At 40.8% G+C, this 189,426-nt stretch carries 177 protein-coding genes, 2 tRNA genes and 1 pseudogene (1 of these 180 only partly in view); 89 read left to right on the top strand and 91 right to left on the bottom strand.

Annotated features, from left to right (window positions below; all coding sequences use genetic code 11):
• Positions 1–1,430: pseudogene (locus tag E4635_RS09815) on the bottom strand (hypothetical protein); the annotation flags it as partial.
• 449 nt (positions 1,431–1,879) lie between these two features.
• On the opposite strand from E4635_RS09815, the gene folE reads away from it, so the two are divergent.
• The 4 genes from folE to lgt all read left to right on the top strand — a co-directional run bounded on the left by folE (position 1,880) and on the right by lgt (position 5,313).
• On the top strand, positions 1,880–2,551 hold the full coding sequence (gene folE, locus E4635_RS09810; protein WP_135526458.1) for a GTP cyclohydrolase I FolE: 672 nt from the start codon (positions 1,880–1,882) through the stop codon (positions 2,549–2,551).
• A 64-nt stretch (positions 2,552–2,615) separates the two neighbouring features.
• Entirely contained in the window at positions 2,616–4,109 is a 1,494-nt protein-coding gene (gene cysS, locus E4635_RS09805; RefSeq protein ID WP_135526457.1) for a cysteine--tRNA ligase, read from the top strand.
• Positions 4,110–4,113: 4 nt separating this feature from the next.
• Positions 4,114–4,341: a membrane protein insertion efficiency factor YidD gene (gene yidD / locus E4635_RS09800; protein WP_135526456.1), complete on the top strand. Its 228-nt coding sequence runs from the start codon at positions 4,114–4,116 to the stop codon at positions 4,339–4,341.
• Between the two features lie 33 nt (positions 4,342–4,374).
• A complete protein-coding gene (gene lgt / locus E4635_RS09795; RefSeq protein ID WP_135526455.1) occupies positions 4,375–5,313 on the top strand; it encodes a prolipoprotein diacylglyceryl transferase in 939 nt (312 codons plus the stop codon).
• A gap of 80 nt (positions 5,314–5,393) precedes the next feature.
• On the opposite strand, the gene E4635_RS09790 is transcribed toward lgt, so the two are convergent.
• The 7 genes from E4635_RS09790 to rsfS all read right to left on the bottom strand — a co-directional run bounded on the left by E4635_RS09790 (position 5,394) and on the right by rsfS (position 11,006).
• On the bottom strand, positions 5,394–6,272 hold the full coding sequence (locus tag E4635_RS09790; RefSeq protein ID WP_135526454.1) for a superoxide dismutase: 879 nt from the start codon (positions 6,270–6,272) through the stop codon (positions 5,394–5,396).
• On the bottom strand, positions 6,269–6,544 hold the full coding sequence (locus E4635_RS09785) for an acyl-CoA-binding protein (RefSeq protein ID WP_135526453.1): 276 nt from the start codon (positions 6,542–6,544) through the stop codon (positions 6,269–6,271). The genes E4635_RS09790 and E4635_RS09785 overlap by 4 nt, the downstream gene beginning before the upstream one ends.
• Positions 6,544–7,194, bottom strand: a complete 651-nt coding sequence (locus E4635_RS09780; RefSeq protein ID WP_135526452.1) for a phosphatidylserine decarboxylase family protein — start codon at positions 7,192–7,194, stop codon at positions 6,544–6,546. Before E4635_RS09780 ends, E4635_RS09785 begins: the two co-directional genes overlap by 1 nt.
• Positions 7,184–7,990 carry a phosphatidate cytidylyltransferase gene (locus E4635_RS09775; protein ID WP_135526451.1) on the bottom strand — a complete coding sequence of 269 codons (807 nt, stop codon included), beginning with the start codon at positions 7,988–7,990 and terminating at the stop codon, positions 7,184–7,186. Before E4635_RS09775 ends, E4635_RS09780 begins: the two co-directional genes overlap by 11 nt.
• 1 nt (position 7,991) lies before the next feature.
• Positions 7,992–8,597 carry a lactate utilization protein B/C gene (locus E4635_RS09770; RefSeq protein ID WP_135526450.1) on the bottom strand — a complete coding sequence of 202 codons (606 nt, stop codon included), beginning with the start codon at positions 8,595–8,597 and terminating at the stop codon, positions 7,992–7,994.
• A gap of 109 nt (positions 8,598–8,706) precedes the next feature.
• A complete protein-coding gene (ftsH, locus tag E4635_RS09765; RefSeq protein WP_135526449.1) occupies positions 8,707–10,623 on the bottom strand; it encodes an ATP-dependent zinc metalloprotease FtsH in 1,917 nt (638 codons plus the stop codon).
• Between the two features lie 11 nt (positions 10,624–10,634).
• A complete protein-coding gene (rsfS, locus tag E4635_RS09760; RefSeq protein WP_135526448.1) occupies positions 10,635–11,006 on the bottom strand; it encodes a ribosome silencing factor in 372 nt (123 codons plus the stop codon).
• Between the two features lie 98 nt (positions 11,007–11,104).
• Here rsfS and E4635_RS09755 point away from each other — a divergent pair, with 98 nt between their 5' ends.
• On the top strand, positions 11,105–11,836 hold the full coding sequence (locus E4635_RS09755; RefSeq protein ID WP_135526447.1) for a biotin--[acetyl-CoA-carboxylase] ligase: 732 nt from the start codon (positions 11,105–11,107) through the stop codon (positions 11,834–11,836).
• A gap of 54 nt (positions 11,837–11,890) precedes the next feature.
• Here E4635_RS09755 and E4635_RS09750 read toward each other — a convergent pair whose 3' ends face one another.
• Complete coding sequence (locus tag E4635_RS09750; RefSeq protein ID WP_135526446.1) at positions 11,891–12,283, bottom strand: SRPBCC family protein; 393 nt, start codon at positions 12,281–12,283, stop codon at positions 11,891–11,893.
• Positions 12,284–12,325: 42 nt separating this feature from the next.
• Positions 12,326–12,973 (bottom strand): orotate phosphoribosyltransferase, encoded by a 648-nt coding sequence (gene pyrE / locus E4635_RS09745; protein ID WP_135526445.1) that lies wholly within the window; start codon positions 12,971–12,973, stop codon positions 12,326–12,328.
• Between the two features lie 7 nt (positions 12,974–12,980).
• On the opposite strand from pyrE, the gene E4635_RS09740 reads away from it, so the two are divergent.
• Positions 12,981–13,610, top strand: a complete 630-nt coding sequence (locus E4635_RS09740; RefSeq protein ID WP_135526444.1) for an NUDIX hydrolase — start codon at positions 12,981–12,983, stop codon at positions 13,608–13,610.
• Positions 13,611–13,616: 6 nt separating this feature from the next.
• On the opposite strand, the gene E4635_RS09735 is transcribed toward E4635_RS09740, so the two are convergent.
• Positions 13,617–15,347 carry a M14 family metallopeptidase gene (locus E4635_RS09735; protein ID WP_135526443.1) on the bottom strand — a complete coding sequence of 577 codons (1,731 nt, stop codon included), beginning with the start codon at positions 15,345–15,347 and terminating at the stop codon, positions 13,617–13,619.
• A 126-nt stretch (positions 15,348–15,473) separates the two neighbouring features.
• On the opposite strand from E4635_RS09735, the gene E4635_RS09730 reads away from it, so the two are divergent.
• Positions 15,474–16,823, top strand: a complete 1,350-nt coding sequence (locus E4635_RS09730) for a DEAD/DEAH box helicase (RefSeq protein WP_135526442.1) — start codon at positions 15,474–15,476, stop codon at positions 16,821–16,823.
• A gap of 25 nt (positions 16,824–16,848) precedes the next feature.
• Here the strand turns inward: E4635_RS09730 and coaD are convergent, their stop codons facing one another.
• Together coaD and E4635_RS09720 are read right to left on the bottom strand one after the other, a co-directional pair.
• On the bottom strand, positions 16,849–17,304 hold the full coding sequence (coaD, locus tag E4635_RS09725) for a pantetheine-phosphate adenylyltransferase (RefSeq protein ID WP_135526441.1): 456 nt from the start codon (positions 17,302–17,304) through the stop codon (positions 16,849–16,851).
• On the bottom strand, positions 17,301–18,281 hold the full coding sequence (locus tag E4635_RS09720; protein WP_135526440.1) for a D-alanine--D-alanine ligase: 981 nt from the start codon (positions 18,279–18,281) through the stop codon (positions 17,301–17,303). Before E4635_RS09720 ends, coaD begins: the two co-directional genes overlap by 4 nt.
• A 197-nt stretch (positions 18,282–18,478) precedes the next feature.
• On the opposite strand from E4635_RS09720, the gene E4635_RS09715 reads away from it, so the two are divergent.
• The 4 genes from E4635_RS09715 (at position 18,479) to E4635_RS09700 (ending at position 21,993) form a co-directional block, all read left to right on the top strand.
• The gene (locus E4635_RS09715) at positions 18,479–19,090 is read left to right on the top strand and encodes a PASTA domain-containing protein (protein WP_135526439.1); all 612 of its coding nucleotides are present in this window, start codon (positions 18,479–18,481) and stop codon (positions 19,088–19,090) included.
• 4 nt (positions 19,091–19,094) lie between these two features.
• Positions 19,095–20,138, top strand: coding sequence for an RluA family pseudouridine synthase (locus E4635_RS09710; protein WP_135526438.1), 1,044 nt, complete (start codon positions 19,095–19,097; stop codon positions 20,136–20,138).
• A gap of 112 nt (positions 20,139–20,250) precedes the next feature.
• Complete coding sequence (locus E4635_RS09705) at positions 20,251–21,279, top strand: M28 family metallopeptidase (protein ID WP_135526437.1); 1,029 nt, start codon at positions 20,251–20,253, stop codon at positions 21,277–21,279.
• 105 nt (positions 21,280–21,384) lie between these two features.
• The gene (locus E4635_RS09700) at positions 21,385–21,993 is read left to right on the top strand and encodes a hypothetical protein (protein WP_135526436.1); all 609 of its coding nucleotides are present in this window, start codon (positions 21,385–21,387) and stop codon (positions 21,991–21,993) included.
• 43 nt (positions 21,994–22,036) lie between these two features.
• On the opposite strand, the gene E4635_RS09695 is transcribed toward E4635_RS09700, so the two are convergent.
• The 5 genes from E4635_RS09695 to E4635_RS09675 all read right to left on the bottom strand — a co-directional run bounded on the left by E4635_RS09695 (position 22,037) and on the right by E4635_RS09675 (position 26,060).
• Positions 22,037–23,542, bottom strand: a complete 1,506-nt coding sequence (locus tag E4635_RS09695; RefSeq protein ID WP_135526435.1) for a S8 family peptidase — start codon at positions 23,540–23,542, stop codon at positions 22,037–22,039.
• Positions 23,543–23,716: 174 nt separating this feature from the next.
• A tRNA-His gene (locus tag E4635_RS09690) sits at positions 23,717–23,790 on the bottom strand.
• 64 nt (positions 23,791–23,854) lie between these two features.
• Complete coding sequence (bshB1, locus tag E4635_RS09685) at positions 23,855–24,571, bottom strand: bacillithiol biosynthesis deacetylase BshB1 (RefSeq protein ID WP_135526473.1); 717 nt, start codon at positions 24,569–24,571, stop codon at positions 23,855–23,857.
• Positions 24,572–24,573: 2 nt separating this feature from the next.
• Complete coding sequence (locus E4635_RS09680; protein ID WP_135526434.1) at positions 24,574–25,632, bottom strand: isochorismate synthase; 1,059 nt, start codon at positions 25,630–25,632, stop codon at positions 24,574–24,576.
• 2 nt (positions 25,633–25,634) lie between these two features.
• The gene (locus E4635_RS09675) at positions 25,635–26,060 is read right to left on the bottom strand and encodes a hotdog fold thioesterase (RefSeq protein ID WP_135526433.1); all 426 of its coding nucleotides are present in this window, start codon (positions 26,058–26,060) and stop codon (positions 25,635–25,637) included.
• 121 nt (positions 26,061–26,181) lie between these two features.
• Here E4635_RS09675 and E4635_RS09670 point away from each other — a divergent pair, with 121 nt between their 5' ends.
• Complete coding sequence (locus E4635_RS09670) at positions 26,182–27,771, top strand: choice-of-anchor Q domain-containing protein (RefSeq protein ID WP_135526432.1); 1,590 nt, start codon at positions 26,182–26,184, stop codon at positions 27,769–27,771.
• 1,357 nt (positions 27,772–29,128) lie between these two features.
• Here the strand turns inward: E4635_RS09670 and E4635_RS09665 are convergent.
• The 4 genes from E4635_RS09665 to E4635_RS09655 all read right to left on the bottom strand — a co-directional run bounded on the left by E4635_RS09665 (position 29,129) and on the right by E4635_RS09655 (position 34,377).
• The gene (locus tag E4635_RS09665) at positions 29,129–30,250 is read right to left on the bottom strand and encodes an AI-2E family transporter (protein ID WP_135526431.1); all 1,122 of its coding nucleotides are present in this window, start codon (positions 30,248–30,250) and stop codon (positions 29,129–29,131) included.
• 1,353 nt (positions 30,251–31,603) lie between these two features.
• Positions 31,604–31,768, bottom strand: coding sequence for a hypothetical protein (locus E4635_RS15740; protein ID WP_169630236.1), 165 nt, complete (start codon positions 31,766–31,768; stop codon positions 31,604–31,606).
• Between the two features lie 20 nt (positions 31,769–31,788).
• Positions 31,789–32,514 carry an imm11 family protein gene (locus E4635_RS09660; RefSeq protein WP_135526430.1) on the bottom strand — a complete coding sequence of 242 codons (726 nt, stop codon included), beginning with the start codon at positions 32,512–32,514 and terminating at the stop codon, positions 31,789–31,791.
• A 3-nt stretch (positions 32,515–32,517) separates the two neighbouring features.
• Entirely contained in the window at positions 32,518–34,377 is a 1,860-nt protein-coding gene (locus E4635_RS09655) for an AHH domain-containing protein (protein ID WP_135526429.1), read from the bottom strand.
• Positions 34,378–34,901: 524 nt separating this feature from the next.
• Between E4635_RS09655 and E4635_RS09650 the strand changes: the two genes are divergently transcribed.
• Complete coding sequence (locus tag E4635_RS09650; protein ID WP_135526428.1) at positions 34,902–35,123, top strand: helix-turn-helix domain-containing protein; 222 nt, start codon at positions 34,902–34,904, stop codon at positions 35,121–35,123.
• Positions 35,124–35,355: 232 nt separating this feature from the next.
• Here the strand turns inward: E4635_RS09650 and E4635_RS09645 are convergent, their stop codons facing one another.
• The 12 genes from E4635_RS09645 to E4635_RS09590 form a co-directional block, all read right to left on the bottom strand.
• On the bottom strand, positions 35,356–35,898 hold the full coding sequence (locus E4635_RS09645; protein ID WP_135526427.1) for a hypothetical protein: 543 nt from the start codon (positions 35,896–35,898) through the stop codon (positions 35,356–35,358).
• A gap of 948 nt (positions 35,899–36,846) precedes the next feature.
• Entirely contained in the window at positions 36,847–37,821 is a 975-nt protein-coding gene (locus tag E4635_RS09640) for a hypothetical protein (protein WP_135526426.1), read from the bottom strand.
• A gap of 162 nt (positions 37,822–37,983) precedes the next feature.
• Positions 37,984–38,628, bottom strand: coding sequence for a hypothetical protein (locus tag E4635_RS09635; RefSeq protein ID WP_135526425.1), 645 nt, complete (start codon positions 38,626–38,628; stop codon positions 37,984–37,986).
• A gap of 202 nt (positions 38,629–38,830) precedes the next feature.
• Entirely contained in the window at positions 38,831–39,508 is a 678-nt protein-coding gene (locus E4635_RS09630) for a hypothetical protein (RefSeq protein ID WP_169630235.1), read from the bottom strand.
• 256 nt (positions 39,509–39,764) lie between these two features.
• Positions 39,765–39,849, bottom strand: a tRNA-Phe gene (locus E4635_RS09625).
• 183 nt (positions 39,850–40,032) lie between these two features.
• Positions 40,033–40,680, bottom strand: coding sequence for a hypothetical protein (locus tag E4635_RS09620; RefSeq protein ID WP_135526424.1), 648 nt, complete (start codon positions 40,678–40,680; stop codon positions 40,033–40,035).
• Positions 40,681–40,838: 158 nt separating this feature from the next.
• Positions 40,839–41,540 carry an FRG domain-containing protein gene (locus E4635_RS09615; protein WP_135526423.1) on the bottom strand — a complete coding sequence of 234 codons (702 nt, stop codon included), beginning with the start codon at positions 41,538–41,540 and terminating at the stop codon, positions 40,839–40,841.
• Positions 41,541–41,955: 415 nt separating this feature from the next.
• Positions 41,956–43,482, bottom strand: coding sequence for an ATP-dependent nuclease (locus E4635_RS09610; protein ID WP_135526422.1), 1,527 nt, complete (start codon positions 43,480–43,482; stop codon positions 41,956–41,958).
• 284 nt (positions 43,483–43,766) lie between these two features.
• On the bottom strand, positions 43,767–43,961 hold the full coding sequence (locus tag E4635_RS09605) for a hypothetical protein (RefSeq protein WP_135526421.1): 195 nt from the start codon (positions 43,959–43,961) through the stop codon (positions 43,767–43,769).
• Between the two features lie 991 nt (positions 43,962–44,952).
• Positions 44,953–45,612 carry a response regulator transcription factor gene (locus tag E4635_RS09600; RefSeq protein WP_135526420.1) on the bottom strand — a complete coding sequence of 220 codons (660 nt, stop codon included), beginning with the start codon at positions 45,610–45,612 and terminating at the stop codon, positions 44,953–44,955.
• Positions 45,613–45,614: 2 nt separating this feature from the next.
• Complete coding sequence (locus tag E4635_RS09595; protein WP_135526419.1) at positions 45,615–46,436, bottom strand: sensor histidine kinase; 822 nt, start codon at positions 46,434–46,436, stop codon at positions 45,615–45,617.
• A 615-nt stretch (positions 46,437–47,051) separates the two neighbouring features.
• Entirely contained in the window at positions 47,052–47,360 is a 309-nt protein-coding gene (locus E4635_RS09590; protein WP_135526418.1) for a hypothetical protein, read from the bottom strand.
• Between the two features lie 356 nt (positions 47,361–47,716).
• Here E4635_RS09590 and E4635_RS09585 point away from each other — a divergent pair, with 356 nt between their 5' ends.
• From E4635_RS09585 to E4635_RS09555, 7 genes are all read left to right on the top strand, one after another.
• Entirely contained in the window at positions 47,717–48,079 is a 363-nt protein-coding gene (locus E4635_RS09585; protein WP_135526417.1) for a DoxX family protein, read from the top strand.
• A gap of 5 nt (positions 48,080–48,084) precedes the next feature.
• Entirely contained in the window at positions 48,085–48,303 is a 219-nt protein-coding gene (locus tag E4635_RS09580; RefSeq protein WP_135526416.1) for a DUF4287 domain-containing protein, read from the top strand.
• A gap of 173 nt (positions 48,304–48,476) precedes the next feature.
• The gene (locus tag E4635_RS09575) at positions 48,477–49,058 is read left to right on the top strand and encodes a YdeI/OmpD-associated family protein (protein WP_211518750.1); all 582 of its coding nucleotides are present in this window, start codon (positions 48,477–48,479) and stop codon (positions 49,056–49,058) included.
• Positions 49,059–49,094: 36 nt separating this feature from the next.
• Entirely contained in the window at positions 49,095–49,661 is a 567-nt protein-coding gene (locus tag E4635_RS09570) for a DUF4256 domain-containing protein (protein ID WP_135526414.1), read from the top strand.
• 114 nt (positions 49,662–49,775) lie between these two features.
• A complete protein-coding gene (locus E4635_RS09565; protein ID WP_135526413.1) occupies positions 49,776–50,330 on the top strand; it encodes a carboxymuconolactone decarboxylase family protein in 555 nt (184 codons plus the stop codon).
• Between the two features lie 54 nt (positions 50,331–50,384).
• Positions 50,385–50,798 carry a nuclear transport factor 2 family protein gene (locus E4635_RS09560; RefSeq protein WP_135526412.1) on the top strand — a complete coding sequence of 138 codons (414 nt, stop codon included), beginning with the start codon at positions 50,385–50,387 and terminating at the stop codon, positions 50,796–50,798.
• Positions 50,799–50,810: 12 nt separating this feature from the next.
• A complete protein-coding gene (locus E4635_RS09555; RefSeq protein WP_135526411.1) occupies positions 50,811–51,692 on the top strand; it encodes a helix-turn-helix domain-containing protein in 882 nt (293 codons plus the stop codon).
• Between the two features lie 30 nt (positions 51,693–51,722).
• Here the strand turns inward: E4635_RS09555 and E4635_RS09550 are convergent, their stop codons facing one another.
• The 3 genes from E4635_RS09550 to glyA all read right to left on the bottom strand — a co-directional run bounded on the left by E4635_RS09550 (position 51,723) and on the right by glyA (position 54,588).
• A complete protein-coding gene (locus tag E4635_RS09550) occupies positions 51,723–52,703 on the bottom strand; it encodes a WD40 repeat domain-containing protein (RefSeq protein ID WP_135526410.1) in 981 nt (326 codons plus the stop codon).
• Positions 52,687–53,199 (bottom strand): hypothetical protein, encoded by a 513-nt coding sequence (locus tag E4635_RS09545; RefSeq protein WP_135526409.1) that lies wholly within the window; start codon positions 53,197–53,199, stop codon positions 52,687–52,689. Before E4635_RS09545 ends, E4635_RS09550 begins: the two co-directional genes overlap by 17 nt.
• 114 nt (positions 53,200–53,313) lie before the next feature.
• The gene (gene glyA / locus E4635_RS09540) at positions 53,314–54,588 is read right to left on the bottom strand and encodes a serine hydroxymethyltransferase (protein ID WP_135526471.1); all 1,275 of its coding nucleotides are present in this window, start codon (positions 54,586–54,588) and stop codon (positions 53,314–53,316) included.
• 111 nt (positions 54,589–54,699) lie between these two features.
• Between glyA and fahA the strand changes: the two genes are divergently transcribed.
• From fahA to argH, 11 genes are all read left to right on the top strand, one after another.
• Positions 54,700–55,983: a fumarylacetoacetase gene (gene fahA, locus E4635_RS09535; protein ID WP_135526408.1), complete on the top strand. Its 1,284-nt coding sequence runs from the start codon at positions 54,700–54,702 to the stop codon at positions 55,981–55,983.
• Positions 55,984–56,065: 82 nt separating this feature from the next.
• Positions 56,066–56,587: a hypothetical protein gene (locus E4635_RS09530; RefSeq protein ID WP_135526407.1), complete on the top strand. Its 522-nt coding sequence runs from the start codon at positions 56,066–56,068 to the stop codon at positions 56,585–56,587.
• A 180-nt stretch (positions 56,588–56,767) separates the two neighbouring features.
• Complete coding sequence (locus E4635_RS09525; RefSeq protein WP_135526406.1) at positions 56,768–57,952, top strand: hypothetical protein; 1,185 nt, start codon at positions 56,768–56,770, stop codon at positions 57,950–57,952.
• Between the two features lie 446 nt (positions 57,953–58,398).
• Positions 58,399–59,034: a GNAT family N-acetyltransferase gene (locus E4635_RS09520; protein ID WP_135526405.1), complete on the top strand. Its 636-nt coding sequence runs from the start codon at positions 58,399–58,401 to the stop codon at positions 59,032–59,034.
• Positions 59,021–60,229, top strand: a complete 1,209-nt coding sequence (locus tag E4635_RS09515) for an argininosuccinate synthase (RefSeq protein ID WP_135526404.1) — start codon at positions 59,021–59,023, stop codon at positions 60,227–60,229. The genes E4635_RS09520 and E4635_RS09515 overlap by 14 nt, the downstream gene beginning before the upstream one ends.
• Positions 60,222–61,199 (top strand): N-acetyl-gamma-glutamyl-phosphate reductase, encoded by a 978-nt coding sequence (gene argC, locus E4635_RS09510; RefSeq protein ID WP_135526403.1) that lies wholly within the window; start codon positions 60,222–60,224, stop codon positions 61,197–61,199. Before E4635_RS09515 ends, argC begins: the two co-directional genes overlap by 8 nt.
• 57 nt (positions 61,200–61,256) lie before the next feature.
• Positions 61,257–62,393, top strand: a complete 1,137-nt coding sequence (locus tag E4635_RS09505; RefSeq protein WP_135526402.1) for an aspartate aminotransferase family protein — start codon at positions 61,257–61,259, stop codon at positions 62,391–62,393.
• A gap of 6 nt (positions 62,394–62,399) precedes the next feature.
• A complete protein-coding gene (locus tag E4635_RS09500; RefSeq protein WP_135526401.1) occupies positions 62,400–63,353 on the top strand; it encodes an N-acetylornithine carbamoyltransferase in 954 nt (317 codons plus the stop codon).
• Positions 63,340–64,125, top strand: coding sequence for an acetylglutamate kinase (argB, locus tag E4635_RS09495; protein ID WP_135526400.1), 786 nt, complete (start codon positions 63,340–63,342; stop codon positions 64,123–64,125). The genes E4635_RS09500 and argB overlap by 14 nt, the downstream gene beginning before the upstream one ends.
• A complete protein-coding gene (locus E4635_RS09490) occupies positions 64,122–65,195 on the top strand; it encodes a M20 family metallo-hydrolase (protein ID WP_135526399.1) in 1,074 nt (357 codons plus the stop codon). Before argB ends, E4635_RS09490 begins: the two co-directional genes overlap by 4 nt.
• Positions 65,196–65,242: 47 nt before the next feature.
• Entirely contained in the window at positions 65,243–66,523 is a 1,281-nt protein-coding gene (argH, locus tag E4635_RS09485; RefSeq protein WP_135526398.1) for an argininosuccinate lyase, read from the top strand.
• Positions 66,524–66,571: 48 nt separating this feature from the next.
• Here the strand turns inward: argH and ytxJ are convergent, their stop codons facing one another.
• Entirely contained in the window at positions 66,572–66,958 is a 387-nt protein-coding gene (gene ytxJ / locus E4635_RS09480) for a bacillithiol system redox-active protein YtxJ (RefSeq protein ID WP_135526397.1), read from the bottom strand.
• 197 nt (positions 66,959–67,155) lie between these two features.
• Here ytxJ and clpB point away from each other — a divergent pair, with 197 nt between their 5' ends.
• From clpB to E4635_RS09460, 4 genes are all read left to right on the top strand, one after another.
• Positions 67,156–69,774, top strand: coding sequence for an ATP-dependent chaperone ClpB (clpB, locus tag E4635_RS09475; protein WP_135526396.1), 2,619 nt, complete (start codon positions 67,156–67,158; stop codon positions 69,772–69,774).
• Between the two features lie 395 nt (positions 69,775–70,169).
• Positions 70,170–71,309: an ABC transporter ATP-binding protein gene (locus E4635_RS09470; RefSeq protein ID WP_135526395.1), complete on the top strand. Its 1,140-nt coding sequence runs from the start codon at positions 70,170–70,172 to the stop codon at positions 71,307–71,309.
• A 9-nt stretch (positions 71,310–71,318) separates the two neighbouring features.
• Positions 71,319–72,818, top strand: coding sequence for a hypothetical protein (locus E4635_RS09465; protein ID WP_135526394.1), 1,500 nt, complete (start codon positions 71,319–71,321; stop codon positions 72,816–72,818).
• 271 nt (positions 72,819–73,089) lie between these two features.
• Complete coding sequence (locus tag E4635_RS09460; protein WP_135526393.1) at positions 73,090–74,334, top strand: MFS transporter; 1,245 nt, start codon at positions 73,090–73,092, stop codon at positions 74,332–74,334.
• A gap of 31 nt (positions 74,335–74,365) precedes the next feature.
• Here the strand turns inward: E4635_RS09460 and E4635_RS09455 are convergent, their stop codons facing one another.
• The 3 genes from E4635_RS09455 to E4635_RS09445 all read right to left on the bottom strand — a co-directional run bounded on the left by E4635_RS09455 (position 74,366) and on the right by E4635_RS09445 (position 77,907).
• Positions 74,366–74,896 carry a hypothetical protein gene (locus E4635_RS09455; RefSeq protein ID WP_135526392.1) on the bottom strand — a complete coding sequence of 177 codons (531 nt, stop codon included), beginning with the start codon at positions 74,894–74,896 and terminating at the stop codon, positions 74,366–74,368.
• Positions 74,897–75,239: 343 nt separating this feature from the next.
• Positions 75,240–77,492 carry a M1 family metallopeptidase gene (locus E4635_RS09450; protein WP_135526391.1) on the bottom strand — a complete coding sequence of 751 codons (2,253 nt, stop codon included), beginning with the start codon at positions 77,490–77,492 and terminating at the stop codon, positions 75,240–75,242.
• Positions 77,493–77,625: 133 nt separating this feature from the next.
• Positions 77,626–77,907: a hypothetical protein gene (locus tag E4635_RS09445; RefSeq protein WP_135526390.1), complete on the bottom strand. Its 282-nt coding sequence runs from the start codon at positions 77,905–77,907 to the stop codon at positions 77,626–77,628.
• Between the two features lie 193 nt (positions 77,908–78,100).
• On the opposite strand from E4635_RS09445, the gene E4635_RS09440 reads away from it, so the two are divergent.
• The 3 genes from E4635_RS09440 to E4635_RS09430 are packed head-to-tail and all read left to right on the top strand — an operon-like array spanning position 78,101 to position 80,081.
• Complete coding sequence (locus E4635_RS09440) at positions 78,101–78,949, top strand: aldose 1-epimerase family protein (RefSeq protein WP_135526389.1); 849 nt, start codon at positions 78,101–78,103, stop codon at positions 78,947–78,949.
• A 3-nt stretch (positions 78,950–78,952) separates the two neighbouring features.
• Positions 78,953–79,510 (top strand): GNAT family N-acetyltransferase, encoded by a 558-nt coding sequence (locus tag E4635_RS09435; RefSeq protein ID WP_135526388.1) that lies wholly within the window; start codon positions 78,953–78,955, stop codon positions 79,508–79,510.
• Positions 79,476–80,081 (top strand): DUF3575 domain-containing protein, encoded by a 606-nt coding sequence (locus tag E4635_RS09430; protein ID WP_246020739.1) that lies wholly within the window; start codon positions 79,476–79,478, stop codon positions 80,079–80,081. Before E4635_RS09435 ends, E4635_RS09430 begins: the two co-directional genes overlap by 35 nt.
• Here E4635_RS09430 and E4635_RS09425 read toward each other — a convergent pair.
• On the bottom strand, positions 80,078–80,302 hold the full coding sequence (locus E4635_RS09425) for a VF530 family protein (protein ID WP_135526470.1): 225 nt from the start codon (positions 80,300–80,302) through the stop codon (positions 80,078–80,080). The two genes, E4635_RS09430 and E4635_RS09425, sit on opposite strands and share 4 nt — an antisense overlap.
• Positions 80,303–80,358: 56 nt before the next feature.
• Here E4635_RS09425 and E4635_RS09420 point away from each other — a divergent pair, with 56 nt between their 5' ends.
• Positions 80,359–80,844, top strand: a complete 486-nt coding sequence (locus E4635_RS09420; protein WP_135526386.1) for a SixA phosphatase family protein — start codon at positions 80,359–80,361, stop codon at positions 80,842–80,844.
• A 43-nt stretch (positions 80,845–80,887) separates the two neighbouring features.
• Positions 80,888–81,343 (top strand): SsrA-binding protein SmpB, encoded by a 456-nt coding sequence (smpB, locus tag E4635_RS09415; RefSeq protein WP_135526385.1) that lies wholly within the window; start codon positions 80,888–80,890, stop codon positions 81,341–81,343.
• A gap of 30 nt (positions 81,344–81,373) precedes the next feature.
• Here smpB and E4635_RS09410 read toward each other — a convergent pair whose 3' ends face one another.
• On the bottom strand, positions 81,374–85,123 hold the full coding sequence (locus E4635_RS09410) for a transglutaminase domain-containing protein (protein WP_135526384.1): 3,750 nt from the start codon (positions 85,121–85,123) through the stop codon (positions 81,374–81,376).
• 191 nt (positions 85,124–85,314) lie between these two features.
• A complete protein-coding gene (locus E4635_RS09405) occupies positions 85,315–85,956 on the bottom strand; it encodes a protein-L-isoaspartate(D-aspartate) O-methyltransferase (protein WP_135526383.1) in 642 nt (213 codons plus the stop codon).
• A gap of 165 nt (positions 85,957–86,121) precedes the next feature.
• Here E4635_RS09405 and E4635_RS09400 point away from each other — a divergent pair, with 165 nt between their 5' ends.
• The 7 genes from E4635_RS09400 to E4635_RS09370 all read left to right on the top strand — a co-directional run bounded on the left by E4635_RS09400 (position 86,122) and on the right by E4635_RS09370 (position 93,305).
• Positions 86,122–87,090 (top strand): Gfo/Idh/MocA family protein, encoded by a 969-nt coding sequence (locus E4635_RS09400; protein WP_135526382.1) that lies wholly within the window; start codon positions 86,122–86,124, stop codon positions 87,088–87,090.
• A 53-nt stretch (positions 87,091–87,143) separates the two neighbouring features.
• Complete coding sequence (locus E4635_RS09395; RefSeq protein ID WP_135526381.1) at positions 87,144–88,034, top strand: 3-hydroxyacyl-CoA dehydrogenase family protein; 891 nt, start codon at positions 87,144–87,146, stop codon at positions 88,032–88,034.
• 69 nt (positions 88,035–88,103) lie between these two features.
• A complete protein-coding gene (locus tag E4635_RS09390; RefSeq protein ID WP_135526380.1) occupies positions 88,104–89,324 on the top strand; it encodes a DUF1015 domain-containing protein in 1,221 nt (406 codons plus the stop codon).
• 36 nt (positions 89,325–89,360) lie between these two features.
• Positions 89,361–90,023 carry a YggS family pyridoxal phosphate-dependent enzyme gene (locus E4635_RS09385; RefSeq protein WP_135526379.1) on the top strand — a complete coding sequence of 221 codons (663 nt, stop codon included), beginning with the start codon at positions 89,361–89,363 and terminating at the stop codon, positions 90,021–90,023.
• A gap of 101 nt (positions 90,024–90,124) precedes the next feature.
• Positions 90,125–91,486, top strand: coding sequence for an exonuclease domain-containing protein (locus E4635_RS09380; protein WP_135526378.1), 1,362 nt, complete (start codon positions 90,125–90,127; stop codon positions 91,484–91,486).
• A 123-nt stretch (positions 91,487–91,609) separates the two neighbouring features.
• Positions 91,610–92,545, top strand: a complete 936-nt coding sequence (gene miaA, locus E4635_RS09375; RefSeq protein WP_135526377.1) for a tRNA (adenosine(37)-N6)-dimethylallyltransferase MiaA — start codon at positions 91,610–91,612, stop codon at positions 92,543–92,545.
• Positions 92,546–92,564: 19 nt separating this feature from the next.
• Positions 92,565–93,305 (top strand): acyl-[acyl-carrier-protein] thioesterase, encoded by a 741-nt coding sequence (locus tag E4635_RS09370; protein WP_135526376.1) that lies wholly within the window; start codon positions 92,565–92,567, stop codon positions 93,303–93,305.
• Between the two features lie 38 nt (positions 93,306–93,343).
• Here E4635_RS09370 and E4635_RS09365 read toward each other — a convergent pair whose 3' ends face one another.
• The 16 genes from E4635_RS09365 to E4635_RS09290 form a co-directional block, all read right to left on the bottom strand.
• Positions 93,344–94,054 (bottom strand): response regulator transcription factor, encoded by a 711-nt coding sequence (locus E4635_RS09365; protein ID WP_135526375.1) that lies wholly within the window; start codon positions 94,052–94,054, stop codon positions 93,344–93,346.
• A gap of 3 nt (positions 94,055–94,057) precedes the next feature.
• Entirely contained in the window at positions 94,058–95,641 is a 1,584-nt protein-coding gene (locus tag E4635_RS09360; RefSeq protein WP_135526374.1) for a sensor histidine kinase, read from the bottom strand.
• A gap of 68 nt (positions 95,642–95,709) precedes the next feature.
• On the bottom strand, positions 95,710–96,297 hold the full coding sequence (gene coaE / locus E4635_RS09355) for a dephospho-CoA kinase (protein ID WP_135526373.1): 588 nt from the start codon (positions 96,295–96,297) through the stop codon (positions 95,710–95,712).
• A gap of 1 nt (position 96,298) precedes the next feature.
• Positions 96,299–97,297: a glycosyltransferase gene (locus E4635_RS09350; protein ID WP_135526372.1), complete on the bottom strand. Its 999-nt coding sequence runs from the start codon at positions 97,295–97,297 to the stop codon at positions 96,299–96,301.
• 87 nt (positions 97,298–97,384) lie between these two features.
• Positions 97,385–99,571: a T9SS-dependent choice-of-anchor J family protein gene (locus E4635_RS09345; protein WP_135526371.1), complete on the bottom strand. Its 2,187-nt coding sequence runs from the start codon at positions 99,569–99,571 to the stop codon at positions 97,385–97,387.
• A gap of 117 nt (positions 99,572–99,688) precedes the next feature.
• On the bottom strand, positions 99,689–101,488 hold the full coding sequence (locus E4635_RS09340; protein ID WP_135526370.1) for a T9SS type A sorting domain-containing protein: 1,800 nt from the start codon (positions 101,486–101,488) through the stop codon (positions 99,689–99,691).
• Between the two features lie 80 nt (positions 101,489–101,568).
• Positions 101,569–103,464: a T9SS-dependent choice-of-anchor J family protein gene (locus tag E4635_RS09335; RefSeq protein WP_135526369.1), complete on the bottom strand. Its 1,896-nt coding sequence runs from the start codon at positions 103,462–103,464 to the stop codon at positions 101,569–101,571.
• A 152-nt stretch (positions 103,465–103,616) separates the two neighbouring features.
• Positions 103,617–106,058: a T9SS type A sorting domain-containing protein gene (locus E4635_RS09330; protein WP_135526368.1), complete on the bottom strand. Its 2,442-nt coding sequence runs from the start codon at positions 106,056–106,058 to the stop codon at positions 103,617–103,619.
• A gap of 144 nt (positions 106,059–106,202) precedes the next feature.
• Positions 106,203–107,393, bottom strand: a complete 1,191-nt coding sequence (gene fabV / locus E4635_RS09325) for an enoyl-ACP reductase FabV (RefSeq protein ID WP_135526367.1) — start codon at positions 107,391–107,393, stop codon at positions 106,203–106,205.
• A gap of 55 nt (positions 107,394–107,448) precedes the next feature.
• Positions 107,449–109,101: a DNA repair protein RecN gene (recN, locus tag E4635_RS09320; protein ID WP_135526366.1), complete on the bottom strand. Its 1,653-nt coding sequence runs from the start codon at positions 109,099–109,101 to the stop codon at positions 107,449–107,451.
• A gap of 9 nt (positions 109,102–109,110) precedes the next feature.
• Positions 109,111–109,995: a type IX secretion system protein PorD gene (porD, locus tag E4635_RS09315; RefSeq protein ID WP_135526365.1), complete on the bottom strand. Its 885-nt coding sequence runs from the start codon at positions 109,993–109,995 to the stop codon at positions 109,111–109,113.
• A complete protein-coding gene (gene coaBC / locus E4635_RS09310; RefSeq protein WP_135526364.1) occupies positions 109,988–111,196 on the bottom strand; it encodes a bifunctional phosphopantothenoylcysteine decarboxylase/phosphopantothenate--cysteine ligase CoaBC in 1,209 nt (402 codons plus the stop codon). Before coaBC ends, porD begins: the two co-directional genes overlap by 8 nt.
• A gap of 8 nt (positions 111,197–111,204) precedes the next feature.
• Positions 111,205–111,519, bottom strand: coding sequence for a DNA-directed RNA polymerase subunit omega (locus E4635_RS09305; RefSeq protein ID WP_135526363.1), 315 nt, complete (start codon positions 111,517–111,519; stop codon positions 111,205–111,207).
• 10 nt (positions 111,520–111,529) lie between these two features.
• Positions 111,530–112,324: an outer membrane protein assembly factor BamD gene (locus tag E4635_RS09300; RefSeq protein ID WP_135526362.1), complete on the bottom strand. Its 795-nt coding sequence runs from the start codon at positions 112,322–112,324 to the stop codon at positions 111,530–111,532.
• 103 nt (positions 112,325–112,427) lie between these two features.
• On the bottom strand, positions 112,428–113,309 hold the full coding sequence (gene dapA, locus E4635_RS09295; RefSeq protein WP_135526361.1) for a 4-hydroxy-tetrahydrodipicolinate synthase: 882 nt from the start codon (positions 113,307–113,309) through the stop codon (positions 112,428–112,430).
• Between the two features lie 3 nt (positions 113,310–113,312).
• Positions 113,313–113,831, bottom strand: coding sequence for a DUF6913 domain-containing protein (locus E4635_RS09290; RefSeq protein ID WP_135526360.1), 519 nt, complete (start codon positions 113,829–113,831; stop codon positions 113,313–113,315).
• A gap of 149 nt (positions 113,832–113,980) precedes the next feature.
• On the opposite strand from E4635_RS09290, the gene E4635_RS09285 reads away from it, so the two are divergent.
• The gene (locus E4635_RS09285; protein WP_317133527.1) at positions 113,981–114,670 is read left to right on the top strand and encodes a 5'-nucleotidase; all 690 of its coding nucleotides are present in this window, start codon (positions 113,981–113,983) and stop codon (positions 114,668–114,670) included.
• Positions 114,671–114,675: 5 nt separating this feature from the next.
• Complete coding sequence (locus E4635_RS09280; RefSeq protein WP_135526358.1) at positions 114,676–115,590, top strand: bifunctional metallophosphatase/5'-nucleotidase; 915 nt, start codon at positions 114,676–114,678, stop codon at positions 115,588–115,590.
• Here E4635_RS09280 and E4635_RS09275 read toward each other — a convergent pair.
• From E4635_RS09275 to rpsF, 7 genes are all read right to left on the bottom strand, one after another.
• The gene (locus tag E4635_RS09275) at positions 115,583–116,269 is read right to left on the bottom strand and encodes a lysoplasmalogenase family protein (RefSeq protein WP_135526357.1); all 687 of its coding nucleotides are present in this window, start codon (positions 116,267–116,269) and stop codon (positions 115,583–115,585) included. The genes E4635_RS09280 and E4635_RS09275 overlap by 8 nt on opposite strands.
• Before the next feature lie 10 nt (positions 116,270–116,279).
• Positions 116,280–116,954 carry a hypothetical protein gene (locus E4635_RS09270; RefSeq protein ID WP_135526356.1) on the bottom strand — a complete coding sequence of 225 codons (675 nt, stop codon included), beginning with the start codon at positions 116,952–116,954 and terminating at the stop codon, positions 116,280–116,282.
• Positions 116,944–118,947 (bottom strand): NAD-dependent DNA ligase LigA, encoded by a 2,004-nt coding sequence (ligA, locus tag E4635_RS09265; protein ID WP_135526355.1) that lies wholly within the window; start codon positions 118,945–118,947, stop codon positions 116,944–116,946. The genes E4635_RS09270 and ligA overlap by 11 nt, the downstream gene beginning before the upstream one ends.
• 71 nt (positions 118,948–119,018) lie before the next feature.
• Positions 119,019–119,492: a DUF6495 family protein gene (locus tag E4635_RS09260; protein ID WP_135526354.1), complete on the bottom strand. Its 474-nt coding sequence runs from the start codon at positions 119,490–119,492 to the stop codon at positions 119,019–119,021.
• Positions 119,493–119,597: 105 nt separating this feature from the next.
• Complete coding sequence (gene rplI / locus E4635_RS09255; RefSeq protein WP_135526353.1) at positions 119,598–120,041, bottom strand: 50S ribosomal protein L9; 444 nt, start codon at positions 120,039–120,041, stop codon at positions 119,598–119,600.
• A gap of 69 nt (positions 120,042–120,110) precedes the next feature.
• Positions 120,111–120,407, bottom strand: a complete 297-nt coding sequence (gene rpsR / locus E4635_RS09250; RefSeq protein WP_135526352.1) for a 30S ribosomal protein S18 — start codon at positions 120,405–120,407, stop codon at positions 120,111–120,113.
• A gap of 5 nt (positions 120,408–120,412) precedes the next feature.
• Positions 120,413–120,754 (bottom strand): 30S ribosomal protein S6, encoded by a 342-nt coding sequence (gene rpsF, locus E4635_RS09245; RefSeq protein WP_135526351.1) that lies wholly within the window; start codon positions 120,752–120,754, stop codon positions 120,413–120,415.
• Between the two features lie 170 nt (positions 120,755–120,924).
• Between rpsF and E4635_RS09240 the strand changes: the two genes are divergently transcribed.
• Complete coding sequence (locus E4635_RS09240; protein WP_135526350.1) at positions 120,925–121,617, top strand: LytR/AlgR family response regulator transcription factor; 693 nt, start codon at positions 120,925–120,927, stop codon at positions 121,615–121,617.
• Here the strand turns inward: E4635_RS09240 and priA are convergent.
• The 4 genes from priA to nadC all read right to left on the bottom strand — a co-directional run bounded on the left by priA (position 121,614) and on the right by nadC (position 126,458).
• The gene (priA, locus tag E4635_RS09235) at positions 121,614–124,064 is read right to left on the bottom strand and encodes a replication restart helicase PriA (RefSeq protein ID WP_135526349.1); all 2,451 of its coding nucleotides are present in this window, start codon (positions 124,062–124,064) and stop codon (positions 121,614–121,616) included. The genes E4635_RS09240 and priA overlap by 4 nt on opposite strands.
• Before the next feature lie 12 nt (positions 124,065–124,076).
• Positions 124,077–124,499 carry a DUF2147 domain-containing protein gene (locus E4635_RS09230; RefSeq protein ID WP_135526348.1) on the bottom strand — a complete coding sequence of 141 codons (423 nt, stop codon included), beginning with the start codon at positions 124,497–124,499 and terminating at the stop codon, positions 124,077–124,079.
• A 3-nt stretch (positions 124,500–124,502) separates the two neighbouring features.
• Positions 124,503–125,450, bottom strand: a complete 948-nt coding sequence (locus E4635_RS09225; RefSeq protein WP_135526347.1) for a YihY/virulence factor BrkB family protein — start codon at positions 125,448–125,450, stop codon at positions 124,503–124,505.
• 150 nt (positions 125,451–125,600) lie between these two features.
• Positions 125,601–126,458 (bottom strand): carboxylating nicotinate-nucleotide diphosphorylase, encoded by an 858-nt coding sequence (gene nadC, locus E4635_RS09220; protein ID WP_135526346.1) that lies wholly within the window; start codon positions 126,456–126,458, stop codon positions 125,601–125,603.
• A 1,128-nt stretch (positions 126,459–127,586) separates the two neighbouring features.
• On the opposite strand from nadC, the gene E4635_RS09215 reads away from it, so the two are divergent.
• The 4 genes from E4635_RS09215 to E4635_RS09200 all read left to right on the top strand — a co-directional run bounded on the left by E4635_RS09215 (position 127,587) and on the right by E4635_RS09200 (position 130,822).
• Positions 127,587–128,150 carry a GNAT family N-acetyltransferase gene (locus E4635_RS09215; protein WP_135526345.1) on the top strand — a complete coding sequence of 188 codons (564 nt, stop codon included), beginning with the start codon at positions 127,587–127,589 and terminating at the stop codon, positions 128,148–128,150.
• Between the two features lie 83 nt (positions 128,151–128,233).
• Entirely contained in the window at positions 128,234–129,097 is an 864-nt protein-coding gene (locus E4635_RS09210) for an AraC family transcriptional regulator (protein WP_135526344.1), read from the top strand.
• Between the two features lie 83 nt (positions 129,098–129,180).
• Positions 129,181–129,777: a short chain dehydrogenase gene (locus E4635_RS09205; RefSeq protein ID WP_135526343.1), complete on the top strand. Its 597-nt coding sequence runs from the start codon at positions 129,181–129,183 to the stop codon at positions 129,775–129,777.
• Positions 129,778–129,790: 13 nt separating this feature from the next.
• The gene (locus E4635_RS09200; RefSeq protein WP_135526342.1) at positions 129,791–130,822 is read left to right on the top strand and encodes an NAD(P)/FAD-dependent oxidoreductase; all 1,032 of its coding nucleotides are present in this window, start codon (positions 129,791–129,793) and stop codon (positions 130,820–130,822) included.
• 348 nt (positions 130,823–131,170) lie between these two features.
• Here E4635_RS09200 and E4635_RS09195 read toward each other — a convergent pair whose 3' ends face one another.
• The gene (locus E4635_RS09195) at positions 131,171–132,154 is read right to left on the bottom strand and encodes a GlxA family transcriptional regulator (protein ID WP_135526341.1); all 984 of its coding nucleotides are present in this window, start codon (positions 132,152–132,154) and stop codon (positions 131,171–131,173) included.
• 140 nt (positions 132,155–132,294) lie between these two features.
• On the opposite strand from E4635_RS09195, the gene E4635_RS09190 reads away from it, so the two are divergent.
• On the top strand, positions 132,295–132,774 hold the full coding sequence (locus E4635_RS09190; protein WP_135526340.1) for a DinB family protein: 480 nt from the start codon (positions 132,295–132,297) through the stop codon (positions 132,772–132,774).
• A gap of 17 nt (positions 132,775–132,791) precedes the next feature.
• Complete coding sequence (locus tag E4635_RS09185) at positions 132,792–133,277, top strand: SRPBCC family protein (RefSeq protein WP_135526339.1); 486 nt, start codon at positions 132,792–132,794, stop codon at positions 133,275–133,277.
• A gap of 71 nt (positions 133,278–133,348) precedes the next feature.
• On the opposite strand, the gene E4635_RS09180 is transcribed toward E4635_RS09185, so the two are convergent.
• The gene (locus E4635_RS09180) at positions 133,349–134,407 is read right to left on the bottom strand and encodes an NAD(P)-dependent alcohol dehydrogenase (protein WP_135526338.1); all 1,059 of its coding nucleotides are present in this window, start codon (positions 134,405–134,407) and stop codon (positions 133,349–133,351) included.
• 165 nt (positions 134,408–134,572) lie between these two features.
• Between E4635_RS09180 and E4635_RS09175 the strand changes: the two genes are divergently transcribed.
• From E4635_RS09175 to E4635_RS09155, 5 genes are all read left to right on the top strand, one after another.
• The gene (locus tag E4635_RS09175) at positions 134,573–135,082 is read left to right on the top strand and encodes a hypothetical protein (RefSeq protein ID WP_135526337.1); all 510 of its coding nucleotides are present in this window, start codon (positions 134,573–134,575) and stop codon (positions 135,080–135,082) included.
• 66 nt (positions 135,083–135,148) lie between these two features.
• On the top strand, positions 135,149–135,472 hold the full coding sequence (locus E4635_RS09170; RefSeq protein WP_246020737.1) for a DUF4180 domain-containing protein: 324 nt from the start codon (positions 135,149–135,151) through the stop codon (positions 135,470–135,472).
• 74 nt (positions 135,473–135,546) lie between these two features.
• Positions 135,547–136,020 carry a 23S rRNA (pseudouridine(1915)-N(3))-methyltransferase RlmH gene (rlmH, locus tag E4635_RS09165; protein ID WP_135526335.1) on the top strand — a complete coding sequence of 158 codons (474 nt, stop codon included), beginning with the start codon at positions 135,547–135,549 and terminating at the stop codon, positions 136,018–136,020.
• 32 nt (positions 136,021–136,052) lie between these two features.
• Complete coding sequence (locus tag E4635_RS09160) at positions 136,053–136,943, top strand: glycosyltransferase family 2 protein (protein ID WP_135526334.1); 891 nt, start codon at positions 136,053–136,055, stop codon at positions 136,941–136,943.
• Complete coding sequence (locus tag E4635_RS09155) at positions 136,944–137,888, top strand: glycosyltransferase family 2 protein (protein WP_135526333.1); 945 nt, start codon at positions 136,944–136,946, stop codon at positions 137,886–137,888. It begins immediately after the preceding gene.
• Here E4635_RS09155 and E4635_RS09150 read toward each other — a convergent pair.
• Entirely contained in the window at positions 137,885–138,277 is a 393-nt protein-coding gene (locus tag E4635_RS09150; RefSeq protein ID WP_135526332.1) for a sugar 3,4-ketoisomerase, read from the bottom strand. The two genes, E4635_RS09155 and E4635_RS09150, sit on opposite strands and share 4 nt — an antisense overlap.
• A gap of 4 nt (positions 138,278–138,281) precedes the next feature.
• Positions 138,282–139,355 carry a glycosyltransferase gene (locus tag E4635_RS09145; RefSeq protein WP_169630233.1) on the bottom strand — a complete coding sequence of 358 codons (1,074 nt, stop codon included), beginning with the start codon at positions 139,353–139,355 and terminating at the stop codon, positions 138,282–138,284.
• A 67-nt stretch (positions 139,356–139,422) separates the two neighbouring features.
• On the opposite strand from E4635_RS09145, the gene E4635_RS09140 reads away from it, so the two are divergent.
• Positions 139,423–140,562: a glycosyltransferase gene (locus E4635_RS09140; RefSeq protein WP_135526330.1), complete on the top strand. Its 1,140-nt coding sequence runs from the start codon at positions 139,423–139,425 to the stop codon at positions 140,560–140,562.
• Here E4635_RS09140 and E4635_RS09135 read toward each other — a convergent pair.
• Genes E4635_RS09135 through E4635_RS09125 form a run of 3 tightly spaced genes read right to left on the bottom strand, consistent with a single transcriptional unit; the run spans position 140,555 to position 143,904 of the window.
• The gene (locus E4635_RS09135) at positions 140,555–141,832 is read right to left on the bottom strand and encodes an O-antigen translocase (protein ID WP_135526329.1); all 1,278 of its coding nucleotides are present in this window, start codon (positions 141,830–141,832) and stop codon (positions 140,555–140,557) included. The genes E4635_RS09140 and E4635_RS09135 overlap by 8 nt on opposite strands.
• Positions 141,833–142,930: a DegT/DnrJ/EryC1/StrS family aminotransferase gene (locus E4635_RS09130; RefSeq protein WP_135526328.1), complete on the bottom strand. Its 1,098-nt coding sequence runs from the start codon at positions 142,928–142,930 to the stop codon at positions 141,833–141,835.
• Positions 142,927–143,904 (bottom strand): GNAT family N-acetyltransferase, encoded by a 978-nt coding sequence (locus tag E4635_RS09125; RefSeq protein WP_135526327.1) that lies wholly within the window; start codon positions 143,902–143,904, stop codon positions 142,927–142,929. The genes E4635_RS09130 and E4635_RS09125 overlap by 4 nt, the downstream gene beginning before the upstream one ends.
• A 109-nt stretch (positions 143,905–144,013) precedes the next feature.
• Here E4635_RS09125 and E4635_RS09120 point away from each other — a divergent pair, with 109 nt between their 5' ends.
• Positions 144,014–145,804: a T9SS type B sorting domain-containing protein gene (locus E4635_RS09120; RefSeq protein WP_135526326.1), complete on the top strand. Its 1,791-nt coding sequence runs from the start codon at positions 144,014–144,016 to the stop codon at positions 145,802–145,804.
• Between the two features lie 3 nt (positions 145,805–145,807).
• On the opposite strand, the gene E4635_RS09115 is transcribed toward E4635_RS09120, so the two are convergent.
• Entirely contained in the window at positions 145,808–146,410 is a 603-nt protein-coding gene (locus tag E4635_RS09115) for a trimeric intracellular cation channel family protein (RefSeq protein ID WP_135526325.1), read from the bottom strand.
• A gap of 41 nt (positions 146,411–146,451) precedes the next feature.
• Positions 146,452–147,195 (bottom strand): RDD family protein, encoded by a 744-nt coding sequence (locus E4635_RS09110; RefSeq protein ID WP_135526324.1) that lies wholly within the window; start codon positions 147,193–147,195, stop codon positions 146,452–146,454.
• A 20-nt stretch (positions 147,196–147,215) separates the two neighbouring features.
• Between E4635_RS09110 and E4635_RS09105 the strand changes: the two genes are divergently transcribed.
• The 11 genes from E4635_RS09105 (at position 147,216) to E4635_RS09055 (ending at position 160,989) form a co-directional block, all read left to right on the top strand.
• Complete coding sequence (locus tag E4635_RS09105) at positions 147,216–148,178, top strand: stage II sporulation protein M (protein WP_135526323.1); 963 nt, start codon at positions 147,216–147,218, stop codon at positions 148,176–148,178.
• Between the two features lies 1 nt (position 148,179).
• Positions 148,180–148,989 (top strand): DUF4129 domain-containing protein, encoded by an 810-nt coding sequence (locus E4635_RS09100; protein ID WP_135526322.1) that lies wholly within the window; start codon positions 148,180–148,182, stop codon positions 148,987–148,989.
• A gap of 2 nt (positions 148,990–148,991) precedes the next feature.
• Positions 148,992–150,209, top strand: coding sequence for a DUF4350 domain-containing protein (locus E4635_RS09095; protein ID WP_135526321.1), 1,218 nt, complete (start codon positions 148,992–148,994; stop codon positions 150,207–150,209).
• 27 nt (positions 150,210–150,236) lie between these two features.
• Positions 150,237–151,244 carry an AAA family ATPase gene (locus E4635_RS09090; protein WP_135526320.1) on the top strand — a complete coding sequence of 336 codons (1,008 nt, stop codon included), beginning with the start codon at positions 150,237–150,239 and terminating at the stop codon, positions 151,242–151,244.
• Between the two features lie 17 nt (positions 151,245–151,261).
• The gene (locus tag E4635_RS09085) at positions 151,262–152,593 is read left to right on the top strand and encodes a DUF58 domain-containing protein (protein WP_135526319.1); all 1,332 of its coding nucleotides are present in this window, start codon (positions 151,262–151,264) and stop codon (positions 152,591–152,593) included.
• 10 nt (positions 152,594–152,603) lie between these two features.
• The gene (locus E4635_RS09080; RefSeq protein ID WP_135526318.1) at positions 152,604–153,395 is read left to right on the top strand and encodes a TrmH family RNA methyltransferase; all 792 of its coding nucleotides are present in this window, start codon (positions 152,604–152,606) and stop codon (positions 153,393–153,395) included.
• 70 nt (positions 153,396–153,465) lie between these two features.
• A complete protein-coding gene (locus E4635_RS09075) occupies positions 153,466–155,685 on the top strand; it encodes a RelA/SpoT family protein (RefSeq protein ID WP_135526317.1) in 2,220 nt (739 codons plus the stop codon).
• 198 nt (positions 155,686–155,883) lie between these two features.
• Positions 155,884–156,354 carry a DUF6790 family protein gene (locus E4635_RS09070; protein ID WP_135526316.1) on the top strand — a complete coding sequence of 157 codons (471 nt, stop codon included), beginning with the start codon at positions 155,884–155,886 and terminating at the stop codon, positions 156,352–156,354.
• Between the two features lie 104 nt (positions 156,355–156,458).
• Positions 156,459–158,969, top strand: a complete 2,511-nt coding sequence (locus E4635_RS09065; protein ID WP_135526315.1) for a T9SS type A sorting domain-containing protein — start codon at positions 156,459–156,461, stop codon at positions 158,967–158,969.
• A 63-nt stretch (positions 158,970–159,032) separates the two neighbouring features.
• On the top strand, positions 159,033–159,569 hold the full coding sequence (locus tag E4635_RS09060) for an SRPBCC family protein (protein WP_135526314.1): 537 nt from the start codon (positions 159,033–159,035) through the stop codon (positions 159,567–159,569).
• 67 nt (positions 159,570–159,636) lie between these two features.
• The gene (locus E4635_RS09055) at positions 159,637–160,989 is read left to right on the top strand and encodes a hypothetical protein (RefSeq protein WP_135526313.1); all 1,353 of its coding nucleotides are present in this window, start codon (positions 159,637–159,639) and stop codon (positions 160,987–160,989) included.
• Between the two features lie 10 nt (positions 160,990–160,999).
• Here the strand turns inward: E4635_RS09055 and E4635_RS09050 are convergent, their stop codons facing one another.
• Positions 161,000–161,761 (bottom strand): oxygenase MpaB family protein, encoded by a 762-nt coding sequence (locus E4635_RS09050; RefSeq protein WP_135526312.1) that lies wholly within the window; start codon positions 161,759–161,761, stop codon positions 161,000–161,002.
• 143 nt (positions 161,762–161,904) lie between these two features.
• Between E4635_RS09050 and E4635_RS09045 the strand changes: the two genes are divergently transcribed.
• A complete protein-coding gene (locus tag E4635_RS09045; RefSeq protein ID WP_135526311.1) occupies positions 161,905–162,189 on the top strand; it encodes a hypothetical protein in 285 nt (94 codons plus the stop codon).
• Positions 162,190–162,228: 39 nt separating this feature from the next.
• The gene (locus tag E4635_RS09040) at positions 162,229–162,612 is read left to right on the top strand and encodes a hypothetical protein (RefSeq protein ID WP_135526310.1); all 384 of its coding nucleotides are present in this window, start codon (positions 162,229–162,231) and stop codon (positions 162,610–162,612) included.
• Between the two features lie 98 nt (positions 162,613–162,710).
• On the opposite strand, the gene E4635_RS09035 is transcribed toward E4635_RS09040, so the two are convergent.
• Positions 162,711–163,394, bottom strand: coding sequence for a hypothetical protein (locus tag E4635_RS09035; protein ID WP_135526309.1), 684 nt, complete (start codon positions 163,392–163,394; stop codon positions 162,711–162,713).
• 616 nt (positions 163,395–164,010) lie between these two features.
• Between E4635_RS09035 and E4635_RS09030 the strand changes: the two genes are divergently transcribed.
• The 8 genes from E4635_RS09030 to E4635_RS08995 all read left to right on the top strand — a co-directional run bounded on the left by E4635_RS09030 (position 164,011) and on the right by E4635_RS08995 (position 175,057).
• A complete protein-coding gene (locus E4635_RS09030) occupies positions 164,011–164,463 on the top strand; it encodes a Fur family transcriptional regulator (RefSeq protein WP_135526308.1) in 453 nt (150 codons plus the stop codon).
• A gap of 30 nt (positions 164,464–164,493) precedes the next feature.
• The gene (locus E4635_RS09025) at positions 164,494–165,765 is read left to right on the top strand and encodes an adenylosuccinate synthase (protein ID WP_135526307.1); all 1,272 of its coding nucleotides are present in this window, start codon (positions 164,494–164,496) and stop codon (positions 165,763–165,765) included.
• 81 nt (positions 165,766–165,846) lie between these two features.
• The gene (locus E4635_RS09020; RefSeq protein ID WP_135526306.1) at positions 165,847–167,664 is read left to right on the top strand and encodes a chloride channel protein; all 1,818 of its coding nucleotides are present in this window, start codon (positions 165,847–165,849) and stop codon (positions 167,662–167,664) included.
• A 77-nt stretch (positions 167,665–167,741) separates the two neighbouring features.
• Entirely contained in the window at positions 167,742–169,400 is a 1,659-nt protein-coding gene (locus E4635_RS09015; RefSeq protein ID WP_135526305.1) for an OstA-like protein, read from the top strand.
• A gap of 43 nt (positions 169,401–169,443) precedes the next feature.
• A complete protein-coding gene (locus tag E4635_RS09010) occupies positions 169,444–170,631 on the top strand; it encodes an aspartate aminotransferase family protein (RefSeq protein ID WP_135526304.1) in 1,188 nt (395 codons plus the stop codon).
• Between the two features lie 197 nt (positions 170,632–170,828).
• Complete coding sequence (locus E4635_RS09005) at positions 170,829–172,223, top strand: tetratricopeptide repeat protein (protein ID WP_135526303.1); 1,395 nt, start codon at positions 170,829–170,831, stop codon at positions 172,221–172,223.
• A 6-nt stretch (positions 172,224–172,229) separates the two neighbouring features.
• A complete protein-coding gene (locus E4635_RS09000; protein WP_135526302.1) occupies positions 172,230–172,970 on the top strand; it encodes a shikimate dehydrogenase family protein in 741 nt (246 codons plus the stop codon).
• Positions 172,971–173,188: 218 nt separating this feature from the next.
• The gene (locus tag E4635_RS08995; RefSeq protein ID WP_135526301.1) at positions 173,189–175,057 is read left to right on the top strand and encodes a DUF349 domain-containing protein; all 1,869 of its coding nucleotides are present in this window, start codon (positions 173,189–173,191) and stop codon (positions 175,055–175,057) included.
• A gap of 31 nt (positions 175,058–175,088) precedes the next feature.
• Here the strand turns inward: E4635_RS08995 and E4635_RS08990 are convergent, their stop codons facing one another.
• The 6 genes from E4635_RS08990 to def form a co-directional block, all read right to left on the bottom strand.
• Positions 175,089–175,736: a LamG domain-containing protein gene (locus E4635_RS08990; RefSeq protein WP_135526300.1), complete on the bottom strand. Its 648-nt coding sequence runs from the start codon at positions 175,734–175,736 to the stop codon at positions 175,089–175,091.
• Between the two features lie 19 nt (positions 175,737–175,755).
• Positions 175,756–176,061, bottom strand: a complete 306-nt coding sequence (locus E4635_RS08985; protein WP_135526299.1) for an antibiotic biosynthesis monooxygenase family protein — start codon at positions 176,059–176,061, stop codon at positions 175,756–175,758.
• Between the two features lie 12 nt (positions 176,062–176,073).
• Positions 176,074–176,871 carry an alpha/beta hydrolase gene (locus E4635_RS08980; protein ID WP_135526298.1) on the bottom strand — a complete coding sequence of 266 codons (798 nt, stop codon included), beginning with the start codon at positions 176,869–176,871 and terminating at the stop codon, positions 176,074–176,076.
• A 325-nt stretch (positions 176,872–177,196) separates the two neighbouring features.
• A complete protein-coding gene (gene mazG / locus E4635_RS08975; protein WP_135526297.1) occupies positions 177,197–177,973 on the bottom strand; it encodes a nucleoside triphosphate pyrophosphohydrolase in 777 nt (258 codons plus the stop codon).
• Positions 177,974–178,055: 82 nt separating this feature from the next.
• Positions 178,056–178,601, bottom strand: coding sequence for a DUF5606 family protein (locus E4635_RS08970; RefSeq protein ID WP_135526296.1), 546 nt, complete (start codon positions 178,599–178,601; stop codon positions 178,056–178,058).
• 59 nt (positions 178,602–178,660) lie between these two features.
• The gene (def, locus tag E4635_RS08965; protein WP_135526295.1) at positions 178,661–179,245 is read right to left on the bottom strand and encodes a peptide deformylase; all 585 of its coding nucleotides are present in this window, start codon (positions 179,243–179,245) and stop codon (positions 178,661–178,663) included.
• A gap of 158 nt (positions 179,246–179,403) precedes the next feature.
• On the opposite strand from def, the gene E4635_RS08960 reads away from it, so the two are divergent.
• Positions 179,404–181,611, top strand: a complete 2,208-nt coding sequence (locus tag E4635_RS08960; protein ID WP_135526294.1) for an FUSC family protein — start codon at positions 179,404–179,406, stop codon at positions 181,609–181,611.
• 46 nt (positions 181,612–181,657) lie between these two features.
• On the opposite strand, the gene E4635_RS08955 is transcribed toward E4635_RS08960, so the two are convergent.
• Together E4635_RS08955 and ruvX are read right to left on the bottom strand one after the other, a co-directional pair.
• Positions 181,658–183,166, bottom strand: coding sequence for a malate:quinone oxidoreductase (locus E4635_RS08955; protein ID WP_135526293.1), 1,509 nt, complete (start codon positions 183,164–183,166; stop codon positions 181,658–181,660).
• 105 nt (positions 183,167–183,271) lie between these two features.
• The gene (ruvX, locus tag E4635_RS08950) at positions 183,272–183,688 is read right to left on the bottom strand and encodes a Holliday junction resolvase RuvX (protein WP_135526292.1); all 417 of its coding nucleotides are present in this window, start codon (positions 183,686–183,688) and stop codon (positions 183,272–183,274) included.
• Between the two features lie 945 nt (positions 183,689–184,633).
• Between ruvX and E4635_RS08945 the strand changes: the two genes are divergently transcribed.
• The 3 genes from E4635_RS08945 (at position 184,634) to E4635_RS08935 (ending at position 188,217) form a co-directional block, all read left to right on the top strand.
• Positions 184,634–185,044, top strand: coding sequence for a hypothetical protein (locus E4635_RS08945; RefSeq protein ID WP_135526291.1), 411 nt, complete (start codon positions 184,634–184,636; stop codon positions 185,042–185,044).
• A 207-nt stretch (positions 185,045–185,251) separates the two neighbouring features.
• Entirely contained in the window at positions 185,252–186,436 is a 1,185-nt protein-coding gene (locus E4635_RS08940; RefSeq protein ID WP_135526290.1) for an FAD-dependent oxidoreductase, read from the top strand.
• A 17-nt stretch (positions 186,437–186,453) separates the two neighbouring features.
• Positions 186,454–188,217 carry a flavin monoamine oxidase family protein gene (locus tag E4635_RS08935; protein ID WP_135526289.1) on the top strand — a complete coding sequence of 588 codons (1,764 nt, stop codon included), beginning with the start codon at positions 186,454–186,456 and terminating at the stop codon, positions 188,215–188,217.
• A 111-nt stretch (positions 188,218–188,328) separates the two neighbouring features.
• Here the strand turns inward: E4635_RS08935 and E4635_RS08930 are convergent, their stop codons facing one another.
• Positions 188,329–189,066: a class I SAM-dependent methyltransferase gene (locus tag E4635_RS08930; protein ID WP_135526288.1), complete on the bottom strand. Its 738-nt coding sequence runs from the start codon at positions 189,064–189,066 to the stop codon at positions 188,329–188,331.
• Between the two features lie 108 nt (positions 189,067–189,174).
• On the opposite strand from E4635_RS08930, the gene E4635_RS08925 reads away from it, so the two are divergent.
• On the top strand, positions 189,175–189,426 hold the 5' end (the start) of the coding sequence (locus tag E4635_RS08925; protein ID WP_135526287.1) for a helix-turn-helix domain-containing protein. Its footprint extends 900 nt past the window's final position; only the first 252 of its 1,152 coding nucleotides appear in the window; it begins with the start codon at positions 189,175–189,177; its stop codon lies off the right edge, out of view.

Here is a 189,426-nt window from a genome sequence, read left to right as displayed (position 1 = left end):
GTACCCCCGGAAGTCAATCCCGATAAAGTCGGAAGCTGAGGCGTTGTCACATCAGAACAGTAAGGACTGCCAGTATAAGAAAACGTGCCCGAAGGAGTCGAAACAGCATTTAATGGGAAGCTTTTGGATTTTATACATCCTGTATTGAATACTTCCACAACAACCCAAATCAATTCTCCTGCTCCTGCACTCAGATAAGAGCTTAAATTAGCCGCAGGGATAACCGTACCGGTTTCAGACCCCGCATGGTAAACAATGCTATAATCCGAAGCAGGTAGGCCATTGAGCATATAAGCTGTTTGGTCGATATTAAAAGGATAAGGCCCCGCTCCTGTAACGCATATCGTTTTCGGTACCGGCTCGCGGAGCGGGAAATCTTCAATTTTTACTGTTTCGGTATCTTGAATCGTAACCGTACTCCCATCGCACTCTGTATAGGTTACAATAGCGGTATATGTTGTTGGATTGACAGTAGGGCAAACATTAAGCGGGTTAACGTTAGTAGTGCTTGCGGCCATAGGAGTTCCGTTTTCCAGCCATGTCAGTGTTGCATTGGAAGGTCCAGCCTGAGAAGGTGTAAAACGCCAAGCTTCATTACTGGCAGTCCAAGCATCGTTTGTATTTCTTCCAGGAGGAACTGTTCCTAATGTACCTGCCTGATTCATAACCCCTATTACCCCAACTCCATTCTGCCATCCGGTACATCTGGTCCTACTAGTAACAATAACATCTATAACGTTTGTTGTTTCATACATAACGATATAGCTTGTTTGTGAATCACCACCACAACTATAATGAGGTATCTTGCTATAATGAACAATAAATCGCCTGTTTGGTGCAGTACCTTCTACATAATACTTAATATATTGTGTGAATATATCGACTATTCCCGTAGGAGCGGTATTGATTGTTTGAGTAGGACCATAACGTCTGTACTCCGTATCCTGGTAAACCCCGTAAATGGCATTTGCCGTATGGAATCCAGGAGAAGGCAGGTTTTGGTTGAAACCCCAATTACAACCGCCATCAACGTAAGGTTCTTCAACCCCTCCAGGAATCCCTCCCGGGTAAGCCGGATCAATATTAAAAGTAACAACCCCATTGGTTCCTACTAATATACGATCATATTTTTGGCCATAAAAACAAAAATTGAAAGGCAATGGCACAATTCCTCCCCAGATATCATCCCTATGGTCATTTTCATCAATTGCCAATTCGGTACCGATAGTCGTAATTGCCGGCACTGTATGCAAAATTGGGGCAACGGTATAAGTCCCAGTTGGTTTTGTGGCTAGATAATTCACCTGTAAATCGGTACAATCACCAGGATTACAAACCGGTAAAGGAGTATCAATACTAATGGGCAAACTTTGTGATTTAGCACTAAAGCACCCTAAAAGTATTAGGATTAGAAGTATTTTTCTTTTCATTTTTATTTTCGGTTAGGTTTAAAAACGCCGAAATTTACATAAATTTAAGAATACTTTAATATTAATTTAGTTGTTTTTTTTAAATTTTAACAAAATACGAATTATTTAAAATTACCATTTTATTCCTGATAATCTTTAATATAAAAGAATTAAAAATAAGATTATCTTAAAATAAATTCTGTTTTTTTAAGAAAATACTTGTTTTTTTTACTATCTTTTTTCTATAGTGGATTTTGACAAAAATGCATCATTATCAGTTATTTGTTGCGAATATCCCTTTTGAAGAATGGGTTTAAATCGTTGTCTGAAACATAGTACCGCTATTTACCATTTCTACCATTAATTTCCACAAAACCGGACGGCTATTCCCTGCTTTTTAATTAAAATTTATCAATTATTATTATTTATATTTGCAGTAATTCTATAATTTAGCACTAAAACCTTATTTAATGGCTCATAACGACGATTTTCAAGACGAAATTGGAAACAATCATATCGCAACTAATGCAAAAAACCCTTTACGTAAAGATGCTTTCGATTTATCTGATGAAAGCAAAATAGAATCCATCAAAAAAGATGTCGAAAATATCTTGACAACCCTTGGGATGGACTTAACGGACGACAGTTTAAGCGGCACCCCTAACCGTGTGGCAAAAATGTTCGTGAAAGAAATTTTCGGAGGATTAAACCCCAATAAAAAACCCAAGAATTCCACTTTTGCCAATAACTACAAATACGGCGAAATGCTTGTGGAAAAAAACATCACCGTATATTCTACCTGCGAGCACCACCTTCTGCCTATTGTAGGCCGTGCGCATGTAGCTTATATTTCCAACGGGACGGTAATAGGTTTGTCCAAAATGAACCGTATCGTAGAATATTATGCCAAAAGGCCTCAAGTACAGGAGCGCTTAACGATGCAAATCGTACAAGAATTGCAAATCGCTTTAGGCACCCAGGATGTGGCCTGCGTAATTGATGCCAAGCACCTTTGTGTAAATTCCCGCGGGATAAAAGACATAGAAAGCAGCACCGTTACTTCGGAATTTGGCGGAAAGTTCAAAGATGAACACACTAGAAGGGAATTCCTGGATTATATCAAATTAGATACAAAATTTTAAATTAGCTTATAAATAGCCACTCGTCTTTTGAGACGGGACAGGAATAGCTTCAAAAAACAATAAGATGCCGTTATATAAGAATCAGAACATAAAAATATACAATTCCCTTACGGGGGAAAAGGAAAATTTCACACCCATCCATGAAGGAAATATCGGCATGTATGTTTGCGGACCAACCGTTTACAGCAATGTGCATTTGGGGAATGTGAGGACTTTTATGTCTTTTGATGTCATTTACAGGTATCTGCTGCATATGGGCTATAAAGTCCGTTATGTCAGGAATATAACCGATGCAGGGCATTTGACCGATGACGGCGATGTTGAAAACGATCGTTTTGTGAAACAGTCAAAACTGGAAAAGCTGGAGCCGATGGAAATCGTCCAGAAATATTCGGTTGATTTCCATAAGGTTTTGGATGCTTTCAATTTCCTTCCTCCTACTATCGAACCAACCGCGACAGGCCATATTATCGAACAGATTGAACTTACACAAAAACTGATCGACCTCGGATTTGCTTATGAAAGCAATGGTTCGGTATATTTTGATGTACTTGCTTACAATGAAAAGGGACTGAATTACGGCGAATTGAGCAACCGGAACGTCGAAGAGCTTTTTGCCAATACAAGAGACCTTGACGGGCAAAGCGAAAAGAAAAACCCACAGGATTTTGCCCTTTGGAAAAGCGCTTCACCGGCCCACATCATGCGATGGAATTCTCCTTGGGGAGATGGTTTTCCGGGATGGCACCTAGAATGTACCGCCATGAGTACCAAGTATTTAGGAGAAACCTTCGACATACACGGAGGCGGAATGGATTTGAAATTCCCACACCATGAATGCGAAATTGCACAAGGAAAAGCTTGCAACAATGCGGCACCGGTAAACTACTGGATGCATACGAACATGCTCACCATGAACGGGTTGCGAATGAGCAAATCTACCGGTAATTATATTTTACCAATGGAACTTATCGAAGGCAACAACAGTTTTTTCGAAAAACAATTTGAACCTAATATTGTCCGTTTTTGCTTTCTCCAGGCACATTACAGAAGTGTTTTGGACATTTCCAATGATGCCATGGTTTCAAGCGAGAAAGGATACAACAGGTTATTGGAATCTTATAAACTGATTGCTTCGCTTAAACCCCATTCGGCTTCTTCATTGGATATTACAGCCTGGAAACAAAGCTGTTACGATGTTATGAACGATGACTTCAACACTCCGATTTTAATCGCGCAGTTGTTTGAAGGCGCCCGCTTTGTCAATTTGGTAAATGACGGAAAGGAAACCTTAACCGCCGAAGATATCCAGCTTTTGGAAACCACTTTTTCAAGTTTCTTATTCGATGTCCTTGGAATCAACAATGAAGCTTCCTCAAGTTTGGGGATCGCTACCCTTTCGGAAAAATTAAGAGGGACCGTCGAAATGCTTATCGGAATGAGGAATGAAGCACGGGCCAATAAAAACTGGCAGTTATCCGATGACATACGCGATCAGTTATTGGCTATTGGAATACAGCTGAAAGACGGAAAAGAAGGTACAACATTTTCAATTTAATAATGTGAGCCCACAAAAAATACTCATATGGCCATTCGTATTTTTGGTGAGGCTGTATCAAACCGTACTGTCGCCTTTAATGCCCGCTGCCTGCCGGTACACGCCTACGTGTTCGCAATATACCATTGAAGCCTTGCAAAAACACGGCTTGCTTTATGGAGGTTATTTGGGCGCCAAAAGGATCTTAAGCTGCCATCCGTGGGGCAAAAGCGGTTACGACCCTGTACCATAAAACATTAATTTCAAGAATTTATACATACAACAAATGACACATTTTTTAAGCATTATCTGGAATCCTTCCGAAGGAATACAAATAGGTTCCTTCACCCTTCATTTTTACAGCCTGATGTTTGTGGTGGCCTTTACTTTGGGCTGGCTTTTGATGAAGCCGATCTTTACAAGAGAAGGCGAACCTATCGAAAAACTGGATAGCTTATTTATTTATATGGTAGTCTCGATTTTGGCGGGAGCCAGGTTAGGCCATGTGATATTTTACCAGCCGGAACTATTCTTACAGGATCCTTTGAGTGTTTTTTTACCGTTTCGATTCAATCCGGAATTCAAATTTACAGGTTTTCAGGGATTAGCCAGTCACGGAGCGGCCATATTGGTGATTGTAGCTATGTATTTCTATAAAACCAAAATACTCAAAAGATCCTACTTATGGATTTTGGACCGAGTTGTAATTCCTGTGGCGAGCGGCGCGATTTTTGTCCGTTTGGGTAATTTTTTCAATTCCGAAATTTACGGGCCAATCACTTCCGGAGATAAATTTTATGCTGTCAAATTTGTGCGGGAAGATGATTTCTGGGCAGATAAGAATATCCTGCAGATGACGCAGACCAATAACGAAAACCAGGCTTTTAAACTCATCGAAACTGATCCGAAATACATCGATGTCCTAAACCAGATCCCTTTTAGGCACCCGGCACAGCTTTATGAAGCTTTTGGTTATATATTCGTATTTGCCTTATTGTATTTTTTATATTGGAAAACCAATGCACGCCAGAAGGAAGGCTATATTTTCGGGATGTTTTTAGTGACTTTATTTTCCATCAGGATTTTGGTGGAATCCGTAAAGGAAAGCCAGGGCGGTTTTGAAAGCGTTTTGGGACTGTTGACAACCGGACAATGGTTGAGTATCCCTTTTGTATTGGCAGGGCTTTATTTTATCTTCAAGGCCAAAAAAACGGAAGGAGCATAACACACTTCAAACTACATACAACCAATAAAAAAACCCATTCAAAACGAATGGGTTTTTATTTTATATTTTCAGGTAAATAATTATTCTCCTGTTTTTTCTTCTGGTTTTGGTGTGACAACCGGCTGTGCCTGAACTGGCGTTTCGGTTCCGGGAGCTTCCACAGCAGTTTCTGTTGGTACGGAAGAGCGGGCTGCTTTAGGAAACGCATCGTATCTCTTCTCTATTTTCTCCCAATTGACAACACTGAAAAAAGTATTGACATATTCCCTTTTCCTGTTCTGGAATTTGAGGTAATACGCATGCTCCCATAAATCCAAATTCAGGATTGGAACACTGGTAATACCTAAATTCTTCATGAGCGGATTATCATTGTTTGCCGTATTGACTATCTTCAATTTTCCTGTCTTATCGGAAACGAGCCAAGTCCAGCCCGAGCCTATGAATCGTAATGATGCTTCCGTAAATTGATTCCTGAATTCTTCAAAAGAACCGAAATCCTTATTGATAGATTCCATCAAAGCTCCTTCAGGCTCTTTCCCTGTTGCCGGCCCAAGGCCTTCCAAAAAGAAATTATGATTGTAGACTCCTCCTGCATTATTCCTGACCACCGCATCCGAAGCGTTCAGGTTTTTTAATATCGCATCAAGCTCCAGTGTTTCGTATTTTGTCCCCACAATGGATTTATTGAGGCTGTTTACGTAACCCAAAAGATGTTTCGAATAATGTATTTCAGTTGTTAAAGCATCAAAATGCGGTTCCAGAGCGGTATAACCATAAGGCAATTCTAAGATTTGAAATGCTCCTTCCGCCGCTTTCACATCAGTAGGCTTCCCTCCTTTTTGCTTCACGGCCACGATAGGCGTGGCAGGGACATCAACCACTTCATGAAGCGTGTCTTTCTTACATGAAACTACAGTAGCGGCCGTCACGGCAATAACAAACAACTGAGTGGATTTCATAACTTATTGTTTAGTATTTCGTTTATTAAATCGATATAATGGCGTTTTGCCTCATCCTCGGTTATATGGCTTACCTGGAGCCATGCATTATTCTTGAAAGCGTCCCTTACATCCTGGTTGGCATAATTGATACTGCTTAAAGAACCGAAAGTAGCCTGTTTGTAGTACGCATAAATACGCAACATGACATCTTGGGGCAACGAATCCTGCTCCATATTAGAAGCCTTTTCAAACGCTTCTTTAAATAATGTATCTAAATCTTTTTCAGACATTACTTCACAGCAATAACGGTTTTATTCCCTATTGCTTTTTCATTTAAATTTACATTTACCTTGGTTCCAAGCGGCAGGTACAAATCTACCCTGGACCCGAATTTTATAAACCCTGCATCTGTTCCCTGAACGACCTGAGTCCCTTCTTCGGCATAATTTACAATACGTTTGGCCAATGCGCCCGCAATTTGACGGTACATGATTTCTCCAAAAACACTGTTTTCGATCACAACGGTCGTACGTTCGTTTTCGGTACTTGCTTTAGGATGCCACGCCACCAGGTATTTTCCAGGATGGTATTTACTGAATTTCACCAATCCCGAAACAGCATAACGAGTAACATGAACATTAATCGGCGACATGAAAATGGAAACCTGCAAACGTTTGTCTTTAAAATATTCGGCTTCAAAAACTTCTTCGATAACCACCACTTTCCCGTCAACAGGAGCGACAATAGTATTGTTATCTACCGCAATGGTACGGTTGGGATTTCTGAAAAACTGCAAAATCATCACATAAAAAAACAGTGCCAAAAGCTGCAAAGCAATTCTTAACCAGGCAAGAGTAACAAATTCCCCAGCTAAAACAATCCCTGCAACAAACAGTATACTGGCTATTAAAATAATTTTCGATCCTTCTTTATGAAACATAAACTAAAATTTTATAAAATAAAAATAAAAACGGTGCTACAAATATAATACTATCCAATCGATCCAGCATGCCACCATGGCCAGGCATGATATTCCCGCTGTCCTTCACGTTGGCGGCCCTTTTGAATTTCGATTCGACCAAATCCCCGATAGTGCCCAGGAAACTAACACAAATAGCGGTTATCACCCAAACATAAACCGGTTCCTGAACATAAAATAACGCAATTAAAACACCTGCCAAAAGGGCAAATGCCAATCCTCCCAGGAATCCTTCAATGGTTTTTTTGGGAGAAATGCGTTCCAGCAATTTATTTTTCCCGATAGATTTCCCAACAACATAAGCAAAAGTGTCATTCGTCCAAATCAGTATAAAGATACCAATTATTATTGAAGGAACGTAATCAGTAGTCAACATTGGGATTTTGACGATAAGGATGAAAGGCAGTATGATGTATCCGATGAGCCTAACCCATTTGGCCTGCCTGTCATTTCCGGTGTTCTTATTTGAAAACAACCAGAAAATCAACCTTGTAAGCACTACCAAAGAGGCAAAAACCAATCCGAAATCAATAAAATCACTTGAAGTTGGAAATACCGCAAACAACACATAAAGCACTCCTGAAACAAGCAATGCCGGAAGTTTGGGCAATTGGATCAAATCACAAAATTCGCGTGCCGTCTGAAGCAGGCACAATCCGAAAAGCAGTAAATACGATTCGGGGGAGAAAAGCGTGGCAAACAGCAAAACTGATATAAATACTAAACCAGATAATGAACGTATCAGAGTTTCATTCATTTTACAAATCTTCTAATAGCAGTAAATACAGGTTTTTCTGAGAACTTCCGTAGTGCAAGAAATCTTCTTCTTTTACTTTTTCGAAGTATTTGATAGTCGTTATATTGGTAGGGTAATCAGTGGTATAACGTTTTTTTATTTCCCTCAAACCATCACTTTTGCTCAGGATAATCTGGCTGGTCGTCGCAACAAGGACAATACTGTCCGGCAGTTCGTTCGGTTTGTTCTGTTTGATCTGGTTGGATGAAAACAAGACTGAACCTTCATCTGCAACTAGGTTTTCGCAGCTTGCCAAAAGGAATTTAGGATTGGTGGGTTTGTCAAAAGAGATGTTGTTTTCCTGGAGCATTTTGAACAATCTCGGCTCGAGGCACAAGGCTTCGGATTCGAACCAGTCATTTTCTTCCAGGATATTCTCAAATTGCTCATTTAGTTCCGCTACATTTTCACAATATAAAAACTTTCCTCCGTTTTTTTTGAAATTATGAGTAAACTGCTCATCGATAGGGAGTTGAGAATGTAAATCATGAAATGGGCTGTATTCACTTTCGCCAGCATCATTTGACGCATCGCTACTTGAACCAAATATTTTTTTGAAAATACTCATAGACAGTAGTAAACTATAGGGTAATTACTCTTTACCTATCAAAGGTAAAAAAATCTTAACCTAAATTGCCATTCAGATTAAGATTTTTATGTATTTTATTAACTAAGTTTTAAACAATTTCAGCCGATGGCACTTGGTCAAACGGGCGTTTACCAAAGATCGTTTCCAAATCATCCTTAAAGATAACTTCTTTTTCGATCAGGATATCGGCCAGCTTGTTCAGCTTGTCTTTATTCTCCTTAAGGATCATAATCGCCCTTTGGTACTGGGATTCAATCAAAATAGAGATTTCTTCATCAATTGTCCTGGCAGTTTCCTCAGAATACGGTTTTGAGAAATTATAATCCGTCTGGCCTGAAGAATCGTAATAGGTGATATTCCCAAGCTTATCGTTCAAACCGTAAACCGTAACCATGGCACGGGCCTGTTTGGTCACTTTTTCCAGGTCACTTAACGCTCCTGTTGAAATATTATCGAAAATAACCTTTTCTGCAGCACGTCCGCCCATAGTGGCACACATTTCATCCAGCATTTGGTTCGGGCGTACGATCTGGCGTTCTTCCGGCAAATACCAGGCAGCTCCCAAACTTTGTCCTCGCGGCACAATAGTTACTTTAATAAGCGGTGCGGCGTGTTCCAGCATCCAGCTTACCGTAGCGTGGCCGGCTTCGTGAATCGCGATGGCTTTCTTTTCTTCCGGTGTGATGATCTTGTTTTTCTTTTCCAATCCGCCTACAATCCTGTCCACGGCATCCAGGAAATCCTGTTTGTCTACTGCTTCCTTATTGTTTCGGGCGGCAATCAAAGCGGCTTCATTACAAACATTGGCAATATCCGCACCTGAAAACCCTGGCGTCTGTTTGGCCAGGAAATCTGTATCGAGGTTTTCCACTTTTTTAAGCGGCCCAAGATGTACTTCAAAAATAGCCTTACGCTCCCTGATGTCCGGTAAATCCACATAAATCTGACGGTCAAAACGGCCTGCTCTCATCAATGCCTTGTCCAGCACATCTGCCCTGTTGGTAGCTGCCAAAACAATTACATTCGAATTTGTACCGAATCCGTCCATTTCCGTCAGCAACTGGTTCAATGTGTTTTCACGTTCGTCATTAGAACCTGAAAAATTATTTTTGCCACGGGCACGTCCTACCGCGTCGATTTCATCAATGAAAATAATAGCGGGTGATTTTTCTTTTGCCTGTTTGAACAAATCTCGCACACGCGAAGCTCCTACTCCTACAAACATTTCAACGAAATCCGATCCTGAAAGAGAAAAGAAAGGCACCTGGGCTTCACCGGCAACGGCTTTTGCCAATAATGTTTTTCCTGTTCCCGGAGGCCCTACAAGCAAAGCTCCTTTAGGGATCTTACCTCCAAGGTTCGTATATTTTTGTGGGTTTTTAAGGAATTCAACTATTTCCTGGATTTCTTCTTTGGCACCTTCCAAACCGGCAACGTCCTTGAATGTGGTCTTGACATCTGTTTTTTCATCAAACAATTTTGCCTTCGATTTCCCTATACTGAAAATCTGTCCGCCTCCGCCACCGTTTCCACTGGACATACGGCGCATCATAAAGAACCAGAAGCCCAGCAAAAGTATGATGGGAAGGAAACCGATCAAATCAGTCCAGTCGCTTGATGTTTTGTAATCGTAAGAAACGAGTTTTTTATTTCTTTTGGCTTCATCCAATTTATTTTGGAAAATCTCGTCATTCCCTATTTCTAATGTATAATGAGGCCCAAGGTTAGGGTTTTTCAGTAAATCCTCTTTAGGGATATCTTTATGTGATTTTAGCTTTAAAGCTGCTTTTTTCAAAAAGACCTCAGCTGTTTTTTTATTGTAAACCACCACCTTCTCCACTTGGCTAGAGTCCAGGTATTCATAAAATTTAGATACGGTGGTTTTGGTCGGCTCCACCCAACGGGACTGGCCTGAAATCCACATGGCTAGGAAAATTGCTGCAATGATGCCGTAAATCCACCACGGATTAAATTTAAAATTATTCTGTTTGGTCTCTTGTGACATAGATATTTTATTTAATATTTGTTTTCAATAGATGTGATTTTTGCGTCACCCCAAAGACTTTCAATGTTATAATATTCACGAATGTGTTTTTGAAAAACATGCACAACAATATGAACATAATCCATTAAAACCCAGTCAGCAACATCTGACCCCTCTACATGCCAAGGTTTGTCTTTAAGTTCTTTTGAAACTACTTTTTGAACCGAATTCACGATTGCGTTAACCTGTGTATTTGAATTTCCATTACAAATTACAAAATAGTCGCATACCGTATTCTCCAATTCCCTTAAATCCAGAATATCTATATCGTTACCTTTTACTTCTTCAATTCCTTTGATGATATTTGCTAACAAAATATCATTGCTTATTGCTTTTTTCGCCATTTATTTCTTAAAAAATATTTTTTACAAAGTTATTGTTTTTTGTCTTTATTTTGAAGATAAAATTAAGATACTTCAGTTATAGTTACAAAATCCGACATATGAAAGTAATCAAACTCGATGCCATAGATTCCACCAACGATTTTTTAAAAGGATTATCACAAACACAAAACGTCGAAAACTTCACTGCCGTAACTGCCAAAACACAGACAAAAGGCAAAGGACAAATGGGATCAAAATGGCTGTCAGAAAGCAATAAGAACCTAATAACCAGTATATTAATACGCGACACCTTAACTTCTATTGAAGATATATTTATCCTAAACATGACAGTTGCTTTAGCCATTGTTGAAGCCCTGAAAAAATATAAAATCCCGGCTGTATCCATCAAATGGCCTAACGACATTATGGCAGAAAACAAAAAAATAGCTGGCATACTGATCGAAAACAGCATCAAAGAAAACGGCAAAATCGATTCGATAGTGGGCATCGGGCTTAATGTAAACCAGACAGATTTTGAAAACCTGCCAAAAGCATCGTCGCTAAAAATATATATGGGGCTGGATTTTGATACCGAGAACCTTCTGGAAAGCATTGTGGATGAAATGCAAACCTATACCACAAAAATCAAAAACGGGGAAACTGACAGCCTATGGCAGGAATATACTCAAAACCTGTTCAGGAAAGATATCCCGACGGTTTTTGAAGATAACAAAGGGCTTAAATTCATGGGGCTTATCCAGGGAATAAACCCCAACGGGAAACTTGAGGTTTTACTCGAAGATGACAGCGTGAAGCAATTCGGGATCAAGGAAATCACAATGGTATATTAAAAAACCTCCCCGGGAATCAGGAAGGTTTCAAAAATTATAAAATGCTGTTTAATATTACAGCTTATGCATATTTTCTGCCAAAGTCTCAATAAATTTACTGATAGGGCCTTTGATCATCATAGCCATCATGGCATTGAATTCACCGTCAAAAAACAATTGGACATCTGTAGATGCAGCACCGGTTTCCTGGATATTCGCCGTTAAGGTAAATGGCAGTTTATCGGAAGCCGCCCCAAGTACGATTTTAGACGTTGGCACCTTTTCTTTCATTTTCAATTTGATTTCCGGCATTCCTTTCAAACCGAAAATAAAAGCATTTTCATCAAGTACTTCAAATTTCGCAATAGTATCCGGCATTAATTTTTCAAAATTCTTAACCTGCGATAATTCATTAAAAATATATTCGGCCGATTTCTGAACGGTAACTTTTTGACTTTCTAAATTCATTTGTATGTAAAATAATAGATTTAAGATGATAGGTAACGGGCACTAAACCTCAACATTCCATTCGGACGGGCTTTTTTTCCATTGCTGCAGCAATTCCTGTTCCGTTTCGGTTATGTATTCTTTGGCTACGGCCAATTCCAAAAGGTTTTCGTAATTACTCAAGGTAAAGAGGTCCACTTTGGCCTGGGCAAAATTATCTTCTGCCACCTGAAACCCATAGGTAAAAACAGCTGCCATTCCTTTTATGTTGGCACCCTCGTTACGCAAAGCCTCAACTGCAAGCAAACTGCTGTTCCCGGTGCTGATAAGATCTTCCACCACAACCACATTTTGCCCTTTTTGCAAGAATCCTTCCACCTGGTTCAAGCGGCCGTGTTTTTTGGCCTCAGGCCTTACATACACAAAAGGAAGCCCCAATGATTCCGCCACAAGTATACCTATACCGATAGCTCCGGTGGCAACACCTGCTATAACATCCGGTTTCCCGAATTGCTTTTCGATATTCTTGGCAAATTCGTCGCGAATGTAATTTCTGATGGCTGGAAATGAGAGAATTATCCTATTATCACAATAAATGGGGGATTTCCATCCGGAAGCCCATGTAAAAGGATTTTTAGAATTCAATTTAATTGCATTTATTTGTAAAAGCAATTCGGCAGTTTGACTAGCTGTATCTTTATTAAAAATCATAGTACAAATGTATAAAGTTTTTGTGAACGACAAGCCACTTTTCCTGACAAATGAAATCAAAAAAGAAACTGATTTCAAATTTTTCCTGTTGGAAAGTGCCGATATCAAACAGTTAATAATTAATTTCTTTCAGAATAAAATACAGAAAGCGTATTTGTACCATCCTGACGAGAAAGAGATTATGAAAACGCTCAAGGCCAAAATCCCTGTCAGCAAGGCCGGCGGCGGATTGGTATACAACAAAAACGGGGAAGTCCTTTTTATTTTCAGGAACGGAAAATGGGATTTACCCAAAGGCGGCACCGAAAAAGGGGAAGAAATCGAAGATACGGCCATACGGGAAGTCGAGGAAGAAACCGGCGTCAACAAACTTACCATTACCGACAAGCTGCAAAAAACCTATCATGTATTCAAGCGCAACGGCGTGTACAAACTCAAAGTGACGCATTGGTTCGAAATGCACACCAAATTCGAAGGGACACCAAAAGGGCAAATCGAAGAAGGAATCGAAAAAGTGGCCTGGCTCAATCCTGAACAGGTTACCGAAGCCCTCAAGAATTCCTACGAGAACATCAAATTATTATTCCAGGAAGAAAAAGTCCAGGCACGGGTGCAGCGAACCGACGCCGGAAAATAAATATTTTTAGCGTACCAGGCGGTACACCGGATAATTCAGGTGCGCTTTTTCGTAATAAGGCGAATTCTTATACACCCAGTCCAGTTGCGCCGCAGGGTTTTGGGAAAAAGCGGCATCGTTTTTTTTCTTTTCCTCCAATTGTAACCGCACGGAAGGGTTTTCCTTTAAAAATTTGGCCGCCAGGTCTTCAAAAACATAGTCCGAATAGCCTTCCTTCTGTTGTAGGATCGTATCGAAAAAATTCCAGTTAAAGAAAGAATCAATGGCTTCAGGTTCTAATGTTTCGAGTAAATATTTTACGGCATCCTGTGTTGTCAAAAAAACGTAATCCCCTTTGTGGAAAAGGATTTTTTTAACCGATTTCGAAACTTTGGTATTCCTGTGCAAATAATGGCCTTCGTATGCATTGGAACCCGTTTTGTAATCTTCAATCCTGTAGGTTTCCACTGCTATTAACGTGTCTTTTTCCAAAACGGAAGAAGTACAGCCGTTCCATTGCAGCAAATCAATGACTTCCCATTGCGATTTTGGGATGATATAGGCTTCAGGAATAACCACTTCCTGCACCGGTTTGTAATCAGGGTAAAAACTGATGGCTTTATTGTACGGTTTTGTTTCATCATAAAACAGCCTGTTTCCCGAAGTCACATCGCTCTGCTTATACCCGCCTTCATATCCTAAAAAAGCCATTTTGGTTACTTTTGCCGAATCCAGCTCCCATGCTATTGGGTAACGGTCTTTTGGTTTGAATTGATGGGTGTTTTTCTCTTTTATGCTCTTTAATAATCCGGCGTTTGCATCCACATAATTCATTGTGCTGACCATAAATTCGTAGGTGGCGCGCACTCTTTTGGAATAATCCTTGAGCATATGTGTTTCCACAACATAGCCGGCCGTATTGAACAGAGACGTATAGCCTGTGGCATATCTTGGCGAATCCACAAACTGCGGAAAGCCTTTTTCCGGCGTACCGTCCCAGACATTTACATACGGTGTCGACTCGATTTTCTTCTTTTTCAGGTCGGCAACAATGGCAGGTGTCATCTTTTCATTTAAAAAAGCACCCAAAGAAGCACCCAATTTATTATGCTGTGTTTGGATATAAGTTAAAGAATACTGATAATCGGCGCCGTTGCTGACATGGTTGTCAATAAAAACATCCGGATGCAGTTTGTGGAAAATGGCAGCAAAACTTTTGGTATTCCGGGTATCGCTTTTGATAAAATCCCGGTTCAGGTCAAAATTCCTTCCGTTGCCACGGAAACCATATTCTTCGGGCCCATTTTGGTTGACACGCGAAGTCGAATTCCTGTTTAAAGCACCTCCAATATTATATACCGGGATAGTTACGATTACTGTATTTTTAGGGATTTTTATTTTGGCTGTAGCCAAATCCCGGAAAAATGACATCGTGGCATCAATCCCATCGGGTTCCCCGGCATGGATTCCGTTATTGATCAGGATGACCGCTTTATCCTTCTGCAGTGTATTGAAATTAAAGTTCTGATCGGCACTGAAAATCACGATATGCAATGGTTCCCCGCTATCGGTAAGCCCCATCTGTTCCATTTTTACAGAAGTAAAATCCTTATCGAGCATCTCATAATACAAAATAACTTCTTTGTAAGTGGCTGACTGGTTGCCGTTTCCTTTTTCAAAGAAAGTAGCATATTTGGACTGGGTCTGTGCTACAACAGCAGCGGAAAGGAATACGAATACAACACTGAAAAATCTCATGGTAGAAGCTTGAAAAATAGAAACCCAAATATAATTATTTTGAACCTCCCGGCCTTGTTTTGGAATTGATTTTCTAAAAACGCTTCATTCCTGCCGGATAAACCCAAATTCATTTACCTTTGCCGCATGAATAACAATCACCATTCCAACAACATTTTGCTCAATTTAGGGATTGAAAGCTTAAATGAAATGCAGGAAACTGCTCAAAACAGCATCTTAAACGAACCGAATATCTTATTGCTTTCGCCAACGGGTTCCGGAAAAACACTGGCGTTCCTGCTGCCCGTTTTCGAGATACTGCAAGAAGAAATCAATACGGTACAGTGTTTGATTTTAGTGCCATCACGAGAATTGGGGCTGCAGATTGAGCAGGTTTGGAAAAAAATGGGGACTTCCTACAAAATAAATGTATGCTACGGCGGGCATTCCATCGAAACGGAAATCAAAAACCTGAGCAACCCACCGGCTGTCCTGATTGGAACTCCTGGAAGGATTGCCGATCATATGGATAGGGGCACTTTCAAAACCGATACTATTACAACCTTAGTCCTTGACGAATTTGACAAATCATTGCAATTGGGTTTCCACGAGCAAATGTCTTTTATAATGGGCCGTTTGACAAAATTACGCAAGCGTGTCCTGGTCTCTGCCACATCCGATATCAAAATTCCTAAATATACCGGAGCCTCCGACCCAACCGTTTTGGATTTTATCCCTACGGAAGAAGGAGAAAAGGCCAATCTTTCGATGAAAATGATCGTTTCAGAAGAAAAAGACAAAATCAAAAGCCTGTTTCACCTGATTTGTTCTCTCCAATCAGAAGCTGCTATTATTTTTTGCAATCATCGGGATGCGGCCGAAAGGATTAGCGACGAATTGATTCAAAGAGGCATTTATGCCACCTATTATCATGGAGGAATGGACCAGGAAGAACGGGAACGCGCCCTGATCCAGTTCAGGAACGGAAGCATCAGTTACCTGGTTACTACCGATTTGGCTGCCAGGGGATTGGACATACCTGAAATGAAACATGTCATCCATTACCATTTGCCTTCAAAAGAAGACGAATTTACGCACCGCAACGGAAGGACTGCCCGAATGCAGGCTTCGGGAACGGCTTATATTATTGTTCACGAGAGTGAAAAAAAATTAGACTACATCAATTACGGAATGGCTGTCTTGAAAGTAGATGAAGCCTCTACCCTACCCAAACCGCCAGAATTCCAGACCATATATATCAGCGGCGGCAAGAAAAACAAACTCAATAAAATCGATATTGTCGGTTTCTTTTCCCAAAAAGGGAAACTGGAAAAAACCGATCTGGGATTAATTGAAGTAAAAGATTTCATATCCTTTGCCGCGGTAAAATCCAAAAAGGTCAAGGATCTTCTCCAAAACATCCGCAACGAAAAAATGAAAGGCAAAAAATTCAAGATTGAAGTGGCCCGGAAAGTAGTCAAAAAAACGGAAGAATGATTTTTATGTAAAAATGCAGCTGCTTTTATTTTGTCCTGACGGCCTCAGGTACCAAAACTTTATAATCCCCGCCATTACGGATCACATCCCGGACGATACTGGAACTTATATACGAAGTATCGGCTGCCGTGAGCAGGAAAATGGTTTCTATCTTAGACAATCTCCTGTTGGTATGTGCAATAGCTTTTTCAAACTCAAAATCGGCTGGATTGCGAAGGCCCCGCAAGATAAATCCGGCATTTAGTTTTTGGCACAATTCAATGGTAAGGCCTTCATAGGTAATAACCGAAACGGAAGGTTCGTCTTTGAATGTTTCTTCTATAAACCGTTTGCGCTCCTCGAGTGAAAACATATATTTTTTTTCGGCATTGACGCCAATGGCAACGACGATTTCGTCAAAAAGAGGAATGCTCCTTTTGATAATGTCCAGATGGCCTAAAGTGATAGGATCGAACGACCCCGGAAATATAGCTTTTCTCATAATGGCGAGTTAAGGGCTAATTCGATAGCGTTGGTAAACAAATCCGTTAACGGGATCCCGGCTTCGCGGGCCTGCTGCGGAATAAGGCTTTCAGTAGTAAGCCCCGGAATGGTATTCATTTCCAGCATGTGCGGTTCTTCGTTTACGATTATGAACTCACTTCTGGAAAATCCTTTCATTTTAAGGACTTCATAGGCTTTTTTGGCAATAGCACCCACTTTTTGGGTCATTTCCGCTGAAATCCTGGCTGGCGTGATTTCCTGCGATTTCCCTAAATATTTGGCTTCGTAATCGAAGAAATCATTCTCGGAAACAATTTCAGTGATGGGCAGCACAACCACTTCCCCTTTATAATTGATTACACCTACCGAAACTTCTGTCCCGTCAAGGAAACTTTCTATAATGATCTCATTGTCTTCTTTATAGGCAACTTCAATGGCAGGAAGGAATTCTTCCTTTGTATGTACTTTGGAAATCCCGAAACTCGAACCCGATTTGTTCGGTTTTACAAAACAAGGCAAACCTACTTTATTTAAAATCGCTTCCTGGTTGATGGCATCTCCCTGGTTCAGGTAGAAAGAAGTGGCCGTTTTGATCCCGTAAGGTTTCAGCACCGAAAGCAGGTCCCGTTTGTTGAAGGTCAGGGCTGCCTGGTAATAATCGCAGGATGTCTGTTTAAGACCGATAAGCTCAAAATAGGCTTGCATAAGGCCGTCTTCCCCGGGAGTGCCGTGTATGGCATTGAAAACTGCGTCGAAAACAATTTTAGTACCATTTACCGTAACGGAAAAATCGTTTTTATCAATAGGGAATTCTGCCTCATTGTCATCTACATATACCCATTTTTCCTTAAAGATATGGATGCGGTACCCTTTGTATTTTGCTTTATCTAAGTTTTGATACACTACGTTTCCGCTGGTCAATGAGATTTTATATTCACTGGAGTAGCCTCCCATGATAATGGCGATGTTTTTCATAAAGGTATTTTGGTTTCGTATTCTAAAATTAGCCCTGATGGAAGTGGAAATCCTTTTGCTTTTTCCTTTAAAAAGCGAAAGATTGGAACGAACAGCAGGAAATAGCTCCTAAAAAAGCTTTTGTCAAACAAAATTATCATTTTTTTTCAAATGAAACCACATTACAATTTTTATATCTTTGCAATAAATGATATTTTATGAGTTTACAAAAGTTCCTACTTAGTTTTACGTTTGTCAAGCAACTGGCTTTGGCTTTGCTTATTGTATTTGCGTCACTTTTCCTGTTTATGTATTGGATTGGTTTTACCACTAACCACGGCCAGGAAATTACTGTGCCCAACTTAAGCAAAATGACGCTTGAACAGGCGGAAGATAAACTCGACGAACTGGATTTGGATTACGAATTGCTGGATACCGTAGATTACAACGCCGCTTTCCCGAAACTGTCAATTGTCCAGCAAGACCCGAACCCGGGCGCCAAAGTGAAAAAAAACAGGGTCATTTATGTCAAGATAAATTCAACCGGATATGCCAAAGTGCGCATTCCTGACCTGATCCAGAAAACATACCGCCAGGCTGTGCCTACCCTGACCGCTTTGGGCCTTGAGGTTGGCGATACAAGCTATGTGCCTAATTTGGCCAAAGACATGGTACTGGAAATGAAACTCAACGGAAAACCTATAAAACCTGGCCAGCAGGTACTGAAAATGTCTAAAGTGGATTTGATTTTAGGAGACGGAAAAGTAGGCTTTAATGACGAAGACCTTGATGAGATGAACAACGAACCTGCAGATTCAACCAGCAATTAAAAGAATGAATACCCAAAATCCAGAACACGACCTAGACGAAGAATTATTTGAACATTATCGTTTTGTAGCGGCAAAAGGGCAATCTATTTTGCGTGTGGATAAATTTTTGATGCAACTCGTCGAAAATGCCACCCGGAACAAGATCCAGCAAGCCGCCGAAAAAGGGAATATTTTTGCCAACGGCGTCCCTGTAAAATCAAATTACAAGGTAAAGCCTTTTGATGAGATAAAAGTCATGCTCTCCCATCCGCCTTTTGAAAACAGGGTAGATCCCGAAAATATCCCACTGGACATTGTGTATGAAGACGATGCCTTATTGCTGATAAACAAACCGGCAGGATTGGTCGTGCATCCGGGGCATGGAAATTATACCGGGACATTGGTCAATGCACTGGCGTACCATTTTGAGAGTTTGCCGATGAACAGCAGCGAGCGTCCGGGCTTGGTACACCGGATAGACAAGGATACTACCGGGCTTTTGGTAATTGCCAAAACCGAACAGGCGATGACCCATCTGGCAAAACAGTTTGAAGAAAAAACGTCCGAAAGGGAATATGTTGCCATTGTTTGGGGGAATATCCAGCAAGATGAAGGCACCATTGAAGGAAATCTGGCCCGGCACCTGAAAGACAGGATGCAAATGGCCGTTTTTGCCGATCCTGAAATAGGGAAACCTGCCGTTACGCATTATAAGGTACTGGAGCGTTTTGGTTACATCACAGTCGTTTCGTGCATCCTTGAAACCGGAAGGACACACCAGATCAGGGCACATATGAAACATATCGGTCATCCGTTGTTCAATGACGAGCGTTACGGAGGCCATTTGATCCTGAAAGGAACCACTTTTACAAAATACAAACAATTTATAGAGAATTGCTTCAAAATATTGCCACGCCAGGCGCTCCATGCCAAAACATTAGGATTCGAACATCCCGTAACCAAGGAATTCATGCGTTTTGATACTGAATTGCCGCAGGATATGAAAGAATGTATCGATAAATGGCGGGCCTATTCCAAATCGAATTCATTAGAAGAAGAGGAAGATTAAAATACCCTAAGGAAGCCTGTTTACTGACAACGGGATTGTAAATGTTAATTTAATCCTATAAAATTTGGATATAAACCAGTATTGGTTATATTCGTTCTACAATACCTATTCTATGAAAAGTAAAATTATTTTATCCGCAATTGCCGCGCTTACCCTGAACAGTTGTTCGAGCAAAAAAGATACGGTTGCAAAAACCCCTGCTGACATTACAAAATACATGAATACCATTTCTGCCGAAGAATTGAAAGCACACCTGACTGTTGTTGCTTCCGATGAGATGGAAGGCCGTGAAACAGGTTCAAAAGGGCAAAAAAAAGCAGGCCAGTACCTGATCGAAACCTATAAAAACAATGGTATTTCTTTTCCGAAGGGAGCCACGAATTATTATCAGAAAGTCCCGGCGGAATACATGAATAAGGTAAACAGTGAGAAACTGGAAGATTCTGAAAATATTTGGGCTTTTATTGAAGGTTCTGAAAAACCGGAAGAAATCTTGGTTGTTTCGGCGCATTACGACCACGTAGGAATGAAAAACGGCGAAATCTACAATGGTGCTGATGATGACGGTTCCGGGACTGTTGCGCTGCTGGAAATTGCCCAGGCTTTTCAACAAGCTAAAAATGAAGGTTTCGGCCCGAAACGTTCCATCCTTTTCCTGCATGTCACCGGAGAAGAACATGGCCTGCACGGTTCCCGTTATTATACGGAACATCCTTTGTTCCCGCTTTCAAAAACAATTGCCGATGTGAATATCGACATGATTGGCAGACGCGACGAGCTTCATAAAGACTCCAATAATTATGTGTACATCATTGGTTCCGATTACCTTTCCACAGATTTGTACAAAGCTTGTGAGGAGGCTAATAAGAAATTCGTCAATATCAACCTGGATTACAAATACAATGACCATAATGACCCGAATCGTTTCTATTACCGTTCCGATCATTATAATTTCGCAAAACACAACATCCCATCGGTATTTTTATTCAATGGCGTTCATGCGGATTACCACCAACCTTCGGATGAAGTCGATAAAATAGAATTTGGTGCTTTGGCCAAAAGATCAAAACTCGCCTTTGTCATTGCCTGGGAACTGGCCAACCGAAAAGACAGGCCTGTTGTGGATAAATCAGGAAATTAAACGCTTAATAATCTATCAAAATTCTCAGATTCTTGTATTCTAACCTTTAATATAAAAGAGCTATAAGAGTTTAAAAAAACGTTAAAACTCAAATGTGTTGAAATTATGCAAACATTAAAGCAAAAGAAAATTTTTCATGAAAGGGAATTTAAAATTTTAGGCTCAAAATTACTCTATAAAGAAAAAATAATTGGGAAAAGCGATTTTGAAGCTATAATTTCTTTTGAAGACTTATCGATTTATAAAGCTTCACATGAAAATTCAAGTATGTTTTTTGCTATTGCTTCCTGTATTAGTATGTTTTTAGCTTTCATAGGTTTTCTTTCGAGAAATGATAAAGATACTGATCCTGATGTTTGGATTGTTTTTACTGCTATAGGGATAATTTTGTTACTTATTTTTCTCTTTAAAAAAGAAAAATCATGGAGAATAGGATTACTTAGTAATAATACTAATGTATTCATCTATAAAAAAATTCCAAATGAAGAAATCGTCAATAATTTTATCGAAAATATATTTTCTGCCAGAAATAAATATCTAAGGGAAAATTATTATATGATTTTGGATAAAAACCTTAATTATGAAGATCAATTTAAAAATTTAAAATGGTTAAAGCACATTGAAGCCATTTCCAAAGAAGAGTTTGATGAAAAATATAAGGAATTGAAGACAATCTTTAATTACGATAAAAAATCAATAGGCTTTGAAAGATAAAGTAAAAGGGAAATCAGATTTTGATTTCCCTTTTTCATTTTGATTATTGAACCGCTAAAAAAGCATTGACATTTCCATAACCGTATTCCGAATTCCTGTTAGGATACAAACTTGCCGATTGCCGCATTTTTGTGAGCACCTGTTCCCTTGTCCAGGTAGGGTTTTTGGCCCAAACCAAGGCCGCAATACCGGCTGATGTTGCCGTCGCGACTGATGAACCGCCTACATAATCGGTTTGGCTGTCGCTGTAATTATTCACCGGAACGGTATTTCCTGATGAAGCCCTTTGCATGACAACCGTAAATTCAATCTTGCTTCCGGAATGGCAAACGTCGCATTTCTGCATTGCCCCTTCCTTTACTCCCGTTACCGCAACTGTTTCTGCCATCCAGGCCGGGAAAATCACTCCTACGAAATTAGTAAAACTAGTCGAGGTCCCTCCGGCACAAAAAATCAGTTTTCCTTTGCTGTAAGCGTATTTGATTCCGTCTTCTATTTTACCAACAGAAAAAATATGCCCCATAGACATGGAAATGATTTTTACATCACTCCTATTTCCCAAAGCCGTAAAAGCGTTTTTCACACCATTCTGTTCGTGATAGCCTTCCACCACCACATTGGCAGCCGCCCGGTAGGTAACCACATTGGCGTTATAGGCAACCCCGACAGGCATTCCGTTATCATTCCTTGGTGCCGATGCTACCGAAGCCATGCTGGTCCCGTGGCCGCACTGATCATTCGGGCCATCCGTTGAAGTGCTCCAAGGCCAGATAGAATCAACGTACGTTCCATATTTCTGGATTGTCCTTCCGGTAGAAACACCATCATTGAAATTAGCACCCAAAAGCGTTTGATTCGGTGAAACGCCCGTATCTACAATTCCGATGGTAATCCCTCTTCCTGTACTGTAATTCCATGCCGATGGGATGTTATGCTGGTAAAAAGCCCAGGGAACTTTCGCATTTGGCGTTACTGTTGTGTAATCGGCTGCGTTCAATGCTTCCGGGTCGTAACCGCAGCCGGAACTGGAGCTGGAATCCGATCTTTCATTGGAAGAAGCATTGGCCATATACCGGTAATTGGCCGGCTCGATGTAGCGGATATACTTGCTTCGCCTCAAGGCAATTACGGTCTCTTGCTTTTTTATGACAACATCGATCAGGTTCAAATAGGCATCGGAGGAAATGAGTATTTTATCAAGGCTTACTCCTTCATACTGCATTAAGATGGCTGTCAGTTCTTTTTGGATCTTTTGATTGTTGGCAGAGCGGCTTCTGTCGTAATCGTTTTTGGATTCCCCGAAACCTATGGTAGCAATGTCTTCTCCCTGGACAATAGCACTCCAAATCAAGTGGTTGGAAGATGCTGCCCAATTGAATGATCCCTTTGAATGTAGGGCCTCATTTATTCTCCCGTTGATTTCCTGGGGCGTTAATGGTTTTTCCTGACTAGGATCAATAGTGATTTCCTGGTCAACTGCAGTGTCTTTAGAACATGAAGTAATAAACAACAAAGCAAAAATCGATAATTTAAAAAGTTTTTTGGTCATGGTTAATTATTTTTTAAGGTTATTCCTACTAATTTATAAAAAATAATTAATACCATGCTGATTTTAAGCAATTTAAATAAATCGAATTTATATTAAATCTGCAGAATCTTAAAAACGGAAAGTATACAAACAAAAAAAAGCCCCGAATTACTTCGGAGCTTTTACCCTATTAAGGGTGGCTGACCGGGTTCGAACCGGCGACCCGCGGCACCACAAACCGCTACTCTAACCAGCTGAGCTACAACCACCATTTATTTAACGAGTGCAAATATATTGCAAAAGTTCAGTTCTGCAAAGAAAAAAAGAAAAAAATTATATCAAATCATCTAAACTATTGACTGCCAAATACCTTTCGGCAGTAAATCCTTCCGCATATTCAACCCCTATCAACCGGCCTAAATCCTGAGCCCTGTATTTTACGCTGTCCAGGAAGTTTTTCGAAGTTATGGGTGTCTCGGGTTCGTTGGTTTTCGGGTTGTAAAATTGAGAATCGTAGGCCATGATCGCTTTCGTTTTGATATCCATAAAACCGGTTACGTCTACGACAAAATCGGGCTCGATATTTTTCCATTGGATATAATGGTATACCAATTTGGGCCTCCACGGATCCTGAATGTTTCCGTTTAGGCTGGTTTCGATTTTCAGCAACCCGGAAAGGAAACAGGCATCGGAAACCAATTTACTTCCTTTGCCGTGATCGATATGCCGGTCGTCAATGGCATTGCAAAGGACGATTTCGGGTTTGTATTTCCGGATCATCCTGATGACTTCCAGCTGGTGCTTTTCATTGTTTTTAAAGAACCCATCCCTGAAGTTCAGGTTTTCCCTGACAGCTATGTTTAGGATTTTGGCAGCATTCCCGGATTCGGTATCCCGGATTTCAGCGGAACCGCGTGTTCCCAATTCTCCTCTTGTCAGGTCAATGATCCCAACGGATTTCCCCAGTGAAACCTCTTTGGCAATAGTACCGGCACAGCCCAATTCAACATCATCGGGATGCGCCCCAAAGGCAAGTATGTCTAATTTTATCATTATAGTATTCGTTTCATTGTTTTTGATTTGTTGACCGTTTCCTCCCATTCTGCTTCAGGGTGGCTGTTTTTGGTAATGCCGCAGCCCATGTAGAGATGCGCTTTGTCTTTTTCGAGTTTCATGCACCGAAGGTTGACATAAAAATCCGAAGCCATTTCATTTGTATTGAAATCATGGTTGAGTTCGCCTAGGAAACCCGTGTAATATTCCCGGTCATAGCCTTCGTTTTCCAAAATGAAGCTTTGGGCCACCAGTTTGGGCAGGCCGCAGACCGCAGGCGTCGGATGCAGGATATCAATTACTTTCTTCAGATTGGAATGGGTATTGAGGACCCCTTCGATATCTGTCTTAAGATGCAACAGGTTCCCGGCCCTTGTGGTATACGGGCTGGAAAAAGTCATTTCCGAAGTAATGTCCTTGAGGTTTTCTGAAATAAAATGAGTCACGAATTCCTGTTCTTCCCTTTCCTTGTTTTGCCAAAAGACTACATCATTGCCCTGGAAAGGCTGTGTCCCGGCCAAAGCCATCGTATTGAATTTATTTTCTTTGGCATATAATAATTTTTCGGGAGTGGCACCCATCCACATGCCTACTTTGGGATGGAACCAACAGTAACAGAATGCTGTGGAATATTGTTGGAGCATCCTTTCAAAAACCGCTTCCAGGTCGAATTCAGGCAAAGCTATGGCTTCGGACCTGGAAAGGACTACTTTACTGAAAAGTCCCTGATCAATAGCATCGATACCCTTTTGGACCAATGCCATAAAGTGTTCCTTGTCATGGGAATCAGGCTGGATTCCGGCAAAATCCTCATCGCTTGCACTGGCCAAGTGGGGCGCGGCAAATTTTACCGACGAGAGTTCCAAAGGAAAGACAATCACGTCCCCATTGCGGAAAGGAGCAAAAACAAAACCCTTTTCATGGAAATCTTTAGAAAAATACAAATGGTCGTTCTCCTGAAAAAGGCCGATGACCGTTTTGGAATTCGGTTTCCGGTACAAAACAAAAGGCAAATGCTGCTTCCTGTGCTGGTTTACTTTATCAAACAGAGAGTTCATAACTATTTTTTTAGAGGTAAAACAATATTGGTCAGCTTGCAGATTGAGATCATCAAGTCTTGCTCGTCTACGATTTTAATTTCCCATAAATGGACCAAACGCCCTTTATGGATCATTTTGGCGGTAGCAAAGACCTCACCTGCCCTTTTGCTTTTGACATGGTTGGCTGAAATCTCGATACCCCGGACTTCTTCGGTTTCACGGTTGACGAACAGCATGGAAGCCGCGCTGCCTACACTCTCGGCCAAGGCTACCGTAGCACCGCCATGCAACAATCCCATGGGTTGGTGGACCGTTGGGTTGACCGGCATTTTAGCTACCAGGAAATCAGGGCCGACGTCTATAAATTCTATTTGGAGGGTTTGCATCAGGGTATTTTGACACATGGTATTAAACTGGCTTAAAACCTCTTCTTTATTCCAAGTCATAATTCGTTTTTTGTCTTCCAAATTTACAAAAATTAGGTTTACTTCTTTTTGAATTGCAGAATAAAAAACAAATTAGCCCGTTAATACATTTTTCCTTATTTTTATCCAAAAAAACAACCAAATGCGCCATACCTTCCTATTCTTTCTTATTATTACCTTATCGCTGGTTTCCTGCCGTAAAGATTTTGATACCATTCCTAGCAAAGGACAGCTGGAGTTTTCCAAATCGACGGTGTACCTGGATACCGTATTTACCAACGTGGGTTCGAGTACCTATATGCTGAAAGTATACAACCGCAGTAGTGATGATATTACGATCCCTAGTATTGCTTTGGGGAAAGGGGCCAATTCCAAATACAGGCTGATGGTAGATGGCATGACGGGACAAGACGGAAATGACCCGGATAATATTGGCGATGGTAAATTCTTTGAGAATGTAGAATTATTGGCCCATGACAGTTTGTTTGTCTTTATTGAGGAAACAGCTGATATTGCCGATGCCAACCCGGCAGATATGCTCTATACCGACCAGATCCTTTTTGACAGTGGTTCGCTGCAGCAGAAAGTGGATTTGGTGACCCTGATCCAGGATGCTGTTTTCCTATACCCGGAAAGGACTCCTGACGGGAACGGCGGTTATATTTATGAGCATTTGCAGATAGGGTCTGACCCGGGCAATACCATTTACGGTTTTTTCCTGAGCCATACAGACCCGATTAATGGGGATGAACTTCATTTTACAAAGGACAAACCTTATGTCATATACGGATATGCGGCGGTCCCTCCCAACGAGACCCTTATTATAGACAAAGGGGCCAGGATCCATTTTCATGACCAGGCCGGGATTATTGTGGCCAATACCGGAAGCATACAGGTAAATGGCGAGGCGTCGGCTACGGATGCTTTGGAAAACGAAGTTATCTTTGAAGGAGACCGGTTGGAACCGGGCTTTTCGGATACACCCGGACAATGGGGGACTATCTTATTGACGCAGGGAAGCACCAACAATATTTTCAACCATGCTACTATAAAAAATTCTTCGGTAGGGATATTTATACAGGGACAGGACGCAACAACGGTACAAATCAAGAATACGAAAATCTATAACTCTGCAAATGTGGGGATTTTGGCACGGACCGGGAAAGTAAGCGGTGAGAATATCGTAATCAATAAAGCGGGACAATTTGCCCTGGCCTGTACGTTGGGCGGAAGCTATGACTTCAAACATTGCACTTTTACCAATTACTGGACAGGAAGCTCCAGGCAATCGCCGGCGGTTTTGCTGGACAATACTTTTAATGACGGCACAACGCTGTTTGTGGCAGACCTGGTTCAGGCCAATTTTGCGAACTGTATTATATTTGGTTCCAACAATATAGAAATCGGGTTGAATAAAAATGCATTGGAGGATTTCAACTATAACATCCACCATTGCCTGATCCGTTTTAATGATTCGGGCAACCAGTTCAGCAGTAATCCGTTGTATGATTTTGCCGATACACCTGCCAATCCGAACAATAACGTAATTAGTTATTACCTTACTTTTAATGATCCGAAATTTAAGAATACGGCAAAAAATGACCTGCATATCCAAACGGGATCTGCCGCTATTGGCAAAGGAGATACTGCAATTGTTGTCCCGACTGATGCTGACGGCAAGCCAAGAACCGCTTCACCGCCGGATGTGGGGGCTTATATCGTGACTCCGTAGTACTTCTTTTTTAGCTTATACAGCAGCGCAATGGCATTCTAAACGGATGGTGTTGCGCTGTTTTTGTTGGAGGTATTATGAGGTTTCCTGAAGGTGTGCTGCAATGGTACTGTACTCTAGCTGCACTCTAACTGCACTTTAAGTGCAAGTAGTAGAAATGGGAAATTGGGGTTTATTAGGTTATGCACCCTATCGCAAAACTTCTTTTTTCTTGTACTTTGTCTTGATACAAACCGAAGTATGAGGTTCAGCGAACACAAATGAAAATGAATGTTTAGTGAGCTAAAGTACCAAAAATCAAGCCTGCAAAAACAAAAGCGCAAAAACTACCTTGAAGCTCCGCTCCGCGTCCCGAGCCGCTCGTCGTGACCTCCTCGGCTTCGCGGAACGCTGCCACTTTGCTTCTTCGTTGTTTTTTATGCTTTTCTTTTTAAGGGCGTAGTGGAGGGCTTGGAAAGATTGGGGAGATTATTCCTTGATCGGGATGACAAGTTTAAGGCGAAAGATTGTGTATAAAGTAAAGCTATTCGTAATCTTGTCATGTTGACGAAGGAAACATCTCTGCAAACCTCTTTTCTCTTGTACTTTGTCTTGATGCAAAGTACCAAAAATCAAACCTGGTTGTTTTTTACTTAAAATCTACGGAAGGATTTTCCTATCGGGAACCTGGCCGCTCGTCGTTACCTCCTCGCTTTTTGGTTCCCTCCCTTCTGCCAGCGCGTAAATACTTCCTTGATTTTTTGCGTAAAAAACAAAAGGGCGTAGTGGAGGGCTTGGAAAGATTGGGGAGATCCCTCCTTCGTCGGGATGACAAGTCTGGGGTAAAATTTATGCGTAAACTAAAGCTATTCGTAATCTTGTCATGCTGACGAAGGAAACATCTTCGTTAGCTTTTCTTTTTCCTTGTACTTTGTCTTGATACAAAGTACCAAAAATCAAACCTGATTGTTTTTTACTTAAAATCTACGGAAGGATTTTCCTATCGGGAACCGGGCCGCTCGTCATGCTTCCTCGCTTTTTGGTTCCCTCCCTTCTGCCAGCGCGCAAATACTTCCTTGATTTTTTTGCGTAAAAAACAAAAGGGCGTGGTGGAGGGCTTGGTAAGATTGTGGAGATCCCTCCTTTGTCGGGATGACAACTTTGAGAATAATTTACTAACACAGTTTTTACCGCAACGTTTGTCATGTTGACGAAGGAAACATCTCTGCTTGATTTTATACAAAAGGCGGGGTGGAACTTGGAAAGATTGTGTTTTAGTTTGCGGATTAACCAATTAGCTAATTAAGACATTGGCTAATCCGCTTATTTAGATCATCAATCCCATTATAACTTTCTTGACTCTTGCTTCTATATTTATTCACTTTCCTACATCTTTTTCGGCAATTGCCTTAACTCCTCTTCTTTTCCACTGGAAGGATTTAGGCAGGTCGTCGCCTAAAAGGTAACCCCACGCCTGCAGGCCTTCTACCCTGTCGAAAATTACTTTCAGGATAGCCATTAAAGGTATGGCAAGGAACATGCCCGGTATTCCGGCAATGGCACCGCTTATGATGATCCCCACTATTGTGGCAAGCGAATTTATTTCTACTTTGGAACTGACCACCAAAGGCACCAAAAGGTTGTTGTCTATGAATTGCACCAACAGGTTAACGACTATGATGCCAATGATGATGGAAAGGTCGGAAGAGCCTGTAAGCGAAGCGATGATACTGAGCAATCCGGCGATGAATATGCCCAGGTATGGAATCAGGTTTAAAAGCCCTGTGATAACCCCTAATAATATGGCATATCTGACTCCGATTACCCAAAGGCCTAATGTTGTAAGGCCGGAAACAATCAATAATTCGAGCATTAATCCTAAAATATAGCTTTGGACCGAAATTTTTATGGTATTGATGATATCCTGGAGTTTTGCATGGTGCTTTTCGGCAAATAACTTGCAGGCGAATACTTTAAAGTGGTTCCTGTATAATAATATCAAAAACATATAAACGGGAACAATTATCATACTCATCAGCAGATCGGTCATGGAAAGCAGCGTAGTCCCGATGATTTGTTTACCGGCTCCTTCCGGAGAGCTTGTGGCATCCCGCATTAGTTTATTTTGCTCTTTCGTGCTTAAATTGAAGGTGTCGCTCACATACGACTGGATATGGTGGTAATGCTCGTTGAGATTGTGTTTTATCTGATCCCAGTCTTCTGCCATGACGGCAATTTGTGTAGAGATGAAATAAAAGATCCCTACAAAAAGCAGTGCAAACAACAGTACGCTAAAAAGGCAGGCGGCGACATTTGGCACGTGCAGCCTCCTGGCCAGAAAGGCTACCACAGGCCGCAACAATATGGCAAATAACAACGCGATAAGCAATGGGGAAATAATACTTTGGCCTATAAAAAAAAGGTATCCCAGCCCAATGATTATAATCAGCAGGCAGGCAAATTTGGTTATAAAGGATACGTTTTGGTTTAGTATTGCCATACATGTTCTTTATGTGGGTTGTTATTGCTAATGTAAGGTCTTTGAAGGGGAAAGGGGTTATAAGATTTTGGGGGATTTTTATAAGATTTGAGGGGTGTTTTATTTTTCTTTTGATACAAACTTCTTGTACTTTGCCTTGATTCTTATCTCTTTTCTTTTGCCTTGATGCAAAAGAAACAAAAAATCAAGTCTTGCATTCTCGGCGGTCAGATACGTCTTGCATCCTAAAAGAAATGAACTCGCTTCGCTCAGACAACATTTCTTTTTACGGACACTTCGACTTTCTGACGCTCGCCTGCGAATACTAGGACGAAAGAAGGGCTTGGAAAGATTGCGCAACGTTTGTCATTCCGACAAAGGAGGAATCTATGCAAACTGATTTCTTGATTCTTTCTTTTGCCTTGATGCAAACCGAAGTATGAGGTTCAACCTGATATTCATTTGTGGCAAAATTTTTTGAAATTATTTTTTTGCCACAAAAGTTGTGGCAATTTTTTCTGTTGTATTTTTTTTGCCACAGTTTTTGTGGCAAAATTATTTGGGATTATTTTTTTGCCACAAAGAAAATACTAACAGTAGTTTTACTTGAAAAGATTCCTCCTTTGTTGGGATGGAAAATGTTGCGCAATCTTGTCATGTTGACGAAGGAAACATCTCTGCAAACCTCTTTTCTTCTTGTACTTTGTCTTGATACAAAGTACCAAAGATCAAGCCTGCACAGCACAATCCTGAAAACTACCGCGCCATTCCGCTCCGCGTCCCGAACCGCTCGTCGTTCCGACTCGACTATGCGGAACGCTGCCGCTTCATGACTTGTTGTTTTCTACGGATTATGCTGTGAGGGCGAAGTGGAGGGCGTGGAAAGATTGGGGAGATCCCTCCTTCGTCGGGATGACACTTTGAGAATAATTTATTAACACAGTTTTTACCGCAACGTTTGTCATTCCGACGAAGGAGGAATCTTTTAAAACTTATTGTTTCTATTCTCTCTTTTCTTTTGTCTTGATGCAAAGTACTAAAAATCAAGCCTGCACAGCACAATCCTGAAAACTACCGCGTCATTCCGCTCCGCGTCCCGAACCGCTCGTCGTTCCGACTCGACTATACGGAACGCTGCCGCTTCATGACTTGTTGTTTTCTACGGATTATGCTGTGAGGGCGCGATGGATTGTGGGAAAGATAACGTGGAAAGATTGGGGAAGCTTACCTCTTTGTTCTTTGTTCTTTGTTCTTGACTCTTTGTTCTTTGCTCTTTGCTCTTTTGTCTATTTTCTTTGTTCTATTCTATTACGATTATATAAAAAAACTCCAAATGAATTTCATTTGGAGTTTTTAAATAATCTCCTTACTTAACTAGTAAGTGCTATTGCCTTCGATCAGTTTGATGATTTTCCGGTACAGGTGGATGAAGATAAAAATCATGACCACAATTAAACTAATACCCAATAAATCAAAAAGTGTATTGGTAATAAAAGTGATATCATTGACAGTTGCCCTGCTTATTAAATTTTCTTGCATGATATTGTAGTATTACAATTTTAAATTTTGCCATATATTTTTTCTCTTTCGCCGTTTTTACCTAGCCATTCATTAATAGACAATCCCACAGGTTGGAATTCAATTCCAGTGCAATTGGCATCCTCAATTTCTTTTTTCAGCTTTTCAGAAACAATATACTTAATTCCTCCTTCAACATTACTCAATATAAAAAAATCATCCTCTATATCATTATTTAAATAAACATTATTTATTGTAATTATTCCCCCCTTTTCTTTATAAAAATTTAGTGAGTTCATAAAATCATCTAACGAGTTAATTTCTAATGTTTTTCTTTCTGTTCCTCCTCCCTCTTTTTGAATACGAGCGCTTATTGTACTTTTATCAAAATCAATGAACCCCATATTAAAAGCATATGGATGTATTATCCAATATTTTTGGATTTTCTCATTTTTATAGATTACTGGAGATTCAAAAAATTGGCATTTACCATGAGAATACTTTTCAAGTATGTGCATTAACTTATCGCTAGTGAGTAATTTCAAACTAAACCCTACACAACTAGCGTTTATTAGGTCTGTTAATTTTGCTTTCTTCTCTAATATTGCATTCGAAGTTATCGGCTCAAAATCAATCTTTACAAAATCAATTCTATCTATGAATTTTGGATTTTCCCAAATATCGCAATTATGAACTGCATTTATTACTTGATTGTAATCACCTACAATTTTATTGTCAAGAGAATTATTTATACTATAAAAGTTCATTACTTAAAAAATTAATTGATTAATTGGTGTATTAGGATTATTCAAAATGGCTGTTCTAATATCATGGATTAAATTTGACAAACCATTATATGCTTGCTGTGGAGTCATATTTGCTCCGTATTGATTCCTTATTTCCATCAACCTATCTACAACTCTTTGGTCATAAACTGCATGACTTCCATTATGAACTGCATTACTTAATGGTATCCCATTTAAAGCTTCGTTCATATGAAAACCATATTTAGCTGCTTTCTGTACTACTTCGTTTGTTTGTTTTGCCCATGGTATCAGATGATGCGCCTGCCTAGGGTCCACACTTGAAGCGGCCATTCCCAATACTTTCCGCAACTGCTCACGCTGACCAAATGTAAGAAATCCATTCTTTATTTTCCATGTCAGTTTTACTTTTGTAGCTACGGCATACACAGTCGGAACGGTTGAGCTTACCTTAAGAGCAGATTTTGTACCCGTTGCTACCCATCCTGTAATGGGAATTGCACCGGCATAACTTAAAACAGCATTTAAATGATCCCCTTCAACGGTATAAATAACGCCATTGATTAAATCAGCAGGTTCCCCAATAACCGGCGCCAATCCGAAGAGATCGAGAACCGCATGCCCTAAATCTCGGAAGGTTTCCTTAAATAATTTCGCTTCGCTCCATTCTGGATATATCGATTTTAAAACATGGTATTTTACTATTAAGTCGGTTACCAAAGGATCGTGAATATCTTCATTTGACAAATCCAAATCAACATACGGGTCTATCCTATTGAGGAAATTAGCATCTAACGAATAGGTTTCATACTGCCCTCTTTCCAGTATTAGAGAAATTTTTAAAAGATTCTTGCCATCAGCCTGGTTGGCTTCTTCCATGGCCAGGTCAATGGCATCTTTGGCAAATGCTTTTTTACTCCCGGCATAATTGGTAAGCCATAAATAATTGGATATTTCCTGTGCTGCATCGGCATTTGCTATAAGCCATTGTTTTTGCTGGGCGGATAACAGGTTATAAAAAGCATTGTATTTTACCATGGCTTCTTCTTCCGACAGGTACACTATGGAAGTATATATCGGGCTACCGCCAGTATTCGTATTCACACCACCAGTGCCACCGGGATTTCCTGTGCTTGTACCGGGATAACTCCCACCGCTGCCATTACCACTACAAAAGGTTACTACAAATGTTTGTGTGCAATTCTCTCCAGCGGCATGTATTGAGACACCAAAATCACACATCCAAACCGAATTACACATTACTTCAGCATCATCCTGGGTTTCAAAAATGGAGGAATCAAAAATGATTTCCCTGGTTTTGGTCGTACCGCTAAAACTAAAAGAATGGTGTTGCTTGTTGTAAATAGTTTCTCTATCGGGAAAATACTGGGTGATATAGGCATTAATAGAATCGTTGCCGTTTACTTTGACAATCAGGTTTTCAAAGTAACCTTCAGTATCATACCGCCTAACGATTCCCATGGTATACGTAGTAACATTACCAACTGTAATTTCCTTGATTGTTGTGGAATCTATCGCAAAATCATCATCCTTAACCGGAGCATTTCTATTCTTAAAGGCTTTACGTTTCTTTACTTTATCTGTAAACGAATGATACGCTTTGTTGAATTTCGGCTGTTTGATGATTTCGTTAAAGGAATATTCCTTTACGGACTTGTTGGGAGGAGAGATTTCCTCATCATTTTTCTCGCAACTAAAAAATGTAATGGTTATAGCTAATAGGACAAAAAGGCGGTACAGCTTTCTTGATTTGGAAGCTGTTTTAAGGTGAAAAACGGCTGATAAGCCTGTTACTAAGGTATGACAAAAAGCCTTACCGGTTTTGAATACTGAATTTTTATTCATAGTATTGGGTTGGTTAAATGAAACAATCGTTTTGTTTTGCTTGGGCTTCCTAACGAGTTTGGCGACGAGGTAGGAAGTCTTTTTTTAAATTTGTCGTTGCCAGGAGGCACGACGAGCAATCTCTTATATAAGAGTGGCGTTGAGACTTTACTTTACTGTTTATAGCATAGGCATTTCGGTTTAAGGGTTAAACATTGTGTACTGCGAAACCCAAACGTGAAGTATGCTTTGAAGTAAGGAAGTATATCGCATAAAAAAGGCGCGGAACCCATCTTACTGCCTTAGAGGTACTGGTATACCATTGCAACAATAAGTGAGCCCACGCCCTAAAGCGTGAGCATCGTACTTATCATCCCGTTGCAAAAATTACCAGTTTCCTAAGGCGAGATTCAAAGCGAATGCTTCAATATTGTTTTTGAAGAATCGCAAAAATATATATTTTGAGGTAAATATAGGAAAATATTTATTATTGCGGATTTCAATCCGAATTATTTTTTTTATTTAAGAGTTCATTTGCATTAACTATGATAGAAGCAAATCGTAAAATAGTTAATTATATAGCAAATGAATGGATTAGCCAGGCTAAGTCCCAAAGGTCTTTTGCATTGGATCACGGAATAGATGAAAAAACGGTCCGCAGTATCAAAAATGACGAAAATTATAAAATAAGCTTAGATACGATTATAAAGATTTGTGAAGCTAGGAATATTAGGCTGTCGGAGTTTTTTAGATTATTGGGTTTATAGAGAAGCTGGGAGCATCTTTTTGCTTTAAGGTATTTATACACAAAAAACTCAGATAACTTCTTTAATATCTATTACCAGAATGGATTAAATTCAATGTATATCATAACGTGGCTCGGTGACAATAGCGGTAAATTAAGAAAAAATATTACGCTGAAAAAGCTTCATCAAACCATTAAGTCTCCGGCACAGGAAATAATGGCTATTCCCAAAAAATGCTGTTACAGCTAGCGGGTTATTCTAAATCTAACTCTTTTTTTATAGTCTGACTTTCATTTTTTCTGTCTGATTTTCTTCTTTCAGATTTTTGTTTCTGTATATACTTATTGATGTTTCCAATACACATTTCATATTCTGCAAAATATGAACCTTGTTTAATCATTATACCATTCATAGGACAGGTTTCATAACCACAATTGTGTTTTGAGTATTCTCCAAAATTTTTATGCCTGATTCTTTTTTGGCGCAATATTTTTTCTTGATTTTCTCTTATTTTTCGCCACATTTCTTCTTTGTCCCCGTTTGTTAGTTCTAATCCTAAATTTTGAACTTTTATATAAGTCCAAGGATCTTTTATTTGAAGAAAATCGAATGTTTTTTGAAACCAACGATTGGCAAAATCCCGAACTTGAATTTTTTCCTCTAAAGTTATTTTTTCATTCTCAATGAGAGAACGATAAAGACCTAAAGTATTGAAATCGGTATAGTTTTTATGATTTTCAATATAAAAGATGTATTCTTTAAGATTCAGACTATTAAATTGTTTTCCGATTTCCATAGTGTTCTTTTTAAGATAAACGTAATTTTCGTTTTGCTGGTAACTTTCCTAGACTTGATACAGTAGTGAAGCTAGCAAACGGATTATTTCTGTTAAAGATAAAATTTTCGTGAAGAAAAACGTCAAGTCGATTAAGCCATTTCACCAAACAGTTTCCATAAATAGTAATATTAATTCAAATCATCATGTTGAAGTATATTTTTAGAGTCCACATTAGCTAAGAATTCGGCATTAAATCATTTGACTATTACTGAGTTTAATAATTTAAATGATGGACTAACTCATGAATCTTTTTAAAAGAAAATTTTTTGTGGCAAAATTTTTTGAAATTATTTTTTTGCCACAAAAGTTGTGGCAATTTTTTCGCGTTGAACTTTTTTGCCACAAAAGTTGTGGCAAAATTATTTGGGTTTGTTTTTTTGCCACAAAAACAAGCAACACAACTTTAGATATCAAGGTTAAAACCAGTATAAATACGTAATAGTATTTTATAAAATAATTGTTTATTTGAATAGAGATATTATCTTTCTACCGACAAGGATGTAGAAATCAAATTGTATATCTATTCCATATATCAAACGATAACAGCTGGTGGAATTGTGACAGTCATTAATAATGCAAGACAAATTTTTGATGCCGGCAATGGAATAGGGAATTACAACTTTTCAGCTAATCCGAATAAAATTATAAATGCCGGCGAAGTTTTAGCCATTAGTATTAAATCAAAAATAGTACGCCTAGAAAAGTAATTTTAGAGGGAACTTTGACTTATTTGGCTATTTAAAAAACCTTGTCATAATCAGGGTTTATGAGGGTTTATTTTATAAGTCTATATCTATTTGGTGTCATCTAGCATAAATTAAGTTATCATATATATGCTAGATGACACCCCTTTAAATTTAGCCTAAATTCTCAATTTCTTAAAACGGCTGTTAGCAGTAGTATTTTTTATTGTTTTTCAAATTCAAATTTATGGTCTTTGTCCAAGTAATCTTTAAAATCCTCTCTGAAATATGTTTGATATTTTATATCATCAGGCTTAAGCTTTCTCCAGAAAAGCTGATTTTTGATAACATCTCCATATTCAAAAAAAGTTATATTGAACTTACCTGTTTCTATGTTGTAACTATTCAGCTCAACAATGTAACAACGTTGTAATTGTAAATGATTATCAACGAAATTTGGATTGATAGCTAAATTTACACCTTTCATATTTGATTGAACGCTCGGGTATAACAATATGTCAGTATTATAATTATGTTTTGCAAAGATTTGTCTATGAGCTAGCGCAGCAGAAAATGAATAGTTATTATCGCTAATGAATTGAGTGTCGAGAAACTTCATAAATTCAGCAATTCCATCTTTCTGCGTTTTACTGATTTTTACTCCACTTGTTTTGAATGGTTCATGGATTTTATTAATTTTTGCTTTAGCAAGAACAGCGAAATTATTTTCTGCATGTAAATCACTTTGAAGGAAATTTTCAAATATTAATCCTTCTTCAGGATTATTAATTTTCCACGAAGAAATACAAAATCGTTTACCTGAGAAATTACCATTTCTGATTACCTCTATTAATGCTGTAATTGGATTGTTTGAGCCATAAAAAACAGGGTGTTTAGGGAAATTGCATCTGCCAAATTTTGTAATTGAAGGTGGTGGATATGAGTGTTCAGTAAATAAATTTATATTATTAAATGAATCGACTTCACGAACCCTAAATATTCCGAATGAAAACTCTTTATGTTTCAACGGCATTAAATAATTAAGGATAAGACCAAGTTCGGAAGTAACAATTTTATCAAACTCTTCAACGAATTTGTTTATCTCTTGACCTTCTTCATATTCTGGCCATTTCAACTGCTCGAATTTTTTTATTGCCTTACGAACTTTTGATAAGTTAGGAAAATCAGATTGTTCCATTTAAAGATTGGGTCTTAATATTACTGCTAACGTCACGTCGGCTTTTCGAGGTTGCGAACTTCGTAACCGAGTCCTTTCGGCTAAGATAAAATTTCTTGCGAAAGATAAACCTGAATTTACCATATAATTCGCAATCTCGCAAAACCGCTGTTATATGCAAGTTTAATTTATATTATATTTTAATTTTAACCTTTCATCTAACCTTTTCATAAGCCCAAAAACAAATTTAAAATATTCAAAAGCATTTTCTTTCGCAAACGCGTCCATTTGCATATCTTGGAATATTGGAATTGATTTATAATTCAAATAAATTTCTTTTATATCACTTGGATTTGAGAAAGTCGCCTGAAAAACTTGAGTTTTATCGGGCAAATTTTTTAAAATTTTACTTGGGTCAGAGTGTGAAAATCCATTTCTCATAAGCTCTCTGATTGTATCAAATAAGATATTCTTTTCATCTTCAGTAATCAAGTTTTCTTTTTTACACAATTCTATTGAATTTCCTAATTGTTTAGTACCATATTTTTCATTTGGTCCCGAGAAAATATCGCTCCAATTTTCAATAGGTATTTGTCCAAGTCCAGCTTCATTATAAATTAATGCAAGTTTTAAAACTCTTTCTAGAACGTTATTTGTCAAAGTTATAGATGCTCTATAGAAGCCAAGAATAAGACATTTGTTGATTTCGAAAATTGAAGTTCCTAATTCAGGATAAGTGTAAAAATTAAAATCGAAGAACTCGGCATGAGTTTCAAAGTTTTTATTCAAACTTTCTATAAAGGCTTTCTCAAAGATTTCTTTTTCCATAATCTAGGTTGAAAACTTGCATATAACGTCTCGCCGGCTTTATCAAGTGATGGATTTTTTATTATTGATGTTTACAAATATACCGAAAAGTTAGAAAGAAAAAACCTCACTTCGAAGAAGAACATTCACTCATTCCTCTAATTAAACATCAGCTCCAGCCATTTTATAAAATCGCTGTTAGAGGCAGGTTTTTATTTGATGATTAAAGACCTTCTCCGTTTGCTCTGTTATATTGATGGTCATAGTACATTGAAATGGAATATTTTCCATTATGTTCACTAATCATAAACCAAACTACCTTATTGAAGTTACTCTCATCAACCTTTTTTTTCATTATCACACTCAAACGCTCCTTATCTTCCTCATTAAATGTCTCTTTTTTTAAAAGGTTACTCATTTCGATTTCTAAAGAGTCGTAATCTGCTGTCTTTTGATAAAAAATAGCTTCATAACGTTTATTCTTGACTGATAATTCATAAGAAATATCTTCGCCTTCTGGTATAATGTATTTTGAAATAGTGGAGTCTGGCAGTGAAAGATATTTTTTATTATTTTGGAATTGTTGTAGGAGCGTGTTGAACCTTATTCTAATGTCCGTTTCCTCTAGTGTGTTGGCATCGGCAACCATAATTCGGCATACTTTATTGTTGTTTGTCACAATATATATATTGACGTCTATTCCATTGAATTCACCTACTAAAACATCTTTTTTATATGGACTAATTGTATATCCTTTAGTCTTTAACTTTTGTATCATTTCAGACTTGCTTCCATCGACAGGAATACCGAGAAATTGTGTTACATCTTTTTGAGCATACAATGCTATTGGTAAGATGAGTAACATAAAGAACCACATTGTTTTTTTTATTTTTTTGCTCATTACTTTTTATATTTTTATTTGAACTTATTCTTTTTTTATATTGAGTTATTTTTCTAATATCTATTATAAGTAATGTCATAAAAAGAGTGATTTTCATCTTTTATTTTTTGGAACATGAATTTTGGAACTATATGAGCCTCTATTAATTTTTTCTCTTTTTGACAAAGTTTGCAAATTCCCATAGGTAGTTTTTAAAATTAATTGAAGTTGTCTAAAATCCCAAATGGCTCCCTCGGGAGCCATAACTAAAATTTAGCGGAGAGAACGGGATTCGAACCCGTGGGAAGAATAAACGTCCACTTGTGTTTCAGACAAGCGCAATAAACCACTCTGCCATCTCCGGATAAATTCTTATTTAAACTTACTCGGAAATAGTTAATTGTAAATTTATAATTTCTTTTTTATGTTTCCCAATTTATGTTCTTAATTTTCTTTCTGCCCAATAATTACTGTCAACGTGCCGGGGTTTTGCTAGGCTGGAGTCTTTGGAGCAGAGTATTCTCTCTACAATTAGCTAATATTAACTATTGAAATATTAATTCAACTATCTTTTTTCCGTAGATATTAATTTCAAATTCATTTTTAGTATTAGGAACTTTGTCATCCTGATCATGTAAAAATATGTCACCACTAATTCCAAGATTTGTCAGAACGCCGATACTGTATAATTCATCTAATTCATCGTATTCGTATAATGTAATTCCATTATTATAAATTGAAACTAACACTTTTAAGTCTTCAAAATAAGCTCTGTCGATTATATGTGACAATTTTGAAAACATTTTATAATCAATTTCTCCTTTAATAGCAGCGGCAAATAGCTTTCCTAACATTTCCGCCTTATTGTAGTCATTAAATTTGTCAAGTATTAGCAAGAGACTTTCGCTAACTTTTTTTTTATAATTGTTATCTGTATCTATTTTATGGATGAACTGATTTTTATCTAAATCTGAAATTTCCTTAAGTTCAAACAGAAATAAGCATATCTTCTTAAGTAAGATTTGATCTTTGATGCTATATCCAACTTTAGCTAAACTAAATATCGAACCGACAATAGGTATATCTTTTAAGGCTCCGTCTTTAATTAGTGAATCGATTCCTATCTCTAAAAAGTCTTTTGAAACTTCTCCAAGTTCATTTAAAATTATTGAGTTGTTTTCGTCAAGTTTCATTTTTACGATTATGTTTGTTTCAATAGCAGTTAACGTTCCGCGGCTTGGCGAGGTTAGGGACTTTGTAGCAGAGTATTTTCTACCGAAACGAATATATGAAATAAAACGGTAATTCCACTAAACCCCTAATCTTGCGAAACCGCTGTTAGCAGTAGCTTTTAGTCTAAACCATCTTCATCAAATGTATTATTCCAAAAATTGTTGTTTTCTGCAAACCAACTCAAATGTTTTGATAAACCCTCTAAGTCAGGGAATAAAGTTAAATAGTTTATGCCGTACTGATTAAGCATATGTGTTATTTCTTTTTTTAGTTCTGATGGAATAATAAGTTTTTCTAAATGACCATCCTTTGTATCATCATTTAGTGCATTTTTAGGGTCTAAATGTATAGTGAAATAGCCGAATTGATTTGCAATTCTGTTTGAAGAAACATTAGGCTGAAAAAAAGCAATTGGAATGGTTAGTTCAAAGGGACCATATTTTTCATGTAGTACACGATGATTTGCCTTATAAATATAAACGGCTCCATCTTTTTCATAATTTTCCGATGCTGCGAAAAAAAATGCAACTAGTGGATTGTGAGTCCAATCTAATAGCCTTGTTGGAAGCCCAGTATGTTGAGCAATTGATAGCAACTCCCATTCATTATAATTTTCTCTTTCTAGGTAGTATGGTGCTCGTCTTTTCCAATGTTCAAATATGGTAATATCTCTTACTTTTTTAAACTCTTGTCTTCCAGCTTTTGGGGTTAATTCCCAATATTTATCACTTTGACCTCTAAATTTAAAATGACTTGCTTTTCGGAATCGCTCCAAAAATTTATGCAATTGATCAATTGATTTTAGAGTTGTTTCTTTCATCGTTTTAAACTTCGTTTAAAGTTACTGCTAACTCATAAATATACGCAAGTACTCTTTAACTTTTCCAAAAAAAGCACTCAATATCTTTTTCTTTCCTACTCCAAAGTATGATACAAGACTAATTCAATCCCAATTACCATAATTACAATACCTAAAATATCTTTATAGTTTACAATGTTTGTTTCCTTATAGGACGAAGCAAACTTTCTTATATCTCGTACAAGTAAAATAACGAATAATAAAATGGGTAGAAATTTCATATTTCAAATCAGTTGTTATTTTTCTTTTTACTCATTTCTTTTGCCATTAACAAAGCGTTATAAGCATTCACAACTTTTCCCGATTTAGAAAGTTCAGAGAAAGGTTTTAAAGTAGCTTCTTTCTTGCCTGGTACTCTATTGCTATGCGAATGTGCTTATACGAAAATAGGATTTAATAGTCCTTGTAAAAGACCAACATTATTTATTCCATAATATATAGAATAATATTGCGTCAGCATAATTTTTATTCTAGGCTCATCTAAATTTGTAGCATTTTTTATTCTCTCAATATAATATTGTATTCTAACCTTTGCAGCATCTCTTGGGTTTGCAGAATAGACTAGTCCACGATTATTTTCATCAACAATAATTTGAGAAATGTCGAAAACTTCGTTAAATAAGTTTTGTAGTGGAATTATATGTGTTGTAGGATTATTATTTAAGTGAGTAACAATTCCTAGCTCAGGTGTAATTGGTAAATATTTAATTATTTGGTTATTTGCATTAAATACATTTAATAATTCTTGTTCGCTAATTGTTCTGTTCACTTTTACAGCCAATGTATTTATGGTTAATTGCACATCTTGATCAAGAAAACTATAGACTTTAGTATTTGATGGTATTAAATAAGACATTGATGAAACCATGAAGTATACAGTTTGTTTATATCCAGCAACAGGAAGTATTTTCATTATTGGTCTTCGTGTTGTATTTATATGTGTTAGATAGTAATTTATAAGTTCTTGCAATAGATATTTAGCTGAAATATCTTCAACAAAAAAAACAATATCCGGTTGTACTTCTTCGGTTATTGCAACATTTTGTAATGCTATTGCGGGATAGCAATCATATTCTACTTCAACATTCCCATTTGAATTTCTTGATAGAAAAATAAGCCTAGGAGCTGCTTTTATTAAACTAGATGAATGTGTCGATAAAATAACAGTTAGGTTTTTATTATTGGCAATTCTTTTTAAGAAATTTAAAAAAAGGATTTGGACTTTAGGATGTAATGCTAGCTCAATTTCGTCGATTAAAACTAAACCATTATTTACAGCATTACTTAATTCACTTAATGCATTCAATATAAGAACTTCGCCTAAACTAAAATTCTTTTCAGAAAAATACCTGTTCTGACCTCCAACTGTTCCTAGGGGTAAAACATATCCGAAATTTCGTCTAACATTACCTAAACCTTTTCCAATCAATTTAATTCTACGTAAATCTGTAAATTTAGTTGTTTGAAAAATTTCATTCATCCCATCTTTTATAAATTGAGAAGCTGCTGAAATGTTCGCTGTATTTAATTCTTGATTTTGTATATAAAACCTTTCATCGCTAGAAGTTAAATAAATTACCTGACTAAAACCCAAATGTAATAGAAGATTGGAATTTTTCCTTGGAGCTGGTACCCACCGCGTATTTTTATATCTGTATGTGACAGAAGTAGTGGCATTTCTAATATATGTTATTCTTGCATTCCTATAATTATCAAATTGATCATTATTAGAAGTCTTGAAATGCCTTTGAAATGCATAACTATTTATTATTCTTTCTAGGCATGTAAGTAGAGTTGTTTTTCCCGATCCATTAACACTCGTTAAAACATGTACTCCTCCATTTGGAATCTCAAAGTTTAGCAGCCTGATATTCTTTAGATTTTCAATTATAATTGAAGGCATAATATGAATGTTTGGTTAATTTGCAGCCGCATAACGTTCCGACGCTTGGCAAGTCTACAAAGTTTAGAACTGATTATTTTCGGTTAAGATAAAATTTCTTGCGAAACGTAAACATTTATTTTCTACAAAATTCGCGATCGCACCAACCCGATAGCGCGGATTTGCAATCTGTGCCAGTTCCAATTATTACAAATCTAATATAAGATTCAACTTTTTAAAGCTTTTGCTCTTTATTTTCTTTGTGAGCACGGGTTGCAAATCCGTGCTATCGGGTTTATTGTCTATTATTTACCTATAACATAAACAGCACTAAATGAAAATAAAGAATCTGACGGTGCTACAAACTCTACACTTCTAATCACCCAGCCTTCCTCTAAGTATTGATTTAATTGCGTCGGTTCAAATTCAAGAAAATGAATATTTTCTTTTAATTTTTCCTTCAGTTCAGAGTTAATATTTACGATTATAACTTTTGTCATGATTACTATAGTTTAAGATTTCTATACAAGGCAATTTATACATATTTTGACCTTCAAGCAATACGTATAAACACTTACTTTTCCATCCTTATAACTCATCATAGTATTGTTATATTCAAACATTGTCTTTCTTATCTATTTAATGACTTTCCTGTTAAGATAAATCTAAAATTTCCCCTCATGCAATAAAGTATGTATCAATATCATCTGAATATTCTCAACAGCAATTATCCAAAAGCAAATAGTCCGAATTTTTGTTTCAGGCATTCTTACAAAATTTGTGGCAATTTTTCTTCAAATTATTTTTTTGCCACAAAAGTTGTGGCAATTTTTTCTGTTGTATTTTTTTTGCCACAGTTTTTGTGGCAAAATTATTTGGGATTGTTTTTTTGCCACAAAGAAAATACTAACAGCAGTTTTACTTGAAAAGATTCCTCCTTTGTCGGAATGACAAGATTGCGCAACGTTTGTCATTCCGACGAAAGAGGACACGAGTGTAGCGAACTGACGAAGTAATCTCTGTAAACTGATTTCTTGTTTCTTTTTCTTTTGCCTTGATACAAACCGAAGTATGAGGTTCAGTGAACACCGATGAAAATAAATTTACGGTGAACTAAAAGAAACAAAAAATCAAGCCTGATTGTTTTTTACTTAAAATCTACGGATTTTCTTATCGGGAATCAGGCCGCTCTTCGTTCCTCCTCGCTTTTTGGTTCCCTCCTTTCTGCCAACGCTAAAATACTTCCTTGATTTTTTGCGTAAAAAACAAAAGGGCGTGGTGTAGGGCGTGGAAAGATTGGGGAGATCCCTCCTTCGTCGGGATGACAAACGTTAAGATAAAACATCATGCATAGGCTAAAGCTTGCGTGATCTTGTCATTCCGGCAAAGGAGTGCACGAGTGAAGCGGACTGACAAAGTAAATCTCAACAAAACTATTTCTTTGCTCTTGGTTCTTGCTTCTTTGTTCTTAATAAAAAACAACCCTATCCCTCACACCTCCTCCAACAACAATAACCCATGCCGTAAGGCAAACAGCACCACTCCTATGAAGTTTTTAGAGTTGGTTTTTTCCATGATCCGTTTGCGGTGGGTTTCGACGGTACGCACATTGATGCAAAGCTTGTCGGCAATTTCGTAGCTGCTCATTTCTTTGCAGGCTAATCGTATGACATCCATTTCACGGCGGGTAATCGGTACTGGGGAAGCCAAAAGATTAAGTGGCAGGCGTTTTTCCCATAGTATGGCTTCACGGATTACAGAAGCCAGGTCGTCGTCGAAAAAATAATCTTTTGTTTTAATGCCCAAGATGGCTTTTTCGAGTTTTTCGGGTTCGGCATCCTTGGAGAAAAACCCATTGGCGCCCAATTCCATGACTTTGTGAATACTTTCTTTGGTAGTGAGCTGGGAAATGATCAGGATTTTGATCTCCGGGTATCGTTTACGCAGTTGCTTGCAGGTTTCATAACCGTCCATTCCAGGCATTTGGATATCGAGCAAGACCAAATCAATCGGGACAGACTCCAGTTGTTCTAAAAATTCGTTCCCATCGCCGGCCTGTAAAGCCACTTCGGCACCATCGATGGCGGCAATTAAAAGCGCCAGGCTCTTTCTAAAAAGACGATGATCATCAACCAAGCCTATTTGCAGCATATTTATTTTTTTAATGTAATTGTGAAATGATTCCCTTTTGGCGCTTCCTTTTGTTCCATCCGTGCTCCTATGACCTTCAACCTGGAACTGATATTCTTGAGGCCGCTTCCTGTGGCAACTGCCAATTGTCCTTTAAAATCAAAGGGTGTCCCGTCATCGGTAATCTCAAGACGGTATTCTTCATTAGAGGAAGATATAGCCACATGGCAATGGGTAATGGCACCGTGTTTGATCATATTGGTTGTAAGTTCCTGGACAATACGCAAGAGTTCGTAACCGGTTTGTTGGAAAATCTCAGGAGCATCTGTCGTACAGTTCACTTCGAATTGAATCTTGGAATTCAGTGTGAGCCGTTCGAAATAATCCTGCAATGCTGCTGTAAATCCTGCCAGTTCCAATAAGGGCGGCATAAGTTTGTAGGATACTTGCCGGGTGTTTTCCAGAGCGGCTTCCACCCCACTTTTGATTTCGGCAAAAAGCGCTTTCTTTTCAGTATCCTGCTCGTTGCGCTGTAAAATGGACAGGTAATTCCGAATGGCATTCAGGTCGCCGGAAACGCCATCATGAAGGTCTGCAGCAATACGCACCCGTTCCTGCTTTTCGCTTTCCAGGGAGGCTTTCAATAAGAGTTCGGCTTCCCTGCGTTTCATTTTGATGAAATAATTCTGGTAAAATAAAACAAGGAACAATATGCCAAAGGCAAACAGCAGCATAACCGCCGTCCCTATCCAAAGCGTTGAAGCTATTTCACTTTTCCCTTCCAAATTCCAAAAATTAATAAGGTCCTGAAAATAAAATTCAGCATTGTCATGATAAGCGTCCATAAGTTAGCAAAATCTGTAGGGGCTTGCTTATAAAGCGCATCACTCAGCAGGTATAAAAAGACGCTGCCGGCGTAAAATAAAAGTAAACCGGAGACAAAGTAAAATGCAGGGTTCCTGAGTAATGAATCAAAATAAAGTTCTAGGAACAAATTCCTAAACCATAAGATAGCAAAAAGCAAAACCACTACCAACTGAAAAATGGTAAGATACGAATTCGTTAACAGGTTATCAGAGGATTTCCAAAAAAAATATAGGAGCCAAAAATAAAAGAAACAGTAAACAGCTGAAAATAAGATATAGAAAAGCGTATACCGTTTGCGTAAAAGATGGTAAAAAAAATAGGCAATCAATGCAAAAGCAGCTATTTTATTGAATCGCAGCCAGTAATCGCTGTTTACCTTCAATAGTATGGTAAAAATGAATTCATAAAGACTGCCTAAAGCTACAAACCATATAAAGGGTTCAAGGTAAATTACTTCTTTGCTCACTTTCCGCTTAAGTACCAATAGCAGGACCAGCGGTAGCAAGCCATATAGAATAACGGTATTGCGTAATAGTTCTATCATGTAGCGGGAAACCTAGAAGATACAGGTCTCCCGCCAAAATTAGAAAAATTTAATCTAATATACTATTAATTGGACAATAAGGAGGGCAAACCGCCATATCATCCATGATGAGATCCCGCATATCGTTTTCCTGTGGATCAACTCCTACCAGCACCTGATTCATTTTCTCTTGCTTTACATCGTATCCGTTATAAATCCGGATGCCGATACAGTCATTCTGGACCAAAAGGCTGTTTACGTTATTTGCGCCAATAAAAGAGGCTTTGATCTCATTCGGATACCTTCTCTGGAATTCGGAAATATACTCCTGCGCTGTGGTTAAACTAATTGCCCCACCTGTGTTTGCATCTAATGCCATTTTGTATTTTTTTAAAGTTAGTGGGACGAATGTAGAATCGCGCTAAACCCTTTAAAATACCGGCAAACACCGCTTTTGATAGGTAGTAATACGTAGAAAAACGGCTTTTAAAAAAAAGGGACGTCAGGGTATCTTCCTTACAGAAAAAAAAAGTGGTAAAAAACGATATGAATACCCTGTTCTTTTTACGTATTACTATGTCATTTTCAAGGAGCTGTTTTCGATTGGGCAAAAACACCCAAACACTAATCACCCTTTGTCGCAAACCACCCTTTTATTGTCTTTTTTGCACATTATAGGTTTGCGTAACCTGCCGCATCTTTGTGGTATCCATTAACACTTAAAAAATCAATATCATGAAAAAAGACAAAATCATTTTCTGGACCACGACTAGTATTATTTTTATTATGGAAGGGCTGATTCCTGCCTTTACTTCACAAACGGAACTGGCCAAGGAAGGCATCCGGCATTTGCAGTATCCGGTTTATTTTGGCAATGCGCTGGTAGTATTCAAAATTTTGGGAGCACTGGCCCTGATTTTTCCACAGGCTCCTAAACTTGCCAAAGAATGGGCGTATGCCGGCTTCAGTTTTGTATTGCTGTTTGCATCGATCAGTCATTTTGCCATTGACGGCTTTGGGTTTGGTGTTTTGCTTCCTTTGATTTTCTTGGGCATCTTACTAGTCTCTTATCGATTTTACCACAAACTAAATTCTTAACAGCCATGTCATTTCAAGCGTATATCAATAACATCAAGGCCAAAACGGGCAAAAGCCCAGAAGATTTTAAAAAACTGGCCGAAGAAAAAGGATTCCTGGAAGCCGGAGAAGTCAAACCGACTGTAAAAGCTACCCAAATTACCAATTGGCTCAAAGAGGATTTTGACTTGGGCCACGGGCATGCCATGGCTATTTATGCCTCTTTTAAAGGAAAGACAGAATAATATCCAATGGCAAAAACTGCTGCAAATGCCCCTATTATGCGGGCATTTTGTGTTTATGATACTTTTGATTTGCTATCCTGAAAACGAAAATAGTCAGAAAATTTGTATATTTATCGATTGAAGAACAAACCAATTCCCAGCTATTAAAATACCATACCATGACAAGAAGCAGCATGAACCCTAACGTTGATTTTTATTTTGATACCGCCGAACAATGGCAGCCCGCTATCGAAAAATTAAGGACCATTGCCCTGGATTGCCAGCTTACCGAAGAATTGAAATGGGGCTCTCCCTGTTACACATTCCGGGAGAACAACATCGTCCTGATCCACACCTTTAAGGACTACTGCGCTTTTTTGTTTTTTAAAGGTGCCCTGTTGCAGGATACCCATGGCATTTTGGTACGGCAGGCAGAAAATGTGCAGGCGGCACGGCAGGTACGGTTTACAAATCTGGAGCAGATAAAAGAATTGGAACCTGTGCTAAAAGCCCATATTTATGAAGCCATAGAAGTGGAACGAGCCGGCTTGGGGGTTGTTTTCAAAAAAACGGACGAATTTGCGGTTCCCGAAGAATTCCAGGTAAAACTGGCGGAAAACCCAGATTTCAAAAAAGCATTCGAAGCCCTGACACCCGGGCGGCAAAGAGGGTACTTATTACACTTTTCGGCACCGAAACAATCCAAAACAAGGGTATCGAGGATTGAAAAATGCATGGATCAGATTTTCGATGGAAAAGGATTGAATGACCTGTAAAGCATTGCTTTCCCTAAAAACAAAAAACAGAAACCTATGAGCAATACTGCAAAAGAATTGACGGCGGAGCAAAAAACATCCCTGCTTGCCACGTTGAAAACACGCTTTGAGAAAAACAGCCATCGCCATAAAGGCCTTACCTGGCCTGATATTGAAGCCAAACTCGAATCTGAGGCTGCTAAAACCTGGTCGCTCCATCAAATGGAAATGACCGGTGGTGAACCTGATGTTATTGGCTATGATGAAAAAACGGGCGAATATTTGTTTTGCGATTGTGCTGCGGAAAGCCCTAAAGGCCGCCGGAGCTTTTGTTACGACCGCGAAGCACTGCTTTCCAGGAAAGAGCACAAACCGGCTCATAATGCCCTGGACATGGCTGCCGAGATGGGCATTTCCCTACTAACCGAAATACAATACAAAGAATTGCAGCAACTTGAGAATTTCGATGCGAAAACATCCAGCTGGATCCAAACCCCGGCTGCCATCCGTAAATTAGGCGGCGCCCTTTTTTGTGATTTTCGGTACGGGACTGTCTTTTTGTACCATAATGGTGCTGAATCGTATTATGCGGCAAGGGGTTTCAGGGGAATGTTGCGGGTGTAATCATCTTTCCTAAAAAATCATCCATTAACAAGCATTATTTGTCCATTTTAAAACGTTGCCCGCTGTTTGATCTTTGTACTGTCAATAATGACAATCAATTTAAAAGACAAAGACATGCAACGAATCAACGCACTCGATCCTGAAACGGTTTCAGGAAAAACAAAAGAACTTTTCAATGCCGTACAGGGAAAATTAGGCATGGTGCCCAACATGATGCGGACTATGGGGAATTCCCCGGCGGCCCTTAACGGTTATTTATCTTTCAGCGGAGCTTTGGGCGAAAGTGCCATCGGGCCAAAATTAGGGGAACTGATTGCGCTAACAGTAGCCAATGCCAACAGCTGTGACTATTGCAATGCAGCCCACACCTATATTGGCGGGAATTTACTGAAAATAGATTCGGATTCGATTGATTTGGCCAAGGAAGGAAAGTCAAAAGACCCGCAGACAGAAGCCGCTCTTGCTTTTTCCAGAACCCTGATTGCTAAAAAAGGGAATGTAAGCGCCCAGGATATCGATTCCTTGAAAAACGCAGGATTTACCGAAGGCATGATTACTGAAATCATTGCCCATACAGGATTGAACATCTTTACCAACTACTTTAACAATGCGGTTGGCATCGCTTTGGATTTTCCGGAAGCCGCTTTAATTGAAGCCGTAGCCATTTGATTTTAACCCCGGCAACCGGTTGAAATGCCGGTTGCCTTTTTTACACGACAACTTATGGAACAAAAACACCCTTTGCCACCGTTTACCCTCGAAACTGCTTTGGAAAAAGTAAGATTAGCCGAAGAGGCCTGGAACTCAAAGGATCCCGAAAGGGTCAGCCTGGCCTATTCTGAAGACACACAATGGCGGAACCGTACACAATTTATTAATGGCCGCAACGAAGTGAAAGCTTTTTTGAAATCCAAGTGGGAAACAGAACTGGATTATACCCTGAAAAAAGAATTATGGGGTTTCCGGGGGAACAGGATGGCCGTGTTGTTTGAATACGAATACCATAACAAGGAAGGGCAATGGTTCAGGGCCTATGGCAATGAAAATTGGGAATTTGACGACAACGGCCTGATGTGCAAACGGTATGCGAGCATCAATGATTTGCCTATCGCTGCATCGGAAAGAAAACTAAAATAGTATTTTTGCATCATGACAGCACAACACGCTTTTACTTTGGTGAATTCCCGCAACGGAAGCCTTTTCTTTAAAGTCCTTTCTTTTGAGGATTATTCGCATTTTGACCATCTGCAACGGCTCAATTATTATGCTATCATCCTCATTACGGCAGGCAGCGGGAAACTCAACGCGGATTTTGCCGAATACGATATCCGGGCCAATGACGTGCTTTTCTTTGCACCGTACCAGCCTTTTATGATTACCGGCAGCTGTCCGATAGAAGGGATTATCCTTTATTTCCATTCCGATTTCTATTGTATCCATAACCATCAGAAGGAAGTGGCCTGCAACGGGATCTTATTCAATAATATTTACGAATCGCCGGTGTTGGGTTTGGATGACAGGGAACTGGAACGCTTCCTGTCCAATATCGATCTGATAAAAGAAGAAATGAAAGCCGCGGAACTGGCACAACACGAATCGCTCATTTCCTACCTGAAAATCATCCTGATTAACCTGACCAGGATCAAAGTCCGGCAGGCGGCGGAACGGAAAATTTCCTTTTCCAATGAAAAAGAGCCTTTTATATTACAACACCTGAAAGATGCCATCGAGCAGCATTACAAAACAAAGCATTCCGCCAGTGAATATGCCGAATTATTGAACATCGCACCCAATTCGTTGGCAAAAATCACCAAAACACACCTGAACAAAACCCTGACGTATTTAATTTCCGAGCGCATTGTGATAGAAGCCAAAAGGGAACTGTACCTAACCTCGAAACCGGTTAAGGAGATTGCGTATGAACTGGGATTTAATGACGAATATTATTTCAGCCGTTTCTTTAAGACAAATGCAGATGTCTCGCCGCAATTGTTCCGGGAAAATGTAGGTTTTGCCAAAGGAGAAGCATAAAAAAATCCCTCAAACGAGGGATTTTATATTTTAGTCGAGGTCCCAAAAAAAGATCCCGCCTTTCAGGTCAATGGAAACCATTTGTTTTTCGCCCTTTGCTATCCGGAGTTTATGTACGGTGGCTTTATGGTCTGACAGGGTTTTCAAAAGTTCCCCGGTTGCCTTGTCCCATACGCGTATTGAGCGGTCAATACTCGCAGTATACATCTTATTGCGCGCAAACTTTGCGGTTGTCAGGTTCATGCTGTAATTGTCTTCATAAACTTTACTGTAATCCTCAACATCATGAGTAATCCAGTTGGGATGCTTGACTTTGAATGCTACCGTGTGCGAATTGCTGTTATATTTGGTACATTCATTATAATTCAGGGACAGGAAATTGCCTTCCGTATCCATATCGGCAAACTTCTTCAAATCTACAGTAACCTCTTTTTGTACAGTATTATTGTTTCTATCCCAATATGTCACTTTATTAGGACTGACAACGGTGGCTATGTTTTGCGTATTGATGGCTATAATGGTTCCTTTTGGGAAATCAGCCGGCAACGGCAATACCTGGTAATTTTTGGACGCGTCCCATATGTATTGGTTTCCTTTCTGGTCCTGGGTAACCAGGTATTTACAATCTTCGGAAAAGAAAACAGCAATGGACCACGTGGTTTTCAAAGGCAGGCTTTTAATGGTTTTTCCGGTAACGGCATTGATAATAAGGATGCCGTGTTCCAAAGTGGCTGCCGCAATTTCCTTTCGTTTGGGATGATAGGCTAAGGAAAAGACTTCATCCTGGATTTTTGCCACAGGGATTTCTTTCGGGTTTCCCTTTATCCTTTTGGCGATGCGCCCGCTATAAGTACCCACAAGTACGGTGTCTTTACTGCCGATATAGGTTACATCAGTGTACGATACCGGGTTTATATTGGTCATTTTAGGAATGAAAATATCCTGGGCCTTTCCGCTTATGGTGAAAAGGAAAAGCACTGCGAAGAGCATCGTATTATTTTTCATTTTCATATAAGGGTATGTTTTTATCGTTTTTTTTCACTTTTATGCCCGCATCTTCATCATTGGTTGATAATGTCACTACATTTTTCCTATCGGCACTGTTGAGTATGACGCTTGCAGCACCTTGAGGTTCGGATAATAGCAATAATTGCATGCTTGTTTTGGAATCCAGTGTCAGGAAGGCGTTCCCGAAATTGTCATCGGTCACGTAGCCTCCTCTTTCCTGTCCTTCCGCATCATAGAGCATCACGCCCGAAACCCCGTTTTTACCTCTTGAATTTGCCCTGCTCCCGTATCCGTTCTTACCAAAATTAGGTTCCGGCAAATGCGAACCCATAATAACCCGTTCAATCCCGAGGGAATCTACAATGACAACACCTCTTACCTTGATGATCTTGTCCTGGAAATCAAGAGTGGTTGTCGTTTTGTTAGTGAAAGAAAAAAGATAGAAACTAAAGGCCAGCAGGTTGCCGATGCTTAATGCGTAAAAGATTTTTGACTTCATTAGTAGTTATTTTAGTACTATTTTGACGGTTTATTTGAGAAAAGTTACAGCCTTTAGGGCATAAAAAAATCCCTCAAACGAGGGATTTTTCTTATATGTATGTATTTGAGGATATTAGAAAACAAAAATAGCTCTCTCGCCCATCATTTCATTTACCTGGTCGGCCACTTCTTCCAAAACAGCTTCGTCAGTATGGTTCATGATTACCTTATCGATGAAAGAAACGATTGTTTCCATATCTGCCTCAACCAAACCACGTGTTGTGATGGCCGGTGTCCCTACACGGATCCCAGAAGTCACAAACGGTGATTTGTCATCAAACGGCACCATATTCTTATTGACTGTGATTTCCGCTTTTACCAAAGCATTTTCCGCTTCCTTACCGGAAATATTCTTATTCCTAAGATCGATCAGCATCATGTGGTTGTCTGTTCCGCCGGAAATGATGTTATAGCCTCTTTTTACGAAAGCTTCTGCCATCGCTTTGGCGTTTTTCTGCACCTGCATGGCGTAGGTAAAGAACTCATCTGTAAGGGCTTCACCGAAAGCTACTGCTTTGGCTGCAATGATATGCTCCAAAGGCCCTCCCTGGTTGCCCGGGAAAACAGACATGTCCAAAACGTGTGACATCATACGGATTTCTCCTTTAGGCGTGGTCAATCCCCAAGGGTTCTCAAAATCCTTACCCATCATGATCATACCGCCACGTGGCCCGCGCAATGTTTTGTGCGTTGTTGTGGTTACGATATGGCAATGAGGGATTGGGTCGTTCATCAAACCTTTGGCAATCAAGCCTGCAGGGTGGGAAATATCGGCCATTAAAATTGCTCCTACTGAATCTGCAATTTCACGGAAACGTTTGAAATCCATGTCGCGGGAATATGCTGAAGCACCTGCAATGATTAATTTCGGCTGTTCTTTGGTAGCCGCTTCCTGGATTTTATCGTAATTCAGCATTCCTGTTTCCGGTTCTACCCCATAAAAGGAAGGATTGTACAGTTTCCCCGAAAAGTTAACCGGCGAACCGTGTGTAAGGTGCCCGCCATGAGACAAATCAAAGCCTAAAATCTTATCGCCGGGCTTAAGACAGGCTGCAAAAACGGCTGTATTGGCCTGGGAACCGGAATGCGGCTGCACATTTACGTATTCGGCACCGAAAAGCGCTTTAGCCCTGTCAATGGCAATCTGCTCGATTACATCGACTACTTCACAGCCACCGTAATATCTTTTTCCAGGATACCCTTCGGCATATTTATTGGTTAAAACGGAACCGGCAGCTTCCATTACCTGATCACTTACAAAGTTCTCTGATGCAATAAGTTCCAGTCCGTGGATTTGTCTGTCTTGTTCCTCAAGAATAAGGTCAAAAATTTGTTCGTCGCGTTGCATTTTATAGAATTTCATTAATTTGAGTTCAAAAATACAAAAAAACGTTGGCTAAAACCTCATATTATGATATATTTGGGTCAAGATTTTTCAACATATAAAACACACCACCTTATGCCCATTACAGCTAACGATCCCAGTAGAAAATCATGGTTAGACATAGCTACTGACAGCGATTTCCCCATCCAGAACATCCCTTTTGGCGTATTTTTAACCAAAGAGAACATTGTAACCGTAGGGACGCGTATTGGAGATTTTGCGATAGATCTAGGCGCTTTGCAGCAATTAAATTATTTTGAAGGAATAGATTTGACAGACGATGTCTTCATGCAGGACACTTTGAATGACTTTATTTCCGACGGAAAAAAAACATGGCGATTGGTCCGAAACCGTATTGCCGATATTTTCGATGAGACGAATCCAATCTTGCGGGACAACAAAAAACACCGCGATGTTGTGATTTTCAGGATGAAGGATATCGAGATGCAATTGCCGGTTTTTATAGGCGATTATACTGATTTCTATTCCAGTAAAGAACATGCGACCAACGTAGGGAAAATGTTCCGTGACCCGGAAAATGCCCTGTTGCCTAACTGGCTCCACATTCCTGTTGGCTACCACGGAAGAAGCTCTACCATTGTCCCTTCCGGGATTCCGGTACACCGCCCGATGGGGCAGACATTGCCAAATGGCGAAACGCAGCCGGTTTTCGGTGCTTCCAAATTAGTCGATTTCGAACTGGAAACCGCTTTTATTACGACAGATGCCAATATCATGGGCGAGAACATCCCTGTAAACGAGGCGGAAGAATACATCTTCGGGATGGTCCTGCTCAATGACTGGAGTGCCCGTGACATCCAAAAATGGGAATATGTGCCTCTTGGGCCTTTCCTGGCTAAAAACTTTGCCTCTTCTATCTCTCCATGGATCGTGACTATGGATGCTTTAGAGCCTTTCAGGACGGCAAGCCCGAAACAGGAGCCGGCTCCATTCCCGTATTTGCAGCAGGAAGGCGACCATGCTTTCGACATCAACCTTGAAGTAGGGATTACTCCTGAAAAAGGGGAAGAAACCATTGTATGCCAATCCAACCTTAAATATTTATACTGGACCATGAGCCAGCAATTGGCCCACCATACTATTAACGGATGCCGCATCAATTCTGGCGACATGATGGGTTCGGGCACTATTTCCGGACCAACGGAGGACAGCTTCGGTTCTATGCTGGAATTGACCTGGGGCGGAAAAAACCCTATCCAGATGAAAGACGGCAGCGAACGTAAATTCATCAATGATGGAGACACCGTTACCATGAGGGGTTTTTGCAAAAATGACGCTGTAAGGATTGGTTTCGGAGAGGTTTCAAGCAAACTTTTGCCTCCGATACCTACCAAATAATCAGCAATTTACATTTTCATTAACATACAAATAAGAGCAATTCCCGTACATTGCTCTTATTTTTTTACCTAAAAAGGACTATATGAAAAAAATTACGCTACTCTCATGCTTGTTTTTAATAAGCACTTTTTCATGGGCCCAAAAACCCTGCGATACAGATCCCGTATACCGTCAATTTGATTTTTGGATTGGAGAATGGGATGCCTTTGCCGCAAACGGGAAACTGGCGGGCCACAGCAAAATAAGCAAGATCCTGGACAATTGCTGTGTCTTGGAAGAATGGACTTCTGCCGGGGCACAACAAGGATTGGTTTTTAGCGGGAAAAGCTTCAACACTTACAATTCGGCTACCGGCCAATGGCAGCAAAATTGGGTTGACAACACGGGCGGAAGCACCGAATACCTGACCGGCCATTTCGAGAACGACGCCATGCATTTTGTAAGCCGCCCCTTTAAAAACCAGAATGGCATTACCTGCATCAGGAAGCTTACCTTCTTCAAACTAAAAGAAGGGAAAGTCCGTCAGTTTGGGGAAATTTCCAATGATGACGGAAAAACCTGGACCGCAGAATACGACCTCGAATACCGGCCTAAAAAAAACTAAACTCCTACAACGGGAGTTTTTTTTATGCCTTTACAATTGCAAACCAGCAGAATAGGTTTTTTTTCGGAACAGCACAAAAAAACGGCATCTTTTTTGGTACAGAAAAAGTAGTACAAAAAGATACCGGGGACGGCCGGATAGCTTCTCAAAAAAAATTATATTTGTCAAAATTCTGTTCTTATGAAGAAAATTACCTATTTACTATCACTTTTCATTATCGTATCCGCTTGCGGTGTCAAACAAACCCAGACCATGCTGAGCGATGGCGATTATGACGGTGCCATCAACAGGGCTGCCGATGCGCTGAAAACCAACAAAAATGCCAAAGGAAAGCAAGATTACGTGTATTTGATCGAAGAAGCTTTCGCCAAAGCCAAAGAACGTGACCTACGCAATATCGATATGTTTGCCAAAGACGCCAATCCGGCCAACCTGGAAAAAATCTACAATACTTACCTTCAACTGAACAGCCGCCAGGAAAAAATCCGTCCGTTGTTGCCTTTGCCATTAATCAAAGAAGGGCGCAATGCCATTTTCCCTTTCGATAATTATTCAGACCAGATCATCAGCAGTAAAAATGCCCTGTCCAAATTTTTATACGACAACTCTAAATTATTGCTAAAAACTACTGATAAGATGAGTTTTAGAAGGGCTTACGATGATTTTGCCTACCTGGAAAGCATCAATCCCGGCTATAAAGACGTAAAACAACTCATGGAAGAAGCCCAGTTTAAAGGCACCGATTTTGTAAGCGTGTATACCAAAAACGAAACCAATATGGTCATTCCGGGGCGTTTGCAGAATGATTTGCTGGATTTCAGTACTTTCGGCCTGAACGACAAATGGACCGTTTACCACAGCAACCGCCAAAAAGGAATCAATTATGATTATGGACTGATTGTAAACTTCCGCCAGATTGCCATTTCGCCGGAACAAGTAAAAGAAAAAGAATTCATCAAGGAAAAACAGGTCAAAGACGGATACAAACTGCTTTTGGACCCGAGAGGAAACCCCGTTAAAGACAGTTTGGGCAATCCGATCAAGGTGGATAATTTAAAAACCATCCGTATCAATATTTATGAATTCAGGCAATTTAAAGAGTGTAAAGTTACTGCCAAAGTTGATTATATCGATTTCAGGACCAACCAGTTAATTGAAGCTTTTCCGTTGTCTAGCGAGTTTGTTTTTGAAAACATCTACTCCAATTACAATGGCGACCGAAATGCCTGTGATGAAAGTTACCTGCCGTACTTCAGCCGTAAAGCGGTGCAATTCCCAAGCAACGAGCAAATGGTTTACGATACCGGGGAAGACCTGAAGGCAAAACTCAAGAACATCATCAGCAGAAACAAATTCAGGAGGTAAAATCCTCTTCCATACCAAAAAGCACTCTCATCCGGGAGTGCTTTTTTTATATAAACATCTGCAAAACAGATAATTGTAATACTTTTTTAAAATTTTATTTTTTGTATTGAAAAATATTTTACATTTGCCCCAATGAAAACAACAAAGTTACATAGTAACCTTTCTTCACGGAAAACCCTGATCCCCACTTCACGGACAGAGCGGACGCAATTCTAGTACCCGAGTTTTTCTTATTGTTATTCATTTCTTATTTTCCCTTATTTTGGAAACATTTGGTTTAGTAAGCCCGAAAGGACTTCACCACATATCATTTATTTTTTCTTTCCCCGCTGTACCAGCTACAGTCCGGCCGTAAGGTCTGTTATTCTTCCCTGAAACAAGTGCGCCTTGTTTCTAACTCCCGTCCGTATTTTATTTTCAATTAATCTTTTTTACTCATTATTAAAATGAATGTAATCATTGTTATTGCCCAAAAGGAGCACTATCATTATGCACAGGAAATTTGTGATACCATCCAGGCATCTGCACTTCAAAGAGGGACCGGCATCGCCAAAAGGACTCCGGAATACATCCGAAAAAAAATAGACAACCAGGAAGCGGTGATTGCCCTGGAAGGCGAAAAGTTTGCCGGGTTCTGCTATATCGAAAGCTGGCAGCACGGAAAATTCGTAGCACATTCGGGGCTTATTGTCCATCCCGGCTACAGGCATTTGGGTTTGGCAAAAAAAATAAAAACCTATGTGTTCAACTATTCTCAAAAAAAGTACCCTGAGGCTAAAATATTCGGGATTACAACAGGGCTGGCCGTGATGAAGATCAATTCCGACCTGGGTTACCGCCCTGTTCCTTTTTCGGAACTCACTGCCGATCCGAGCTTCTGGGCAGGCTGCAAAACCTGTACCAATTTTGAAATCCTGCAAAGCAAAGATTTTAAAATGTGCCTGTGCACCGGAATGTTGTTCGATCCTCAGGAAAAAAAATCACAAAAAACAGCTTATACCATTAACACAAAAGTCCTGGCCAGGCTCAAAAGCATCAAACAGGCACTTTTCTTAAAAAACAAATACCATGACATCAAATAAAGAACCCAAAAAAGTAGTATTGGCCTATAGCGGTGGTTTAGACACTTCCTATTGCCTCAAGTACCTGATTCTCCAAGGATTTGAAGTCCATACCGTTTTAGTCAATACCGGTGGTTTTACCCAGGCCGAATTGGAAGCAACAGCCCAAAGAGCTTACCAGTTGGGAAGCACGCAACATACCAACCTGGATATTATTGAAAAATACTACCAAAAAGCCATCAAATTCTTAATCTTCGGGAATGTGCTTAAAAACAATACGTACCCGCTTTCCGTGAGTGCCGAAAGAGTTTTCCAGGCCCTGGAAGTCATCCAGTATGCCAAAGCCATCGGCGCTTCGTCCATAGCACACGGAAGCACCGGTGCCGGAAACGACCAGATCCGTTTCGACCTCATCTTCCAAACTATAGCTCCTGAAATTGAAATCATCACGCCTATCAGGGACCTAAAACTTTCCAGACAGGAAGAAGTAACCTTTTTGCAGCAAAACGGTGTTCCCTATTCGTGGGAAAAAGCCCAATATTCCATCAATAAAGGCATTTGGGGTACCAGCGTGGGCGGGAAAGAAACCCTAACCTCCCATTTGCCCCTGCCGGAAGAAGCCTTCCCATCGCAATTGCAAAAAGAAGCACCCGAAAAAGTAATCCTGGAATTCGAAAAAGGAGAACTCATCGGCCTCAACAACCACAAAGACACCCCGGCCAACAACATCCTCCAACTGGAAAAAATAGCCGGCGCGTTTGCCATAGGCAGGGACATCCATGTGGGTGACACCATCATCGGGATCAAAGGAAGAGTAGGATTCGAAGCCGCTGCACCGCTCATCATCATCAAAGCGCACCACCTGCTGGAAAAACACGTGCTTACCAAATGGCAGCAATACTGGAAAGAACAATTGGGCAACTGGTACGGGATGCTCTTCCACGAAGGCCAGTTCCTGGATCCGGTCATGAGGAATATTGAAGCTTTCCTGGCAGATACCCAACAAACCGTAACAGGAAAAGTGGCCGTTACTTTACAGCCCTACCATTTCTCGTTAGATGGCATCGAATCTCCCCACGACCTGATGAATACGACCTTTGGGCAGTACGGAGAGATCAACAATGCCTGGTCCGCAGAAGACGCCAAAGGCTTTATCAAAATTTTAGGCAATGCCCAAACTATTTATTCACACGTAAATGCACTACACCATGATTAAGGCAGGAATTATCGGAGGCTCAGGCTATACCGCCGGGGAATTGTTGCGTTTGTTGCAAAACCACCCCTGCGCAATAGTAGATTTCGCGTACAGCACCACCCATGCCGGGAAACCGGTATCCCACATCCATCAGGATTTACTGGGCGACACTAACCTGGTATTCACCAATACTATCAATCCGGAAGTCAATGTGGTCTTTTTATGCCTGGGGCACGGCCAGTCGAAAGCTTTCCTGGATAGCCATCCTTTCGCTTCCCACACAAGGATTATCGACCTGGGCAATGATTTCCGTTTGGAAAAAACAGCCTGTTTTAACGAAATCCCTTTTGTTTACGGTTTGCCCGAATGGCAGAAGGCCGAAATCAAAAAAGCAAAATACATTGCCAATCCCGGTTGTTTTGCCACGGCTATCCAATTGGCTTTGTTGCCATTGGCAAAGCAGCATTGGCTTCAGGACAGCATCCATATCAATGCCACAACTGGAAGTACGGGTGCCGGAGTGCAGCCTTCGGGGACTTCGCACCACGGCTGGAGGAACAACAATATGTCGCATTACAAAGCCTTCGAGCACCAGCATTTGGACGAAATAAACCAAAGCCTGAAGCAAGCGCAAAACGGCTTTGACCAGGAACTGCTGTTCATTCCCAACCGCGGCGATTTCACAAGAGGCATTTTTGCCACCTTGTATACCAAGACCGAAGCCTCATTGGAAACCATCGTAGAGCAGTTTACCCGTTTTTATGCCGATGCGCCTTTTGTGGTCGTTACCACAGAAGACATCCATCTCAAGCAGGTCGTGCAAACCAACAAATGCATCATCAGCCTAGCCAAAAAAGGCGGTTACCTACTGCTTACCTCGGTCATAGACAACCTCATCAAAGGCGCGTCAGGGCAGGCTATCCAGAATATGAACCTCATGTTTGGTTTGGATGAGAAAACAGGACTGCAATTAAAATCAGGTGCTTTTTAAAAATGTACGGTAGAAAGAATTATAACACAGAAATTACAACATCATAATACAACAAAAATGAATTTATTCAACGTTTACCCTCTATACAACATCACTCCGGTAAAGGCCTTAGGGCATACCATCTGGGACGAAAACCACCAACAATACCTGGACTTCTACGGAGGCCACGGCGTGATTTCCATCGGGCATTCACACCCCGCATACGTAAAGTCCATTACGGAACAGCTTCAGAAAATCGGTTTCTATTCCAATTCTATCCAAAATCCTATCCAGGAAGCTTTGGCGAAGAAACTGGCAGCTGTTTCGGGTTATTCTGATTATTCGCTTTTTTTATGCAATTCAGGCGCGGAGGCCAATGAAAATGCATTAAAACTGGCTTCATTCCACACCGGGAAATCAAAAGTGATCGCTTTCGCCAAAGCTTTTCACGGAAGGACCTCGGCAGCAGTTTCCGTTACCGACAACCCATCCATCCAGGCCCCTCTTAACCTCCACCACGAAGTAGTCTTCCTGCCGCTAAACGATATTGCCCTAGTAGAAAATGAAATCAGCAAAGGAGATGTTTGTGCCGTAATCATTGAAGGTATCCAGGGTGTTGGCGGCCTCGAAGAAGGTTCCACCGGTTTCTTTCAGGCCTTGGAAAAAATATGCCACATCCACAATGTCATCCTGATCCTGGATGAGATCCAAAGCGGCTATGGCCGTTCCGGGAAATTCTTTGCGCACCAGCATCATAACATCCAGCCGGACATCATTTCCATGGCCAAAGGAATGGGCAATGGCTTTCCTATCGGCGGTATTTTAATCAGCCCGAAATTCAAAGCTTCCTATGGTTTACTGGGGACTACCTTCGGAGGGAATCACCTGGCCTGTGCCGCAGCCTTATCGGTTCTGGAAGTCCTGGAAAAAGAACTTTTAATGCAAAATGCAACGCTTCTGAGCAGCTATTTCATCGATCAAATGGAACAAATCCCCGCTGTCAAAAAAATCAAGGGCAGAGGCCTGATGCTAGGACTGGAATTTGATTTTGAAGTGAGTGCCTTGCGCGAAAAACTGATCCGTGAGGAATACATTTTTACCGGAAACGCTTCGCAAAAGAACCTGCTGCGCATCCTCCCTCCCTTAAACATTACAAAAGAAGCCATAGATTTTTTTGTGAAAGGCTTACAAAACGCATTAGCAACCTTACCTTAATTACACATGAAACATTTTACATCCGTACACCATATAGAAGACCTGGACGAATTGCTGTTGCTGGCAAAAAACATCAAATCCGATCCTTACGCCAACAAATCCCTGGGAGAAAACAAGACGTTGGGGCTGCTGTTTTTCAATCCCAGCTTAAGAACCAGGCTGAGCACCCAAAAAGCCGCGGCCAATTTAGGAATGAACTGCATTACCATGAACCTGAACAATGAAGGCTGGAGCCTCGAATTTGAAGAAGGTGCCGTAATGAATGGCGACAAGGCCGAACATATCAAAGAAGCTGCGCAGGTCATTTCGCAATACTGCGATATTATCGCCGTGAGAAGCTTCCCTACCCTGACCGATAAAAAGAAAGATGAAGAAGAACAGGTTATCCAATCGTTTGTCAAATATGCCACGGTTCCCGTTATCAGCCTGGAAGGCGCAACCGAACATCCGCTGCAGGCACTCGCCGACATCCTGACCATCCAGGAATATAAAACGAAAAGCAAACCCAAGGTTGTACTCACCTGGGCACCTCATCCTAAAGCATTGCCGCATGCCGTCCCCAATTCTTTTGTAAAAATGATGCAGATGGCCCATGTCGATTTTGTTATTGCACATCCCCACGGGTATGAGCTCGATCCTGAGGTAACAAAAGGTAGTATAATCGTCCACAATCAGGAAGAAGCCTTTGCCGGTGCCGATTTCATTTATGCCAAAAATTGGAGCAATTACAACGATTACGGAAAAATCCTTTCCCAGGATGCCTCTTGGACGGTAACCCCCGAAAAAATGGAACTGACCAACCGCGCCAAATTCATGCATTGCCTGCCCGTGAGGAGGAACCAGATTGTAAGCGATGCTGTCCTGGACAGCGAGGCTTCTATTGTCATCCCGCAGGCCAACAACAGGACTTATGCCACTCAAGCCATACTAACGCAACTGCTCAACCATGAAAACAAATAAAGAAGTAACACTCGTCAAGATTGGAGGGAATGTCATTGATGACGCAGAAGCGTTAACCAATACACTAATGGCTTTTGCCAACATAAAAGGCCCCAAAATACTGGTACACGGCGGTGGTAAAGAAGCCAGCCGCATGGCCCAAAAACTAGGTATCCAGCCCCAAATGATAGACGGAAGGAGAATTACCGATGCCCCAATGCTCGATGTGGCCGTGATGACCTATGCCGGATTACTGAACAAGAAAATCGTGGCACAACTCCAGGCTTTGGGAACGTCATCCATTGGTTTTTCAGGTGCTGACGGAAACCTCATCCTTTCGGAAAAAAGAAAAAACACCACCACAGATTTCGGGTTTGTGGGCGATGTCGTTTCCGTAAACGATCAAATGCTTTCTATGTTCCTGGAAGAAGGCATAGTGCCGGTTTTCTGTGCCATTACCCATGACGGTGCCGGGCAATTGCTGAACACTAATGCCGATACGATCACTTCTGCCTTGGGAGTTGCCCTGTCTGGGAAATATTCGGTAAAAATCACCTATTGTTTTGAAAAGAAAGGTGTTTTGATTAATACCGAAGATGACAATTCGGTCATTTCCACCATCACACAGTCAAAATACAATGACCTGATTGCTATTGGCGCCATTCATTCCGGGATGATCCCAAAACTGGATAATTGCTTTTATGCCCTTTCCAAAGGTGTCCAGCAGATCATCATCGGCCATCATTCTGTTATTGGAGAATCCAACGCACTTTATACCACCATTCAATTATGAAAGCAATCACTGCCTTAACATCACAGGCCATCACATTATTAAAAAAACTGATCGAAACACCTTCTTTTTCAGGTGAAGAAGACAAAACCGCGCTTTTAATAGCAAGTTGGTTTGATCAGAACGATATTCCATTCCAAAGGGAAAAGCATAATATCTGGGCCTATAATCATTATTTTGATGCCGCAAAACCTACATTGTTACTCAATTCCCATCATGATACGGTCAAACCCAACCAGGGATATACTTTGGATCCTTTTACTGCAATTGAAAAAGAGGACAAACTCTTTGGGTTGGGAAGCAATGATGCGGGAGGCTGCCTGGTTTCCTTACTGGCAGCATTTACGTATTTGCACAAACAGGAAAACCTGTCGCATAATATTGTGATGGTGGCTTCCGCCGAAGAAGAAAGCAGCGGCCCAAACGGCCTGAACAGCGTATTAAACCATTTGCCTGAGCTGGATTGCGCCATCGTGGGAGAGCCTACGGAAATGCAATTGGCCATTGCCGAAAAAGGATTGTTGGTCCTGGATGTTATCGTTCCCGGAACAGCCAGCCACGCAGCGCACAACAATCCTGACAATCCCATCTATAATAGCCTGGAAGTCCTGCAATGGTTTAAAACCTACAAATTCGAGAAAGTTTCGGAAGTACTCGGCCCGGTAAAAATGACGGTGACCCAGATCAATGCCGGGAAGCAGCATAACGTAGTCCCTTCCGAATGCCACCTGGTTGTGGATATCCGTGTCAACGACTGTTATACCAATGAAGAAATACTAGGCCTGGTAACCCATCATATACAAGCTGCTGTACATCCGCGATCCATGCATTTGCGCTCTTCTTCCATTAGTAAAACGCATCTGCTGGTGCAGTCCGGTATCGCTTTAGGCCGAACTACTTATGGTTCGCCGACGCTTTCGGACCAATCAGTCCTGAACTGCCAGTCCTTAAAGTTGGGGCCGGGAAATTCCTTGCGTTCGCATACCGCTGATGAATTTATTTACACCAAGGAAATTGAAGAAGGAATCGCCTTGTATATCCAGATACTCCAGGGCTTTTTAAAACAAAAATAACACGTTGTGGAATCAATAGGGTTTCCCGACACAATACAGAATTACATATGAAACTATGGGAAAAAGGAATACCAACGGACCAGAAAATAGAACAATTTACTGTTGGCAATGACAGGGAACTAGATGCCGTACTGGCAAAATACGATGTACTGGGCTCTCTCGGCCATGCCAAAATGCTGGCCAAAACAGGTTTGATTACCCAAGAGGAAGCTATCGAATTATCAACGGCTTTGGAAACGATCCTCGCCACGATTGAAGCCGGGGCATTCCGTATTGAAGATACTTTTGAAGACGTGCACTCTCAAATCGAATACCTGCTCATTGAAAAACTCGGTGCGGCCGGAAAGAAAATCCATACCGCCCGTTCCAGGAACGATCAGGTGTTGGTCGACATCCATTTGTATCTGAAAGATGAAATCAGTACCATTAAAACATTGGTGAAAAATCTTTTTGAACTCCTGATGCACCTTGCGGAGAAAAACCAACACGTCTTATTGCCGGGTTATACCCATTTACAGGTGGCTATGCCTTCGTCATTCGGGTTATGGTTTTCCGCTTACGCTGAAAGTTTTATAGACGATATTACCCTTCTAAACGCCACCTTGCAGATAATAGACCAGAATCCGTTGGGATCTGCTGCCGGTTATGGGAGCTCCTTCCCTATTGACAGGGCCTATACAACCGAAGCCTTGGGTTTTTCGACGTTAAAATACAATGTTGTTGCTGCCCAGATGAGCCGTGGAAAATCGGAAAAAACGATGGCTTTTGCCATGAGCAGTGTGGCCGGGACGTTATCAAAACTGGCTATGGATGTATGCCTGTATTTGAGCCAGAATTTCAATTTTATCGAATTACCGGCCCATTTAACAACGGGTTCCAGTATTATGCCTCATAAGAAAAACCCCGATATTTTCGAACTTATCCGAGGAAAATGCAATAAGATCCAAAGCCTTCCCTATGAATTGACTTTGCTTACAAACAACCTGCCAAGCGGTTACCACAGGGATTTCCAATTATTGAAAGAAGGGCTGTTCCCGGCTGTTGAAAGTTTAAAATCCTGCCTGGAAATGGCACATTATGCCCTAAAAGGAATTGTCGTTAAAGAAGGTATTTTTGAGGATCCCAAATACCAATATTCCTTTACCGTCGATGCCATCAATGAAATGGTCGTAAACGGCATCCCGTTTAGGGACGCGTACAAAATCGTAGCGGAACAAATCGAAAACGGCACTCTCATTATTCCTGGAAATACGAAACATACCCATCAAGGAAGCATCAATAATTTATGCCTTGAAGAAATCAGGCAGAAAATGAACGGATCATATTGATTGAAAAAGGCTGGTATTAACCGGCCTTTTCTATTTCTGTGTGGTGCTTTATACAAATTGCTTCAATTCTTCCGCCGCAATATCGCCATGGGAAGCATCGTAAACCGAAATCCCGTTCTTAACGACAATCAGTTGAGGCGATTGGTGTACAACCCCAAAACGTTCGGCTATTGCATTCGAAATAGAACGATAGGCCAACAAATCCAGAAAATACAATTCCATTTTATCTGTGGCAATAGCATATTCATTCTCAAATTGTTTCAAAGCCATCTTACTGATCCCGCAACGGGTGCTGTGCTTGAAGAGCACCACAGGTTTTTCAAATGAAATGGTTACGATTTCATCTAATGGAGTTTCTTCCAAATACTGCCAATGTATTTTAGGCAGCTTTTCCGTTTGGTCTCCTTCTCCGAATATTTTATGTAAAAAACTCATTTTTATAGATTAAATTAATGCAATTGAACTTTCCAAAATTACCCGTTTCGTCTTGTTTTGTGACATTTTGTCTTCATTAAAACTCGAATTTACACAAAAAACAGTCATTTTGACCGAAAAATCCAATTGGAATACAAATTGTTTATTTCACTGCAAAGTAACAAATACTATTTACAATTCTCAAAAGCATTAACAATATGAACATAAATAATTTAACAATCAAATCTCAGGAGGCTTTACAAAAGGCCCAGCAGATCACGCAAGGCTTCGGCCAGCAGCAGATAGAAAACGAGCACGTCTTTAAAGGAATATTGGAAGTGGATGAAAACGTAGCGCCTTTTATCCTTAAAAAACTGAATATCAACGTAGAGTTGTTCAAACAGATATTGGACAGCACCATCCAGAATTTCCCTAAAGTTTCGGGGGGCGAGTTGGTATTGTCCCGCGACGCTTCGACGATGCTCAATGAAGCCAACAACATCGCCAAGAAAATGAACGATGAGTATGTTTCCATAGAACATTTAATCCTGGCCATATTCAAGTCAAAAAGCAAGGTAGCGCAGATTTTAAAAGACCAAAGCGTTACCGAAAAAGGGTTGCAGGCCGCCATAAATGAAATCCGCAGGGGCGAAAGGGTGACTTCCGCTTCCGCAGAAGAGACTTACAATGCCTTAAACAAATATGCCAAAAACCTTAACGAATTAGCCAAAAACGGCAAACTCGATCCAGTAATCGGGCGTGATGAAGAAATCCGCCGTGTATTGCAGATCTTAACCCGCAGAACCAAAAACAACCCAATGCTCGTGGGAGAACCCGGCGTAGGGAAAACAGCGATCGCGGAAGGCCTTGCGCACCGAATCGTAGATGGTGACGTACCGGAAAACCTAAAGGACAAAGTTGTGTATTCCCTTGATATGGGAGCCTTGATTGCCGGGGCAAAATACAAAGGGGAGTTTGAAGAACGCCTTAAATCGGTTGTAAAAGAAGTAACTTCAGCCGAAGGAGATATCGTGCTTTTCATTGACGAAATCCACACGCTTGTAGGTGCCGGAGGTGGCGAAGGTGCGATGGATGCCGCAAACATCCTAAAACCGGCCCTGGCCCGAGGCGAATTGAGAGCCATAGGCGCAACCACGCTGGACGAATACCAGAAATATTTCGAAAAAGACAAAGCCCTGGAACGTCGTTTCCAAAAAGTAAATGTAGACGAGCCAGATACCGAAAGTGCTATTTCCATCCTCAGGGGAATTAAGGAAAAGTACGAAACGCACCATAAAGTAAGGATTAAAGACGACGCGATTATTGCCGCGGTCGAATTATCGCAACGTTATATCACCAATCGTTTCCTGCCGGACAAAGCCATCGATTTAATGGATGAGGCGGCGTCCAAATTACGAATGGAAATCAACTCCAAACCGGAAGAACTAGATGTGCTGGACAGGAAAATCATGCAATTGGAAATTGAAATTGAAGCCATCAAGCGGGAAAACGACGAAACGAAATTAAAAGCCCTCGGCCTGGATTTAGCCAACTTAAAAGAAGAACGCAATGAAATCTATGCCCGCTGGAAATCGGAAAAAGACCTGGTAGACAGCATCCAATCGGTAAAACACGACATTGAAGAATTCAAACTCGATGCCGAAAGGGCCGAACGCGAAGGCGATTATGGAAAAGTGGCCGAAATCCGTTACGGAAAAATCAAAGAAGCCCAAACCACATTGGACACTTTGCAACAACAGCTCCAGGAAAACCAATCCGGAAGTTCCTTAATCAAAGAAGAAGTGACCCGTGAAGACATCGCGGAGGTCGTGGCCAAATGGACCGGTGTCCCTGTCATGAAAATGCTTCAGGGGGAAAGGGAAAAACTGTTGCGCCTGGAAGACGAGCTCCATCACAGGGTCGTAGGCCAGGAAGAAGCCATTGAAGCCATCAGTGATGCCGTGCGCCGCAGCCGGGCAGGATTGCAGGATTCGAAAAAACCTATCGGTACTTTCCTTTTCCTGGGAACTACCGGTGTGGGGAAAACCGAATTGGCCAAAGCCCTGGCGGAATATTTATTTGATGATGAAAACGCCCTGACCCGTATAGATATGAGCGAGTACCAGGAACGCCACAGCGTAAGCCGCTTGGTGGGAGCTCCTCCGGGTTATGTAGGGTATGACGAAGGCGGGCAACTCACCGAAGCCGTAAGGAGAAAACCCTACTCGGTGGTGTTGCTGGACGAAATAGAAAAGGCGCATCCGGACACTTTCAATATCTTATTGCAGGTGTTGGATGAAGGACGGTTAACCGATAACAAAGGCCGCCTTGCCGATTTCAAAAACACGATCATCATCATGACCTCTAACATGGGAAGCAATATCATCCAGGAGAAGTTTGAAAACCTCAAAGGAAGTGCCGATGCCGCCATTGAAGCCGCCAAAATTGAAGTCCTGGGCTTATTGAAGCAAACCGTCCGCCCGGAATTCATCAACCGTATCGATGAGATTGTGATGTTTACACCGTTAAGCAACGATAACATCAAAAAGATTGTAGGCCTGCAGCTGAAAAGCGTCATCAAGATGCTCGCCCTGCAAAACATTTCAATGGATGCCACGCCTGAAGCCATCGAATACCTTACGGAAAAAGGTTACGATCCGCAATTTGGGGCAAGGCCGGTAAAAAGGGTCATCCAAAGAGAGGTCCTGAACCAGCTTTCCAAAGAAATCCTTTCCGGAAAAGTCACCACAGACAGTATTATTTTACTGGACAGTTTTGACGGCCACCTGGTTTTCAGGAACCAGACAAACCTGGCACCGGAGAAGGAAATTAAATAAAATATAGTTTTTTTCATATTTTTGTTTTGGTTAGTCCCTGGCAGTTTTTTTAGCAAGCTGCCAGGGATTTTTTTTGGAAAGTATAGTGTTCGGTTTTGAGTCGCAGTTTTGAGTCGCAGTTTCAGTTTTCAGTTATGGAAGTGAAATGAATGATGTGAGAAGCGAAATAAGTAGCGTGAGAAGTGAAATGAAGAGCGTGAGAAGCAAAGTAAGCCGTGTGAGAAAGAAGTAGGCATTCACAGAAATAAAACAGGTAAATGCTACTGCGTCCTACAACTGAAAACTGAAACTGCGACTAAATCCTACGACTGAATACTGAATTATTTTACTACTTTAGCCGAAATCACAAAAACAAACAAGAACAGTACCGTACCAAAAATGCCGGCATAAAACCTATGAGCTTATTTGAAAAACAATACCAGGAAGTAACAGAATTACTTCAATTTGACGATTATTCCCAGGTGATCAAACGTATCATCGATTTTACTTTAGATACGGAAGATATCGTCTTCTACAAAAAAACCAATGATTTCCTTAATTGGCACGACACTCATACCGAAGCAGCCCCTGTCAAAGAGCGCCTGGCTATCCTGCTGCAAGAGCTGCATGCCGTATTGAGCCAGAAAAAAACCAAACCCCACCAGACGATTATTTCCATAGAAAACCTAAAGAAAACATACCATTCCAAATTTGCCCTAGGGCCTATTTCTTTGGATATAAAATCTGGGGAAATTATTGGTTTGGTAGGCGAAAACGGGAACGGGAAGACCACTTTACTGCGAAGCATCTGCGGCGAACTGCATCCTACCGAAGGCCAGGTAAAATACCATTTCCCATACAATGACCCGTACGATTTGCGTACCAAACTGGTGTACATACCGCAGCGGACGGAAACCTGGCGGGGATCTATGTACAAAAACCTGGAATTTTCAGCGAGCTGCTACGGATATTCCGCCCAGGAAAACAATTTGGTTGTGGATTTGATTATTACTCGTTTGGGCCTTCGGAAATTCAGGAATTATAACTGGAACGGACTGTCTTCCGGGTACAAAATGCGTTTCGAACTGGCCAGGATGCTGCTTAGGAAACCGCAGATTTTATTAATTGACGAACCTTTGGCGAATTTGGATATCCTCGCCCAGCAAACCATACTGGATGATTTCAGGAATATTGCCAATTCGGCTTTCAGGCCTATTGCCATCGTATTGAGCTCGCAACAATTGTATGAAGTTGAAAAAACATCCAATCAGGTTGTGTTCCTGAAACAGGGAGCCCAGCGCAATTTAAAATCGGAAGAATCCCAGGAGCATAATTTTATCGTAGAATTTGAAACCTCGGAAACCATTAGTGCCCTGACCCAAAAATTAAGCAAGCTCGAATTGATTTCCCTGGAACAGAACGGAGGTACGCTGATTGCCGTTTTCCCTCTGGAAGTTACCATTTCCGACTTCATGAAAACATTGATCGAGGAGCAGATCCCTGTCAATTACCTAAGAAACATTACCCACTCCACCCGAAGATTTTTCGTTAAATAAAACAAGATTATGTTCAAAAATATACAAAAACAATTATTGTTAAAATATCCTTTGCTCTGGAACACCCGTTTTATCCCGATGGTTTGCATCGGTTTTTTGAGTAACCTGCTCTACTTTTTTGTAGGCTATGCCGACGGGGCCATTACTTTTAAGCAGCGGTATTATTCCAACCTCGATTTTACTTTTTTCAGTTTTTGCTTCCTGATTTCATTAATCATACTCATAGTGTGGCTGGTAACATATTTCAAGAACAATTCCTTCAAATCCTTTTATCCCAAAAGCAGGAATGCTCTTTTTTTCGAGTGGGTCCAGATCCTGGGGATTGTCTTTTTGTTATGCCTTTTTTATTTTCCTTTCGAATATGGAAGGCAACTCCACAAAAGGAATTATATGGATGAGGAAACGGCCCGCAAAAGATGCGAAACCATCTCGAAAGCGGATTTTTTTATCGATGGCGGGTTTGATGAAGCCGAAATCGATACTGTAAAATCAGTCTTTAGAGATACTGTCATTAACGGGACACCGGTGTATACCAATACTGTATATAAAGATTATGTGACGATTTTTGGTAAAAAATATTCGCCAACGGCTTTAATCAACAGGAATACAAACAGTTTCAGCTTTTCCACCCACGAGCAGGATTCCTTGCGTGTTTTAGCAGTGCGGAAGGTTTTGGCCGAAAACAAATCGGAGGAAGTTAAAAAAATCATGCAGGACTACCTTGCAATCATTAAAGAGCACGGATTGGAAACCAACCTGACCTGGGACAAATGGTTCGAGATTACTTACAACTATCCGGAATTCAGCCAATATGAATTGATTGCCCGAAACAGCCCAACCGATAAAGATGCCAACCAGTATCCTTCTTATTATGATGAAGGAGATGAGTATGCAACCATGGTGGCCGTAGCGGATACCACCGCAAAGGATTACTCCAAATATTTTATCGAAAGGAACACGCTTGTCCATAATTATGAAGAAGTTGCGAATGCTTTTACCAAATCCGTTTTTAAGGAAGAAACTGTTTTAGCTTTATTTTATGTCGCTTTTGGCTTGTCATTGCTCATTATTTCCTTTAGGGTAACTTCCGGGAAAAGCTGGCTGATTGCTGTTGTAGGATTGGGGATCCTGAATATTATCTTCGGGATAATGTCTGCCTCGACTAACGAGTCTTTAGTGTACTGCATCCTGATGATTTTGAGTATCATCGCCTTCTTTATTTATTTTGCTTCCATTAGCATGCGAAAGTCCGGGAAAAAACATTCCATGATTGTATTGAATCTTATTTTGTGGCTGTTCGGTTCTTTGATCCCGCTCTGCTATTTTACTTACATGGAATTGTATACAGCCTCGATACGCCATCTCGAGAATTACTATTACGACATTCATTACCAATTCCTGAACGACAATATCACGACGATGCTTTCCATCAACCTTATGACCGTTTTCATTACGATGTTTTTCCTGACCAGGCATATTAGGAACTGGAAAGGCCTTGCGGAGGAATAGTTTTCAGTTTTCAGTCGCAGTGTCAGTCGCAGTTTTCGGTCTCAGTTTTCGGTCTCAGTGGTGATATTCGGTTGTAGTAATCAGTTGCGGAAGTGAAATGAGGGGTGTGAGAAGTGAAATAAATAGCGTGAGAAGCGAAATAAACATCCACAGAAATAAAACAAATAACTGTTTCCTGAGACCGAAAACTGAAACTGCCATTGCAGCTCAAAACTGCCACTGAAAACTGAATTATTTCCCTATTTTTGAAATCCAAACCAAAAAACCAAAAATGGAAACTTTTACCACCGACCAGAAATTAAAGCACCTGTTGTCTTTTCCTGTTATCGTAGCAGCTTTAGGTTATTTTGTAGATATTTATGATTTGCTGCTCTTCGGGATTGTGCGTGTGCCCAGCTTAAAAGACCTGCACCTTGATGCGGATACTGCCGGGACCCTGATCCTGAATTCCCAAATGATCGGCCTGCTTATTGGTGGGATCCTTTGGGGGATTTTAGGCGATAAAAAAGGAAGGCTATCGGTATTGTTCGGTTCTATCTTAGTGTATTCGTTAGCTAATATTGCCTGTGGTTTTTTGCCGCAATTCCCTTTTGAGGACAAGACATTGGTGTATGCCGTTTTACGATTCGTAGCCGGAATAGGCCTTGCCGGCGAATTAGGGGCCGGGATTACTTTGGTTTCCGAATCATTGCCTAAAGAACTGCGCGCCATTGGTACTTCTATTGTGGCTGGTTTCGGATTGTTAGGGGCCGTTGTGGCACAGCTTACCGTAGAATTGGCCGGTGACTGGACCATTGCTTATTTTATTGGCGGCGGATTGGGGCTGTTATTGCTTTTGCTCCGGGTAAGTGTCTCCGAATCGGGGATCTACAAAAACATTGAGCATTCTGAAGCGATTGAAAAAGGCAATTTCCTGTCTTTCTTTACGCATAAAGACCGTTTTATCAAATATATGAAATGCATCGCCATTGGCCTGCCTACCTGGTACTGCATCGGGATCCTGGCGGTAATGGCCAACCAGTTTGCACCGGTGATGGGCATTGCTTCCATTACACCCGGAAAAGCCATTATGTGGGCTTATGTGGGTATTTCCATAGGTGATTTTGCCAGCGGGTTTATTTCGCACTGGCTGCATTCGAGGAAAAAAGCTATTTTGTACATGATGCTTTTCACCTTGGTGGGAATCCTGCTGATGCTGTACGGCGGGACAAAATCTGAAGGGATGTATTATTTTTATTGTGGATGGCTCGGTTTGGGCACCGGATATTGGGCTATGTTCGTGACCGTTGGCGCTGAACAGTTCGGGACAAACATCAGGAGCACGGCAACCACTACTATTCCTAATATGGTCCGTGGTTTGGTGCCTGCCATGCTGTACGCTTTTGACACTCTTAAGGTTGGCAATGGTGTAATCATAGCGGCTTCAATTGTAGGTTTTATCGCTTTTTCGTTGGGGATTTATTCGACCCTGACCATTTCCGAAACCCACGGCAAGGACCTGGAATATACAGAATAAAAAAAGCTTCCGGTAATGGAAGCTTTTCTTTTTAGCTTTTCAAGATCTCCCCGTTGGGGTTGACCACCAGCTTTTTGGTTTCTTTGTCCTTTTTAATCTTGAGGGTATATTCTTTTTTGGTAACATCGCCATCTTCTTGTGTGTACAAAAATTTATCGTTTATGATTTCCCAGCCCGGAAAAGCTTTATAAACAGAATAAATAACAGCACTTGGCAATTTTACATTTTTATAAACTTCTACGACACTGATGAGTTTGCCGTTTTCATTGTAGGTTGCTGCTAAAGAACCTTTTTCAAGTTGCATGGTAACCAGGTACAATTCATAACCTTCATAATCCTTGCCCAGATCATAGGCGATAAAATTATCCTGGAGTTTCCTAACGCTGGAATCCGGGTTCCGGTCCGGTAAATAGACGGAGAAATCCTTGCCTGCGCTTTTAATAACTACTGCCGGCAATTCGTCTACATCGACATTGCCATTCGAACTACTGTTCATTTTAGATTGAGAATAAGAAAATGTATTTACAACTAAAAAAAACAAAATAATACTAATTAATCTCATAATATTTGTTTTTAGATTACTATTAAACATTTTACTTTTTTTGGCTCTAAAAATCTGTTGAAGGCATATGGTTTCTTCCCCTTTTGTTATTTAGATTTTTAAAAAAAACAACTAGTCGGCAAAATTTCAGGTAGTAGTATTGGGGGTATTCCTAAAGAATTCTTAAGTACTTGTGTAAAAGTAGTTTATATAATTTATGCTGTATGTTAATTCTTTCTATATCAAACGTTAATTAAAAACACAGGAATTAGTAAGAATCGGGGAGCGGGAATTACAAAAAAAAACTTAATAAAAACAAAAAATCCAGCCTTTAGAGCTGGATTTCATTGCATTGTAAGAGGTATTATCCTTTTGTAAAATCAAAGTTCTGGCTTCCCATTGAAAGTTTGAAACCTGTTTTCTGGTCGTTGAATTGTATGCTTACTCCTTCCGCATCTAAGGCAAACTTACCGTTTCCTTTGTCTGCAAAAGGTGCAGTTCCCTGTCCTTCGGCATGAACCATCAAATCATCATCTTCCTGTGTGATATGGATTTTAAAAGGAACCTGTTTGCTGGAATAATCGCCCAAATAAGCATCGTAAAGAATTGTCTTTTCAACACCGTTCTTCGCATTGGTCCATACATTGTTATCCGAATTCATATCCGGCAGCGCATGGTCAGGGTCTAAAGTGATGCTATCCAGTTCTTCGGTCGAATTGTATTTGAATGTCCAGGAAGTATTGCGCTCCCAGATTTCAACAGGAAGTACCGTCCTGGTTACCGATCCGCTTTTGGTTTTAACCTCAACCGTTACCGGCATAGGCATTTTCTGCAGGTTTTCGATACTGATCACGGCTCCTGATTTAGGATCGTTTTTTACATATTTTACTTTGGTTATCGCCTGGTCCAGTTTCCAGTTATTGATAAACCAGCTTCTCCAAAACCAGTTCAGGTCTTCCCCGGAAACGTTTTCCATGGTCCTGAAAAAATCATCCGGAGTCGGGTGTTTGAAAGCCCATCTGGCCACATACGTCCTGAATGCCTTGTCAAATCTTTCCTTGCCCAGCACCTGTTCGCGCAACATCGTCAGCCCGGATCCCGGTTTTTCGTATCCTAAAATGCCTAAATGAGCTTCTTTGAGCCCGTCCGGAGCGGTAAAAACAGGCTCCATTTCCGGATCCGTAAGCACTTCGGACATCCTGTGCATGTTTTTTGGGCCTTGCTTGTATTCTCCTTTGTTGAAGTCCTGTGAACTCAACGAATTGATAAACGTATTGAACCCTTCATCCATCCAGGCGAAAAGCCTTTCATTCGAACCTACGATCATCGGGAACCAGATATGCCCGAATTCGTGATCGGTCACGCCCCATAAATTATCGTTTTTGTCAGACCAGTTACAGAATACGATTCCCGGGTATTCCATCCCGCCAACATTCCCCGCCACATTGGTAGCGGCCGGATAAGGATATTCGAACCAGCGTTTGGAATAATTTTCAATGGACGATTTCGTATATTCGGTTGAACGTCCCCAGGCATCATTTCCGTTACTCTCTACCGGATAAGCAGAGATTGCCAATGATTTTTTGCCGCTTGGCAGATTGATTTTCGCCGCATCAATGATAAATGCCGCTGAAGACGCCCAGGAAGCATCACGGGAATTCTTGATTTTGAATTTCCAGGTCAATGCCGTTTTTCCAGCCGGACGCGAAGCTGTATTTCCTATTTCTTCCGCAGAACGGATCATAACGGTCTTATCGCTTTGTTTTGCCTGCTCCCAGCGTTTTTGCTGTTCGGCCGTATATACTTCGGCAGGGTTTTGCAATTCGCCCGAACAAACCACTATATGATTGGCTGGAGCTGTTATGGCTACGTCAAAATCACCATATTCGAGGTAGAATTCACCTGCGCCAAGATACGGCAGCGTATTCCATCCTTTTACATCATCGTACACACACATTCTCGGGTACCATTGCGCTACGGTAAAAACCTTTCCGTTTTTGGTATCCAGGACACCCATCCTGTCGGAACCGTATACCGGTGAGATAAAGGTAAAATCGATCTTGAATTTCACGCTGGCACCGTTCGCTTTGAGTTCTTCAGGTAAATCAACCTGCATGCGGGTATCGGTAATGGTGAATTTAGCTTCTTTTTCAATTGATTTCCCATTGGATGAAGAAACAATTGTAACGGATTTAATCGTAAAACCACCGTCAAGATCTTGTCCTTTGGCACCATTCCTGCTGCCTTTTACCGGAATGATCGCATTTCCCCTGGAATCTTTTTTGAATAAATTCTGATCCAGCTGCATCCAGACAAAGCCTAATTTATCCGGGCTGTTGTTCGTGTACGTGATAAGGGCCGAACCTGAAATTTCATTTTTAGCTTCGTTCAAAACGGCTGTCAGGTTGTAATCGGCGCGGTTTTGCCAGTATTTTGGCCCGGGCTGGCCGCTTGCCGAACGTGTCTCGGAAGCATTTTTGGTGTAAAAACCAGGCGCAAAAGCGTCGTGGTAATTGTAAACTGAAGTAGTCGTGCTACCTTGGTTTTGCTGGGCATTTATCGAATAAGCCCCAAGCAAAAGTGCTCCGAGGAACACTTTGGATAATTTTGATTTCATAGTTTTTTGATTAATTGATTGATGAATCAATTAGAATAGGGATTAACTTTTTTGTTACAATTTTTCTGTAAAAATCAAACATAAAAAAACACCGACAATATCGGTGTTTTATAACTAAATTCAAATATAATAATTAAATAGATTTATAGATCCTGTTAATAGGTATCACCACACCTTGTTTTAAGATTATTTTCTCGTCCGTGACTCCCCAGATGGTCGTTTCCACCACCCGCTTTGAAGAATCGTCCTCAAAGAAAATCTTGGTTTTGGAATGTTCTAAATTCCCTAATAATAGAGCCCTGTCCAAATCGACATGTCTTTGTTCGATTTCTTCTTTGTCATCTAACACATCATTTCCTGGAAAATGCAAACTGGTGATTGCTTCTTTTTCGATTGTTTCAAAATCAATGTTCATAATATTTGCGTTAAAGTTTTAATAATAAATTTGAGGAGTGATAAATTTAATAAAAATTCAATAACAACAATATCATTTTATGATTTTATATGCTTTTAAAATGTTAAATTTTTATATTTTACAAAAAACAAAGGTAAATACTTCATAAAAAAGCATAAAGTAATACCTTGCAGTTTCAAAAAGAAAATGTTTGATGAAAATCGAAATCCAAAATCAGGGCTTTTCAGCAGAAATCAATTCGCTGGGTGCCGAATTGACACGCCTTGATCAAAACAACTTCAATTATATCTGGACCGTTGACAAGGCATTTTGGGACAAGACCTCCCCTGTCCTCTTTCCGGTTGTAGGCAAGCTTAAAAACGATTCTTATACCATAGACGATGGGTTATTTTCGCTATCCAGGCATGGGTTTGCCAGGGATTTTGATTTTGAAGTACATCAGAAAACAGAAAATTCCGTAACCTTTTCATTGCGGGAAAACCCACAGACTTTATTGCACTACCCTTTTGCATTCGAACTGCAAATCGGGTATACGCTCCTGCAAAATACATTGGTTATCGAGTATTTCATCACGAATAATGCTGCGGGGAAAATGCCTTTTTCGATAGGCGCGCATCCTGCTTTTACCATTGATGGCGCTTTTGAAGACTATGCCCTGGTATTTGAAAACGATCAGGAACTGCTTCGGCACGAACTGGAAAATGGGTTGTTTTCAGGTAAAACATCGGCCATTCTGCTCCAGGATAAGACATTACCTTTGCATTATTCATTATTTGAAAAAGATGCTTTGGTTTTTAAAAAACTAAAATCAAAATATTTAACGATTCTTAAAAACAATAATCCATTTTTAAAAGTTACTTTTGGGAACTTTCCTTCCCTTGGGATCTGGACAAAACCGGACGCGCCTTTTCTGTGTATCGAACCCTGGCAGGGTTATGCAGATGCGGCAGATGCTAACGGGGCCATTTTTGAAAAAGAAGGAATATTGGTTTTAGACCAAGGCCAGACGTATAAAGCTTCATTTGCAATAGAAATGCTATAAATCATGAGTACTATTTCCTTTCCTGCCTTTACAACAATTACCACCGAAAGGCTGGTCCTTCGCCAAATTACTGTTGATGACGCGAACGAAATGTTCGCCCTTCGTTCCAATCCCGAGATTATGAAATACATTCCCCGGGAAATGCCCAAAACCGTTGAGGATGCGATAAAACATATTGCGTTTATGGAAGACCTGTACCAGAAAAACGAGTGCATGAACTGGGCGATTTGCCTAAAAGAGGACAATGTGCTTATTGGGAATATCGGTTATTTCCGAATGCAGGCTGAAAACCACCGGGCCGAAATCGGTTATATGCTTTCTACTGATTTCCATGGAAAAGGGATCATGCAGGAAGCCTTGTCTGCGGTATTAAAATTTGGGTTTGACGAAATAAAGCTGCATTCTATTGAAGCGGTTACCGATCCTGAAAATTTTTCATCCTGGATGCTTCTGGAAAAAAACGGGTTTATCAGGGAAGGCCATTTTAAGGAAGATACTTTTTGGCAGGGAGAATACCTGGACAGTTATGTGTATTCGCTTTTACAACCTAAACAATCCTAACGCACCGATATTTATCATGTTTCAGAAAAAAATACTCTTTTTCTTGTTGTTGGTTTCAGGAATAACCCAGGGCCAGACCTATATTAAAGCCAATGCCGTAACTACTTTGGCACTTATCCCTAATTTTGGTATTGAGACCCCGATTGCAGAAAAATTCACTTTTCAGGCGGACGTAACGGCTTCTTTCTGGAAATCCATAAAAAACGGGCCATTCCAGTTTGTGTTGGTCATCCCTGAAGTCCGGTACCATTTCAACAGCAATACAAATGGGTTTTACGTAGGCGGCCACATCGGCGGCGGGACTTTTAAACTCCAGAAATGGGACTATACCAATACTTTATACTACCAAAAAGGGATTAATTATGTCGTGGGCGGAACCATTGGGTACCAAAAAGAAATTTCCAAAAAATTGGCGCTTGATATCTTTATCGGAGGCGGATCGCAGCAGGCTTTTTACCATGGCTATTACCTGGATACCAACCAGCGGTACGAAGGTGCCCAAAAATACAACAAAAGCGGCGAATGGCTGCCTTACCGCGGCGGCATCATGCTTTGCTACAAACTCGATTAAAACCGGGATGCTGTCCTGATGTATAATTCTTCTACTTTTTTTCGGGCCCAATCGGTCTTCCGCAAAAAAGCAAGGCTGGATTTGATGCTTGGATTGTGGGTAAAACACCTGATTTTTATCAATTCCCCTAAAGTATCGAAACCGTAATAAGCAACCAGTTTTTCCAAAACCTGTTGTAAAGTTATGCCGTGTAACGGGTCTTTTGAAATCTTGTTTTCCATGGCATAAAGGTACGAAATCAAAAAATAGTGTACTTTTATACTAAAAAATAATTCCCATGAAAATAGCCCTGGCCACTTTTGCCTTGTTCCTTACCCAACTTGTATTCGCCCAAAATAAAACGACTACGTATTATCTGATCCGTCATGCGGAAAAAGCGGACAATTCCAGGAATCCCGATTTGTCAGCAGCCGGAACGGAAAGAGCTGTAAACTGGAACCGTATTTTTGCAGCGATTCCCTTTGATGCCATTTATAGTACCGATTACAAAAGAACCTTGCAGACCGCAACGCCTACAGCCGAAAAAAACAAGGCGCAGATTATTCTTTACAACCCTCAAGTCCTCTCATTCCCTGATTTCAAAAAAAGCACTTCGGGCAAAACCGTTTTAATTGTAGGCCACAGCAATACGATTCCTGCTTTTGCCAACCAGCTTATCGGCAAAACAATATATAACGACATAGAAGACACTGTTTTCGGGAATTTATACATTATTACGGTCAATGGTGATTCGGTTACGCATCAATTATTGAAATTGCCTTAATTCTGTTGTTCTTTCTTCAATTTGTTTATACATTTGCAATCCCATGCTAAAAACAGTCAACATACTTAATAAAAGAGCCCGATTCGAGTACGAGATCATCGATCGGTACACGGCCGGGATTGTCCTGACCGGGACAGAAATAAAATCGATCCGGTTAGGGAAAGCGGGAATCGCCGAAAGTTTTTGCGAATTCCAGAACAATGAGCTTTTTGTCATTAATTCCACTATTGAAGAATACCATTTTGGGAACCAGTTCAACCACAGGCCTAAAAGCGAACGCAAACTATTGCTGAACAAACGCGAACTGAAAGGTCTTTTCAAAGATGTGCAGAACAAAGGTTTGACCATTATCCCCTTGCGATTGTTTACCAACGAAAAAGGGATGGCCAAACTGGACATTGCGCTTTGCCGCGGAAAGAAAAACTTCGACAAGCGGGAAACCATAAAAGACCGTGACAACAAACGCGATTTGGACCGGATCAAAAAAGAATACAAATAAAAAAGCCCACCATAACGGTGGGCTTTCGTTTTATTTGAATCCTACGATCTGCTCTTCGGTTTCAATAACATTCTCCACGAATTTCTTATAATTCGAGTAATCTGCCGTTGGGATATTATCCCATGGAATAGAAACTTTACGGGTTACTTTCAACGAATTTTTATTGATCAGCTCAAAAGCGATGGAATAATTATGATCTTTGAAATTCAGCGTTTTGTTCTCCGGGATTTCAGAGAAAGTCTTATCTGCCGGGATATTCAGGATGACTTCCGAATCGTATTCGTTATTGTTTTCGTACCCTAAATAATTGATGTCAAAATGCCTTGTTTCTGTCGAAATGATATCTCTGGTATACGCATTGTCGATAAACGGGATTTCAGTGATCTTAAGGCTTCCCACCTTCTGAAGGCTTTCCGAAATAGAAAATTTGGATTCATAGGCGATTTCTTTATCGAATACTTCGTTCGAAAGCAATTTGATGGATTGCAATGAAACCACTTTTTTAAGCCTGGTATTATAATTACTCTCCAATTCCTTCTTACGGACATCTTCAGTCGTGGACGTTGAGAACAATTCGTTATAGTACGATTTGGTCGCGCCTTGGATGAAGTGTTTGTTCACAAAGGTTTTCGATTTATCGTCAATGGTTACCACAGAATTGGTCCTGGCCACATTATGAAGTGCATTGACAAACGGGATATTGATCAGTTTCGAATTTTCGTTTATCGATTTATCGAAAGAAATAACCAGGGCATTGGCCTTGTACAACGATACCGGCAAAGCTTTGAAAGGCAGGTATTTGTCTGTAAGTTCCAAAAACACTTCCTTATTATCAATGGTAGTCCTTACGATGCAATGATTGAAATCCCTGGACGGAAGCTTCATCGAATTAAAACCGTTGTCATTGGTAAGCACCAAAACCAGGTTTGATTGTAAGCCCGCCAGTTCCGACAAGGCTACAAACAAAGTGGAAACGTCTTTGCAATCACCTAATTTAGTGGTAATCGTTTTGGAAGGTTTTTGCGGCACATATCCGCTTTGCCTGAAATCAAGCGAACTGTATTTGATGTTCGTCCCGATGTAGGTATAGATTTTCTTGGCAATTTCTTCCTGCGGCATTCCCTGCACTCCTTTTGGGAAAATCTCTGCAAAGGCCGTTTTGGTTATCTTATCCGTTTTCAGGTTCTTTTTTACCAGGTCTGCATACCAATTCGATATTTCCTTCCATGACTTGATGGTTCCTACACGGACAATGTTTGTCAGGTCGTTAAAATTCGGGGAATAGCTTTCCTGCAAGGCAATGGCTTCAATATTGGTACGTTTCCAGACGGTACAGGTCTTATTGTTTATTTTTTTGGTGGTAAACGGAATCGGTCCGTTGGAAAAATCAGTAATATATTTCAGGTCTGAAGGATGGATCAATGTGAAAGAAGCTTCCATTGATGGGTAAGTACTGTTAAAGTAGCACGAAATATTGAAATCCTTATAAAAACGCCCTGAGGAATTTTCATAACGCTCATACTCCACATGCACGATATCCCCGATTTTCAGGTTTGGGAAAACCAGCATGTTATCTCCTTTTTCGGCAGGAATGATAGAACCGTCCGGCTTGATGATCTCTGATTTGAGGATTGTATTGTTCATGTCAAGGGAATATTCCTTCATTTCTTCGATACCGCTTTCGGCAGTAATCTCATACAGATAGGTTACTTTTGATTTCCTTCCGCCTTCGGGTAAAACATTTACGATGTATTCATCCAGCAAGGTAACTACCCCGTAATCGCTTTTCAGCTTCGAATTCCTTCTGGCTGCGGCTACTTTGTAGATATCCTTTGTGGCAACCTGCTCGATTTCATCCGGTGTTTTGGTGATGTCGTACAATTGCTTTCTCAAAGCGCTGTTGCCTGAATTGTGCACCAAGGATTTACGGATGTATTTTTCCGCTTCCTTATCGTTTTTCATCAGGCTGTAAATGTTGGCTTTTCTTTCAAAATTCACAAAAGAATACGGGAAATAAGCCAAATTCTCATCAATCAGTGCCAATGCTTTTTCGTATTGGTTTTCATTGATAAGCATCCCGATATAATCGTCCCTGAAACTATTGATGTAAGGGTAACCGTTAATTCTGTCGGTAATGATTTTCTTCACATCCTCTTTCCTGTTCAGGTCATTGTAGTGGCCCATCAGCAAATTGTTTACCTCATAAATATCCTTGTCTTTGGCCATACCTTCCAAAATGGAAATGGCTTTAGTCTTGTCATCCTTCAGTTTGATGTAAAGGTTGGCTATCAGGATCTGGAACTTTTCATTATTGAAAGAATTCTTGTTGATTTCTTCAATATAACGGAGCATTCCGTCAATATCTGCTTTTCTGGAAGCCAGCATAAATTCGAACATCAACTGATAGTACTGCTGTTTGTATTGCTTGGAACGGTCCCTGTATTTTTCCAGTTCCTGGACAGAAGTTGAAGTAAGCCATTCGCTGTCCAGCAATTTATAAAGCGTATTGTAATGGTACTCTTCGTCTTTGCTTTCCATGTTTTTCATGATCTCCTGGATCTTTTGCCTTTCGTCACCCAACATATCATAATAACGGATAAAATACGTCCCGATAAAAGAACTGTTTGGGTATTTCTGCTCCAGCCCTTCAATAGCTTCAAAAGCTTTTGTTTTTTTGAAATTGGATTCGTAAACCGTAAACTGGTATAGCTTATACAACACATTACCCGGGTTTTTCGCTACTAAATCATCGAAGTATTTTTCGTAATCCAACGGAATTTCCTCCGCTTCATAAGTATCAGTTGTAGCCACCGCATAAGGTTGGTACGTATTGCTGAATTTCAGGTCTTTGGCCAGTGTAAAATCTGTATTTTTAACCTGCGCCGAAAAATAATCGCTTCCGGATCCTACTTCAATCTTGAACAAAAGCCTGTTGTTGCCTTTTTCCAATGGAATCTTAATACTGTAAGCATCCAGGTTTGTTCTTTTTATGTCCTGGTTTACGTATATTTCCTTATCGTTCAGGAATATTTTCAGGCCTTGGTTGGCACCAAAGCTCAAAATGTAGTTTTTCTTTTCCGCCGATTGGATAAAAGTCTGGGCATAGATGACACCGTTGCCGTATTCTCCTTCATTTTCAAAAAAGTGGTACGGATCGTCCTGTGTTTTTTTAGGGATATACCACCCTACAAACCCATTGCTGTTAGCGTCGAACAACTTATCGCTTTTAGGGTATAATTCCGGCTCATAATCAATGTCCAGGCCACTTCCGTTAAGGTTTTCAAATACGCCGCAAAACTGCCATTGGTCTATGCATCCCAGTTCTTTGAATGACTGCAATGATTTTTCGTATTGCTTTCTCCTTCTTTCAAAAACAGCCTTACGGTATTTTACGATAGGTAGATCTTTGAATTTTGGCGAAGAAGACAAAAAGTCGATTTTCGCATAAGTCAGATCGTTATAGGTATCTTCTTTTACATCACTTAAAACCATGCTCCTGTTAATAAACGGAGCGATATAATATTGGGAATTAGGCAATTTTTCCAGGTTCCTGATAAGGGTGTCGTCAAAATCAATCTTTCCGGATTCCTGGTCGATAAGAGCATCCAGGAAAAGCAAATCGATCGAACCAGTCTTGGTTTTCTCAAACTGCTTGTCAAACAGTTTCCTGGCTTCCTGTCTTTGGTTGTTGATCAGCAGCGTCAGGACATTGGAATAATCTGCCTGGGAATAAATGAAATTAGTGCAAAATAATAAAACAAAAAGAGTAATTTTTTTCATGCTTGAATGTTAATAATAATGCCGCAAATATGATGATTTAATTTCTATTTTCAGAATACTGCCCGGAATTAACAGCCTCTTTCGCAAAACGTTCGGGTCCGGGCGAAAGAAAATAGGGAATCTGCCGCTTAAATGAAAGAATTTACCTATACCCTCTCAATCAAGCCACTTAATAACAAAAAAGAATACTTTTAGTTTTTATCTTCCAGCAAAGGCACAAACCTGAAATCACCAAACTCGTGTTTCTCAAATTGTGTTTCACTTTTCCGGATCAGCAAAGTCATCACCTGGATGTCTTCCCCGACAGGGATAACAAGCCTTCCGCCAATTTTGAGCTGTGCCATCAGCGGCTGCGGGATAATGGGTGCGCCTGCCGTTACAATAATGCTGTCAAAAGGAGCGTAATTAGGTAATCCTTTGTAGCCGTCCCCAAAAACCAGGTGTTTTGGCCGTATGCCCAATTTAGGCAAAAGCAATGAAGTTTTCTTGAATAATTCGTTTTGGCGTTCCACAGAAAAGACTTTCGCCCCCAAAAGGCATAAAACTGCTGTCTGATAACCGGATCCCGTCCCGATTTCCAAAATCTTGTCCTCTTTTTTCACCTGGAGCAATTCGGTCTGGAAAGCTACGGTATACGGCTGGGAAATAGTCTGGCCTGCACCAATGGGAAACGGCTTGTCCTGATAGGCAAAATCCTCGAAACTCGAATTCAGGAACAAATGCCTCGGGATTTTCCTGATGGCTTCCAGTATGTTTTTATCCGTAATGCCTTTGGCTTGCAAAACGGTTACTAATTGATTTCGAAGTCCTTGATGTTTGGCTGAGTCTTTCACTATTTTGGCGAATTATTTTGTGTAAAATTAGAAAACAAATTGGCAATTATCAATGATAACGGAAGCATTTTTTTTACGAACTGGCCAAGCAATTATTAATTAATTCCTATTTTTGTTCACTCGAGGCTGTAAGCCGAACTGTTATGAAATAAAAAATACATTTTTATGTTAAAAATTGGCGTGTTAGGTGCCGGCCACCTCGGAAAAATACATTTACGGTTGCTCAATCAATCTGAAAAATATGAACTGGTAGGGTTTTATGATGAAAATCAGGAATATGCCGAAAAAATCGCTGCCGAATTCGGATACAAACGATTCGATACCATCGCCAAACTGATCCATGCCGTTGATGTCATCGATATTGTGACACCAACCCTTTCCCACTACAAATGCGCTAAGGTTTCCATCAAATCCGGCAAGCATGTTTTTATCGAAAAACCCATTTCAACCACTGTGGAAGAAGCGGAGGAAATTATCGCGTTAGCCAACGAATTCAAGGTAAAAGGACAAGTAGGCCATGTAGAGCGTTTCAATCCTGCATTTAAGGCTGTCAAGGATAAAATCGAAAACCCGATGTTTATCGAAACGCACCGCCTGGCGGAATTTAACCCTCGCGGCACGGACGTTCCGGTAGTTTTGGATTTGATGATCCACGACATTGATGCTATTTTAAGCGTAGTCGATTCCAAAGTGAAAAATGTCAGTGCCAGTGGTGTTTCAGTAATAAGCGATTCCCCGGATATTGCCAATGCCCGCATCGAATTTGAGAACGGCTGTGTGGCGAATATAACATCCAGCAGGATTTCTATGAAAAACATGCGTAAATCCCGTTTTTTCCAGAAAGATGCTTATATCTCTGTTGATTACCTGGACAAAATCTGCGAAGTGGTCAAAATGAAAGACGCTCCGGAAGTCCCGGGTGATTTCGATATGATCCTGCAAAATGCCGAAGGCGTAAAAAAACAAATCTATTACGATAATCCAACTGTAGAACCCAACAACGCGATCCTGGACGAACTGGAAACCTTTGCCGATGCCATCAACAATGATACTACACCGGTGGTTACTTTAGAACAGGCAACTGAAGCGCTTCGGGTCGCCTACCAGATAATCGACTGTTCCAACAAAAGCTAAAAACAGGAAAGAACAACTCACAAAATAAAACACAAAACAATAACTAATACAAAATGAAAAACATAGCTGTAATTGGCTCAGGAACGATGGGCAACGGAATCGCGCATACTTTTGCCCAATCGGGTTTTACCGTAAAATTGATCGATATTTCAGAAAAAGCACTGGAAAAAGGAATGGCGACCATTGCTGCCAATTTAGACCGAATGGTAGCCAAAGGGACGATTTCGGAAGAAGACAAACACAAAACCATTGGGAACATTATAACCTATACCGATATTAAAGACGGTGTGGTAGGTTGTGATTTGGTAGTGGAAGCTGCCACTGAAAATGTAACCTTAAAACTGAATATCTTCAAACAATTAAGCGATGTTTGCGACCATAATGTCATTTTGGCCTCGAATACTTCTTCCATTTCCATTACACAGATTGCAGCACAGGTAACACATCCTGAAAGAGTTATAGGAATGCACTTCATGAATCCGGTGCCTATCATGAAATTAGTGGAAATCATCCGTGGTTACAATACTTCCGATGAAGTGACCAAAACCATCATGGACCTTTCTGTAAAATTAGGAAAAACACCAACAGAAGTAAACGATTATCCGGGATTCGTAGCCAACCGTATCCTAATGCCGATGATCAACGAATCTATTGAAACATTATATAACGGAGTAGCCGGCGTTTCAGAAATCGACACGGTAATGAGATTAGGAATGGCGCATCCTATGGGGCCTTTGCAATTGGCAGATTTTATCGGCCTTGATGTTTGCCTGTCTATTTTGAATGTCATGTACGATGGTTTCAAAAACCCTAAATATGCCCCATGCCCGTTATTGGTAAATATGGTTACAGCCGGTAAATTAGGTGTAAAATCAGGAGAAGGTTTCTACGATTATTCCGAGAGCAAAAAAGCTGAAAAAGTATCTAAACAATTTTCAAAATAATAAAGTCCCAGTTTCCAGTCGCAGTTTTCAGAATGCTGCACACTGCGACTGGGGCTGAAAACCAATAAAATGGCCAGAATAACCCCTTTTAAAGCAATCCGTCCTACGGCCGATAAAGTCAGCTTGGTAACCTCGCGTTCCTATGACGATTACGGCGCTGCGGAACTGGCTGCTTACCTTGAATTCAACCCTTTTTCCTTTTTGCATGTCCTGAATCCCGCTTATGTGAACCAACAAAAGCTGGGCTGGGAAAAGCGCTTCAAAATGGTAGAGCACAAATACCAGGATTTTAAAAAAGAAGGCATTTTGGTTCAGGAAGACAAGGCGGTTTTTTATATCTATGAGATCCATTCGAAGAACCATACTTTTACAGGAATCCTGGCCGGGACTTCCATAGCCGATTACCAGGCCAATGTCATCAAGAAACACGAAGACACCTTACAATACCGGGTAGACCTGTTTAAGGATTACCTGCACCAGACCGGCTTCAATACCGAACCGGTCCTGATGACCTACCAGGACAATCCCGAAATAAACGAGTGGGTTACCCGAAAAAAACTGGAGGTTCCGTTATACGAATTCTCCACCACCAATAAAGAAAAGCATACGCTTTGGAAAATTGACGCCGAAACCGAAATCAACTGGCTGCAGGAGCAATTCCGGGAAATTGGCAATTTATATATCGCCGACGGCCACCACCGCTCTGCTTCTGCCGAATTGTTATACGAACAGGACAAAGGTTCCGGTAATGAAACCCTAAATCATTTCATGAGTTTCCTCATTGCGGATTCTAATGTGAAGATATACGAATTCAACCGTATCATCCGTGATTTAAATGGAAATTCAAAAGAGGAATTCATCAAAAAGATAGCTGAAAATTTTGTCATCAAAAGCAAAAAACAGGAATTGTGGAAACCCAAACATAAATTCGAATTCGGAATGTACTTCGACGGAGAATTTTATGCCCTGCGCCTGAAGGAGGAAAAATTCACATTCGGAAACACCCTGGAACAATTGGATGCCCAAATACTTTACAACACTGTTTTGAACCCTATCCTGGGCCTTGGTGACCTGCGCACAGACGAACGCATCGAGTACATCCCGGGCACAAGGTCTATCACATCGATTAAGGATATGGTAGACAATGGCGAATTTGAAGTCGGTTTTATGCTCTATCCGATCAATATTTCCGAAATCAAAGCCATCGCAGACCTGGATTTGATCATGCCTCCGAAAAGCACTTACATCGAACCGAAATTCCGTAGCGGATTGGTGGTGTATGAACTTTAGGTTTTATAGCAATTTTAATTTCAGAAAGATTTCATAATGTCAATACAATCCAACCTTCAACATATCAAATCCACCATTCCGCCACATGTTACCCTGGTTGCGGTTTCCAAAACCAAGCCAGTAAGTGATTTAATGGAAGCCTACGATGTGGGCCAGCGTATTTTCGGGGAGAACAAAATCCAGGAAATGACCGAAAAGTACGAATCGATGCCCAAAGACATCCAATGGCATATGATTGGGCACGTACAGACCAATAAAGTCAAATATATGGCCGGATATGTTAATCTGATCCATGGTGTGGACAGCTTGAAATTATTGGCAGAAATCAATAAACAGGCAAAAAAACACAATCGTACCATCAATTGCCTGCTTCAGGTGTATATTGCCGAGGAAGAAAGCAAATTCGGGCTGGACGAAAATGAACTGTTGGAGCTATTGGGCTCGGCTGAATTCCGGTTATTGGAAAATATAAAAGTTACCGGCTTAATGGGCATGGCTACTTTCACGGAGGATCAAACCCAAATCCAAAAAGAATTTACACATCTGAAAACCATTTTTGACAAGCACAAAACACTGAAAACTGAAAACTGTGACCTGCAGATTATCTCCATGGGGATGAGCGGTGATTACCAGCTTGCCATCGAATGCGGCAGCACCATGGTCAGGATTGGAAGCAGTATATTTGGCGGAAGGAATTAAAGTTCTTACTTTCGTATTTGTAATCAAAAGCCTGCTTATGTCGGAAACACCGGAAAAAAGAGAAAGGCCAAAGACAGCATTTTAACTATTTAACTACGGATTTGTACGCAATACTAGACATAGAAACCACGGGAGGCCAATATAATGAAGAGGGAATCACTGAAATTGCCATCTATAAATTCGATGGGCAGGAAGTTGTGGATCAATTTATTAGTTTAGTCAATCCTGAAATCCCTATCCAACCGTTTGTGGTCAAATTAACGGGAATCAACAATGCCATGCTCCGATCGGCGCCCAAATTTTACGAAGTGGCCAAACGCATCATTGAAATTACCCAGGACTGTATTATTGTGGCACACAACGCCTCTTTTGATTACCGCATCCTTCGTACCGAATTCCGCCGTTTGGGATATGATTTTGAAAAACCGACGCTTTGCACTGTCGAATTGTCTAAAAAACTCATTCCGGGGCACCAGTCCTATAGTTTGGGCAAATTGGTGCGCGAACTCGGCATCCCGATGGCAGACAGGCACCGCGCCACCGGAGACGCCATGGCTACAGTAAAGCTATTCAAAATGCTTTTGGCCCAGGACCTTGAAAAAGAAATCGTAAAAAGCTACATCAAAACCGAGGTCAAATCCGGGATTTCCCCAAAACTTTTGGATATCGTCGAAGCACTTCCCTCAAGGACGGGCATCTACTATATCCATCGGGAAGACGGGACCATTATTTATATCGGCAAGAGCAAAAACATCAAAAAAAGGGTCAATCAGCATTTTACCACTACTTCGCGAAAAGCCAAGAAAATGCAGCTGGAGGTTTTTGCCGTTACTTTCGAAGAAACCGGGAGCGAGCTCATTGCACTTCTTAAAGAAAGCGAAGAAGTGAAGATAAACAAGCCTGTTTATAACCGTTCACAAAAGAAAACCATCTTCCCTTTTGCCCTATACGCCGAAAAAAACAAGGACGGTTACCTGGCCTTAACAGTTAAGAAAGCAGATGGCCGTAAAAAGGAAATCACTTCTTTCTCAACACTTTTGGAAGGTAAAACAATGCTGCATAAAATCACGGCGGAACAACAGTTCTGCCAAAAAGTAAACGGCTTGTATGACACTAAAAAAGAATGCTTCCAATACGACATGAAAGAATGCAAAGGAGCGTGCATCGGCAAGGAAACACCTGAAGATTACAATGCTCGCATCAATTACTTCCTGGAAAACAACCACTTACAGAACAAAAGCATGGTCGTTATTGACCGGGGAAGGAACATCAACGAGCGCAGCGCGGTCCTTATCGAGGACGGCGTGTACAAAGGCTATTGCTTTTACGACCTGAACCATCAGGTCAACAACATCGAAATCCTGAAAAACATCATCATCCCTATGGAAAACAACCGGGATTCCAGAAGCATCATCCAGAGTTATATCAAAAAAAGAAGAGTTTCAAAAATCATTACATTTTAGGAGCTATTTCCTGTTTTCGGCTTTATCTTTTTACGCCAGGCTATTTGGTTCCTAAAATAAGGCTACCTGCAAAAACGTAAAAAGGATACCGCCTCTACCAGGGCTAAAAAACACCGCTATCGCATGAATTACTTACTTACCGTCATCGGGCCCACAGCCATAGGAAAAACAGCCTTGAGCATTGCTTTGGCACGTCATTTTGGCTGCGATATCCTTTCCTGCGACAGCCGGCAGTTTTTTAAGGAAATGAAAATCGGGACAGCAGTTCCCAATGACGAAGAATTGGCCCAGGCAAACCATCATTTTATACAAAACAAATCTATTTTTGAAGAGTATACCGTTGGTGATTTTGAGCGGGAAGCCTTATTGGAACTGAACAACTTGTTTCAAAAAAACAAAATACAGATTATGGTTGGCGGCTCCGGTTTGTATGTTGACGCCGTACTTAAAGGTTTTGATTCTTTTCCCGATATCGACCCCGAAATACGCGAAAAAGTAAGGCATGATTACGAAACAAAAGGGATTACTTCCCTACAAGAGCAATTGCAGGAACTCGACCCGGATTATTTTGCCTCTCTGACTGCTGAAAACCCGCAAACATTACAAAATCCGAACCGGATGATGCGTTTTACAGAAGTGTGTTTAAGCACCGGGAAGCCCTATTCGTCCTTCCTCAACAAAGAAAAAAAGCCACGGGATTTTACCCCAATCATCATCGGTCTGGAAGCCGAACGTGAAAAAATGTACGAAAGGATCAATCTCCGCGTAGACATAATGATGCAGCAAGGCTTGCTTGATGAGGCCAAAATCCTATACCCAAACAAGGCTTTAAATGCGCTGCAAACGGTAGGCTATCGTGAATTGTTCGATTACCTGGACGGAAAAATATCCCTTGATTTTGCCGTGGAGGAAATCAAGAAAAACACCAGGCGCTTTGCCAAACGCCAGATGACCTGGTTCAAAAGGACCGAAAACGCACAATGGTTTGATTTTAAGACACCACCGGAAGATATCATCCAGCACATCGATGCGATTATTAAAAAGAATAACATTTCATAACTTATAACTTATAATTTTAATGAACATCTCTCCTGATTTCACTTCCTTATATTCCCACGATTGGGACATTAATTTTACGCAATGCGGCCCGAACAGTTATCTGAAATACGTTGATTTATGCAACCTGTTACAGCTTACCGCTGCTGAGCACTCCATCCTTGGCGGATTGAGTTTCAATGACATGCAGGAACACCACCAGGCATGGGTATTGAGCCGGATCCGTATTGAGATTGACGCGCTTCCCAAATGGCAGGATAAAGTTACCGTATTGACCTGGGTGGAAAACCTGGAAGGTTCACGCTCTATCCGGAATATCGAAATGTACCTTGACGGAAAAAAAATTGCAGGTGCCACGACATATTGGGCGGTTTTCAATACGCAATTGCGCAAAGCCGAAGCATTGGCACTACCCCATGAACATTTTGAAAAATACCCGGAACGCAAAGCAACCTCTGAAAGTTTCTCGAGGATCAATATCCTGCAGGAAACCGAAAAAGTAACGGCAAAAACTGTTGTCTTGTCTGACCTTGATATTGTCAACCATGTCAATAATGTCAAATACCTGGAATGGTGCCTGGATACCATAAATCCAAAGCTGATACTCAAACAGCAAATCAAGACTCTGGAAATGAATTTCCTACGGGAACTGAACCTGGGCGATCCAATTGAAATCAACCGTTCGGAAGAAAACAACCAACATTATTATTCGGTTACAAAAGAAGGAAAAGTCTGTTTCGCTTTGGTACTGGACCTGAAATAAAACAAAAAAGCTTCGGTTTCCCGAAGCTTTTAGTATGCTTATGCTGCTGGATTCTTAATCACCAGCCTGAATCCTTCTCCATGGATGTTCAGGATTTCCACACTCTCGTCTGCCTTAAGGTATTTGCGGAGTTTGGCAATATACACATCCATGCTTCTTGAGGTAAAATAGTTGTCATCCCTCCATATTTTGGTAAGGGCCAATTCTCTCGGCATCAAATCATTTTCGTGCAACGCCAGCATTTTCAGCAATTCGTTTTCTTTTGGCGACAGCTTAATTGGTTCATCTCCCGGATACGTCAGGAACCTTAATTTAGAATTCAGGTCAAATTTCCCGATTTTAAACTCAAATTTAGCCACGTCTGTTTTTGTTTCCGAAGCTTTACGCTGGATAATGGCTTTGATTTTCATAAGCAGGACTTCAGAATCGAACGGTTTGTTCAGGTAATCATCTGCTCCCACTTTATAGCCTTTCAGCACATCTTCCTTCATCGATTTTGCGGTCAGGAAGATCAAAGGCACATCTTTATTTTTTTCGCGGATTTCTTTCGCTAACGTATAACCGTCTTTATATGGCATCATGACATCCAGGATGCACAGATCGTAGTTGTCTTTCTTGAATTTTTCAAAACCTTCCATTCCGTTCTTGGCCAATGTAACCTCGAAATCGTTCATTGAAAGGTAATCGCGTAGTATTGACCCAAAATTTGGATCGTCTTCCACTAGTAATATTTTTTTGTTTGTTTCCATAATTTAATAAATTAATGGTAGTTTGATTATAAATGTACTTCCTTTTCCTTTTTCACTTTCGACCATTACTTCCCCGTGATGGTCGTCGACGATTCTTTTTACGTAGGCCAAACCTAAACCGTGGCCTTTTACGTTGTGGATATCGCCGGTATGTTCCCGATAGAACTTATCGAATATTTTTTTCTGTGATACTTTGCTGATTCCTAATCCCTGGTCTTTTATTTTTATGATAATAAAATTCTTGATATTCTCCGAAGTTACCGTTATAACCGGTTTATCCGGCGAATATTTTATAGCATTTTCCAAAATGTTGACCAATACATTCGTAAAATGGACATCATTGAGCAGGACGGTGGTTTTAGTGGCTTTCAGGTTCACTTTTATGGTCCCTTCCCTATCTTCAATAATCAGGCCTACATGCTCTACTGCTTCTTCAACGATATCATGCATATCGTGCGATTCCTTTTTGATGTCAAGTTCCTTTTTTTCCAGTTTGGAAATGCGGAGTACGTTTTCCACCTGGGCATGCATCCGCTTGTTTTCATCCTTGATCATTTGAAGGTAACGGAAAACTTTTTCTTTATCTTCAATGATTTTCGGGTTTTTAATGGCATCTAAGGCTAAATTTATAGTAGCGATAGGCGTTTTGAACTCATGCGTCATATTGTTGATGAAATCGGTCTTGATTTGCGAAATATGACGTTGTTTGTTGAGTTGGTTCAGTGCACTGTAATAAGCCACGATAATAATCGCCGTAAAAAGGAACGCCAGTAAGGCAATCCCGATCAGGTCCGAAACCAAAAACAGTTTTTGCTGCGGGAAACTCACCAGCAACTGGTATTTGCTTACCCCGTCGTTATCTGTAAAAACAGGCGTATCGTACGTGTACCTTTTATCGTACTTAAACTTTTCCGACTTTACTTTTGTGGCCAGCCCATTGCTGTAAATCCCGAATTCAAATGGCGTTTTAATACCGTATCCCCTTAATTCCTGAGCCAATAAATCATGCAACTGTTCGTTGGAAACCCGTTGTGTGATTGATCTTGTGGCGGCAATATCCTTAAAATAAATCTCGTACTGCACTTTATCAAGAATATCCATCCGGCCAGATTTCTCGATCTTTTCAGAAGGCTGGACTTCATTATGGAGATCCGAATTATCCAGCGTATTTTCGTTATAAACCTCTGTAACCCGTTTGGAAACGAAACTTTTCAGTTTTGTGGAATCATTTTTTTTATCAAAGAACGATGATGAAACCGAATAATCTTCGGGTATTATGCTATTGGAATAAATGATGGTTTCATTTGTAATCGCATTTTTCTCAACATAAAAAAATTTTAACAGTTCGCTTTGTTGAGGAATCTTCCCAATACTATCTTTAAGTTGGTTGAATCGGCTAAGGAAAACATATGTTTCCTGTTCCTGGAGTTTTTTGGAAACATTTCCTATGACCTGTTTGACTTGGTATTTGAACTGTTCGTCCTTATTTTTAAAAGAAGCGTTTATCAAATAACCCTGAACCACAATTATTCCTAACAGGGAAAGTGTCATTAAAAAAACTACAAAACGGAACAATGCTTTATTCATTGAAGCAAAATTAGCTTTTTAACATTTACAACTTAAAAAGATTAACCAAAGATTAACAATTGATAAATTTAGTGAAGATTTTTTAATTTTTTAAGAATTTCTTGAAATTGAATTTTAGTCTCTTCTAAATTTTCATTGTTTATAACATAATCGCTTTTGGCAATTTTCTCACTATCAGGCCACTGATTTTTAATTCTGTCCAAAACTTCTTGTTCTGTCACATGATCTCTTTCTATCACCCGCCTGATTCTTGTTTGCTCAGAAGCTGTAACTGTAATAATTTTATTACAAAATTTATAACTCCCCGACTCAAAAAGGATGGCCGCTTCTTTAATTACGAACGGAAACGACTTATTTTCGGCAACCCATTGGTCAAAATGCTGCCGGACCAAAGGATGTACAATTGCATTCAGGGCCTTGAGCTTGTCTGGATTATTAAAAACGACAGATGACAAGGCTTTCGTATTAATCCGGTCATTTTTTAGGACTTCTTCCCCAAAAACGCTAGCGACTTTCCGGACAGTTTCGGGAAATTCCATTATTTTTTTGGCTTGATCATCGGCAATATATACCGGTATGCCTTCAGACATAAAAAGCTTTGCAACAGTAGTTTTACCACTTCCGATTCCTCCTGTAAGCCCTATTACTTTTGTCATATTATAACTTGAAAAAAAGTTCCGGGAAAGCTTCCTGTGGTTTCTTCTTCAGGATGTTGATCTTAAAAAAAGACTGGATAAACCCTAAACCGTAGCCGAAGAATTGTCTCCACACAGCAATTATAGAAAGGTATCCGACATAAATGTTCTTATTCTGAAATGAGGAAACCAGGAATATCAATACCGTATAAGCAAAATATATTTTTAAGATCCAGTCGAAATTAAACACTTCCGAGATAACTCCGGTGATAAACCCAAGGACAAACAACGACGGCAAAAAGAAAGCCGGTTTTGCATATTCCGGGTACCAATGGTTTAAAATTGGCCTCGCTTTTCCAAATTTATTCACCTGGATGTAGAATTTTTCCCAATCGATCCTTCTTTTATGGTATACAAATGCGGAAGGGATCAATTTGGTCTCAAAACCTAATTTCCAAAGCCGTATGCTGAGATCTGGATCTTCTCCGGGGTGGATATTTGAAAAACCTTTGGAGGCTTCGAATGCTTTTTTAGAAATCCCCATGTTGAAACTCCTGGGCTGGAATTTCCCAATTTTTTCCGAAGCTCCCCTCACTCCTCCTGTTGTCATAAACGAAGTCATCGCAAAATTGATGGCTTTCTGTACCGGCGAAAAACTAGGCAACATGGCATCTGGCCCTCCGTAGCAATCTACATATTTCTGGGTCAGGCTTTTGGAAACTTCCGTTAGATAATCTTCAGGAATGATACAATCGGAATCCAATATGATAAAATAATCCCCTTTCGATTGCGTCATCCCGAAATTACGGGAATCTCCCGGGCCGGAATTGTATTTCAGGTAATAGGTAATGGTTAGTTTTTGTTGGTATTTCTCAACTATATGCTCGCATGGAATTGTCGAACCATCTTCGACAATAATAATTTCGAACGGCTGTTTATAGGTTTGTTTGGTCAAACTTTCTAAAAGCTCCTCAATTTCATCAGGACGATTATAAACGGGAATAATAAACGAAAATTTCATTCACAAAAATTTTGACAAAGGTACATTTTTAACAAAAAAAAGCCACCCCGAGAGGTGACTTTTTTAATAGTATTGCAATTCATTCAATTATTGCTTTACAATTTTAATGGTTTGCACTAAATTATCAACAGTAACTTTAACCAAATAAGTACCGCTTGATAAAGCAGACAAATCAATTCTTGATTGTGTCGCATTGACTGGTTTAGACATGATTTGCTGGCCTAATAAATTATGTACTGATACATTTGAAATCTCTTTTGTGTAAGATAAGTTCAGGACATCTTTTACAGGGTTAGGATACGCAGAGAAGCCGTTCATATCAAATGAAGCCGTCCCTAAGGATGCATCATAAGCAGATACTCTCACCTGTCCGAATGCATTGTTTCCATATTCCCAAACTCTGTAGTACAATACTTCTCCCGGAGTTCTTCCAGTTACTTCCATCATTGGATGGTCATCAGGATCAGAGCTGCTTGAATCATCGCAATCAACTAATACCAATGCCCCACATGTTCCACTGTACACAGCAGCAGCAGAATCTGTAATTCCACCTGTTTCCGTGTTATTTTCAAATGTTAAAGATCCAGAAGCAGGAACCACTACTGAATACCAAACATCTCCACCTGAATAAGAAGCACAACCTGGCGCTGTTTCTCCTGCAGAAGCAGTAGCTCCTACATTTGTTGCCACTACTGAATGAGCAGCAAAATTACCACCTGGCGTTAAAACAATCGCAGTAGCGCAATCATCATTTGCCGGAGGACAAGTATAAGCGAAAGAACCTAAATTAACATTGCAAATAGCTGAAGAACCGTGGTTAAGTGTCAAAGAAGCATTGCTTCCTGAAGCATAAGGACCCATTTGGTAATCTCCTGTTGCCGGTACCGGAATAGTCGTTGTACCATCTGTTATTGTTGGTGTACCGCTTCCTAAAGAAGCAACATTTATAGCAATGAAAAATTGATTATTGCCACAATCCGGAGAAACAGAAGCCGATCCAACCGGAGGAACGCAAGATGCAGCAATAACATTTACAGTATAATCTTCAAAAGTACCGTAAGTACCTGTGTAACACGCAAGAACAGGACCGTTATCCTGGCCGCCAATTCTCATTCTGTGGTTTCCTAAAGAAGCCGTGCCCGGAACCGTAAATGTTCCTGACAATGTAGTTGGATTGGCATTGGTTGATGTTCCAGTATATACATCTTCTCCAGCATCGTTAAAATCAGAATCATTATTCCAATCTACCCAAATAGCTGTCTCGTAAGTATATCCTGTCTCGTAAGTTATCGAAAACGGTACTGATAATCCTTGAGGAACATCGGTAGTCTGAACGCTGTAATCACCATAATGGCCTGCTTCATCTCCTGAAGTATTATTAATCGTTCCAATGGTTACATTCGTTATTCCAATATTATCTACACTTGAAGGAGCCGGTGTGCAGTAACAAGGAGTTGCAGCGGTTGTAAAAGTATTTTCAGTACAAGCTGTAGCATCACCAACACCATTATATGGAGTCACTTTCCAGTAGTAAGCCGTGTTTGCCGTTCCTGCAAAAGTATAAGAAGTGGCAAGAGCAACATTCTGGTTGTTCAGCACATCTGTTCCACCAGGAGTTGTCCCGATTGACAATTTGTATCCTGTTGCGCTAGTAACAGCATTCCAGGAAAGGGCATTATTAAAATTCCCGCAAGTTGCATGTGGAGTACTTACAATGCCTGTAGCACAGTTAGGCACAGTCACAGGCGGCGCATCATTTACAAAATCATCTACATACAGGTACAATCTGTCCGTATCTGTAGCCACAATAGCGATATATACGTTTTGCCCGTTATAGTTAGACAAATCATAAGTGTATTGTGTATAATTATTGGCACTAGCAGCTGTTGTAGCTGTTTCGCTTCCTAAAACGACATTAAAATCGGCAGCTGCCGTTCCGGTAGTGGAAAGCTTCACCTGGAATGTTTCTGTCCAGAAAGTCCCGTCAATTCCCGCCCAAAACGAAACCCTGTTGGTAGAACCGTTAGTAACTAAAAAACTCGGAGAAATCAAATAGTCTTCATGAGCAGCAGATTCATAAGTAATCCTTACATTTCCGGCTCCGGAATGCGTATTGGAACCGTAGGCTACCCAGGTATTGCTACCTCCGTCCTGGTTGTTGACTGTCCAAGTTGCCGGAATCCCTGAATCGAAACTCTCCGCAAATTGTGCATTTGCAATACCTGAAGCAAGCATCGTGCAAATGAATAGTAAATTTAAAGTAATTTTTTTCATAGTTGGGTTTAATAAATTTTCACGAAAGTAAAGAAATATGTGATAAATCCATTAACTATTTAACATAAAAAAGCCATGAAGTTTACTCCATGGCTTTTTTATTGAATATTTAAAATTTTACTCTTTTATGATTTTCACTGTTTTAATTGCATTTCCAACTGTGATCTTAACTAGGTAAGTCCCTCGTTCAAAGGCTGATAAGTCCAATTGCGTATTTGGCTTATGGATTGTTTTAGTCATTACGACCTGTCCTAGCAGATTTTCAACCGTTATGGCAGAAATTTCTTTTTCGTAAGAATTTGCGTAAGAAATATTTAGAATGTCCTTTACAGGATTAGGGAAAATCCTAAAATCAGACATTTCAAATCCAGGATTGCTCAGCGCATTGTATACCGAAACAGCAAGCCTGCCCGGATTGGACTTTCCGCTCAGGCAACCCGAATCACTTGTAGCTGCATAATAGGTTGTCCCGTCCACCAATGCTGTGGTATTAGGAAGGCTCATACCGCCATTTTCCTGAGAAAACCATACGATATTACCTCCGGTCAATTCAATATCCGCAAGGGTTTCTCCTGGAACAAAATATTGAAGCGTATTTCCTGTTGGAGGAGCCGGTATCGTATTTACAATCAAATCAAATGTTTTTATAACAGAACAACCCGTTTCTTCGGCAATAATCTCAACACCTATTGTTTGACCGGAACTTACAAACGATGTAGCTTCGGCATTGGAAATGTAGGTAGTAAGAGACGGTGAACTATAATATTTAATTTCATAATCTAACGGGTTTTGCCCATTTAAAATTACAGCTGTATTTTGAGTCAAATCAAAAGTCGCGGGCTGGGAACCTACAGCACATGCAGTAATATCCAAAGGATTTGCGACCAAGGATATTGCGGTCTCTATATTTACGGTGATATCATCATAAAGCACAGTTTGTTCCCCCTGGCAATCTGCATAACTCACAAAAGCTTGGTAAGTATTCATTTCTGTTGGGCAAACCGTAAGTGGATTGGCACTCGTATTTAAAGACACACCATTCAGGCTCCAGCTAAGTGTCGTCGTTGAATTTCCATCTGGGATAAACCTCCATGCTTCATTCGTTGCAGACCATGCGCCTGTATTCCTGCCTGGCGGAATGGTAGCAAGTGTTCCGCTTTGATTTTGGATACCCACCACTCCTGCACCACCTTGCCAGCTAGCACATGGTGTTCTTTTACTAATAAGGATATCAATAACATTGGTCGTTTCATATAAAAGGACCTGGCTTGTTTGCAATTGGGAAGCTCCGCATTGATACGCCGGCAGTTGATTGAAATTTGCTACAAAAATCCTGTTGGGAGCTGTTCCGGTAATATAATAATTAACATTTTGTATCGAAGGATTAGTTACCGCTCCACCACCCGCTCCGGAATTTCTAATATCAGTATCCTGATAAACTCCGTAAATGGCATTGGCTGTGTGAAAACCGGCACTTGGCAAACTTTGGTTAAAATTCCAATTACAAAAACCCGGGCTAAATGGAGTTAAGGGTATTTCAACCCCGCCAGGAATACCACCGGGAACTGAAGGCGCAATATTAAAAGTTATCACTCCGTTGGAACCCACCATAACCTGCGTGTATTTTTGCCCGTAAAAGCAAAATGGAAAAGGAAGCTGAAAAACCGGGGACCATACATCATCATTCGAGGCATCCAGTACAGTACCTCCGTTAAAAGGATATATTGGGGCGAATCCAATAGATTGAACCTGGTAAGAAGTTGTCTCTTTAAGATCTCTATACTCTGCCATTAAATTAACACAATCACCAGGGCTGCATACCGGTAGCGGATTTTGAATATTTACGGTCAGAGGCAAATCAGCCTGCCCAAAAGAAAGCACCGAAAAAAGCAATCCTAAATAGTAAATTTTCCTCATATCTATTTTATTTTGAGTTGCAAAGATATAAAAAAAGCCATCCGTAAATGAATGGCTTTTAATATAGTAAATAAAGAAACTTATTCTTTTACAATTTTAATTGTTTTAACCATGTTGTCAATCGTAGTAACCTTAACTAGATAAGTACCACTTGACAAACCGGATAAGTCTAATTGTGATTGAGCAGCGTGAAGCTCTTTGGCCATTACTGTTTGCCCTAATAAATTGTGAACGGATACACTTGAAATCTCTTTTGAGTAAGATAAATTAAAAATGTCTTTCACAGGATTAGGATACGCAGAAAAACCGCTCATATCGAATGTAGGATTGCTTAACGAAGCATCATAAGCAGAGATCGTAAACTGGCTTGTTGCGGCAGATGGCAGAACAGTCGTGTCATATTTCCAAAGACCTATGTACAATGTTTCGCCAGGAGTTCTTCCCGTTAAAGACAAGATAGACATTAGGTTATTTGGTCCTGTAGGTCCGCTATCATCATCACAACCTATCTGTGTCAATGTTCCGCAAGCTCCTGTAAAGGCAGCTAAAACCGAATCCGTCATAGTATTTGATGCCCCAACCTGAGATTCAATTGTTATAGTCCCTGATGCAGGAACCACTACGGTATACCAAACATCTGCATTAAAACTCGCCTGGCAGCTAGGTGTTATCCCGGCCGTTTTTGTCGCTCCCATAATAGAACCAGCCACATCCTGGTCTCCAAAAGCACCTCCTGGAGTTAAAGCAATCGCACCGGCGCAAGTATCATTTGCAGGAGGTGTCAAAGTTGCCAAAGTATAAATATTCGTACCTGTAGTTACATTAAAATAATAGTCGTAAGGACCTGCACCGCAACGTAAATATTCATATACTTTTACATAATAAGTAGAAGAAGGATTCAATGCCGTAACTGTTGCAGTTGTTCCTGTTCCGTCATAAATAAGTTGTTGTCCCGTACCGGCATATACTGTATTGGCAACCAAAGCCGCCGCATTTCCGTTAACAGGATCTGTAAACGTAGCTGAATCGCTTATATAAACAGCTCTTCTGCTTCCATTTCCTACAGTCCAGTTCAAAGCAGAAGAATCAGAATAAGGAGTACCTGTCAAAGCAGTTGCCTGTGTTGCTGGATTCCCCGGAGGAGATACCGCTACTGAAGCAGTTTGTGAAGATGCTGCAGAATTAGTACAAGTAACCTTCAATCTGTAATAAATTGTCGTTCCAGCGAAAGCCGGAGGAGTATACGTTGATGTAGTGGCTCCGCTACCGCCAACAGCATTCGCCCAGGCATCAGCACCACCGTTATCGTCAGATTCTTCCCATTGGAATGTCAGTCCGGTAACTCCAGAGCTAAATCCTGTAGCTACAAGATTTGCAGGGGTAGATCCCGAACAAAGGTTTTGCAACGCCGGGCTAACAGTTCCTGCCGTTGGAGTTCCGGTACATGGAATAGGTGCAGTATCTACTACGATATCGTCTAAATAAAGTTCCCATTGGTCTGTTGTAGTAGAGTGGAATGCCACATATACGGTTTGACCCACATAAGGAGTCAGGTTGTACGTAACCTGTTGCCAGGCTGTCGTAGGAGTTACCGTAGCCGCCAGAACAGTTGTAAAATCTGTTGTAGCCGTTCCTGTATTGGATAACAAAACACTAAACACTTCAGGAAAAGTATTGGAACGGTGTTTGTACCATAATGATATCTGATCACTGGTTCCCGCCGTAACGGTAAATTGCTGTGTAACCAAATAATCGTCATGTGCCGCGGCCGAGTAAACCAATTTCGCAACATTGGTCCCCGTGTGTGCTGCCCCTGTGCCCGGTGTTGTTGCTGTAAATGTATTGGCGTCTCCACCGTTGATTACCGTCCAGGTCCCCGGAATACCAGTTTCAAACCCTTGTGAAAATTGTGCGTTCATAATACCAGACACAAGCAATGTGAAAAGCATCATCAATCTAAATGTAATTTTTTTCATAGTTTTATTTGTTTTATAAGTTTAGATTAAAGTTAAGTAAAAACAAATTAAATATTGAATAAAAATCACAATTATTATTGAAAATAATAATCAATTAACAAAAAAACCCATGAAATACGATTCCATGGGTTTTCAATTTTAGTAAAAATGTATTATTCTTTTACAATCTTGATTGTTTTAACCAAATTATCAACAGTTACTTTAACCAAATAAGTTCCTGATGCTAAATTTGACATATCAATTTTGGATTGTGTCCCGATATTATTTTTGGATATTACAGTCTGACCTAATAAATTATGCACGGATACGTTTGAAATACCTTTAGTATAAGAAAGGTTCAACACGTCTTTTACAGGATTTGGATATACCATGAAACCTGTCGTATCAAATGATTCATTATTCAATGCCGTATCTGTTAATTTTAATGTGAATGTTCCTTGCTCGGCAGCGTTGCTCCAAACCTGAACATAATAGGTATTGCCCACAGTAAGACCTGTTAACGCTTCTGTAGTTGGAGCTGTTAAATTGGAATTACAAGTACCGCCTACTTCTGTCAATCCTGCACAAGTACCGGAGTAAACAGCAAAATTTGAAGAAGTCATCGTACCATTGGTAATCAAACAATTTACAGCACCTGAAGACGGCGCAACAAATGAGAACCAAACATCCTGGATGCTACCAAATGTATCACATGATGGCTGAACAGGGTTGATTGTCCCGTATGAATTATCTGAAAGCGTATCAGTACCGTCAACATTTACAGCCAAAGCCGTTGCGCATGTTTGATTTGGTACCGCCGGAGGATTGATTACCGCACAAGTAACATCCATATTATAAGCACCGTAAGAACCTGTATTAAATCCTTCAATGGCTATATAGTAAGTAGTTGTCCCGTTAGAATTAAAGCTCACTCTAGAACGTGTGTTTAAAGGACTGGCTCCACAAGTGGCATCATCATCATTTCCGGCAATAAGTGTCAGGTTTCCTGAAGTCCCGGTGTAAACCAAAACAGAAGAGTCGTACGCAGATCCGCAAAGATTAAGGGTTACCGTTTGTGGCGCTCCTGTACCTGTAAAAGAATACCAAACGTTACGGGCATCCATATCAGCTCCAAAACCATCCGGCGCGTTGTCTTCATCTAAAGAAGCGTTTGTAGTATCTCCTGTATAGATATTACCGCACGCAATAGCACTCGCACTTGCAAAATTGTCATTTGCAGGAGGAGTTGCTGTAGCAACAGTTAAAGCATTTGTTCCAGTGGAAACATTATAGTAAAAATCATAAGGACCGCTACCACATCTTAAGTATTCATATACTTTTACATAATAAGTAGTCCCAGGTGTTAATCCTGTTACAGTAACACTGGTTCCCGTACCATCGTAAACGATTTGCTGTCCTGAACCTGTGTAAGCTGCCGCTGCAGTCAATGCCGGGCCGTTCCCATTTACCGGATCTGTAACAGCCGAATTACTAAAATAAACAACTCTTCTTCCACCGTTACCGGCTACCCAGCTAAGCGGGATTGTTGTAAGGGTTGCTGTTCCCGATGCCAAAGTAGTTGCCTGGACAGCAGGGTTCGAAGGATTAACAATAGTACAAACCGAAGAATATCCGATTAATCCTGAATTGGAACAGGTAATTTTCAGCCTGTATTGTTTAGGCGTACCATTGTAAGCCGGAGGTGTGTAAATGGCAGTTGTCGCACCAGAACCACCAACAGCGTTTACCGGCGTTACAAAATTATCCGTAGATTCTTCCCATTGGAAATTCAATCCTGAAACTCCTGTTGAAAACCCGGAAGCTACTATATTTCCTGGCAAAGATCCGTTACACAACGCTAAATTAGCCGGTGCAACTGTTCCTGCTGACGGTGTACCTGTACAAGGAACCGGAGACGAAAAGGTATAGGTAGTTCCTGCAGGAATTGCCGCTGTATTTCCCGTAACAAAAGTAGAAGTTGTGTTAGTATTAGAAGCAACAGTTACCGTATTGAAAACTGCTGTAGCAGTACATAACCCTATGGAAGCTCCTGCATTTGCAGTATTGACAACCATACCACTACCATAAACAAAAGTTATCGTATTTGTAGTTTCTTCTAAAACACATTGAAATTTCGCATTTGCAGCTGTTGCAGTCCCTCTGGGAACCGTCACAAACCACTCAATGATTAATTTCTGATTTGGAGCTGTACCGGTCAATATAGAATGGACTTTACCACCTCCCGCTGCAGACCCTGTTGCTAAATCATCCCAATAAGGCATGATAACCGGGGCATTTGTATTGGCATTAGCCGCTGAATTTGTATAATTTGCTGTACCCGAAGCTACAGCCGCTACTGATCCTAATCTGATAAGACCATTGGCACTTACTGAAAACTGGGTATAATCAGTACCTCCATAATTAAATGTAAACCCTATGTTGGTAACAGCTGAAACAGTATCATCCGATCCTGATGCTACCAATTGCGTTGATCCGGCCATTGGATCCAAAACTCCTGAAGTTCCTGCAGCAAAACTATAAGTCGCTACAGATTGTGCATAACTTCCCGTGACAATGACCGTCAGGAAAGCAATCAATAATGTAATTTTTTTCATTTAAATAATTTGTTAGTTTTAACCAGCCAAACTACAAATTATAAAACCGATTGTTTTTTATTTTTAAAAAAGCTCGACGAAATGCATAAAAAAACCACGAAATGCATCGTGGTTGTTTAAATTTCTTACATTTTATATTTTTTCTTAACTAATACTTGGCACATTTACCATCTCGTTTGTATCGGCATTGTAATCAACCCCTTCAAACCCGAAACCGAATAAGTTTAAGAAATCTTGTTTGTATCCTGGCAAATCACCTATTTCAGAAAGGTTTTCGGTAGTGGCATCCTGCCAAAGTTTGGCAATTTTATCCTGTATGTCAGTGCGCATTTCCCAGTCATCAATCCTGATTCTTCCCTTGTCATCCGTAGGAACTTCGCTTCCGTTAAACAACCTTTGCGAATATAATCTTTGCATTTGTTCGATACATCCTTCATGGATACCTTCTGCCTTCATTGTTTTATATAAAAGCGAAATATACAGTGGAATCACCGGAATGGCGGAACTTGCCTGTGTTACCAATGCTTTGTTTACTGACACATATGCTTTTCCGTTAATCGATGCTAAGCTATCCGTAATAGAAAAGGCTGTCGCCTCAAGATGGTCTTTGGCACGGCCGATGGTCCCTTTTCTGTATACCGGCTCGGTTACTTCAGGCCCGATATAAGAGTACGCTACTGTCGTAGCCCCGTTTGCAAGTACACCTGCATTTTTCAAAGCATCCATCCACATGGTCCAGTCTTCTCCACCCATAACCACTACGGTATTATCGATATCTTCCTGGTTTGCAGGCTCAATGCTTATCTGTGAAACAACTCCGGTATGGAAATCAACGGTTTTATTGGTAAAGGTACCTCCGATAGGTTTTAGGGACGAACGATGCAAAACGCCAGTTACCGGATGCATACGTACCGGGGAAGCCAAACTGTAAATAACCAGGTCAACCTGCCCTAAATCGGCTTTGATCATATCGATGGTTTGCTGTTTTACTTCGTTTGAAAAAGCATCTCCATTGATGCTCTTGGCATACAATCCGGCTTTTTTTGCTTCATTTTCAAAAGCAGCAGAATTATACCAGCCCGGAGAAGCGGTTTTCCCTTCTACCGGCGGTTTTTCGAAAAAGACACCAATAGTGGCGGCATCAGAACCAAAAGCGCTTGTAATCCTTGAAGCCAATCCGAAACCGGTTGACGCCCCAATTACCAAAACTTTCTTTGCTCCATCAATTTTTCCTTTTGATTTTACATATTCAATTTGATTTTTTACGTTTTGCTCACACCCTTTTGGATGTGCTGTCAAACAGATAAATCCTCGCATTCTTGGTTCTATAATCATAATAGTATTATTTTGTCGTTATCGTTTTTGTAAGAACAAATTTAATTTAAAAAAATTAGTTCAACAAAGCTTTTGCATGATTAAGCGCCGAATCAGAAATATCTTTGCCCGAAAGCATTTCCGCTATTTCCACAACGCGCTCATTTTGAGATAGTAATTTTAATTCTGAAACGGTAGTTTCTCCTTGTATCGATTTGAAAACCTTATAATGCTGATGGCCTTTAGCGGCAATCTGCGGCAGGTGCGTTATGGCAAAAACCTGCATCTGGCCGCTCATCTGTTTCATGATATCACCCATTTTATGGGCAATTTCCCCTGAAACACCGGTATCGATTTCATCAAAAATAATAGTTGGCAGTTTCGAATAATTTGCCAAAACAGCTTTGACAGCCAACATAATCCGTGACATTTCCCCACCGGAAGCCACTTTTTTAAGCAATCCGAAATCGGTCCCTTTATTGGCCGAAAACAACAATTGGATTTCATCCTTGCCTGTTGGCGTATAATTTTCCAAAGGCTTGATTTCAAATTGGAAACGCGCATTCGGCATGCCCAGTTGGGATAAAATCTCCGTGATTTTACCTATAAGTACCGGAACCGCCTTGTTCCTGTTTTGTGTTATTTCAGCCGCAATTGCATCTAATTTCCCTGTGTTTTCTGAAATTTGGCCTTCCAGTCTTTGGATATGGCTTTCCAGGTCACCGGCCAATACCAGCTTGCCATCGAGGTCATTTTGAATCTCCAGCAACTCTTCAACAGAATCGACCTGGTGCTTTTTCTGAAGGGAATAAATAACCTGCAGTTTCTGATTGACCAATTCTAATTTTTCAGGGTCGTTAACCAATTTTTCGGCTTGCTGCTGAAGCTCATTCGAAATATCGTCAAACTCTATCAGGACACTTGACACCCTTTCAAACAATCCGTTGAAATCAGGCGATATATTTGCTATTTTCTGAAGGGACGCTTTTACTTCTTTCAGGTTTTGGATAATTCCCATTTGCTCTTCATTGGAAATTGCCAGTGATTTGTCTAGGTTTTCCTTGATGAATTCGACATTGTTCAGCTTTTCAAAAACACTTTCCAATTCGGATTGCTCACCCGGTTTCAAATGCGCCGAAAGTAATTCTTCCAGCAAAAAAGAATTGTAATCCTGCTCTTTGGCCAGGCTTTCCTTTTCTGCCAGCAGTTTTTTCAATTCGCTTTTGGCGGATTTATAATGGGACAATTGTAACTCGTAGGCATCCAGGTTATCCTGGTGACCGGCCACAGCATCAAGGATCCGGATTTGGTATTCTTCATTGGACAATTCCTGCGTTTGGTGCTGCGAATGAATGTCTAACAAAAAATCACTTAAATCCTGTAATTCCGTAAGGTTTACCGGGCTATCATTTACAAAAGCCCTGGATTTCCCCGAAGGCAGGATTTCCCTCCTAATGATCGTTGTATCTTCATAATCGAGGTCATTATCCTCAAAAAAAGCCTGTAAATTATATTTATTTATCTGAAAATGTGCTTCGATGACACATTTCTGTTCTTTATCTTTTAGCGAAGTCAAATCGGCGCGTTTTCCCAGCACCAATCCCAGGGCACCAAGCAAAATGGATTTTCCGGCTCCGGTTTCCCCGGTAATAATAGACAATTGGTCGGAAAAATTCATTTCCAACTGCTCGATCAAAGCGAAATTTTTTATAGATAATGAAATAAGCATAATGAGAATTTAATAACTAATCCGTCCCCACTTGCTTGAATTTGTTGGAGATAATCTGTTCAGGTTGTCAATTACATCTGTAATTTCAACTTTCGGGCCATCGGTAAAAATACTTACGATCTCATCGGCTTTGGCATCAAAAAAAACTCTTGTCAGGTACGCATTGGGCCTTACATTGGAAACTTCCACCAATGTTTTCAAAGCGTTTTTCACACCTTCTTTTCCTTCTTTTTGGCTCTCACTCATCTTGTCCAATGCCTTGAAATGGTATTCGTACATGGCTTTTCTAAAAGGGGCGAATGTTGGCGAAAGCATGTCATTTACCAAATAAAACCTGTTTTGGTTCCCGGCTGAAGTCCAGGCTTTTTCCTGTGTTTGCTGTGCCATATTAACAATATTCTGAGCGCTTTCAAGGGATTTTGAACCGCCTTCAAGCGAAAAAGTATCCGCATCGACGGCTACAATCATGTTTGCATAAAACGCCACGATGGAAAGCAAATTGGAATCGAAAGAGTTAGGATTGAACGTTAAATTCTGGAATTCTGTATACGTGAAATTAACTTCTTTGTCGTTTATATTTAAAATCGGTGTAGCATACGTGGAATTGAATACCGGCCTGTTTGCCTGCACCTGCAGCGATCCTGTAAACTGGTCGGCGCTGTAAGAGGTAATGTTGAAAAAAAAGGAACATTCTATTTTCTCAACACCGCTATAGGTTTGCTGCGACCATTTGGTATTGTTGATAAATTCGGTCAGCGCTTTTTGAAGTGTCTTGAATATTTGCTGGTTAGTGGCTGCCACCTGGTCGGTATTGAATGCTACGGAACAATTAAGCTCCTGGGCTTGTGCAAACCCAAAAAACAACAGAAAACAACCAACTACTATTTTACGCATAATGAGAAATAATTTTATTTACAATATCTATCGCAACTTCTTCTTTAGATTTCAGTTCCTGGGGTTCGATTTTGAAATCCTTATCGATAAAGGTAACCTTATTTGTCGGTTTTCCAAAACCTGCCCCTGTATCATTTAAAGAATTAAGAACAATCAAATCTAGGTTTTTTTTCTGGATTTTCAACTTGGCATGCTCAATTTCATTTTCGGTTTCAAGCGCAAAACCAATTAAAAACTGATTTTTTTTGATCTGGCCCAATGATGCCAGGATGTCTTTTGTCTTTTCCAGTTCAATAGAAAACGTAGTGTCGTTCTTTTTTATTTTCTGCGAAGCCACATTTTTAGGTTTGTAATCCGCTACGGCTGCGGCAGCAATGGCCACATCGACATCATTGAAATAAAGATGGCAGGCAGTATACATTTCTTCGGCAGAAGTCACTTTCACCAAATGTATCGAAGGATTTTTGGTCTGCAGATGTGTCGGTCCCGATACCAAAACGACTTCCGCTCCCAAATTGGCGGCGGCGGCGGCGATATCAAAACCCATTTTCCCTGAAGAATGGTTCCCTATGAACCGCACAGGATCGATAGCTTCAAAAGTAGGCCCGGCCGTAACCAGGACCTTTTTGCCTTTGAGCGGCAATTTGCTTTCAATATCCTTTTCAAGGAAAGCGATGATATTCTCGGGTTCAGCCATTCGGCCTTCTCCGGAAAGCCCACTAGCCAGTTCGCCTTTTTCGGCCGGGATAATGGTATTCCCGAATTTCCGGAAAGCTTCAAAGCTAGCTGTTGTAGAAGGATGTTTGTACATATCCAGGTCCATTGCCGGAGCGATATAAACCGGGCATTTTGCCGATAAATAAATAGCTATCAGCAAATTATCGCAATTCCCATTAACCATTTTGGACATGGTATTGGCTGTGGCCGGCGCAATAACGATGTAATCGGCCCAAAGAGCCAAATCTACATGGTTGTTCCATACGGCATTTGCATCCTCCTCATTAAAAAAACTGGAATGGACAGGATTTTTGGATAGTGTGGAAAGTGTTAACGGCGTTACAAAATCCTTAGAAGCAGGAGTCATTATCACTTGGACATGTGCTCCTGCTTTTATAAAAAGTCTAACCAATGACGCAGATTTATAAGCGGCAATTCCACCAGAAACGCCCAGTATTATCTTCTTACCGCTTAAAACAGACATCGGTTGTTTTATTTTGTAGATTTATAGTAGATTTTATTCTCTAACCATTCCTGAACTGCCAACGCATGCGGTTTTGGCAATTTTTCATAAAATTTTGAAACTTCGATTTGCTCTTTATTTTCAAAAACTTCTTCTAAACTATCATTGTAAGTAGCAAACTCCTCCAATTTTTCAATTAACTCTTTTTTAATTTCAGAGTTGATCTGATTGGCTCTCCTTGCTATTATGGTAATCGCTTCATAAACATTTCCCGTAGGTTCTTCAATAACATTTTTGTTGTATGTTATCGTGTTTACGGGAGCTGTAGTCTTTTTTAAATCCATGACTTTTACTTTATTTAGAAAATTGTTGTAAATCTTTATCAATCCTGGCCAACATATCGTCAGCTATTTTTTTGTATTCCGTATTGGCATTGAATTTCATCAAAGAGGCATACGCCAATTTAGCGGCATTCAGCCTTTCTTCCATTTTAGCCGGGACACTGTTGATGGCCAAGTTATAGCAAGAATCCAATTTGTAATATAAGGCTTTTTCCTTAAATGGTGTTCCAGGATAATCTGAAATGAAATTATCCAATGCCTTGATCGCGGTTTTATAATCCGAAATGGTATTGTACTGTTTTGCGATCTCGAAGGCTTTCTTCTCCAGTTTCTCCCGTAGGTTTTTTACCAATTCGTTCGCTTCAGGCATGTAAGAAGAGTTCGGGTAATTGTTGATAAAAGCCTGCAATTTTGTGATGGCTTTATCTGTATCCGCCTGATCCAAAGAATATACCGGAGATAATTGGGCGTAAGATTTCGCAGATAAAAAAGCCGCTTCTTCCGCCTTTTCGCTTTTTGGATAAAGCGCTGCAAAACTTTCAAACTGATACCCTGACAAATAATACTGTTTTGTCTTATAATACGACTGCGCGAACATATAAAACATTTTTTCCGCCTGAGGTTTTCCTCTGTAGGCAGGGGCAATCTGTTCGAACAAACGGATCGCTTTTTCGTATTTTCCGGCTTCGTATTTTTTTGTCGCTACGTCAAACTTTACACCTACATCTTCAGACTTAATTGCTCTTTGGTATTCGTTACAAGACGAAAATAACACCGTAAGCAGGAACACATATATTATTTTATTCATATTTTTTCTATAAAACAGTCGAATTTGTCAGCCTTTAGGTTTCCACAAAACGAACCGCAAATTTAATTAATTATTCTTATATACAAAACTTTATTTTTCACTGTTATTTAGACAGTTGTTTTGTAAACGAATCAAGTCTTCCGGCCAGGTTCGCATCTACATTTACCAGCGGCAAACGAACAGTATTTTCAGATAGTCCCAACGATTTGAAAATTTCTTTCACTCCGCCAGGGTTTCCTTGCTCAAAAATCATATCGATGCTGTCCATCAATTTATAGTGCAGCGCATACGCCTCGTCCACTTTTCGCTGAAGCCCCAAGCGGATCATTTCTGAAAATTCTTTCGGATAGCCTTCCCCAATTACAGAGATAACACCGGATCCGCCGGCCAAAACCATTGGAAGCGCCACCATATCATCCCCGGAAATTACCAGGAAGTCTTTCGGTTTGTGCTGGATTAACTTCATTGCCTGGACAATATCGCCGGCAGCTTCCTTGATCCCGATAATATTCTTAAACTCTTTTGCCAGCCTTAAAACTGTTTCCGGCAGCATATTGCTTGCAGTCCTTCCCGGTACATTATATAGGATTACTGGAATAGGCGATGTTTCGGCAATCATTTTAAAATGCTGGTAAATCCCTTCCTGTGTTGGCTTGTTGTAATAAGGCGACACGGAAAGTATGGCCTGGAACCTCGACAAATCCTTGTTTTCCAATTCCGCAACGACTTTATGCGTGTTGTTCCCGCCAACGCCCAGAACAAGCGGCAATCTTCCGTTATTTGCCTCAACTATGGTAGAAATCACTAATTCCTGCTCTTCCTCGCTTAAGGTCGCCGGTTCGCCTGTTGTCCCTAGAACGACCAGGTATTCAACCCCTCCGTCAATTACGTAATTAACGATTTTCTTTAAAGCGTCGGTATCGACAGAAAAATCTTTTTTAAAAGGGGTCACAAGTGCCACTCCAGTACCAATAAATGCTTGCATGTTTTATATTTTGTTTAAAATTTTTAAATACCTGAACAACTCGTGCACGAAAACCTTGTAATTTTCGGCATTTGTATTGATCATCAAATGATTGAGCCTTTTGTCTACTGTGGAAAAACCGGCCTTAAACAAGGCTTTTGAATGATGTGTTATAAGCAATAACGGTGCTTTTTCCGTATCATAATAGCTAATGAGCATGTCAAACGGGGTTTCTATGAATTCCGTAATCGAATCAAGCGTCAAATCTCCTTTCCAACCCATATTCTTATTACTGAACGCAGGATAGGCGAACGTTTCGTTTTTCTTTATTTTATCCTTAAAAACAATCATTTTGATATCGTCTTTTCGGATTCCGTTGGCGGCAATTTCCTCTATAAGTTGCTCTTTATCCATAAAATAGCTTTCATCCACTAATATTCCTATGGTTTTGATGGGCGATGTAAGAGAACTTGGCGTAACATTATGCAGATTACTTTTTAATATTTTTTTTACGGATAATTCTTTTATATACTTTATAAACATAGTACTTTTGCATATTAATCTTGAAAACAAAATTAATCAATTAAGATTCAATTGCCATGGTAAATGTAAAAAAGAGTGTAACAGTTTTAAAGCATTTTGTTTTAATTTTAACGTTACTTGTTTCCGGAAATTATTGTGCTGCACAATTAGTGGTTACAAAAATTGAAGGGAAGCAAATCAATATCAATGAAAAAGCGGCTACTGTTCAAAAATACGACGATTTTATTGCCCCATACCGTACCCGGATCGATGCTGACCTGGACAATGTACTGGCAACTTGCCCTGAAACTTTAGACAAAAGCACCGGCCAGTGGCAAACCCCGATCGGAGATCTTTTAGCCAATGTCACTTTAGCCAAAACCACTCCGGTTTTCAGAAAAAGAGAAGGAAAAGAAATCGATATCTGCATTTTGAACCATGGTGGGATCCGTGCCATTCTTCCTAAAGGAAATGTTACCACAAGGACCGCTTTTGAAATCATGCCTTTCGAAAACACGACCGTTGTCGTTGCCCTTAAGGGAGAAAAAATCGTGGAGCTTACCAATTATTTTGTGAAAGAGAAAAAACCGCATCCTTTGGCAGGCATCACTTTTACCATTACCGCCGCCAATGAAGTCAAAGACATCAGGGTCAAAAACCAGCCGTTAATCCTGGATAAGACTTATTATGTTGTTACCTCCGATTATTTATCCAACGGTGGCGACAATATGACCTTTTTCAAAGATTCGATAAAAGTATATGACCTGGAATACAAACTCAGAAACGTATTAATCGATTATTTCAAAGATGTTGACACCATCCCGGTAGTTCAGGAAGTTAAAGTAACCCAAGAAAAATAAGAACCATGAAAAGAAGATACTTTATACAAAAAACGGCAGCCAGCTCCACCTTATTAACTCTTGGGGGATTATCTTTAAGCAGTTTTACCACTGAAGAAGTACGAAAAGTGACCATTCTGCATACGAATGACGTCCATAGCCATATTGACCCTTTTCCTGCAACCGATCCGAAAAACCCTAATCAGGGAGGTGTTGCACGCCGTGCCGCCATTATTGAGCAGATCCGTAAAGAAGAAGCCAATGTCCTGCTTTTGGATGCCGGTGATATTTTTCAGGGAACGCCTTATTTCAATTACTATGGTGGCGAATTGGAAATGAAACTGATGAGCATGATGAAGTATGACCTGGCCACTATCGGGAACCACGATTTCGACAATGGTGTTGAAGGTTTGCTGGCACAGATGCCACACGCCAATTTTGAGTTCGTCAATGCGAATTATAACTTTATGAATACGGTGCTGTACACGCATGTGGAGCCTTATAAAATTTTCAACAAAGGCGGCATCAAAATAGGTGTTTTCGGGTTGGGAATTGAACTTCAAGGACTTGTGGACAAAAAATTATACCGGGAGACCAAATACAATGACCCGATCGAGATTGCGCAAGACATGTCCCGCATCTTGAAAGAGGAGAAAAAATGTGATATTGTCATTTGTTTGTCACACTTGGGTTTCAATTATAAAAATGATCCTGACAAAGTTTCGGATATCAATGTAGCCCGAAAAACAAAAAATATCGATTTGATTATCGGTGGCCACACACATACCTTTCTGGACAAGCCGGTTATTGAGAAAAACATCGATGGCAATGAAGTGTTGGTAAACCAGGTAGGTTGTTACGGTATAAACATGGGCCGAATCGATTTTTACCTTGACAGCAAAAACAACGTGACTTCAGGCGGGAAAAAAATCATCATTTAACCCCTTCTTCGGAAAGAATCATAAATTTATACAAGGCATATTGCCCGAAAATATACAAAACCATAGCCATTGGCTGGAAGATGTATACGGAAATGTAATAAATTTTGAGGATCAGTATGATCTGTATGATAGAGAACAGCAAACTGCTCAAGAAAAGCCAAAAGTTTGTCCTGCTGTCATCGATCATATAATTCGCTACTGAAAATCCGCCTAAAAAGCTCATAATCAGAACCTGTATGATGTAAATGAATAATGCATTCCCCAATTCATCCATGGTCAGGCATCCGATATACGAAAAAACGGTCAGGAAGGGAATGCTTCCCAAAAAAACAGGCAGGTAATTCCCTATTCCTATCATCCTAACAACCAGGTAAATAACCAAAATCCTGTACAGCAGGTAAAAAAAGGCACCCGCCATAATCGAGTTGAAGTCTGTCCGGACAAAAAAGATATTAGCCAAAAAGGCAAAAAATAGGGCTACTAGGAAATAGTAGCTCTTTTGTTTTGATTTTTTCCAGTAAATGGCCGCCAATGTTGGGATAATCAGCGGTTTTAATAAATAAACGAATGTTTTGTTTACAAATAATTCGGCAATCACCTCTGCTAACCCTATTGTGAAAAATAATATGAGCAGAATCTTGACATCATCCATTCTTTTATCGGGTTTATTATTTTCCATTGTTTTGGTTTTAATGTGAAACAGGTTGGCTTGTAAAGTACTTTACCATATAAAAATAAGAGGCGAATTGCGCTGTAACATTAAGCAGGATAAAAATATCCATCTGCAGGTAAAAGTTATAAATGGCAAAAAAAACATCCGAGACCACGAAGCAAATACCCATGATTAACGCATAAAATGTCCGGATATTATGGGTATTTATATGATTGAACCCAATAATAGCCGATAAAAAACTCAAAACGGCTCCATAAAAAACAAAGAGATTGAATCGTTGCGCATCCAAACCCGTCATTAAATTGAGGACAACCGCCAAAACCCCGAAACATCCTAAAAAAACAAGTATAAAATAAAAGACCTTTCGCCCGATCGCCCTTTCATCTTCCATATCCTTGATTACAAAGTAACTGAAAATCAAATACATGACAATATTGAAAAATGCAATTGGGATATCTCCTTCCGGCATTTGGAACACCACAATCATATCGGCAATAAAACTACTCAATACCGCTATGAAAAAAAGCCAGTTAACCCGGGCCTTTTTGATTTGCAGGTAATGAAAGAAAATCGCCGGGGCAATTACCGGTTTTGCCAGCAGGACTAAAAATTCGCTCCCAAATACTATACCGGCCACTGCAAAAACAGATGCAAGGAAATACAATACAAGTGCCGGGGAATTAATTTTCATTCAATAAATTTACAAAATCATCTTCATTTATAATCGGGATATTCAACTGGTTCGCTTTTTCTAATTTGGCAGGGCCCATATTATCTCCGGCAACAACATAGTGAGTTTTGGCCGAAATGGAGCTTCCTACTTTTCCTCCGTTATCTTCAATGGCTTTCTTAAGGTCATCTCTTGAAAATTTTGAAAAAACACCTGAAACAACAAATATTTTACCCGAAAGCTTATTCGAAACCGAAGTATCGCTTGATGCTGAAACTTCCATTTGGATTTGAAAAGCCTTTAATCGTTCAATAATAATCCTATTTTCTTGATTTTCAAAAAATTCGACAACACTTTGTGCAATTTTTTCGCCAATTTCATCAACCAGGACCAAATCAGTCACAGACGCATTGGCAATCGCATCGATTGATTTGTAGTGTTTTGCCAGTTTTTTGGCCACTGTTTCCCCAACATAGCGGATCCCTAAGGCAAACAGCACGCGTTCGAAGGGTATTTCTGAAGATTTTTCGATTCCGTTAATTAAGTTATCTGCAGATTTTTCCGCCATCCGTTCCAACGGGATGATCTGTTCTTTCTTCAATTCGTACAAATCGGCATAATTTTTAACCAACCCGTTATTAAAGAGCAAAGCCACCGTTTCTCCTCCCAAACCTTCAATATCCATGGCTTTTCGGGAAATATAATGCTGGATCCTACCGATAATCTGGGGTGGGCATCCGTAAAAATTAGGGCAATAATGATTTGCTTCACCGGCTTTTCTTTCCAGTTCTGCCTGGCATTCAGGGCAATGGGTTATGTAAACCGTAGGTTGTGAATCGTTTGGCCTTTTTTCAAAATCCACCCCGATGATTTTAGGGATGATTTCCCCTCCTTTTTCGACAAAAACTTCATCACCTATCCGTATATCCAGTTTTTCTATCTGGTCCGCGTTGTGCAAAGAAGCCCTTTTTACTACCGTTCCCGCCAATTGCACCGGTTTGAGGTTAGCCACCGGCGTAATGGAACCGGTTCTTCCTACCTGATAGGAAATCGAATTCAATTTTGTAGAAACCTGCTCTGCCTTGAACTTATACGCTATTGCCCAGCGTGGGGATTTGGCCGTATAGCCCAATTCGTCCTGCATGTGCAGATCGTTTACCTTTACCACTACCCCATCGGTTTCATAAGGCAAATCATGCCGATGAGTGTCCCAATGTGCAATAAAATCCAGGACTTCTTCCATGTTTTTGGCCAAATGGCTTTGTTTTGGCACTTTAAAACCCCAATTCCTTGCCTTTTCCAAACCTTCAAATTGTGTTTTAAAAGGCAAATCAGGCCCGATGAGCGTATACAACAAGCAATCCAGGGGGCGCTTGGCTACTTCGGCGCTATCCTGCAGTTTTAGGCTGCCAGAAGCCGTATTCCTTGGGTTGGCATACGGTGTTTCGCCAATTTCGATCAGGTCCTGGTTCATTTTTTCGAAACCGGCCAAGGGCAAAATGATTTCACCACGAATATCGAATTTGTCCGGGAAATCCCCTTTGAGCCGGATGGGAACCGCTTTTATCGTTTTAATATTATTGGTTACGTCATCACCCTGAAAACCATCGCCTCGGGTCACAGCTCGTTTCAGCTGTCCTTTTTCGTAGGAAATGCTGATGGAAGCACCATCATATTTCAATTCGCAGGTATATTCCAAAGGAACATCTCCCAAGACTTTCTGCGCCCTTTTTTCCCAATCCAGCAAATCTTCCCGGGAATACGAATTATCAAGGGAATACATCCTGTACTCATGGAAAACGGTATTGAAATTTTTAGTAATGGAACCGCCAACACGCTGTGTAGGGGAATTTTCGTCAAAATATTCCGGGTGTTTGCTTTCCAAATCCTGAAGTTCAGCCAGTTTTATATCAAATTCATAATCGGAAATCGTGGGATTGTCCAATACATAATAATTGTGGTTATGTTGGTTTAGTTCTTCCCGTAAGGCTTGGATTTTTTGTAGTATTTCCATAAAAATAAAAATTGGCTATTCTAGATTTTGAGTACTAAAATAACCAATTTAATTGAATTTTATATCCTAAATTATCGTTGAATCACCCCATTTATCTGAATATACAACTGTCCGTCGCTTAAAATGGAACCTTGCGTGATCAAATCGAAAATAGCCGTGTTCCGCTCCTCTTCATATTCCTTTTTACCCAAATGTATTTCCACATTGTCCGTAAACATATTATCGCTTAACCATTGCAGCCCTTCAACCGTCATCAGGTCAATTTCGGCAAGCAGGGATTTCAGCACGATGGATTGTATCATTTTCTCCTGAGTATGAAACAGGAAAATATGGTTTTTGGAGAAATGCTCTAAAAACTGGGTGTTATTCAAAACGCCTTCCCATATCAAATCTGAAAAAACATCAAGTTCCTGTTCCGCAACCTCAGGCTTGTTGGCCTTGATTTCGTCCCATTCTTTTTTATCGATAGACTGCGTAGCTAAAAAATTAGCAAACTCTTCATTCAAAGATTCGAATTGTTCTTTTGTAAGTCTTTTGTATTTCATATCCAATGAGTTCCCGGGCATTATCCGGAGGAAAAAGCCATCCTGGTTTACTTTAAAAAAAAAGCCCTCTCTTTAGGAGAAGGCCTTTTGTATACTTGTTGAAAATTATGCTTGCTCAGCAACGATTTCGTAAGGTAAGTCTACAATTACATCACGGTGCAAACGAACAGAAGCAGAATATTTTCCAGTTCTTTTCACGATACCTGAAGTGATGAATTTTTTGTCGATAGCCTGACCGTTTTTCTCTAAAACTTCAGCGATATCAGCATTTGTTACAGAACCAAATAGTTTTTCACCACCTGCTTTTGCAGTAATTTTGATATCCAACGCTTTTAAAGCTTCTGCTACCGCTTTTGCATCAGCAACTACTTTAGCTTCTTTGTGCGCTTTTTGTTTTAAGTTTTCAGCTAAAACTTTTTTAGCAGATGGAGTAGCCAAAATAGCAAATCCCTGAGGAATTAAGAAGTTACGACCGTAACCTGGTTTAACAGATACCACATCGTCTTTAAATCCTAAATTTTGAACGTCTTGTTTTAAAATAAGTTCCATGTTGTTGTCCTTTGTATTTTTTAGAAGTTAGCTCCGACGTTAACGAAGCAACAACTGTTATTTAATAAATTATTTTAGTAAATCCGCCACATATGGCATTAAAGCTAAGTGACGAGCTCTTTTTACAGCTACAGACACTTTTCTTTGGTATTTCAAAGATGTACCCGTTAAACGACGAGGTAAGATTTTACCTTGCTCATTTACGAATTTCAATAAGAAATCAGCATCTTTATAATCGATATATTTGATACCTGATTTTTTAAAACGGCAATATTTTTTCGTTTTGTTAGTATCAATGTTCAAAGGCGTTAAATATCTGATATCCCCGTCTTTTTTTCCTGAAGCAGATTGTTGTAATGTTGACATGATGATTACGCTTTAGTTGCTTTTAATTTTGTTCTTCTTCTTTCAGCCCAAGAGATAGCATGTTTGTCTAAACTTACAGTCAAGAAACGCATTACACGCTCGTCACGTCTAAATTCAGTTTCAAAACCAATTAACACTTCACCTGGAACGGTAAATTCAAATAAATGGTAAAAACCACTTTTCTTGTTTTGAATTTCGTAAGCCATTTTTTTCAAGCCCCAATCCTCTTTGGATACCATCGTAGCACCTTTTGAAGTTAAGTAATCTTCAAATTTGCTTACTGTTTCCTTTACCTGTTGTTCAGATAAAACGGGATTCAAGATGAAAACAGTTTCATAATGATTCATAATAATAAATTTTATTTGTTAAAAATATGGGTGCAAAAGTAATCCTTTTATTTGAATACACAAACTCAAATACTAATTAATCGATGAAATTTAATATTTTGGCAAAAAAAATTTGGTACTTAAATAAAAAAAAGTTATTTTTATCACACCAATCTATTAAATTGACGCTTATGAAGTTGAACTGTATCGTTGTTGATGATAGCTCTATCCAAAGAATTTTGGTAACAAAATTAGTAGATGCTCATCCCAACCTATCTTTAGTCGGCGAATTTTCAAATGCCGTTGAGACTAAAAATTGTTTAGCCACGAAACAAGTTGATTTGTTATTTTTAGACATCGAAATGCCTGTAATTAACGGATTTAACCTACTTGACGGACTAAAAGACAAACCCCAAATCATTTTCATCACCGCAAAAGCCGAATATGCCGTAAAAGCTTTTGACTATGATGCCACTGATTACCTGCAAAAACCTATTACAAAAGAGCGTTTTACTGCAGCGATAAAGCGCGCCATGGATATGTACCAGCTTCGCAAAGACAACCTGGAGGAAGAAGGAGAACATATCTTCATTAAAAGCAACCTGAAAAAACTTAAGATTTATACCTCAAAAATAAAATGGATCGAAGCCTATGGCGACTATGTAAAAATCGTTACGGAAGATGACAGTCATTTAGTGCTTTCCACCATGAAGTCATTTGAAAAAGACCTGTCAAAGGAAAAATTCATCCGTGTCCATAAGTCATTCATTATCAATATAGATAAGATTGAGAAGTTTAACAGTAAATTTGCTGAAATCGGCGTTACCAAAATCCCGTTGAGCCGCAACAAAAAAGAAGATTTGGTCAAAGCTCTGGATTCTTAATAAAAATCAACATTCACCGCCACCTTAACGGCCCTGAATTGTGAAACAGCCTCAAAACTATTCAATATCTTTTGGATAGTTTTTTTTGTGCCCGCCAATGACTTTTCCTGCGGGATTTTTATCAGTATGGTCCTGATGAATTCGTTTCGTATGCGGCCTACCGGAGGTTCTTCCGGGCCTAAAACGGGAATGTCGAATTGCTGTTTCAATACCTGGTACAACCATTGGGAACTTTCTTTTAATTTCTCAAAGTCCTTATGCTTCAGCGTTAGCTTAATCAATTTATAATAAGGAGGATAGAAATATATTTTCCGTTCGTACAACTGCTCCTTATACATCGACTGGTAATCATTATTGGTTACCTGCTGGATGGTATTGTGATCCGGGTTATACGTCTGGATAATTACTTTTCCTTTCCTGTCCGAACGTCCTGCCCGACCGGAAACCTGTGTCATCATCTGGTAACTGCGTTCAAAAGCGCGGAAATCCGGAAAATAAAGCATGGAATCAGCATTGAGGATCCCTACTAGGGAAACATTATCAAAGTCCAATCCTTTAGCCAGCATCTGGGTTCCTACCAATATATCTATCTCCCGGTTCTTGAAACTGTCAATTAGTTTCTCGAAAGCATATTTGCCTCGGGTCGTATCCTGGTCCATACGGGCTATTTCTTTTTCCGGAAAAAGTGCTTTGAGTTCCAATTCGATTTGCTCGGTGCCGAAGCCTTTTGACGTAAGGTCGATACTGGAGCAGGCATGGCAACTGTTTGGTTTTGCCATACTATACCCGCAATAATGGCAACGCAGCTGGTTTTTGTATTTATGGTACGTGAGGCTCACATCGCATTGCGCGCATTGGGGAACGTGCCCGCAAGTCATGCATTCGATAACGGGCGAATAACCCCGCCTGTTTTGAAATAAAATAACCTGTTCGCCATTGGACAAGGCTTCGGCGATAGCTTCAATTAAGGACAGGCTAAAGTGGCCGTTCATCTTTTTACGGAAATAACTATCCTTCAGGTCAACAAGTTGGATGTCTGGAAGGACGGCATTCCCAAAACGGCGGTGCAGTTCTACCAACCCATATTTTCCACTGCAAGCATTAAAATAGGTTTCAATACTTGGGGTGGCCGAGCCTAATAAAACCTTCGCTTTATGGAAATTAGCCAGCACAATAGCCGCATCCCGGGCATGGTAGCGCGGTGCAGGATCTGTTTGCTTGAAGGTGGCTTCGTGTTCTTCATCAATAACAATGAAACTCAGGCTCCGGAAAGGCAAAAACAATGCCGAGCGTGCGCCGATCACAATCTGGGCCTTTTCGGAACAGTTCAAGACCTGGTTCCAGACCTCAACGCGTTCGTTATTGTTGTATTTAGAATGGAAGACAGCAACTTTATTACCAAAATATTGTGTCAGCCGTGATACCAGTTGCGTAGTCAGGGCAATTTCAGGCAAAAGGTACAGGATTTGCTTTTCTTGCTTTAGGAAATCTTCAATAAGCCGAATATAGACTTCTGTTTTTCCCGAAGCCGTGACACCGTGCAGCAGGCATACTTCCTTTTGCGTGAAAACCGACTCTATTTCCTGGAAAGCCTGGGTTTGGGATTCATTAAGCCGTACCGCTTCTTTTTCGGAATCAGCAAAAGAAACCCGGTCTTCCTGGATATAATATTCTTCAAATATTTCTTTGTCTATCAAGGCTTTGATAACTGCAGGCGTAGTTCCTGAAAATTCCGAGAGCTTTTTTACCGAGACCGGTTTTCTTTCGGAAGCCTGCAATTGGAAATAAGCCAAAACCACTTCCTTTTGCTTTTGGGCATTTTTAAGGATCAGGAGCAATTCTTCCAGTTTTTCATTGGAATTGAATTCCGGGAACAACCGGATGTAGCGCACCAGTTTGGGTTTATACTCCTCTACCATTTCCTCCTGGAGCGAAATCGCATTCTTTGCCAATAAGGACTGGATTACCTGGAACACATTCTTCTTGCCTAAAATGACAGCTACTTCCTGCATTTTGAGGGAGCTCTGCTGGCTGAGTGCTTCGAGGATCAGGTATTCATCATCCGAAAGCGATGCTTCACCAACTATATAAGACTTGACGGCGGAAATGACTGTTTCGCTCTCCAGCATCAGGGCTGAAGGCAAAGCGCTCCGGAAGACTTCTCCTATGGTACACATATAATAGGAAGCGATCCATTCCCAGTGCCGGAGCTGGATTTCGGTTACAATGGGCTTTTCATCAATGATCTGATGGATTTCCCTTGCTTCGTATAAGGAAGGTTCGTTGTGGTGCAATTGGGCGGCCAGCCCTGTGTAGAATTTACTTTTGCCAAAAGGAACCGCAATCCTCATCCCGGGTTTCAGGTAGTGGAATTCAGCTTCGGAAACCCTGTATGTAAAGGTTTGAGGTAAAGCGATGGGCAAAATGACTTCTACAAAGAACGGCATCAGGAATCCTTATTATTTAACGCGCAACCATGTCTGGGAACGGCCAATTAAGGAAAAACCAACATAACCGCGAACCTCAAGCTTGTCTTTTCCGTTCAACTTGATGATGCATTTGTATAGCGTCCCGGATTCCGGGTCCAATATCTTACCGCCGTTGTATTCGTCGTCGTCTTTAGAAAGTCCTTTGATGATTGTCAGGCCTAAAATAGGTTTGTTCTTATCTTCTCCTGTACATTTTAAACAGGTACTGTTGCGTTTGGCCGGATTGAGGAGTTCTACGATCTTACCATAGATCTTACCATCTTTTTCATAAATCTCAATAATGGATTTAGGTTGTCCGGTAGCATCATCAATGGTTTTCCATTTGCCTAAAACAGTTTGGGCGTTGAGTTGGATGCTTCCCAAAAAAAGCATCAGTAAAACAAGTTTCTTCATAAATTATAGATGAGGGTTTTTAGTAGGATGGTGCTTGAGCCTGTAGATTGAAGCATCAAGTTCGAAACCCAGCAGCAGCACCATACAATTGATCCAAAGATAGAACATAACAATCAATAAAGTTCCTATCGAACCGTACAATTCGTTGTATTTTGAGAACTTCACAACCCAAATACCAAAGAAATAGGAAGATACGATAATCAGGATTGTGGTAAAAACCGTCCCGACGGAAATAAAAGCACGCTTTTTCGTTTGCCGTATCCCGAATTTGAATAGGATGGCCGTGGATAACAGGATCATGATGACCAGGAAAATATACCTGCCGAACTCAATTAGGGAAATCTTGTCCGAAATACGGCTGGAAAGCACATCCTGTATGATTGTCTTTTGGATGAATACTTCAAATACAACGATGGTTGCTACGGTAATAAGCAAGTTGAAGGTAAGCAGCAGCGAAATGAAAAGCGCTACGAAATACTGCCTGAAATAGGCCCTCTTCTCTACGATATGATGGGAGGTTTCAAAGCCGCTCATAACCGCATTTACGCCGTTTGTCATTAAAAAAACGGAAAGGATGACCCCTGTAGACAATAAGCCTGAGTGACTATTGTGCAGGATATCATTGATAATGTTCGCTATGGCATCAAAAGTGGTGGGCGGTACGTTTTCCTGGACAAAACCGAGGAAGTCTTCCTGGAAATTCTCAATAGGGATATATGGGATAAGGTTTAAGATGAACAGTGCAAAAGGGAACAATGCCATAAAGAAACTAAAGGCAATGGCAGCTGCCCTGTAGGCTATGGCACCACGGACTATCCCATCGATATAAAACTCGATCAGGTCGTACAAAGAGACTCCGGCAAGCCTGGGCAACTTGATATTCTGCAGGATAACCACCAGCTGTCGTACCAATGGGATTTTTCTTAGTATATCCTCTATTTCTTTACTCATATTCAGTTTCAGTTTTCAATTTTCAGGTTACGGATTTCAGATGATGGGTTTTAGATTGCAGAGGACAGGTTTGATGGTATCTATTTCTTGAATCTGAAATTCTGAAATTTGTAAGCTGTCATCTGGAGCCTGCCATCTGTAGCCTGTTGCCTAAAATGCTTTCAAACTCAGGTCCATATTGTATACGGAGTGGGTCAAGGCGCCGGAAGAGATGTAGTCAACTCCGCATTGCGCATAATCCCTTATGGTTTTCTCATTGATATTGCCTGAAGATTCCGTAAGGCACCGGGTACCGATCATGGCTACGGCCTTGCGGGTATCCTCGAAATTGAAATTATCGATCAGGATGCGGTAAACGCCTTCGGATTGCAGGATTTCCTCAATCTCGGCAAGGTTCCTGGCTTCTACAATAATCTTTAAATCCAGGTTGTGCGCGGCCAGGTATTGTTTTGTTTTGGCTATAGCCAAAGTGATGCCTCCTGCAAAATCGATATGGTTGTCTTTGAGCATTACCATATCGTACAGGGCAAAACGGTGGTTTTCGCCTCCACCTATCTTTACTGCCCATTTTTCGGCAGCACGGAAGCCGGGAGTTGTTTTGCGGGTATCGAGCACTTTGGTATGGGTGCCTTCAAGCAAATCGACATAATGCCTGGTTTTAGTCGCAATGGCGCTCATGCGCTGCATAGAATTAAGCACAAGGCGCTCTGCCTTAAGGATGGACTGTGAACTGCCCGACACGTGGAATACGACATCTCCGTGACGGACTTTTTCCCCGTCCCGGATGAAGGTTTCCACCTTTAAACCGGGATCAACTTCCTGGAAAACCATAGCGGCAAAGGCCACACCGGCAATGATGCCTTCGTCTTTGACCAAAAGTTTGGCCCTTCCCTGCTCTGTATCCGGGATGCAGGCCAGTGAGCTGTAATCACCGGGACCGATGTCTTCCCGAATGCCATTTTGTATAATAGAACGTAATTCCTCCTGAAATTGTGCTTCTGAAATCATGCTGTTAATTTATAATGCTAAAATAAGATATATTTTGGAATCGGGGCATATTGTTAAAATGATAATGGGAGTATTTTAACATTTTTTAGCGGGAAGCCAGGTCAATTGGGCGATTGAGTAGGATATGCCGCAATGGCACAGAAGGTGTTTTGGGAGTGGGTTGCAGGGATGTTGCACTCTAGCTGCACTCTAACTGCACTCTGACTGCACTCTAAGTGCACTCTAGAGAAATGGGATTTGGGGTGATTTTTACTTTTGTCTTGATGAAAATCAAGCCTGTAAAAACTATCCATAATCTTGTCATGTTGACGAAGGAAACATCTTCGTTATATTTTCTTCTTTTGTCTTGACACAAACCGAAGCATGAGGTTCAGTGAACACCGATGAAAAATAAATTTACAGTGAACTAAAAGAAAAAAAAGGTCAAGTCTTACATTCTCGGCGGTCAGATACGTCTTGCATCCTAAAAGAAATGAACTCGCTTCGCTCAGACAGCATCTCTTTTTACGGATACTTCGACTTTCTGACACTCGCCTGCGAATGCTAGGACGATAAGGAGGACTTGGAAAGATTGTAGATTCCTCCTGAGTTGGAATGACAAACGTTCGGATGAAATATTGCGCATAAAGTAAATCCGTAATCTTGTCATGTTGACGAAGGAAACATCTTCGTCAGATTTTCTTCTTTTGCCTTGACACAAACCGAAGCATGAGGTTCAACCTGATATTCGTTTCATTTGTGGCAAAAATGATTTAAATTATTTTTTTGTCACAAAAGTTGTGGCAATTTTTTCGTGTTGAATTATTTTGCCACAAAAACTGTGGCAAAATTATTTGGGATTGTTTTTTTGCCACAAAAAAATACTAACAGTAGTTTTACTTGAAAAGATTCCGACGAAGGAGGGCACGAGGGTTTACCCGAACAGGCGAAGCAATGACAAAGGTTGCGCAATCTTGTCATTCCGACGCAGGAGGGCACGAGCATAGCGAACTGACGAAGTAAATCTCTGCTTTATGCCTTCTTTACAATATCTTGTTTTCTCTTTGTTCTTTGCTCTTTGCTCTTGTTTCTTTCCTCTTAAAAAACAACTCCTTTTCGTATATTTGAACATCCAACAAAACCCAACCCATGAACCTGATACACATTGAAACTCCCAGGCTGCGGCTCACGGGTATTTCCCATGAGGAGATGGCGTATATCTTTGAGAACTTCCCAAAACCGGAAATCAAAAAGATATTGGGGCATCGTTCTGAAGAGGAATACCAAAAAGAGGAAACCAAGCACAAAAACGGATATTCCAGCTATAACAGGCGCTTTAAGATGTTTTTGCTTGCGGATAAAGAGACTGGCACAATTATCGGGCGCTGCGGGCTCCATAACTGGAATCCGGACCACAGCCGTGCGGAAATAGGGTATATCATGGAAGACGAAGCCTATAAAGGAAAAGGGTTAATGACCGAAGCACTTGGCGCGGTACTGGAATATGGCTTCAATACCCTAAACCTGAACCGGATCGAGGCGCTTGTGGGCAGCAACAATACTCCTTCCCTGAAACTGATGGAGAAATACGGTTTTACAAAGGAAGGTGTTATGAAACAGCATTATTACATTGGTGGCCAATATGAGGATTCTGTCGTGTTTGCGAAGCTTTATGAAGAGTATGCTAAAGAGGATAACGGCATACTGCAATAATAGCTATTTTAGTATTATTTTAATACCGCCGGCGGAGTCTTCTTTTGTATATTTGATCCTATAAAAAACAGGCCAAAGTCATCATGAAACACATTCCCGTACGGCACATGCATTCCGACCAAAAAGAACCTCATCTTCTGGAAAGTTTCAGCATCCGGGATATTGGAACCTTGCTCGGCGGGAAAAATATGGTCCAGGAACTGCACAGGCATGATTATTTTTATGTGCTGGTACTGCAAAAAGGGGCAGGTTTCCATGAAATTGATTTCGTCCCTTATAAAATCTGCGATAATTCTGTTTTTTTCATGCGGCCAGGACATGTCCACCAGCTTTCCCTTGAAGCAGGGAGCCAGGGATTCCTCCTGCAGTTCAAGGCTGATTTTTATTATCCGAATGACAAAACATCGGCCCAATTGCTCAGGAAGGCAAGCCATAAAAACTTCTGCCGTATTGAAGCCGGGATATTCAACAGGCTATCCGGCCAGCTGCAGGCTATTTTTAAAGAATACACAGGCCGCCTGGAAGGATACCAGGAAGTCATCAAAGCGAACCTAAGTATTTTTTTCATCGAGCTTGTGCGTGGCAGGCAATACCAGCAAGGCTCCCCGCAGGAAACCAACAGCTATACTGAAGAACGTTTTGACGAATTTGCAGCACTTTTGGAAACCCATATCGCCACCCACAAACAAGTATCGCAATATGCCGAGATGCTGCACCTTTCGGTCTACCAGCTCAATGCCATTACTAAAAACACTGTGGGCAAAACCTGTTCGGAACTCATTACAGAAGCCATCATCCTTGAGTCCAAAAGATACCTTCTGGCTACTTCAAACCAGGTAAACCAAATAGCCTGGCACCTGGGTTACGAGGATGTTTCTTACTATATCCGCTTCTTCAAAAAACATACCGGGCATTCTCCCGAGGCTTTCAGGCATAATTTCAAATAAGTCCTATTCAATTCCGTTTTTGTCCTATCCTTTGCTTTTGGCCCGGGCGTATTTTTGCCCTATCATTTTAAATTATCCAACACATGAAAATAATTATCGTAGGAGCAACAGGAACCATGGGGAAATATTTGGCCAACGCATGGGAAAAAGAACACGAAGTCATAAGAGTGGGTTCAAGCAGTGGAGATTTCCAGGTAGATACAACTTCTTCGGAATCTATAGAAAAACTATTCAACCAGGTGGGTCCCTTTGATGCTTTAGTATGTACCGCAGGCCCAACACATGTCGGCCCCTGGAAAACAATGACCGGCAAAGAATTCAAAAAAGGCCTTGAAGGGAAGCTGATGGGACAAGTCAATTTAGTGCTCATTGGGCAGCATTACATCAACCCTAAAGGTTCGTTTACACTAATCACGGGCGCTTTGGCACAGGAACCCGTGTTAAACTTCGCCAATGCCTCTGCTGCCAACGGAGCTGTGGAATCCTTTGTACGGGCGGCTGCCATCGAACTGGGAAATGGCATCAGGATTAATGCCGTAAGCCCTACCGTTATTGAAGATTCTCCCCAATATTTCCCTTTCTTCCCAGGAGATATCCCCGTAACGATGCAACAGTTGGAATATGGCTTCCGCAAAAGCGTATTCGGGGCAAATACCGGAAAAGTCATCAAACCCTATTGATCTTCAAAGGTCAATGAAAATACCTGATCGGATCACCGTATCCTCCAGGCGCAGGTTTATCAGGCAAAGCGGTGCATTGTTCGCTGCTTTTGCTTTCCCTTTCCGCCTCATCGAATATTTAAAATCCAATCCTATGGAAACACACACGCATTTTGACATCATCATTGTTGGCGGGAGCTACTCAGGGCTTGCGGCCGGAATGGCTTTGGGCAGGTCCTTACGGAAAGTCCTTATTATAGACAGCAACAAACCCTGCAACAGGCAAACTCCTTATTCTCATAACTTTATCACTCAGGATGGGAAACCGCCCGCGGAAATTGCAGCAACAGCCAGGCAGCAGGTAGAAAAATACGATACGGTCCATTTTTTCAGCGGGCTGGCCACCAGCGGTTCCAAAACCAGCGACGGGTTTGAGATCGGGGTGGCATCGGGGGAAACATTCCACGCCAAAAAAGTAATTTTCGCCACAGGGATACACGATATCATGCCGGATATTGAAGGCTATGCTGAGTGTTGGGGAATATCTGTGCTGCACTGCCCCTATTGCCACGGTTATGAAGTCCGGAATGAAAAAACAGGCATTCTGGCCAACGGGGACCAAGGGTTCGAATTCACCGCCCTGATTTCAAACTGGACCAAAGACCTTACCCTTTTTACCAACGGAAAATCTACCTTAACAAAACAGCAGGCCGCTACCCTTGCCAAGCGCAACATCCGTGTAAACGAGGACATTATAGACCGGCTGGAACACAACAACGGGCATCTTACACACATCGTTTTCAAAAGCGGCACAATTGCCCCCATGACAGCACTCTACGCCCACAGTACTTTCGAGCAGCATTGCCATATCCCTGAAACGTTGGGATGCGAGATCACAAGCGAAGGGTATATCAAAACCGACCCTCTCCAAAAAACCAGCATCCCCGGAATTTATGCCTGCGGTGACAACACCACAAAACTTCGTACCGTGTCTAACGCCGTAGCTATGGGCACCTTTGCCGGCATGGTAGCCAATAAAGAAATGGTACTGGAAGGATTTAAATAGAAAAAATACCCGGTAGTTACAGCTATCGGGTTTACAAACTACTCACTGATGTAAATGCTTATTACGCTGATGTAATTGTATTTTTCATGATGTAATTGTCTATTACACTGATGTAAATGCCTATTATGCTGATGTAATTGATTATTACACTGATGTAAATGCTTATTGCACTGATGTAATTGCTTATTACACTGATGTAATTACCTATTTTGCTGATGTAATTGTTTATTGCACTTCTGTGAAAGCACATTTCCCTTCTCGCATTGCTTATTTTCCTTCTCACATCCCCTATTGCACCTAACACCTGAGACTGAAAACTGAAACTGAAAACTGAAACTGAAACTGAAACTACACCACCGCCTCCTTATTGTATTTCCCTTTATATTCAATGGGCGACATCCCGGTAATTTTCCGGAATACCTCCCGGAACGCCTTCACATCCGAATAACCTACCTCATACATCACCTCGTTAATGGTTTTGCGGCTGGTTTCCAGGGCTTTTTTAGCCGATTCGATTTTGACCCGCTGCGAGTACTCCACCGGTGTATTCCCTGTAGCTTTGATGAACCGCCTGTCAAAATTCCGCCGGCCCACCGCAAATTTATCCGCCAGGTACTCTATGGATATCTTTTCCTGCAGGTTACTTTCAATATACGACTGCGCCTGCTGCACCATTTCGTCCCCGTGTTGTTTCTGCCCCGTAAATATCACATAAGGCGACTGGCTGTTCCGGTCCATTTCGATCTGGAAGATTTTAGAACAGTAAATGGCCGTTTGCCTGTCGTAATATTTCTCGATCAGGTACAGGATCAGGTTCAAAAATGAAAAGGCCCCGCCATTGGTATAGATGCCATTCTCATCGGTAATCAGCAAATCGGTTTGTAATTTCACATTCGGGAACATACTCCTGAAGGTCTCTGCCGCCGCCCAGTGTGTCGAGCAATGCTTTCCATCCAACAACCCCGAAGAAGCCAGCAGGAATGTCCCCGTGCACATGGTAGCCACCTCGGCACCCAGCTTATATTGCCTGGCGATCCAGTCTGTCATAGGTTTGTTCAGGCGCAGGGATTCCTCATAATTGTGGTTGTTCAGTGCCGAAACAATAATAAGGTCGGTTCTCCCGATTGCGGCAATATCCGTGTGGGGTTTAACGGTAAAGAGGCCTTCATAAAACGCCACTTCTTTTGAAATGCCCGCCAGCTGGATCTGGAAGAGGTCTTTCCCATGGATTTCTTTCCAATAGGCATTGGCTTTGATAAAAACCTTATACGTGCAGATAATGCTGCTCAGTTTGCTTTGTCCGTCGGGAACTAATATCGTAAGGTGTTGCATGGTGTTTGTTTTTACCAAAGATACGAAGTCCTCCTGTCTAAATCAACCCGCTAGAATGTCTTTTTAACACCCTCTTAGTTGCTGTTAAAAAAAGTAAATTTGTATAGTATCAAAAACATTTCACTTAAAACAACTTAACAATGAATGCAAATCAAACAATGGTTAAAATGATATTGGACAGGTGGCACGCCATGCTGGGACAATTTGAAACAGCCCTTAATTCCTTAAGCGATGAACAATTGCAACATGAGATTTCCCCGGGGAAAAACAGAGGCATTTACCTTCTGGGGCACCTTATTGCCGTGCATGACGACATGATTGCAAAGCTCGATTTCGGAAAGGCATTATATCCGGAACTGGAAGCTCCTTTTATTACATCGCCCGATAAGGCCGTAGCCGAACTTCCTTCCGCAGCATCCTTAAGGGCAAAATGGACCGAGCTCCATACGTTATTGAACGGAAAAATAAACAGCCTGCAGCCGGAGGAATGGTTCCAGAAACATACGGTGGTTTCTGCCGAAGATTTTGCCAAAGAACCGCACCGTAACAAGCTGAATATCGTCAATACACGTACAAACCACCTCTCGTACCATTTGGGGCAATTCATACTGATACAGTAACCATCAAAAAATAAGCCATGACAACAACCGATTTTACAACTACACTGCTCGTAGACCAAAGCCCTGAAGCCGTATTTGATGCCGTGACCAACGTACGCGGATGGTGGTCGGAAGAAATTGAAGGCGGAACCGCCCGCCTTAATGATGTTTTTGATTATCATTTTGAAGACGTACACCGCAGCCGGATCAAGTTGACAGAAGTTATTCCCGGCAAAAAGGTAGTTTGGGAAATCCTGGAGAATTACTTTAAGTTTACCCATGACAAGAGCGAATGGACCGGTACCAAGGTTATTTTTGATATTGAAGAGAAAGACGGCAAAACATCCCTGCGTATGACACATGCGGGGTTGACCCCTGAATACGAATGCTTTGCTATTTGCCAAAATGCCTGGACGAATTATATCCAGAACAGCCTGCGCAGCCTGATTACTACCGGTAAAGGAATGCCGAACGCTTCCGGGAAACCGCAAACGGAAAACGAAAGGAAACTCTCAGGGAAATAACCGTTATGGAAAGAAAAAGCAGCTTTGGCTATTATGGCTAAAGCTGCTTTTTTATTATACGGTATTGCTTGCTATTTTTTCAAGGAAGCCATATCAATGACAAACCGGTAACGCACATCGCTTTTGAGCATTCTCTCATAGGCTTCGTTGATGTTTTGCATAGGGATGACTTCTACTTCCGATACAATATTATGCTGCCCGCAGAAATCAAGCAGTTCCTGTGTTTCGGCAATACCGCCAATAACGGAACCTGCCACTGATTTTCTTCCCAATATCATAGGAACAGTATTTAAAATAGGTTCCAATCCTCCTAAATAGCCCACCAGGACCAAAGTACCGCTAATGTTCAGGGTCCCAACATACGGGTTGACATCATGGACATAAGGAACCGTGTCAATAATCAGGTCGAATTTCCCTTTTACACTATTCATCTGGCTTTCATCAGTAGAAATAATAACGGCATCAGCACCTAGATTAAAAGCGTCTTTTTCTTTTCCGGGTGTGCGGGAAAAAAGGGTAACTTCTGCCCCCAAACCTTTGGCAAGCTTGATTCCCATATGCCCCAATCCGCCGAGGCCTACAACTGCCACTTTACTTCCTTTGCCTACTTTCCAGTGGCGTAGCGGGGACCAGGTCGTGATTCCCGCGCAAAGCAACGGAGCTGTGCCGGCCAAGTCAAGGTTAGCAGGTACTTTCAGCACAAAATGTTCGTCTACAACGACTTTTTCGGAATATCCTCCGAAGGTTGTCCCGCCTAAATGTTTGTCTTTCCCGTTGTATGTCCCGGTAAATCCGTTCAGGCAATACTGTTCCAGGTCCTGTTTGCAGCTATCGCAAGTGCGGCAGGAATCCACCAGACAGCCTACTGCGGCAAAATCCCCTGCTTTTACTTTGGTTACGCCACTGCCCACACGGGTTACCTTCCCTACGATCTCATGCCCGGGAACTGCCGGGTAAACGGTGCCGCCCCAGTCATTCCTTGCCGTATGCAGGTCCGAATGGCAAACACCGCAAAAGAGGATTTCAATTTCGATATCGTGTGCCGTAATATCACGGCGGGTAATGGTCATTTCCTCCAACTGGGCGTCAGGAGCTTTGGTACCGTAAGCTTTTACATTTGTTGTTTCCATATTGTGTTGTTTATAATAAGTATTGTTTCACTTCAGATAAAGGCATATAAAGATAAAAATTTTAAGGATAGGAAAAAAAATAAGCCCATATGATTATGCCATTGCAGCCCGAACTTCTTTTGTATATTTGATTTGCGGGAAACCAAAATTATAACCAGCAGGCAAATGATATTAAAAACCGGGCATACCAACAATTATTTTTGGATTGAAACATCTTCCAACTATAAAACAATTAATGAATTTCTTTCCGGTTTTTCGAAGTTTATCTTACATAAAAATCTTGCTATCGTTTCATTTGATAGCGATTCTTTTATTCCAACGGAAGGTGAAAAAAAACGGGGCTGGAGATATAAAAACGAAATCGCTTATTTTGACAACATCAATGCCAAAGAGCTTGAAGGTCCTATTTTTGACATTTATGACCAATGGTTTCTTTTTGATTATCCTACAGAAATAAATGAAATCCCAATATTTGTAAATTATTTGGGTTTTTCTATAGACGGAAATACAATCAACAATAATCCTTTTGCCATACATGATCTTAATTGCTTTTGGGAAACTATTGCCCGTGTGAAACCTTCCTGTTTCCTGTTATGTGGCGATAATTTTACATATGGCAGTACTTCGGCTATTGAAATAAACGAAATAGAAAAAGCCTGGCATCCTTCTTTATAATAAACCCAACAACCAACGATCAAATAGCAGATGACAATTATAACGCACCAAAATAACAATACAAAAATGGCAGAAGTCATTTCTGAAAATACCGTAATTGGCTCTATCGAAGACGGCCTGGATATTTTGGGCGACCTTTATTACCAAGGTTTTGACGCGATAATCCTTTACGAAAAAAATATCACCCCGCTCTTTTTCGACTTAAAAAACAGGATGGCCGGTGAGATCCTTCAAAAATTTTCCAATTACCGCATGCGTTTGTCTATTATTGGGGATTATGGCAAATATGAGCGTAAAAGCGTGCAGGATTTTATTTTCGAAAGCAACAAAACAGGTCATGTCACTTTTGTAAATACTTTGCAGGAAGCCCTGAACCGGTTTTCGGCATAACCAAACAACTGAAGGAAAAGGAAACCGTATCTTTTTGAAAAGCTTTGTACCTTTGCCTTTCATAACGGCTAAAAATGAACATCAAATTAATCGCCATAGGCAAAACCGACAACAAAAGCCTGCAGACACTCATTGATGATTACACCAAACGATTGTCTTTTTATATCAAGTTTGAGCTGGAGATTATTCCTGACATCAAAAATGTAAAAAACCTGTCTGAAAACCAGCAGAAGGAAAAAGAAGGCGAACTCATCCTGTCCAGGCTTACTCCTACCGACCAATTGATCTTGTTGGATGAAAACGGCAAAACCTTTTCCAGTGTGGGCTTTTCGGAAGAACTCCAGAAAAAAATGAATTCCGGGATCAAGACATTGGTTTTTGTAATTGGCGGGCCGTATGGCTTTAGCGAAGAAGTGTACAAAAAAGCTTTCGGGAAGATCTCGCTCTCGCCAATGACCTTTTCCCATCAAATGGTCAGGCTGTTTTTTATCGAACAATTGTACCGTGGGTTCACAATTTTAAGAAATGAACCGTATCATCATCAATAGAATTGCTATATTTGGTTTTTTAAAGACCCAGGATGCTTTCCATATTAATCCCTACATATAATTACAGCGCGCTGCCATTGGTTTCCATACTGTGGGAACAGGCTATGGAAAACGGGGTGCCTTTTGAGATCATTGTCCTGGACGATGGTTCTTCCGATACTTCGTTATGGGAGGAAAATGCAAAAATAAATACATTGCCCAATTGCCGTTTTGAAAGGAATGAAGCTAATTTGGGCCGGGCCGAAACCCGAAACAAACTGGCGCAGGTTTCGCGATATGATTGGTGCCTTTTCTTGGATTCGGATGTTATCCCTGTCACAAAAGACTATGTAAAGACCTATATCGACTTTATCGGAAAAGAATACGATGCAATTATCGGAGGCATCCGCTATGAGGATAAAACGGCTGACAGCTCCAAGATACTCCGCTACAAATACGGGAAATCAAGAGAAGAAAACAAAGCCGACCTCCGCAAACAAAATCCGTACAGTTTTATCTTTTCGGGGAATATCCTAATCCGGAAAGCCGTTTTTGTAGCCCATAATTATTCTTCGCTGGGGAATTTCTACGGCCTTGATATTTATTTCGCCTACCAATTGTATATGGACAATGTCCCGGTGCTCCATATTGATAATGAAATATACCACCTGGGATTGGAGGACAATGAGGTTTTTTTCAGGAAATCGCTCGATTCGCTCGATTCGAGGATAAAATTATTGGGGAACAAACCCAATATAGACGAAATCAATTCGCTTTTGAAACATTACAATATCTTACGCAAAAGAAAACTGGACAGGCTGATTGCTTCCTTGTTCAGGTTGTCGGAACCTGTTTTGAAAAAGCTGATTTTAAACCGGAACCCGAATTTGTTGTCTTTCGATCTGTACAGATTGGGATATATTTGTACTATTAAACCAATTTAAATGGCCTTCATTTCCGTTATAATCCCTCTTTACAATAAGGAAAACTATATTGCGCAGACTATCCGGAGTATTTTGGACCAGGATGATAAAGATTATGAGATCATCATTGTAGATGATTGCTCTACAGATAAAAGTTTTTCGATTGCTTCTTCTTATCAAAACGAGGCCATTCGGCTGATCCGGCATACGGAAAACAAAGGCCTGTCGGCGGCAAGGAATACCGGGATCAGGGCCAGCGGGTCCGCCTATGTTACTTTTTTGGATGCCGATGACGTATGGAAACCTTTTTTCCTGTCGGAAATCCGTAGTTTGATTGCTTCTTTTCCCGAAGCAGGGATTTATGGCACCAATTATGAAGAAGTATACCAAAACGGCTTGAAACTCCCTATCCGGAAAACGACCGTTGCTTTATCGGGCAACCAAACAGGAATTATCCGTGATTTTTATTCCGCCAACATCCAGCAGCCTATTTATTGTTATTCTTCGGTCGCTTTTAAAAAGATCGTTTTCGACGTGGCAGGTTTTTTTGATGAGACTATCAATTTCGGGGAAGATATCGATTTCAACATCCGGGCCAATTTCAGTTACACCTTGGCGTATTCTAACAGGATTGGTGCTTCGTATACGGTTTTTTCGGAAAACCAGATTACAACATCTTCCATCGCCAACAAAACAATTACTGATTTTGACAAATACGAGCATTACAAACAAACCCGGCCGGAAGTAAAAAAATACCTCGATTTTAAACGCTATACCGTGGCCATGCAGTATAAAATGGCCGGTGAAAAAGAAAAGTATGCTTCGATGAAAAGTAGCATAAGCCCCGGAAGCCTAACCTTCAAACAACGGATTTTGCTTCAATTGCCTGTATTCCTGACCAGGATGGTAAAACAATTCAAACAGTTTTTGCTCCGCAGGGGAATAAAAGTGACCAGTTATAATTAACGTAAGTAGTCAAGGAATTCGTCGAAATCCCGGATGTAATCGGTTTCGTCATATATTTCGGAGGCCATTACCAGGCACACCGCTCCGGAAGAAAAATTCTCAAGTTCCCGCCAAATGTTCGATTTGATAAGCAATCCCTTATCCGGTTTATTGAGTGTCACAGTCCGCTTTTCCTTTCCGTCATGGAGTACCACGTCGAAACTTCCGGAAATGGCAATCAGTACCTGCTGGAGGTTTTTATGGGAATGCCCGCCGCGTACGGCAGAACTGGGTATGTCAAAAAGATAGTAGACCCTTTTTATGGCAAAGGGGATGATCTCGTTTTCAATTACCGCTATATTGCCTAAGCTGTTTTCAATCTTGGGAATCTGTATAAGCTCAATATTCATAGGGCTAACTTACATTAATTTTAAGATATTCCAACCATTGTTTCCCTATATTTTCCAACGAAAATTTCCGGATGCTTTCCCGGGCGTTTCCTTTGCAATAGTGGTATAATTTTTCATCTTCGACAAAAAGATCTATGGCTTGGGTTAACTGTGAAACGTTTTGGTTTTCAACAAGAAGGCCGTTTTCTTTGTGGGTTATCATTTCGGAAGGCCCGGAAAGGCAATCAAAAGAAACCACAGGGGTACCGCAGGCTAACGACTCAAGGATGACGTTCGGCATTCCTTCAAATTTGCTTGACAATACAAAGAATTTAGCGTTTTTATAGTATTGAAACGGATTCTTGACATGCCCGTAAAATAAGACCATCGATTCCAGTTGCAATGCTGCAGCCCGGTTTTCCAATGCTTTTCTTTGTTTTCCGTCTCCTAAAACGATTAATTTTATATTATGGGAAGGCAAAACGGAATTCGAGTAGGCTTCCATTAATTTGTCAAACTGCTTCACATTGTCGTTCATCCTTCCGGCGCAGACAATGTACTGAAAATCAATACCCGGTTCTTCACGGGACTGCAAATCCACAACATCAATGGCAATAGGATTGTAAATCGTGTTTACTTTTTTGAAACCATATACCGCCTGGACATTTTCCCTGATTTTCTCGGTATTGGCGACTATCCCGAAAGCACCATTATGGATCCTTTGGGCCAGCCATTTGCTTTTGGGAAAATAAAATTTTAGGAAATAGCTCCTTACCGTATAAATTTTAGGGGTTTTATACACCCATTTTGAAATGATCCATTCCTGGTAAAAATTGTTTTTCACCCTGAAATCGATGATATAATCGAAATTATTGTGTTGGATATATTTTTTGAAAGTAAAAAACCGCTTCCATTTGTTTGCCACGGAATTCGATTCGTTTTTGAGTTTGCCCAGGTTCAGCAATTCGCCGGAATAATCATAAACTACACTGTCCAAAACGATTACATGGTGTATTTCGATTCCTTTGCTCACAAAAAAATGGGACAGTAAAGCGGCCACGCGCTCGGCTCCTCCCGTTGACAAACATTCACTAACCAAACAAATTTTATATTTTTTTTGTGCTATCGCCACAGAAGTACTATTTTTAAATCAAATATAAGCATTAATGAGAATATTACTGGTTGGCGAATACAGCAGATTGCACAATTCTTTAAAAGAAGGGCTCATTTCGTTACAGCATGAGGTAACTATCGTAAGCAGTGGAGATGGTTTTAAAAACTACCCTTCCGATTATTCCATTGATGCAAAATGGTCTAAAAAACCGGCCTTGAATATTTTCAGGCAACTCATTTACAGGTTTTTCCGTTATGATTTTGCCGCATTGGAACGGGGCCTTCGTTTCTTTTTCTTATTACCCAAATTCAAGGATTTTGATGTCGTGCAGCTCATCAATGAAGCACCTGTAAAAACCAATCCCGCGCTGGAACTGTATCTATTAAAAAGGATAAAAAAGCAAAACCATAAGCTCTATCTCTTGTCCTGCGGTACCAGCTACCTGAATTTGACTTTCCTGATGGCCCGAAAACCACTGAAATCAATCTTGACGCCTTATTTTGAAGACAAAAGCCTGCACTCTAAATACCGTTATATTTTTGATTATTTGACCAAAGGGCATATCCGCCTGCATGATTTTATATACGAAAACTGCCAGGGGATCATCGCTTCCGATTTTGACTATGTGCTTCCGCTGCAGGGAGATAAAAAGTTTATCGGCCTGATCCCTAATCCTGTAAATTGGACTAAACTAGGGTATAAAAAACCGGAAACAAATACTGGAATCGTTATTTTTTTAGGGATTAACCAATGGAACTACCATCAGAAGGGCATCCGGTATTTTGAAGAAGCCCTACAGCTCATCAAGGCAAAATATCCGGGAAAAGTTACCGTTATCATTGCCCAAAACACTCCGTATAACGATTATATAGAGATGTATGACAAAGCCCATATCCTGCTTGACCAGGTGTATGCCTATGACCAGGGTTACAATGCCCTTGAAGCCATGGCAAAAGGCAAGGTTGTTTTTACCGGGGCTGAAAAAGAATTTTCCGAGTATTATAAACTGACTGAAAAAGTGGCCATAAATGCTATTCCTGATGTAGCCTACCTGGTCAAAGAGCTTTCTTTCCTAATAGAAAACCCGGAGGAAATTTCAGCCATAAGCACAAGAGCCAGGGCATTTATAGAAAAAGAACACGATTATGTAAAAATAGCGGAAAAATATATTGAGGCATGGAACGCTAACTAAAGAGGTTTTTCCTGAAATAAATCCCTAAAACTATCAAATACGCAAAATAAGTAAAGGCATGGGCCATCACTACGCCTTCAACACCAAAAACATTGACAAAATAAAAACTGGATAAAAGCTGGATTGACAACGACAGGATTTCAGTCACAATAAATGCTTTGGTCATTTTTTTGGCAAAAAACTGCAAGGCCAGGATCCAGGAAACCGATTTGAGGAAATCACCCGCAAGCTGCCAGAAAAACAAATCTGAAACAGGTTCAAAATCACGGCTGAAAAGGATTTTTATGATCAGCCCTCTACAACAATACACCACAAGCAGCCCTACGGCAAAAAGAGGCAACACATTTTTATAAAAATCCCAAATAACTGATTTTGTTTCGGTATGGTCTTTTGCAACTACTAATTTAGGGTAATAATACACTGTAAGCAAAGTGTTTACAAACAACAGGTAATAGGTCGAAATCCTGTAAACCGCTTCCCAAAAACCCGCTTCTTTTAAACCGATGGTGTCAATAACATGGTTCCGGATCATTAAAAGCACCAAAGGCCCCAAAATCCCGGACACCATTGCCATGATAAGATAGTGCGACAAATTCTTGAAAATACCCAAATCAAAAATCCTGAAATTTAGGGATTGTTTTAACGAAATCTCTCCTGAAATGAAATAGAGGCTCACAAAAAACAATAAGGAAGGAGTAATAATAATGGCCAGCAATGCACCGGGCACCATTAGTTTCCAAACAAAAAACAACGTGACCAGCAAACCGATAATATTCCCTAAAATATTGATGTATATTACTTTAGTGAATTTTCCCAATCCGTTGATGATGGCTACCAAATACAAAGAAGCAATATAAAAAGGAAGGGTTACTGCTGTAATTTTGAAAACATAGGCATAGTGCAACTGGCTGCCGAAAATCTTTTGGTTCCAATACTCTGCTAAAAAGAAAAGAACGCATCCTATGGCCAGCGTTACCACCAGCAAACTGATAAAAAGCGTGGAAACAATCCTTTTCAATCCCGGTTCCTGCTTGTCATTTTCAGCCACATACTTTACGATCCCGTTTTGAAACCCTAAAGAAGAAACGCTTTCTACCGAAGTTAGAAAATTCCGAAGGTTACCTACCAGGGCCATACCGCCCGGCCCGATAAAAACTGCCAGGACTTTTGAGGTGACCAGCCCGATGGCGATCTTAACCAAAACGCTTATGCCGTTTAAAGACGTGACTTTAAACAATGTGGAAGATTGTATTTTTTTAAATAATTCCAATTAATATTTATTTAAAACTGAAATGACACTATCTACTTCATCCTTTGTCATTACAGGGCTTATAGGCAAGCTTAACACTTCATTGTGGATTTTCTCGGTGATTGGGAACGAAAGGTCTTTCCATTGCTGTAATGCTTTTTGCTTGTGCGGCGCAACCGGGTAATGAATCATGGTCTGGATGCCGTTTTCCGATAAATACTTTTGAAGATCATTTCTGTTTTGGGTCCGGATGACAAACAAATGGAAAACATGGTTTGCGGAAAAATCCCATTGTGGCAAAAGGATCTTTGCATTCTTGATTTCGGATGCATACCGCTTTGCAACAGCTCTCCTTTTTTCATTATCGGAATCCAAATGCGGCAGTTTCACACGTAAAAAAGCGGCCTGGAGCTCATCCAATCTGGAGTTTACACCAATAAAATCGTTGTAATATTTTACTGCGGAGCCATAATTATGTAGGGAATGGATCATTTTTGCCAATTCCTGATCGTTAGTGGTTACCGCGCCGGCATCACCCAAAGCGCCCAGGTTTTTCCCTGGATAAAAGCTAAAACCCGCTGCGTGGCTCAGGTTCCCGGCTTTTTTTCCATCAATAACCGCCCCATGCGTTTGTGCTGCGTCTTCAATGACCAATAAGCCGTTTTTATGGGCTATTTCGGCAATGTCTTCCATTTCAGCCAATTGCCCATAAAGATGAACGGCCAGGATGGCTTTTGTTTTCGGGGTTATTTTTTGCTGGATCAAATCAGGATCAATATTGAAGGTTTCCCATTTTGGCTCTACCAAAACCGGAATAAGATCAGCTTGTAAAATAGCTAAAATACTGGCAATGTAAGTATTGGCCGGGACAATTACCTCATCCCCTTTTTGCAGCTTGCCCAATTCGAGGCAGGCTTTGAAGATCAGCACCAAAGCATCGAGCCCGTTGCCCACGCCAATGCAATATTTGGTGCCGCAGTAAGCCGCAAAATCATCTTCAAACGCTTTGACTTCATTGCCCAAAATATACCAGCCGCTGTCAAGCATCCCTTTCAGTTTTTGCTGAAAAGCATCTTCATAAAGCTTGTTGATTTTATGTAAATCTAAAAATGGAATCATAGGATTATTGTTTCCAAGAGATGGAAATTAGAGGTTGTTACTTCGTAAAAATCCTGCACCATTGTACCGGCTCCAAAACTTTCCTTCCAGAAAGAAAGTCCGTTATTGAGTTTTTTTCCCTGGTTTTCATTGGAAATGCCAAAATCAAAAAACAGCTTTTTTTCAAAAACGGCACACAGCAAATGATGGAATAAGAAGTCCAGGCTTCCTAATTCATTTTTATTTTCGCCGGCTGAAATATATTGCATATGGGCTACCTGGCTACTTTCAAAAACAGTGGCGCCGGCTACGATTTCCTGGCCGGAATAAACGTTGAACTGCCGGATGTTTTTAGGAAACCTGGAATGCAGCAATTGGATTTCCTCCAGGGAATGTACCGGTTTTGCCTTGTGTTTTTTGTCCAGGTTCGGAAGCAAGATATGCTGCCAGAAAGCCTCAAAATCTGTGGTTTCCTTGATGGTCAAATTCTTTTTAGCTCCTTTGTTTACGCCTTCCATCCTTCCTTTGGAAATGGAAAATCCTTTGTTCATGTCTATGACGGCGAGCGAATCGCGCCGGGTTAATTTGGCTTCTGCCAAAAACAATGCATACAACAATTCCTCCGCCGGTTTTTGATGGTAAATGCCCGGAATGGTCTTGCAATGGAGTTTTGGAAAACCGTTTTCATGCAAAAACCGCAGCACTTCGGAAAAAACCGCAATAACGGCCGCCAGCTTAAGATTTTCTTTATAGACCAGGCCTCCGTACGTGAGGCCCTGGTGGGAATGGATTTCATTTCCAGACGTATTGGCCGGGAGTAATCCTACCAGTTTGCCTTCTTTAAAAACCAGTAGCGAATAATCCGTAAACCTGTCATTGTGGTATTCCATGAAGTCACGGTGGAATAAAAATGTAGCGTTTTTGGCTTCTTCTATAAAAGCATTCCAAACAGCGTAATCTTTTGTCTCATATTGTCTTACCGAAAACTCTTTCACATGGCTTGTTTTAACACTCGAAAAGTACACATTTTTTACAAAACATTGAGTATTTTTATAAGCTGGAAAACTAAAAACTGTATCTTTATCTTTAGACATTCTTCCAAAAATGAATAAAAAATTACTTTTCCTGTTTATTTTTTTCTTTTTGGGCCTTGCTTCGGTAGTGAGCCAGAATGTTTCCCTGTACAGCCAATTTAATGGAAGATATGATTTCGCATTCATCGGAAATACATTAAACACCAACGAAAACGGGACCGGCGCGCCTTGTACCATCACTACTTCTTCCTCGGCTACCGTAAACCTGAATCCTTCCGATATGGTCGAAGCGGCTTATTTGTACTGGGCAGGTTCCGGGACAGGGGATTTTGATGTAAAACTCAATGATGTGGCCATAACCGCAACAAGGCAGTTTAGTGTTATCCAGCCAACTTCGCAGCGTCCTTTTTTTAGTGCTTTTGCCGATATCACTACTCAGGTACAAACCTCCGGAAACGGGAATTACACTCTTTCCGAACTGGATTTGACCAATGTCATTGCACAATATTGCCCAAACGGCACCAATTTTGGCGGCTGGGCCATAATCATTGTATACAAAAATGCGGCGCTGCCCCTGAACCAGCTGAATATTTACGATGGGCTTCAATTTGTGCCGGATGCGATCAATATTACGCTCGACAGTTTAAACGTTATTGACAATGAGGATGCAAAAATAGGTTTTGTGGCCTGGGAAGGAGACCGCAGTATTGCCGAAAACGAATCTTTGAGGATTAACGGCAACCTGATAAGCAACCCGCCGTTGAATCCTTCTGACAATGCCTTCAACGGGACAAATAGTTTTACGGGCTCTTCCGTGTTATACAATATGGACCTGGATGTTTACAATATCCAGAACAATATTCAGATTGGAGATGAGAGCGCTTCAATCCAGCTAACATCGGACCGCGATTTTGTCATGATAAACGCTATTGTGACCAAATTGAACAGCCAACTCCCCGATGCTACTGTTGCCATTGAAAACATAGCCCAGGAATGCAATACAAGAAGATTGACGATACAATATTCCATCCGGAACTTCAATGCCACCGATTTTCTTCCGAGTGGGACTTTTACCACTATTTATGCTGACGGAATTGCTGTAGGCGTTGTCCAGACTACAGAAGATATTCCTATAGGCGAAACCCGGAATTATGAAACTACGGTAATTATCCCGGCTTCTGTTGCGCCTGTTTTCGATTTGCAGTTTATTGTGGATAATGAGAACGGGGTGGCCCATGTGACGGAAACCAATGAAAACAACAATACATTTACCCAAGAGGTAGCTTTATGGCTTTCGCCCGAAATCAATGCCCCGCAAAACGTAACGGCTTGCAACGAAGGCAATACACGAGGGACTTTCGATTTTTCGTTACAAACAGGAGCGATTCCAATAAACCCGGGCGATACAGTGCTTTTTTTTGAAAACAACCAGGATGCCGTTCTTTCCCAGAACCCTATTATAAACACTACCAATTACCTGGCACAGGCAACACCAAAAACAATTTACGTAAGGATTGAAAACGAGCATTGCTTTACGATAACCCATTTTGAACTGGTAGCTATCCCCTGCCCTCCAACAGTTTACAATTATTTCACCCCTAATGGGGACGGTTTAAACGATTCTTTTTTTGTAGAAGGATTACGGGATGTTTTCTTGCATTTTGAGCTATCGATATACAATCGTTGGGGTTCTTTGGTTTGGGAAGGGAACAACAACACAGAAGATTGGGATGGGAAATCGAACCAGCCGGCTATTCTTTTTCATGGCAATCTGCCGGAAGGCACCTATTTTTATGTGTTGTACCTGAACGAACCCGGTTATCCGTCGCCGCTTACAGGCTGGGTTTTTATGAACCGGTAATTTTTATCCTTTTTCCACAGGTTTTAAAGTCCATCTGAATTTTACAGCCATTAGCCTGATAACAATGATGACCAAGGAAGTGATCAGGTACAAAAGATCATTGTCCAGGTGCAGTTCTTTCAGTCCAAAGAATACTATTCCACCGGCAATGCAAATAGTCGCGTAAATTTCCTTCCTGAAAATCACAGGAATATCATTACAGAGGATATCCCGGATAACACCTCCAAAACAGGCAGTCATGGTGCCTAAAGCTATACAGATGACAGGATTAAGATGAATATTGATTCCTTTTTGAAGTCCGATTAAGGTAAAAACACCCAATCCGATGGTATCAAACAAAAACAATGACGTCCGGAACCTGTCGAGTTTTTTCCGGAAAATCAAGGCTATGGTAAATCCTATCAGTATGGCATATACATAATTGAGGTCACGCATCCAGCCTACAGGGGTCCTTCCTATCATGACATCACGCAGGGTCCCGCCGCCGACAGAAGTAACAAACGCAATAATCAGCACCCCAAAAGGATCCATTTTTTTATTCATTGCGGTCAAAGCCCCAGACATGGCAAAAGCCATAGTCCCGATAATATCCAAAAGGTAAAACATTGCGATTTTTATATGAAAAGTTGGCAGCGTACTAAACGAAATTACATATCCTTCGTGTAGAAATTGTAATCTTTGATAATGATCCTGATGAAATCAGATTCCAGTTTTGACTGGTTTTTGATACCGGTCACTTCTTCGATCTTTGCCCTGAGCTTGCTGATGATCTCAAAATCACCGTTAGTCCTTGCTATTTCAAAAGTATCTTTGATAATCCTTACATCGTTGTCGGACAATTTTATCACCGACGGATAGGTAGGTATATATTCCGAACCCAATTCTTCCAGGATGGTATGGTTTATGGTAATGCTGTTTTTTAAGGTAATTACCGCAGTCCCGGCAGCAATATCGCCTATCCGTTGTGTCCTTTTGTTAGATCCCATCGCCACGAGCCCGACCACGATAAAAATAGAGTTTTTTTCGATAGCCCTGAAAATCCAGCGAATCAGGTAATCCCCGAAACCGGCCTGGTAACCATCGATTTTGACTACTTTGATCTTGACCAGCTTTTTTCCGAAAGTCTGTCCTTCAAAAATACTTTCCAGGGTAATGGAATAAATCAGGACCGGGAAATAAAAAAGAATGATTATAGCCATATTGGACCAATAATCCATTTGGGCCATTTTATCGGTCAGGCCCATCCAGTAAAAGAAAATGTAAAAAACGACAATCCCGTAAGCTGTTTTTATCAGAAAATCCAAAAAGCTTGCCAATATCCGCTCTCCCACGGTAGCAGCCGTAAAATTTATATTAACATTTTGCGTCGTATTTATGGATAGTTCTGACATATTTTATATTTTAGCCGACAATGAGAGAAATTGCATTTATAAAACAAAATAAACAAAAGTGGCTTGATTTCGAACAGGTAATTTTTGGCAAAACTAAAAAAAATCCTGATGAAATTGCTAATTTATATGTTCAATTAGTAAATGACCTGTCGTATGCCCAAACATACTACCCTAAAAGCAAAACAGTTGTCTATTTAAATTATTTGACTTCTCAAATATATCAAAAAATTTACAAAACAAAACGTGCCCAGACCAATCAGCTGGTTTATTTCTTCAAAACGGAAGTCCCGCTGCTTGTTTATGAGTACAAAAGGTATTTATTGTATGCTTTTGTCCTTTTCTTTACCATAGTGACCCTTGGGGTGGTTTCGGCGAAATACGATGAAAACTTTGTCCGTTTGGTCCTTTCCGACGCCTATGTAAATGAAACCCTGGAGAATATAAAGGAAGGAAATCCTGTAGCCATCTACAAATCTGGAAGTGACTGGGGGAGTTTTATAGGTATAACGGTAAACAACCTAAAAGTTGGGGCCTATTGTTATATCTATGGACTGTTGGGCGGGATTGGGACTTTGTATGTTTCCTTTCAGAATGCCATAATGTTAGGTGCTTTTCAGTATTTTTTTTACCAGCAAGGCGTTTTTTGGGAAAGTGTCAGGGGCATCTGGATACATGGTTCTATGGAAATTTTCGCCATTGTGATTGAAACCGCAGCCGGGTTCATTTTAGGAGCTTCCATATTATTCCCACAGACATTTTCAAGGGTGAATTCCTTTAAGATTGGTTTTAAGAACAGTTTCAAGATATTTTTAAGCACAGTTCCCTTTACGGTTGCCGCCGGTTTCCTGGAAGGCTTTATCACACGGTATTCCATCGATATGCCTATTTGGCTCAGCAGTTTTATTATCCTTTTTACTTTGGCTGTCATTAGTTTTTACTATTTGGTCTATCCTTTTATAATCCACAAAAAGCAAAAAGCATAATATGTTGTCATTTTCCATAAACTGCCTTAAAAAAGCAAACGCTTTACTATGCCTTTTCCTTCTTTTGCCTTTGATGGGTTATGGTGTGGAAGATTCTCTGGTTGTAGCCAAAACGCATACTACTGAAACACAAACTCCTAAAAAAACGGTTTTCCAGGAAAAGGACATCCTGGTAGATACCGATACAATCGAAGCCCGGGCTTTTGATGCGAAATTCAAATCAAAATATACGGATGAAGCCTTCACCTACGAATTCAAATCGAAAGAAAAAAATGCCTGGGACCGTTTTAAAGAATGGCTGGCGGGTATTTTCCAGCGGTTGTTCAATTTTGCCAGCAATGAATCTTCTATGAATTTTGTTGAGATCCTGCTAAAATCCATTGCGGTACTTATCGTGGTATATGTCATTTATATGATTGCCAAAGCGATATTAAACAAGGATGGACAATGGGTTTTTGGGAAAAATTCCGATAAGAAAATCATCCATCATGAAGATATTGAAAAAAACATCAAGAATATAGATTTCGAAAAACTGATCCAGCAAACATTAAAATCAGGGGAAAAAAGGCTGACCATCCGTTATTATTATCTTTGGCTGCTTCAAAAAATGTCTGAAAAGGAAATTATCGAATGGGATCTTGAAAAAACCAATTCCGATTATGCATACGAAATAAAAAACCCGAAGCTCAAAGAGGATTTCGCCTATTTCTCCCATCTTTACAATTATATATGGTATGGTGAGTTTGAATTGGACGATATGACTTTCGAAAAAGCGAAAAACAGCTTCGATATTACCCTAAAAACAATCTGACAATGAGTAAATCAGTTAAAATATACATTGTATTTCTGGTCTTGCTCATGATTGGCATTGTGGTTATAGATGCCAATTCGCCAAAACCGATAAACTGGACGCCAACCTATTCCCTCAAAGACAAAATACCTTTGGGCTTGTATGTCCTTGACCAGGAAGCCAATACTCTTTTTAAGGGTCAGGAAATCGAAAAAGTAAATGTGACCCCATATGAATTCCTGAGTGATAAATTCGACTACGGGGACGATGATACCGATACCCTCACTTATGATTATCAAATTAAAGGGACGATCCTGAATATTTCGGAATTTTCAAAACTGGACGATCAATCCGTTGAAGAATTATGCAACTTTGTAAGCTATGGCAATACAGCCTTTATAAGTTCTAAAGAGCTTCCGCAATATTTGTTGGATTCCTTGAAAATAAAGACAAACCTGGAGTTTAAAACAACAGACAGCATTTACAATTGGGTGGCCAATCCTGCATTGGGCACAAAAAAATATAAAATAACCGAAGGGTTGGGCAATACCTATTTTTCCAAAATAGACACCTTGAATACCACCGTTTTAGGATACCAAAGCGGTGATTCTACAAGGGTAAATTTTATCAAAGTGAAGTATTACGACGGGCAATTCCTACTGCACACCCAGCCGGCCGCTTTCACGAATTTCCATTTACTCAAAGACGACCATTACCAATATGCCGAAAAAGTACTTTCCTACATCCCGAAAGAAAATATTTACTGGTACACCAAAGGTCAAAACGGTGAAGTCATTTCCGAATCGCGCCTGCGGTATATTTTGAGCCAGCCGGCTCTCGAATGGGGCTGGTGGATTGCCCTGATGGGAATTGCAGTTTTTATGATTTTCAATGCCAAACGCAAACAACGGATTGTCCCTATAAAAAAACCGTTGACCAATACCACGGTGGAATTTATCAGGACCATCGGGAATTTATACTATCAGGAAGGGGACCATGGCACCATAATCGATAAAAAAATCATTTATTTCCTGGAAAAGATCCGAAATGAATATTTACTGGATACCACAAGGCTCGATGATGATTTCATAAAAAAACTGCATCTTAAATCCGGAAAAAACATAGCGGATATCCAAAAAGCGGTATTTTTGATCAACACACACCGCAGAAGCCCGAATAACAGCATTGAGGCTGATTTGATACAAATCAATAACGCCATTGAAAAAATAATACACCACTAGCAAAAATAAAATCTCAAACATACCATTATGGAAGATATAACCAATACGGAAACCCAAACCGGAAACGTCAATTTCGAATCAAGAATAAACCTGTCGCCCCTTTTGGACAGCATTACGGCCATCAAAAACGAACTGGGGACAGTTATTGTAGGCCAGGAAAAAATGATCGACCAGTTATTGGTTGCCATCCTTTCAAACGGCCACGTTTTACTCGAAGGTGTTCCTGGTGTTGCCAAAACCATCACCGCTAAATTATTGGCCAAAACCATGCAGATCGGATTCAGCAGGATTCAGTTTACACCGGATTTGATGCCTTCGGATATTTTGGGAACTTCTGTGTTTGATTTGAAAAAGTCAGAATTTGAATTCAAAAAAGGGCCTATTTTCTCCAATCTGATCCTTATCGATGAAATCAACCGTGCCCCGGCCAAAACCCAGGCAGCCTTGTTCGAAGTTATGGAAGAAAGGCAGATCACTATTGATGGCCATGCCTTTATTTTAGACACCCCGTTTTTGGTAATTGCCACACAAAACCCGATTGAGCAAGAAGGGACATACCGTTTGCCAGAAGCCCAATTAGACCGTTTCCTTTTTAAGATTGCCATCGATTATCCGAAATTGGACCAGGAGATTGCCATCATCCAGCGGGAACATGCCTTGCAAAACCACGGAAAACTCGAAAACATAAAAACAGTGCTTACTGCAGCAGATATCCAGCACTACCAAACATTGGTCAAACAGATTATCGTAGAACATAATTTAGTGGAATATATTGCTAAAATTGTCGTGAACACCCGTGAAAATGCCTTCTTGTATTTAGGGGCTTCTCCTCGTGCTTCCATCGCTATCCTGAATGCAGCCAAAGGTTTTGCAGCCATCCGCGGGCGTGATTTTGTCACTCCAGAAGATATTAAAGAAGCGGCCATTCCGGTATTGCAGCACCGTGTCATCGTAACTCCCGAAAGAGAAATGGAAGGCATTACCAGTATCGAAATCATCAAACAGATCATTGAAACGGTTGAAATACCACGATAAACTTAAACAAAAGCCAATTGGATTTCTTTAAAAAACTATACCTCAATAATTTCTTTTTCTACGCCTTGGGCGGAGTGGTTGCCTTATTTGCCTGTGCTTTTATTTTCCCGGCACTATTCAATATGGCGCGGTATATTTTATTGATATTGATGACTTTCCTGCTGTTGGATGTCCTGATTTTATTTTTTGCCAAAAGCGGGATCGAAGCCAAACGGATTACGCCTGAAAAATTATCCAATGGTGATGAAAACCCAATCAGTATCAGCATAAAGAACTTCTATACTTTTCCTGTTTCCTTAAAAATCATCGATGAAATCCCTTTTCAGTTCCAGGTCAGGGATTTTGGGATTACCCGAAAAGTAAAAGCTTCCTCCCTGGATGAAATCAATTATTTCCTAAGGCCTACCGAACGCGGAGAATATTCTTTCGGGAGCCTGAATGTATATGTTTCTTCCCCTTTGCGGATCATTTCCAGGCGGTTCACCTTTGACCAGGGCCAAATGGTGCCTACCTATCCGTCCTACATCCAGCTGCGGAAATACGATTTGATCGCTTTTTCCAATAATTTATTCCAATACGGCATCAAAAAAATCCGCAGGATCGGCCATACCATGGAATTTGAGCAAATCAAGGAATATGTTCCCGGTGACGATATCCGGACATTGAACTGGAAAGCCACAGCCAAGAAAAATTCGCTGATGGTCAATCAGTTCCAGGACGAAAAATCGCAATCTGTCTACATGGCCATTGACAAAGGCCGTGTGATGAAAATGCCTTTTAACGGTTTGAGTTTACTGGATTATGCGATCAATGCAACCTTGGTACTCTCGAATGTCATCCTTAAAAAACAGGACAAGGCGGGCATGTTTGCTTTTTCCAAAAAGGTGGAAAACAGGGTTTTTGCAGAAAAACGCTCCTCGCAAATGTCCAAAATCCTCGAATCGCTGTACAATATCAAAACCAATTATTTCGAAAGCGATTTCAGCCGTTTGTATGTGGATATCAAAAAAAACATCAACCACCGGAGCTTGATCATCTTATATACCAATTTTGAAACATTGGACGGGTTGCACCGCCAGTTGCCTTATTTGAAAGGGATTGCAAAAAGCCATTTGCTGGTAGTCGTTTTTTTCAACAATACCGAATTGAACCAGCTCATTGACAAAAAATCAGACAGCATCCAGGAAGTGTACGACAAGGTCATTGCCGAAAAATTTGATTTTGAAAAACGCCTCATCGTTAATGAATTGAAGAAATACGGCATCTATTCTGTCCTGACCCAGCCCGAAAACCTTACTTTGGATACCATTAATAAATACCTGGAAATAAAGGCCAGGGGAATTTTGTAACTTTGCTGCGATGAAACAAATTACTTCAGTACAAAATCCGTTTATAAAATCCCTGGTTTTACTACAGGAAAAAGCAAAAGCCCGGAAACAATCAGGCCGTTTTTTAATAGAAGGGCAACGTGAGATGGAATTGGCCGTTAAGGGCGGATTCGAAATCGAAAGCGTTTTGTTCCTGCCAGACCTGATTCCGGCATCGCAAATAACCAAATTGCCGCTCGGGAATGCTGAATTAATCGAAATATCGAAAGAAGTATACCAGAAATTAGCCTATAGGGACACCACCGAAGGTATTTTGGCCGTAGCCAAAACCAAACCGTTTGACTTAGCTGCACTCCAGTTATCCGAAAAACCACTCATCCTTGTTGCCGAAGCTCCTGAAAAACCCGGGAATATAGGCGCAATGCTCCGTACTGCCGACGCAGCCCATATTGACGCTGTCATTATCGCCAACCCAAAAAGCGATATGTTCAACCCTAATATTGTACGTTCGAGCGTTGGCTGTTTGTTTACCAACCAGATTGCGACCGGTACAACCCAGGAGATCATCGATTTCCTAAAAGCCAGGAATATCAATATGTATGCGGCAACGCTGCAAAATTCGACAGCCTACCATACACAGGATTATACGAAGCCTACCGCGCTGGTAGTGGGAACCGAAGCTACGGGGCTTTCTGCAGAATGGAGGGACAATGCCACCCAAAACATCATTATCCCAATGCAGGGCGAAATTGATTCGATGAATGTTTCGGTAGCAGCCGCGATACTTATTTTTGAGGCAAAAAGACAGCGTGGCTTTCAATAATGGGTAAAAAAAGGACTCTTGTGTATATCAGTAGTAATTTGTAACTTTAGGGAATAAGAAGAGGTATGCTATGGTCGAAATTGATATAGAAAAAGAAAACAAAGCGATTGCACAGGAATACAAGGAATTGCTTCGCATAAGTTATCAGACACTTTCTCCCGAAGACAAAAAATTAATCCGAAAAGCTTTTGATGTCGCCGTTGAAGCGCATCAGGACCAACGCCGCAAATCGGGAGAAGCCTATATCTTCCACCCTATCGCCGTGGCAAAAATCGTAGCGGGTGAAATCGGGCTTGGCGCCACAGCCATCGCAGCAGCTTTAATGCATGATGTCGTTGAAGACACGGATATTACGGTTGAGGATATCGAAAAATTGTTCAATCCTAAAGTAGCCCAGCTGGTGGAAGGCCTGACCAAAATATCGCAGGTCAAAAAAGACATGAACATTTCGATGCAGGCCGAAAACTTCCGTAAGATGCTGCTCACGCTCAATGACGATGTCCGGGTAATCATCATCAAGCTGGCCGACAGGCTGCACAATATGCAAACCATGGAATCCATGGTCGATTACAAGCAGGTCAAAATCGCATCGGAAACCTTATACATTTATGCTCCGCTCGCCCACAGGTTGGGTTTGTACAACATTAAGACACAGCTAGAAGATTTAGGATTAAAATACACGGAACCAGCTGTTTACAACGATATTGTAAGCAAAATAAAAGAAACCAAAGAAGAACAGGATGCGTATATCAAAAGTATTTCGGACGTCCTGAAAAAATCCCTAGATGAAGAAGGTGTCGAGTACATCATCAAAGGCCGCCCAAAATCCATCTATTCCATCCGCAGGAAAATGGCGGCACAGAATGTCAGTTTTGATGAAGTATACGATAAATTCGCCCTTCGCATCGTTTACAAATCCAATCCGCACGACGAAAAGTTTTTGGCCTGGAAGATTTATTCGGTGGTTACCGATCATTACAGGCCGAGCCCGAGCCGATTGCGCGACTGGATCTCTTCCCCAAAATCGACAGGATATGAAGCCCTGCATATTACCGTTATGGGGCCGCTGGGCCGCTGGGTGGAAATCCAGGTGCGAAGCGAACGGATGGATGAAATTGCCGAAAAAGGCTATGCTGCGCATTACAAATACAAACAAGGCGCCAATGAAGAGAGCGGTTTGGACGTTTGGCTGAATTTACTCAAGGAAGCACTGGAAAATGCCGAAACCAATGCGGTGGATTTTGTGGAAGATTTCAAGATGAACCTGTATGCCAAGGAAATTTATGTCTTTACGCCAAAAGGGGAAATAAAATCATTGCCCAAAGGAGCCACTTCCCTCGATTTTGCTTTCAGCATCCATTCGGAAATTGGCATCAAGACCCGCGGAACCCGTGTCAATGGAAGATTAGTCCCGCTGAACCATGAACTAAAAAGCGGCGACCAGATCGAAATCATCACTTCCCAACATCAGAAACCAACCATCAACTGGCTTGATTATGTGACGACTTCAAGGGCCAAAAACAAAATCCGCAACGTTCTTAACGAAAACACCAAGAAAATTGCCGAAGACGGAAGGGAAATCTTAAGCCGTAAACTGAAACACCTGAAGATCACGCTCAATGAGCAGACTATCAACGAACTTGTAGCATTCCTAAAACTGAAAACCAGCCTGGATTTGTTTTACAGGGTTGGAATCGGTTCTATTGACAACCAGCAATTAAAAGATTTTGCCGCCCAGAAAAGCAATACGTTTATCAATTTCTTCAAGAACAAAATCAAAAGAGGGCCATCCGCCAATCCTGAACTGATCCAGAAAAATGAATTGTCAAGCAGTTACGACATGCTGGTTTTCGGGGTGGAACAAGACAAATTGGATTATAAATTATCCACTTGCTGCAACCCTATCCCAGGCGATCCTGTTTTTGGTTTTGTAACGATAAACGAAGGGATCAAAGTCCATAAAAGAGATTGTCCCAATGCCATCAGCATGCAGTCAAACTATGCTTACCGTATCATGCAGGCCAAATGGATCGATTCCTCACAACAGGATTTCAAGGCGATCCTGGAGATAACCGGCATGGACAGTTTGGGGCTTACCAATGAATTGACCCGTGTCATTTCCAACAATATGCACGTAAACATCCAAAGTATTTCATTGAGTGGCGAAGCCGGGATTTTCAACGGGACTTTAGCGGTTATTGTACCGAATAACACCATTTTGAAAAAACTGATCGATAATATAAAAAAAATCGATGGAGTCGATAAAGTGACAAGGGTTTACAATAGTTAAAAACAACTGCAAATTCCATATCAGAAAATAAATATCCCGCAAATTCGTAACGCTTCTCCCGATAAAAAGTTACGGAGTGATAACGATACCGCATTGGCGATTAGGCATGTAGAAAGAAATGATGCAACAATACAATAAAAAAAGCATCTATACGTTAAGAATTATCTTACACCATTTTCAATCGCTAAAAGCCTGCGTATGACCAATAAAATTTACATTTTCAGTGTTTCGCTTTTAACTTTTTTCCTGCCTGTTGTTTGTTTCTTTATAGAAGCAATACGAAACGGCAGTACTTTCCTTTCTTTCGATTTATTTGGCAAATGGTTCATTTTCTTCGCTGTTGGATTTCGTTTGTTTATCGCAGGCATAAAACAAATTAAAGATCCCGGGTTTACAGCTAAACACATTTTCCAAATACAAACAGAAGAAAGTTTTCCTATTGTCCGGGAACTCGGATTTGCCAATCTATGTTTTGGGTTAATAGGCATTGTTTCTTTATTCCTGCCCCAATGGAGGATTGTCAGTGCTTTTGGAAGCGGGCTTTATTATGGGATCGCAGGGCTTCAGCATTTGATAAAAAAACCGGCAGGGACAAACGAAAAATTTGCTTTGGCAACCGACCTCATTATATTTGGTATCCTTTTATTATACTTTGTAAAATCAATTTGATATGCCATTAAAACACTATTGAAACTAAATAAGCCTTTACGTTCTTTTATTCATAACACATAACATCTACCCAAAAAACATAATCTACTTAAAAGTTTAAAACCATGAGAAAGACTACTTTCCTGATTATTTTGATACTATGGCAATTCCAAAATATATTTTCGCAGCAAATCCCTTTTACTTCAAGAGGAATTGGCGGAGGAGGTGCCATGTTTTCCTTATCGATAAATCCTACAGCCGATAACGAATATTACGCTTCATGCGATATGGGCGAATTGTTCCACACCACAGATTTTGGCCTGCATTACTCCCAGGTAGATTCCCAAAAAATAATAGGCGGGCATAATTCGAAAGTATGCTTTACTTCCACTCCAGGGATTCTGTATACCATCAGTTATGCTAACGATATGGCTATTCCCATGAAAACTACAGATGGCGGAACCACATGGAATCCTTTACCGGGAAATCCGGATAGCAGCGAAGAAACTTTTTCTATCAACGTAGATTACAACAATGCGAGCCGCGTCATCATTTCTTATTATGGCGAAATTTATTTTTCCAGTAACGGAGGAAATACTTTTACCAACATCCATAATGCTGCAAATTCTGGCCAGGGCAATACGGTAGGCGGTGTTTTTTTTGACGGCAACACCATCTTTATCGGTACCAATGACGGACTGCTCGTATCTGGTAATGGCGGAAGCTCATGGGCTACATCCCCTATTACAGGAATTCCGGTGGCCGATAGAATCTGGTCCTTTGCAGGAGCGAAATCCGGTGGCATTACCCGATTATTCTGCCTCACCGCAGCTGCAGGAGATATTTATCCAGGGCTTCCCGGTTCGGATTATGACGGGTTTATGAAAGGCGTCTTTTCAGTAGATTACGGAAGCGGGAACTGGACTTCCAAAATGACTGGAATCACTCCAGGCACTGATTTTCCTATGTTCGTGGCTATGGCCAACAATGATATCAACACGGTATATTTGGCAGGAAGCAATTCAGCTGGCGTTCCCACTGTGCTGAAATCGGTTAATGGAGGTAATTTGTGGAATCATGTATTTAACAGTACCAATAATGCCAATATCAATACCGGCTGGAGCGGACAGGGAGGCGACAGAGGCTGGGGTTATGGCGAATGTGCCTTTGGTATGGCCGTAGCACCAAATAATGCAAACAAGGTGATTTTTGGCGATTTTGGTTTTGTCCACAAAACAACTAATGGCGGTAGTACCTGGCAACAGGCTTATGTTGACGCGAGTACGCAAAACAATGCCAATTCCAATACGCCACCTTTCAAATCCTATAAAAGCATCGGCTTGGAAAACACGACCTGCTGGCAAATACATTGGACAAATGCCAATAAAATGTGGTCTTGTTTTTCTGATATCAAAGGGATTAAAAGTGATGACGCCGGAACTTCATGGTCCTTCAATTATACCGGCCACACTGCCAATTCCAGTTACAGGATTGCACAGCATCCGGTCAATGCCACACTGTTTATGGCCACATCGGGCGTACATGATATGTATCAGAGTACCCGCCTGGCAGATGCCCAATTGGACGCCAATGACTCGGAAGGAAAGATTGTATATTCTACCAATGAAGGCCAGACATGGCAAAACCTACACGTATTTAATCATCCTGTATTCTGGATTACCCTTGACCCCAACAATCCCAATATAGCGTATGCCAGTGTGATCCATTATGCCAATGGTACAGGCGTTGGCGGTATATACAAAACGACAAACCTGAACTTGTTGGCCGCATCCACCTGGACATTGCTCCCAAATCCGCCGCGTACCGAAAAACATCCGGCCAGCATCACGGTATTGAATGATGGAAAAGTAGTTTGCACCTATTCCGGAAGAAGGACAAGTTCCTTTACCGCAAGTTCCGGTGTTTTTATATACAATCCGGCTTTAAATTCATGGTCTGACGTTTCGCATTCCGGCATGCAGTATTGGACAAAAGATTTAGTGATTGATCCGAATGACGCATCGCAAAACACCTGGTATGCTTGTGTTTTTAGCGGTTGGGGCGGGCCGCCAAACGGATTGGGAGGACTATACAAAACAACAAACAGGGGGACAACCTGGACCAAACTTACCGGGACAACCCTAGACAGGGCAACTTCGTGTACCTTCAACCCTTCAAATCCCAATCAGCTTTTTATCACAACGGAGGTACAGGGCTTATGGGTTTCTTCCAATATCAATGCGGCAACACCTGTTTTTTCCAGGGTAGCTTCTTATTTGTTCCAACAACCTGAAAGGGTTTTCTTCAATCCTTACAATCCCAATGAAATGTGGGTTTCCAGTTTTGGAAATGGAATGAAAGTAGGCGATTTGTCTGTGCTTTCACTGGCCGAAAACAACGTGGCGCAAAACAGCAGTACGCTTTATCCAAATCCGGCGCATGATTCTTTTTCCATCAAAAACAGTAACAATGAAACAAGCCAATATACCATCCGGGACACCAATGGAAAGATACTGGCCATCGGGAAAGCGCAAAACAATCAGGAAATAGACATCCGTCATTTTCAAAAGGGACTTTATTTTATTACAATCCAAACCGAAAATGGCAAAAAGTCCTTTAAAATCATCAAAGAATAATTACAGGAAGATTTTCATTGCATGGCGAGAATGTTTTAACTTGCACTATCTAAAACCATCAAAATGAACATCATTATCACTGTTTTATTGTTATTGGCCGGCTTGACTGCCCTTTTCCTTTTTATAGCACTTTTTACAAAAAAAGGATACGACATCCAGCGTGAAATTAGTATCGATGCGCCACGCCAGCAGGTTTTCAATTATCTGAAACAGCTCAAAAACCAGGACAATTTCAACAAATGGGTAATGGTCGATCCGGAAATGAAGCGGGAATTCAAAGGCACTGACGGCACAGTCGGATTTATATATGGCTGGAACGGAAACAAAAAAGCCGGAGAAGGCGAACAGGAAATCAAAACTTTGGAAGAAGGAAAAAAAATCGAGACGGAAATCCGTTTTATAAGGCCTTTCCCAGCTATCGCTTATGCCACCATGACCACGGAAGATATATCCGGCAATCAAACCAAAGTAATCTGGCGCAATGCCAGCACCATGAAATATCCGCTAAACGGCATGATAACCATGATTGAAAAAATGCTTGCAAAAGACATGGATACCAGCCTGGGCACTTTAAAGAACATCCTTGAAAAACAATCGTAATACACTGCCAATAGCAAAACCATCCCTGGAAATATTTACTATCTTTAGCCATCTTTAAATCCAAATCATGTCTAAATTCCATACTTTATTGTTTTTTGCATTTGCTTTAACATCCTTGTTCAGCTGTCAGGAAGATGATATACAGGACGTGGAAACCAGCGTTCTTTTTTCTGTAGATTTGGACCCTGGCAAATTTACGTCAGACTACAAAAAATCCTATATTGCAGCCTATACTCCTCAAGGGGAATTGTTAAAATACGGTAGTTTGTCGGATTCTTCGGCCTGGGTTCTTAAAGCGCCATACGAAGGAAATAAAATTGATATTGTATTTTTTGAAATCTGGCATGGAAATTCATTGATGGTCAACCATATTAAAAATGTAAACATCGGGCAAGTATTCACAGATCCTGATCATTTACTGCCAGATCTCACCCTACCTACTAAAGAAATTGTGCTTAAAGTGGAAGATTTTGGCAATAGGGACGGAAATAGTACCGCTGCAAGTTTCACTTATGAATGCCGCCCTCACTCCCATATTAGAGGATATTCCTATCCTTATGGGGAATTTATGTGGGATAAAGTTGAAAATAATTATACCTACAAAAAAACCAATATCGAAATAAACGCCAAATACCAAGGTACCGAAATTATCCTTTTTGAAAGAGGCACGAATAAACCGTATGTAAAACATATCGATATTGCTGCAAATTCCATTACTAGCGGCGATACTATCACGTTGCATAAAAGTGATTTTGTACTGAGCACAACAAATACCGTCGAGGTCAATTCCGTAAATAATGCCTTTAATAATATCTTTTTATATACGTACAATTCCCATCCCGGCAGAAGGGACATGATTACTTCGTTTGAAAATGTCCCAAATACTGCGGCTGAAAAGAAAATAAAATATGTGAGCAGCAGCATACTTCCTATTGACCGTTGGGAATTCACTTACAGGGCCGGCACTACTACAAACTATTACAGGCAAGCCAACACAGGAATCCCTTCTGTCATAAACGTTCAGGAATTGACCGGGCATAATCTGGTAAACAACGGGAATCAATCCGATTTCACACACGGTAGCATTTTTCCAGGCAAAATATTGGCCCGAAGTACTTTTGAGTGTTCTAAAGTTAAAAACGGAGCCAACTTTCATTATTCGATGTTTTTTGATAACAATGAAAGTATTGGGACTACCCATATCGTCCCGGTCCGCATTCCTGATGAAATCCTGTCGGGTTACGCAAATTTCATCGCTTTGGATGCTTTAGAATGGCAAGATTTCGGTTATAGCCAAACGTATACGGACATTCCCGGAAATTCTCCTTTGGATTTCCTGAAAAACTCATTATTAAGATGGGTTGATAGGAATTCTTCTGATAGTGACTACACTTACGAAGTATTTTCAATCATGTTGTAAATTATAATATTCAATCCTTTATATCCAATTCCTGTATCTGGCTTTTATAGGCGGAAGGCAGCAATATACTTTTGACAACCCTGTCCAGCTTTACCAGCCTGCTGTATTTATATAAAGGTACGATAGGCGAAAGCAGGGAAAAACCGTTAAAATGCAATAATTCTTTTACCGAAGCCGGTACTACTAATTTCTGGCCTTCAACCAATACTTTATATCGTAAGGTACCCAGGTGTTTTTTGTATTGCAAGAAAAGATCTGCAGTATATAGGCTTCGCTGGAGATCATCGGTTAAATGCTGCTGGCGTACCGGAATCCATTCTATATAGGAAGACGGCAACGACTGCAATCCCATCCTTGTGCCTACACGATAAAAAACATTGTAAACTTCTTCCTTTTCTTCCGGGCTTAATTGCTTTTCGAGCAGTTCGTATGCTGCTATCGAATAATGAATCAACATAAACAGTACATCACGATATGCCCAATCCGGTATCGAGGCACCACGGCTTTGCTCTACATTCGTATGGATATGGCGCATCATATCAATGGCCGCATGTGCCTGATCTGTAGGTGCAAAAACTATTTTCCGGGCATAACCTACCGTGGAAAACAACCGGCCTAAAGGGTCAGAAGGCAGCTTACCCGTAAAATAAAGCCAGTCGACTGCTTTATTCAAGGCAAATTCTGCAGCAGCGCCCGCAAAAATGAAAAGTACGGTATCGCTCTTGCCCCATATTTTCCTGACTATCGAATCTTTTTCTACAAATAATGACATAGCAAAAATTATTTTAGGCTAAAGTATGAAAAAAAATTAATTTAAAAGTACTTTGTATTTCAAAGTTATTTATATTTGTAAAAAATTTAAGGGATGCATTGCTTTCCTGAAACAAAAAACAACAATTCTTAAAACCTAAAATCATGAAAAACAAAAGGCTTATTGGCATTGTGCTTACCGTAGCACTACTATTATGTATTCCGTTGATAGGGATGCAATTTTCGGAAGAGGTGAACTGGAGTGCGGGTGATTTTACAATTGCTGCCATCCTGCTGTTGGGCACCGGGCTGCTGTGTGACCTCGTATGGAGGAAAGTTCCCAAAATGGAATATAAAATAGCGCTCTGCATAGGATTGCTAGCCGTTCTTTTCCTTATTTGGGCTGAACTTGCCGTGGGGCTTTTCGGGACACCGTTTGCAGGATCATAAACCAGAAAGAATACCAACCTTCCTTTAAGAGAAGCATAAATGAAATATTTAGACAAATTACTTGATGTTTACCCAAACGAAAGAGATTCTTTCCAAATTATATCTTGGTGGGAACTGCGGAGGATACTTTACAATCTGATTGTCCTTGTTTGTGGCATTGCCTCGATGAGCCTTACTTCTTTGCTGGTGAATGCTCCGCCCGGTCAAGATATGGTCGAGCCTTTTGCTATAATGGGATTTGGAATTGCCTGTAACCTAGGTTATACTTTAGGCTGGCTGACAGAACTATTTGTAAAAAATGACCCGGCGTATGGCCCGAAAATGTTCAAAACGGGTTTGTATTTTACGCTGTTTTTTATCTTTTTGCCATTAGCCATCCATATTGTGATGTGCTTTGCCCGGGGTTTTAAAACGATGTATTAGGATTTCGGCACCGGTACTTTTTGTATATTTTGGTGCATTGCTTACCTACATATAATAGAAAAGCCTGCTGTAATAGCAGGCTTTTTTAGTGTAAAGTTTTAGGCTGGCACAGCGTCTGTTTCTTCTACTTTGACCAATCGCATCCTGGAGATGATTTTGGAAACGGTATACTCGTCTATTTTCCGGGTATCGTTGTACATGATCTTGCCGGCCATGATAATGGTAGCGATACATTCATAAAGTTTTTTGTATTCTTTTGAATTGTCTTCGTACAATTGCTTTTTGATGTTCATGATTTCGTTTTGCAACGCATTTTTTTCTGCAAGGCTGTCCTTTACGGTAATGAGGGTGCTTGTGAAATCGGGCGCCATTCCTTTACTGGAGAGCATGGCCTGGTTTTCGGTGACGTATTGTATAAGGCCGCTCATTTTGTAACAGGCGCCTTCTATATTCTTGACTCTCAAATCTCTTTTTACTTGCGATAATATGGCATTGTCTAGCCCGGCACGTTTGAAATAAAACGCGAGGAAATTGAGTTCGCTGTTGAGCACATCGGCCTGCTCATAAAGGGTAACGGTAACCTTTTTTTGCTCTTTGGTCAGTTTTAAGGTTTGCTCTAATTGTTCCACTTTTTGCAGCTGATCCTGAAATTCTGCTTCGAAGGCAGGCGTAAACTCGCTGAAACGAGTAGCCAGCTCTACCCTGTCCCGCAGGAAACTTGTTTTTATAAAAGTACCGGCCGGTACGTATTCTTCCAATCTTAATTTAACCCCTCTTTTCATTACTTTATTTTTAAATTTTTGAGTTTCTAAAATAATTATTTTATAAGAAAATACGTCATAATAGATGATTTTTTTTAAACTATTTTGATAACATACTTTCTTTCAACAGAAGACAGGAGAATTGTATTGATATATGGGCATTTACATCAGTGCAATGGACAATTACATCATGAAAATTGCAATTACATCAAGTAGTTCGTAATCTTGTCATGTTGACGAAGGAAACATCTTTGTTAGTTTTTCTTCTTTTATTCTTTACTTTTTTCTTGATAAAAAAGTAACAAAAAATCAAGCCTGATTGTTTTTTACTTAAAATCTACGGAAGGATTTCTCTATCGGGAACCAGGCCGCTCGTCATACTTCCTCGCTTTTTGGTTCCCTCCCACTCCCAACGCGCAAATACTTCCTTGATTTTTTGTGTAAAAAACAAAAGGGCGAAGTGGAGCGCTTGGAAAGATTGAAATAAAGGAAGTATCTTGATTCTTTGTTCTATTTCTTTTTTCTATTCTCTTTTTTCTATTTTCTTTTATCTTGACTCTTGCTTCTTGACTCTAATTAACGAATCCGCTCATCAATCGCTTTTGTCTTTGAGACAATTTCATTATCTTTGCCGGATATGACACTTATAGCTACAGATAACACTAACAATCAGGAGATTGTAAAAAACGTTTTTACAATGTATCTTGAGAACAAGGGCCACAGGAAAACGCCTGAACGCTATGCTATTCTTCAGGAAATATATGATAGTGAGGAGCATTTCGATATTGAGAATTTATATATCAAGATGAAAAACAAGAACTATCGTGTGAGCCGCGCTACTTTATACAATACTATCGAGCTGCTCCTGGATTGCGGGTTGGTGCGCAAACACCAGTTTGGCCAAAACCAGGCACATTACGAAAAATCATACTTCGACAAACAGCACGACCATATCATTATGCTCGATAATGGCGAGGTGATTGAATTTTGCGACCCGAGGATCCAGACCATCAAGAAAACGATGGAAGAGATCTTCAATATCGAAATTCAGAACCACTCCCTGTACTTTTACGCAAACAGGAAAAAATAACTACACAATAATAAATTAACACACAACACAATGACCGTAGATTTACTACTAGGATTACAATGGGGAGATGAAGGCAAAGGAAAAATCGTCGATGTATTAACCTCAAAATATGACATTATTGCACGTTTCCAGGGAGGGCCAAATGCCGGACACACACTGGAGTTTGACGGAATAAAACACGTTTTGAGAACGATTCCTTCGGGGATTTTCCACAAAAACAATATCAACATCATTGGAAACGGGGTGGTAATTGACCCGGTAGTTTTTAAATCTGAGATTGACGGGCTGGCCAAATTTAACCTGGACCTGAAATCAAAACTGATCATTTCCCGGAAAGCACACCTGATCCTTCCTACGCACCGTTTGCTGGATGCAGCTTCGGAAGCATCGAAAGGAAAAGCGAAAATAGGATCGACCTTAAAAGGGATCGGGCCTACTTATATGGACAAAACCGGCCGTAATGGGATTCGTGTGGGCGATATAGAATTAGCGGATTTTAAAGAGAAATACCGCATTTTGGCCAACAAGCATGAAGAAATGATCAAATTCTACGATGTTTCGATCCAATACAACCTTTCCGAATTGGAAAAAGAGTTTTTTGAAGCGGTGGAAGAATTAAAGAAATTAACGTTTATAGATTCTGAAGAATATTTGCACCAGGCACAGAAAGCCGGAAAATCAATCCTTTGCGAAGGAGCGCAGGGTTCCTTGCTGGATGTGGATTTCGGGACGTACCCGTTTGTGACTTCTTCCAATACGACTGCAGCCGGAGCCTGTACAGGTTTGGGGATTGCCCCGAATAAAATCAAGGAAGTGTACGGGATTTTCAAAGCGTATACCACTCGTGTGGGCAGCGGGCCTTTCCCTACGGAAGATTTTGGCGATGCCGGGACTACCATGGCGAAGGTTGGGAACGAGTTTGGGTCTGTAACCGGGCGCCAGAGACGTTGTGGCTGGCTGGACCTTGTGGCCTTGAAATATGCCGTGCAAGTGAACGGAGTTACGCAATTAATGATGATGAAAGGAGATGTATTATCAGGGTTTGAAACCTTGAAAGTATGTACTTCGTATAATTATAAAGGACAGGAAATTACGCATTTGCCGTATAATATCGAACCGGAAAACATTACTCCTGTGTACACCGAATTTAAAGGCTGGAACGCTGATTTGACCGGAATGAGTACATATGAGCAGTTGCCGAAAGAACTGAAGGATTATATCGCTTTTATTGAAAAGGAAGTGGAAGTTCCTATCACTATCGTTTCGGTAGGACCGGACAGGAAACAGACGATTATGAAATAAGACAACACCAAAACGCTTTGATAAATCAAAGCGTTTTTTTTCCTACTTTAGAATATATTTGTTTGTACTAAAAACCAAAAAATGACAAGCCGCAGCTCTGCTACCATACAACTGTTTTTCAGGAAAATAATCCGCCGTTTTGAGACCGTTTTCTTTTTAGCCAAAGATTTACTGTCCGAGCGGAATTTTATTTACCTGTCCTGTATTGTCATAGCCATTTCCTGCTCGTTTGCGGTAATCGTTTTAAAGAGTTTTGCCCACAATGTCTTTTTATTCGCTACCTATATCAACAGTTACCTCAAACTGCCGTATAGTAACAGTATTTTACCGATTGTAGGGATTTTGCTTACGGTGCTGGTCATTAAAAAATTCCTGGACAATTCCCTCGAAAAAGGAAGTTCCAAGATTTTGTATGCTGTGGCTAAAAAAGGTGGGATCGTGCCCCGGAAACAAATGTACGCCCAGATTATAACCAGCTCGCTGACTGTAGGATTGGGCGGTTCTGCCGGATTGGAAAGCCCTATTGTGATTACCGGGGCGGCTTTTGGCTCTAACTTTGCACAGAAATACAAACTTTCTCAAAAAGACAGGATACTGCTTTTGGCCTGTGGCGTTTCTGCGGGTATTGCCGCGGCCTTTAACGCACCTATCGCCGGAGTTTTGTTTGCCATTGAGGTGATTTTGACCGATGTGAGTATTTCGGCTTTTATTCCTATTATGATTTCGGCGGCGACCGGAGCTTTGGTTTCACAGATTATTTTAAGCCAGGACATTCTTTTGAGTTTCAAACAGGACCTGAGTTTCAATTTCCACAATACGCCTTATTATATTTTACTGGGCATTTTAGCTGGTTTTGTGTCTGTTTACCACGCCAGGAATTTTAGAAGGGTCGAGCATTTTTTTAACGGATTCAAGAAAAGTGTGTATAAGAAAGCGCTCTTTGGTGCTTCGCTTCTGGCCATCCTGATTTTCTTTTTCCCTACGCTTTTTGGTGAAGGGTATGAAAGCATCAAAACATTATCGGAGCCGCATCCTGAAGTTTTATTGAACAACACATGGCTCGAAAATTACAAAAGCAACGAATGGATCTTACTTGTTTTTATTGGGGTAACGGCTCTTTTGAAATCATTTGCCACTGGTTTGACATTAGGCAGCGGCGGGAACGGGGGAAATTTTGCTCCTTCCCTTTTCGTGGGTTCTTACCTGGGCTTTTTTGTAGCAAAATCTGCGCAGCTTTTAGGCATTTCCGATGCTCCGATTACCAATTTTACCATTGTAGGGATGGCCGGGATATTAAGCGGTTTGTTCCATGCCCCGTTAACAGCCATTTTCCTGATTGGCGAGATTACCGGAGGCTATGACCTGATGGTGCCTTTGATGATTGTATCTTCCATTAGTTATGCGGTGTCGAAACGATTCGAGAAACATTCGATGGATGTCAAATCCCTGGCGGACAAAGGAGAAGTTTTTACCAGCAACAAAGATAAAAATGTGCTGCAGAGCATTGATTTTCTGAATTTGGTGCAAACCGATGTCAAAACCATTGCGTTGGAGAATTCTTTGGAAAACCTGGTGGAAAACCTCACCCATACCAACCAACATCTGTTCCCGGTGCTGGATGAGAAAGGAAAATTGTTGGGGATTGTTAATTTTGAAGTGATCAGACCGTTTATTTTCAGTGCTTTCAAAGTAAAATATACAGCAGTCAGCGAAGTGATGTCCCCGCCGGAAAATACCGTTGAATTTGATGATGGCATGGAAGTTATCATGGCAAAATTTGAAAATGCCAAAGAAACCATTTTACCAGTAACCAAATACGGCAAATTCTTCGGTTTTGTTTCCAAAGTGGATATTCTCGAAGAATACAGGAAAAAATTGAAAGAACTTGTCATCGAATAAGAACATAACGTATAAATAATTCTTAATAAAAAGGTTAGTTTTCTTATTTTAATTAATTTTGAAAAAAATAAATCCCATTGAATACACTATATTTCCGCCTTGTTTGTTTGCTGTTTCTTTTTGGTCCGATAAGCCTTTGGGCGCAAGACACCAAAAAAATCATCATTGAAGGATCTGATTTTCTTGACATAACCGAAAAAGAAGTCCCGGGCGCCATTGTTTTTACCGGCAATGTCCGCATTGTGCATGAAGGCGTGAGAATGACATGCAACAAAGCGTATCATTTCAGGAATTCCAATTTTGTCAAAGCCTTCGGGAATGTCCAGTTGGTGCAGGGCGATACCCTTTTCATGAACAGTAAATATGCTGAGTACAACGGAAATACCAAATTTGCCATTGCGACCGGCGATGTGGTCATGCGCGATCCTAAAATGACTTTGTCTACCGATACCATCAATTTTGACCGGAAATCCCAGGAAGCCTATTACAATACCAATGGTACGATCCGAGACCAGGAAAACACCTTGACCAGCAAATCCGGGCATTATTACCTGAACCAGAAGAAGTTCCAGTTCCAGACGGCCGTTACGGTAACCAACCCAAGGCAGACCATCAAAACCAATCACCTGGATTATTATACCAATTCCGGGCATGCTTATGTTTTCGGGCCTTCGACCATAACTTCCAGCACCAATACCATTTATACCGAAAAAGGCTTTTACGATACCAAAAAAGACGAAGGCCGCTTGTTGAAAGGCTCCAAAATAAAATACAAAGACCGCCTGATTGAAGGAAATGACATCTATTACGACCGTAAACTCGATTTCGCGCGTGCCAAGAACAATGTGAAAATAACCGATACCATCAATAATTTTGTGGTAAAAGGCCATTATGCGGAAGTATACAAGCAAAAAGATTCCATGTTTATCACTAAAAAGGCTGTAGCTGTTACTTTGTTTGAAAAGGATTCGGTTTTTTTCCATGCCAAAAGGCTCCTGGTAACCGGAAAACCGGAAAACCGGATTATCCGCGGGTCAAACAATGCGCGGTTTTATAAAAAAGACATGAGCGGGAAATGCGATTCCATCCATTACAATCAAAAAACCGGGCTTACCCAAATGATCGGCAAACCTATTTTCTGGAATGGTGAAAACCAAATGACCGGCGATGTAATGCATTTGATTTCAGACAGCAAAACCGAAAAAATGGATTCCTTGAAAGTCCTTAACAATGCTTTTATCGTATCCAAAGACACTATCGGGACAGGATATAACCAAGTCAAAGGCCAAAATTTGTTCGGGAAATTCAAAGACAACAAACTCCATGAGGTAGACGTGGTCAAGAATACCGAAGTCCTATATTATATGCGGAATGACAAACAGGAGCTTATCGGGATCAATAAGAATGTGAGCAGCAGGATCAATATGATCCTGGACGGAAATACCATTGAAACCATAACTTTTTTCACCAATCCTGACGGAACCATTTACACAGAATCCGAATTACCGGAGAATGCCCGACTGCTCAGGGGTTTTATATGGAGAGGCGATGAAAGAATCCTCTCGAAAGAAGGTATTTTCCCTAAAGAAGAGCTGGAATTAGACGAAAAAATCCAAAAGGAGATAAAAGCCGAGGCACTCAAACCAAGTGTTCCGATGGAAGCTACCAAAGAAACACTCGAATATGACAAACCCGCGCCATTGAAGAAACCCGAAGTGAAGAAAAAGAAAAAATAGCCTTCCTTTTAAAATAACCAAATCACGAATAAACGCATTGAACATGCTGAACGATTTTTACAAATACCAGGCCCAGACTTCCCCGTATCCTTTGGGAATGGAAGTATCGCATGCCATTGGCTCTTATATTTACGACACGAAAGGCAAGAAATACCTGGATTTTGTAGCCGGGGTTTCCGCCTGCACATTAGGCCACCAGCATCCAAGAGTTAAAAAAGCCATTACCGACCAATTGGACAAATATGCCCATGTTATGGTGTATGGGGAATATGCGCAGGATCCTTCGGTAAAATTATGCAAGCTCATGGCCCAACACATGCCTGAGAGACTCAACAAAACCTATTTGGTCAATTCCGGAACGGAAGCCACTGAAGGTGCATTAAAGCTAGCCAGGCGCGTTACCGGCCGCAGCCAACTGATTTCATGTTTCAACGCGTACCATGGCAACACAATGGGTTCGATGAGTGTAATGGGTTTTGAAGAACGCAAGCAAATATTCCGCCCGTTAATCCCCGATGTTGATTTTATCACCTTCAACAATGAGGAAGATTTACAGAAAATAACAAACAAAACAGCCGGCATCATCCTGGAAACCATCCAGGGAGGCGCAGGTTTCATACAGCCGTATAATGATTATCTAAAAAAAGTACGCCAACGCTGCGATGAAGTTGGGGCGATGATGATCCTGGACGAAATCCAGCCCGGATTTGGGCGCACCGGTACACTTTTCGGATTCCAGAACTATGATGTGGTGCCGGATATCGTGGTCATGGGCAAAGGTATGGGAGGCGGAATGCCCGTAGGTGCCTTTACCGCAAATGAGGCGCATATGGACTTGCTGAGCCACGATCCCAAATTGGGCCATATTACAACTTTCGGAGGCCATCCGGTCATTGCCGCAGCCTGCCTGGCCACTTTGGAGGAACTTGTTCAAACCGATATCATGGCACAAACCTTGGAAAAAGAGCAATTATTCCGTAACTTGTTAGTACATCCTTTAATTAAAGAAATCCGGGGAGAAGGATTGATGCTTGCTCCCATGACAGAAAGTCCTGAAATCACCAATCAGATCATTTTTAAATGTCAGGAAAAAGGCCTCATATTGTTCTGGCTGCTCTTTGAAGGCTGCGCCATCCGCATCACTCCGCCATTAACCATTACAAAACAGGAAATTACAGAAGGATGTGGCATCATTATTGAGGCTATGAATGAGGTAATGAACGGAAATTAAAAAGTGGTTTTTTTATTTGGATCCCATCCTGAAACACAACATTGGAATTGCGTTTTAAAATCGGGCCATTACCAATGGACAATGCCTTTAACACTGAAAATTTGTTAATTAAATTGTTCACAACAATTGATTTTAAACACAAATAACAGATTAAAGGTTTCCTAACTTTATTAAGGATAATTTTAAAAACAATGAGTATGCATTTGAGTCACGAAGAAGAAGATCATAATTTATCCTTATCAAAATTCGAATCGATGTTAAAAACAAACAAGGTCTTGTTTTTTGATTCAGAAGAATTCGAGGATATCATACTACATTACATGGATATTGGTAAATCGAGCCTAGCCAAGAAGGCATTAAAATTAGCGCTCGAACAACATCCGAAATCAACAGGGCTAAAGCTCGTTCAGGTAGAAATGCTTGTCTTTGACGACAAATTGGACGTTGCCGAAAAAATGCTCAACGAACTTTACGCCATCGAACCTACAAACGAAGAAATTTACATCCAGAAAGCCAACATCCATTCGAAAAGAGACAATCACGAAAAAGCAGTGGAATTGCTGAAAATTGCCTTAAAATACACTGATGATTACGCCGATGTTTACAACTTAATTGGCATGGAGTATCTTTTTATGGACGATTTGGAGCTGGCCAAGGAAAATTTCATCAAATGCCTTGAAGAAGAGCCGGAAGAACAATCCAACCTATACAATGTCATCTATTGTTTCGAGTTTTTGGAACAAAACCAGGACGCGATTGATTTCCTGACCAATTATATCGACGGAAACCCATACAGCGAAATTGCCTGGCATCAGTTGGGAAGGCTTAATTACGGATTGAAAAGATACGAGGATGCCCTTGTCGCTTTCGATTATGCGACCCTTATTGACGACTCGTTTTTGGGTGCTTTTATGGAAAAAGCAAAAGCATTGGAACGTTTAAAAAGGTATGAGGAAGCTATTGAGAATTACACCGAAACTATCCGCCTGGACGATCCTACCTCGTATGCATTGCTGCGTATAGGAAAATGCCACGAAAAACTGGGCAATGAAACCGATGCATTGCAATTTTACAACCGGACTGTCCATGAAGACCCTTTATTGGACAAAGGCTGGATTGCCATTACCGATTTTTATTTCCGTAAAAAAAATTACGCGAAAGCCTTGTATTTTGCCAACAAAGCCATTGCCATTGACAGTGAAAACAAATTATACTGGAAACGTTTTGCTGCAATAAATAAAGCGCTGAACCTTTTTGAAGAAGCGGAATACGGCTACCGAAAAGCAGTAGAATATGGTGATTACCAATTAGATACATGGTTGTTCTGGACTGATGTATTGCAATACCTGGGAGAATTTGAAGCGGCCGTACAAACTTTATTGCAGGCCAGCGAATATTTCCCGGAAGAACATGAGGTCGAATACCGCTTGTCCGGGCTGTATTTTATGCTGCACGAAACAGAGAAAGGCATTTTCCACCTTAGCAACGGCCTTCGCCAGAACTATAAAAAAAGAACCCTTATCCAGGAACTGTTCCCTGTAATCTGGGAACGAAAAATGGTACAGGACTATATTGAAAAACATAAAAAATAACCCCGGATGAAAAAACTGGGGTTACTCGGCAAAAATATCGGCTATTCTTTTTCACGGAATTATTTTACGGATAAATTCAATAAGGAAGGATTAGCCGATGTTTTTACGTATGAAAACTACGACATTGATTCCATTGAGAAATTTCCGGAAACCATCAAAAAAACTCCTGGCCTGATTGGCCTGAATGTGACGATCCCTTACAAGGAAGCTGTCATTCCTTTTCTGGACGGATTATCGGAAAATGCCCGGCAGATAGGCGCCGTAAATACCATAAAAATGGAAACCAACGGAAAATTAACCGGCCACAACACCGATTATTACGGGTTCCTGCAATCTTTACAACCCTTACTGAAAGAACATCACAAAAAAGCATTGATCCTAGGAACCGGAGGCGCTGCAAAAGCCATCGCGTTCGGGCTAACCGAAATTGGGATCGATTCGGAATTCGTCTCCAGGAAACCCGCTGCCAATACTATCACCTACGGAGATTTGAACCGCCAATCTTTTGAAGAAAACCAAATCATCATCAATTGCACGCCTTTGGGAACTTCCCCTAAAACAGAATTGTTTCCGGATATCCCTTATGATTTTTTCACACCAAACCATATTGCTTTCGATTTGATTTACAACCCGGAAAAAACAACATTCCTCAAAAAAGCGGAAGAAAAAGGGGCTGTACTCAAAAATGGTTATGAAATGCTGGTATTCCAGGCAGAAAAAGCGTGGGAAATCTGGAACAGGGATTAAACACTTCTATCCCATTCCTTAACCAAGAGCTTCAAAAAAGCAATCCTGATAACGTGTAGAAAACCAGGCACTTTGATTGCTTGCGGAATTTCATCTCCCAATACTGTAAAAAGCAGGTTAAAAAAATTTAAAATCTGCTGAAATATATTCTTTTACTTTTGATTTTGATGCGTTTTTTAGTAACTTCGGCGTTAAAATAACAGTAAATATCCTGCATCATGCAAGAAGAACAACACGACAACCTGTCCGGTCAAATTGACCAAACAGATGGAAATCAAGTGCAAGACACTACAAATGAAGCCATTGAAACTATTGAAAATCTAAATGCAGAAGTCAATGAAGATGTTTCAATACAAGAAAGCCATGATATCCCAATGCAAAACTATGAAGCAATGGACATGGAAACGCTTGTAGCAGAGCTGGAAAAATTAGTGGCTACTGACAGAATCATGGCTGTAAAAGACCATGTTGAAGAGATAAAAACCGCTTTTACATCAAAATACAATCATTTCATTGAAGAGAAAAAGGAAGAATTCCTTCATGAAAACCCGGATTCCCAAGAAGAATTCGAATACCATTTACCGCTGAAAGCCAAATTTGATTCTTACTATAACAACTTCAAGGCCAAGAAAAGCAATCATTTCAAAAGCCTGGAGACCAATCTGAAATCAAATTTACAAACGCGCCTGGCTTTAATAGAGGAGCTGAAAACCCTTATAAATCCTGGTGAAAACATAAAAGACAACCTTAAGCAGTTCAATGACTTAAGAGAACGTTGGAAAACGGCAGGCCCAATTCCGAAAGACAAATACAACCACGTCTGGAACAACTACCATTTCCATGTGGAAAATTTCTACGATTACCTTCATTTGGACCGTGAAGCACGTGACATTGATTTCAAACACAACCTGGATGCCAAATTAAAGATCATTTCCCGTGCAGAAGCATTGGTGAAAGAAGCCGATGTAATGAAGGCTTTCCGGGAATTGCAATCTCTGCATAAGATCTGGAAGGAAGATATCGGACCGGTTTCCAAAGAAAAAAGAGAGGAAATCTGGGCGGTTTTCAGTGACCTGACAAAACAAATGCACGAAAAACGGGAATCTTTGTTCGAACAGCAACGCGGAACGGAACTGGAAAACCTGGCCAGGAAAAAAGAAATCATTGCCGCCATTGATGCGATAACGACTGAAAAAGTGGAAGCTCATTCCGGATGGCAGGCTTTAGTGGAAAAAGTGGAAGCCCTGCGTGCGGATTTCTTCAGTGCCGGAAAGGTTCCTGCAGAAATCAATGAACAAACCTGGAGCGAGTTTAAAACAGCTGTCCGTAATTTTAACGTACATAAAAATTCGTTCTACAAAGACATCAAAAAGGAACAACAGGCCAATCTTGACAAGAAAAATGCTTTAGTGGCGAGAGCCAAGGAACTGCAGGATAGTGAAGATTTTGCGGCCACTACTCCAATCATGAAGAAGATCCAGGAGGAATGGAAACAGATAGGGCATGTTCCGAGAAAGTTTTCAGATGCGATCTGGGCTGAATTTAAAAAAGCGTGCAACGTTTATTTTGACAGGCTCCATGCTGTAAAAAATGAAAATGAAGAAGTTGAAATAGAAGCTTTTGAAAACAAGAAAGCATATCTGGAAACACTTAAATCATTCGAACTGACCGGAAACCATAAAACGGACCTGGAAGCCATAAAAGCCCATATCGAAGCCTGGAAAAACATTGGGAAAGTCCCTTTTGCCAGACGTCATATTGAAGGGAAGTTCAATAAAATCCTGGACACATTATTTGAAAAGTTGAGCCTGAGCAAAAAAGACACTGACATGATGCGTTTTAGCAACAGGATGGATCAACTTTCTGAAGCAAATGATTCCAGGAAAATAGACAACGAAAAAATCTTCCTGATCAGAAAAGTGGAGGAAGTCCAAAATGAGATTTTCCAATTGGAAAACAACATCCAGTTCTTTGCCAATGCCAAAAAGGACAACCCGATGGTACTTGAAGTAAAGAAAAGTATCGAAAGACATAAGGAAGAGTTAGCGACCTGGAAAGAAAAGCTGAAACAAATAAGAAGTATGTAATACAAAAAAACCGTCTAAAAAGACGGTTTTTTTATTCTTTTATAATAACAATTGACGCTTTAAAACCTGTAGCCAGATTCCATTTATTAGAAGATATCAAGTTCCCCTGATCATCATACACTTGAAATTCTGCTGTGTTGGGGCCTGATGTTCCTTGATTGAGGGCTTCAAATTCCACTTTGTTGAAACCTTTGGTAAGGCCTAATTCCAATTTCTGGAAATCACCCAATAATTCAATGCGGTCGACCATCAGTTGCCCATTCACCCAAACCCGTATCATATCTCCGTCTACATATTCATGGTCACGGTACACGATTTTAGCCGATTCGGATTTGGTCCTGAAATCCCCTAAAAATTGATTGCCTCTATAAGGTTTGGACGTTTCGCCCTGCGGCTTATTGAGTTTCTTTTCATATTGCAGCCCCGGTTTCAAATCGCTTACCTGCGGCTTCACCTGCATCGGTTTATCCATGGAAATAGGCTCAAATTTTTGGGGAGCTTTGAACCTTGTGGGGTTAAAAGGGTTTGAAATCGAGTATTGCGGCGTTCCTTCAGCAGCCGGCACAGGTGTCGTTGTCCCTACTTTAGGAATGGCAGTCGAAGGGATAGACGAATTATCCTGTGCAAAAACATTCGTTGCAAAACCGATAGCAAAAACTATTAAATACTTCCATTTCATACCTTGACTATATCAAAAATTATTCCAAATCAAAACTGTATTCCCTTTCCACCAGCGCAATCCTGACCGTATAGGACTTATACCATGAAGACCTTCCTTTGCTTTGCGCTTCAAGATGCTCGAGGTTCTGTTTCCAGCTGCGGATGGATTCCAGGCTTTTCCAGTAGGAAACCGTAATTCCTATCTCATTCCTGGCAGATTCCATTCCTAAATATCCTTCTTGTCCTTGTGCAAGGGATTGCATTTTTTGGGCCATTTCGCTGTAACCTTCATTGCTTTCGTTGGTTACGGAAGTAAATATAACAGCATAATACGGTGGTTGCATAACTATTTTGGATTAATTGGCAAAACTTTCAAATGCCTTGTAAACGGCGTTGTGAAAAATTGTCGCGTGATTTTTATCTTCAAAAAAATTAAAATGCGAAACCATAAGTTCCTTCTTTTGGGAAACTATTGCAAATAACTTGCCAGCGTCTTTTTCCATCACTTCTCCTTCTTTGCCAACACCGATGAAAACTTTGGTTTTTTGCTTAAAATGAGCTTCCATAAATTTTGGAGCCATTTGTAGCAAGGATTCGTTATCCCACCATAAACTAGGGCTTATGATCACATATTGTGAGAATAAATCCGGTTTTTTATACAGGATTTCCGTGGCCAGCAAACCGCCCAAAGATTGCCCGATAATCGTTTTGGATTCGGTTGTTTTGTATTTTTTGCTGATAAATGGCTGTAATTCCTTTTCTATGAAAGAAATAAATTTTGCCGAACTTCCCGTAGTGGGAAAATCTTTTTTATCCGCTTCGACTGTAGTTGGAAAAGTAAAATCCCGCTTCCTGTCTATGTTGGAAATCCCGACCAAAATAGATTTCGGCAATAGGTTTACCCATTCAAAATTAGCAAACTGGACCAATCCTGCAATATGGATAAAATCCTCATCGGCTGAACCGTCGAGCAAATAAATGACCGGATAGCTTTCGTTCGCGTTATAACCTTCCGGCAGGTAAATATTGAGCGTCCTGTTTTCATTGAGCACAACCGAATGGATCGTTTCGATTTTGCCTAAAACGAAATCTTTTTCCTGCGCCATACCGCTATAGACAACTAAAATACAGAGGATTACAACTATTTTTTTCATTGGTTATATTTTTTTTGCTTCTTCTTAATGAGGCATTTGAAAATCAGGGATTTTCAATTCCTATTTTATGGAATACGCTTCGCTTCTTCTTAATTAGGCATTTGAAAATCAGGGATTTTCAATTCCTATTTTATGGAATACGCTTCGCTTCTTCTTAATTAGGCATTTGAAAATCAGGGATTTTCAATTCCTATTTTATGGAATACGCTTCGCTTCTTCTTAATTAGGCATTTGAAAATCAGGGATTTTCAATTCCTATTTTATGGAATACGCTTCGCTTCTTCTTAATGAGGCATTTGAAAATCAGGGATTTTCAATTCCTATTTTATGGAATACGCTTCGCTTCTTCCCAAAAAACATCCATTTCGGCCAGGGTCATTTCCGATAATGGCTTTCCTAATTCACTTGCTTTTTTTTCAAGGTATTGGAAACGTTTGATAAATTTCTTATTGGTGCGTTCCAGGGCATCTTCGGGGTTCACATTAAGAAAACGGGCGTAGTTAATCATTGAAAACAATACATCGCCAAACTCCGCTTCGATTTTATCCTGGTTCTTATCCGCGACTTCAGCCTGCAATTCGTGTAATTCCTCCTGGACTTTGTCCCAAACCTGGTGCGGTTCTTCCCAATCAAACCCCACTCCTTTTACCTTATCCTGTATGCGGCTGGCCTTGACTAAGGCGGGAAGGCTTTTGGGCACTCCCTCCAGGACGGATTCCTTTCCTTCTTTTAATTTCAGTTTTTCCCAGTTTTGCTTGACTTCTTCCTCATCGGCAACGACAACATCGCCGTAAATGTGCGGATGGCGGTGGATTAGTTTGTCGCAAATATCATTCGCTACATCAGCCATATCAAAATGAGAAGTTTCACTCCCTATTTTGGCATAAAATACAATATGCAGCAACAGGTCGCCCAGTTCCTTTTTTATTTCTTCCAGGTTATTGTCCAGGATGGCATCGCCTAATTCGTAAGTTTCCTCGATGGTCAAGTGGCGTAAGGTCTGAAGGGTCTGTTTTTTGTCCCACGGGCATTTTTCCCGCAACTCATCCATGATGTCGAGCAATCGGTTAAAAGCGTCAAGTTGTTGCTGGCGTGAATTCATTTTTTGGTATTGAATGGATGTAAAAATAATAAATCCTGCACTTGAACAACAAATGCAGGACTTATATTTATGTTAAAATCAATTATTTTTTTGTTGATTTTGTTGCTTTAGGTGCCGGTGCTTTTTTGGCAGATGCCGCTCCTGCTGCTTTAGGCGTTGCCGCTTTAGGTCCTTTTGCAGGTTTTGCGTCCGGTGCCGGAGCCGCTTTCTCTGCTTTGGCTTTTGTTTCAGCTGCCGCAGGGGCTTCGGAAGAAACCAATCCTTTTGATTGCAGGATATTATACCAGTTGATTACTTTTTTGATATCGGAAGCATATACTCTTTCCTGATCGTAATCCGGTAGGATTTCAACAAAATAAGCCGACAGCAATGCCTTATCATCCTTGAAAGCCGGTGTCGGGCCGTTGTTTTCTTTTTTGGCAATGTTCCGCATCACTTCCGCCAAAGGTTTTTCTTCGCTGTACGTATACATTGATATTTCCGAAAGCAAGCTTACGTTGCTGCGCAAACCTACAGTTATTTTTTTACCGTCTACCAATGATTCTGCTACAAATCCTGTTCTGGTTTGCAATTTTAAGGCATATAATCCCGGTTTACCTGAAATGGCTAATATTTTATCTAAATTCATTTTTTATTCGTTTAAGAAGAGCAAATATAATATTGTTTGTTTTGAAACGTAAAAATTATCTATCTTTTTTTTGCGATAAATTTCATCCTGTAATCAGGTCGGGCTTTACCTTCCATGATGTTTTGCAGTTTCTTTTTGATTAATTGCTTTTTAAGGGAGGAAATTTTATCTGTAAACAGGATCCCTTCGATATGATCGTATTCATGCTGGATGACCCTTGCGATCAAACCGTCAAACTCTTCTGTTTTTTTAGTGAAGTTTTCGTCGTAATATTCGATGGTGATCTTTTCATTTCGGTACACATCCTCACGTACGTCAGGAATGCTTAAACAGCCTTCGTTAAAGCCCCACTCCTCGCCTTCTTCCTTAAGCATTTTAGCATTGATGAAAGTCCTTTTGAAGCCTTTTAGCTGTTCGGCCTCTTCTTTGGAAATATCATCGCTGTCGCTAAAAGGTTCGGTATCTACGATAAACAAGCGAATAGCCAATCCTACCTGAGGCGCAGCAAGACCTACCCCGCAAGCATTGTACATCGTGTCATACATACTGGCAATCGTTTCATTCAAATTAGGGTATTCTTTGGTTACCTCAACTCCTACTTTGCGTAAGACCGGATCCCCATAACCTACAATTGGTAAAATCATTCTTCTGAAATTAAATATAGGCAGCAAAAATAATCAAAAAACAGAGATGTAGATAACCTTTGAGCGGTTTTGGCATTTTTTTAGACATAATATGTAAAATCATCCTTAAATTTATACTTGTTTTTCTTACATCAAGAACCTTTGCATCCTGCTATTCCATGATCCAGCTATTTAAAAAAACCACCGATACCACCAATTTTGCCAATGCCGCTAAAGCTACCATTTCTTGTGTGCTCCCCGTCATTGTCTTAGCGCAGTTTGATCATTTTACCGAAGGATTTGCCTTGGCCATAGGGGCCTTGTTGACGTTCCCGAGCGACGTTCCCGGAAGTTTGAGCCATAAAATAAAAGGCATACTCCTGGCTGTTTTTTTAATTGCCACCACTACCTGGCTTTTGGGTTCCATGCAAACATATCCGGTACTGTTGTACCCCATACTGCTTGTTTTGGTATTCTTTTTTTCGATGATTTCCGTGTACGGATACCGTGCCAATATGATTTCTTTCGTATGCCTTATCGCCATTACCCTGGCTTTCAGCCATTCTTATTCGGGGAAAGAACTGATGGTCCATTGCGGGTATTTGTTTTTGGGCGGTTTGTTCTATTTTTTAGTTTCGATGATTTTCTATTTCCTGCGGCCGCACCGTTATGTCGAGCTTCAGATTTCCGAGTGTTTGAAACTAACGTCCCAATACCTGAAACTCCGTGGTGATTTATGGAATGCCGATGCCGACAGGACCAAAATAACCGAAAACCAGCTCGAAATCCAGGTAAAAATAAACGATATCCATGAAAACTTGCGGGAATCACTAATCCGGAATACGTTACATTCCAGCAATTCGGATGAAAACAGGAAAATGCTCCTTGTTTTTACCAACCTGATGGAAATATTGGAAATAGCGCTTTCGTTTGCCTTCAACCATAACGAGCTGCACCAAAAATTTGACGGCCATCCCAAAATACTGCAAACGTATCAGCACCTGGCTTACAATATTGCTGCAACGCTTGAAAAACTTTCTGCAAGCCTGGAATCCCATGAGCCCTATTTGCATAACAATTCTTTATTTTCCGATCTGGCCAACCTTGAAACGATTATTAATGAGTATCAAGCGGAAGCAAATGCTTCTCAAAACGTACTGATCCTCAAAAACATGAAGCATTATGCCGAAAAACAGATTGAGAAGATAAAAATCATAGAACAAGCCCTTACAGGTTCTATGAACACTGAGGAATTCAATAAAAAACACAAGGAAATCGAGAAATTCCTGACTCCGCAGAATTATCGTTTGAGGACATTGGTAGAAAATATGAGTTTTTCATCTACGGTTTTCAGGCATTCGTTGCGGTTGTCCCTGACCATCCTGGCCGGTTTCATCATTGGGAAATTGCTTCCTTTCCAAAACGTATACTGGATCTTGCTCACCATTGTCGTGATTATGCGCCCGGGCTACGGATTGACAAAACAGCGTTCTTTCCAAAGGATTTTCGGGACTATACTAGGAGGATTCATTGCCTTTGCTGTGCTTTATTTCGTCCGTAACAATTACATTTTGGGGGCTTTGTCTGTCATTGCGATGCTCTTAGGCTATGCCTATTCTGTAAAAGACTATAAAATCGGGGCTACATTTGTAACCATTTATGTCATCTTTATTTATGGCATGCTTACGCCGAATGTGACCCAGGTGATACAGTACCGCATCCTGGATACACTATTTGGCGGCGGGCTGGCGTTTTTGGGGAATTACTTCCTATGGCCTTCCTGGGAAATCCTGAACCTCAACAATTACCTGATCAAATCTATAGAAGCCAACCGGGATTACCTTAAGGAAATTACTGTCTTTTACAACCAAAAGGGAGACGTAACCACTGCTTATAAATTAAGGAGGAAACAGGCTTTTATTGAACTAGGGAACCTGATGGCTTCTTTCCAGAGAATGAAACAGGAACCAAAATCCAAGCAAAAACAAATGACCAAGGTTTACAAACTGGTGGTGCACAACCATACGCTGCTTACCTCGGCTGCTTCATTAGGTACCTATGTACAATCGCATAAAACGACCGAAGCTTCGGCTGCTTTCAATATTGTGGCCAATACCGTCATCCGCAACCTGGACCTGGCCATAGCTACGTTACATGGCAAACGGAATGCCCATTCGTTATCTGATGATGAAAAAGAAAGGCTCGATTTGAGTTTCTCGGAACTGAAGAATATCCGTGCCCGGGAATTGAAAAGCCATAGTATTGATGACAGCGGTTTCCAACTGAAAATGGAAGAAGCGCAACTTGTTATAGACCAGCTCATCTGGCTGATTAATTTATCCGAAAGCGTACTGAAAGCCACTACCTTACTGCATGAAAAGGCATAAAAAAACGCACCTGGATGGATGCGTTTTGTATGCTGTTGAAAATGGCTTACGCGGGAACCTGCGTATCCAATTTTAGTATTTTGGATGTCCTGGACCTGATTTCGTCGCAAAAAGCGGTGTTTTCATTCAGGGATTGTCCGTAAGAAGGGATGATTTCCTTCATCTTCATTTCCCATGCTTCCGATTTCATCTGTTTGGCAAAACAACGGTTAACCAAATCAATCATAATGGATACTGCTGTAGAAGCTCCGGGAGAAGCACCAAGCAGCACGGCAAGCGAACCGTCTTTGGCAGTTACCACTTCGGTACCGAATTCCAGGATACCATGGCCGTCTTTGTCTTTTTTGATCACCTGGACACGTTGCCCGGCGTTTTCGAGTACCCAGTCTTCTTTTTTAGCGGAAGGGACATATTCTTTCAAGGCTTTCATCCTGTCGTTTGATGACTGGAAAACTTGCTCTATAAGATATTTTGTTAGTGGGATGTTGTTTACTCCGGCCGAAATCATCGGTTTGATGTTATCCAATTCTATGGATTTGATCAGATCGAAGTAAGAACCGTTTTTGAGGAATTTAGTGGAAAAACCTGCGTATGGCCCGAAAAGCAATGCTTTTTCGCCATCGATCATCCTGGTATCAATGTGCGGCACAGACATTGGCGGTGCTCCAACGGAAGCTTTTCCGTATACTTTGGCACCATGCTTTTTAATCACTTCCGGATTGGTACACTTGAGCCATTGCCCGCTTACCGGGAATCCTCCGAAACCTTCTCCTTCCGGGATGTTTGCTTTTTCGAGCAGCAACAAAGAACCACCGCCCGCTCCGATAAAGACAAAAGGAGTCCTTACTCGTTTTTTATCGCCTGAAGCCAGGTCTTTTACCTTAACCCTCCAGCTGCCGTCTTCGTAACGGCGGAGGTTTTTGACTTCGTGGCTGAAGTGCATCGTCACTCCGTCTAAAGATTCCAGGTATTTGAACATGCTTCGGGTCAGGGCTCCAAAATTGACATCAGTGCCGTATTTCATGGAAGTCGCCGCGATTTTATCTTTGCTTTTGCGGTTTTCCATAACCAATGGTGCCCATTTTTTGATCTGTTCGGTATCTTCCGAATATTCCATAGCTTTGAAGAGGTGGTATTGCTGCAACGCCTCAAATCTTTTTTTAAGGTACGCTACATTTTCATCTCCCCAGACAAAACTCATATGGGGTACGCTTTTAATAAAGCTTTCAGGGTTTTGAAGCAGTCCTTTTTCTACCAGGTATGCCCAGAACTGGCGGGAAACTTCGAAAGATTCGGATATTTTGACCGCTTTTTTGGTATCAATGGAACCGTCTTCCAATTCGGGTGTATAATTGAGTTCGCAGAAAGCGGCGTGGCCGGTCCCTGCATTGTTCCAGGCATCGGAACTTTCGGCAGCGGCAATGTCCAGGCGTTCGAAGATCTCGATTTTCAGGTCAGGCTGCAATTCTTTAAGCAATAGTCCTAACGTGGCACTCATAATCCCGGCGCCTATTAAAACTACATCAGATTCGATTTTTTGTGTTGCTGTTGTCATTTCTTATAGTTGTCCTACAAAGATACTATCAAAAAATGCAAAATTTATCTTAATTTTCAATGGTTTGGGGGGGCCAAATCATTTTTACAGAATTAGAAACAAAACTTAAAACATTTTTCGGGATAGATAATCCCTGAGCATAATTGTTGCAGAAATTTCATCAATCAGTGCTTTATTTTGACGTTGTTTCTTTTTTAATCCGCTGTCGATCATGGTTTGGAACGCCATTTTGGAAGTAAAGCGCTCATCTACCCTAACCACTTGCATATCAGGGAAATTTGTTTTGAATGTAAGGACGAAAGCTTCAATCATCGGGGCACTTTGGGAAGGTTCGCCGTTCATTTGTTTCGGTTCGCCTATCAGTACCTTGATTACTTCTTCCTTTTGAAAGTAATCCTTGAGGAAAGCCAGCACCGTTTCCGAAGGGATGGTCGTCAAACCGGAAGCAATAATCTGCAGTTCGTCGGTAACGGCAATCCCGGTGCGTTTTTGTCCGTAATCTATGGCTAGGATCCTTGGCATTGTTTTTTTGTGTAAAAGTAAGATTATTTTAGAATTGGGGTGTATTCTTAAAATGATAATGGGAATATTTTACCGTTTTTAGTGGCAAGCCCGGCAAATTGGGCGGATGGAGAGGATTTGCCGCAATGTAATAATGGGGTGTTTTGGAGTTGGGGTGCAGTGATGCTGCACTCTAACTGCACTCTGACTGCACTCTAAGTGCACTCTAAGTGCACTCTAGAGAAATGGAATTTGGGGTGATTTTTTCTTTTGCCTTGTACTTTGCCTTGATACAAACCGAAGAATGATGTTCAGCGAACACAAATGTAAATAAATGCTTGGTGAGCTAAAGTACCAAAAATCAAGCCTGATTGTTTTTTACTTAAAATCTACGGAAGGATTTTCCTATCGGGAACCAGGCCGCTCGTCGTTCCTCCTTGCTTTTTGGTTCCCTCCCATCTGCCGGCGCGCAAATACTTCCTTGATTTTTTGCATAAAAAACAAAAGGGCGACGTGGAGAGCTTGGAAAGGTTGGTTTTAATAAGCGAATTCCCTAATTAGCTAATTAACAAATTCGCTCATCGTAATCTTATCATTCCGACGCAGGAGGAATCTCTTTATTTTTTTATTTCATGCTGTTATTCCTTTTATAATACCAATGAAACTAAGGCGATTACTTTTTAAGATACGAGAATTATGATTGTGGAGGTTCCTCCTGCGTCGGAATGACAAGATTGGGGAATAAGATTGCCTCTTTGTTCTTTCTTCTTTGTTCTTTGTTCTATTCTCTCTTTTCTTTCTTCTTGCTTCTAATTCCTTACTTCTTAAAAAAACACGTATTTATACGGTAAAAATATTGATGATATAATTTTATTTTTATTTTTAAATACTTTATATTAGCAAGATAAATCTTACAAAATAATTATATACAACTAAAAAACAACTACTAACTAAAACCAAAACAACATGGACGTTCAAAACATCAGCGGCAGCTATGTGTACAGAAGCCTGCTCAACAGCCCATATCTTGGGGAAGATTTTTACAAACTGAAATTCGGGGAAGGTTTGATGACCATTACCCAGCAGGAAAACGGTGACTTTACAGGTGATTTTGACATGGGGGACAATTACCTTATGACTTTGGAAGGAACCGTTTATAATGATGGGACCAATACGAATTTCAAAATGAGGGCCATTGGTGTGGATACTACTCCTACAAAAGGCTGGATTTATGATTACCAAGGAATTGTGGTTCCTGACTGGCCCAATGGGATAGACCAAATCCTGACGGTTGTAGGTTCGGTAATCCGGGTGGTGGACCATGGCATTTCAAAAGCCGGGGTTACAGCAACTTTTTATATGGTATACCGAGGATAAGAAAACCCTATTAATACTTACACTTATTAATACACAGCCCTAAAAAAGCCATTTCCTGCGCAATCTAATGGTTGCCCCAAAATCGGGAAGCTCTGCAAAGTGGGGGGCTTTGCAGAGTATGGCTGTTTTAGAAGAAAGAAACAAGAAGAAAGAAGCAAGATTCTCTAGAAAACAAACAAAAACAACTTAAAACTAAAACAACAACATATGGACAACAACTACGATGTCATAGTCATTGGCGGCGGTGCGATAGGTTTAGCGACCGCATACCATTTAGGCAAGCGGAAAGCCAAAACCCTGGTACTGGAACAATTTACGTTTGTGAATCAACTGGGCAGCTCGGCCGGGGTATCGCGCCAGTTCAGGATTCCTTATCCGGATGAGTATATGGTACAAATGGCCCTTGATGCACAGCCGTACTGGGATGAATTGGAAAAACAAACCGACACCAAACTGCTGGATAAAGTAGGTACACTTTGGTTTGGCGACCCGGATGTGCAATCAACGGAAGGAAATATCAAAGAAGCCGAAGAAGCATTAAAAGCCTTGAACGTACCTTATACATCATTGACATCCAAACAAATAGAAGAACAGTACCATTTTAAGAATTTACCAGAAACGTATACCGGATTGTTTCAGCCGGATGGCGCCAGCATTAACTTTAAGGCTACTATTGAAACGCTGTTGGAACAATGCAAAAAAGACACTTCCATCCGCCTGGAGGAAGATTCCCCAGTCATCAAAATTGACCAAATCGGGAAGACTTTCGAAATTACCACTCCCAAGGGTACCTATACCTGCGCAAAATTAGCCATTATACCAGGGCCTTATATTAACAGTGTCATCAATTTGCTGAATTTTAAGATTGAAGCTACGTATTGGAACATGTCTTCAGCTTATTTCAAAAAAACGGATCCAAAAGCCCAATACCCAACTTGGTTTGTTTTCCAGAATGCGATTGGAGAAAATGGCAATCAGTTTTACGGATTCCCTTCGGTAGATTGGGACCATCCGGAATACATACGGGTAGCTCCTGATTTTGTGATTACACCTTTGAAAGAACCGGGCGACAGGTCATTGATCCCAAACGAGCAGGAACTGGCCTATACCGCAGATTGGGTTAAAGACCATATGGAAGGATTAGATACAGAACCTACCTACACTTCTACCTGCCTGATTGCCTTGAGTAAAATCCCGAACAAGGAACTATTGATTGATTTTGCACCGAAATATGTGCCAAACCATGAAAACATTGTCGTGTACGCTACCGGATGGGCTGCAAAATTCACACCGTTTTTAGGAAAAATCATGTCTGACCTGGCTTTGGACGGGCATACCGATTTTGACATCAGCCCGTTCCGCTTAGGGCCGCAATTCTTTAAAGCATTATAACTAACAACACACCGATTATGAATAAAAACACACCTTTGAATACAGGAATGCATCCTGATTTAAAAACAGAAGTTGCCATTATAGGCGCCGGTACTTCCGGTCTGTATACCGCGTACCGCTTGCTGGCCGACCAAAAATTTACCGCAAGCCAGGTGCAGATTTTCGATATGAACAGCAAACTTGGCGGAAGGCTCGAATCTGTGATTATGCCGGGAATGAATTTTTGGGGCGAATTAGGCGGTATGCGCTACCTGACTTCCCAGGAAATTGTCACCACACTGATAGAAGGTTATCCGCTGAGCGAAAAGGATCCTGCCAAACGGACTCCTGTCCTGAAAGACAAAATGACACCGGTGCCTTTCCCTATGGGCGATCCGGCCGAACTGATCATGTACCTGCGTAAGGAGCGTTTCAAGCAAAACGCCTGGAATGTTGCCCAGGACAGCGGGGAAAAACTGCCAACACGTTATTACCTGAACCAGGACGATTTCGGTTTCAGTTCGGATCAATTGTTCAATAAGATCATCTACGATGTGCTGATGGCCGATCCGTGGGTAGCCGCAACCTATGGCAGCAAGATCATCAAGGGAAGTTCCATTTACGATTATTCCTTCGAGCTGACCAGCAGGGACTGGGATGATATTAAACCTAAAATGGTTTATAATTTTGAAAACTCGCCTTATAACAAACGAAAGGTGAACGACCTGGGTTTCTGGAACCTGATCAAAGACCAGGTATCGCAGGAAGGATACGAGTTTTTAGCCAACGCCGGCGGTTACTATTCCAATACCATCAACTGGAATTCTGCGGAAGCTTTTCCGTATATGGTCGGGGATTTTTCGGCTGGAACGGTTTACAAAACCATCGAGGAAGGATACGACAGCATCGCTTATGCTTTGGCCAACGCCTATACGGATTACCAGGGCGCTACCATCTGGTCGGAAAACAAGCTGCTCACTTTTACCAAAGACCATCCCAACAAAGCCACTCATAAATACGAATTGGTTTTCCTTAACCTTAAAAGCAATAAGCAGTGGAAAGTATACGCCAATACGCTGGTACTTGCCATGCCGAGAAAATCTTTGGAATTGCTGGACCAGAATAATTTCTTTTTCAATATCAATGAAAACAGCATGCTGAACACCAACATCCGTTCGGTCATCATGGAACCTGCTTTCAAGATCCTGATGGGATTTGAATATCCGTGGTGGAAAGAGCTTGGCATCGATTCCGGCCATTCCATTACCGATTTGCCGATGAGGCAGTGTTATTACTTCGGGACCGATCCGGAAACAGACAATTCAATGCTTCTTGGCAGTTATGGAGACATGGAGACGGAAACGTTCTGGAAAGCCCTCTCCGATGACAAAGTGCTGTTTGAAGTAAAAGCGGCGAGATCTGCCTCATTAAAAGAACTGCATGAGCTGAATGATGTACAGGCCACTAAAATGATGGTGGGCGAATTAATGAACCAGCTTAGGGAACTGCATGGAGATCAGATAACTATTCCCGAGCCTTATGTAACGTATTTCAAAGATTGGACCGATGAGCCTTTTGGTGCGGGATACCATGCCTGGAAAGCCGGATTTTCGGTCAAAAACGTAATGCCTTACATGCGGAAACCTGTGGCTGATGAACAAATCCATATTTGCGGTGAAGCATATTCCGATCAGCAGGGCTGGGTTGAAGGTGCCTTTTGCGAAGCCGAAAAAATGCTTCAGGAGTATTTTGGCCTCCACCGCCCTATCTGGCTAAACCCTGATTATTATTTGGGTTGGTAAAATATAACCTAAAGGATTAATGAAATAAAAAGTTTACAGTTTTATTTTCAGATAAAAGCCCCTTATTGCAATAGCTGTTTGCGATAAGGGGCTTCTTCGGTATGTTTGCCATCATTTTTTCAATTTCCCTACTCTCAAAAACATCGGGAAAAATACTTTCTTGTCCCCTTTTTCCCAGGAAACCTTCAGGTCATCATACACCAAATCGATTGGATTTTCCTTGTTGACTGCTTTGTAATTGGCTGTAGCCGACCAGGTTTCGAGGTATCCGACAAGCTGTTCAAAACTCCAGGTGTATTCTTTACTGAACTTTTTATTTACAATTTCCACCAAAGGGAACGGAATAGTCTGGTAGCCTTCTGACAGGTATTGCCGCTCGGGATACCAGTACGGGCCTACAATGTCATCATACAGCCGGCGGAGTATCCGGTTGGAATCTTCATTGGTGGAAAAAAAACCGTAGCCTAAAACCGCAAGAACGCCATCTGGTTTCAAAATCCGGTACACTTCCTTGTAAAAAGAATCAAAATCGAACCAATGAATAGCTTGTGCTACCGTAATCAGGTCAAACTGGCGGTCTTGAAAATCTGTGTGTTCCGCAGGCATCTTTTGGTACAGGACATTGGAAATAACGGGTGCCTGCTGCAATTGATTCTCACTAATGTCTGTGGCATATACGGCCTGGAACGAACCGGCCAGCCTTGAAGCTACCTGCCCATTCCCGGTCGCGACATCCAGCGCGGTATTTTTATTGGGGGCCAATGCGATGATTTCCTGTATCATATCCTCGGGGTAATGGGGACGGAATTTGGAATATTCGGAAGAATTGCCTGAAAAATAATCTTTCATAGGTATTGATTTTTTACCAATGTACAACATTCCGCCAAAATACAAAAGCACCAGCAGCCGGGCTTTTTTTCAAAAATTATAATAGTATATTTGCCGAAATACTACTGCATGGACCAGATTCCTTTTTTAAACAATATCGCTTCAATAGCGGTTTCCATCTCCTTGCTCCTCGCCTTGTTTTTGCTGACGGTGAAAACAACCAATAAACTGGCCAACCGCTTGTTTGCCTGCTTTCTTATTTTGAATGCAATTGATGTCATGGGATTTTCCAGTTATAGTTTCCTTGGCGATTCGTTAAACCTGGAAACTTTCAGGATGTCATTGTTCCTTTTGGCCATGCCGGTTTTCTACCTGTACGTA

The organism is Flavobacterium humi, from assembly GCF_004745595.1.
GTDB classification, from domain to species: Bacteria; Bacteroidota; Bacteroidia; order Flavobacteriales; family Flavobacteriaceae; genus Flavobacterium; species Flavobacterium humi.
The sequence above is the reverse complement of the archived record's forward strand: the minus strand, read 5'-3'. Positions and strand labels throughout refer to the sequence as shown.

What these genes read in the sequence shown, in the direction of transcription:
- folE (WP_135526458.1), top strand. Translation starts at nt 1,880, where the DNA reads ATGGCTCATAACGACGATTTTCAAGACGAAATTGGAAACAATCATATC.
- cysS (WP_135526457.1), top strand. Translation starts at nt 2,616, where the DNA reads ATGCCGTTATATAAGAATCAGAACATAAAAATATACAATTCCCTTACG.
- lgt (WP_135526455.1), top strand. Translation starts at nt 4,375, where the DNA reads ATGACACATTTTTTAAGCATTATCTGGAATCCTTCCGAAGGAATACAA.
- E4635_RS09790 (WP_135526454.1), bottom strand. Translation starts at nt 6,272, where the DNA reads ATGAAATCCACTCAGTTGTTTGTTATTGCCGTGACGGCCGCTACTGTA.
- E4635_RS09785 (WP_135526453.1), bottom strand. Translation starts at nt 6,544, where the DNA reads ATGTCTGAAAAAGATTTAGATACATTATTTAAAGAAGCGTTTGAAAAG.
- E4635_RS09780 (WP_135526452.1), bottom strand. Translation starts at nt 7,194, where the DNA reads ATGTTTCATAAAGAAGGATCGAAAATTATTTTAATAGCCAGTATACTG.
- E4635_RS09775 (WP_135526451.1), bottom strand. Translation starts at nt 7,990, where the DNA reads ATGAATGAAACTCTGATACGTTCATTATCTGGTTTAGTATTTATATCA.
- E4635_RS09770 (WP_135526450.1), bottom strand. Translation starts at nt 8,597, where the DNA reads ATGAGTATTTTCAAAAAAATATTTGGTTCAAGTAGCGATGCGTCAAAT.
- ftsH (WP_135526449.1), bottom strand. Translation starts at nt 10,623, where the DNA reads ATGTCACAAGAGACCAAACAGAATAATTTTAAATTTAATCCGTGGTGG.
- rsfS (WP_135526448.1), bottom strand. Translation starts at nt 11,006, where the DNA reads ATGGCGAAAAAAGCAATAAGCAATGATATTTTGTTAGCAAATATCATC.
- E4635_RS09755 (WP_135526447.1), top strand. Translation starts at nt 11,105, where the DNA reads ATGAAAGTAATCAAACTCGATGCCATAGATTCCACCAACGATTTTTTA.
- E4635_RS09750 (WP_135526446.1), bottom strand. Translation starts at nt 12,283, where the DNA reads ATGAATTTAGAAAGTCAAAAAGTTACCGTTCAGAAATCGGCCGAATAT.
- pyrE (WP_135526445.1), bottom strand. Translation starts at nt 12,973, where the DNA reads ATGATTTTTAATAAAGATACAGCTAGTCAAACTGCCGAATTGCTTTTA.
- E4635_RS09740 (WP_135526444.1), top strand. Translation starts at nt 12,981, where the DNA reads ATGTATAAAGTTTTTGTGAACGACAAGCCACTTTTCCTGACAAATGAA.
- E4635_RS09735 (WP_135526443.1), bottom strand. Translation starts at nt 15,347, where the DNA reads ATGAGATTTTTCAGTGTTGTATTCGTATTCCTTTCCGCTGCTGTTGTA.
- E4635_RS09730 (WP_135526442.1), top strand. Translation starts at nt 15,474, where the DNA reads ATGAATAACAATCACCATTCCAACAACATTTTGCTCAATTTAGGGATT.
- coaD (WP_135526441.1), bottom strand. Translation starts at nt 17,304, where the DNA reads ATGAGAAAAGCTATATTTCCGGGGTCGTTCGATCCTATCACTTTAGGC.
- E4635_RS09720 (WP_135526440.1), bottom strand. Translation starts at nt 18,281, where the DNA reads ATGAAAAACATCGCCATTATCATGGGAGGCTACTCCAGTGAATATAAA.
- E4635_RS09715 (WP_135526439.1), top strand. Translation starts at nt 18,479, where the DNA reads ATGAGTTTACAAAAGTTCCTACTTAGTTTTACGTTTGTCAAGCAACTG.
- E4635_RS09710 (WP_135526438.1), top strand. Translation starts at nt 19,095, where the DNA reads ATGAATACCCAAAATCCAGAACACGACCTAGACGAAGAATTATTTGAA.
- E4635_RS09705 (WP_135526437.1), top strand. Translation starts at nt 20,251, where the DNA reads ATGAAAAGTAAAATTATTTTATCCGCAATTGCCGCGCTTACCCTGAAC.
- E4635_RS09700 (WP_135526436.1), top strand. Translation starts at nt 21,385, where the DNA reads ATGCAAACATTAAAGCAAAAGAAAATTTTTCATGAAAGGGAATTTAAA.
- E4635_RS09695 (WP_135526435.1), bottom strand. Translation starts at nt 23,542, where the DNA reads ATGACCAAAAAACTTTTTAAATTATCGATTTTTGCTTTGTTGTTTATT.
- E4635_RS09680 (WP_135526434.1), bottom strand. Translation starts at nt 25,632, where the DNA reads ATGAACTCTCTGTTTGATAAAGTAAACCAGCACAGGAAGCAGCATTTG.
- E4635_RS09675 (WP_135526433.1), bottom strand. Translation starts at nt 26,060, where the DNA reads ATGACTTGGAATAAAGAAGAGGTTTTAAGCCAGTTTAATACCATGTGT.
- E4635_RS09670 (WP_135526432.1), top strand. Translation starts at nt 26,182, where the DNA reads ATGCGCCATACCTTCCTATTCTTTCTTATTATTACCTTATCGCTGGTT.
- E4635_RS09665 (WP_135526431.1), bottom strand. Translation starts at nt 30,250, where the DNA reads ATGGCAATACTAAACCAAAACGTATCCTTTATAACCAAATTTGCCTGC.
- E4635_RS15740 (WP_169630236.1), bottom strand. Translation starts at nt 31,768, where the DNA reads ATGCAAGAAAATTTAATAAGCAGGGCAACTGTCAATGATATCACTTTT.
- E4635_RS09660 (WP_135526430.1), bottom strand. Translation starts at nt 32,514, where the DNA reads ATGAACTTTTATAGTATAAATAATTCTCTTGACAATAAAATTGTAGGT.
- E4635_RS09655 (WP_135526429.1), bottom strand. Translation starts at nt 34,377, where the DNA reads ATGAATAAAAATTCAGTATTCAAAACCGGTAAGGCTTTTTGTCATACC.
- E4635_RS09650 (WP_135526428.1), top strand. Translation starts at nt 34,902, where the DNA reads ATGATAGAAGCAAATCGTAAAATAGTTAATTATATAGCAAATGAATGG.
- E4635_RS09645 (WP_135526427.1), bottom strand. Translation starts at nt 35,898, where the DNA reads ATGGAAATCGGAAAACAATTTAATAGTCTGAATCTTAAAGAATACATC.
- E4635_RS09640 (WP_135526426.1), bottom strand. Translation starts at nt 37,821, where the DNA reads ATGGAACAATCTGATTTTCCTAACTTATCAAAAGTTCGTAAGGCAATA.
- E4635_RS09635 (WP_135526425.1), bottom strand. Translation starts at nt 38,628, where the DNA reads ATGGAAAAAGAAATCTTTGAGAAAGCCTTTATAGAAAGTTTGAATAAA.
- E4635_RS09630 (WP_169630235.1), bottom strand. Translation starts at nt 39,508, where the DNA reads ATGAGCAAAAAAATAAAAAAAACAATGTGGTTCTTTATGTTACTCATC.
- E4635_RS09620 (WP_135526424.1), bottom strand. Translation starts at nt 40,680, where the DNA reads ATGAAACTTGACGAAAACAACTCAATAATTTTAAATGAACTTGGAGAA.
- E4635_RS09615 (WP_135526423.1), bottom strand. Translation starts at nt 41,540, where the DNA reads ATGAAAGAAACAACTCTAAAATCAATTGATCAATTGCATAAATTTTTG.
- E4635_RS09610 (WP_135526422.1), bottom strand. Translation starts at nt 43,482, where the DNA reads ATGCCTTCAATTATAATTGAAAATCTAAAGAATATCAGGCTGCTAAAC.
- E4635_RS09605 (WP_135526421.1), bottom strand. Translation starts at nt 43,961, where the DNA reads ATGACAAAAGTTATAATCGTAAATATTAACTCTGAACTGAAGGAAAAA.
- E4635_RS09600 (WP_135526420.1), bottom strand. Translation starts at nt 45,612, where the DNA reads ATGCTGCAAATAGGCTTGGTTGATGATCATCGTCTTTTTAGAAAGAGC.
- E4635_RS09595 (WP_135526419.1), bottom strand. Translation starts at nt 46,436, where the DNA reads ATGGACGCTTATCATGACAATGCTGAATTTTATTTTCAGGACCTTATT.
- E4635_RS09590 (WP_135526418.1), bottom strand. Translation starts at nt 47,360, where the DNA reads ATGGCATTAGATGCAAACACAGGTGGGGCAATTAGTTTAACCACAGCG.
- E4635_RS09585 (WP_135526417.1), top strand. Translation starts at nt 47,717, where the DNA reads ATGAAAAAAGACAAAATCATTTTCTGGACCACGACTAGTATTATTTTT.
- E4635_RS09580 (WP_135526416.1), top strand. Translation starts at nt 48,085, where the DNA reads ATGTCATTTCAAGCGTATATCAATAACATCAAGGCCAAAACGGGCAAA.
- E4635_RS09575 (WP_211518750.1), top strand. Translation starts at nt 48,477, where the DNA reads ATGAACCCTAACGTTGATTTTTATTTTGATACCGCCGAACAATGGCAG.
- E4635_RS09570 (WP_135526414.1), top strand. Translation starts at nt 49,095, where the DNA reads ATGAGCAATACTGCAAAAGAATTGACGGCGGAGCAAAAAACATCCCTG.
- E4635_RS09565 (WP_135526413.1), top strand. Translation starts at nt 49,776, where the DNA reads ATGCAACGAATCAACGCACTCGATCCTGAAACGGTTTCAGGAAAAACA.
- E4635_RS09560 (WP_135526412.1), top strand. Translation starts at nt 50,385, where the DNA reads ATGGAACAAAAACACCCTTTGCCACCGTTTACCCTCGAAACTGCTTTG.
- E4635_RS09555 (WP_135526411.1), top strand. Translation starts at nt 50,811, where the DNA reads ATGACAGCACAACACGCTTTTACTTTGGTGAATTCCCGCAACGGAAGC.
- E4635_RS09550 (WP_135526410.1), bottom strand. Translation starts at nt 52,703, where the DNA reads ATGAAAATGAAAAATAATACGATGCTCTTCGCAGTGCTTTTCCTTTTC.
- E4635_RS09545 (WP_135526409.1), bottom strand. Translation starts at nt 53,199, where the DNA reads ATGAAGTCAAAAATCTTTTACGCATTAAGCATCGGCAACCTGCTGGCC.
- glyA (WP_135526471.1), bottom strand. Translation starts at nt 54,588, where the DNA reads ATGCAACGCGACGAACAAATTTTTGACCTTATTCTTGAGGAACAAGAC.
- fahA (WP_135526408.1), top strand. Translation starts at nt 54,700, where the DNA reads ATGCCCATTACAGCTAACGATCCCAGTAGAAAATCATGGTTAGACATA.
- E4635_RS09530 (WP_135526407.1), top strand. Translation starts at nt 56,066, where the DNA reads ATGAAAAAAATTACGCTACTCTCATGCTTGTTTTTAATAAGCACTTTT.
- E4635_RS09525 (WP_135526406.1), top strand. Translation starts at nt 56,768, where the DNA reads ATGAAGAAAATTACCTATTTACTATCACTTTTCATTATCGTATCCGCT.
- E4635_RS09520 (WP_135526405.1), top strand. Translation starts at nt 58,399, where the DNA reads ATGAATGTAATCATTGTTATTGCCCAAAAGGAGCACTATCATTATGCA.
- E4635_RS09515 (WP_135526404.1), top strand. Translation starts at nt 59,021, where the DNA reads ATGACATCAAATAAAGAACCCAAAAAAGTAGTATTGGCCTATAGCGGT.
- argC (WP_135526403.1), top strand. Translation starts at nt 60,222, where the DNA reads ATGATTAAGGCAGGAATTATCGGAGGCTCAGGCTATACCGCCGGGGAA.
- E4635_RS09505 (WP_135526402.1), top strand. Translation starts at nt 61,257, where the DNA reads ATGAATTTATTCAACGTTTACCCTCTATACAACATCACTCCGGTAAAG.
- E4635_RS09500 (WP_135526401.1), top strand. Translation starts at nt 62,400, where the DNA reads ATGAAACATTTTACATCCGTACACCATATAGAAGACCTGGACGAATTG.
- argB (WP_135526400.1), top strand. Translation starts at nt 63,340, where the DNA reads ATGAAAACAAATAAAGAAGTAACACTCGTCAAGATTGGAGGGAATGTC.
- E4635_RS09490 (WP_135526399.1), top strand. Translation starts at nt 64,122, where the DNA reads ATGAAAGCAATCACTGCCTTAACATCACAGGCCATCACATTATTAAAA.
- argH (WP_135526398.1), top strand. Translation starts at nt 65,243, where the DNA reads ATGAAACTATGGGAAAAAGGAATACCAACGGACCAGAAAATAGAACAA.
- ytxJ (WP_135526397.1), bottom strand. Translation starts at nt 66,958, where the DNA reads ATGAGTTTTTTACATAAAATATTCGGAGAAGGAGACCAAACGGAAAAG.
- clpB (WP_135526396.1), top strand. Translation starts at nt 67,156, where the DNA reads ATGAACATAAATAATTTAACAATCAAATCTCAGGAGGCTTTACAAAAG.
- E4635_RS09470 (WP_135526395.1), top strand. Translation starts at nt 70,170, where the DNA reads ATGAGCTTATTTGAAAAACAATACCAGGAAGTAACAGAATTACTTCAA.
- E4635_RS09465 (WP_135526394.1), top strand. Translation starts at nt 71,319, where the DNA reads ATGTTCAAAAATATACAAAAACAATTATTGTTAAAATATCCTTTGCTC.
- E4635_RS09460 (WP_135526393.1), top strand. Translation starts at nt 73,090, where the DNA reads ATGGAAACTTTTACCACCGACCAGAAATTAAAGCACCTGTTGTCTTTT.
- E4635_RS09455 (WP_135526392.1), bottom strand. Translation starts at nt 74,896, where the DNA reads ATGAGATTAATTAGTATTATTTTGTTTTTTTTAGTTGTAAATACATTT.
- E4635_RS09450 (WP_135526391.1), bottom strand. Translation starts at nt 77,492, where the DNA reads ATGAAATCAAAATTATCCAAAGTGTTCCTCGGAGCACTTTTGCTTGGG.
- E4635_RS09445 (WP_135526390.1), bottom strand. Translation starts at nt 77,907, where the DNA reads ATGAACATTGATTTTGAAACAATCGAAAAAGAAGCAATCACCAGTTTG.
- E4635_RS09440 (WP_135526389.1), top strand. Translation starts at nt 78,101, where the DNA reads ATGAAAATCGAAATCCAAAATCAGGGCTTTTCAGCAGAAATCAATTCG.
- E4635_RS09435 (WP_135526388.1), top strand. Translation starts at nt 78,953, where the DNA reads ATGAGTACTATTTCCTTTCCTGCCTTTACAACAATTACCACCGAAAGG.
- E4635_RS09430 (WP_246020739.1), top strand. Translation starts at nt 79,476, where the DNA reads ATGTGTATTCGCTTTTACAACCTAAACAATCCTAACGCACCGATATTT.
- E4635_RS09425 (WP_135526470.1), bottom strand. Translation starts at nt 80,302, where the DNA reads ATGGAAAACAAGATTTCAAAAGACCCGTTACACGGCATAACTTTACAA.
- E4635_RS09420 (WP_135526386.1), top strand. Translation starts at nt 80,359, where the DNA reads ATGAAAATAGCCCTGGCCACTTTTGCCTTGTTCCTTACCCAACTTGTA.
- smpB (WP_135526385.1), top strand. Translation starts at nt 80,888, where the DNA reads ATGCTAAAAACAGTCAACATACTTAATAAAAGAGCCCGATTCGAGTAC.
- E4635_RS09410 (WP_135526384.1), bottom strand. Translation starts at nt 85,123, where the DNA reads ATGAAAAAAATTACTCTTTTTGTTTTATTATTTTGCACTAATTTCATT.
- E4635_RS09400 (WP_135526382.1), top strand. Translation starts at nt 86,122, where the DNA reads ATGTTAAAAATTGGCGTGTTAGGTGCCGGCCACCTCGGAAAAATACAT.
- E4635_RS09395 (WP_135526381.1), top strand. Translation starts at nt 87,144, where the DNA reads ATGAAAAACATAGCTGTAATTGGCTCAGGAACGATGGGCAACGGAATC.
- E4635_RS09390 (WP_135526380.1), top strand. Translation starts at nt 88,104, where the DNA reads ATGGCCAGAATAACCCCTTTTAAAGCAATCCGTCCTACGGCCGATAAA.
- E4635_RS09385 (WP_135526379.1), top strand. Translation starts at nt 89,361, where the DNA reads ATGTCAATACAATCCAACCTTCAACATATCAAATCCACCATTCCGCCA.
- miaA (WP_135526377.1), top strand. Translation starts at nt 91,610, where the DNA reads ATGAATTACTTACTTACCGTCATCGGGCCCACAGCCATAGGAAAAACA.
- E4635_RS09370 (WP_135526376.1), top strand. Translation starts at nt 92,565, where the DNA reads ATGAACATCTCTCCTGATTTCACTTCCTTATATTCCCACGATTGGGAC.
- E4635_RS09365 (WP_135526375.1), bottom strand. Translation starts at nt 94,054, where the DNA reads ATGGAAACAAACAAAAAAATATTACTAGTGGAAGACGATCCAAATTTT.
- E4635_RS09360 (WP_135526374.1), bottom strand. Translation starts at nt 95,641, where the DNA reads ATGAATAAAGCATTGTTCCGTTTTGTAGTTTTTTTAATGACACTTTCC.
- coaE (WP_135526373.1), bottom strand. Translation starts at nt 96,297, where the DNA reads ATGACAAAAGTAATAGGGCTTACAGGAGGAATCGGAAGTGGTAAAACT.
- E4635_RS09350 (WP_135526372.1), bottom strand. Translation starts at nt 97,297, where the DNA reads ATGAAATTTTCGTTTATTATTCCCGTTTATAATCGTCCTGATGAAATT.
- E4635_RS09345 (WP_135526371.1), bottom strand. Translation starts at nt 99,571, where the DNA reads ATGAAAAAAATTACTTTAAATTTACTATTCATTTGCACGATGCTTGCT.
- E4635_RS09340 (WP_135526370.1), bottom strand. Translation starts at nt 101,488, where the DNA reads ATGAGGAAAATTTACTATTTAGGATTGCTTTTTTCGGTGCTTTCTTTT.
- E4635_RS09335 (WP_135526369.1), bottom strand. Translation starts at nt 103,464, where the DNA reads ATGAAAAAAATTACATTTAGATTGATGATGCTTTTCACATTGCTTGTG.
- E4635_RS09330 (WP_135526368.1), bottom strand. Translation starts at nt 106,058, where the DNA reads ATGAAAAAAATTACATTATTGATTGCTTTCCTGACGGTCATTGTCACG.
- fabV (WP_135526367.1), bottom strand. Translation starts at nt 107,393, where the DNA reads ATGATTATAGAACCAAGAATGCGAGGATTTATCTGTTTGACAGCACAT.
- recN (WP_135526366.1), bottom strand. Translation starts at nt 109,101, where the DNA reads ATGCTTATTTCATTATCTATAAAAAATTTCGCTTTGATCGAGCAGTTG.
- porD (WP_135526365.1), bottom strand. Translation starts at nt 109,995, where the DNA reads ATGCGTAAAATAGTAGTTGGTTGTTTTCTGTTGTTTTTTGGGTTTGCA.
- coaBC (WP_135526364.1), bottom strand. Translation starts at nt 111,196, where the DNA reads ATGTCTGTTTTAAGCGGTAAGAAGATAATACTGGGCGTTTCTGGTGGA.
- E4635_RS09305 (WP_135526363.1), bottom strand. Translation starts at nt 111,519, where the DNA reads ATGGATTTAAAAAAGACTACAGCTCCCGTAAACACGATAACATACAAC.
- E4635_RS09300 (WP_135526362.1), bottom strand. Translation starts at nt 112,324, where the DNA reads ATGAATAAAATAATATATGTGTTCCTGCTTACGGTGTTATTTTCGTCT.
- dapA (WP_135526361.1), bottom strand. Translation starts at nt 113,309, where the DNA reads ATGCAAGCATTTATTGGTACTGGAGTGGCACTTGTGACCCCTTTTAAA.
- E4635_RS09290 (WP_135526360.1), bottom strand. Translation starts at nt 113,831, where the DNA reads ATGTTTATAAAGTATATAAAAGAATTATCCGTAAAAAAAATATTAAAA.
- E4635_RS09280 (WP_135526358.1), top strand. Translation starts at nt 114,676, where the DNA reads ATGAAAAGAAGATACTTTATACAAAAAACGGCAGCCAGCTCCACCTTA.
- E4635_RS09275 (WP_135526357.1), bottom strand. Translation starts at nt 116,269, where the DNA reads ATGGAAAATAATAAACCCGATAAAAGAATGGATGATGTCAAGATTCTG.
- E4635_RS09270 (WP_135526356.1), bottom strand. Translation starts at nt 116,954, where the DNA reads ATGAAAATTAATTCCCCGGCACTTGTATTGTATTTCCTTGCATCTGTT.
- ligA (WP_135526355.1), bottom strand. Translation starts at nt 118,947, where the DNA reads ATGGAAATACTACAAAAAATCCAAGCCTTACGGGAAGAACTAAACCAA.
- E4635_RS09260 (WP_135526354.1), bottom strand. Translation starts at nt 119,492, where the DNA reads ATGAAATACAAAAGACTTACAAAAGAACAATTCGAATCTTTGAATGAA.
- rplI (WP_135526353.1), bottom strand. Translation starts at nt 120,041, where the DNA reads ATGGAACTTATTTTAAAACAAGACGTTCAAAATTTAGGATTTAAAGAC.
- rpsR (WP_135526352.1), bottom strand. Translation starts at nt 120,407, where the DNA reads ATGTCAACATTACAACAATCTGCTTCAGGAAAAAAAGACGGGGATATC.
- rpsF (WP_135526351.1), bottom strand. Translation starts at nt 120,754, where the DNA reads ATGAATCATTATGAAACTGTTTTCATCTTGAATCCCGTTTTATCTGAA.
- E4635_RS09240 (WP_135526350.1), top strand. Translation starts at nt 120,925, where the DNA reads ATGAAGTTGAACTGTATCGTTGTTGATGATAGCTCTATCCAAAGAATT.
- priA (WP_135526349.1), bottom strand. Translation starts at nt 124,064, where the DNA reads ATGCCGTTCTTTGTAGAAGTCATTTTGCCCATCGCTTTACCTCAAACC.
- E4635_RS09230 (WP_135526348.1), bottom strand. Translation starts at nt 124,499, where the DNA reads ATGAAGAAACTTGTTTTACTGATGCTTTTTTTGGGAAGCATCCAACTC.
- E4635_RS09225 (WP_135526347.1), bottom strand. Translation starts at nt 125,450, where the DNA reads ATGAGTAAAGAAATAGAGGATATACTAAGAAAAATCCCATTGGTACGA.
- nadC (WP_135526346.1), bottom strand. Translation starts at nt 126,458, where the DNA reads ATGATTTCAGAAGCACAATTTCAGGAGGAATTACGTTCTATTATACAA.
- E4635_RS09215 (WP_135526345.1), top strand. Translation starts at nt 127,587, where the DNA reads ATGAACCTGATACACATTGAAACTCCCAGGCTGCGGCTCACGGGTATT.
- E4635_RS09210 (WP_135526344.1), top strand. Translation starts at nt 128,234, where the DNA reads ATGAAACACATTCCCGTACGGCACATGCATTCCGACCAAAAAGAACCT.
- E4635_RS09205 (WP_135526343.1), top strand. Translation starts at nt 129,181, where the DNA reads ATGAAAATAATTATCGTAGGAGCAACAGGAACCATGGGGAAATATTTG.
- E4635_RS09200 (WP_135526342.1), top strand. Translation starts at nt 129,791, where the DNA reads ATGAAAATACCTGATCGGATCACCGTATCCTCCAGGCGCAGGTTTATC.
- E4635_RS09195 (WP_135526341.1), bottom strand. Translation starts at nt 132,154, where the DNA reads ATGCAACACCTTACGATATTAGTTCCCGACGGACAAAGCAAACTGAGC.
- E4635_RS09190 (WP_135526340.1), top strand. Translation starts at nt 132,295, where the DNA reads ATGAATGCAAATCAAACAATGGTTAAAATGATATTGGACAGGTGGCAC.
- E4635_RS09185 (WP_135526339.1), top strand. Translation starts at nt 132,792, where the DNA reads ATGACAACAACCGATTTTACAACTACACTGCTCGTAGACCAAAGCCCT.
- E4635_RS09180 (WP_135526338.1), bottom strand. Translation starts at nt 134,407, where the DNA reads ATGGAAACAACAAATGTAAAAGCTTACGGTACCAAAGCTCCTGACGCC.
- E4635_RS09175 (WP_135526337.1), top strand. Translation starts at nt 134,573, where the DNA reads ATGATATTAAAAACCGGGCATACCAACAATTATTTTTGGATTGAAACA.
- E4635_RS09170 (WP_246020737.1), top strand. Translation starts at nt 135,149, where the DNA reads ATGGCAGAAGTCATTTCTGAAAATACCGTAATTGGCTCTATCGAAGAC.
- rlmH (WP_135526335.1), top strand. Translation starts at nt 135,547, where the DNA reads ATGAACATCAAATTAATCGCCATAGGCAAAACCGACAACAAAAGCCTG.
- E4635_RS09160 (WP_135526334.1), top strand. Translation starts at nt 136,053, where the DNA reads ATGCTTTCCATATTAATCCCTACATATAATTACAGCGCGCTGCCATTG.
- E4635_RS09155 (WP_135526333.1), top strand. Translation starts at nt 136,944, where the DNA reads ATGGCCTTCATTTCCGTTATAATCCCTCTTTACAATAAGGAAAACTAT.
- E4635_RS09150 (WP_135526332.1), bottom strand. Translation starts at nt 138,277, where the DNA reads ATGAATATTGAGCTTATACAGATTCCCAAGATTGAAAACAGCTTAGGC.
- E4635_RS09140 (WP_135526330.1), top strand. Translation starts at nt 139,423, where the DNA reads ATGAGAATATTACTGGTTGGCGAATACAGCAGATTGCACAATTCTTTA.
- E4635_RS09130 (WP_135526328.1), bottom strand. Translation starts at nt 142,930, where the DNA reads ATGATTCCATTTTTAGATTTACATAAAATCAACAAGCTTTATGAAGAT.
- E4635_RS09120 (WP_135526326.1), top strand. Translation starts at nt 144,014, where the DNA reads ATGAATAAAAAATTACTTTTCCTGTTTATTTTTTTCTTTTTGGGCCTT.
- E4635_RS09115 (WP_135526325.1), bottom strand. Translation starts at nt 146,410, where the DNA reads ATGTTTTACCTTTTGGATATTATCGGGACTATGGCTTTTGCCATGTCT.
- E4635_RS09110 (WP_135526324.1), bottom strand. Translation starts at nt 147,195, where the DNA reads ATGTCAGAACTATCCATAAATACGACGCAAAATGTTAATATAAATTTT.
- E4635_RS09105 (WP_135526323.1), top strand. Translation starts at nt 147,216, where the DNA reads ATGAGAGAAATTGCATTTATAAAACAAAATAAACAAAAGTGGCTTGAT.
- E4635_RS09100 (WP_135526322.1), top strand. Translation starts at nt 148,180, where the DNA reads ATGTTGTCATTTTCCATAAACTGCCTTAAAAAAGCAAACGCTTTACTA.
- E4635_RS09095 (WP_135526321.1), top strand. Translation starts at nt 148,992, where the DNA reads ATGAGTAAATCAGTTAAAATATACATTGTATTTCTGGTCTTGCTCATG.
- E4635_RS09090 (WP_135526320.1), top strand. Translation starts at nt 150,237, where the DNA reads ATGGAAGATATAACCAATACGGAAACCCAAACCGGAAACGTCAATTTC.
- E4635_RS09080 (WP_135526318.1), top strand. Translation starts at nt 152,604, where the DNA reads ATGAAACAAATTACTTCAGTACAAAATCCGTTTATAAAATCCCTGGTT.
- E4635_RS09075 (WP_135526317.1), top strand. Translation starts at nt 153,466, where the DNA reads ATGGTCGAAATTGATATAGAAAAAGAAAACAAAGCGATTGCACAGGAA.
- E4635_RS09070 (WP_135526316.1), top strand. Translation starts at nt 155,884, where the DNA reads ATGACCAATAAAATTTACATTTTCAGTGTTTCGCTTTTAACTTTTTTC.
- E4635_RS09065 (WP_135526315.1), top strand. Translation starts at nt 156,459, where the DNA reads ATGAGAAAGACTACTTTCCTGATTATTTTGATACTATGGCAATTCCAA.
- E4635_RS09060 (WP_135526314.1), top strand. Translation starts at nt 159,033, where the DNA reads ATGAACATCATTATCACTGTTTTATTGTTATTGGCCGGCTTGACTGCC.
- E4635_RS09055 (WP_135526313.1), top strand. Translation starts at nt 159,637, where the DNA reads ATGTCTAAATTCCATACTTTATTGTTTTTTGCATTTGCTTTAACATCC.
- E4635_RS09050 (WP_135526312.1), bottom strand. Translation starts at nt 161,761, where the DNA reads ATGTCATTATTTGTAGAAAAAGATTCGATAGTCAGGAAAATATGGGGC.
- E4635_RS09045 (WP_135526311.1), top strand. Translation starts at nt 161,905, where the DNA reads ATGAAAAACAAAAGGCTTATTGGCATTGTGCTTACCGTAGCACTACTA.
- E4635_RS09040 (WP_135526310.1), top strand. Translation starts at nt 162,229, where the DNA reads ATGAAATATTTAGACAAATTACTTGATGTTTACCCAAACGAAAGAGAT.
- E4635_RS09035 (WP_135526309.1), bottom strand. Translation starts at nt 163,394, where the DNA reads ATGAAAAGAGGGGTTAAATTAAGATTGGAAGAATACGTACCGGCCGGT.
- E4635_RS09030 (WP_135526308.1), top strand. Translation starts at nt 164,011, where the DNA reads ATGACACTTATAGCTACAGATAACACTAACAATCAGGAGATTGTAAAA.
- E4635_RS09025 (WP_135526307.1), top strand. Translation starts at nt 164,494, where the DNA reads ATGACCGTAGATTTACTACTAGGATTACAATGGGGAGATGAAGGCAAA.
- E4635_RS09020 (WP_135526306.1), top strand. Translation starts at nt 165,847, where the DNA reads ATGACAAGCCGCAGCTCTGCTACCATACAACTGTTTTTCAGGAAAATA.
- E4635_RS09010 (WP_135526304.1), top strand. Translation starts at nt 169,444, where the DNA reads ATGCTGAACGATTTTTACAAATACCAGGCCCAGACTTCCCCGTATCCT.
- E4635_RS09005 (WP_135526303.1), top strand. Translation starts at nt 170,829, where the DNA reads ATGCATTTGAGTCACGAAGAAGAAGATCATAATTTATCCTTATCAAAA.
- E4635_RS09000 (WP_135526302.1), top strand. Translation starts at nt 172,230, where the DNA reads ATGAAAAAACTGGGGTTACTCGGCAAAAATATCGGCTATTCTTTTTCA.
- E4635_RS08995 (WP_135526301.1), top strand. Translation starts at nt 173,189, where the DNA reads ATGCAAGAAGAACAACACGACAACCTGTCCGGTCAAATTGACCAAACA.
- E4635_RS08990 (WP_135526300.1), bottom strand. Translation starts at nt 175,736, where the DNA reads ATGAAATGGAAGTATTTAATAGTTTTTGCTATCGGTTTTGCAACGAAT.
- E4635_RS08985 (WP_135526299.1), bottom strand. Translation starts at nt 176,061, where the DNA reads ATGCAACCACCGTATTATGCTGTTATATTTACTTCCGTAACCAACGAA.
- E4635_RS08980 (WP_135526298.1), bottom strand. Translation starts at nt 176,871, where the DNA reads ATGAAAAAAATAGTTGTAATCCTCTGTATTTTAGTTGTCTATAGCGGT.
- mazG (WP_135526297.1), bottom strand. Translation starts at nt 177,973, where the DNA reads ATGAATTCACGCCAGCAACAACTTGACGCTTTTAACCGATTGCTCGAC.
- E4635_RS08970 (WP_135526296.1), bottom strand. Translation starts at nt 178,601, where the DNA reads ATGAATTTAGATAAAATATTAGCCATTTCAGGTAAACCGGGATTATAT.
- def (WP_135526295.1), bottom strand. Translation starts at nt 179,245, where the DNA reads ATGATTTTACCAATTGTAGGTTATGGGGATCCGGTCTTACGCAAAGTA.
- E4635_RS08960 (WP_135526294.1), top strand. Translation starts at nt 179,404, where the DNA reads ATGATCCAGCTATTTAAAAAAACCACCGATACCACCAATTTTGCCAAT.
- E4635_RS08955 (WP_135526293.1), bottom strand. Translation starts at nt 183,166, where the DNA reads ATGACAACAGCAACACAAAAAATCGAATCTGATGTAGTTTTAATAGGC.
- ruvX (WP_135526292.1), bottom strand. Translation starts at nt 183,688, where the DNA reads ATGCCAAGGATCCTAGCCATAGATTACGGACAAAAACGCACCGGGATT.
- E4635_RS08945 (WP_135526291.1), top strand. Translation starts at nt 184,634, where the DNA reads ATGGACGTTCAAAACATCAGCGGCAGCTATGTGTACAGAAGCCTGCTC.
- E4635_RS08940 (WP_135526290.1), top strand. Translation starts at nt 185,252, where the DNA reads ATGGACAACAACTACGATGTCATAGTCATTGGCGGCGGTGCGATAGGT.
- E4635_RS08935 (WP_135526289.1), top strand. Translation starts at nt 186,454, where the DNA reads ATGAATAAAAACACACCTTTGAATACAGGAATGCATCCTGATTTAAAA.
- E4635_RS08930 (WP_135526288.1), bottom strand. Translation starts at nt 189,066, where the DNA reads ATGAAAGATTATTTTTCAGGCAATTCTTCCGAATATTCCAAATTCCGT.